The 230,686-nt window shown below is 56.4% G+C and carries 200 protein-coding genes, 5 tRNA genes and 3 pseudogenes; 93 read left to right on the top strand and 115 right to left on the bottom strand.

All coding sequences use genetic code 11. The annotated features are described in order from the left end of the window. The first annotated feature begins 303 nt into the window (after positions 1-303). From ENH71_RS01050 to ENH71_RS01040, 3 genes are all read left to right on the top strand, one after another. Positions 304-1,857, top strand: a complete 1,554-nt coding sequence (locus ENH71_RS01050; protein ID WP_294133619.1) for an acetolactate synthase large subunit — start codon at positions 304-306, stop codon at positions 1,855-1,857. A 247-nt stretch (positions 1,858-2,104) separates the two neighbouring features. Further along, the gene (locus ENH71_RS01045; RefSeq protein WP_317622386.1) at positions 2,105-2,380 is read left to right on the top strand and encodes a PLDc N-terminal domain-containing protein; all 276 of its coding nucleotides are present in this window, start codon (positions 2,105-2,107) and stop codon (positions 2,378-2,380) included. A gap of 35 nt (positions 2,381-2,415) precedes the next feature. Next, entirely contained in the window at positions 2,416-3,438 is a 1,023-nt protein-coding gene (locus ENH71_RS01040) for an amidohydrolase family protein (protein ID WP_294133616.1), read from the top strand. Positions 3,439-3,463: 25 nt separating this feature from the next. On the opposite strand, the gene ENH71_RS01035 is transcribed toward ENH71_RS01040, so the two are convergent. Genes ENH71_RS01035 through ENH71_RS01025 form a run of 3 tightly spaced genes read right to left on the bottom strand, consistent with a single transcriptional unit; the run spans position 3,464 to position 5,196 of the window. Beyond that, complete coding sequence (locus tag ENH71_RS01035; RefSeq protein ID WP_294133614.1) at positions 3,464-3,913, bottom strand: PaaI family thioesterase; 450 nt, start codon at positions 3,911-3,913, stop codon at positions 3,464-3,466. After that, complete coding sequence (locus ENH71_RS01030) at positions 3,903-4,118, bottom strand: hypothetical protein (RefSeq protein WP_294133612.1); 216 nt, start codon at positions 4,116-4,118, stop codon at positions 3,903-3,905. The genes ENH71_RS01035 and ENH71_RS01030 overlap by 11 nt, the downstream gene beginning before the upstream one ends. Continuing rightward, the gene (locus ENH71_RS01025; protein WP_294133609.1) at positions 4,111-5,196 is read right to left on the bottom strand and encodes a patatin-like phospholipase family protein; all 1,086 of its coding nucleotides are present in this window, start codon (positions 5,194-5,196) and stop codon (positions 4,111-4,113) included. Before ENH71_RS01025 ends, ENH71_RS01030 begins: the two co-directional genes overlap by 8 nt. A 368-nt stretch (positions 5,197-5,564) precedes the next feature. On the opposite strand from ENH71_RS01025, the gene ENH71_RS01020 reads away from it, so the two are divergent. Beyond that, positions 5,565-6,305, top strand: coding sequence for a tetratricopeptide repeat protein (locus tag ENH71_RS01020; RefSeq protein WP_294133607.1), 741 nt, complete (start codon positions 5,565-5,567; stop codon positions 6,303-6,305). Between the two features lie 67 nt (positions 6,306-6,372). Here ENH71_RS01020 and ENH71_RS01015 read toward each other — a convergent pair whose 3' ends face one another. Beyond that, positions 6,373-7,467 carry an aminopeptidase gene (locus ENH71_RS01015; protein WP_294133605.1) on the bottom strand — a complete coding sequence of 365 codons (1,095 nt, stop codon included), beginning with the start codon at positions 7,465-7,467 and terminating at the stop codon, positions 6,373-6,375. 8 nt (positions 7,468-7,475) lie between these two features. Continuing rightward, entirely contained in the window at positions 7,476-8,258 is a 783-nt protein-coding gene (locus tag ENH71_RS01010; RefSeq protein WP_294133604.1) for a glutaminyl-peptide cyclotransferase, read from the bottom strand. 73 nt (positions 8,259-8,331) lie between these two features. Between ENH71_RS01010 and ENH71_RS01005 the strand changes: the two genes are divergently transcribed. Beyond that, positions 8,332-8,679, top strand: a complete 348-nt coding sequence (locus ENH71_RS01005) for a histidine triad nucleotide-binding protein (protein ID WP_294133602.1) — start codon at positions 8,332-8,334, stop codon at positions 8,677-8,679. Positions 8,680-8,700: 21 nt separating this feature from the next. Here the strand turns inward: ENH71_RS01005 and mtnA are convergent, their stop codons facing one another. The 11 genes from mtnA to ENH71_RS00950 form a co-directional block, all read right to left on the bottom strand. Continuing rightward, entirely contained in the window at positions 8,701-9,795 is a 1,095-nt protein-coding gene (mtnA, locus tag ENH71_RS01000; protein ID WP_317622385.1) for an S-methyl-5-thioribose-1-phosphate isomerase, read from the bottom strand. A gap of 133 nt (positions 9,796-9,928) precedes the next feature. After that, positions 9,929-10,342, bottom strand: coding sequence for an ExbD/TolR family protein (locus ENH71_RS00995; protein ID WP_294133599.1), 414 nt, complete (start codon positions 10,340-10,342; stop codon positions 9,929-9,931). Between the two features lie 198 nt (positions 10,343-10,540). Next, complete coding sequence (locus tag ENH71_RS00990; RefSeq protein WP_294133597.1) at positions 10,541-11,125, bottom strand: TetR/AcrR family transcriptional regulator; 585 nt, start codon at positions 11,123-11,125, stop codon at positions 10,541-10,543. A gap of 206 nt (positions 11,126-11,331) precedes the next feature. Further along, positions 11,332-12,072, bottom strand: a complete 741-nt coding sequence (locus ENH71_RS00985) for a DUF445 family protein (RefSeq protein ID WP_317622384.1) — start codon at positions 12,070-12,072, stop codon at positions 11,332-11,334. A 34-nt stretch (positions 12,073-12,106) separates the two neighbouring features. Continuing rightward, a complete protein-coding gene (locus ENH71_RS00980; RefSeq protein ID WP_294133595.1) occupies positions 12,107-12,961 on the bottom strand; it encodes a carbon-nitrogen hydrolase family protein in 855 nt (284 codons plus the stop codon). Further along, the gene (locus ENH71_RS00975; protein WP_294133593.1) at positions 12,962-17,023 is read right to left on the bottom strand and encodes a YhdP family protein; all 4,062 of its coding nucleotides are present in this window, start codon (positions 17,021-17,023) and stop codon (positions 12,962-12,964) included. A 9-nt stretch (positions 17,024-17,032) separates the two neighbouring features. Then, positions 17,033-18,511, bottom strand: a complete 1,479-nt coding sequence (gene rng / locus ENH71_RS00970; protein ID WP_294133592.1) for a ribonuclease G — start codon at positions 18,509-18,511, stop codon at positions 17,033-17,035. A gap of 42 nt (positions 18,512-18,553) precedes the next feature. Next, on the bottom strand, positions 18,554-19,177 hold the full coding sequence (locus tag ENH71_RS00965) for a Maf family protein (protein ID WP_294137354.1): 624 nt from the start codon (positions 19,175-19,177) through the stop codon (positions 18,554-18,556). A gap of 1 nt (position 19,178) precedes the next feature. Continuing rightward, complete coding sequence (gene mreD, locus ENH71_RS00960; protein ID WP_294134777.1) at positions 19,179-19,667, bottom strand: rod shape-determining protein MreD; 489 nt, start codon at positions 19,665-19,667, stop codon at positions 19,179-19,181. A 2-nt stretch (positions 19,668-19,669) separates the two neighbouring features. Beyond that, positions 19,670-20,536: a rod shape-determining protein MreC gene (gene mreC, locus ENH71_RS00955; RefSeq protein WP_294134774.1), complete on the bottom strand. Its 867-nt coding sequence runs from the start codon at positions 20,534-20,536 to the stop codon at positions 19,670-19,672. 83 nt (positions 20,537-20,619) lie between these two features. Beyond that, positions 20,620-21,660 (bottom strand): rod shape-determining protein, encoded by a 1,041-nt coding sequence (locus ENH71_RS00950; protein WP_294134771.1) that lies wholly within the window; start codon positions 21,658-21,660, stop codon positions 20,620-20,622. 325 nt (positions 21,661-21,985) lie between these two features. Here ENH71_RS00950 and gatC point away from each other — a divergent pair, with 325 nt between their 5' ends. The 4 genes from gatC (at position 21,986) to ENH71_RS00930 (ending at position 25,612) form a co-directional block, all read left to right on the top strand. After that, entirely contained in the window at positions 21,986-22,273 is a 288-nt protein-coding gene (gene gatC / locus ENH71_RS00945; protein ID WP_294134768.1) for an Asp-tRNA(Asn)/Glu-tRNA(Gln) amidotransferase subunit GatC, read from the top strand. A 96-nt stretch (positions 22,274-22,369) separates the two neighbouring features. Next, a complete protein-coding gene (gatA, locus tag ENH71_RS00940) occupies positions 22,370-23,818 on the top strand; it encodes an Asp-tRNA(Asn)/Glu-tRNA(Gln) amidotransferase subunit GatA (RefSeq protein ID WP_294134761.1) in 1,449 nt (482 codons plus the stop codon). Between the two features lie 3 nt (positions 23,819-23,821). After that, the gene (gene gatB / locus ENH71_RS00935) at positions 23,822-25,255 is read left to right on the top strand and encodes an Asp-tRNA(Asn)/Glu-tRNA(Gln) amidotransferase subunit GatB (RefSeq protein ID WP_294134760.1); all 1,434 of its coding nucleotides are present in this window, start codon (positions 23,822-23,824) and stop codon (positions 25,253-25,255) included. A 27-nt stretch (positions 25,256-25,282) separates the two neighbouring features. Continuing rightward, positions 25,283-25,612 carry a PA4642 family protein gene (locus ENH71_RS00930; RefSeq protein WP_294134757.1) on the top strand — a complete coding sequence of 110 codons (330 nt, stop codon included), beginning with the start codon at positions 25,283-25,285 and terminating at the stop codon, positions 25,610-25,612. A gap of 18 nt (positions 25,613-25,630) precedes the next feature. Here the strand turns inward: ENH71_RS00930 and rhlB are convergent, their stop codons facing one another. Genes rhlB through hemA form a run of 5 tightly spaced genes read right to left on the bottom strand, consistent with a single transcriptional unit; the run spans position 25,631 to position 31,102 of the window. Further along, the gene (gene rhlB, locus ENH71_RS00925; RefSeq protein ID WP_294134755.1) at positions 25,631-27,016 is read right to left on the bottom strand and encodes an ATP-dependent RNA helicase RhlB; all 1,386 of its coding nucleotides are present in this window, start codon (positions 27,014-27,016) and stop codon (positions 25,631-25,633) included. 25 nt (positions 27,017-27,041) lie between these two features. Then, positions 27,042-27,797 carry a HesA/MoeB/ThiF family protein gene (locus ENH71_RS00920; protein WP_294134753.1) on the bottom strand — a complete coding sequence of 252 codons (756 nt, stop codon included), beginning with the start codon at positions 27,795-27,797 and terminating at the stop codon, positions 27,042-27,044. Then, the gene (gene prmC, locus ENH71_RS00915) at positions 27,790-28,719 is read right to left on the bottom strand and encodes a peptide chain release factor N(5)-glutamine methyltransferase (RefSeq protein WP_414704709.1); all 930 of its coding nucleotides are present in this window, start codon (positions 28,717-28,719) and stop codon (positions 27,790-27,792) included. Before prmC ends, ENH71_RS00920 begins: the two co-directional genes overlap by 8 nt. Further along, on the bottom strand, positions 28,679-29,761 hold the full coding sequence (gene prfA, locus ENH71_RS00910; RefSeq protein ID WP_294134750.1) for a peptide chain release factor 1: 1,083 nt from the start codon (positions 29,759-29,761) through the stop codon (positions 28,679-28,681). The genes prmC and prfA overlap by 41 nt, the downstream gene beginning before the upstream one ends. 3 nt (positions 29,762-29,764) lie before the next feature. Continuing rightward, the gene (hemA, locus tag ENH71_RS00905) at positions 29,765-31,102 is read right to left on the bottom strand and encodes a glutamyl-tRNA reductase (protein WP_294134749.1); all 1,338 of its coding nucleotides are present in this window, start codon (positions 31,100-31,102) and stop codon (positions 29,765-29,767) included. Positions 31,103-31,294: 192 nt separating this feature from the next. On the opposite strand from hemA, the gene ENH71_RS00900 reads away from it, so the two are divergent. The 10 genes from ENH71_RS00900 to ENH71_RS00855 all read left to right on the top strand — a co-directional run bounded on the left by ENH71_RS00900 (position 31,295) and on the right by ENH71_RS00855 (position 39,460). Further along, positions 31,295-33,091, top strand: coding sequence for a tetratricopeptide repeat protein (locus ENH71_RS00900; protein ID WP_294134747.1), 1,797 nt, complete (start codon positions 31,295-31,297; stop codon positions 33,089-33,091). After that, positions 33,088-33,738 carry a lipoprotein insertase outer membrane protein LolB gene (gene lolB, locus ENH71_RS00895; RefSeq protein WP_294134745.1) on the top strand — a complete coding sequence of 217 codons (651 nt, stop codon included), beginning with the start codon at positions 33,088-33,090 and terminating at the stop codon, positions 33,736-33,738. The genes ENH71_RS00900 and lolB overlap by 4 nt, the downstream gene beginning before the upstream one ends. Positions 33,739-33,746: 8 nt before the next feature. Beyond that, positions 33,747-34,610 (top strand): 4-(cytidine 5'-diphospho)-2-C-methyl-D-erythritol kinase, encoded by an 864-nt coding sequence (gene ispE / locus ENH71_RS00890; protein ID WP_294134743.1) that lies wholly within the window; start codon positions 33,747-33,749, stop codon positions 34,608-34,610. A 36-nt stretch (positions 34,611-34,646) separates the two neighbouring features. Beyond that, positions 34,647-34,722 (top strand) — tRNA-Gln (locus tag ENH71_RS00885). A gap of 214 nt (positions 34,723-34,936) precedes the next feature. Further along, entirely contained in the window at positions 34,937-35,893 is a 957-nt protein-coding gene (locus ENH71_RS00880; RefSeq protein WP_294134739.1) for a ribose-phosphate pyrophosphokinase, read from the top strand. A gap of 129 nt (positions 35,894-36,022) precedes the next feature. After that, positions 36,023-36,673, top strand: coding sequence for a 50S ribosomal protein L25/general stress protein Ctc (locus ENH71_RS00875; RefSeq protein WP_294134736.1), 651 nt, complete (start codon positions 36,023-36,025; stop codon positions 36,671-36,673). A gap of 12 nt (positions 36,674-36,685) precedes the next feature. Further along, positions 36,686-37,288 carry an aminoacyl-tRNA hydrolase gene (gene pth / locus ENH71_RS00870; RefSeq protein ID WP_294134734.1) on the top strand — a complete coding sequence of 201 codons (603 nt, stop codon included), beginning with the start codon at positions 36,686-36,688 and terminating at the stop codon, positions 37,286-37,288. A gap of 43 nt (positions 37,289-37,331) precedes the next feature. Continuing rightward, positions 37,332-38,423: a redox-regulated ATPase YchF gene (gene ychF / locus ENH71_RS00865; protein WP_294134731.1), complete on the top strand. Its 1,092-nt coding sequence runs from the start codon at positions 37,332-37,334 to the stop codon at positions 38,421-38,423. A gap of 60 nt (positions 38,424-38,483) precedes the next feature. Beyond that, positions 38,484-38,560: transfer RNA gene (locus ENH71_RS00860), tRNA-Met, on the top strand. Between the two features lie 159 nt (positions 38,561-38,719). Beyond that, positions 38,720-39,460: a VC0807 family protein gene (locus ENH71_RS00855; RefSeq protein ID WP_294134728.1), complete on the top strand. Its 741-nt coding sequence runs from the start codon at positions 38,720-38,722 to the stop codon at positions 39,458-39,460. Positions 39,461-39,476: 16 nt separating this feature from the next. Here the strand turns inward: ENH71_RS00855 and ENH71_RS00850 are convergent, their stop codons facing one another. The 4 genes from ENH71_RS00850 to ENH71_RS00835 form a co-directional block, all read right to left on the bottom strand. Continuing rightward, a complete protein-coding gene (locus ENH71_RS00850) occupies positions 39,477-40,544 on the bottom strand; it encodes an ABC transporter ATP-binding protein (protein ID WP_294134725.1) in 1,068 nt (355 codons plus the stop codon). Next, positions 40,528-42,099 carry an ABC transporter permease gene (locus tag ENH71_RS00845; RefSeq protein WP_317622396.1) on the bottom strand — a complete coding sequence of 524 codons (1,572 nt, stop codon included), beginning with the start codon at positions 42,097-42,099 and terminating at the stop codon, positions 40,528-40,530. The genes ENH71_RS00850 and ENH71_RS00845 overlap by 17 nt, the downstream gene beginning before the upstream one ends. Positions 42,100-42,217: 118 nt before the next feature. Continuing rightward, positions 42,218-43,276, bottom strand: a complete 1,059-nt coding sequence (locus tag ENH71_RS00840) for a Fe(3+) ABC transporter substrate-binding protein (RefSeq protein ID WP_294137349.1) — start codon at positions 43,274-43,276, stop codon at positions 42,218-42,220. Positions 43,277-43,386: 110 nt separating this feature from the next. Further along, a complete protein-coding gene (locus tag ENH71_RS00835; protein ID WP_294134718.1) occupies positions 43,387-44,445 on the bottom strand; it encodes a hypothetical protein in 1,059 nt (352 codons plus the stop codon). A 275-nt stretch (positions 44,446-44,720) separates the two neighbouring features. On the opposite strand from ENH71_RS00835, the gene ENH71_RS00830 reads away from it, so the two are divergent. Genes ENH71_RS00830 through ENH71_RS00820 form a run of 3 tightly spaced genes read left to right on the top strand, consistent with a single transcriptional unit; the run spans position 44,721 to position 46,528 of the window. Then, on the top strand, positions 44,721-45,236 hold the full coding sequence (locus tag ENH71_RS00830) for a hypothetical protein (RefSeq protein WP_294134715.1): 516 nt from the start codon (positions 44,721-44,723) through the stop codon (positions 45,234-45,236). Then, positions 45,236-45,940, top strand: a complete 705-nt coding sequence (locus ENH71_RS00825) for a HupE/UreJ family protein (RefSeq protein ID WP_294134712.1) — start codon at positions 45,236-45,238, stop codon at positions 45,938-45,940. Before ENH71_RS00830 ends, ENH71_RS00825 begins: the two co-directional genes overlap by 1 nt. Before the next feature lie 33 nt (positions 45,941-45,973). Continuing rightward, on the top strand, positions 45,974-46,528 hold the full coding sequence (locus ENH71_RS00820; RefSeq protein ID WP_294134709.1) for a hypothetical protein: 555 nt from the start codon (positions 45,974-45,976) through the stop codon (positions 46,526-46,528). 6 nt (positions 46,529-46,534) lie between these two features. Here the strand turns inward: ENH71_RS00820 and ENH71_RS00815 are convergent, their stop codons facing one another. The 6 genes from ENH71_RS00815 to ENH71_RS00790 form a co-directional block, all read right to left on the bottom strand. After that, positions 46,535-46,939, bottom strand: a complete 405-nt coding sequence (locus ENH71_RS00815) for a hypothetical protein (protein ID WP_294134707.1) — start codon at positions 46,937-46,939, stop codon at positions 46,535-46,537. A 135-nt stretch (positions 46,940-47,074) separates the two neighbouring features. Continuing rightward, positions 47,075-47,521, bottom strand: coding sequence for a DUF6152 family protein (locus tag ENH71_RS00810; RefSeq protein WP_294134705.1), 447 nt, complete (start codon positions 47,519-47,521; stop codon positions 47,075-47,077). A 163-nt stretch (positions 47,522-47,684) separates the two neighbouring features. Continuing rightward, complete coding sequence (locus ENH71_RS00805) at positions 47,685-48,479, bottom strand: hypothetical protein (protein ID WP_294137346.1); 795 nt, start codon at positions 48,477-48,479, stop codon at positions 47,685-47,687. Between the two features lie 216 nt (positions 48,480-48,695). Further along, on the bottom strand, positions 48,696-49,382 hold the full coding sequence (locus ENH71_RS00800; protein WP_294136518.1) for a 2OG-Fe(II) oxygenase: 687 nt from the start codon (positions 49,380-49,382) through the stop codon (positions 48,696-48,698). Continuing rightward, the gene (locus ENH71_RS00795) at positions 49,383-50,249 is read right to left on the bottom strand and encodes a hypothetical protein (RefSeq protein WP_294136492.1); all 867 of its coding nucleotides are present in this window, start codon (positions 50,247-50,249) and stop codon (positions 49,383-49,385) included. 48 nt (positions 50,250-50,297) lie between these two features. Then, entirely contained in the window at positions 50,298-51,386 is a 1,089-nt protein-coding gene (locus ENH71_RS00790; RefSeq protein ID WP_294136490.1) for an MJ1255/VC2487 family glycosyltransferase, read from the bottom strand. Between the two features lie 178 nt (positions 51,387-51,564). Here ENH71_RS00790 and ENH71_RS00785 point away from each other — a divergent pair, with 178 nt between their 5' ends. The 5 genes from ENH71_RS00785 (at position 51,565) to ENH71_RS00765 (ending at position 56,419) form a co-directional block, all read left to right on the top strand. Next, positions 51,565-51,843 carry an exodeoxyribonuclease VII small subunit gene (locus ENH71_RS00785; protein ID WP_294136488.1) on the top strand — a complete coding sequence of 93 codons (279 nt, stop codon included), beginning with the start codon at positions 51,565-51,567 and terminating at the stop codon, positions 51,841-51,843. Continuing rightward, the gene (locus tag ENH71_RS00780; RefSeq protein WP_349768638.1) at positions 51,840-52,745 is read left to right on the top strand and encodes a polyprenyl synthetase family protein; all 906 of its coding nucleotides are present in this window, start codon (positions 51,840-51,842) and stop codon (positions 52,743-52,745) included. The genes ENH71_RS00785 and ENH71_RS00780 overlap by 4 nt, the downstream gene beginning before the upstream one ends. Positions 52,746-52,959: 214 nt before the next feature. Next, a complete protein-coding gene (gene dxs, locus ENH71_RS00775; RefSeq protein WP_294136486.1) occupies positions 52,960-54,876 on the top strand; it encodes a 1-deoxy-D-xylulose-5-phosphate synthase in 1,917 nt (638 codons plus the stop codon). Between the two features lie 39 nt (positions 54,877-54,915). Next, a complete protein-coding gene (cobO, locus tag ENH71_RS00770; RefSeq protein WP_294136484.1) occupies positions 54,916-55,524 on the top strand; it encodes a cob(I)yrinic acid a,c-diamide adenosyltransferase in 609 nt (202 codons plus the stop codon). 1 nt (position 55,525) lies between these two features. Next, positions 55,526-56,419 (top strand): cobalamin-binding protein, encoded by an 894-nt coding sequence (locus ENH71_RS00765; RefSeq protein ID WP_294136482.1) that lies wholly within the window; start codon positions 55,526-55,528, stop codon positions 56,417-56,419. A gap of 15 nt (positions 56,420-56,434) precedes the next feature. On the opposite strand, the gene ribA is transcribed toward ENH71_RS00765, so the two are convergent. The 11 genes from ribA to ENH71_RS00710 all read right to left on the bottom strand — a co-directional run bounded on the left by ribA (position 56,435) and on the right by ENH71_RS00710 (position 64,633). Next, the gene (gene ribA / locus ENH71_RS00760) at positions 56,435-57,025 is read right to left on the bottom strand and encodes a GTP cyclohydrolase II (protein ID WP_294136478.1); all 591 of its coding nucleotides are present in this window, start codon (positions 57,023-57,025) and stop codon (positions 56,435-56,437) included. A gap of 32 nt (positions 57,026-57,057) precedes the next feature. After that, complete coding sequence (locus tag ENH71_RS00755) at positions 57,058-57,534, bottom strand: phosphatidylglycerophosphatase A family protein (RefSeq protein ID WP_294136476.1); 477 nt, start codon at positions 57,532-57,534, stop codon at positions 57,058-57,060. Next, entirely contained in the window at positions 57,527-58,540 is a 1,014-nt protein-coding gene (gene thiL, locus ENH71_RS00750) for a thiamine-phosphate kinase (RefSeq protein WP_414704720.1), read from the bottom strand. Before thiL ends, ENH71_RS00755 begins: the two co-directional genes overlap by 8 nt. Next, positions 58,527-59,054 carry a transcription antitermination factor NusB gene (nusB, locus tag ENH71_RS00745; RefSeq protein ID WP_317622430.1) on the bottom strand — a complete coding sequence of 176 codons (528 nt, stop codon included), beginning with the start codon at positions 59,052-59,054 and terminating at the stop codon, positions 58,527-58,529. The genes thiL and nusB overlap by 14 nt, the downstream gene beginning before the upstream one ends. Before the next feature lie 4 nt (positions 59,055-59,058). Then, positions 59,059-59,535, bottom strand: coding sequence for a 6,7-dimethyl-8-ribityllumazine synthase (gene ribH, locus ENH71_RS00740; protein WP_294136472.1), 477 nt, complete (start codon positions 59,533-59,535; stop codon positions 59,059-59,061). Positions 59,536-59,584: 49 nt separating this feature from the next. Then, positions 59,585-60,706 (bottom strand): bifunctional 3,4-dihydroxy-2-butanone-4-phosphate synthase/GTP cyclohydrolase II, encoded by a 1,122-nt coding sequence (gene ribBA / locus ENH71_RS00735; protein ID WP_294136470.1) that lies wholly within the window; start codon positions 60,704-60,706, stop codon positions 59,585-59,587. Between the two features lie 58 nt (positions 60,707-60,764). Beyond that, positions 60,765-61,451, bottom strand: coding sequence for a riboflavin synthase (locus ENH71_RS00730; protein ID WP_294136468.1), 687 nt, complete (start codon positions 61,449-61,451; stop codon positions 60,765-60,767). Positions 61,452-61,496: 45 nt separating this feature from the next. Beyond that, positions 61,497-62,627: a bifunctional diaminohydroxyphosphoribosylaminopyrimidine deaminase/5-amino-6-(5-phosphoribosylamino)uracil reductase RibD gene (gene ribD / locus ENH71_RS00725; RefSeq protein ID WP_294136467.1), complete on the bottom strand. Its 1,131-nt coding sequence runs from the start codon at positions 62,625-62,627 to the stop codon at positions 61,497-61,499. A 79-nt stretch (positions 62,628-62,706) separates the two neighbouring features. Continuing rightward, positions 62,707-63,159 carry a transcriptional regulator NrdR gene (gene nrdR, locus ENH71_RS00720; RefSeq protein WP_294136466.1) on the bottom strand — a complete coding sequence of 151 codons (453 nt, stop codon included), beginning with the start codon at positions 63,157-63,159 and terminating at the stop codon, positions 62,707-62,709. Between the two features lie 25 nt (positions 63,160-63,184). After that, positions 63,185-64,447 (bottom strand): serine hydroxymethyltransferase, encoded by a 1,263-nt coding sequence (gene glyA, locus ENH71_RS00715; protein WP_294136465.1) that lies wholly within the window; start codon positions 64,445-64,447, stop codon positions 63,185-63,187. A 39-nt stretch (positions 64,448-64,486) separates the two neighbouring features. Further along, positions 64,487-64,633 carry a hypothetical protein gene (locus ENH71_RS00710; RefSeq protein WP_294136464.1) on the bottom strand — a complete coding sequence of 49 codons (147 nt, stop codon included), beginning with the start codon at positions 64,631-64,633 and terminating at the stop codon, positions 64,487-64,489. 44 nt (positions 64,634-64,677) lie between these two features. Here ENH71_RS00710 and ENH71_RS00705 point away from each other — a divergent pair, with 44 nt between their 5' ends. From ENH71_RS00705 to ENH71_RS00685, 5 genes are all read left to right on the top strand, one after another. Next, positions 64,678-65,862 (top strand): GGDEF domain-containing protein, encoded by a 1,185-nt coding sequence (locus ENH71_RS00705; RefSeq protein ID WP_294136463.1) that lies wholly within the window; start codon positions 64,678-64,680, stop codon positions 65,860-65,862. A 97-nt stretch (positions 65,863-65,959) separates the two neighbouring features. After that, complete coding sequence (locus tag ENH71_RS00700) at positions 65,960-66,574, top strand: DUF8692 domain-containing protein (protein ID WP_294136462.1); 615 nt, start codon at positions 65,960-65,962, stop codon at positions 66,572-66,574. A 68-nt stretch (positions 66,575-66,642) separates the two neighbouring features. After that, positions 66,643-67,518, top strand: coding sequence for a carbon-nitrogen hydrolase family protein (locus tag ENH71_RS00695; protein WP_294136461.1), 876 nt, complete (start codon positions 66,643-66,645; stop codon positions 67,516-67,518). A 143-nt stretch (positions 67,519-67,661) separates the two neighbouring features. Then, positions 67,662-69,329: an energy-dependent translational throttle protein EttA gene (gene ettA, locus ENH71_RS00690; protein ID WP_294136460.1), complete on the top strand. Its 1,668-nt coding sequence runs from the start codon at positions 67,662-67,664 to the stop codon at positions 69,327-69,329. Between the two features lie 145 nt (positions 69,330-69,474). Beyond that, complete coding sequence (locus ENH71_RS00685; RefSeq protein WP_294136459.1) at positions 69,475-69,855, top strand: PilZ domain-containing protein; 381 nt, start codon at positions 69,475-69,477, stop codon at positions 69,853-69,855. A gap of 7 nt (positions 69,856-69,862) precedes the next feature. Here the strand turns inward: ENH71_RS00685 and ENH71_RS00680 are convergent, their stop codons facing one another. Both ENH71_RS00680 and ENH71_RS00675 read right to left on the bottom strand, forming a co-directional pair. Next, entirely contained in the window at positions 69,863-70,516 is a 654-nt protein-coding gene (locus tag ENH71_RS00680) for a replication protein P (RefSeq protein WP_294136458.1), read from the bottom strand. Next, entirely contained in the window at positions 70,467-71,648 is a 1,182-nt protein-coding gene (locus ENH71_RS00675) for a DnaT-like ssDNA-binding domain-containing protein (RefSeq protein WP_294136457.1), read from the bottom strand. Before ENH71_RS00675 ends, ENH71_RS00680 begins: the two co-directional genes overlap by 50 nt. A gap of 232 nt (positions 71,649-71,880) precedes the next feature. Here ENH71_RS00675 and ENH71_RS00670 point away from each other — a divergent pair, with 232 nt between their 5' ends. From ENH71_RS00670 to ENH71_RS00655, 4 genes are read left to right on the top strand one after another with little or no spacing between them, the layout of a single operon-like run. Then, entirely contained in the window at positions 71,881-72,807 is a 927-nt protein-coding gene (locus ENH71_RS00670) for a phosphoribulokinase (protein ID WP_294136456.1), read from the top strand. An 8-nt stretch (positions 72,808-72,815) separates the two neighbouring features. Continuing rightward, complete coding sequence (locus ENH71_RS00665) at positions 72,816-73,676, top strand: HAD-IIB family hydrolase (protein WP_294136455.1); 861 nt, start codon at positions 72,816-72,818, stop codon at positions 73,674-73,676. Between the two features lie 58 nt (positions 73,677-73,734). Next, on the top strand, positions 73,735-74,967 hold the full coding sequence (locus ENH71_RS00660) for a glycosyltransferase family protein (protein ID WP_294136454.1): 1,233 nt from the start codon (positions 73,735-73,737) through the stop codon (positions 74,965-74,967). Positions 74,968-74,969: 2 nt separating this feature from the next. Continuing rightward, complete coding sequence (locus tag ENH71_RS00655; protein WP_294136453.1) at positions 74,970-76,772, top strand: sugar phosphorylase; 1,803 nt, start codon at positions 74,970-74,972, stop codon at positions 76,770-76,772. On the opposite strand, the gene ENH71_RS00650 is transcribed toward ENH71_RS00655, so the two are convergent. Beyond that, entirely contained in the window at positions 76,688-77,905 is a 1,218-nt protein-coding gene (locus ENH71_RS00650) for a sterol desaturase family protein (protein ID WP_294136452.1), read from the bottom strand. The genes ENH71_RS00655 and ENH71_RS00650 overlap by 85 nt on opposite strands. A gap of 164 nt (positions 77,906-78,069) precedes the next feature. Between ENH71_RS00650 and ENH71_RS00645 the strand changes: the two genes are divergently transcribed. From ENH71_RS00645 to ENH71_RS00600, 10 genes and pseudogenes are all read left to right on the top strand, one after another. Then, positions 78,070-78,738: a hypothetical protein gene (locus tag ENH71_RS00645; protein ID WP_294136451.1), complete on the top strand. Its 669-nt coding sequence runs from the start codon at positions 78,070-78,072 to the stop codon at positions 78,736-78,738. A gap of 4 nt (positions 78,739-78,742) precedes the next feature. Continuing rightward, a complete protein-coding gene (locus ENH71_RS00640) occupies positions 78,743-79,282 on the top strand; it encodes a FlgO family outer membrane protein (protein WP_294136450.1) in 540 nt (179 codons plus the stop codon). Between the two features lie 18 nt (positions 79,283-79,300). Continuing rightward, positions 79,301-81,037 (top strand): hybrid sensor histidine kinase/response regulator, encoded by a 1,737-nt coding sequence (locus tag ENH71_RS00635; RefSeq protein WP_294136449.1) that lies wholly within the window; start codon positions 79,301-79,303, stop codon positions 81,035-81,037. A 43-nt stretch (positions 81,038-81,080) separates the two neighbouring features. Continuing rightward, positions 81,081-81,500: a DoxX family protein gene (locus ENH71_RS00630; protein WP_294136448.1), complete on the top strand. Its 420-nt coding sequence runs from the start codon at positions 81,081-81,083 to the stop codon at positions 81,498-81,500. A 167-nt stretch (positions 81,501-81,667) separates the two neighbouring features. Continuing rightward, a tRNA-Pro gene (locus ENH71_RS00625) sits at positions 81,668-81,744 on the top strand. A gap of 39 nt (positions 81,745-81,783) precedes the next feature. Next, complete coding sequence (locus ENH71_RS00620) at positions 81,784-82,953, top strand: SEL1-like repeat protein (RefSeq protein ID WP_294136447.1); 1,170 nt, start codon at positions 81,784-81,786, stop codon at positions 82,951-82,953. 113 nt (positions 82,954-83,066) lie between these two features. Beyond that, positions 83,067-83,447, top strand: a complete 381-nt coding sequence (gene pyp, locus ENH71_RS00615) for a photoactive yellow protein (protein ID WP_294136446.1) — start codon at positions 83,067-83,069, stop codon at positions 83,445-83,447. Between the two features lie 3 nt (positions 83,448-83,450). Then, a pseudogene (locus ENH71_RS16135) lies at positions 83,451-84,185 on the top strand (AMP-binding protein); the annotation flags it as partial. Between the two features lie 573 nt (positions 84,186-84,758). Next, positions 84,759-84,832: transfer RNA gene (locus ENH71_RS00605), tRNA-Gly, on the top strand. Positions 84,833-84,884: 52 nt separating this feature from the next. Further along, positions 84,885-86,570 carry a CocE/NonD family hydrolase gene (locus tag ENH71_RS00600; protein ID WP_294136443.1) on the top strand — a complete coding sequence of 562 codons (1,686 nt, stop codon included), beginning with the start codon at positions 84,885-84,887 and terminating at the stop codon, positions 86,568-86,570. 89 nt (positions 86,571-86,659) lie between these two features. Here the strand turns inward: ENH71_RS00600 and ENH71_RS00595 are convergent, their stop codons facing one another. After that, positions 86,660-86,863, bottom strand: a complete 204-nt coding sequence (locus tag ENH71_RS00595; RefSeq protein WP_294136442.1) for a hypothetical protein — start codon at positions 86,861-86,863, stop codon at positions 86,660-86,662. On the opposite strand from ENH71_RS00595, the gene ENH71_RS00590 reads away from it, so the two are divergent. The 3 genes from ENH71_RS00590 to ENH71_RS00580 all read left to right on the top strand — a co-directional run bounded on the left by ENH71_RS00590 (position 86,862) and on the right by ENH71_RS00580 (position 91,695). Further along, positions 86,862-88,346: a SulP family inorganic anion transporter gene (locus ENH71_RS00590; protein WP_294136441.1), complete on the top strand. Its 1,485-nt coding sequence runs from the start codon at positions 86,862-86,864 to the stop codon at positions 88,344-88,346. The two genes, ENH71_RS00595 and ENH71_RS00590, sit on opposite strands and share 2 nt — an antisense overlap. 62 nt (positions 88,347-88,408) lie before the next feature. Then, positions 88,409-89,287, top strand: coding sequence for a universal stress protein (locus ENH71_RS00585; RefSeq protein WP_317622429.1), 879 nt, complete (start codon positions 88,409-88,411; stop codon positions 89,285-89,287). Between the two features lie 86 nt (positions 89,288-89,373). Beyond that, entirely contained in the window at positions 89,374-91,695 is a 2,322-nt protein-coding gene (locus tag ENH71_RS00580) for a TonB-dependent receptor (RefSeq protein WP_294136439.1), read from the top strand. A 25-nt stretch (positions 91,696-91,720) separates the two neighbouring features. Here ENH71_RS00580 and aroA read toward each other — a convergent pair whose 3' ends face one another. The 3 genes from aroA to ENH71_RS00565 form a co-directional block, all read right to left on the bottom strand. Then, positions 91,721-93,016, bottom strand: a complete 1,296-nt coding sequence (gene aroA / locus ENH71_RS00575) for a 3-phosphoshikimate 1-carboxyvinyltransferase (RefSeq protein ID WP_294136435.1) — start codon at positions 93,014-93,016, stop codon at positions 91,721-91,723. Positions 93,017-93,114: 98 nt separating this feature from the next. Beyond that, positions 93,115-94,179 carry a CNNM domain-containing protein gene (locus ENH71_RS00570; RefSeq protein ID WP_294137341.1) on the bottom strand — a complete coding sequence of 355 codons (1,065 nt, stop codon included), beginning with the start codon at positions 94,177-94,179 and terminating at the stop codon, positions 93,115-93,117. 93 nt (positions 94,180-94,272) lie between these two features. Continuing rightward, positions 94,273-94,485, bottom strand: a complete 213-nt coding sequence (locus ENH71_RS00565) for a DUF2061 domain-containing protein (protein WP_414704698.1) — start codon at positions 94,483-94,485, stop codon at positions 94,273-94,275. A 314-nt stretch (positions 94,486-94,799) separates the two neighbouring features. Here ENH71_RS00565 and ENH71_RS00560 point away from each other — a divergent pair, with 314 nt between their 5' ends. From ENH71_RS00560 to ENH71_RS00545, 4 genes are all read left to right on the top strand, one after another. Then, the gene (locus ENH71_RS00560) at positions 94,800-95,234 is read left to right on the top strand and encodes a MarR family winged helix-turn-helix transcriptional regulator (RefSeq protein WP_294132903.1); all 435 of its coding nucleotides are present in this window, start codon (positions 94,800-94,802) and stop codon (positions 95,232-95,234) included. 139 nt (positions 95,235-95,373) lie between these two features. Next, a complete protein-coding gene (locus ENH71_RS00555; protein ID WP_294132908.1) occupies positions 95,374-97,713 on the top strand; it encodes an efflux RND transporter permease subunit in 2,340 nt (779 codons plus the stop codon). Next, on the top strand, positions 97,703-98,515 hold the full coding sequence (locus ENH71_RS00550; RefSeq protein ID WP_294132913.1) for an outer membrane lipoprotein-sorting protein: 813 nt from the start codon (positions 97,703-97,705) through the stop codon (positions 98,513-98,515). The genes ENH71_RS00555 and ENH71_RS00550 overlap by 11 nt, the downstream gene beginning before the upstream one ends. Positions 98,516-98,550: 35 nt before the next feature. Further along, positions 98,551-99,828 carry a DUF1302 family protein gene (locus ENH71_RS00545; RefSeq protein ID WP_294132916.1) on the top strand — a complete coding sequence of 426 codons (1,278 nt, stop codon included), beginning with the start codon at positions 98,551-98,553 and terminating at the stop codon, positions 99,826-99,828. A 67-nt stretch (positions 99,829-99,895) separates the two neighbouring features. Here ENH71_RS00545 and ENH71_RS00540 read toward each other — a convergent pair whose 3' ends face one another. Both ENH71_RS00540 and ENH71_RS00535 read right to left on the bottom strand, forming a co-directional pair. Beyond that, a complete protein-coding gene (locus ENH71_RS00540) occupies positions 99,896-101,362 on the bottom strand; it encodes an amidohydrolase family protein (protein WP_294132919.1) in 1,467 nt (488 codons plus the stop codon). A 213-nt stretch (positions 101,363-101,575) separates the two neighbouring features. Next, a complete protein-coding gene (locus ENH71_RS00535; protein ID WP_294132921.1) occupies positions 101,576-103,639 on the bottom strand; it encodes a PQQ-binding-like beta-propeller repeat protein in 2,064 nt (687 codons plus the stop codon). Positions 103,640-103,932: 293 nt separating this feature from the next. On the opposite strand from ENH71_RS00535, the gene ENH71_RS00530 reads away from it, so the two are divergent. Further along, on the top strand, positions 103,933-105,543 hold the full coding sequence (locus ENH71_RS00530) for a carbon-nitrogen hydrolase family protein (RefSeq protein ID WP_294132923.1): 1,611 nt from the start codon (positions 103,933-103,935) through the stop codon (positions 105,541-105,543). A gap of 4 nt (positions 105,544-105,547) precedes the next feature. Here ENH71_RS00530 and ENH71_RS00525 read toward each other — a convergent pair whose 3' ends face one another. From ENH71_RS00525 to ENH71_RS00500, 6 genes are all read right to left on the bottom strand, one after another. After that, complete coding sequence (locus ENH71_RS00525; RefSeq protein WP_294132926.1) at positions 105,548-106,093, bottom strand: hypothetical protein; 546 nt, start codon at positions 106,091-106,093, stop codon at positions 105,548-105,550. Positions 106,094-106,119: 26 nt separating this feature from the next. After that, on the bottom strand, positions 106,120-106,938 hold the full coding sequence (locus ENH71_RS00520; protein WP_294132927.1) for a 23S rRNA (adenine(2030)-N(6))-methyltransferase RlmJ: 819 nt from the start codon (positions 106,936-106,938) through the stop codon (positions 106,120-106,122). Positions 106,939-107,025: 87 nt separating this feature from the next. Further along, positions 107,026-107,862, bottom strand: coding sequence for an ABC transporter permease subunit (locus tag ENH71_RS00515; RefSeq protein ID WP_294132929.1), 837 nt, complete (start codon positions 107,860-107,862; stop codon positions 107,026-107,028). Next, positions 107,859-108,830: an ABC transporter permease subunit gene (locus tag ENH71_RS00510; protein WP_294132931.1), complete on the bottom strand. Its 972-nt coding sequence runs from the start codon at positions 108,828-108,830 to the stop codon at positions 107,859-107,861. The genes ENH71_RS00515 and ENH71_RS00510 overlap by 4 nt, the downstream gene beginning before the upstream one ends. Further along, positions 108,809-109,921 (bottom strand): ABC transporter ATP-binding protein, encoded by a 1,113-nt coding sequence (locus ENH71_RS00505; protein WP_294132933.1) that lies wholly within the window; start codon positions 109,919-109,921, stop codon positions 108,809-108,811. Before ENH71_RS00505 ends, ENH71_RS00510 begins: the two co-directional genes overlap by 22 nt. A gap of 39 nt (positions 109,922-109,960) precedes the next feature. Further along, positions 109,961-111,088 carry an extracellular solute-binding protein gene (locus ENH71_RS00500; RefSeq protein ID WP_294132935.1) on the bottom strand — a complete coding sequence of 376 codons (1,128 nt, stop codon included), beginning with the start codon at positions 111,086-111,088 and terminating at the stop codon, positions 109,961-109,963. A gap of 273 nt (positions 111,089-111,361) precedes the next feature. On the opposite strand from ENH71_RS00500, the gene rlmKL reads away from it, so the two are divergent. Continuing rightward, positions 111,362-113,545, top strand: a complete 2,184-nt coding sequence (rlmKL, locus tag ENH71_RS00495) for a bifunctional 23S rRNA (guanine(2069)-N(7))-methyltransferase RlmK/23S rRNA (guanine(2445)-N(2))-methyltransferase RlmL (protein WP_294132938.1) — start codon at positions 111,362-111,364, stop codon at positions 113,543-113,545. Between the two features lie 6 nt (positions 113,546-113,551). On the opposite strand, the gene ENH71_RS00490 is transcribed toward rlmKL, so the two are convergent. The 6 genes from ENH71_RS00490 to ENH71_RS00465 all read right to left on the bottom strand — a co-directional run bounded on the left by ENH71_RS00490 (position 113,552) and on the right by ENH71_RS00465 (position 120,943). Continuing rightward, the gene (locus ENH71_RS00490; protein ID WP_294132941.1) at positions 113,552-115,162 is read right to left on the bottom strand and encodes a BCCT family transporter; all 1,611 of its coding nucleotides are present in this window, start codon (positions 115,160-115,162) and stop codon (positions 113,552-113,554) included. A 41-nt stretch (positions 115,163-115,203) separates the two neighbouring features. Then, positions 115,204-116,301, bottom strand: a complete 1,098-nt coding sequence (locus tag ENH71_RS00485; protein WP_294132944.1) for an NADH:flavin oxidoreductase — start codon at positions 116,299-116,301, stop codon at positions 115,204-115,206. Between the two features lie 119 nt (positions 116,302-116,420). Next, on the bottom strand, positions 116,421-117,377 hold the full coding sequence (locus tag ENH71_RS00480; protein WP_294132947.1) for a monooxygenase: 957 nt from the start codon (positions 117,375-117,377) through the stop codon (positions 116,421-116,423). Between the two features lie 239 nt (positions 117,378-117,616). After that, positions 117,617-118,573 (bottom strand): monooxygenase, encoded by a 957-nt coding sequence (locus ENH71_RS00475; RefSeq protein WP_294132950.1) that lies wholly within the window; start codon positions 118,571-118,573, stop codon positions 117,617-117,619. A gap of 185 nt (positions 118,574-118,758) precedes the next feature. Then, positions 118,759-119,622, bottom strand: coding sequence for a redoxin domain-containing protein (locus tag ENH71_RS00470; RefSeq protein ID WP_294132952.1), 864 nt, complete (start codon positions 119,620-119,622; stop codon positions 118,759-118,761). Between the two features lie 361 nt (positions 119,623-119,983). Continuing rightward, positions 119,984-120,943: a monooxygenase gene (locus ENH71_RS00465; RefSeq protein ID WP_294132955.1), complete on the bottom strand. Its 960-nt coding sequence runs from the start codon at positions 120,941-120,943 to the stop codon at positions 119,984-119,986. Positions 120,944-121,177: 234 nt separating this feature from the next. Between ENH71_RS00465 and ENH71_RS00460 the strand changes: the two genes are divergently transcribed. From ENH71_RS00460 to ppdK, 4 genes and pseudogenes are all read left to right on the top strand, one after another. Then, positions 121,178-122,548: an NfeD family protein gene (locus ENH71_RS00460; protein ID WP_294132957.1), complete on the top strand. Its 1,371-nt coding sequence runs from the start codon at positions 121,178-121,180 to the stop codon at positions 122,546-122,548. A 33-nt stretch (positions 122,549-122,581) separates the two neighbouring features. Continuing rightward, positions 122,582-123,325 (top strand): annotated as a pseudogene (locus tag ENH71_RS00455) (slipin family protein); the annotation flags it as partial. A 132-nt stretch (positions 123,326-123,457) separates the two neighbouring features. Then, the gene (locus ENH71_RS00450; protein WP_294132960.1) at positions 123,458-124,258 is read left to right on the top strand and encodes an esterase/lipase family protein; all 801 of its coding nucleotides are present in this window, start codon (positions 123,458-123,460) and stop codon (positions 124,256-124,258) included. Positions 124,259-124,457: 199 nt separating this feature from the next. Further along, complete coding sequence (gene ppdK / locus ENH71_RS00445; RefSeq protein WP_294132961.1) at positions 124,458-127,202, top strand: pyruvate, phosphate dikinase; 2,745 nt, start codon at positions 124,458-124,460, stop codon at positions 127,200-127,202. Between the two features lie 194 nt (positions 127,203-127,396). Here the strand turns inward: ppdK and ENH71_RS00440 are convergent, their stop codons facing one another. Next, positions 127,397-129,184 carry an ABC transporter ATP-binding protein gene (locus tag ENH71_RS00440; RefSeq protein ID WP_294132962.1) on the bottom strand — a complete coding sequence of 596 codons (1,788 nt, stop codon included), beginning with the start codon at positions 129,182-129,184 and terminating at the stop codon, positions 127,397-127,399. After that, positions 129,141-130,886, bottom strand: a complete 1,746-nt coding sequence (locus tag ENH71_RS00435) for an ABC transporter transmembrane domain-containing protein (protein WP_294132964.1) — start codon at positions 130,884-130,886, stop codon at positions 129,141-129,143. Before ENH71_RS00435 ends, ENH71_RS00440 begins: the two co-directional genes overlap by 44 nt. A 127-nt stretch (positions 130,887-131,013) precedes the next feature. On the opposite strand from ENH71_RS00435, the gene ENH71_RS00430 reads away from it, so the two are divergent. Then, a complete protein-coding gene (locus tag ENH71_RS00430) occupies positions 131,014-132,186 on the top strand; it encodes a type III PLP-dependent enzyme (protein WP_294132966.1) in 1,173 nt (390 codons plus the stop codon). Here the strand turns inward: ENH71_RS00430 and ENH71_RS00425 are convergent. Together ENH71_RS00425 and ENH71_RS00420 are read right to left on the bottom strand one after the other, a co-directional pair. Further along, positions 132,172-134,727: a bifunctional diguanylate cyclase/phosphodiesterase gene (locus tag ENH71_RS00425; RefSeq protein WP_294132969.1), complete on the bottom strand. Its 2,556-nt coding sequence runs from the start codon at positions 134,725-134,727 to the stop codon at positions 132,172-132,174. The genes ENH71_RS00430 and ENH71_RS00425 overlap by 15 nt on opposite strands. Positions 134,728-134,756: 29 nt before the next feature. Next, positions 134,757-135,476 (bottom strand): DUF599 domain-containing protein, encoded by a 720-nt coding sequence (locus ENH71_RS00420; protein ID WP_294132973.1) that lies wholly within the window; start codon positions 135,474-135,476, stop codon positions 134,757-134,759. Between the two features lie 252 nt (positions 135,477-135,728). On the opposite strand from ENH71_RS00420, the gene ENH71_RS00415 reads away from it, so the two are divergent. Next, a complete protein-coding gene (locus ENH71_RS00415; protein ID WP_294132976.1) occupies positions 135,729-137,171 on the top strand; it encodes a sensor domain-containing diguanylate cyclase in 1,443 nt (480 codons plus the stop codon). A 25-nt stretch (positions 137,172-137,196) separates the two neighbouring features. Here the strand turns inward: ENH71_RS00415 and ENH71_RS00410 are convergent, their stop codons facing one another. From ENH71_RS00410 to rnr, 12 genes are all read right to left on the bottom strand, one after another. Continuing rightward, on the bottom strand, positions 137,197-139,131 hold the full coding sequence (locus ENH71_RS00410; protein WP_294132978.1) for a methyl-accepting chemotaxis protein: 1,935 nt from the start codon (positions 139,129-139,131) through the stop codon (positions 137,197-137,199). Positions 139,132-139,340: 209 nt separating this feature from the next. Continuing rightward, positions 139,341-140,102, bottom strand: a complete 762-nt coding sequence (locus ENH71_RS00405) for an ABC transporter permease (protein ID WP_294132980.1) — start codon at positions 140,100-140,102, stop codon at positions 139,341-139,343. Continuing rightward, positions 140,102-141,052, bottom strand: coding sequence for an ABC transporter ATP-binding protein (locus ENH71_RS00400; RefSeq protein WP_294132983.1), 951 nt, complete (start codon positions 141,050-141,052; stop codon positions 140,102-140,104). The genes ENH71_RS00405 and ENH71_RS00400 overlap by 1 nt, the downstream gene beginning before the upstream one ends. A 19-nt stretch (positions 141,053-141,071) precedes the next feature. After that, positions 141,072-142,469, bottom strand: a complete 1,398-nt coding sequence (gene radA, locus ENH71_RS00395) for a DNA repair protein RadA (protein ID WP_294132986.1) — start codon at positions 142,467-142,469, stop codon at positions 141,072-141,074. A gap of 10 nt (positions 142,470-142,479) precedes the next feature. After that, a complete protein-coding gene (gene alr, locus ENH71_RS00390) occupies positions 142,480-143,631 on the bottom strand; it encodes an alanine racemase (protein WP_294132987.1) in 1,152 nt (383 codons plus the stop codon). Then, entirely contained in the window at positions 143,624-145,102 is a 1,479-nt protein-coding gene (dnaB, locus tag ENH71_RS00385) for a replicative DNA helicase (RefSeq protein WP_294132989.1), read from the bottom strand. The genes alr and dnaB overlap by 8 nt, the downstream gene beginning before the upstream one ends. Before the next feature lie 146 nt (positions 145,103-145,248). Next, the gene (gene rplI / locus ENH71_RS00380) at positions 145,249-145,710 is read right to left on the bottom strand and encodes a 50S ribosomal protein L9 (RefSeq protein ID WP_294132991.1); all 462 of its coding nucleotides are present in this window, start codon (positions 145,708-145,710) and stop codon (positions 145,249-145,251) included. 23 nt (positions 145,711-145,733) lie between these two features. Continuing rightward, positions 145,734-146,567 (bottom strand): YybS family protein, encoded by an 834-nt coding sequence (locus tag ENH71_RS00375; protein ID WP_294132995.1) that lies wholly within the window; start codon positions 146,565-146,567, stop codon positions 145,734-145,736. 39 nt (positions 146,568-146,606) lie between these two features. Beyond that, a complete protein-coding gene (rpsR, locus tag ENH71_RS00370; protein WP_294132998.1) occupies positions 146,607-146,837 on the bottom strand; it encodes a 30S ribosomal protein S18 in 231 nt (76 codons plus the stop codon). 26 nt (positions 146,838-146,863) lie between these two features. Continuing rightward, the gene (gene rpsF, locus ENH71_RS00365) at positions 146,864-147,361 is read right to left on the bottom strand and encodes a 30S ribosomal protein S6 (protein ID WP_294133001.1); all 498 of its coding nucleotides are present in this window, start codon (positions 147,359-147,361) and stop codon (positions 146,864-146,866) included. Between the two features lie 324 nt (positions 147,362-147,685). Further along, entirely contained in the window at positions 147,686-148,489 is an 804-nt protein-coding gene (gene rlmB, locus ENH71_RS00360; protein WP_294133004.1) for a 23S rRNA (guanosine(2251)-2'-O)-methyltransferase RlmB, read from the bottom strand. Beyond that, on the bottom strand, positions 148,489-151,371 hold the full coding sequence (rnr, locus tag ENH71_RS00355; protein ID WP_294133005.1) for a ribonuclease R: 2,883 nt from the start codon (positions 151,369-151,371) through the stop codon (positions 148,489-148,491). The genes rlmB and rnr overlap by 1 nt, the downstream gene beginning before the upstream one ends. 156 nt (positions 151,372-151,527) lie before the next feature. Between rnr and ENH71_RS00350 the strand changes: the two genes are divergently transcribed. Both ENH71_RS00350 and ENH71_RS00345 read left to right on the top strand, forming a co-directional pair. After that, positions 151,528-151,614: transfer RNA gene (locus ENH71_RS00350), tRNA-Leu, on the top strand. A gap of 190 nt (positions 151,615-151,804) precedes the next feature. Then, complete coding sequence (locus tag ENH71_RS00345; protein WP_294133007.1) at positions 151,805-153,049, top strand: integrase domain-containing protein; 1,245 nt, start codon at positions 151,805-151,807, stop codon at positions 153,047-153,049. Between the two features lie 875 nt (positions 153,050-153,924). Here the strand turns inward: ENH71_RS00345 and ENH71_RS00340 are convergent. The 6 genes from ENH71_RS00340 to ENH71_RS00315 all read right to left on the bottom strand — a co-directional run bounded on the left by ENH71_RS00340 (position 153,925) and on the right by ENH71_RS00315 (position 162,202). Next, complete coding sequence (locus tag ENH71_RS00340) at positions 153,925-154,344, bottom strand: hypothetical protein (protein ID WP_294133010.1); 420 nt, start codon at positions 154,342-154,344, stop codon at positions 153,925-153,927. A 223-nt stretch (positions 154,345-154,567) separates the two neighbouring features. Next, positions 154,568-154,783 carry a helix-turn-helix transcriptional regulator gene (locus ENH71_RS00335; RefSeq protein ID WP_294133012.1) on the bottom strand — a complete coding sequence of 72 codons (216 nt, stop codon included), beginning with the start codon at positions 154,781-154,783 and terminating at the stop codon, positions 154,568-154,570. Between the two features lie 123 nt (positions 154,784-154,906). Beyond that, the gene (locus ENH71_RS00330) at positions 154,907-155,821 is read right to left on the bottom strand and encodes a hypothetical protein (protein ID WP_294133015.1); all 915 of its coding nucleotides are present in this window, start codon (positions 155,819-155,821) and stop codon (positions 154,907-154,909) included. Positions 155,822-155,896: 75 nt separating this feature from the next. After that, a complete protein-coding gene (locus ENH71_RS00325) occupies positions 155,897-159,103 on the bottom strand; it encodes a type I restriction endonuclease subunit R (RefSeq protein WP_294133016.1) in 3,207 nt (1,068 codons plus the stop codon). Continuing rightward, a complete protein-coding gene (locus ENH71_RS00320; RefSeq protein ID WP_294133019.1) occupies positions 159,096-160,394 on the bottom strand; it encodes a restriction endonuclease subunit S in 1,299 nt (432 codons plus the stop codon). Before ENH71_RS00320 ends, ENH71_RS00325 begins: the two co-directional genes overlap by 8 nt. Before the next feature lie 53 nt (positions 160,395-160,447). Continuing rightward, positions 160,448-162,202 (bottom strand): type I restriction-modification system subunit M, encoded by a 1,755-nt coding sequence (locus ENH71_RS00315; RefSeq protein ID WP_294133022.1) that lies wholly within the window; start codon positions 162,200-162,202, stop codon positions 160,448-160,450. A 307-nt stretch (positions 162,203-162,509) separates the two neighbouring features. Here ENH71_RS00315 and ENH71_RS00310 point away from each other — a divergent pair, with 307 nt between their 5' ends. From ENH71_RS00310 to ENH71_RS00290, 5 genes are all read left to right on the top strand, one after another. Then, complete coding sequence (locus ENH71_RS00310; protein WP_294133025.1) at positions 162,510-163,280, top strand: abortive infection system antitoxin AbiGi family protein; 771 nt, start codon at positions 162,510-162,512, stop codon at positions 163,278-163,280. A 171-nt stretch (positions 163,281-163,451) separates the two neighbouring features. Further along, positions 163,452-164,372 carry a hypothetical protein gene (locus ENH71_RS00305; RefSeq protein ID WP_294133027.1) on the top strand — a complete coding sequence of 307 codons (921 nt, stop codon included), beginning with the start codon at positions 163,452-163,454 and terminating at the stop codon, positions 164,370-164,372. Positions 164,373-164,516: 144 nt separating this feature from the next. Then, a complete protein-coding gene (locus ENH71_RS00300) occupies positions 164,517-165,143 on the top strand; it encodes a hypothetical protein (RefSeq protein ID WP_294133029.1) in 627 nt (208 codons plus the stop codon). 80 nt (positions 165,144-165,223) lie between these two features. Further along, positions 165,224-165,871 carry a hypothetical protein gene (locus tag ENH71_RS00295; protein ID WP_294133032.1) on the top strand — a complete coding sequence of 216 codons (648 nt, stop codon included), beginning with the start codon at positions 165,224-165,226 and terminating at the stop codon, positions 165,869-165,871. A 163-nt stretch (positions 165,872-166,034) separates the two neighbouring features. Continuing rightward, entirely contained in the window at positions 166,035-172,469 is a 6,435-nt protein-coding gene (locus tag ENH71_RS00290; protein WP_294133034.1) for a hypothetical protein, read from the top strand. Between the two features lie 475 nt (positions 172,470-172,944). Here the strand turns inward: ENH71_RS00290 and ENH71_RS00285 are convergent, their stop codons facing one another. The 4 genes from ENH71_RS00285 to mutT form a co-directional block, all read right to left on the bottom strand. Beyond that, positions 172,945-174,012 (bottom strand): HNH endonuclease, encoded by a 1,068-nt coding sequence (locus ENH71_RS00285; protein ID WP_294133036.1) that lies wholly within the window; start codon positions 174,010-174,012, stop codon positions 172,945-172,947. Next, on the bottom strand, positions 174,009-174,410 hold the full coding sequence (locus ENH71_RS00280; protein ID WP_294133038.1) for an HIT family protein: 402 nt from the start codon (positions 174,408-174,410) through the stop codon (positions 174,009-174,011). Before ENH71_RS00280 ends, ENH71_RS00285 begins: the two co-directional genes overlap by 4 nt. Positions 174,411-174,660: 250 nt before the next feature. Further along, positions 174,661-177,774 (bottom strand): DUF3427 domain-containing protein, encoded by a 3,114-nt coding sequence (locus ENH71_RS00275; protein ID WP_294133040.1) that lies wholly within the window; start codon positions 177,772-177,774, stop codon positions 174,661-174,663. Then, complete coding sequence (gene mutT, locus ENH71_RS16130) at positions 177,771-178,184, bottom strand: 8-oxo-dGTP diphosphatase MutT (protein WP_294133042.1); 414 nt, start codon at positions 178,182-178,184, stop codon at positions 177,771-177,773. Before mutT ends, ENH71_RS00275 begins: the two co-directional genes overlap by 4 nt. Positions 178,185-178,664: 480 nt before the next feature. On the opposite strand from mutT, the pseudogene ENH71_RS00260 reads away from it, so the two are divergent. From ENH71_RS00260 to ENH71_RS16125, 3 genes and pseudogenes are all read left to right on the top strand, one after another. Then, positions 178,665-178,988: pseudogene (locus ENH71_RS00260) on the top strand (nucleotide pyrophosphohydrolase); the annotation flags it as partial. After that, positions 178,985-181,177, top strand: coding sequence for a DNA/RNA helicase domain-containing protein (locus ENH71_RS00255; RefSeq protein ID WP_294133044.1), 2,193 nt, complete (start codon positions 178,985-178,987; stop codon positions 181,175-181,177). The pseudogene ENH71_RS00260 and the gene ENH71_RS00255, both read left to right, overlap by 4 nt. A gap of 61 nt (positions 181,178-181,238) precedes the next feature. Next, complete coding sequence (locus ENH71_RS16125) at positions 181,239-181,397, top strand: YchJ family metal-binding protein (RefSeq protein ID WP_294133130.1); 159 nt, start codon at positions 181,239-181,241, stop codon at positions 181,395-181,397. Here the strand turns inward: ENH71_RS16125 and ENH71_RS00245 are convergent. Then, on the bottom strand, positions 181,394-183,100 hold the full coding sequence (locus tag ENH71_RS00245) for an FG-GAP repeat domain-containing protein (RefSeq protein WP_294133045.1): 1,707 nt from the start codon (positions 183,098-183,100) through the stop codon (positions 181,394-181,396). The two genes, ENH71_RS16125 and ENH71_RS00245, sit on opposite strands and share 4 nt — an antisense overlap. Before the next feature lie 196 nt (positions 183,101-183,296). On the opposite strand from ENH71_RS00245, the gene ENH71_RS16120 reads away from it, so the two are divergent. After that, positions 183,297-183,437 (top strand): YchJ family metal-binding protein, encoded by a 141-nt coding sequence (locus ENH71_RS16120; protein WP_294133048.1) that lies wholly within the window; start codon positions 183,297-183,299, stop codon positions 183,435-183,437. Positions 183,438-183,533: 96 nt separating this feature from the next. On the opposite strand, the gene ENH71_RS00235 is transcribed toward ENH71_RS16120, so the two are convergent. Further along, positions 183,534-185,837: a S9 family peptidase gene (locus ENH71_RS00235; RefSeq protein ID WP_294133051.1), complete on the bottom strand. Its 2,304-nt coding sequence runs from the start codon at positions 185,835-185,837 to the stop codon at positions 183,534-183,536. Between the two features lie 169 nt (positions 185,838-186,006). Between ENH71_RS00235 and ENH71_RS00230 the strand changes: the two genes are divergently transcribed. The 5 genes from ENH71_RS00230 (at position 186,007) to ENH71_RS00210 (ending at position 188,996) form a co-directional block, all read left to right on the top strand. Beyond that, positions 186,007-186,552: a YqiA/YcfP family alpha/beta fold hydrolase gene (locus ENH71_RS00230; protein ID WP_294133053.1), complete on the top strand. Its 546-nt coding sequence runs from the start codon at positions 186,007-186,009 to the stop codon at positions 186,550-186,552. Positions 186,553-186,742: 190 nt separating this feature from the next. Further along, complete coding sequence (locus ENH71_RS00225) at positions 186,743-187,087, top strand: type II toxin-antitoxin system RelE/ParE family toxin (protein WP_294133056.1); 345 nt, start codon at positions 186,743-186,745, stop codon at positions 187,085-187,087. Further along, positions 187,074-187,361 (top strand): type II toxin-antitoxin system RelB family anti-toxin, encoded by a 288-nt coding sequence (gene relB / locus ENH71_RS00220; protein ID WP_294133059.1) that lies wholly within the window; start codon positions 187,074-187,076, stop codon positions 187,359-187,361. The genes ENH71_RS00225 and relB overlap by 14 nt, the downstream gene beginning before the upstream one ends. A 147-nt stretch (positions 187,362-187,508) precedes the next feature. Further along, positions 187,509-187,997, top strand: a complete 489-nt coding sequence (locus ENH71_RS00215; RefSeq protein ID WP_294133061.1) for a fasciclin domain-containing protein — start codon at positions 187,509-187,511, stop codon at positions 187,995-187,997. Positions 187,998-188,123: 126 nt separating this feature from the next. Next, positions 188,124-188,996, top strand: a complete 873-nt coding sequence (locus tag ENH71_RS00210) for a CPBP family intramembrane glutamic endopeptidase (protein ID WP_294133064.1) — start codon at positions 188,124-188,126, stop codon at positions 188,994-188,996. Here the strand turns inward: ENH71_RS00210 and ENH71_RS00205 are convergent. Continuing rightward, positions 188,977-190,227, bottom strand: coding sequence for a saccharopine dehydrogenase family protein (locus ENH71_RS00205; RefSeq protein ID WP_294133067.1), 1,251 nt, complete (start codon positions 190,225-190,227; stop codon positions 188,977-188,979). The two genes, ENH71_RS00210 and ENH71_RS00205, sit on opposite strands and share 20 nt — an antisense overlap. A 76-nt stretch (positions 190,228-190,303) precedes the next feature. Between ENH71_RS00205 and ENH71_RS00200 the strand changes: the two genes are divergently transcribed. Continuing rightward, positions 190,304-190,888 carry a DUF998 domain-containing protein gene (locus ENH71_RS00200; protein ID WP_294133069.1) on the top strand — a complete coding sequence of 195 codons (585 nt, stop codon included), beginning with the start codon at positions 190,304-190,306 and terminating at the stop codon, positions 190,886-190,888. A 9-nt stretch (positions 190,889-190,897) separates the two neighbouring features. On the opposite strand, the gene ENH71_RS00195 is transcribed toward ENH71_RS00200, so the two are convergent. Continuing rightward, entirely contained in the window at positions 190,898-191,095 is a 198-nt protein-coding gene (locus tag ENH71_RS00195) for a DUF2283 domain-containing protein (protein ID WP_294133071.1), read from the bottom strand. 307 nt (positions 191,096-191,402) lie between these two features. Beyond that, positions 191,403-192,788: a M24 family metallopeptidase gene (locus tag ENH71_RS00185; RefSeq protein ID WP_294133075.1), complete on the bottom strand. Its 1,386-nt coding sequence runs from the start codon at positions 192,786-192,788 to the stop codon at positions 191,403-191,405. Between the two features lie 257 nt (positions 192,789-193,045). On the opposite strand from ENH71_RS00185, the gene ENH71_RS00180 reads away from it, so the two are divergent. Further along, complete coding sequence (locus tag ENH71_RS00180) at positions 193,046-193,219, top strand: DUF6435 family protein (protein ID WP_294133077.1); 174 nt, start codon at positions 193,046-193,048, stop codon at positions 193,217-193,219. Between the two features lie 142 nt (positions 193,220-193,361). Beyond that, positions 193,362-195,197: a redoxin domain-containing protein gene (locus ENH71_RS00175; RefSeq protein ID WP_294133079.1), complete on the top strand. Its 1,836-nt coding sequence runs from the start codon at positions 193,362-193,364 to the stop codon at positions 195,195-195,197. A gap of 98 nt (positions 195,198-195,295) precedes the next feature. Here the strand turns inward: ENH71_RS00175 and ENH71_RS00170 are convergent, their stop codons facing one another. The 3 genes from ENH71_RS00170 to ENH71_RS00160 are packed head-to-tail and all read right to left on the bottom strand — an operon-like array spanning position 195,296 to position 197,509. Further along, positions 195,296-195,835, bottom strand: coding sequence for a hypothetical protein (locus ENH71_RS00170; protein ID WP_294133081.1), 540 nt, complete (start codon positions 195,833-195,835; stop codon positions 195,296-195,298). Beyond that, entirely contained in the window at positions 195,832-196,209 is a 378-nt protein-coding gene (locus tag ENH71_RS00165; protein WP_294133083.1) for a DUF4345 family protein, read from the bottom strand. Before ENH71_RS00165 ends, ENH71_RS00170 begins: the two co-directional genes overlap by 4 nt. Before the next feature lie 37 nt (positions 196,210-196,246). Next, positions 196,247-197,509 carry a M20 family metallopeptidase gene (locus tag ENH71_RS00160; protein WP_294133085.1) on the bottom strand — a complete coding sequence of 421 codons (1,263 nt, stop codon included), beginning with the start codon at positions 197,507-197,509 and terminating at the stop codon, positions 196,247-196,249. Between the two features lie 368 nt (positions 197,510-197,877). On the opposite strand from ENH71_RS00160, the gene ENH71_RS00155 reads away from it, so the two are divergent. After that, positions 197,878-198,930 (top strand): hypothetical protein, encoded by a 1,053-nt coding sequence (locus ENH71_RS00155; protein ID WP_294133087.1) that lies wholly within the window; start codon positions 197,878-197,880, stop codon positions 198,928-198,930. A 47-nt stretch (positions 198,931-198,977) separates the two neighbouring features. On the opposite strand, the gene ENH71_RS00150 is transcribed toward ENH71_RS00155, so the two are convergent. The 4 genes from ENH71_RS00150 to ENH71_RS00135 all read right to left on the bottom strand — a co-directional run bounded on the left by ENH71_RS00150 (position 198,978) and on the right by ENH71_RS00135 (position 202,454). Beyond that, positions 198,978-199,610 (bottom strand): SOUL family heme-binding protein, encoded by a 633-nt coding sequence (locus ENH71_RS00150; protein ID WP_294133090.1) that lies wholly within the window; start codon positions 199,608-199,610, stop codon positions 198,978-198,980. Between the two features lie 41 nt (positions 199,611-199,651). Further along, complete coding sequence (locus ENH71_RS00145) at positions 199,652-200,014, bottom strand: hypothetical protein (protein WP_294133092.1); 363 nt, start codon at positions 200,012-200,014, stop codon at positions 199,652-199,654. A gap of 143 nt (positions 200,015-200,157) precedes the next feature. Then, positions 200,158-201,507, bottom strand: coding sequence for a YeeE/YedE family protein (locus tag ENH71_RS00140; RefSeq protein WP_317622377.1), 1,350 nt, complete (start codon positions 201,505-201,507; stop codon positions 200,158-200,160). Then, positions 201,504-202,454, bottom strand: coding sequence for a sulfurtransferase (locus tag ENH71_RS00135; protein ID WP_294133095.1), 951 nt, complete (start codon positions 202,452-202,454; stop codon positions 201,504-201,506). The genes ENH71_RS00140 and ENH71_RS00135 overlap by 4 nt, the downstream gene beginning before the upstream one ends. A 324-nt stretch (positions 202,455-202,778) precedes the next feature. Between ENH71_RS00135 and ENH71_RS00130 the strand changes: the two genes are divergently transcribed. Then, entirely contained in the window at positions 202,779-203,729 is a 951-nt protein-coding gene (locus ENH71_RS00130) for an alpha/beta fold hydrolase (protein WP_294133099.1), read from the top strand. Beyond that, complete coding sequence (locus tag ENH71_RS00125) at positions 203,729-204,814, top strand: strictosidine synthase family protein (RefSeq protein ID WP_294133102.1); 1,086 nt, start codon at positions 203,729-203,731, stop codon at positions 204,812-204,814. The genes ENH71_RS00130 and ENH71_RS00125 overlap by 1 nt, the downstream gene beginning before the upstream one ends. Before the next feature lie 11 nt (positions 204,815-204,825). Here the strand turns inward: ENH71_RS00125 and ENH71_RS00120 are convergent, their stop codons facing one another. The 3 genes from ENH71_RS00120 to ENH71_RS00110 all read right to left on the bottom strand — a co-directional run bounded on the left by ENH71_RS00120 (position 204,826) and on the right by ENH71_RS00110 (position 208,347). After that, positions 204,826-205,620 carry an SDR family NAD(P)-dependent oxidoreductase gene (locus ENH71_RS00120; protein WP_294133105.1) on the bottom strand — a complete coding sequence of 265 codons (795 nt, stop codon included), beginning with the start codon at positions 205,618-205,620 and terminating at the stop codon, positions 204,826-204,828. 103 nt (positions 205,621-205,723) lie between these two features. Then, complete coding sequence (locus ENH71_RS00115; RefSeq protein ID WP_294133109.1) at positions 205,724-206,992, bottom strand: metallopeptidase TldD-related protein; 1,269 nt, start codon at positions 206,990-206,992, stop codon at positions 205,724-205,726. Beyond that, positions 206,989-208,347 (bottom strand): TldD/PmbA family protein, encoded by a 1,359-nt coding sequence (locus ENH71_RS00110; RefSeq protein ID WP_294133111.1) that lies wholly within the window; start codon positions 208,345-208,347, stop codon positions 206,989-206,991. Before ENH71_RS00110 ends, ENH71_RS00115 begins: the two co-directional genes overlap by 4 nt. 157 nt (positions 208,348-208,504) lie before the next feature. Here ENH71_RS00110 and ENH71_RS00105 point away from each other — a divergent pair, with 157 nt between their 5' ends. Next, the gene (locus ENH71_RS00105; protein ID WP_294133113.1) at positions 208,505-208,987 is read left to right on the top strand and encodes a DUF6841 family protein; all 483 of its coding nucleotides are present in this window, start codon (positions 208,505-208,507) and stop codon (positions 208,985-208,987) included. Next, a complete protein-coding gene (locus tag ENH71_RS00100; RefSeq protein ID WP_317622737.1) occupies positions 208,951-209,166 on the top strand; it encodes a DUF2256 domain-containing protein in 216 nt (71 codons plus the stop codon). Before ENH71_RS00105 ends, ENH71_RS00100 begins: the two co-directional genes overlap by 37 nt. On the opposite strand, the gene ENH71_RS00095 is transcribed toward ENH71_RS00100, so the two are convergent. From ENH71_RS00095 to ENH71_RS00085, 3 genes are all read right to left on the bottom strand, one after another. Further along, a complete protein-coding gene (locus tag ENH71_RS00095; protein ID WP_294133118.1) occupies positions 209,132-210,439 on the bottom strand; it encodes an ATP-grasp domain-containing protein in 1,308 nt (435 codons plus the stop codon). The two genes, ENH71_RS00100 and ENH71_RS00095, sit on opposite strands and share 35 nt — an antisense overlap. 341 nt (positions 210,440-210,780) lie before the next feature. Further along, positions 210,781-212,421 (bottom strand): acetolactate synthase large subunit, encoded by a 1,641-nt coding sequence (locus ENH71_RS00090; protein WP_294133121.1) that lies wholly within the window; start codon positions 212,419-212,421, stop codon positions 210,781-210,783. A gap of 142 nt (positions 212,422-212,563) precedes the next feature. Next, positions 212,564-213,241 carry a putative 2OG-Fe(II) oxygenase gene (locus ENH71_RS00085; RefSeq protein WP_294133124.1) on the bottom strand — a complete coding sequence of 226 codons (678 nt, stop codon included), beginning with the start codon at positions 213,239-213,241 and terminating at the stop codon, positions 212,564-212,566. A 183-nt stretch (positions 213,242-213,424) separates the two neighbouring features. On the opposite strand from ENH71_RS00085, the gene ENH71_RS00080 reads away from it, so the two are divergent. After that, entirely contained in the window at positions 213,425-214,138 is a 714-nt protein-coding gene (locus ENH71_RS00080) for a hypothetical protein (RefSeq protein ID WP_294133126.1), read from the top strand. Positions 214,139-214,235: 97 nt separating this feature from the next. Here the strand turns inward: ENH71_RS00080 and ENH71_RS00075 are convergent, their stop codons facing one another. Next, positions 214,236-216,473, bottom strand: coding sequence for an NADP-dependent isocitrate dehydrogenase (locus ENH71_RS00075; protein ID WP_294133128.1), 2,238 nt, complete (start codon positions 216,471-216,473; stop codon positions 214,236-214,238). Positions 216,474-216,648: 175 nt separating this feature from the next. Continuing rightward, positions 216,649-217,110: a methyltransferase family protein gene (locus ENH71_RS00070; protein WP_294137334.1), complete on the bottom strand. Its 462-nt coding sequence runs from the start codon at positions 217,108-217,110 to the stop codon at positions 216,649-216,651. 230 nt (positions 217,111-217,340) lie between these two features. Here ENH71_RS00070 and ENH71_RS00065 point away from each other — a divergent pair, with 230 nt between their 5' ends. Further along, positions 217,341-219,353 (top strand): NosR/NirI family protein, encoded by a 2,013-nt coding sequence (locus ENH71_RS00065; protein ID WP_294134967.1) that lies wholly within the window; start codon positions 217,341-217,343, stop codon positions 219,351-219,353. Here ENH71_RS00065 and ENH71_RS00060 read toward each other — a convergent pair. After that, positions 219,350-219,886, bottom strand: coding sequence for a hypothetical protein (locus tag ENH71_RS00060; RefSeq protein WP_294134969.1), 537 nt, complete (start codon positions 219,884-219,886; stop codon positions 219,350-219,352). The two genes, ENH71_RS00065 and ENH71_RS00060, sit on opposite strands and share 4 nt — an antisense overlap. 111 nt (positions 219,887-219,997) lie before the next feature. On the opposite strand from ENH71_RS00060, the gene ENH71_RS00055 reads away from it, so the two are divergent. Beyond that, a complete protein-coding gene (locus ENH71_RS00055) occupies positions 219,998-220,525 on the top strand; it encodes a MarR family winged helix-turn-helix transcriptional regulator (RefSeq protein WP_294134971.1) in 528 nt (175 codons plus the stop codon). A 146-nt stretch (positions 220,526-220,671) separates the two neighbouring features. Continuing rightward, positions 220,672-221,226, top strand: coding sequence for a hypothetical protein (locus tag ENH71_RS00050; protein ID WP_317622401.1), 555 nt, complete (start codon positions 220,672-220,674; stop codon positions 221,224-221,226). 29 nt (positions 221,227-221,255) lie between these two features. Here the strand turns inward: ENH71_RS00050 and ENH71_RS00045 are convergent, their stop codons facing one another. Continuing rightward, positions 221,256-223,574, bottom strand: a complete 2,319-nt coding sequence (locus ENH71_RS00045; protein ID WP_294134974.1) for a penicillin acylase family protein — start codon at positions 223,572-223,574, stop codon at positions 221,256-221,258. Between the two features lie 170 nt (positions 223,575-223,744). Between ENH71_RS00045 and ENH71_RS00040 the strand changes: the two genes are divergently transcribed. After that, positions 223,745-224,443, top strand: coding sequence for a hypothetical protein (locus ENH71_RS00040; protein WP_294134977.1), 699 nt, complete (start codon positions 223,745-223,747; stop codon positions 224,441-224,443). 7 nt (positions 224,444-224,450) lie between these two features. On the opposite strand, the gene ENH71_RS00035 is transcribed toward ENH71_RS00040, so the two are convergent. Further along, on the bottom strand, positions 224,451-225,614 hold the full coding sequence (locus ENH71_RS00035) for an epoxide hydrolase family protein (RefSeq protein WP_294134979.1): 1,164 nt from the start codon (positions 225,612-225,614) through the stop codon (positions 224,451-224,453). A gap of 277 nt (positions 225,615-225,891) precedes the next feature. Between ENH71_RS00035 and ENH71_RS00030 the strand changes: the two genes are divergently transcribed. After that, entirely contained in the window at positions 225,892-227,907 is a 2,016-nt protein-coding gene (locus tag ENH71_RS00030) for an alkyl/aryl-sulfatase (protein WP_294134981.1), read from the top strand. An 18-nt stretch (positions 227,908-227,925) separates the two neighbouring features. Here the strand turns inward: ENH71_RS00030 and ENH71_RS00025 are convergent, their stop codons facing one another. Continuing rightward, positions 227,926-228,246: a DUF3301 domain-containing protein gene (locus ENH71_RS00025; RefSeq protein WP_294134983.1), complete on the bottom strand. Its 321-nt coding sequence runs from the start codon at positions 228,244-228,246 to the stop codon at positions 227,926-227,928. A 72-nt stretch (positions 228,247-228,318) separates the two neighbouring features. Here ENH71_RS00025 and ENH71_RS00020 point away from each other — a divergent pair, with 72 nt between their 5' ends. Then, the gene (locus ENH71_RS00020) at positions 228,319-229,431 is read left to right on the top strand and encodes an alpha/beta fold hydrolase (RefSeq protein WP_294134985.1); all 1,113 of its coding nucleotides are present in this window, start codon (positions 228,319-228,321) and stop codon (positions 229,429-229,431) included. Between the two features lie 33 nt (positions 229,432-229,464). Here ENH71_RS00020 and bfr read toward each other — a convergent pair whose 3' ends face one another. Together bfr and ENH71_RS00010 are read right to left on the bottom strand one after the other, a co-directional pair. Continuing rightward, positions 229,465-229,929: a bacterioferritin gene (gene bfr / locus ENH71_RS00015; protein WP_294134986.1), complete on the bottom strand. Its 465-nt coding sequence runs from the start codon at positions 229,927-229,929 to the stop codon at positions 229,465-229,467. Between the two features lie 180 nt (positions 229,930-230,109). Next, a complete protein-coding gene (locus ENH71_RS00010) occupies positions 230,110-230,307 on the bottom strand; it encodes a (2Fe-2S)-binding protein (protein ID WP_294134991.1) in 198 nt (65 codons plus the stop codon). Between the two features lie 179 nt (positions 230,308-230,486). On the opposite strand from ENH71_RS00010, the gene ENH71_RS00005 reads away from it, so the two are divergent. After that, positions 230,487-230,686, top strand: a 200-nt coding sequence (locus ENH71_RS00005) for a hypothetical protein (protein WP_294137330.1), incomplete at its 3' end; no start/stop codon positions are given.

Genomic DNA, 230,686 nt, shown 5'->3' with positions numbered 1-230,686 from the left:
GAAGACGATGGTGCAGGCATAATAGATGAATCAATTTGGAGTAAATCAATGATCAGCGATGCTTCTGTTGTAAAATCTGTTGTGGAGTTGAGTCACTGTTTTATCAGCCCGGCATACGGCGACTGAGTTGCAGCGTCATCATATCAAAGAAATCTTCGTGATCAAGCAAACATTGCAGCCATGCCGATACGCATGCATAGCTGCCAACTCCGGCTTGCCGTCCTACCCGTCAGTGCCTATGATAAGCCCCTTGAAAATAACCGGCGTCACAACCCTGCCAACAGAACCACGGAGAATAGTGCCATGAACGGTGCCCGAGCCCTGATCGAAACCCTGGCCAACTGCGGCGTAGAACTCTGCCTCGCCAACCCAGGCACGTCCGAAATGCACCTGGTACAGGCTCTGGACCAGGTGCCGCAGATGCGCAGCGTCCTGGCCCTGTTCGAGGGTGTGTGCACCGGCGCCGCCGACGGTTACGGCCGCATGACCGGTAAACCCGCCGCGACCTTGCTGCACCTGGGGCCCGGCCTGGCCAATGGCATTGCCAACCTGCATAACGCACGCAAAGCCGGTACCCCCATCATCAATCTGGTGGGCAATCATCCGCAGTTCCATATGGGATATGACGCACCACTGACCTCGGACATTGATACGCTGGCGCGCAACTTTTCATGCTGGATCAAGTCCTGCAGTACCGCCGACACTCTGGCGCAGGATGGCGCCGAAGCCTACACCGCAACGTTGCGCGCCACACCCGGCTCACAGGGACAGATCTCCACGCTGATTCTTGGCGCAGATGCCGCCTGGGGCGACGCCCCCGGCCTTGCCAGGGCCAACGGTATCCCGCGTCGCGCACAGGTGGATGACAGCAATGTGGAAAATGTCGCCCGGGTGCTGCAAAGCGGCGAAAAATGTGTGGTTGTGCTGGAGCACGACGGCGCCACCCCGGCCTCGCTGGAAATCGCCGGGCGCATCAGCGCCAAAACCGGCTGCCGCATCATGACCGGTACCTTCCCGGCGCGCATTGATGGGGGCCCCGGTGCGGTAGCTGTTGAACGCATGCCTTATTTCCCCGAACACATTCAGGCCTCGCTGGCAGACGTCAAACACCTGATTCTGGTTGGTGGCCAGGAGCCCGCCAGCTTCTTTGCCTACCAGACCACACCCAGCCGACTGGTGCCGGAAGGCTGCGATGTGCATACTCTGGCCCGCATTGAAGAAGATGCCACCAGTGCCCTGCAGCAGCTATCCGAGCGCGTGGCGGCAGACTCTGCAGCGGCGACCCGCTTTCAGCGAGCCGACATGACGGTGCCCAGCGGCGAGATGAATACCCGCAATATGTTGCAGGCCATCGCTGCGACACTGCCCGAGAATGTCATCGTGGCAACCGACTCCGGTGCCGGCAACGCTGCGCAACCGGCCTGTCAGACTGCCGCAGCCAATAGCTGGCTCAGTCTGACCGGTGGTGCCATTGGCCAGGGCAGCCCGGTAGCAACCGGCGCGGCACTGGCCTGCCCCGACCGTCGGGTGTTGACGTTGCTGGGCGACGGCGGTGCAGCCTACACCATCCAGAGCTTGTGGACGCAGGCCCGCGAACAACTGAATGTGACCACGGTGATCTTTGCCAACCGCAAATACAATATCCTGAATATCGAATACGGCCGCCTGGGCGTGACCGACGTAGGCCCGATAGCCGCCAGCCTGTTTGATATTGGCAACCCTGACATCGACTGGGAAATGCTGTCCAAAAGCATGGGCGTACCCGCGGCCACCGCCCACACCGCAGAGGAGTTTGCCCGCTTGCTGGCCCGCAGTTATCAGGAGCCCGGCCCGTTTTTGATTCAGGCCATGTGCTGACAGGGCGTTACCGGCACTGGTTTAAACCAGCAAACTCTGCGCAAATTCGCCAAGGATTGGCAACCGGCGCCGCTGCCGTGGCCTGCGAGCATCACACAACAGAGCCAGGCAACTGTTTATAAAGGACTTTTTATATTGGCATGGAATTAGCTTCATATTCTGGTAGAACCCGGATCAATCTCAGGTTCGGGCATGACATCTATCGTTTGCGCTGCTCGCCCCGCGCGGTTTTACTGGAGACACAACCATGAACGTCGTTAAAAATATCTGCACCATCCTGGTATTCCTTGTTCTGGCTGCCCTGGCCCTGCCGCTGATTGGCGCCGGCCTGGGCCTGATGTTCGTGCTGGCGGCAGTATTCATCTGGTTGCTGCCCGTTCTGATCATCCTTAACTCGGACAAGACCAGCGGCGGCGAAAAACTGGCCTGGATTCTGGCCATCATTTTCCTGTCCTGGTTTGCCTGGATATTCTATTTCCTGCTGGCCCCGATCAAACCACGGCGCGATTACTGGTATGATTAAGCCTTAAAAGAGCTGGCGATAACAAGCGAGGCGATATGACACAGGTGACACCCGGCAGTGCTGACTGGTTGCAGCAGGTTCAGGAAGACATCATCGACCCGCAACGGCCCATCATTGACCCTCACCATCACCTGTGGCGCAAACGCTTTAATCAGGATTACCTGCTCAACGAGCTATGGGCTGACACCGGCAGCGGCCACAATATCCGGCAGACGGTTTTCATCGAGTGTCGCGCATTCTATGACAAAGAGGCCGCGCCGAATCTGCAGTCCCTGGGCGAAACCCGGGTTATTACTGACATTGCCAGACAGAGCCATCAACAGGCGGACAAAGCGCAACTCAATGGCATCGTCGCCAATGCGGACTTGCGCCTCGGCGCCCAGCCTGATGCTTTGCGCGAAGTGTTATCCGCACACCAGGACATTGCCGGCGACCTGTTCAAAGGTATTCGTCAGGCCGGCGCCCGCGACCCCAGGCCCGAAGATCTGGTGATCCCCGGCCCGGCGCCTGCCTACCTGTATGGACAGGAGAGTTTCCGGCAGGGACTGAAGCTACTCGGCGAGTTGGGACTGACCTACGACACCTGGCACTATCATCATCAGAATGAAGACTTCTGTGAACTCGCTGAAGCGGTGCCGGACACGACCCTGATTCTGGATCACTTCGGCACTCCACTGGGCGTGGGCATTTACCGCGGCTCCCGTGATGCCATTTTCACCCAGTGGAAACAGGACATGCGACGACTGGCGCGCTGCCCCAATGTTTTTGTCAAGCTGGGCGGAATGGCGATGCCGGATAACGGCTTTGACTGGCACACCCGGGAGCGTCCGGCCAGCTCGGACGAACTGGTAAGCGCACAGAAAGCCTATTACATGCACATGATTGAATGTTTTGGCCCGGAGCGCTGCATGTTCGAAAGTAACTTCCCGGTGGACAAACTGTCCATAAGCTACCCCGTGGTTTGGAATGCATTCAAAAAACTGAGTGCCGACTTTTCCGAATCTGAAAAACACGCCATGTTCTATGGCACCGCCGCCAGTGTATACCGGCTGACATAAGCGTCACCATCAGGTCTGTCCGGCGTCAGGCGCTGGCAGGGCGCGGCACACGCTTCAACACTCCACTACTGGTCAGGATGGTCTTGCCATTGGCCTCGATCACCGCACGGGCAAATATCAGCGAACCTCCCTTACGGGTCACCTCGCCGCGACCGGTCACCAGATCTCCGTCAAAGGCGGGTCCGACAAATTCGTTATTGCAGGTCACCGTTACCACGCCTTCATGGGTGCCACCAATGGCTGCCAGGCACAGGGTGTAGTCAGCGAACATCATCAGAATACCGCCGTGCAGGGTATTGTGGGCGTTACAGTTTTCCGGTCGGACGCGGAAGGCGGTGGCGATGTCATCGCCGTCCAGTTTAAAAAAGAACGGCCCGTTGTGATCTTCAGAGCGGTCCCCGTGCCAATGTTTGTACCCTGCAGGCACATCAACCAGAGCCGATGCCTGTTTGTCAGTGTTGTCGTTACTTGTCATCCTTGTCCTCATCATCACCGTTCGCCACATCGATGGCCGCACCCGCCACCTTGAAGGGGACCTTTGCCACTTCCAGGGTGACGTCCACTGCTGTACCCACTACCGTGCCCAGACAGCCCGTCAGCAACACCACCATCGTCGCCGACACCAACAATCTGAGTCCGCGGGCAACAAGCGCAGCGCGGTGTACCAAGAGCTCACACATGCTTTATCCTCTGTGATTGGAAGGCCTGAATGGTCTCCAGTCCGGTGCCGGTTTCAACCAGCGCCTGAAAATCATCAGCCAGGCGCTCACTTTCCTGTAATACGATCTGCCAGTAGCGCAGACGCTCAGCTGTATCCAGCCGTTTGAAGTCGTTGCGGTCGGGGATTTTGCCGTACGGCAATGAGTCGACAAATTCCCGCGATGGCGCCAGCAACACTGCATTATCAAAATAACCTGCGTGAGCCGTGCGCCAGGGTACAAACCTGTCGAACCAGCCCGGCGTGATGCTCGCATAAAAGTGCGGGTACAGTACCAGCCCTTTAGCCTGTTGAAAAGGCAAATCCAGGTGGTAATCGGTAATGCCACCATCACGGAAAACACTGCCCGCTCTGGTGCCCGCGATGTCATGCACCGATTCCATGACAAACGGAATCGAGCCACTTGCCATCAACGCGTCAGGCACATTTTCCGGCGTCAATGTAACGTAGCGACTGGGCAAATCAGTTAATGGCAATGTCTGCGCGGAATCCAGCGCATTATGAAAAACATGGCGCTCGAAAAACCACGACAATCCGCGCCGGCTGATCATATTCCCGGCAGCGCTGGCCGCCAGCCCCAGGCTCAGTGGTAACCGGCGGTCGGAGCGCAACATCCCACGTGCCCGATCAGCAATGACATGCAGGCGCATCATCTGATTACCGGCGATGTCGCCGGCACCGTGTTCACCCATCATGGCGGCCAGCATGGCTCTGGCTTCGCGCGAGATCTCATGCGCATCGGGATTATCCGAGTAAGTCTGCTGCGAATAGAGTTTTGCCAACCGGTCCATCGCGGGCACCGGATCACGCTGGGCGAAGCAGGCAAGGCGCCAGGCACCGGCGGATGACCCAATCATGTGCAGTGGGGCTTGCCTGTCGTGAAAAAACGAGGACGCCAGGTAGCGATCCAGGCCGTGCAGGACAAACCATTTCGGGCCGCCGGAAGCACCGGCCAACCAGGAAAAGTTGTCGGCAGCAAAACCATCAGCGCGCAAGGTTGCCAGCGCGCGCGGGCCGGCAAAAATCCTAAGCGACGACATGAGCGGAGTTGTCCATTGGCAGCAGTCCTGAGACGGTTTTGATAAGCAGTCCTGAAACGGTTTTGATAAGCAGTCCTGAAACGGTTTTGATAAGAAGTCCTGAAACGGTTTTGGTACGCAATCCTGTAATGGGCTCCCGCGAACAGCCCCGAACCCGGCATTGATCGCAAATCCGGATAACCAGAACCACATTGTAAGTCAAACTTATGACAAGATCAGTCCTCAGCGTCACAAATTATCACAGCTTGGTGCCGCGACAACTTGGCCTGCACCCATAGCGCCCGTTACTATTAGCCCTCAGGCTTGCCCGATCACTCCGGCGCAGGCACAATCACGCAGATTCCAATTTCGCAGGTTTGAACAAACGTATGAACAAATCGATGAGCAACCCGACGAACTCACGTTTTGCTGCCATGCTGCTGGTGCTTGGCGTATTACTGCTGGCCGCACCGGCAAGCAACAGCTTTGCCCAGACCGGTGCTACCGTGCAGGAGCGCGCAGTGGCCGCCACCAGCTCGGAGCTGGCGCAGCGACACTATCGCCGTGCCAACACCTACAACAACCTGGAGCGTTACGACGAAGCGATAGAAGAGTATCGCCTGGCCGTCGCAGCCGACCCCAACCTGGCCGACGCCTACCGTAATTTAGCCAATATCTATCTGAGTCAGGATCAACTGCAGGAAGCCATTCCGATGCTCGCGCGCTTCATCAACCTGCAGCAGGAAGCCAGTACCCCCCTGACCGCATCACTGAAAACCATTGGCGAGCTGTTGCGCCGCTCAGAGCGTTTCGATGAAGCCATTGAGTATGATGTACGCGCGATCCGCGCCGATCCGCGGAATGACTCTCAGGTACACTTGATGGGTAACCTGTATGACAACGCCGGCCATGTCGACAAGGCAATCCGGATCTATCAGACAGCGGCAGAGGTAATGCCGGGCAATGCTTTCATGAACCGCACACTGGGCCGGCTATACGAGCGTGAAGGTCGTCTGGAGGACGCACTGGCGCAGTATCGCAAGGCGGCCGAAACTGACCTGGGTTCACAGTTCTACCGCGAACTGGTGCAGAATATGGAAACCCGACTCGACCAACAGGGTCAGGGTTAACAAGGGCGAAGTAGCGTTAAAGAGCCCGAGTACAAAGACCGGGGCTTAGAGGCCCGCAGCGAGACCGTCAGAGACTACCGTGCCCCGGCCTGGCATCCTGATCAGCCTCTGCCGGCATGAGCGCCGACAGCCGCTTCAGCCGCGCTTCCGGCGTCAAAGCTGCCAGGCTGGCAACGACCTCATAGAACGAGTCATAGTCCCCGGCATGTTGCTCAAACAGCGCTGCAAAAGCCGGTACCCAGGTAAAATACGAGCCGACAGTGGCCAGTTGCGCATTATTCAACGGTGCCTGAAACCACCCTTGATAACGATCCCCGGCAGCGCTGTGCTCTTCTGCAAGCTGCTGCCAGGAGCGCCGCATGGCATTCTGCAATTGCTGCTTCTGCATCCGCATGGCGTCCACACTGATGTCACTGGCGTACACCATCGCAAAGCGCTCGCGGTAATCCAACACAAAGTCAATGAAACGCTGTTGTTCGAGCGAATCCTGCATGGACTGCAGGTAAAGCTCAGGCTGGCCCTGTTGGTCGAGCCAGTCCCGCAACCCGGCCTGACTGACAAAACTGGCGAAACTTTCATTAAACGCCGTGTCGCCAGGCAAATAAAGTTTCTGATGTGCCAGCTCATGAAATATCAGCGCCACCAATTGGTGGTCAGGCCGCTGGATAATGGTGCTCGGTACCGGATCATTGAACCATCCCAGCGTTGAATAGGCATCAACACCGCCAACGTAAACATCCAGCCCCTGCGTGCGTAAATCCCCGGCGTAGCGCAGCGCAGCGGTTTCCGAAAAATAACCGCGGTAATCGACGCAACCGGCAATCGGAAAACACCAGGACACCGGTTGTGTAGAGAATTCCGGGGCCGCAAACACATTCCATACCAGATGGCGACGTTGCAGCTCAACATAGCTGTCATAGCTGCCTTCGGCAGACAGACCCAGTTTCTGTTCCGCGTAATCCGTGGCCTGCTGAATGATCTGCAGTTTTTGCCGTAAGGCGGGATCCAGCGCAGGATCCTGTAGCAGGCGCTCTATGGATTGCCTGTGCCAAAGCAGCGAAACCTGACCGCTGACTGCCTGAACATAGAAGGCCACACTGTCACAGCCACTCACAGCACCCAGCAACAGGACAGTCAGCAGAATTCGTAACTTGCCAGCCATGCGTTATCTCAATGCCGCTGGTGCAGTTCAATTTCGAAAATATGTGCCCACAACTTCCCTGTCACCAGCAACCTGTTATTGTCGGCATCCCAGGCAATACCGTTCAACACCGCATCACTGCTGCCCGCCTCGGTCTGCTGCCGCAGGCCACGCAGATCAATGACGGACAGAATCTCGCCGGTCAACGGATCTATGCGCACGATTTCATTACTGGTCCAGACATTGGCCCAGACCTCGCCATTGATATACTCGAGCTCGTTCAGGAAGCGCACAGGGCGCCCTTCGATAGTCACCGCCACTTGCCGCACTTCCTGAAAACCATCGGGATCGTAGAAAAAAAGCCGATCGCTGCCATCACTGATGATCAGATGCTCGCCGTCAAAGGTCACTCCCCAACCTTCCGTCGGCAGGTAGTGCGAATCGACACTGTCGAAGGTCTCCAGGTCGTGCACAAACACCATGTTTTCGCGCCAGGTGAGTTGATAAATACGGTCACCGGCCACTGTAATACCTTCGCCAAAATACCGGTTGCCAAGTGCTTTTCGTTTGATAACCGCACCATCCTGCAATCGCATCTGTAGCAGCGCCGACTCACCGTAACGACCCGTACCCTCGTACAGATGCCCCTCGTGCACCAGCAAACCCTGGGTAAAATAACGTGTATTGTGCGGATAGGTGTTAACCACGGTGTAGTCATAAATGACAACTTCGCCGCGCGCCCCGCAACTGCCAATAAACAACACCAGCAACAACAACCGTCGTACAGTCAGGTGTATTTGTGCATGCATCATGTTATTTTCCGCTTAAGGTTTTCACTTCGGTTGCAGACGCTTTTTCTGCTCCGTTTTTCAAGGATACACTCTCATGACCAACGATTGCCTGTTCTGCCGCATCGCAGCCGGAGACATTCCATCGCAGGAAGTTTACAGCGATGATCATGTTTACGCATTTCATGATATTAACCCGACGGCGCCCACACATATACTGGTTATTCCGCGCAAGCACCTGAGCAGTATCTGTGATGCCAGCCCGGACGACGAAGCACTGATGGGTAAATTGCTGTTGGCTGGTCAACATATAGCGCGCGAACAGGGGCTGGCCGATGACGGCTTCCGCCTGGTGATCAATACCGGCGACCAGGGCGGCCAGACGGTGTACCACATTCACCTGCATATTCTGGGTGGCCGCCAGATGAGCTGGCCTCCGGGCTGATGACCTGCCGCCAGCGGCCGGCTAAAGCCAGGCCTTGATGTCCAGCAATCCCTGCGGCGTGGCCGGAAATATCCCCTTCTCCGTGATCAATCCCGACACCAGCCGCGCTGGCGTCACGTCAAAACCGTAGTTGCTGAATGTGGTATCCGGTGGCGCGATCGCGACACGGCATGCGGTGCCGGAGGCATCAAGCCCCGCCACATGGCTGACTTCGGTGCTGGCCCGCTCCTCGATAGGGATTTCACGAACGCCGTCGCTCAACTCGAAATCAATGGTCGATGTTGGCAGCGCGACATAGAACGGCACCCGATTATCGAACGCTGCCAGTGCCTTCAGGTAGGTACCAATCTTGTTACAGACATCACCACTGGCCGTGGTCCTGTCACTGCCCACCAGACAGATATCCACCATACCATGCTGCATCAGATGGCCGCCGGCATTGTCCACGATCAGCGTGTGAGGCACGCCGCTGCGCGCCAGTTCCCACGCGGTCAGCGATGCCCCCTGATTGCGCGGTCGGGTCTCATCTACCCAGACATGCACGGGCAAACCCGCCTGATGCGCTTTGTAGATAGGCGCCAGGGCGGTGCCCCAGGCGCCGGTGGCGAGCCAGCCTGCGTTGCAATGCGTTAATACATTGAGCACGGCATCATCCGCACGCGCCTGTTTGACAGCCAGCAGTTTTTCCAGCAATGCCAGCCCGGCGTCACCAATGGCACTGCATGCGGCCGCATCTTCTGCTAACAGTGTTTTGGCCATCTCCAGCGCCGCCTCCGCGCGTTGCGCCGGCGGCACAGATACCAGACCTTCTGCCAGGCGGGTCAACGCCCACTGCAGGTTCACGGCCGTGGGCCGGGTTTTTGCCAGCGTATTGCAGGCAGAGGCCAGGGTATCCGGGTCCTTTTTCAGCGCCAGATACACACCAAATGCGGCCGTAATACCTATCAATGGCGCGCCACGGACCCTCATCTGTACGATGGCATCACAGGCCTGCTCCAGCGTATCAATGTCCATGATCAGAAGCTGATGCGGCAATTGTGTCTGATCAATGATCTTCAGCTGCTGCGCGTTATCGTCATACCACAAGGTACGCATATCACCACTGGCATTGCTCACACTTCGACTCCTGTGCATAAGAGGCACCCATATTACCTGCCCCAAAACAAAAAACGCACCTCTCGGGGTGCGTTTTTTGTCATCAACGCTGATCAATCAGGTTGACTGTTACTCGTCTGGCGTGGACTACCCGTTACGGCTCCACGATTGAAATATTGGCGATACCAGCCTGTTTGGCCGCATCCATTACCATGACCAGCGTATTGACATTGGAGGTCTCGGCCGGACGTATGATCACTGTGGCTGACGGGTTTTCAGCTTTCAGACGGTCAATGTTGGCGCGAATCTGGCTTTCCAGTACTGCCCGTGGCTCGCCATTGAAACGAATTTCATTGTTCTGGCTCAGCTCAATCAGGATGTTCTTGTTTTCGTCATCGGTCTCGGGCGGCGTGTCGTTATTCTCGTTGCTGGCGGCATCGATGGCCTGCTCAGACAAAAAAGTCGCGGTGACGACAAAGAAAATCAACAGAATGAACACCACGTCGAGCATGGGCGTCAGGTCAATATTGCTTTCGTCTTTTTTTCTGCTGCCTGCCAGTTTTTTCATTGTAATTACCACAAACTGTTAAATATTTGTTTTTATTGACTTTAAGTCTGCCACCCAGAGGTAACAACTATCAGCCAAACGTCCTTTGCATGCGGGAATCCCGACATCTGATGGCCCAAGTATACCTGATATCGACCCGACCACAACAGGGTAATCAACAGATAGACTCGGGGCCCGCAGTGCCGTAGGGCAAGCTGATTATTTCAGGGTTTTGACCGTAAACGCGACCACTTCCGCCAGTTGCTTGGCGCTCTTGCCTTCACGTGAATGCACGCGCAGTCCACTGAGAGTGTTCATCAATACATCAGCCGCCAGCTCGGGGCTGACGCCTTTGCTCAGGTTGCCGGCCTTTTCTGCTTCCTTCGAACGCTTCAGCAATGCCTTGCGGATATTACCGTAGTAATTCTTGACCAGCTTCTGGATGTCCTTGTCGTAATTGATGCTTTCACAGAAAGAGTTGACCAGCAGGCAGCCCATGGTGCGACGCTTGTTGCTGGCGCTGAGCACAGCCAGGTCAAAATACTTTTCAATAGCATCCCAAGGTGCCAGTTCTTCGTTATTCAGGGAGGCTGACAGCTCCTTATCAACAAGCTTGCTGTAGTGCTCCAGACATGATTTGAAGAAAGTATCCTTGTCGCCGAATGAGTTATACAGCGTCCCACGATTAATGCCGGTTACATCAAGCAACTTTTGCACTGAACTGGCTTCAAATCCTTCACGCCAGAACTGCTCCATTGCATTGGTCAACACGTCTTCGTAAACAAACTCAACTGGTCTTGCCATAATAAATCACACACTCTAGGGTTAAAAAAAAACGGATTATTGGAACGATCCAATACTGCGATTCGAATTTTATTGCGGGGATTCTAGACTATCAGCGGGGGTTTTTACATCTAATGATACAAAATGCCACAATTGCCCAGTTTTACGACAAACGCAGGCAAATCCGGACGACAGCAACGTTTCTGAACACCCGTACTGTTTTACACTCAGGCACCGGTTTGCAGCAGACCAACAACAGCAAACACCAGTCCCAGCAAACCGCCGACAACGCCACCCCAGACCACAAGCCAGCCCAGATGCTGCTTTATCATCTTCTGCACAATTGCTTTCACCTGTTGCGGCGTCAGCTCCTGCAAGCGACGATCCACCAACGTCTCAATCCGCTCCAGCACAGCCTCGCTGTGGCTGGCAGCGCTGACTTTTTCGCTCAGCGCATCGGCAAACACCGGAGATGCCACAAATGACTTCAGGTAGTCCCGCATGCGCTGGGCAAATGGTTGGCGCAGGCCCTCAAGCGCTTTGGGGCCACCGATCATGCCAACCATGCCACCCATGGAAGACTGCATGATGGCTTCGGACAGTGAATCAAAGGCTTTGTCCAGATCCAGCTCATCGATCAGGGATGGCATCAGCTGCTCCATGCCGCTGTTCATGACGGTATCGGCATCAAAGAATCGATCCAGATTGTCGGCACTGAAGAACTGCTGCATGATCAGGTCCTTGATGCCAATCTTGAACTCCTCGAAATGCAGTGCGATTACGCCGGACCCATAAAAACCGGGAACGCGCTCAAACAGCATATGAACGGCCAGCGAGTTGGTCAACGCGCCCGACAATGCAAACAGCCCGGCACTCAACACCACATTGTTATAGGGTGCGGGCAAAAAAAGACTCAGTGCGGTCACTGACAGCGCACATAAATTGGTGATTAACCCTTTATCCAACATGCCACTCCTTCCATAAATACCAAATCTGCGGATACTACAGGCGCCGATGCGAAAACACGGGCATTTTGCGGCGCAGCTCATGCAGCGCAGGTAAATCCAGATCTGCCACAACAACGCCTTCACCACTGTCCAGAACGTCCAGTACGCGCCCCCACGGGTCGATAATCATGCTGTGGCCATAGGTTTCCCGACGTTCATTATGCACCCCGCCCTGACCGGCACCGATCACATAACACTGGTTTTCGATGGCCCGTGCGCGCAACAATACCTCCCAATGTGCCTCGCCGGTGACCCGGGTAAATGCGGCGGGGACCGAAATCAACTCCACGCGCTCATTAAACAGCCGACGGTAAAGTTCAGGAAAACGCATATCGTAGCAAATCGATAGCCCGAGCCGGGCCACGGTAGTATCGACGGCAACCACTTCGTTGCCGGCCTCAAAACTGTCAGATTCAGCATAACGCGCCTGCCGGTCGCTGACCTCGACATCAAACAGATGCATTTTGTCATAACGGGCAATAATGGCGCCGCTGCTGTCAAACACCAGTGAGGCTGGCCGCACACGGCCATCCGTCAACAACTCAGGCGCATGACCCGGGCGCGCAGGGCGTGTCAGCAAGGGTATCGTGCCCGCAACCAGGTCAATGCCATGACGGCGGGCCTGGGCGGACAGAAACCCTTGCAACAGAGCCCCCATATCGCCTTCATGTTCAGCGAACTGCGCCTGCGGCCCGCCGTCCAGCACCGCAAAATTTTCCGGCAGCACCACCAGCGCCGCGCCAGCGGCTGCGGCCTCACCAATCAGCCTGCCGGCTGCCTCGATATTGCCATGGATATCGGCGGTACTGACCATCTGCACGGCTGCCACCCGATTTCTTGTTGCCACCATTCAACTGCCTCCCGTGAATACCTGATTCAGCTTCGGCTCCACGCTCTCCCAGGGACCGTCCAGCGTATAGTGCGCACTGGTCAGGTTATCAACCTGGTCACCAAAAATCTGATCAAACAGAAATACCCCGACCGCAACCTGCCAGTTAATCAGGTTATTGAGTGCAGCCAGTCCGCTTAGCCAGGGTATATTGTCGCTGACCGGTAGCGTGATATAAAGATCGCCGTCGATGGTTTCGGCGGCCAGATCGACCTCGCCTTCTATCTGAAACAGACTCGATGGCCCGATGATCTGCAACCTGTCCTCGATCGACAACAGACCGTCTTCGAGCACCACTTTGCCGCGGATATCATCATAGACCAGTCCGGATCCGGCAATGTCTTCACTGAAACGCAAGCGCCTGAGAACGGCATCGAAATTGATGATGCTGATAAGCCGCAAGGCGCTGTTGGCGACGCCGGCGCGTTGCTGGAAACGTCCGTTATTGACGTCGAGTTCGATCTCGCCGTTCAGGCCCAGTGCAGAAAAATTCGCCGGACTGCCACGCCAGTGCAAACGTGAATCAAATCTGGCTGACTCGCTCTGAATGCTGGGAGCATAACCGTAGGCGCTGAGTACAGAGGCCAGATCAGTGGCACTGAGCATGCCTGTCAACTCGCTATCGTGGCTGTCGCCATCGTAGAGCCAGCGAAAGTTTGCCGGCTCTTCCTCGCTGCCAATACGCAGGCCACGGGCATCAACAATCAGGTCAGTGAATTCGGCACCTTGTGCATCTGATTGCATCAGAAACTGCCATTGCCCGAAAGGCGACCCGGCCATGGTCAACTCGCCAATCGACAGCCGGATATTGGGAAACTCTCTGGGGTCCAGATCGGCCAACGGATCATTGCGCGGCAATAGGTATTCCACCGTAGGCAACTCCTGGAAATCCAGTTCGACCTCCGCCTCTGCCAGCTCAGGTGCAGTCTGTTCCTGCAAAGACGCCTCGTCTTCGGTCCTGCCGTCGACGGAACGACTCAGATGCAGATACTCCAGAGCGACGTCCCAGGGGGCTGCCGATGTGGCCGGAGGGCGCACAGTGCCGGCAACCGCGTCGCTGTTCAGGCCCAGCGACCAGCCATCGTCCTGCTCAGCCAGTTGGGCGCTGACCTGCTCGAACACCTCGTCAAATACTGTCAGACGCCCTATCGTCAGCTCGGCCGACAAGGCCACACCCGGATCGAAATCGGCGACTGGCACCGGGCTGCTGCTGCCCCCCTGTGCCAGGCGACCAATCGCCGCCGACCAGTTCTGGAAATCCAGTTCCGGTATGGTGCCCAGCACCGAGATTCCCGGCGCCGACCCGTTCAGACGCCGCACCCGCAAGCCATCTGCCGTGCCACCGAAATAAAGCAGACCGTTGTAGACGGCGTCATCGCGCAACGTCAGATTCATCTGCACAGCATCACGCAGAGACATACTGATCGCCGGGCCCTGTGGCATAAAATCCAGCGTCATGGCAAACGCCCTGCTGTCGTCAGCGACTTTGCCGAAGGGCGCCGGCAAACCAAATCCGATACCTTGCAGATCGCTGTTGATCTGCAATTGCGGATGCAGCACGCCGCTGCTGGCATCAGCGTCACCGTAGATCGGCAGTTTGACCTCCGCGCGATAAGCGGCGGTGCCTTGCGCCTCTGTCAACAGGGTTGACACCAGCCCAGGCATACCAGACCACTGAGTCAACGCGTCCACACTGACATCACCCGCAACACTGACGCTGGCGCCTTCGGGCTCACCGTCCAGGCCGTCCGCGTGTATCTGCACATCAACCACACTCCCCAGCAGGGTGGCCGTCATGTCCTGACTCGCAAGCCCTTCGCTGGAACTGTAAACCAGTCGCCCGGACAAATCACCGACAGCAAGATTGAACTCCGGCATCAGAATGCTGTTGCCATCAAACGCAAACGCCATGTCGACCTGCGGCCTGGCATTGTCGACATAAAGCGGAATACTCAGTGCCAGACTGAATTCCGTATCCCCTTCGGCCTGCCACGTCGACAAATACTGACCGACGCCCTGCGTAACAGGTGTTGCCTGCAGATAGCGCAACCCCTGTTGCGCGCTGCCGCGACCGGTGCCGCTGACTGTCAGCCAGCTACCTCCCTCCGGAGTGGCGCGCACGGACGCGACACTGGAATTAAAATTTATGCCCAGCGAACTGCCAGCGGACGCAGTGATATCAACGGCACCATCGTCGATAGTCACGACACCATCGAGCGCTTCGATGGCTGGCCATGCCGGATCAAATTTTAGTGTGCCATCTGCCACCTTGTAGAACATCTGCAACGTTCGCTGTTCAGCGACGGCACCTCGCTGGACCTGCCCTCTGAAAATCAGACCACTGCCGCCCGCCTGTCCGGCAACAACAGCCTGATCGACCCAGCGCAGAATGCCTTGCGCCGATTGCGGCGCATTTGGCGCTGTCGGCAGGTACAACGACTTGCGCGATGCATCTGCCGACAGGGCACCAATCATCAGCTCCAGATTGATTGTACGGTCATCGCCATTCCTGATATCGGTAGCAAACTTGGCACGGGCCTGCAAATCGACCGACTCCACGACAATGACACTGCTGGCCAGCCGGATATCGAGATCTGTGCTCCAGTCAGCACGAAACCCCATCCTGCCGTTGAGCCGCTGATACGCCCATTGATCGTTGAACAGATTGGGTAAATGTACCATCACATCGTCACTGTCGACTTCGACAAATCCATCTGCGCGAGACTGCTCTGCAGCGAACTCCAGTTCCGCGTAGCCGTCAATGCCCCAGAACGCGGGTGCACCCCGATGCGCACTGAGCGCCGCCGCATTAAGGTTCGTGCTGACAGATGCAGTCTTCACGGCGTTGCCGTCCAGACCGGCATTGATTTTAAGGTTGCGGGCCAGCCCGCGCGGGTTGAACAATTCAATTTCTTCGCGCAAGGCGCTGTCAGGTGCCAGTGCCACCACGAGGCGTGACGCCAGCCCCATATCCATGGCATCAATATGTGCGGTTGCGCTGCGACCGGGCTGGTAAGTAGCGGTCATGCCGCCGGAGGGCCAGCTGCCATTGGCATAATCGAAGGCAAAATCCTCGACCTCAAGCTGCCAGCGGTTGTCCTCGGTCGAGTGCTGTAGCTGCAACCAGCCAACAGTCAGATTTTCCATGCGGGTGGCGGCTCTGCGCTCGACAGCCAGGTCCGCGCGACCACGCCAGGTCGCTGAAGCCAGGTCACCCGGTTGCAGCGTTAACCACAACTCACCGTCCAGAGCGATGCCATTGATAGCAATACCGGCGGGTTTGATATCGTGCAGGAAGTTACTGTAGTCTGCGCCGGGAAATGCCACATAGAGTTCTCCCTGCATCCGGTCCAGAGAATTTCCGGTGAGTTCTCCCTGAACCCGCAACGGCGCCGTGAGATCATCCTGAAAGGCGATCATAGTCAGGGCATGACGCCCATTCAGGCTCTGGAAGTGAAGTGTCGCATCGCTAAAGCGTGTCACCTGACCAGTACCATGGTGAAATGCCAGCCGGGTTTGCTCCAGCTCCAGCAGCGCCAGACTTTTCAGCCATTCCAGGACCTGTGCCGGTGATACGGGCTCTGATCCGGTTGCTGTCAGACCGGCCAGTGACCAGCCTCCGTTAGCCTGTTCGTACAGGGTCAGGTCAAGCTGTTGTAACGTGGTCCGCCCTAACACGGGGCGCATCTGTCGCACACTGGCGGGCATATCGGGCGCGATACTGACGTGCTCCAGTACCAACGGATCCGAACCGGCATTGCCGCGGGCAGTAATCTGCAGATTGCTGATCAGGAAGCGTGGACCAAACCGTTCCCACTCACCCTCAATGCTGCCAATCTTCACATCGGCGTCCAGCATCTGTGACAGGCGCTGCTCAACCTCTGCGGTGTAGTTGCCCACCATCGGCGCCAGTTGTCTGCCCAGGCTGACATAGAGCGCCAGTGCCACCAGCATGACCAGTAGCACTGCGAACGAGACCTGCAGGATCGCCCGTCCGATGGATTTGCTCAACTGAAGAATCATAGGTGCCTGTCAAAACAGAACAACATCATATTGTTCCTGAGTATACATGGGTTCAACCTGAAACCTGATCGTTTTACCTGTCAGCACTTCCAGGTCCGCGAGTGTCGCAGACTCTTCATCCAACAATCGATCAACTACCAGCTGAGAGGCCATGACCAGCAACTCATCATTCTCATAAGCGCGTGCCACACGCACGATTTCGCGGAAGATCTCGTAGCAAATGGTTTCCGGCGTCTTCAGGCGTCCGCGGCCGGCGCACACCGGGCACGGGCTACACAGAATCTGGCCCAGACTCTCCCGCGTGCGCTTGCGGGTCATTTCCACCAGGCCCAGCTCCGAGATACCCGAAATCATGGTGCGGGCATGATCCTTTTCCAGCGCCCGGGTCAAGGTCCGCAGGACCTGACGCTGATGCTCCGCATCCACCATGTCGATGAAATCCAGAATGATGATGCCGCCCAGATTTCTTATACGCAATTGGCGTGCGATCGCTGTCGCTGCTTCCAGATTGGTTTTCAGCACCGTTTCCGCATGATTCCTGTTGCCCAGGTAGCCGCCGGTATTCACGTCAATGGTGGTCATGGCCTCCGTCTGATCAATGATCAGATCACCGCCGGATTTCAACTTGACCTGACGACCCAGTGCTTTATCCAGCTCATCATCGATGCTGTAAAGATCGAAAATCGGTCGCTCACCGCGGTAGAGTTCGACGCGACCCAGCGAGTCAGGAATGAAGTCGCCGACAAAACCGTTGATTTCGTCAAACGCGTCCGTCGTATCCACCCGGATTTTCTCGACCTGTGGCGTAATCAGATCTCTTACTGCACGCAGATACAAAGGCAAGTCCCGGTACAGGACCCTGATTTCGCGGTTTTTTTCAATGCGGCGCGCGACGGCAGCCCAGAGTTTGCGCAGAAAGCGGATATCCTCACTCAATTCAGCTTCCGTGGCACCTTCTGCTGCCGTTCTGATGATAAAGCCGCCTTTGTCCGGGGCCACTTCCTGCGCCAGACAACGCCCCAGCGTGGCCTGCAGACGCTCACGCTCCTCTTCATTTTCCAGTCGCAGGGAAATACCAATATGGGCGTTTCGCGGCAGATACACCAGATGGCGCGACGGCAGAGTCAGGTGGGTGGTCAGGCGGGCGCCCTTGGAGCCAATCGGGTCCTTGGCGACCTGGACCACAATCATCTGTCCTTCGTGCAGCAGCTTCTGTATATCAGCGGCACCGGCATCGCTGACCTCAAGACCATCGGCACCCACCGGCGCAATGTCGGCGCAATGCAGAAATGCAGCGCGCTCCAGCCCGATATCAACAAACGCCGCCTCCATTCCCGGCATGCCCCGAACCACCTTGCCCAGATAAATATCGCCGACATGACCGCTGCGACTGCGGCGCTCGATGTAGATCTCCTGCAACAGACCATTGTCTATCAACGCCAGACGGGTTTCCCTGGGGGTGACATTTATCAGTATCTCTTCACTCACTCGACTCTCCGGGCGGACAATGTGCTTTCACAACAAAAAGCGTCAGACGCCAAGTGCGCTCCTGATGCCGAAACCGGCCAACAAACGACTGGTTTCAAATACCGGCAACCCTACCACGGCGGAGTAGCTGCCTTCGATTTTCTCGACAAACAACGCCCCCAGCCCTTGCACGGCATAGGCACCGGCTTTTCCCACCGGTTCGCCACTACGCCAGTATGCGGCAATGTGTTCATCACTCAGATCGCAGAACCAGACGCTGGTGCGCACCGTGGCGACCTGCGCCTGTTTGCCCTGCATGATACAGACTGCGGTCATCACTTCATGGCGCCTTCCTGACAGCATCGCCAGCATGCGGGCAGCATCGGCCTCGTTTAATGGCTTGCCCAATACAGTGCTGTCGCAAACAACAATGGTATCTGCGCCCAGTACCGGCCTGCGCCCGAAGATCTCCGGCAAGGCGTTCACTGACGCCGCCTTTTGCCGCGCCAGACGACTAACGTAAGCGTCGGGCGATTCGGCAGGCAGCATGGCCTCATTCGTGTCGTGCACCAGCACACGGTAGGTGACACCGATCTGATCCAGCAACTCACGGCGCCGGGGCGACGCCGATGCCAGCACCAGTGGCGCAGAGTCGTCGGCAGGAGGTGGGGTATGACGTGAAGACATGTCAGCTGACATTAAAACCGCGACGCAACTGACGCAGGACAACAAACAGCCATGGCCAGACAAAGGCACTGGACAAGGCGCCCAGCAGGAACAGCAGACTGCCGGCATCGGTCTGTTCAGTGGCCACTTTTATCCAGTAAGTGATGGTCATATTAAGCCCCACCAGCGCCAGGATCATGCCGCTTTGCTGCAGAAAGGAAAACATACGCAGACGTTGATGCAAACTCAGCGTGATATACGCGATCAGGGCAAACGACAAGGCGTTCAATCCCAGCAGCGAGCCTTCCAGAATATCCATGAATAAACCGGCGAACCATGCCGCGCCAATGCCGACCCGGTATGGCAGGGCCATAATCCAGTAGATCAGCACCATCGCCACCCACTGCGGCCGGTAGTGCATCGCCCAGTCTGGAAAAGGCACAATTGCCAGCAAATAGGCAATCAGCAAGGTCAGAATAATGATCCACACACCGTGTGCTCTGGGTCCCATGATTACTGATTCCCCTGTGTCTCGGCCGGAAAGTCCGGCAGCACCTGCACCCCGCTGCCACCAATTATCTCATCATCCGGCACCACCAGCATGACATGACGGGTGCGGTCGATCTGTGCCAGCGGGCGCGCCCTGATCAGCGCAAAGGGCTGACCGGGATCATGAAACACCCGGGTCACTTCCGCCACCGGATAGTCTTTGGGGTAGCGCTGGCCCAGACCGGAACTGACCAGCAGGTCACCTACCACAATGTCAGCGGTGTCAGGCACATATTCCAGCTCCAAACCGGGCGCATCGCCTCTGCTGCCGCGCGCAATCGCGCGCTCACCGTTGCGATTGACCTGCACCGGCGTGCCGTGGCGCGAGTCGGTTATCAATAACACCCAGCTGGTAAACGGCAGTACTTCCACCACCTGTCCCATCAAACCGTGAGCATCAAGTATGGCCTGACCTTCGAATACTCCGTTGTGGGCACCGCGATTGATCAGCACCCGACGGGAACCGGGATCGTTGGAGACGTTGATGATTTCCGCCGCCATCACACGCCCCTGCACAGCCTTGGACGCTTCCTGCAATTCGCGCAGACGGCTGTTTTCACTGGCCAGGCCGGCCAGCAATTGCAACTCACGCTGAGCAAACAGCAGCTCCTGACGCAGCTGGGCATTTTCTTCGATAAGGTCTCGTTGCGATACAAACACATCATCGATCCATGACGAAGCGCGGGCAGGAATATCTGCCACCCAGTAGACGGGTGTACTTAGATAGGCGACGGTATAACGAACGCGATCCAGATAATCGAAACGCGCATCGGCAAACATGACGCCAAGAGACAGCGCCAGGAATGCCAACAGACGATATTCCAGCGACACGCCTTTGATAAATAAGGTTTTAATAGCAGAACCTCAGCCTGTTCAGCATTAGTACCTGATTGCCGGTAGTCCCCGAATGGGGATTACTCTACCGATAGTGCGTCCATTTCGTTGGAATCCATCAACTCCATTGCCTTGCCACCGCCGCGCGCCACACAGGTCAGCGGGTCGTCAGCGACAATCACCGGCAAACCGGTTTCCTCAGACAACAGCTTGTCCAGATCCTTCAACAGGGCACCACCACCGGTGAGCACCATGCCACTTTCAGCAATATCAGATGCCAGTTCTGGTGGAGACTGTTCCAGCGCGCTCTTCACCGCCTGCACAATGGCTGACAGGGTTTCCTGCAGGGCTTCGAGGATTTCGTCGCTGTTCAGGGTAAAACTGCGCGGCACGCCCTCGGCAAGATTGCGCCCACGCACATCGATTTCGCGCAACACGCCTTCTGACGGGTAGGCACAACCGATTTCCTTTTTTATGCGTTCAGCGGTGGCGTCACCAATCAGGCTGCCGTAATTACGGCGCACATGGGTAATGATGGCTTCGTCGAAGCGATCACCGCCGACACGGACAGACTCCGCATAAACAATACCGTTCAGGGAAATAATGGCGATCTCGGTGGTGCCACCACCGATATCCACCACCATCGAGCCGCTGGGCTTCTCGACTGGCAGGCCGGCACCAATGGCTGCAGCCATGGGCTCTTCGATCAGACGCACCTCGCGGGCACCGGCACTGATGACCGATTCGCGGATGGCCCGGCGTTCAACCTGAGTGGATTTGCACGGCACACACACCAGCACACGGGGGCTGGGCGGGAAAAAGCTGTTTTCGTGCACTTTGCTGATGAAATGCTGCAGCATTTTCTCGGTTACCTGAAAGTCAGCGATAACGCCGTCTTTCATCGGCCGTATGGCCGTGATATTACCCGGTGTACGACCCAGCATACGCTTGGCATCGGCGCCCACGGCAGTGACCGTCTTCTGCCCGTTGTGGTTGCGGATTGCGACCACCGAGGGCTCATTCAGAACAATGCCTTCGCCGCGTACGTAAATCAGTGTGTTCGCCGTGCCCAGATCTATGGCCAGATCGTTGGAGAACATTCCCCTTATTTTTTTGAACATTGAATTCTTGCTTACCTCAACAATAATTAGAACGGTCCGGAAGCCGGACCCGTTAATCTACTCTAATAGCAGACAGACAAAACGAGTGACAGTTCCTGCCCCCAAACTGCCTCCGGGGCAGATCTGTGAAACAACCATGGCAAACCTGGAAGGAAACTGTTGCCTCAGACCGGTTATAATCCCGTATAATCACGGCTTCTCCAGCAAATAGATACGCACTCTAGCAATGCTCATGTATTAGGGCAAGTAGCAAAAACATTCCGGTGTCGGGCATAAGTCAACAACCTGGCAAGGCCGGCATTATCGCACACTCAGGAGCCTTTTGATGGCCTTAAACAACACAGACGTGGAAAAAATTGCGCACCTGGCACGACTGCAGATCAGCGAGTCAGACACGCTGGAAGTGGCCCAGCGAATCAGCAATATCCTCACCATGATTGATCAGATGCAGAACGTCGACACCTCGCAGGTTACGCCGATGGCACATCCCTTTGATGCCAGCCAGCGCCTGCGCCCGGATGTGGTCACCGAAACCGACCAGCGCGACTATTTTCAGAAGCTCGCGCCGGCCACACAGGACGGCCTGTACCTGGTCCCGAAAGTCATCGAATAACATCGCCCGGCGCTACCCGCCCGGACTCGCACGCACATTGTTAACAACATCTCTGACTGCTGAAACCCATCAGATCAGGCAAGGATACAGACGCTTATGTTAAGCAAAACCGTTGCTGAACTGGCCATCGCGCTGGCCAACAAGGACGTGTCAAGTGTAGAACTGACACAGGCCTACCTGGACCGCATCGCTCAACTGAACCCGACGCTGAATGCCTATGTGACCACCACCCCGGATCAGGCGCTGGCCCAGGCGGCGGCGGCCGACGCCTTGCGCGCCGCCGGTAAGGCCGGGCCGCTGACCGGCATTCCCATCGCGCACAAGGACATTTTCTGTACCCGCGATGTGCTGACTGCCTGCGGCTCGCGCATGCTGGCGAATTTTACCGCCCCTTATGATGCCTGTGTTGTGGAGCGTCTGCAGGCGGCCGGTGCCGTCATGCTGGGCAAAACCAATATGGATGAATTTGCCATGGGCTCATCCAACGAAACCAGTCATTTCGGGCCGGTGCAAAATCCCTGGGATCAGACGCGTGTGCCGGGTGGCTCGTCCGGCGGCTCTGCCGCTGCGGTCGCAGCCGATCTGTGCGCCATGGCCACCGGCACCGATACCGGCGGATCGATACGTCAACCTGCGTCGTTCTGCGGCATCACCGGCCTCAAACCAACTTATGGCCGGGTGTCGCGCTGGGGCATGATCGCGTTCGCCTCCAGCCTGGACCAGGCCGGTCCGTTGAGCAAAAGCGCCGAAGATGCCGCCCTGATGATGAATGTCATTGCCGGCGCCGATGCGCGCGACTCAACCTGTCTGGACATCCCTGCGGAAGACTTTACCGCGCAACTGAATCAGCCCCTGACCGGCCTGCGCATTGGCCTGCCACGCGAGCATTTCAGTGACGGACTCAGCACGCAGGTACAGGAAATTCTGCAGCTGGCCATCAGCAAGCTGGAAAGCCTGGGCGCCACTTTCAGGGACATCGACCTGCCCAACAACCATCTGTCAGTGCCGGCATATTATGTGATTGCACCGGCCGAGGCATCGGCCAACCTGTCTCGCTTCGACGGCGCCCGCTTCGGTTACCGCTGCGAGAACCCGGTCAACCTGGAAGACATGTACAAGCGCAGTCGCGGCGAAGGTTTCGGTGATGAAGTGAAACGCCGCATCATGGTGGGCACCTACGCACTGTCTGCCGGCTATTATGACGCCTACTACAAAAAGGCACAGAAGATCCGTCGCCTGATCAAGGAAGACTTCGACACCGCGTTTCATGACGTGGACCTGATCCTGGGGCCAACGTCACCCCATACCGCTTTCAAGCTTGGGGAGAAAAACAGCGATCCGGTGACCATGTACCTGGAAGACATCTACACGATCGCCGTCAACCTGGCCGGCCTGCCCGGCATATCCCTGCCTGCCGGCCTGCTCAATGGCCTGCCCATCGGTATGCAGCTGGTTGGCCCGGCGCTGTCCGAATCGCGCCTGCTTAATGTCGCTCACCAGTTCCAGTTGCACACCGACTGGCACACGCAAAGACCGGAGGTATAACACATGACCTGGGAAACCGTTATCGGTCTGGAAGTACACGTACAACTTGCGACAAACAGCAAACTGTTTTCGGGTAGCAGCACAAATTTTGGCGCTGAACCCAATACCCAGGCCAGTCTTTATGATCTGGCCATGCCGGGCACGTTGCCGGTCATGAATGAAGAAGTTCTGCGCATGGCGGTCAGCTTTGGCCTCGCCGTGGACGCGGAAATTGGCAAACGCTCGGTTTTTGACCGCAAGAACTATTTTTACCCGGACCTACCCAAGGGCTACCAGATCAGTCAGCTCGACTTCCCGACAGTAGGTCGTGGCAGCCTGAAAATACAGCTGGAAGATGGCAGCGAAAAAGTCATTGCCATCACCCGTGCGCACATCGAAGAAGACGCCGGCAAATCCCTGCATGAAGATTTTCAGGGCATGTCCGGTATCGACCTGAACCGCGCCGGCACACCGCTGCTGGAGATTGTGTCGGACCCCGACCTGCGCAATGCCAAAGAAGCGGTGGCGTACCTGAAAAAGCTGCACTCCATTATTCTTTATCTGGGCATTTCCGACGGTAATATGGCGCAGGGCTCCATGCGTTGTGATGCCAATGTGTCGATTCGCAAAAAAGGCGATACCGAGTTCGGCACCCGCACGGAAATCAAGAACGTCAACTCCTTCCGGTTTGTGGAAAAGGCCATCAATTACGAAGTGCAGCGGCAGATCGAGTTACTCGAAGATGGCGGCCGCGTGGTGCAGGAAACCCGTCTGTACGATTCCGACAAGGACGAAACCCGTTCTATGCGCAGCAAGGAGGTGGCCAACGATTACCGCTACTTCCCCGAGCCCGACCTGTTGCCGGTGGTCATTGATGATGCCTTTATCGACGCCGTGCGCGCCACCCTGCCGGAACTGCCGGGTGCCCGCTGCCAGCGCTTTATCAAGCAATACGGCCTGAGCGAGTACGATGCTGATGTATTGGTCAGCAGCCGCGACATGGCCGAATATTTCGAGGCCGTCGTGGAGTTGTGTGGCGATGCCAAGCTTTCCGCGAACTGGGTCAGTGCCGACCTGCTGGGCCTGCTCAACAAACAGGATCTCACCATCAGCGAATCACCGATCAGCCCCCAGGCGTTGGGCATACTGATCAGCCGCATCAAGGACAATACGATTTCCGGCAAAATTGCCAAGACCGTATTTGAAGCATTGAGTGAAGGCGAGGCTGACGTCGATGCCATCATCGAAGCGCGCGGCCTGAAACAGGTCACCGATACCGGCGCCATCGAAAAACTGGTCGAAGACGTGATCGCGGCGAACCCGGACCAGGTGGCACAGTATCGCGGCGGCAAGGAAGCGGTTTTTGGTTTCTTTGTCGGTCAGGCCATGAAACTGTCAAAAGGCAAAGCCAACCCGGCCCAACTTAATGAATTACTGCGCAAGAAACTGAGTGCGTGAACGTACAAATATGATTAAGGTAAAACCATGATTGAAGAAAAAAAGACCGGCAAAGACCGTACCCAGCCGGCAACGCGCAATGAAGAATGGTCAGATGAACGCATCAAAGCCTTTCTCGAACTGGAACCACCTGAAAGCATTCCGGCGGCCTATCACATTCTGACCAAGGCCTATCGTGGCATGCTGCCCGAGCACTTTGTCCGCTTTGTGCCGTTTTTTGTCGCCGCCGGGCATGACATCAATGTGACACTTAAGGACGGTTCCACGTTTCTTGACCATGTGAGTCAGCACCGCGCCGCGACACCCTACATTGAAGTGCTGACGGCAGCCGGCGCCAAACGCGGCAATCCGGCCTGATCTGTCACACCTGCCTGATCAACGGCGAGGGCGGGGTTTGCCGGCACCACCCTTGCTGCCGCCACTTCTGCCACCGCGCGTTGAAGGCTTGGACTCATCCTTGAAATGCGACGGCCGCGTGAATGCGGGCGGCTCCAGCAACATCTCTTCCGCAGGGTACACGCACGGCAGCTTCTGACCCAGCTTGTCTTCAATATTGGGCAACAGGAATGAATCTTCCTCACAGGCAAAACTGATTGATGTGCCGATTGCGCCGGCACGTCCGGTACGGCCAATACGGTGCACGTAATCCTCCGCCTCTTCCGGCAAACTGTAATTGATGACATGACTGACGTCATCAATATGCAGGCCACGACCTGCCACATCGGTTGCCACCAACACCTGAATCTCGCCATCACGGAACGCTTCCAGTGTCTTCACCCGCTTGTTCTGCGCGATCTCGCCAGACAGCAACCCGCAACTGACGCCATTTCGATACAGGCTGTCGGCCAGCTTGCGCACCTGGTCACGGCGATTATTAAAGACAATCACTTTGTCCGCGCCCTCGGCTTTGATCAGGTTATAGAGCAGCTTGTATTTGTCTTCCGTGGTGACCAGATACACGATCTGTTCAATGGTATCGGTGGCCACGCGCTCCGGCGCGATCTCGATCATGACCGGATCCATCGCCCAGCGTGACGTCAGCTCAATGATTTCGGGCGTGAACGTGGCGCTGAACAACAGGGTCTGGCGGCAGTCCTTGTGCGGTGTGCGACTGACGATCGTTCTTACCTGCGGAATAAAACCCATATCCAGCATACGGTCGGCTTCATCGATGACCAGTATTTCCACCAGCCCCAGATACAGCTGATCGTTCTGCAGAAAATCAATTAACCGGCCCGGTGTTGCCACCACGATATCAACCGGTTTTGAGTCAACGGCAGCCAACTGTTTTTTGTAATCCTCCCCGCCCACAAGCGTCACCACATGCAGCCCGCAGCCTTTGCTCAGGTTCTGCGCATCGCTGGCGATCTGCATGACCAGCTCGCGTGTGGGTGCCAGAATCAGGGCACGAGGTTCACCATTAAAGCGCTCTTCCCTGACCGGGTTTTTCAACTGATCATTGATGATGGTAATCAGGAAGGCCGCCGTTTTGCCGGTACCGGTCTGGGCTTTGCCGGTCACGTCGTAACCGCGCAGAGTATAACGCAGACTCTGTGCCTGGATCGGCGTGCAGAATTTGTAACCCAGCTCCTTGATCGCACGCTCAAGCGGTTTTTCCAGCGCAAAGCGACTAAATGGGATATCCGGCACCACAGGCGGCGAATCAGCCGCCGGTTGTTGCGCCACGTCCGGCTCACCCATTGCTTCAGTGGTGACTTCTATTGCCGTAGAAGTAGTGTCTTCGTTTTCAGTGTTCTGCATGTATAACAACCTTTAATAAAACTGTTCAGGAAGCCTCCGCCCCGCATACTGCGCATGCGGGGTCGCGCGGCAATCGCAATTCACGCCACGTTGAGGTCATGGCATCAAACAACAACAAACGTCCGCACAGGCTCCTGCCCATGCCGGATAAAATCTTGATCGCTTCCAGTGCCTGCATGCTGCCAATGACACCGACCACCGGTGCCAGCACACCATTACGGGAGCAGCTCATCTGCTCATCATCACCGCCCTGATACAGACACTGATAACAAGGACTGTCTGGCTGCCGGCTGTCAAACACAGCGACCTGGCCTTCCAGACGGATGGCGGCGCCGGAGACCAATGGCACTTTGTATTTTACGCACACCGCATTGGCCGCAAAACGCGTACTGAAGTTATCACAGGCGTCCACCACCAGGTCGACCTGCTGGCTGATCATCCGTTCCAGTAGCGCCTTGTCAACGCGCTGATTCACGGTGGTGATCTTAACATCCGAATTCAATGCCAGCAGCGTCTGTCGCGCTGACTCGACCTTGCTGTCGCCGACGGTGTGCTCGCGATGTACCAGTTGCCGTTGCAGGTTGCTGATCTCAACGACATCATCATCAACCAGTATCAGATGGCCAACGCCGGCAGCGGCAAGGTACATCGCCACGGGACTGCCCAGGCCACCCATGCCCACCACCAGCACCGTCGACTGCAGCAGCCGGGTCTGGCCTTCGATATCAAAGGCGGGCAACATGATCTGTCGACTATAGCGCAATAACTGTTCATCACGCATATGTGTTTTCTCCCGACGTTGCGCGGCGCCCCAGTGTCACCCGCTCATGACCTGCCAGATCGCGCTCGCTGCGCACATTTTCGAAACCAGCGGACGTCAGTAACGTGCGGACATCAGCCGCCTGTTCATAACCATGTTCCAGTAACAGATAACCGCCGTCACGCAGCCAGAGACCGGATTGCCGGCAGATTGTCGCCAGATCGCGCAGGCCGCGCTCATCGGCAACCAGCGCTGAGCGTGGCTCAAAAACCAGGTCACCCCGGACCAGATGCGGGTCTTCTCCGGCGATATACGGCGGATTGCTGACGATCATGTCAAAGCCAACACCGGCTGGCAACGCGTCACACCAGTCCCCCTGGACAAAGTTGACGCTTTCCAGCCCCAGCCGGCCGGCATTATGCCGGGCAACGTCCAGCGCCTGCTCGCTGCGATCACTGGCGTGAATCTGCCAATGCGGCCGTTCACTGGCCAGTGCCAGCGCAATCGCGCCGCTGCCAGTGCCCAGATCGGCAACCACCAGGGGCGCATCCGGCCGCCCGTCACCGACGCGTTGTGCCAACATCAGTGCCAGTTCAACCAGCAGCTCCGTTTCCGGCCTGGGAATCAGCACCGCTGACGTCACTTTGAGATCCAGCGTCCAGAAACCCCGCATTCCAGTGAGATAGGCCACCGGCTCCCCGGCAGCACGGCGTGTCACCAAGGCGGCAAATGCGGCGCTGTGCTCGTCACTCAATTCGGTTTCCGGTCGGCTGAACAGATAACTTCGCGCCTTGCCCAGCACACATGCCAGTAGCACTTCCGCATCCAGCCTGGCCGTGTCGCTGGCGACCAGCACCCTGGTGGCCTGCGTCAGCGCCTGGTGAATGCTCACCGTCACCGGTTCACGCCGCCAGCTCAGCGAGCAGGTCGGCCTGATATTCATGCACCAACGGCTGAATGACGACATCAAGCTGACCTTCCATGACTTCCGCCAGCTTGTACAGGGTCAGATTGATTCGATGATCTGTTACCCGGCCTTGAGGAAAATTGTAGGTCCGGATGCGTTCGGAGCGGTCGCCCGAGCCTACCAGCAATCGACGCGTATCCGATTGCTGCTTGTCAGCCGCCTGTTGTGCCATGTCATTGATCCGGGCACTGAGCAGGGACATGGCGCGGGCGCGATTCTTGTGCTGGGAACGCTCGTCCTGGCATTCCACCACCATGCCTGTCGGCAGGTGAGTGATGCGGATGGCAGAGTCGGTTTTGTTGATGTGCTGACCGCCGGCGCCGCTGGCGCGGAAGGTATCGACACGCAAATCAGCCTTGTTCAGCTCGATTTCCGCCAGCTCGTCCGAGGCCGGCAGAATCGCGACGGTGCAGGCCGAGGTGTGGATTCGACCCTGGGTCTCGGTTTCGGGCACGCGCTGCACGCGGTGTGCGCCCGACTCGAATTTCAGTTGCCCGTACACCTGACGTCCTTCAATGCGGCTGATGATTTCCTTGTAACCACCATGCTCGCCGGAACGCTCGCTAATGATCTCCAGGCGCCAGCCTTTGAGCTCGGCGTAGCGCGAGTACATGCGATGCAGGTCACCGGCAAACAACGCCGCTTCATCACCGCCGGTGCCAGCGCGGATCTCCAGAAACACATTCATGCTGTCTTTTTCGTCTTTCGGCAACAGCAGCTTCTGCAGGCTCAGCTCCAACGCGGCAATATCCTCGCGCAACTGACGACCCTCGTCTTCTGCCATGTCACGAATATCAGGATCCGCGTCGCGCTGCATTTCCAGCGCCTGTTCCAGACCGGTCTGTGCATCCAGGTAGGCCTCAAACTCACGCACCACCGGTTCAATGTCGGAGAACTCCCGCGACAGCGCGCGAAAACGATCCTGATCGGCAATGGTTTCAGCATCGCTTAACAGCGCCTGCAGTTCCTGACAGCGCTCTGCCAGATTTTCCAGTTTTTGGTAGATTGATGCTTTCATATGTTATTCACCCAACTCGAACAGTTCCTGCGTCAGGCGAACCAGATCTTCGCGGCCCTCGGCACTGGCCTTTTTCATCTGCACGCTGGGGGCGTGAATCAGTTTATTGGTAATACTGCGCGCCAGTGCTTCCAGCACCTGTTCTGCCGGCATGCCTTTTTCCAGCGCCTTGAGGGCTTTTTCCAGTTCCAGCTGTCGCGTCTGGTCAGCTTTCTCGCGAAACGCACGCAGCGTCGCCACGGCGCTCAATGCACGCAATTGCCGCAAATATTCTTCCACACCCCGCTCAATGATGGCGCTGGCCTGTTCGGCGGCCAGGGTGCGGCTTTTGACGTTGTCTTCAATCACGTCACGAATATCATCAACGCTATACAGGTAGGCGTCACTGATCTGACCCACTTCGGGCTCGATATCTCTTGGCACCGCCAGATCTACCAGCAACATGGGCTTGTGACGGCGTTTCTTGATGGCGCGCTCGACAGCACCCTTGCCCAATAATGGCAGCTGACTGTTAGTGGACGACACCACGATATCAGCCCTTTCAAGCTCCTCCGGAATATCCGACAACAACACGCCCCGGGCGCCAAATTTTTCACCCAGAGTGACAGCGTTCTGCAGGGTACGGTTGGCGACCACTATGCTGCGCACGCCCCGGTCGGTGAGATGCCGCGCCACCAGTTCGATGGTGTGCCCGGCGCCTATCAACAGGGCGTGCAGACTGCCCAGATCGGAGAATATCTGCTCGGCCAGCGTGACCGCAGCGTATGCTACCGACACCGGGTTTTCGCCAATGGCGGTATCGGTGCGCACTTCCTTGGCTATGGTAAAGGCTTCCTGAAAGGCTCGCGACAGTTCAGCTTTGGCCACGCCCAGCTCTTTGGCAACGGCGTAAGCGGACTTGATCTGACCCAGAATTTGCGGCTCACCCAACACCATTGAATCCAGACCACAGGCCACACGCATCAGATGGCGAATGACGTCATCGCGCCAGTGAAAGTAGCTACAGGTGCTCAATTCGCCGACATCAACGCCGTGATACTGGCTCAGCCAATTGAGCAGTTTTTGCTGCTCGAACTGCAATCGTGCGGGGTCAACGCCGTTATCAGGGTTCGGCGACACCCCGTCTGCTGACAGCGGACCGATAGCGGCGGGCCCACCCAGATCGACATCAACGTACAACTCGGTGCGATTGCAGGTCGACACAATCACCGCTTCCCTGACATGTTCAAGGGCGGTCACGCGCTGCATTGCATCGGCCATTTTTTCCGGCGGAAATGCGACCTGCTCCCGTAGGGAGACATTGGCAGTATTGTGATTGATACCGAGCAGAACCAGCGCCATAAAGAGCCTTGCTGAAAAAATGCGCTATCTTACTAAAAGTCGGGGTCGTTTTCCTGCTTTTATACGCAAACCGTTATCCGGTTTAATGTTTTCCGGTATGTATTATGCGCCGGGGCCGGTCACAATTGTAGTCTTGCAACAGAACACTTGTTACAATCGACCGGTGCCTCAGGCACCACAAGACCGGGAATTATGACTAAACTTCGACATCGCCTGTTACTCATCAGCTTACCCCTGCTGGCCGCCTGCTCGGCACTGCAACCCGCGTCCGATATGGATGCTCCCGGTTCGCCAGCGCCCGGCACGGGCACACCGGTTAACACCACAGTCACGACGACAGCAGGCGAACAACCCGGCTCAACGCCGGAGCCGGAACCACCTGCCGAGATCGAATACGGCAATTTTACCCGCAACCAGCTGGAAACGGCACTGCTCAGTGAATTTGGTGGCATGCGCGGCTACCTGCCGCAGGCTGCAGAGGATTATTACGAACTGGCACTGGAAACCGGCGACATCGGCATTATCCGCCGTGCCGTCGAATTCGCCTCTGCAACCGGCAACAATGACGCATTGCTGCAACTGGCAGAGCTGTGGTTACAGCTGGAACCCGATGCACTGGACCCACACCTCATCGTCGGCTACGACCTGCTGGATCAGGCCTTATACGTGCGCGCCATGCCGCACCTGGACCAGGTCCTGACACTGGGCGGCAACGTCGATTTTACTGCCATGTCCGCGCGCACGTTTTCGCTTGATAACCGGCAACGCAACATTATCGCCGACGAGCTGGAGAGCATGCTGACACGGCATCCCGACGAAGCCACGCTGTATTACGCCCTGGCCCAGATCTACGATCAGAGCGGCGACCCGACCGGCGCGCGCAATATGCTGGACATCGCTACTGAGCGCTTCGGAGACAATCCGCGAACAGCCCTTATCGAGGCGCAATTGCTGCAGAATGCCGGACAGGCCGACGCTGCCGAGGCCTTGCTGGGTGAAACCGTTGCGCAATACCCCCGGCATCGACTGCTGCGCTACAACTATGCGCAGACACTGGTGCAAAATGAAAACCTGCCCGAGGCGGCGGTACAGTTTACTGAATTGTTGCGCCTGGCACCGGGCGACATGGAGACCCTGTACTCACTGGCGCTGATTAACCTGGAGCTGGAAGACTATGATTCGGCGCTGGAGCAGTTGCGCGCCCTGCTCGATGCCGGACATCGCACCAACGAGGCAAACTTCTACGTCGGGGTCATTCTGGAGTCGCGCGAGCAACTCTCTGAAGCGCTCTACCATTATCAGCAACTGGGGCCGCGCTCAAACGCATTCCTGTCGGCACAACGACAGATCATGCGACTGTTTGTGGCGCTGGAGCAATTTGATGAGGCAACCCGCTGGCGCCGGCAACTGAGCGCCGACACCGCCGACCTGGGCCCCATTTTGCCCGCACTGCAGGCCGAGGCGCTGATCAATGCGGCCTACCAGGATCGCGCCGCAGCCGTGCTGGATGAGGCGCTGACACAATTCCCGGACAACATCGATCTGCTGTTTGCCCGCACGCTACTCAGCGAGCAACAGAACAACATGCAAAAAGCAGAGCGGGATCTGCGTCACATCATCCGTCTGCAGCCCGACAATGCGCGTGCGCTCAACCATCTGGGTTATGCCCTGACAGTGCGCACCGATCGCTACCAGGAAGCGTTGGAGCTGATTCAACGCGCCATCGAGATCTCCCCGGACGATCCGGCCATTATCGACAGTCTGGCGTGGGCGCAGTACAAACTCGGCCGCCTGGATGAAGCCCTCGCCAACCTGAGAGCCGCCTATGCTGCATTCCCCGACGCCGAAGTGGCTGCTCACCTCGGCGAGGTACTCTGGGCCATGGGCGAGCAGGACGAGGCAATGGCCATCTGGCGCGAGGCACTGACCCGGCAACCTGACAGCGAACATATCCGCGACACCATGGACCGGCTGGTGCCTGCTGAATGAGCGCTGCGCTGACATCAATACCCGCTACCGCCCTTGCCTGGTCCCTGCTCGCACTGACACTGGCCGCCTGCAGCAGCGTGCCGCGCATCGATGCGCCGGTCAACGCCCAGTGGGAACAGCGGCGTCAGGTGCTGGAGCAGATCTCACATTGGGAATTCATCGGCAGTCTGAATGTCCGCGATGCCACTGACGCACACAGCTCCCGCATCCGCTGGCAGCAAAATGACGAGACTTATCAGATCAATCTGTGGGGCACCTTCAACGTCGGTGCGACGCAGATCGACGGCCGCCCCGGCGAGGTGCAGATCGCACAGCAGGGCGAAGACCCGGTGATTACCGAATCACCGGAAGAGCTGTTATATCAGGAGCTGGGCTACGAGCTACCGGTTACCGAGCTGAACTACTGGATCAAGGGCATTCCCGCCCCCGGGCCCAGCAGCGATCTGCAATTCGGGGAAACCAGCCAGCTACGCGCTTTTCAGCAGCTTGGCTGGCAGGTCAGCTATATGGCCTACACCAACTTTGGCCTGGAAACGCTGCCGACACGGATCCGGATTGAAAAAGCACCCCTGCGTCTGGACCTGACCCGACTGCGCTGGAGCCTTCCTGACGCCCGGACCGACGCCCAGGTCAACACAGGCGACTGAGATCGACAATGACAAACGCCGACACCACCATCACGCTGCCAGCTCCGGCCAAACTGAACCTGTTCCTGCACATCACAGGCCGCCGCAGCGACGGCTATCATGAGCTGCAGACCCTGTTTCAGCTCCTGGATCACGGCGACAGCCTGCGTTTCAGCTGGCGGGACGACGGACAACTGCGCTTTACCTGCACTGACTCCAGCCTCAACAACGCAGACAATCTGGTGATGCAGGCGGCCACGCAGCTGCAGCAGGCCCTGCAGTGCCCCGCAGGGGCCGACATACACCTGGACAAACGCATCCCGGCCGGCGCCGGCCTGGGCGGCGGCAGCTCTGATGCTGCCACCACGCTGGTGGCACTGAACCGGCTCTGGCAGGGCCGGTTGACGCGAGACCAATTGGCCAGACTGGGCCTGAGCCTGGGCGCCGACGTGCCGGTTTTTGTCATGGGCCAAAGCGCCTGGGCTGAAGGTATTGGCGAAAAACTGGCACCGATGCTGCTGGCAGAGCAGTTTTTTGTGGTGCTGACCCCTGCCTGCCATGTCACCACCGCCACGATTTTTTCACATCAGCAATTGACACGGGACTCAACACCCATCAAAATGTGCGCCTTTCTGGCAGGGCAGTCCCGAAATGACTGTGAAGCACTGGTCAGAAAACTGTATCCGGCGGTGGATGCCGCGCTTACCTGGTTATCAGGCTTTGCGCCAGCCCGCATGACCGGCACAGGGTCCAGTGTATTTGCCGCGTTCTCCGAGGAGGCGCAAGCCAGAGCGGTACTAGCGCAGTTACCGGCTGAGATCAGCGGTCCTCTCGCAGGCATCAAAGGTTTTGTTGCCAGAGGGATCAACCGATCCGCCCTGAGCGAGCTTTGATACCGACTGAAAATAGCTTAGAATAACGATGTTTTTTGGGGTGTCGCCAAGTTGGTAAGGCACAAGGTTTTGATCCTTGCATGCGTTGGTTCGAGTCCAGCCACCCCAGCCATATTCCAGGAGTCGGTTATCGCCGGTGTTGCCAATCAAAACGGCAGCCGGCATAACCCGTCTCCGGTCTTCCGGTTTGATGCAGCATCTAAGCGATCATTCAACGACCACAACGAATGACCTGGGCGGGTAAGACCATCAAACGACCACAGCATAAACCAACCCCGAAAAAACGCTCTAACTGCGCAAACGGCAAGTCAGAAGGTAATCAATCCATGGCTAATAATCTGATGGTCTTCACCGGCAATGCCAATCCCGTGCTGGCGGAAAAAATCGCCCGCTATATTGGCATTCCCCTCGGTGATGCCCAGATCGGCAAATTCAGCGATGGCGAGATTGCGGTTGAAGTCAAAGAGAACGTCCGTGGCAAGGACGTATTTATCATTCAGTCCACCTGTGCACCAACCAACGACAGTCTGATGGAACTGCTGCTCACAGCCGATGCCATGCATCGTGCTTCAGCCAACCGCATCACGGCCGTTATCCCCTATTTTGGTTACGCCCGTCAGGATCGCCGCGTGCGCTCAGCCCGCGTTGCCATCAGCGCCAAAGTGGTTGCCGACATGATCTCTGCGGTTGGCGTTAACCGGGTACTGACCGTTGACCTGCATGCCGAACAGATTCAGGGCTTTTTCAGCATCCCGGTAGACAACGTGTATGGCTCACCGGTGCTGACCGACGATATTGAATTGCAGAAATACGAAAACCTGACCGTCGTTTCACCTGATATTGGCGGCGTGGTACGCGCACGTGCCGTGGCCAAACAACTCAATGTGGATCTGGCCATTATCGACAAGCGTCGCCCGCAGGCCAATGAAGCCCAGGTCATGCATATCATCGGTGAAGTCAAAGGCCGGACCTGTCTGATCGTCGACGACATGGTGGATACGGCCGGCACGCTTTGCAAAGCTGCTGCTGCACTGAAAGAACACGGCGCATTAAAAGTTGTCGCCTATTGCACCCACCCGGTGCTGTCCGGCAACGCCGCGGAAAATATCGCCAACTCCGAACTTGATTCCCTGGTGGTGACTGACACCATCCCGCTCAGCGACAAGATTGCCAGGCTGCCCAATGTGCGTCAGCTCAGCATGGCGCGCCTGCTGGCCGAATCCATTCGCAGGGTCAGCAATGAAGAGTCCATCAGCGCCATGTTCGAAAGCGCTGAGCTGTAAAACGGCCAAAGAATCGAATTTCCATCCGGAAATTCACCCCGGGGTGCTGAATTGACAGTGCCCTTTTTACTGACACGTCTGCGTAGCCGGTCGCAAGCGAAACAGACGTTTTAAAACTGGAGACATAACATGTCTAATGAGTTTGATCTGAATGCAACAGCCAGAGAAGACCTGGGGAAAGGTGCGAGCCGCCGCCTGCGTCGTCTGGCTGACGAAGTCCCGGCCATTATTTATGGTGGCAGCAAGGCAGCACAGAATATTTCGATTCCGCACAAGGATATTCTGAAAGCAACGTCCAATGAAGCCTTCTTCTCGCACATCATCACACTGCATGTGGATGGCAAGAAAGAACAGGTAGTTATCAAGGACCTGCAGCGTCACCCGGCCAAACCGCGCATCATGCACGCTGACTTCCAGCGCGTCAGCGCCAAGCAGACCATCGTCGTCAAAGTACCGGTGCATCTGCTCAACGAAGACAAGTGTAAAGGCGTCAAGCAGGGCGGCGGCAGCATCCTGAAAACGATGTCCGACATCGAAGTTATCTGTCTGCCTAAAGACCTGCCAGAGTATCTGGAAATTGATATGGCGGATATTGATGTCGGCGAAGCCGTTCACATCTCCCAGATCGACTTCCCCAAAGGCGTCACCAGTCTCGAATTGTCACACGGCAATGACTCTGACCACGACCACGCTGTGGTAACAGTTCAGCCTCCACGTGGCGGCCTGCTCGACGAAGACGAAGAAGACGAAGCAGCTGACGAAGAAGCCGGCGACGAGTGACCCCCGCCTGTTATGAGCACTGACACGCTCAAGTTGATTGTGGGCCTGGGTAATCCGGGCCCGCAATATCGCAACAACCGTCACAATGTCGGCGTCTGGTTTTTGCAGGCAATCTGCCAGCAATATCAGGGCGAACTGCGCCCCGAAGCACGCTTTCATGGCGATACAGCTCGCGTCACCATCGACGGGCATGACATCCGCCTGCTTTTCCCCACCACGTTCATGAACCGCAGCGGTCTGTCGGTATCGGCGCTGTGCCATTACTTTGACATCGCGCCGGCGCAGATGCTGGTCGCCTATGACGAAATCGACTTCCCGGTCGGCACCACACGGCTGAAGTCAGGTGGCGGCCATGGTGGCCACAATGGCATGCGAGATATCATCAGCGCTTTGGGTGGCGAGCGGGATTTTTATCGCCTGCGCATCGGCGTCGGGCACCCGGGCGACAAGAACAAAGTCGCCAATTATGTGCTCAGCGATCCGGGCAAGGACGACACCATTTCCATTGAGCACGATATCGACCAGGCCTTGCGCGTGCTGCCGGTAGCAGCCGGTGGCAAGTGGAACCAGGCCATGCTTGAGCTGCACAGCCAGGACAAGCCGTCCGGCGACTAACACTACTTACAACACGCTAACGCAATTTACAGGACATACACACATGGGTTTCAAATGCGGCATTGTTGGCCTGCCTAACGTCGGCAAATCCACGCTGTTCAACGCCTTGACCAAGGCAGGCATCGCGGCAGAGAATTTTCCGTTCTGCACCATTGAACCGAACTCCGGTATCGTGCCCATGCCCGACCCTCGCCTTGATGTGTTGTCTGACATCGTCAATCCGCAGAAGACCATCCCTACCAGCATGGAATTTGTTGATATCGCCGGACTGGTCGCTGGCGCCTCCAAAGGCGAAGGTCTGGGTAACAAGTTCCTGGCCAATATTCGGGAAACCGATGCCATCGCCCATGTCGTGCGCTGTTTTGAAGACAGCAATATCGTGCACGTGGCTGATGCCATCAACCCGGAAGCCGATATCGAAACCATCAACACGGAACTGGCACTGGCAGATCTGGAAAGCGTGGAAAAAGGCATCCAACGCCTGACCCGTATCGCCAAGGGCGGCGACAAGGATGCGGTACGCCAGATTGCCCTGTTTGAACGTGTGCGCGAGCATCTGGACACTGCCAGGCCGGTGCGCACCATGGGCCTGGACAAGGACGAGCTGGCGGATGTTTACGGCCTGCACCTGCTGACCGTGAAACCGACCATGTACATCGCCAATGTCGATGAAAACGGCTTCGAAGATAATCCCCTGCTGGATCGGGTCGCCGCGGTCGCCAAGGCCGAAGGTGCGGTGCTGGTGCCGATCTGCAACAAACTCGAGTCAGAGATTGCAGAACTGGCTGACGACGAAAAACTGGAATTCCTGCAGGATCTGGGCATGGAAGAACCCGGCCTGGACCGCGTCATTCGCGCCGGTTATCAGTTGCTTGGTCTGCAGACTTACTTCACTGCCGGCGTCAAGGAAGTGCGCGCCTGGACCATCAAGGCCGGATCCACAGCGCCGCGCGCCGCGGCTGCCATTCACACCGACTTTGAACGCGGGTTTATCCGCGCAGAAGTGATTGGCTACGATGATTTTGTTGCCGGTAAAGGTGAACAGGGGGCCAAGGATGCGGGTAAATGGCGGCTGGAAGGCAAGGAATACATTGTCCACGATGGTGATATAATTCACTTCCGTTTTAACGTATAAGCGCGCGTTTCAGGTCTTGACAACAAGTCCTGAAATAGACAGAATGCGCATCCTCGCAATGGCTATGTAGCTCAGCTGGTTAGAGCACAGCATTCATAATGCTGGGGTCAGTGGTTCAAGTCCACTCATAGCTACCATATCAGGACACTTGCTCAGCGTTCATGGCTCAGCTTCAATAAGTGTCGCTAAATGCCCCGACGTTCACGCGCCGGGGCATTTTTTTAGAATCGCCGCGCAATTTTCCGTATACTTGCTGTCTTATTCAACGCCCAGACGCCATACAGGTACCCGGATTCATGAGCGACAGCCCTTCTGCCAACACCCCGCCTCCTGCTGACAAACCGGCCAAACCTCGCGGCGGTTTTCTTGGCAACCTAGCCTTTAATATTCTAATCCCGGTCATCATTCTCAGCCGGTTCAGCGGCGACGACAGCCTCGGTCCGACCTGGGGTATTGTGATCGCATTGGTCTTTCCGGTCGGTTATGGTCTGTGGGACTTGCGTGAATCCGGTAAAATAAATCCGTTCTCGGTGCTGGGCGTGGTCAGTGTTTTCCTGACCGGTGGCATCAGTCTGCTGGAGCTGGATCCGCAGTACATTGCCATCAAGGAAGCCGCCATTCCAGCCATAATCGGTCTGGCCGTGCTGATCAGCCAGCGCACGCGATTTCCATTGGTAAAAACGCTGATTCTCAATGCTCAGATGATACGGGTGGAAGCGCTGTACTCGGCGCTGGCGGCCAAAGGCAATACGGCAGTGTTCGAGCGGCGTCTGTCACAGGCTTCACTGATTATCGCGGGTTCATTCGCGCTGTCATCAGCGCTCAACTACATTCTGGCGCGCATCATTCTGGTCAGTCCACCCGGCACCACCGAGTTTAACGCAGAGCTTGGCCGCATGACGGCGCTAAGTTACCCCGTTATCGCCCTGCCAAGTATGGTGGTGCTATTGATTGCAATCTGGTTTGTGTTCTCGCAGATCAAACGCCTGACCGGCGAAAGTCTGGAGCATTTCCTGGTAGATCAAAGCGGGGGTTGAAACGCGAGGCTGTGCTTCAGGGCGCGGCGCTCGCTTCCGTTTCCATGGGAAACACCACCAGGTGGTCCATCTCTACGCGTATACCAATCTGCATACCTTTGGCATGAACATGATGGCTCGGCACCAGGGTCTGGATACGGGCGCCGCTGTCCAGCGCCAGGGTGTACATGAACTCGGCACCACGGAAGGCTTTTTCCAGAACCCTGGCGGTGGCAGGGCTGTCATCATCATGAATGACATCATCGGGCCGGATCAGCACTGATACCAGCGCGCCGATCTCATGACCCAGACTCTGATCCGAATGCAGGACCCCAAGCTCAGTGCTCACCGACACATCGTCGACAACAGTGCCCGGCAGGAAAACGCCTTCCCCGACAAAATCCGCTACGTAAGCTGTCGCCGGCTCATGGTAGAGCGCAAAGGCTGAGCTCCATTGCAACAATTGACCAGCTTTCATCACGCCGATCTCATCGGCCATGGCAAAGGCTTCCAGCTGGTTATGACTGACCAGTATTGTGGTAATGCCATCCTGCTTGAGCACCGCACGAATTTCGCGGGCAATGTCTTCACGCAGCTCCACGTCGAGGCTGGCAAAAGGCTCATCAAGCAGCAGAATGCGCGGCTTGGGCGCCATCGCCCGGGCAATGGCCACCCGTTGTTGCTGGCCACCGGACAAACGATGCGGAAAGGCCTGCAACAGTTCACCGATGCGCAGCATATCCGCCAGCGCATCAATGCGCCGCTCACGTTCGGTGGCACTGACGTGCTTCAAACCAAAGGCAATGTTTTCTTTTACGCTCAGGTGCGGGAACAGGGCATAGTCCTGAAATACCATGCCGACCTGACGTTTTTCCACTGGCACGCGGAAACCGGGTTCACTGACCAGATGACCGGCCACACTGAGACGACCGCTGGTGACTGCCTCGAAGCCGGCAATGGCACGCAGCAAGGTGGTTTTGCCGCAACCACTGGGGCCCAGCAGACAGCCGATGTCACCTTCGTTCAGCTGCAGATCAATGTGTTGTACGATGGGCGTTTTTTCCAGCGCCACCGAAACATTGTTTAATTCAAGTGCGTGCGTCATGACCGGGCCTGGATGCAGAAATCGATAAGCTGATGATGATAACAGGAATAATACCGGCCAGAACAATCATCAGCGCCGAGGCAGCTGCCTCTGTCAACCGCTCCTGATTGGCCAGCTCATAGGTGCGAATGGCCAGCGTATTAAAGTTGAACGGCCTCAGTATCAAGGTGGCAGGTAGCTCTTTTAGTACGTCAACAAAAACCAACAGGCTGGCGGTCAACAGACTGCCGCGCAGCATGGGAATATGGATACGACGCAGGATCTGCCAGGACCCCATGCCCATGGAGCGACCGGCATCGTCCATGCTGGGTCGGATCTTGCCCAGACCGGCATCAACGGTATTCATGGCCACCGGCAGAAAGCGCACGATATAGGCAAATACCACGGCCACCAGCGTACCGCTGAAAATGAGGCCCGTGGACACACCAAACTGCTGTTGCATCCAGGCGTCAATCGAGTTGTCCACCCAGGCGAACGGTATCAGTACCCCAACGGCGATAACGGTGCCCGGTATGGCATAACCCAGGCTGAGCACGCGCACGCTGCTGCGCATCAGCAGATTCGGCTGCAAGCGCTTGGCATAACTGATAAACAGGCCCAATACCAGCGCGATCACAGCCGCCGTCAGGGCCAGGCGAAGACTGTTGAACAGCAACTCACTGAAGGCACTGAAATCGACCAGATGGCGTGTGTCCCAGGCCCAGTAGGCAAGCTGCAGAAACGGAACCAGAAAGCCCAGAACCACCGGTGCCGCGCAAAAAATCAGCGCCAGCCACTTGCGCAAACCCTGCAGTCGGATCTGGGGCAAACGGGAATACTTGGTACTGGTATGGTGATAACGTGCCCTGCTTCGTGACCAGTGCTCGGTCAGCACCAGCGCCAGTATGAACAGCATCAGCACGGCTGAAAGCTGCGCCGCAGCAGTACTGCTGCCCATGCCAAACCAGGTACGGAAAATACCGGTGGTGAACGTTGATATGCCGAAGTACTGGACAGTGCCGTAGTCGGCCAGGGTTTCCATCAGCACCAGGGCCAGTCCGGCGATGATCGCCGGGCGCGCCAGCGGCACGGCCACCCGACTGAAAGCGCGCCAGGGCCCGGCACCGAGCGTGCGCGACACTTCCAGAACACAGACAGACTGTTCCAGAAACGCCATGCGCGACAGCAGGTAGACATAGGGATACAACACCAGCGACAGCATGGTGATGGCGCCACCCAGGGAACGGATCTGGGGAAACCAGTAGTCCCCAAAACGCAGATCAAAGGTGTCGCGGATAAAGCCCTGCACCGGGCCGGTCACATCAAGCATGCCCGTATAGGTATAGGCGATGATGTAGGCCGGCATCGCCAAAGGCAACACCAGGGCCCATTCCAGCAAACGACTGCCCGGAAAACGGTTCATGGTGACCAGCCAGGCAGGTGCCACACCCAAGACCAGCACCAGCAATCCCACACCGGTCATCAGCATCAGGGACTGTGCGATGTAATCCCACAACAGTGTGTCTGCCAGATGAGCCCAGACGCCATCGCTGGCGGAACCAATCGAGGAGAACACCGTTAATACCGGAACGCTCAGCAATAAACAAAGGGCAATAATCGCAATTATTGCCCCGTGTTTTATCATGGCGGTTTTAAGCGTAAACGATCCGGTCAAAGCGTTGCCATACCCTGCATTATCTCCAGCCGGCTCTGTCCATCACACGCACGGCTTCAGTATTATGGATACCGAGTTGATCCAGCGCAACAGGATCTGCCTTGAACTCGCCCCAGGATTCGAGTGTATCGCTGACCGGAATGTCGGGGCGGATAGGATACTCATTATTGGTTTCGGCGTACCAGATCTGCGCTTCATCACTCACCATATACTCCAGCAACTGAATCGCTTCCGCCCGGTTGGGTGCATGTTCGCTGACACCGGCACCGCTGACATTGATGTGAGCGCCACGGCCATCCTGGTTGGGCCAGAATACCGCCACCGCCTGCGCCTGCTCCTGCTGGTCAGCAGAAGTGGCATTGAGCATGCCAGCAAGGTAGTAGGTGTTGACCACGGCAAGCTCGCACTGACCAATGGCAACGGCGGCGATCTGATCCCGGTCGCCACCCTGCGGGTTACGCGCCATGTTGGCGACCAGGCCGCGAGCCCACTCTTCAGTGGCTTCTGCGCCGTGGTGACTGACCAGCGAAGCGGTCAATGACTGGTTGTAGATGTTGGATGATGAACGGATGCAGATTTTGCCAGCCCATTTCGGATCAGCAAGATCTTCGTAGGTCGACAGCTCGGCCGGATCTACGCGCTCCTTGTCATAAACAATAACGCGTGAGCGCAGTGATACGCTGAACCAGTGACCTTCGGCGTCACGATACTGTTCAGGAACCAGGGACGTAAGCACGTCGGACTCGACCGGTTGCAACAGGCCCATTTCCTCAGCCCGGTGCAAACGACCGACATCGACCGTCAGCAGAACGTCAGCAGGCGAATTGGCGCCTTCGAGATCCATACGGGTGATGAGCTCATCGGCGCCACCGGTAATCAGATTGACAGTGATACCGGTCTGTTCCGAGAAACGATCCAGGATAGGCTTGATCAGGTTCTCCTCTCGGGCGGAGTACACATTCACCTCAGCGGCACTGAGTATGCCGGCTGCCAGCAAGCTCAGTGTCGCAACAGAGGACAAGCAAACCTTTTTAAAAGATCGTGTTTCGCTACCACGACGTTGCGAACCAAACAGCATATCAACCTCCCGAAACAGAATTATCTTAAATTCGGGATAATGATAATTGCTCTCATTTCGATTTGCAATTTATATCTTCGTTGACCGACACCGTATTTGCTCTGTGTTGACTATTGCGCAGCAGCGGCGTCGGCCTCTTGCCGCCTTTCACCGGCCAGAATGCCGGGCAGACCATAATTACCTTCGTGACAGGCGTATTCATACATGCGCGAGTCAGTGGTATTGAAGCTCATCTCGCCACGCCAGACCTGGGTATAGTAGACAGGATCGTCGACCTCGAATTCATACAGAATCTGGTCGTCGGAGTAGCGGGTAAAGCGCTCAATGACCCGCCCCTCATCAGACAGATTGACCTGCCCGCTGCCCGCCTGCTGCGGGTGCAGATTTCGCGTTTCCACCACCAGCGTGTCACCCTCCCACCAGCCGATTGCGTCACCCAGCCACTGCTGCAGCTCCGGTGGTCGATGCTCACCATTGATGGGAATGATGCGGGCGTCCTGATTCATTTCCACCAGAATCATCAGGTAGTCGTCAGTCTGCACAAACCGGTAATGATTGTTGTACAGCACATTAAGCATGGGAGGCCCGCCGGTGCCGCCAAAACCGATCAGGCAGCGCTCACCCAGTGAGCGCCCTTCGGGGCCATCATTGCTGCTGAAATGCTCCCGAAACTCACGACGCAACTGCTGCCCTTCTTCGGAGTAGGGAATGCGGCCATTTTCCGGCTCGGTAATCCAGGCGGTACGATGTTCGCCCCGGACCACACCAAAGCTGTTGCCCGGATCAATCCAGAACGCATTGTAACCACGCCCCATGCCAAGGTCAGAGCCATCGAGCAATTCACCGGCCTCCAGATTGTCATCGGTCGCCTGCCTGACATTCTGCGGGTGCGCTGCCGTGACAGCAGCCACTTCATCGGCATCGAGTACCAATTTGTCATAGCGCTCACTGCGCTGCAACGTGGTGATTGAGGCATTGGTCCACAGGCCCTGAAAATCAGGCTTGCCCGAAGGCGTGCGTGGTGGCTCATAGACTGCTTCGGCTGCCATAGCAGGCACTGCCAGCAACATGGCTGCCAGCCCCAGCGCTGAAATCACCAGCCGCGGGCCTGGCGACGTCGGGCGTGCAGAAAAACAGCCGCCGCATGTGGATACGGTAAAAAGACTCATGGTCCCGATTCCCCTTTATGATGTCATTATTGTGCAAGGAACATGCTGCAAACTAAACCACCTGTGAGCAGGAATCAAGAACTGTTAGCGCAATGCGCCATGCCCCCGGCTATCGCCAAAAGGCGCCACAGACGCGGCGAATCGTCGCAGTTCAGCGCCAAAGCGCGTGTTGATATGCGATACTGAACGGGCTTATCATGCAACTCCACATCATTATCGGCCCGCGTCGGACCTGACAACCTCGACTGCTGCTGCGCCGACGCACGGGAATCCGTATGACACTGATTAAACAAATCAAATCCTGCCTGCTGCTGGGCGCAGCGCTACTGACTGCCTGCGGTGAGACCGCGGTTGATGCACCCGTGGCCGAGAGTGCCCCGACGTACAATCTGACGCTGAACATGACCGAATTCATGGCCCATGTACTGGAGCCTACAGCTGATGGCCTGTGGCGTTCGGCGGGCTGGGTACTGGACGAGGTGGATGGTTACTATGAACTCTACCCCACCGATGATGAAGGCTGGCAACGCGTTGAAAATCACGCGGCGATGATCGTTGAAGCCGGCAATGCCCTGATGTTACCCGGACGCGCGATGCCGCAGGCCGAGTGGGCCACCTACTCCCAGGCCATGAGTACTGTCGGACTCACTGCCATGCAGGCCGCACGCGATCAGGATAAAGAAGCGATATTCCAGGCCGGCGCGCAGCTGTACAGTGTCTGCACAGCCTGCCACCAGGCCTTTAATCCGGAAATACTGTCGCGTTTCGCCCCGGGCAGCCTGGCCGACTGATGTACCTGGCAAACCTTATCAAACCCGCCTTGCTGCTGTTGACAGCGTTGCTGACAACAGCCTTTATGGTGAGCGCACAAGCCCACAATATCGCCGACGGTGACGCCGCCTTTGTGGCTGGCAATGCCGGCGCCGCCGTGTTCCCGTTTATCTACCTGGGCGCCAAACACATGGTCACCGGCTACGACCATCTGCTGTTTCTGGCCGGGGTTGTATTCTTTCTGTCACGTCCGGGCCAGATAGTTCAGTACGTCACCCTGTTTGCCGTTGGCCACAGCATTACCCTGATCTTCGGGGTGCTGGCCGACATTCATGCCAATGCTTACCTGATAGATGCCGTCATTGCGCTGTCAGTGGTGTACAAGGCGCTGGAAAACATGGGCGCACTGGACCGGCTGGGCCGCTGGCATCCGGATACGCGCCTGGCCGTCCTGGTGTTCGGTCTGTTCCACGGTTTTGGCCTGGCGACCAGCTTGCAGGAACTTGAACTGCATCCCGATGGCCTTGTTATCAACCTCATCAGTTTTAACGTCGGCGTCGAGATCGGGCAGATAATCGGGTTGTCCCTGATCGTTGCTGTCTTTACCGTCTGGCGCAAGTCCCCCACATTCGACAACACAGCGTTTATCAGCAATGCAGCACTGATGAGTGCAGGCTTCATGCTGTTGATATATCAATTGACCGCCTGGCAACTCGCAGGCTGAACGCTGAAACAACTCTCCGGGAGAAACCTCGTCATGGAACAAAACAAAACCAACCGCAATCTGGCCGTGGCCATCAGCGCCGCCTTTGTTGCCGCCATCGCCCTCTTTGTCGCCGTCATATTGCCCGCCGAGTTTGGCAGAGATCCACTGGGTACCGGTCGTCTGCTCGGCCTCAGCGGCGTGTCTGAAACAACGGCCGACGCTTTGCAAACCCAATTCGAGTTCCACAAGACTGACGAGGTCGAATTTATTCTGGAGCCCTTCCAGTCACTGGAATATAAATACCTGATGGATCAGGGCAACGGCCTTGTCTTCAGCTGGCACGCCGATAGCGAGCTGTATTTTGACCTGCATGCAGAAAATATTACCGTAGAGGACTACGAAGAAAGTTACGCGGAAGGTGATTCCAGCCAGGATATGGGCGTTTACGAGGCTGCATTTAACGGCATGCATGGCTGGTTCTGGGAGAACCGCGGGTTCGACACCGTCACCCTGCGTCTGCAGACCTCAGGCTTCTATGTACATGCCACCGAATATCGGGGCGGCGGCAGCACCGACCGTTCACCGGAACCGGTATTCGCTGACTGAGCCGCCTCAGCGAGTGGCGTTGTGACAGCTTTCACACGACTCGTACAAGGCGCCATTAAGATCCATCAATGCATCCATATCCCTGGCCTTGGCGGCGCCCCACGCCGCCACGGCGGCATTGCGCATGAGCAACGTATCCCGTAACCACTGATCCGAGTCCTGTGCGTAACCCGGCACCAGCAACAGATTGGCTGACTCTGCCAGCATCAGGGTCTTGTTTTCCATCTCAAGCCACGCGGCGTCATCTTCGGGTGGGAAGCGCGACACATAAAACACGGCGTCCGATGTGGGCTGGATGATCCTTGTCATCAGCTCCGACATGCTTGCCGTTGCCTGCAGTGATGATTCGGCCGCCAAAACGCCGACCGACAGTGCCAACAGAATCACACTGGACATCAATTTGACTCTCATAACGCACCTGCCAACTGGAATCGATATGGCAGAAGATAACACAAACAAAAAAGCACCTGTTTGATCAATCTCAAACAGGTGCTTTCTGGTTTGGCATTTCCCGCCGGATTACCGGCCGGGAATCAGCGCAGCTTGTTACTGGCCTGGATCAGCACCATCTTCCGGTGCACCGATGCCTGAAGAGCCCATGAACAGTTTGCGGCCATCCGGGAACGTGATGTCACGTCCGTTGGCACGACATGCTGGTGAGCACAGACGGTCTTTACTCTGGTAACCGGTTACCACGATTTCCGTGCCGATTTCCAGTGAACGACGGTTGATGCCACGACGCAGCAGCGTATTGGGTGTACCACCCTCAGCCATCCAGACCTGCTCGCTACCATCATCGTTAGTGTGGTTCAGGTGGATCCAGGAATGGGGATTAATCCACTCCACTCGTGTAATCGGACCACGCAGCGCTACCGGCAGATTGGCATCGAATTCGGCAGAGAACGCGTGATGCGCGGTTGCCGGCGTTTTAACGCCCATGGCAGCAATACCACCAACCACTGCTACAGCAGCTACAAGCAGTTTCATTTTCATATTAATCACCCCTATTCATTTAGCTAAGCTAGGTAAAATGGTACATCTCCCGGCACTCCAAATCCAGTCCCTGTCGGATCTGCCTGGCGTCTGTCACCGGTCTTTTGTCTCATTATGCGGTGTCAGGCCTTAACGCTGCCTGAACCGTTTGCTTGTGCCGTCCTCAGAACGGCATAACCATATCTTCCAGCGGCTCGCCTTTTCGGAAGCGGCCGAACAGCAACTCTTCCACAAACTCCACACACTTAAACTGGGGGAGCTCGAAGTTCTCTTCAAGTCTGCGGTACAACGGCATACTGATGGTCCACGGCTCGGTGTAAAGCTGCGGATCTTCGATCGTCGCCTCGTACTGCACGGTATTCTCATTCACCATGGTGTAGCGCTCGGTGACAGTGGACTCCCAGGACCGGTAGTTACCCGCCCGGTCATACCAGGTCTGATCGATCAGGCCTGACACTTCCACCACGAATGTGTCTCCTTCCCAATAGCCATACGACTGGCCCATCCAGGAATCAATCGGCGCCTCGCCCGGATCTTCCAGGTAGACATTGCGCACAGCACCGGCAAACGAGTAGGCAATGAAGAATGCACTGTCACTCTGGAATATCTGGAATGGATGCGGCAGATACGTCGCGCGCGGCACACCCGGCATGAAGCACTTGATTTCAGGGTCACGCGCCAGCCAGTTTTCGCGATTCTCATCGCGCTGTGCCAGTGCCTCTGGCTTGTAGGGGATGTAGCCATCATTGGTGGTAATGACGCCCTGACTGGCCGGTACCGCACCAATTGCGCCCATGGCAACCACTTCCGGCGCCGGCACCGGGACAAAGTCACCCGGTACCATGGAGAACGCAGACTTGGGTGCCGCCGGCTCAAGATTGTTGTTGGCGTTGCTCAGAACCTGCCAAATGCCATTAAAATCCGGCTTGCCGTCCGGCATGCGCGGAATAGATGACATGGCCGTGGAGCCCTGAGCTTCAGCGGCAGGTGTCATTTGAGTGGAAGTTTGTGTGTCGCCAGGTGAACAGGCCATAAAGCCCAGAGCGACTGCAGCGGATAATAATTGTAATTTTTTGAACCCGTTTAGCATATTGTTATACACCTCCCCTTGTGATCGATCGATATAACCATTTCGGTTTTTGGCTGTCAAGCGCAAAAAACCAAGCCCCCATCGCTAGCGCGGCGGGTCGGGCCGATCGGCATGATTGCCGTTGACACGAAACCAGCCGGCGATACTGTAGCGATCGCGGGCGGCCGGCAGCACTTCGTGTGGCACCTCGGTACTCAGGAATACCACTACCGTGCCGTAGGCCGGTAAAACCTTGTGCACTATCTGTTTGCCCGCCTCGTCATAGATCGCCAGTTCACCGCCATCGGCAAGCTGCCAGCCCGGATTAAGATAGGTCACCAGCGACAACACCCGGCGCGCACCACGCTCAGTCCCGTCAGGCCGGAATGCGTCGACATGCTTTTTGTAGAAATCGCCGGGCTGGTAGTGAGCAAAATGCGACTCAAAAGAAAACAGCCCCAGAAACAGTTGCCGGTTGAGAAAGGTCTGCAATCGACCGCTCCAGGCTAACCACTGCTGTTCCGCCTCAGCACTGCCGTCGATCCAGCGTATCCGGTCGCGGCGCACGAAGGGGTTGTGCACATGATCATTGCTGCGCCCGACGCCGGCCGGGGCAAACCGGTTACTGTCAGCCTCGCGGACGTGCTCAAACAGTTGTCCCGCCAGGGCCGGCGGCAATGCATCGGGCACCACACACCAGCTCTTTGCCTGCAATCCGTCGGCAATTTGCTGAAAGGCGGAGAGCTCGTGACCGGAGCCGTCGTCGGTTGGCAAGCTGGTGAGCGCGCCCAATCAGAACTCTTCCTGGCTGTTTTTCATGATCTGGTCCAGATAGGTACTGGTACGGGTCAGCTCGTAGCGCCTGAACTTGATACGCGGGTGCAGCTCGCGCATCTTCGAGCTGAGCAGCCCGTGTGCAGAATGCAGTTGCGCGTCGGTGATAATGCCGTTGATGTCACATTCGCGCGCCAGCTTTAACAGCCGGTCGAAGTTGACGATGAAATTTTCAGTATGCGTTGTGCGGATCTGGGTGCCGTAAAACAGGGGCAGCATATTTTCGCTACGCCCCGACAGAATCAGAAAACGGCGTGAAAATATCTCGAAATCGCCGGTGGCAAATTGATGCCACATTTCCATGAACTGGGCGTCCGTAATGCTGGCATCACCTGCCGGTCCCTTGGCGGACTGCAGCAACAGACCACTGATACCGCCAAGCTGACGACGGGTGTTGTCAGCGATCTTGAAAAAGGTTTCCTGCCTGGCATTGCGTTCATTGGCCGCCAGCGCCTCGGCTTGCCGCGCCGACACCACGTTGCTGTGGTACAACTCACGGTTATTCTGCGCCAGCACGGTTTGCTGGATAAACAGGCCGATCACCAACCACAGAAATGCCAACGGAGCGAAGGCTCCTTCCAGAAAATTGCCCATTTCATCAATCGGCAAATCGCCAAAATTGCTCCAGCCAACATTCAACGAAATATACAGCATACCCAACAGCAACCAGACCAACGTAACCGCCAGCCCGAACAGGATACGCCAGTCACTGCCATCGAATCCGGTGCGGTTGGCAGGGCTGTCCGGCAGGTCGGTTGCTCTCTGCGCCGGCACCTCTACGAGGCCGGTGGTTTTTGTTTTGGTTTTTGTTTTGGTATCTGACATGCAAGCACCCCGGTAAGGGCGGCAGAATACTGCGCCCCCGGGCTGCGGTCAATACGCGCGGACACCGCGCACGGCTAGATCCCGGGTCAACAACTCGTCCAGCTTGCGCTTGATGGCAAGATTGGCATCACGTTGCCCCTGCTGACGATGCTGCGCGGCGTAGGCAGCCACGCTGGTCTGCAGAGCGGGCAGCTGGCCAAAGAAACGCGTCAGTGTCGCCCGGTCGGTCTTGTGCGCGTTAATGCCAAACCCCAGCTCTTCCAGACAGATCGCATTAAGTTGCTGTTCAAACTGCCCCGCCATGGGCATCGCAAGATAGGGCTTGCCCAGGTGAATCGCCTCACTGATCAACGTGAAACCTGCTGTCGCCAGCACTGACTGACAACTCTCCAGATCACGCAGGAAACCGTCAGTGCTGAAGGGCCGGAAACGCAGATTGCCATCAACGTCCTCCCGGTTACAGCCGTAAACGACAAACTGCTGATCGGGGAATGATTTCAGGATATCCAGTAAGTGCTCAAAATGACTGGTGACATACACCAGGTGATGGTTACCGCTACGGGGCTTGCAGTCCAGCACCTCACGCCGCAGAATCGGCGGAAACAGGAAGATGCGATCATTCTTGCGCTCTCCGTAGTAGTACGTGGTTGCCAAAGCGGCTGTTGGTGACGGCACCAACAGGCGAATCAGCAGCACCGTTATCCAGCGCGACACCATCAATCGTGCCGGTGAGCGGAATTTCATGTAGCGCATGCGATGCTGATTATCCAGACTGATCAACGGCAACCGGTACCACCACGCCAGCCACGCCGTGGTTGGCTCGAAGTCGGTGATCACGTAATCGGGCTGAAATGCCCGGACCAGCTTTATCAGCGCCTTCAGCCGCCGCAGCGCCCTGTCGCCACGGCGCAGGTTGTGCCACAGCGTTTTCAGCGGCCTGACGCGGTTGTTTTCGCAGACAATATGCAGGCCTTCGATTTCGATGGCATCGAATTCGGTGCTCATATTGCGGTAACCACGATCGTAGCTGACGATCCTGACCTCGTGCCCGCATGACAGCAGATGCCGTGTCATTTCCGTAGCCCGTGAGGAATGGCCGGAACCTTCGCCTGAAACCCCGTACAATATTCGGCTCATCAATCGCCCCTCCGCGTCAGTCAGTCACGTGCACTGGTTACCCGTTTTCGCTGGCGCCAAGTATATGGAAAGATTGTGACAATCCCGTTATGGCACACGTCAGCGTTTCCCCGGGCACATTGATTGCCATCAGCGCACAGACCACGGATAATTCACCTCCCGAATAAAGGATGCAGTCATGGCCACCCGTAAAACCGCAAAAACCGACGCAGAACAGGCAACGCCCGGCTTCGAAGAGTCGCTGGAGCAACTGGAGACGCTGGTCAGCGACATGGAAGATGGCAATCTGAGCCTGGAGGAAGCCCTCTCCGCCTTTGAAACCGGTATCAAACTGACCCGGCAGTGTCAGCAGGCGCTGCAGGCGGCCGAGCTCAAGGTGCAGATACTGAGCAACCCGGACGGTGAGCCCGCACCGATGGCGCTGGATGACAGTGCCCGCGGCGAGGCAGAGCCATGAGTCAGCTTTCGCAAACCGACCTGCCTGGCTTCCTGCAGGACTGTCAGCAACGTTGCGCGGAGCATATGGCGTCATACCTGAACAGGCTACCGGATATGCCGATGCGCCTGACCGAAGCCATGCGCTACAGCACGCTGCTGGGAGGCAAACGCATTCGCCCGGCACTGGTTTATGCCAGTGCCGACGCCCTGAGTGACACCAGAGCCGGCGGCACCGACGTGGCCGCCTGTGCGGTTGAATTCATCCATTGCTACTCACTGGTGCATGACGACCTGCCCGCCATGGACAATGATGATCTGCGCCGGGGTAAACCCACGCTGCACCGCGCGTTTGACGAAGCCACCGCGATCCTCGCTGGCGACGCCCTGCAGGCACTGGCGTTCCAGGTAATCGGCGAGAACGAGCAGATCACCGCGGCCTTGCGCCTGCGTATGCTGACCGTGCTGGCGCAGTCGGCTGGCTGTCAGGGCATGATTGCCGGCCAGGGCATTGATCTGGCGGCCGTGGGCAAATCCCTGAGCGTCAATGAGCTGGAAACCATGCATCGGCTGAAAACCGGCGCTCTGATCAGCGCCAGCGTTGAACTGGGCGCGTTAAGTGCAGGCTGCACCGAACCCCGGACACTGGCGTCATTGCGCCACTATGCCCGCTGTATCGGACTCGCCTTCCAGGTTCAGGACGATATTCTGGACGTGACAAGCGATACCGCCACCCTGGGCAAAACTCAGGGCGCTGACCACGCCCGCAACAAACCCACCTATGTCAGCCTGCTGGGACTTGATGGCGCACGCAGCAAAGCTGACGCGCTGGTGACGGAAGCCATTTCGGCGTTGTCTGCTATGGGCAACCGGGCAGGCACGCTGGAAGCCATTGCCCGGTACATTACGTCGCGGCAACACTGATAAACGGCGCGCCGGTATCACTGAATTTAGGGTTTGACGATGACACTGCTGTGGATTAACGTAACTGACTGCCCGGGACGACTAATGGAACGCATAGGCTATTTATCCGGTTTTGGCTATTTATCCGGTTTCGCCAATTTATCCCGCTCGCCAATTCATCACCGGCACCGCTGCCCTCCCGGGGTACAGACATACAAGTTCAGGCCTAACACCCATGCTTAATGAAATCCCGCTCAGCCGCCCGCAAACACCTTTGCTGGATCAGGTAAACACGCCGGCCGAGTTAAAACAGATGGATCCGGAACAGTTCGTGGATCTGGCGCGCGAGCTACGTCAGTTCCTGCTTTATTCTGTCGGTCAGACCGGAGGCCACTTCGGCGCCGGCCTTGGCGTTGTTGAGTTGACCATCGCGCTGCATTACGTTTTCGACACTCCACAAGACAAACTGGTCTGGGATGTCGGGCACCAGAGTTACCCGCACAAGATCCTGACCGGCCGTCGCGAACAGATGTTAACCATGCGTCAGCCCGGCGGGCTGGCGGCTTTCCCCTGCCGCAGCGAAAGCCAATACGACAGCTTTGGCGTCGGGCATTCCAGCACGTCGATCAGCGCAGCACTGGGCATGATGGTCGCCGCCCGCCAACAGGCACAGGACCGTCATGTCATCGCGGTGATCGGCGACGGCGCCATGACTGCAGGCATGGCCTTTGAAGCACTCAACCATGCCGGTGAACTGGATGACAACGTGCTGGTCATTCTCAACGACAACAATATGTCCATCTCCAAAAACGTAGGTGGGTTGTCGAGCTATTTCGCGCGTATGTGGGCCAGCAGGCCCTACAACTTTATTCGCGCCGGCAGCAAGAAAGTACTGTCTCATATTCCACCGGCGCTGAAAGCGGCCCATCGCGCCGAAGAATACATGAAAGGGATGGTGTCACCTGGCACCCTGTTTGAAGAAATCGGCTTCAATTACATTGGCCTGGTTGATGGCCACGACACCGGGCGCCTGATTGAGGTACTGCAAAATATCAAACAACTGCGTGGGCCCCAGTTACTGCACATCGTCACGCAAAAAGGCAAAGGTTACGAAGCATCAGAGAACGACCCGTTTGGCATGCATGCGCTGACCAAAATCGAAGCCAAACCCAAACGACCGCAGGGCTCGCAGCCTGCCAGCCCGACGTATTCGCGTGTTTTTGGCGACTGGCTGACAGACATGGCGGCGCGCGATGACAAGCTTGTCGCCATCACCCCGGCCATGAGCAGTGGCTCCGGCATGGACGGTTTTGCCGAGCAGTACCCGGACCGTTTTTACGATGTCGCCATCGCTGAGCAGCACGCCGTTACGTTTGCGGCCGGCATGGCCTGCGATGGCATGAAACCGGTGGTCGCCATTTATTCCACCTTCCTGCAACGCGCCTATGATCAGTTCATCCACGATGTCGCCTTGCAGAACCTGAATGTGCTGTTCGCCATCGACCGTGCCGGCCTGGTAGGCGAAGACGGACCCACACACGCGGGCAGTTTTGACTTGAGCTTCATGCGCTGCATTCCCAACCTGGTCATCATGGCCCCCAGTGATGAAAACGAGTGTCGCCAGATGTTGTACACCGGCTACCAGCACACCGGTCCGGTGGCCGTGCGTTATCCGCGCGGCAAAGGGCCGGCGGCACGCATCGAACAGGATATGCAGATGTTGCCCGTAGGCAAGGCACAGCTCAAACGCAAAGGGCACACCATTGCCATTCTGGCGTTTGGCAGCATGGTGCAGCCGGCATTGGCGGCAGGCGAAACACTGGATGCGACTGTTGTTGACATGCGCTTTATCAAACCGCTGGACGAGGCGCTGGTTTGCGAGTTGGCAGACAAGCATGCACTGATCGTTACCGTGGAAGAAAACGCGGTCGCGGGCGGTGCCGGCTCGGCTGTCAATGAGCTGCTGCTGCAACGCGACTTTCAGCTGCCGGTGCTCAACCTGGGGCTGCCGGATACGTTTTTGCAGCACGGCCACGTGCCTGACATGCTCGCTGCCGCGGGCCTGAATCACGAGGGCATTGTCAGCGCCAGCAGCGATAAACTGGCACGCTGCAACATACCCGCCCGGGTCCCTCACGCCAGCGCCGAGTGAACCCATCAAAACACTATAAATACAGCATCGGGACACCTTATGGAAACCAGCAGCGAACGTAATGCACGCCACAAGAAGGCGATGCAACGTAAAAAAGAACATGTCGATCAGCGAATCGCCGCAGCCACTGTCGACAAAGGGCTGCTTGTCGTGCTGACGGGCAACGGCAAGGGCAAAAGCTCATCCGCCTTTGGCATGTTGGCGCGCAGTGTCGGCCACGGTTTGCGCTGCGGTGTGGTGCAGTTCATCAAGGGCCAATGGGAGTGTGGCGAGCATTTGCTGTTCAGTGAACATCCGCTGGTGGAATTCCACGTGATGAATACCGGATTCACCTGGGAAACCCAGGACCGCGAAGCCGATATCAGTGCCGCAGTAGCCACCTGGGCACACGCCGAAACACTGCTGAAAAACCCTGACGTCAAGGTCGTACTGCTCGACGAACTGACATATATGCTGACTTATGGCTATCTGGATGCTGACCGTGTCATCAAGGCTTTGGGCGACCGGCCGGCAGATCAGCATGTGATCATTACCGGTCGTAATGCCAACCAGCGCCTGATTGAGCTGGCAGACACCGTCAGCGACGTCACCGATGTCAAACACGCATTCAATGCCGGCGTGCGTGTACAGAAAGGCATCGATTACTGACATGCTCAGGGGGCATGCACGTTGCGCGTCGGTGATGGCGACCATTCTGCTGGCAGTACTGCCGCTGACCGGCACCTCTGACAGCGATCTCGGTGTGTTTGATGATGACGGCACCCGCATCGTGCTGCCGGCGCCGGCCAAACGCATTATCAGTCTGGCGCCATCGATGACTGAACTGTTGTTCAGTCTGGGTGCCGGTGACCAGCTGGTGGGCGTCATGGATTACAGTGACTATCCTCCCGAAGCACTCAGTCTGCCGGTCGTGGGGCGCTATGATTCCCTCGACATGGAACGCATCGTGGCACTGCAACCGGACCTGATCGTGGCATGGCGTAGCGGCAACCCACGCGGTGCACTGAACCGCCTGGCCACGCTGGGTTTCCCGGTTTATGTGGCAGAGCCTGATTCGCTGGCCAGCATCGGTGACCACCTGCAACGCCTGGGCATCCTCACCGGACACGCCGCTGAGGGTGCACAGCTCAACCGGCAGTTCAGCCGACAGATTGAGCAATTACGCGCGGATTTTGGCGACAAAGAACCCGTACGCGTTTTCTATCAGGTGTGGCACAGTCCGATGATCAGTGTCGGCGGAAACGAATTGATCAACGATATGATCAACCTGTGCGGCGGCGGGAATATTTTTGCGGAACTGCCCGTGGGCCCCAAAGTCAATCTGGAAGATGTATTGGCGCGCAACCCGCAGGTCATTATCGCCAGCGGCTCCTCGGCACAAGCGCCAGCCTGGCTGGACGAATGGTTGCGCTGGCCACAGCTGGCGGCTGTTGGCAATCAACACCTGTATGTGATCCCGCCCGATCAGGTACAACGCCACAGTCTGCGGGCGCTGCAGGGCGCGCGTCAGATGTGTGGCCACATCGATCAGGCGCGCCGCTAAGCAGACCGGCAATCTTCAGCCCTTCAGCAGGTGCCCCATTTTACTGACCTTGACCGCCAGATAACTCTCATTGTGACTGTTCAGACCGATCTCGATCGGCACCCGCTCTGATACTGTGATACCTAGCGACACCAGCGCATCAACCTTGTCCGGATTGTTGGTCAACAGTCGTACATCAGTCACGCCAAAGTGTGCCAGCATGAGTTTGCACACTTCGTATTCACGCCCGTCCGCAGCAAACCCCAGTTGCTCATTGGCTTCGACGGTGTCAGCACCCTGATCCTGCAGCGAATACGCTTTGATCTTGTTCAGCAAACCGATGCCGCGCCCTTCCTGGCGCAGATACAGAATCATACCGCAGCCTGCCTCGGCCACTTTCTGCATCGCGTACTGTAACTGGGGCCCGCAATCACAGCGCAGACTGAACAGCGCGTCCCCGGTCAGACATTCGGAATGCACCCGACACAGCACTGAGTCGACGGCAGCAACATCGCCCATGGCCAGCACGATGTGCTCTTTTCCTGTTACCAGGTCCTCAAAACCATGAATGGTAAAATCTCCCCACTCAGTGGGTAGCGTTGCCTGGGCAACAAATTTGACTCTCACCTGTTATAACCTCTCACAGAATCCATAACCTCTCACAGAATCGATACAGCAATGAGCTGTAGACATGCCAGTGCCATCAGGCCGGCAAGCACATCATCAATCATGATACCCAGACCACCTTCTACGTGTTTATCACACCAGGCAATTGGCCAGGGTTTCAGAATATCAAAGACACGAAACAGCAAAAATCCCAACACCAGCCACAGCAAACCGGGTGGTGCCAGAAACATGGTCAGCCACAGGCCGACAAATTCATCCCAAACGATGCCACCATGGTCGTGCACACCAATATCTTCGGCCGTGCGGCCGCACAGCCAAATGCCGACAGCGAACGTAAGCGCCAGGAATAACAGATAAAAAAGCGGCCCCATTGGCGGCAGCAGCAGCCAGATCAGGGCGCCAGCGAGTGTCCCAAACGTACCGGGCGCTTTTGCCGCCGCACCACTGCCCAGCCCGAATGCCAGGAAATGCACCGGATTACGCCACACAGACGCTGGCGTCTTACTCATTACCATTGTCCCCAAAGTGCCGATAGCCACTGAATGGCAGCGGACGCGGATCCCCGTCGCTGCCCCTGAGCATGATACCGGAACTGGCCACCACCTCACCAATACGGGTGAATTTCAGCCCCAGAGCCTGCAGTGCCGCTTGCGCCTGCGCTTCGTGTTGCGGCGGCACCGTGACACACAACTCATAATCGTCACCCCCCCCCAATGCCATGGGCAGTTGCTCAGCGTCCGGCACCAGACGGGCAAAAACATCGGAGACCGGCACCCGGGCGCTCTCTATGATGGCGCCCGGAGTAACATTGGGGCCCGTGCTTGCCTGCAGAATGTGATTCAGGTCGGAGGCCAGGCCATCGGAAATATCAAGCGCCGCCGACGCCAGCCCGCGCAGCGCAATACCGGCCTCAGTGCGGGGCACAGGTTGATAGAACGCTGCCTGCAGCGAGGCCCGGTCGGCGGCGCTCAGTGCAGTCATGTCAAAGCCGGGCTGTTGTGTCAGGTAAGGCACGGCCAGTGCCGCATCGCCCAGGGTTCCGGTCACATAGATGGCATCGCCCACGCTGGCTCCCGCGCGCCGAAGTGCCTGACCTGCCGGCACCAGGCCATGAACCTGAATGGTGATTGCCAGTGGACCGCGCGTGGTATCGCCTCCCAGCAGACTGCACTGATATTGCGCCGCACACGTTGCCAGACCTTCGCTGAAACCCTGCAACCAATGTTCATCCACTGCAGGTAAACTCAGCGCCAGCGTAAACCCCAGTGGCTCCGCACCCATCGCCGCCAGGTCACTGAGGTTGACACGCAGACAGCGTTGGGCCAGCTCGGCAGCATCGGCGCCGGCAGGAAAATGCACGTCCTGATTCAGCGTGTCCATCGACATCGCCAATTGCGTGCCTGCAGGCAACTCCAGCAGCGCACAATCGTCGCCCGGGCCAAGCACAATGCCCGGGCGGGCAAACGTCAACCCGGCCGTGGTGAAATACTGTCTGATCAGCTCAAACTCGGCCAGTGCCACGCTGCTCCAGTACCCTCAACTGTTTGGCGGCCCGGTCCAGTACGCCATTGATGTATTTGTGACCATCGGTGGCACCAAATACTTTTGCCAGTTCAACAGCCTCGTTGATCACAACTTTATAGGGCACATCAATCCGGTGCGCCAGCTCATAGATCCCCAGCCGGAGCAGAGACAATTCTATAGGATCAAGTGACTTTATCTGGCGATCCAGCCAGGGCTGCATCATTTCATCCAGTTCTGCCACGTGCGCGATAACGTCGGGAAATACCTGTTTAAAGAACTCGCGGTCTATTTTGCCCTGATAATAAACCAGAAACTCGGCCAGAATATCGTGCACCGGTGCACGCGCAATCTCCCACTGGTACAGGGCCTGCAATAACATACGACGGGCTTTCTGACGCTCGTTCAGCTTTTTGCTTTTGGCATCGTCACCGCGTTTACTCTGCGGGTCTGCCTCTGGCACCGCCTGGTCCGGCAATGAGCCGCTGACCCCTGGAATCTCTATCACGCGATCAGGCTCCCAGCTTGTTGATGACGCTGACCATTTCAATCGCACCCATGGCCGCTTCCGCGCCCTTGTTACCGGCTTTGGTGCCGGCGCGCTCAATGGCCTGCTCGATGGTATCAACGGTCAGTACGCCAAATGCTACCGGCACACCGGCGTCCAGTCCGACCTGGCTCAGCCCCTTTACACACTCGCCGGCAACGAAATCGAAATGTGGTGTGCCACCACGGATCACAGCGCCCAGCGCAACCACCGCATCATAGGAACCCTTGGCCAGGACATGCTTGGTCAGCAGCGGCAGCTCATAGGCACCCGGTGCCCACACCAGAGTGATCTGGCTGTCTTTCACACCATGGCGGCGCAGCGTATCCACCGCGCCATCAATCAGTTTTTCGACAATAAAGCTGTTGAAGCGCGAGGCGACGATAGCGTACTTGCCTTTGCCCGGCAGAAAATCACCTTCGATTGTGCGGATATTGCTCATGTTCTGATCCCCTGATTAAAAATTCCTGACTGTGCACAACAGCCGGCCATCATGCCGGCACATCGAATTCAACAAACTCCACCACTTCCAGATCGAACCCGGTCAGTGCGTTGTATTTGGCCGGATAACTCAACAGACGCATTTTACCCACCCCCAGATCACGCAGAATCTGCGACCCGGTGCCGATGGTGACATCACTGCCGGCATGACGATGACGACGCGGAATGATTTTCTTGGCCGTCAGCACGCTGTTGATGCTTTCGTTGATATCTTCTTCGTAGTCGTCGCCCGACAACAGCACAGCGACGCCACAACCTTCCGCGGCGATGCGCTCCAGGGCGCGGCTGAATGACCAACTGGTCTGACCCTGCACCACGACATCACATACATCGCGCAAGGTACTGGCAATGTGCACCCGCACCATGACCGCATCGTCCTGGGTAAACTCTCCCATGGTGAACGCCATGTGGGTACCGCCGGAAATGGTATCTTCAAAGGTATGCAAGGTGAATTCACCGTGCTCGGTTTTGATTTTGTTGCTGTCTTTGCGCACCACGGTATGTTCGTTGGCAATACGGTAGTGAATCAGATCCACAATGGTGCCGATCTTCAGGCCATGCTGCTCGGCAAAGACTTCCAGATCGGGCCGCCGCGCCATGGTGCCGTCTTCGTTCATGATCTCGACAATGGCTGCCGCCGGCTCCATACCCGCCAGCCTTGCCAGATCACAGCCAGCCTCGGTGTGACCTGCGCGGCGCAACACTCCGCCGGGTTGCGCCATGATCGGGAATACATGACCGGGCTGTACAATATCGTATGGGCTGGCGTCACGTGCCACCGCAGCCCGTATCGTCACCGCCCGGTCAGCGGCTGAAATGCCCGTCGTGACGCCGGCAGACGCTTCAATCGACACCGTGAAATTGGTGTTATACGGCGTGTTGTTCTTGCTGACCATCAACCCCAGGTCCAGTTGCTCGCAACGCTGCCGGGTCAATGTCAGACACACCAGTCCGCGCGCATTTTTGGCCATGAAATTGATATCTTCTGCCCGTACTTTTTCAGCAGCAATAACCAGATCACCTTCGTTCTCGCGATCCTCGTCATCCATCAGGATAACCATTTTGCCCTGGCGAATGTCTTCCACCAGCTCTTCAATCGTATTGAGTTTCATAATTCTCGCTACTTTGTTTGCACTTTGTGCGTTCAAGACTGTGTGTATGTAAGACTGATCAATTGCCGAAGCCGTGATCGGCCAGAAAAGCTCTGGTCAGCACGGCGGCGCCACCGGTCGCTGTTTCTGCGCTGCCTGTCGCCTGCGCGGCACTGTCACCCAGCACCAGGCGTTCCAGATAACGCGCAATCAGATCCACTTCGATATTGACATGCTGACCTGCGCGATAGGTGTGAATAACGGTGGCCTGCTGCGTGTGCGGGATTATGTTAACACTGAAGCAGGCACCCTCTACAGTGTTCACGGTCAAACTGGTACCGTCGATACAGACCGACCCTTTTTGGGCAACGTACCGCGCCAGCGCGTCGGGCACTCTGAATGTCAGGCGCCAGCTACCGCCGTCGCTGGTCTGGGACAGCAACTCGCCGATGCCGTCCACATGACCGCTGACCAGATGGCCACCCAGCCGGGTCTGAGGTGTCAGCGCTTTTTCCAGGTTTACCTTGGCACCGCTTTTCAGGTACTGGAATGTCGTCAGGCTGATACTCTCATTGGAGACATCGGCGCAAAAACTGTCGCTGTTGAACGCAGTCACTGTCAGGCAACAACCATTGACGGCAATGCTGTCGCCCAGTTGCACATCGCTCATATCCAGCGCCGGGCAGCGGACTTTCAGTCGCCACTCATTGCCACGCAGTTTAAACTCGTCGACGCTGCCAATCGATTCAATAATTCCGGTAAACATATCAGTTTTTCCTGGCTATCTATCCTGGCTATCTATCCTGGCTATTTATCCCGGCTGCCTGTCTACCCGCTTGAGGCGGGCAGTAATGCAACAATCTTCGGCAATCTGACGCACAGCGGTGATCTCCAGCCCGATGTGATCCTGCATGCGGTTGATGCCGGGCAAATGAAACAACGGCAAGGCATCACTGCCCAGAAAACGCGCACCTATGTAAATCACCACTTCATCGACCAGACCTGCCTGCACCATGGCACCGCTGAGCGTAGGACCGGCTTCCAGCATGACTTCATTGCATTCGTAGTCCAGTGCCAGACTTGCCATGGCAGCGCGCAGATCCAGACGCCCGCCCGGTTGTACCGGGATTTCGCGGATATTGGCTCGTGACCCCTGATACCGCGCGCGCTGTTGCCGGTGTGGTTGCCCGGTCAAAAACAGCACTTCACCCGGCAAACTGATCAAGCGCGAATCGGGTGGCGTGCGCAACGACGAATCCAGCACCACCCGCAGTGGCTGGCGATCGCCGATCAGCGCTGCCTGGCTGTCATCCAGTTGGTCCAGCCGCACATTCAGGCTCGGATTATCACTCAGAATCGTGTTGACGCCGGTCAACACCGCGCAACTGCCGGCCCGCATCAACTGCACATCTGCGCGCGCCGCCGCACCGGTAATCCATTTACTTTCGCCGGATGCCATGGCCGTGCGCCCATCCAGACTCATAGCCATTTTACAACGCACCCAGGGCAGGCCCTGCCGCATGCGTTTCAGAAAGCCGCGATTGAGGGCATCGGCTTCCTGCGCCAGTACCGGCCCGCGGACACGAACACCGGCCTCAAGCAAACGCTGCAGTCCCTGACCGGACACTTGCGGATTCGGGTCGCTGCCCGCGTAAACCACTTCCGCCACGCCGGCCTGGATCAACGCCTCCGAACACGGCGGCGTTTTACCCATGTGCGCGCAGGGTTCCAGCGAGACATAGGCCGTGGCACCCCTGGCCTTGTCGCCGGCCTCACGCAGGGCAATGGCCTCAGCGTGGGCTTCGCCCGGCTTCTCGTGAAAACCCTCGCCGACTATCTGGCCGTCACGCACAACCACGCAGCCAACGCGCGGGTTCGGACCCGCGCTCAGCACAGACTGCGCCAGCTCAATGGCGCGCTGCATATATTGCTCTGTCGTCAAGGGCTTAGGTCTCCGATGGTCGGGCTAACCGGAATTTGATGTTGGGCGGCTCGCGGCCAGCCAGGTGCCAGCCGCATCGCTATTCATTAGAAAGCCGGTCGATTTCTGCGCGAAACTCGTTCAGATCCTTGAAGCTACGGTACACCGACGCGAACCGGACAAACGCCACTTCATCAAGCTGACGCAATTCCCGCATGACCTGCTCACCGAGCACCCGGGACGGTACTTCCCGCTCGCCGGTGCCACGCAGGAAATGTTTGATACGATTCACGGCAGACTCCACATCCTCAATACTGACCGGACGTTTTTCCAGCGCTTTCATCAGACCGGAATACAACTTGCGTTCGTCAAAGGACTCCCGGTTGCCGTTTTGCTTGATGATGCGAGGCATCACCAACTCGGCAGTTTCGTAGGTCGTAAAACGCTCCGCACAGGTTATGCATTCACGGCGACGTCGCACCTGGTCGCCTTCAGCGACCAGCCGCGAATCAATCACCTTGGTATCCAGCGCGCCACAAAAGGGACAATGCATGGTCAGGCGTCTCTGTAGCGCTTAATTACGCGCTCTTGTATACGGGAAAGCGGGCGCACAAAGCTTTCACTTTTTCGCGCACCGCGTCGATAACGGCTTCGTTTTCAATATCGTCCAGAATGTCGCACATCCAACCGGTCAGTTCAGCGACTTCTTTCTCGCCAAAACCGCGACGGGTCACCGCCGGTGAGCCAATGCGCAGACCACTGGTAACAAAGGGCGGACGCGGGTCGTTAGGCACCGCATTCTTGTTGACTGTGATGTAGGCGCGGCCCAGGGCAGCATCAGCGTCTTTGCCCGTGATGTCCTGTTTTACCAGACTGAGCAGGAACAGGTGGTCATCGGTACCGTTGGAAACGACCTCAAAACCACGTTCGATGAAACCGTTGGCCATGGTCTGGGCATTTTTGACCACCTGCTTCTGGTATTCCCTGAACTCCTTGGTCATGGCCTCCTTGAAACACACGGCTTTGGCGGCGATGACATGCATCAGGGGGCCACCCTGGCTTTCCGGGAATACCGCAAAATTGAGCTTCTTTTCCAGTTCCGGGTTGGCTTTGGCCATGATGATGCCACCACGCGGACCGCCCAGCGTTTTGTGGGTCGTTGTGGTGGTGACATCAGCAATCTTCACCGGGCTGGGATACACTCCCGCCGCCACCAGGCCCGCGATATGCGCCATATCCACCAGCAGGTATGCTCCCACCTTGTCGGCGATCTCGCGAAAGCGCATCCAGTCAACGATGCGTGAATAGGCGGAAAAACCCGCCACAATCATTTTCGGCTTGTGTTCCAGCGCCAGCGCCTCGACCTGCTCATAGTCGATTTCACCGGTAGCGTCTTCCTTGATGCCATATTGCACAGCGTTATAGATACGGCCGGAAAAGCTCACGCTGGCACCATGGGTCAGGTGTCCGCCGTGTGCCAGGCTCATGCCCAGCACGGTATCACCCGGCTTCAGCAATGCCATGTAAACCGCAGCGTTGGCCTGGGAGCCGGAGTGCGGCTGCACATTCGCATAATCGGCGCCAAACAGCTGCTTGGCGCGCTCAATGGCCAGCGTTTCCACATCATCAACAAACTCACAACCGCCGTAATAGCGCTTGCCCGGGTAACCTTCAGCATATTTGTTGGTCAGAACACTGCCCTGTGCTTCCATGACGCGCGGGCTGGTGTAGTTTTCCGAAGCAATCAATTCGATATGCTCTTCCTGACGCTGACGTTCGCCTTCAATAGCGGCGTGCAACTCGGGATCAAAGTCTTTGATGGTCATGCTGGTACTAAACATGCAGTTCCCCATGGCTGGAAATTTCAGTGAGGCCGTATTTTACATGATCTGGCGCTGCTCAGCATCCTGAAATTGCTTTACCGCCGTTGCCTGACCCCGGTAAACACCGATATGAGCGACCGTTTTGCCATGCACCACAGCCCCGATCGGGTTGCCGGATACTGAATCTGGACAATCCCTTGTCATACAGCTACCTTTAGTCACCCTTGAATGTACGGAATCACCGCGCAATGGCTTTGCAGCTAGACATCACCACCCTGGTATTGATGTTCATCACCCTGGCGATGACATCGTTTATCGTGATGCTTATGATCTGGCGCATCAACCGGGATATGCCGGGCGTACCCTACTGGATGGTGGGAACACTCCTCAACACCGCCTCCGCGCTAACATCGGTGCTCAGCGCCCAGGCTGGCTGGGCTGACGGATGGGCATCCTTTATGGGCACCAGTATCAGCCTGCTGGCCAGCATGCTGGTGCTGGAAGGGACCCTGCAATTCCGCGGCTATGACTCCAGACGCCGCCAGCAACTGTTTCTGGCGCTGATACCGGTTTTTTTGATCGCCTCCTGGACCTATCGCCTGGACCCGGTCGCCCGCGATATTTTCCAGGACTCTTTTAACATGACATTTCAGTTGCTTGCCGGCGTGGTATTGGTCTGGCGCACCGCCAGCCGCGACGAGCTGCAGGCCAACCTGTTGGCGGCCAGTGCCAGCATATTGATAGGACTGGTTGTCAGTTGGCGATTGGCACTGACGCTTGGCGGCAATGAACTTGCGGGCAGCGGGGCAGACTCGCCTGTCACGCAGTGGTATATTTTTGCCGGTGCCAATTTCCATGTTGCCTGGATCTTTGGCTTGAGTGTGGCCTGTTATTTCCGCTCCCGGCAGCAGGAGATGCTGCTGGCCCGCGAAGACTCATTGACCGCACTGCCCAACCGGCGCTGGATCGACGAAAAATTCGCACAGACCTTGACCGAGGCACGGCGTAGCGGCGAAAAATTCGCGCTGATCATCCTGGACATCAATGATTTCAAACAGGTCAATGACAAATACGGTCATAGCGCGGGCGATGAAGTACTGACCAAACTGGCAACACGGCTGAGAAAGGCCGTGCGCGAGTCCGATTTCGCCGGCCGGCTCGGCGGTGATGAGTTCATCATTCTGGCGCGACAAATGGACTCTGCCGAGCTGTTGATGCAGGTGGTGGAGCGTATACGCCAGCAACTGGATGGGAAAATGACGCTAAGTGGCACTGGCAGTAGCCTGGATACCGGCGTCAGCATCGGCGCCGCGGTCTTTCCCGCAGATGGCGACAGCCTCGATACGCTGCTTGGGGCTGCTGACGCCAGTATGTACCGCGACAAGAAACAACAGAAACAGGCGCATTGTGCGCCCCTGAGCACGGATAGCTGAGCCGGCACCCGATGGCGCCGGACGCCCGGAGGATACCCACATCAAACAAATCCAGTTTAAACTTAACCCGCGCGCGCCCGTATTGCTGCTGAGCCTGGTGGCAGGATTCCTGCTGTTCATCCATGTCTGGCTGAATATTCACCATTATCTCGTCAGCGACATACCCTGGGTCATCCGGCAGCTATTCGACGTCGACGAAGAAAACAATATTCCAACCTGGTTTTCATCGGCAAATCTGATGCTCACGGCAGCGCTGACACTGCTGCTGGCTATCGACAAATGGCGACATCGTGATCGTTGGCGTTACCACTGGATGCTGCTGGGGTGGGGCTTCCTGTTACTGTCACTGGATGAGATGGCCGGACTGCACGAAAGCCTGAATGTGGTCACCGAAACGTCGTGGGCTGTGTACGCGCTGCCGCTGGCCCTGGTGCTGGCCATTGTATTCGTTCGCTTTCTGTATTTTCTGCCCGCACGCACAGCGTCATTGTTCGTCCTGTCAGGTCTGATCTTTCTGGGTGGTGCTGTCGGCGTGGAACTGTACACGGAACCTTTCCTGTATAACGACGAGTTGAATACGCTCGCCTACAATCTGTGGACGCCCGTAGAGGAAGGCATGGAGATGTTCGGTGTCATTCTGTTTCAGTACGCTCTTCTCAACTACATGACCAAAGACACTGGCCTGCTGTGCAAGATCAGTTTCAGTCAATAGCCCCGATCGACAGCGGGCCAAATACTGCCTATAGTTGAGGCCTTAATCGGGATAGACAAGGGTGTTTTATGATCGTTCGTATCGCCGCAGTGCAGTATCTTTTACGCCAGATCAATGATTGGTCCGGATTCGAAAATCAGGTCCGCTTCATCATGAAAGCGGCCGGGGACTACAAACCCCAGTTTGTGCTGCTACCCGAAATTCTGACGACGCAGCTACTCTCCTTCATGGACACCACCGACTTGCGCACCTCCGTGCGCAACATGAACGACTATACCCGTCGCTACAAAGACCTGATGCAGGAACTGGCGGCGCAATGGGACGTGCACCTCATCGGAGGCACGCACCCTTCGTTAAAGGAGGACGGGAGCCTGGTCAATACGGCGTATTATTTCACGCCCGGCGGCGAAATATACGAACAGGACAAGATTCACCGCACCCGTTGGGAGCGCGAAAAGTGGGACACAGCAGCGGGGGAAAAGCTGCATCTTTTCGAGACGCCCTTTGGCAAGATTGCAATCCTGATCTGCTACGACATCGAGTTTCCCGAGCTCTCACGCATGGTCTGTGAAGCCGGTGCGGACATACTGATGGTGCCCTCATGCACCGATGATCGCCAGGGCTTCCTGCGCGTACGATATTGCTGCCACGCCCGCGCGATCGAAAACCAGGTATATGTGGTCATGACCAGCACCGTCGGCAACCTGGCGGTCGAAGGGTTGGGTATGCACTACGGTCAGGCCAGCATCATCACACCGTCGGACTTTTCCTTCGCCCGTGACGGCATTGCGGCCGAAGGCACGCCGAACATTGAGCAGATTGTGGTGGCCGATGTGGACCTGCAGGATCTGGTAACCAACCGCCTGAGCGGCACCACCATCCCCTTGTATGACAAGCGTAAAAACATCTACGAGCGGCCAGTGGAGATCATCAAGGTCAGTTAAGTGGCGCAGCACTCCATGATAGACTGTGCGCAGCAAACGGGGAGGCCGACCAAAGAGACGCCTCTCCAAACGGCGCCCCTGTAAAATCGGCAGCGGCGCCCGATTCAGATCTGCCTATTTAAATCCCGGAGAAAACTCAAGTTATGGCCCAGTTCGTTTACACCATGCACCGCGTGGGCAAAGTTGTGCCCCCGAAAAAAGAAATTCTCAAGGACATCTCCCTGTCCTTCTTCCCGGGCGCAAAAATCGGCGTGCTGGGCCTCAACGGCTCGGGCAAATCCACGCTGCTGCGCATTATGGCGGGTGTCGACACGGAATTTAACGGCGAAGCCCGCGCGCAAACTGGCATCAATGTGGGTTACCTGCCGCAGGAGCCGGCGCTGAATGCGGACAAGGATGTGCGTGGCAATGTTGAAGAAGGCATGGGTGAAATCATCAAATTGCTGGAAGAGTTCAACGCCATCAGCGACCGCTTCGCCGAGCCCATGAGCGATGACGAAATGACCGCGCTACTGGAAAAACAAGGCGACTTGCAAAACGCAATTGACGCCGCCAACGGCTGGGACCTGGAACGCACGCTGGAAATCGCCGCTGACGCCCTGCGCCTGCCACCCTGGGAAGCCGACGTGACCAAACTGTCGGGCGGTGAAAAACGCCGCGTAGCACTGTGCCGCCTGTTGCTGTCCAATCCGGACATGTTGCTGCTCGACGAACCGACCAACCACCTGGACGCGGAGAGTGTGGCCTGGCTGGAACGCTTCCTGAAGGAATTCCCCGGCACCGTGGTCGCGATCACGCACGACCGTTACTTCCTCGACAACGCCGCCAGCTGGATCCTGGAACTGGACCGTGGTTACGGCATTCCGTTTGAGGGCAACTACACCAACTGGCTGGAAAACAAGGAAAAACGCCTTGAAACCGAACAACGCCAGGAAGCTGCCCGCGAGAAAACCATCCGTCACGAGCTGGAGTGGGTGCGCAACAACCCCAAGGGTCGACAGGCCAAGAGCAAGGCGCGTCTGGCCCGCTTCGAGGAGATGAACTCGCAGGAATTCCAGAAGCGCAACGAAACCACCGAACTGTACATCCCACCGGGTCAGCGCCTCGGCGACAAGGTCATTGAGGTCAACAACCTGAGCAAGGCCTTCGAAGACAAGACCCTGATCAGTGATCTGAGCTTCTCGGTACCCAAGGGCGCCATCGTCGGCATCATCGGTGGTAACGGCGCCGGCAAGACCACCTTCCTGCGCATGCTGACCGGTGTTGAAAAACCCGACAGCGGCAGCATCGAACTGGGTGAATCTGTGGACCTGGCGTATGTCGATCAGAGCCGGGACTCACTGGACGGCAGCAAAACCGTGTGGGAAGAGCTGTCCGACGGCCAGGATATCCTGCAGATTGGCCGCTACGAAGTGCCATCACGGGCCTATGTAGGCCGTTTCAATTTCCGCGGCGGCGACCAGCAAAAGTTCATCAAGGATCTGTCCGGTGGTGAGCGCAACCGGGTGCACCTGGCCAAACTGCTCAAGCGCGGCGCGAATGTGCTGCTGCTCGACGAACCGACCAACGATCTGGACGTGGAAACCTTGCGCGCACTGGAAGAAGGCCTGTTGAACTTCCCCGGCTCGGTCATTGTGGTATCACACGATCGCTGGTTCCTGGATCGCATCTGTACCCATATTCTGGCCTTTGAAGGTGACAGCCAGGTGATGTTCCACGAAGGCAACTATTCAGACTACGAAGCCGATCGCAAGAAGCGTCTGGGAGACAATGCGCAACCGACCCGCATCAAGTACCGCAAGCTGGCATGAGCGCGCACAAGAAATTCCGGCAAACGGGTGTCAAGATAATCAGGAAGCGGCCGATGTATGCAGCAGAGGGGGATTGCCGCATTCATTTTCATCCGCTGCCTGAGGTCTGTTTTCAGGAGCCATCAGGAAGCATAGAGCCAACACAATGACTGACGAAAACAGCCACACGATCCCGCAATCAAACCGGCGAACATTTACGCGCATCTTTTTTGATGCAGAAACCGTTGTCACCCAGGGCGATCACATCTGGCCAGTTCAGTTGATTGATATTTCCCTGCGCGGCATCCTGATACAGGTGCTGCCGGATCAGAAAGTCATCGATGACAATCCCGTCGATATCAGTATACATCTGGGTGGCGACATCCAGATCTGTATGACCGCCCGGGTCGCCAACCATAAAGATGACAAGGTGGGCCTGTTGTGTGAACACATTGACGTTGACAGCATGACGCACCTGCGTCGCCTGGTGGAACTCAATATGGGGGATACCAGCCTGCTGGAGCGGGAGCTGTCCGCACTGAACTGACCGGTCGTCAGATATCCAGGCTGGCGCGCAGCTGCGCCAGCTTTTTTTCTCTTTCAGCAAAGGTCAGTGGCCGGGACGGATTCTTTTCCAGTGCCGGTGGCACCGGCTCCTGCAAGTCCTCACCGCGAATAACACGCTGACACAATTGCCGATAGTAATAAGCAAATACCGGGAACACTTTGTCCTCGGCTTCGGTAGCCAGAAAAAACCAGCCGGTGGCTTTGCCTGCCTGATACACGGCCGGATGTGACCAGGCATAGGCCGCTTTTGGCGCCGGCGCACGACAGGCCTCATTGTAGGCATCGCGCTCGGAGGGCAGGCCAAACAACCCGTAGGATTCCTCGCAGGTACGGATCACCGCTGAAATAGTAGGCAGGTAATCCTGACTTTTCACCAGTCGGCGGGCCGCTTTGACCAGTTGTTGCGGGTGAAAATCGGCCAGACATTCCAGCCAGTATTTTTTAGCCAGCACCAGACGGTCCGGGTCACCGTAGGCCTTGTGATACTGATTGTGATAGGCCAGCTCGAACTCGGCAAAAAGCTGATTGATGGCGTCAACCTGGTCAGGACCACCGCTGTTGTCGGCAGAACCGGCAGTCCCGGAGCGGTTCTTACTTTTCTGCCCAGCTTCGGTCTGTGAAGCGCTTGAACGTGGCTTCAAGGCCTTGCCCGCCTCGCTCAGCAGATTGTTTATTTCGTGCATGCGTCAACCCCGTTGTAGCGCCAGCGTCCAGACGCCGCGCCCAGGAATATTTGATAAATTGCAAAAAGCGGGTATTCCAGGATGCCTGCGGCTGCCCGGTATCGCGCCAGTAAAGCACAAATTCCGGCACCTTGCTGCGGGCAAATTCTTCGTCAATTTCGGCCAGCCGCAGCACATCAAACACTTCTGCACTGGGCTGCCAGTTCTCGCTGATCGGGCGCGGTACGCCGTCGTTAACCACCGATGCCTTGTAACGCGCCCACTGCCGTCGAATGTGTTCGATGAAACGGGTATTCCAGGTGCCATTCTGGGCGCCGCGCTCGCGCCAGTATAAAACAAACTCCGGCACAGCGTCCTCGATAAACGCCTCGTTGATGCCGGCGTTGCACAGAATATCAATGGCATCCTGACTGGGTTGCCATTGGGCGGACATGGTGGTTTCCAGCTCGGCTGCACCACGGCGTGTCTGTTCCTGACGCCACTCGCGCAGCACGTGTTTGTAAAACGCATTGCCCCAGGAGAAGCGGGACTGAGCGCGATCGCGCCAGTACATGACAAAACCCGGCACCAGCTCACGGGCAAAGGCATCGGGCACACCATGTTGACGGCACAGACTGAGCCATTCATCACCCGGCTGCCAGTCCGGGGCAATGTAGCCTGCCGAACCTCTGCCTGCCTCGGCGCTCTTGCCGGCAGTGACCAGCGCTACTTTTGCCGATGCCGGTGCCGGGTCAGCCGGCGCGGCGCGCTGAGGGTCACCCGCAGACGCCGCGAGCCCATCTCCCTGGCGTTGATTGATTGCAATATACCAGCCATCTTCATGGTCGGTGTGCGCATCCACCAGAATCAATCCCAGTTCCTGCAAATTCTTCTGCACCCGTCTGATATCAATCCAGGCCCAGAATGGCAGCGCATCCAGCAGCTCCTGCTGTTCCAGCAACAACCAGTTCAGGCCCTTGCGCTCAATACCCTTGCGATGCACCATCAGCTCACTGAGCACATGCAGCAAAACCGCCTCTTCAAGACCAATGGTAGCCGCCAGCGTCGGCGAAATGATTAATGGACGCTCAGGAATCAGGGAAGATTGCATGTCTGGACCAGAGTTTGCATTATGAGTTGACAGATTGAGCTGACGAGTTGAACAGACCAGCAGTTGCGATCGATAAACCCGACTGTGAATCTGCGGAGGAGCTTACCACATCACCGCGCTTTCACACGACACAGACAGCAGGCTTGCGTGATCACCGAGACGTCCGTTATGCACCACATTGGTGCACCAATGCCGGCCTTGTACATCACCGAAGCAAACACAGGACACAGCCATGCCAGTATCACGTGACACGCCGGGCGATCGCGTCCTCAGTCTCTGGCAGGACCTGGCGGACACTGACATGCTGCCACCGCAGTGGCTTGAAGACACCGTGCGCCATGTCACACCATTGGCTATCAACATCGCCGGATTACACGCCCGGCAGCAACGACCACTGGTGGTTGGCATAAACGGTGCACAGGGTACTGGTAAATCAACACTGGCCAAAGCAATTGCCCTGATGCTGGAAAACAAATTCCACCTGAAAACCACCGTTGTGTCGCTGGACGATTTCTACCTCAGCCACGCGAGCCGGCAGCACCTGGGCCAAACCGTGCATCCGCTGCTGGTGACCCGTGGCGTGCCGGGCACTCACGATGTCGCTCTGGCGCTGGATACACTGCAGCGGCTGCGCCAGGGCAACGACGATGTCGTTCTGCCCGGCTTCGACAAGGCCAACGATGACTGTATCGCCGAGGCTGACTGCGGGCGCGTCCGGGCGCCGCGCGACATCATCATCCTGGAAGGCTGGTGCATTGGCGTACAACCACAGCCGGAGGCCGAGCTGACAGCACCCGTTAACCCACTGGAACTGAATGAGGACAGTGACGGTCGCTGGCGCCGATATGTTAATCACTGCCTGGCTGCCGACTACCAGGATTTGTTCGCTGACATTGATTATCTGATCATGCTGAAGGCCCCCTCCTTCGATTGTGTGCTGGCATGGCGCAGCCTGCAGGAAAGCAAACTGGCAGCAAAACTGGCCGATCATCAGCAGCTCGCCGCAAAAATAATGACACCGGACGCCATTCATCGGTTTATCCAGCATTATGAACGCCTGACCCGGCATAGCATTGCGACACTGCCGGCCCAGGCAGATACGGTACTGTATCTGGACACTGACCATCGCATACACCCATGCGAACCGGAGTTACATTGACAACTACCATGACGAATACTGACGACAACAAACCCCGGCCACTCGACACACAGCGCCCTGATGAGCGCAAAGTCATCGTTGTGACTGACCTGGACGGCACCCTGCTGGACCATTTCAGCTATTCCGCCGAGCCGGCCATGGCGACCATACGCAAATTGCAGAAGCAGCGAATCCCCCTGATTTTCAACACCAGTAAAACCCTGGCCGAATGCGAAGCGCTCAGCGAAAAGCTGGGCCTGTCTGACCCCTTCATTGTGGAGAACGGCTCTGCCACCTACTACCCCAAGCGTCGCTTCCGCAGCGCGCCACCGGGCGGCACATCGCATGGCGTGTATTGGCAGGTCGTGGCAGGACTGGGCTACGAGGACATTCGCGAGCGCCTGGCCGATATCAAGCCCGGCTACCGCATGACCGCCCTGAGCGACTCCAGCCTGGGGGACATCTGCGCCGCCACCGGCCTGAACATGACCGCCGCGCGGCGGGCACAGAACCGACAATTCAGCGAACCCCTGATCTGGCAGGACAGTGATGCCGCGCTGGAACGGTTCCGCGAGGCGCTGGCCCAAAAAGGGCTGTCCACCCTGCGCGGCGGACGTTTCCTGCACGTGTTGGGCAACACTGACAAGGGCAAGGCGCTGACGGCTGTTCAGGCCGTGTATGGCCGCGACGGCAATAACGTTGTGTCCATCGCGCTGGGTGATGGTGATAATGACATCGCCATGTTGCAGGCGGCGGACTTCCCGGTCCTGATCCGCTCACCAGCTCACGCGCTACCCGAACTATGCACCACCAAACCCGTAATCATCAGCGATGAGACCGGACCCGCGGGGTGGGCCAACAGCATCAACGGCCTGCTTAAAACGCTTTGAACAACACCCGGTAACATAGATCTCACTTTGAGTGACAATCAGACAAGAGGATACAGGCATGGGAGATTTCCACCAGAACGGCGTTATCACCACACTGCACAACCTGAGTAACCGCCCGCTGGCCGAACTGGAATACGAGCTGGAAGTGTTTTCCAAAATGCGGCCGATGACGCTGATTCTGCCCTCACTGTTTTCGGAGCTGCAAGGTCCGGCGCTGCCCAACATCATCAAAGAGTTAGCACAGGTACCTTATCTGAGCCAGATCGTGATCGGCCTCGACCGCGCTGATGAGACCGAATATCGCCATGCCCGGGAGTTTTTCTCCGCATTACCGCAGCACCACCGTATTCTGTGGAATGACGGGCCCCGCCTGCGCGCCATTGACCAACGCCTGCAGAGCATGGGACTGGCGCCCACGGAGGCTGGCAAAGGCCGCAACGTCTGGTATTGCCTGGGTTATACTCTGGCATCACGCAAAAGCCAGGCCATAGCCCTGCACGACTGCGATATTCTGACCTACAAACGCGAACTGCTGGCACGATTGATCTATCCGGTGGCCAACCCCGGTTTCAATTATCAATTCTGCAAAGGCTACTATGCCCGCGTCGCTGACGGCAAAATCAACGGCCGTGTCTGTCGCCTGATGGTGACGCCATTGTTGCGGGCGCTGAAAAAGGTATTACCGCCCAGCGATTACCTGGATTACCTGGACAGCTTCCGCTACCCGTTAGCCGGTGAGTTCTCCTTCCGCACTGAAGCCGTCAACGACCTGCGTATCCCCAGCGACTGGGGACTGGAGATCGGCATCCTGTCCGAGATGTATCGCAACAATGCCACCAACCGTTTGTGCCAGGTCGACATTGCTGACAATTACGATCACAAACACCAGGATCTGTCGGCCGACAACGCCGAGGCCGGCCTGTCCAAAATGTCCATCGACATCGCCAAGGCGATTTTCCGCAAACTGGCGACCAACGGCGTGGTGTTGTCGAGCGAAACCTTCCGCACCCTCAAAGCCAGCTATTTTCGTATCGCGCTGGATTTTGTTGAGACCTATCGCAACGACGCCCTGATCAACGGCCTGACGCTGGATATTCACAAGGAAGAGCAGGCCGTTGAACTGTTTGCCCGCAACATCAAGGCCGCGGGGGAGTACTTTCTCGACAACCCCATGGAAACGCCTTTCATACCGAGCTGGAATCGGGTGCGCAGTGCGCAGCCGAACATTCTGGAAGAATTGAAAGAAGCGGTCGAGGCCGACACCCGGGAATTCATGAACCAGGCAGGTTGATCATGGCAGATCTGAACACCCGTGTTAGCAATCATTTGCAGCACATCTATCCGGCGCTGAACAGCGACGAATCACAACAGTTGGCCTCAGACCTGATGGCGACCATGGGCCTGGACCCGGGTCAGGTCCACGCTGGCAGGCAACAACAGGCCTGGGACCAGAACGATGTGTATCTGATTACTTACGGCGACAGCATCAAGGCGGACGCCGGTGATAAACCCTTACAGACTCTGCAGACATTCCTGCATCAGCATTTAAAGGGTTCCATTACCGGCGTACATGTATTGCCGTTTTTTCCGTGGAGTTCGGACGATGGTTTTGCCGTCAGTGATTACGACACCGTGCATCCTGCGCTGGGAGACTGGCAGGACATTGAAGCATTGTCGGTCGACTTCAAACTCATGGCGGACCTGGTGATCAATCATTGCTCATCGTCGCATTCCTGGTTCCAGCAGTTCATCGACGACGAAGCGCCGGGCAAAAACTATTTTTACACGGCCGACCCGACGCTGGATCTGAGCGCCGTCACCCGACCGCGGACCAGCGAGCTGCTGCGACCGGTGGTCACCGCCGGTGGCGTCAGGCACGTATGGTGCACTTTCGGCCACGACCAGGTCGATTTTGATTTTCGCAACCCGGATGTCCTGCTGGAGTTTGTTCGTATCATCCGTCTGTATCTGGACCACCGGATCCGGGTGTTCCGCCTGGATGCCGTCGCCTTTATCTGGAAAGAGCCCGGCACCAATTGCCTGAACCTGCTACAGACCCATGAGATCGTTCGCCTGCTGCGCGCACTGATCGAACATGCCGACCCCGAAGCGCTGATCATTACTGAAACCAACATACCAAAACGGGAAAATCTGAGCTACTTTGGCAACGCCAACGAAGCCCACAGTATTTATAATTTCTCCCTGCCGCCGCTGCTGCTGTTCACCCTGCTCAATGGCAACTGCCGGCACCTGAAGAACTGGTTAATGAGCATGCCACCGGCACAGCTGGGCACGTTCTACTTCAATTTTATTGCCTCCCATGACGGTATTGGCTTGCGACCGGCAGAGGGCCTGCTCAGTGACCATGAAATCGAGTCCCTGCTGGCGGGTATGGAGCGTTCCGGCGGCCGTATATCCTGGCGTGCAACGTCGGCGCTGGAGCGACGCCCCTACGAAATCAATATCAGCTTGTGGGATGCGCTGTCGTGCACGCTGGAAGATCAGTCGGGCCAGCCGGACACCTGGCAACTACAGCGGTTTATTTGTGCACATGCGATTTTACTGGCACTGGAAGGTGTACCCGCGTTTTATATCCACAGTTTCCTGGGTACCGGCAACGATGAACAACGCCTGGCGCAGAGCGGGCACAATCGTCATATCAATCGCCATCAGTGGTCGCCGACTGAGCTAAAATCCCTGCTCGGCGATGCCGGCACACACCAGGCTCAGGTCCTGTCTGCCCTGAAATCACTGATTGCCATCCGGCAACGACAACCGGCATTTCACCCCAATGCGACGCAATTTACCCTGCACCTGGGCGATGGTATTTTTGCTTTCTGGCGCCAGAGCATTAATCGCGAGCAAAGCATCTTTGCGCTCAACAATATCTCGTTGCAAACCCATCACATCCCGTTGTCGGACATCAATCTGATCGACACCGAAGACTGGTATGACCTGGTCAGCGGCAAGCACATTGCGCTGGAAACCAGCGAAATTGTACTGGCTCCGTATCAAACTGTCTGGCTGAGCAACCGACGACCAGAGGCCAGCGGTATCAGCACCGCCGGCAGCAACAGCAGGATGGAGGATAGCTGAACCGGCAACAGCCACCCGCTCACCACCCAGGGCAAGACCGCACAGCTGGCCCAGAACAGCATGGCCTGCCAGGCTGCACCGGGCTTTTGCTCCAGCAGACGACTGTTGAGCCAAAGCCCGCCGCCCAGGGGAATGAAGTGCGCCAACGCCAGACCAAAGCCGGGCATGGTGACGTTAAGCAAGAACCAGACGGTGAATCCCATCAGCAGAATGTGCAGCGCCAGCACCGTGAGCGCCAGCGGCAACGGCGGTCGCAAGTCATACTTTTGCTGGTTATCGGGCAGGCAGCGTGCCAGCGGATAACGCGCCTCAACATCGGCCGGCCGCCAGCCTGTGGGCATGAACCACAGGCGCAACTTGTCGCGCCAGCGCTCTGCATGCCAGCAATCCTGTAGCAACTGCCAGTGCACGTGCATATTGGCGTAAAACGGGTTCCAGCTTTGCAGAGGTTTGCGTACGCCATAGACACAAGGCTCCTCGTCCAGCTCTTTCTGGTAGGTGCCAAACAGGCGATCCCAGAGAATAAACACGCCACCAAAATTCCTGTCGATATACGGGTCATTGATGGCATGGTGCACACGATGGTTCATCGGCGTCACCAGCACCTGTTCCACCCAGCCCAGGGTTTTGATGAACCGGGTGTGCACCCAGTACTGATAGATCAGGTTCAGTGACCCAACGGTTACCACCACTGCCGGCGGAAACCCGGCAAACAGCATGGGCAGGTAGAATACCGAACCGATGAAAAAACCATTGAATGGCTGACGCAACGCAGTGGTCAGGTTGTATTCTTCACTTTGATGATGCACCACGTGAATGCCCCACAGCACATTAATTGTATGCTGACAGCGGTGGCTCCAGTAGTAACAAAAATCGTAGAACACGAAAGCCAACAGCCACAACCAGGGGGTCATGGTCAGCTCGCCGTGCGGCAACACCGCCCATAAGGTGGCATAGGCCAGAAACCCCATGAAGCGCGTGGCAAAGCCCATGGTCTGGCTGAGCATGCCGGTACTCAGCGATGCGATAGCATCATTCAGCCGGTAGTAGCCGGTCTTGCGTCGGAAATCCAGCGCCAGCTCCAACAGCAGCAACAGCATGAATGCGGGGATGGCATAAAGGATCAGATTCATCTAACACCCGTTTTTATTATTGACTATATCAGGTCTCACGACTGGCGCCAGTGGCATATTTGATCACGCCAGGACTAAGGTATTATGCCCGGGTGTCGATATGCTATTAAACTGGCGCGTGTAAACAGCCGCGAACCGACAATGATTGCCTATCGGGATCCTTAATGACACGTAACACACAGTTACTCTGCCTGGCCCTGCTGGCGACCTGCGCACTGGGCGCCTGCAACAACCGGTATCAGGCATTCCCGCGCGCGGTCACGTTTGCCGGGGTCGAACAATCCGTGGCGCGCTCGGCGGCACACTGGAATCTGATGGCCGCCAACGAAGCCGCGTTGATCAGCGCGGCATTTGAGTCTCCGCCCATGCTTTACATAGCACAGACGGATACTACCGACAGTCCCTTTGAGCAGGCCTATCATCGACTACTGTCAGCGCAACTGGTGGCCAGCGGCGCCAACGTCATGCTGAATCCGGGCACTGCGGCACTGCAGCTCGATTACGACATTATGGTGGTCAGTCACGATAACGGACGCAGCCTGCGCCCGCGCCCGGGTTTCTTCTCGGCCGCCTTCGCTATCGCCGCCATCGCCGGCAATGTGCCCAACTGGGAGGACAACAGTCTCGCCATCGTACCCCTCGCCCTGGGCCTGGATGTGCTCAATGATCTATGGCGTGATACCCGGGCGACAATGTCGGAGGTGATCGTCACGACCACCTTGCACAACGGTGATCAGTTGCTGAGGTCCGACGCCCGTATTTATTACGTCCGCGATGCCGATCTGGTCAACTATCAGTCCCGGGGCAAAACCTTTACTGTGGTCGGGAGTTGATGCCATGACGCGCCAACATCCCCTGTTTATCCTCGTGTTACTGCTATCCGTCGCCGGCATCAGTGGTTGCAAAACTGTCGCCCGGACCCTGGGCAACCCGGTCATTACCAACAACCACCAGGCAGCTCAGGGCCTTATTGGTATTGCCGGTGACCAGCTTGACCCTTCGTCCAGAATGCTGGCTGCCAGTTTTGCCAACATCGACAACCTGTCGCTGTCATCCTCCTTTGGCCGCATTGCCTCGCAACAGCTGGTGTCGGCATTTGCGGCTGAGGGGTATCAGTTCGTTGAATTACTATTGCGCAATAATGTCTATGTGGATCAGAATCAGGGTGAATTCCTGCTGTCCCGCACCCTGTCGGATATCAGTGCCGAGCACAACGCCGATGTGGTGCTGGTGGGCACCTATGCCATTGCCGAGCGCAATATCTATGTTACTGCCCGCCTGATCCGAACCCGTGATAGCATCATTCTTGCGTCGCATGACTACGCCGTGCCCTATACGCCCGATATGCGTCGCCTGTTACGCCCTGAACGCTGGTAAGCCTTACACCGGAACCCTATGTCCGCCGTCATCAACATCAGCCGCAGCATGCTTGGCATCCGCCAGCGCATCTTGCAGACCACTTTGTGGGCGACCGCTGCACTGGTCAGCATCGCCTATATACCCAGTGTGATACTGGCATATCAGCTTGAAATCTGGAGCCTGCTGATCATCGACAACATCGCCTGGATCGCGGTGATCATGCTGGCCATGGCAAAACGGTTACCCTATCACCTGCGCGCAGGACTGTTCCTCGTCCTGTGGTCTGCGGTGGGTGTATTTTTGCTCTGGATCCTTGGGCCGGTGGGTGCCGGCACCGAATGGCTGCTGACCGTACCAATGCTGTCCGCGCTGTTTTTTGGGTATCGCGGTGCCTTCGTCGGCATCGCGTTTGCGGTACTGATCGTGCTGGTCTATGCCGCGCTGCTGGTGCTGGCACGCTCACCCAACCCGATGTACGGCGACCTGGTTTACACGCTGGAATCCTGGTTTGGCGTCAGTGGCACCATGCTGTTTCTTTGTATTCTGGGCTCGCTGACCACGGCGCGGTTGCTGGGCAGCCTGGAATCCACCATGATCGAACTGGAGTCCTCCCGCCAGCGCATCGCCGAGTCGCTGAAAGAGCGCGAACAGCTGCAGGAGCAATTACTGCACTCACAGAAGCTGAGTGCGCTTGGCACCATGGCCAGTGGCATCGCCCACGACTTCAACAACCTGCTACAGCCCATTCTCATGGCCAGCGAAGAAGCGCGCGAACTGGCGTCTCCCGACAGTACCCAGCGACAACACATCAACAATGCCATCACCTCGGCGGAGCGAGCAGCACAACTGGTCAAACGTATCCTGAGCTTCAGTCAGCAGAATGATGCCAATGCCAGCAGCACCCCGATAACTCCGGTGCTGCACGAAACCGCCGCCCTGCTGCGCAGCAGCATGCCTGCCAATATCAGCATCCGGGAAACCCTCAATGCGCCTGATGTCTGTGTGCTGGCAACACCGGACATGCTCCACCAGATCTTCATGAACCTGGGCACCAATGGTTGTCTGGCCATGAAACCGCAGGGCGGGCTGTTGGAGTTCAGACTGGATCTGCTGGGTTCCGGAGACCAGGTATTGCTGACGGTCAGCGATACCGGCACAGGTATTGACCCTGCCATTCGCCACCGGATTTTCGAACCCTTTTTTACCACCCGGGAAACGGGCGATGGCACCGGTCTGGGACTGGCCATCGTGCATAAACTGGTCACTCAGCTGGGCGGCAGTATTCGAATGAGCTCGACACCGCAGCAAGGTACAGAGTTCTCGCTGAAGTTCAGAACAGTATCGCCACCGACGGACGCAGCGGGCAGCCTGACCGGGATCACGCCATCAGTCTCACCAACCGCTGCCTACCGGGTAATGGTGGTTGATGACGAAGAACTGGTCAGGGCTACCATTCGCATGACCCTGCAACGTGAAGACATACAGGTCATTGAGTTCAATTCACCGGCCGATGCGCTGCAACACTTTGAGACCAACCCTGGCGACCGTATCGACCTGCTGATGACCGATCAGGCCATGCCCGGCATGACCGGCGTAGAGTTGGCTACCCGGGTGCGGGCGACCCGGCCTTCGCTGCCGGTGCTGTTGATATCCGGCAACCTCAATGAGAGCGAACGCAACGCGATCCAGGCACTGAAACCGTCTGTAACACTGGACAAACCCTTCAGCAGAAAGCTACTGTTGGCCGCCGTTGACGCCATCCGCCGTACCTGAGCGTCAATCCGGACTCACAACCAACCAGATAACAGGACCTCCCATGATACCCGAAGCGCTTGCCCGACTGTTTTTGCCCGCCGCCCGCATTATTCTGGCCGTGTATTTTCTGCTGCCCGGCCTGATGAAATTTACCCAGTACGACATGCACGTGGAGTACATGGCCTCGCATGGCGTGTTCCTGATTCCGTTTTTCCTGATCCTCAGCGGCGTCATTCAGGTTGGCGGTGCCGCGGCGCTGTTTACCGGCTATCAGGTCAGACTGGTGGCGTTTGTGCTGGCAGGCCTGACCCTGGTCATCAGCCTGGTCATGCACGACTTCTGGACCATGGCTGAAGGTCTGCAACGCTCGCACGAGACGCAGAACTTTTTCAAGAACATGGGTATCATGGCCGGCCTGCTGGCCCTGAGTGGCGCCGGTGCCGGTGCTTTCAGCCTGGATAACCGCAAACCCGCGGCATAAAGTCAGCGTCGACGAGCCCGGACCCCGGCTTTCCGTACAAGTTTGTACGCCGGGGTCTTGGAAAACGCCTTCGATTCTGACATATTATGCGCCCCGGGCGCTGACGCCGGGACCAGCGCTTGACGCGCGGTCACCGGCCCGACGCTGATACATGTAACAGACCCCTTCGGAGTGTAGCTCAGCCTGGTAGAGCACTGCCTTCGGGAGGCAGGGGTCGGAGGTTCGAATCCTCTCACTCCGACCAACATTGGCTATCGTCAGTGCGCCAAGCTACAATCAGGCCATGATTTCAACTTCTCTCCGACTATCCCGACGATTGACCACACTGATGCTATGCGGTTGCCTGTCACAGGCGGCGCTGGCACAGGCTCAGGATCAACCAGCAGCCGACGTTCCGGCGGCGGATGCGGCCGCCAGCGAGCGCTTCGCAGTGGAAGTGGGGCTCGAAGCGTTTCAAAACGAAGACTACGACACGGCGCTGAGTGTCTTCACCGAAGGCGCGATGATCGGCCACGCCATCGCCCAGTACAATCTGGCGCTGATGTATCATCAGGGCATCGGGACCGAGCAAAATTTCGAACGCGCCATGCAACTCTACGCATTGTCTGCCCAGCAAGGTATCGTCAGCGCGCAGTTCAGTCTGGGCGTCATGTATGATCAGGGCCAGGGCACAGAACAGAATTACCGGGAAGCCTATTACTGGTACGAACAGGCCGCCCAACAGGGCGATGCCAATGCCCAGTATGCCGTTGGCACCATGAACTTTTACGGTCAGGGCCGGGCGGAGAATTTCCCCGAAGCCATGCGCTGGTATCAGGAAGCCGCACGCCAGGGTCACCGCGATTCACAATATAATCTGGGCGTGCTGCTGATCAGTGGTCTGGTGAGTGAACCCAACCCGACCGCAGCGCTGACCTGGTTTACCATGGCCGCCGACAATGGCAGCGCTGACGCGCAGTACAATGCGGCGCTGATGTACGCCACCGGCCAGGGCGTTGAGCGCGATGCCGCGCAGGCGCGGGATTATTTCAGACTGGCGGCCGAGCAGGGACTGCGGGATGCACAAACGCGGCTTGGCATTCTGTATGCGACCGGAGATCAGGCAGGTGTTGCGCGTGATTACGAGCAGGCACGCTACTGGTTCAATCGCTCCGCCCACCGCGGCGACGCCACCGCACAATACTTTCTGGCGCGTATTTTCGCTGACGGTCTGGGTATAGAGCAGAACCTCGCCATTGCCCACATGTGGTACGAACTGGCATACCGTTTTGGTTATGAACATGCGATCAGTTCACTTGAGCGCCTGAGCGCTGAAATGGACGAAGAAACCACCCTGCAGGCCCGTCTGATGGCCGCTCGCTGGATGCGCGCATACGCGGAACAAAATCCGGACACTGTCCGCGTAACCCGGATACCGGATGAAAATACGGACGCCAATAATAACCCGCCGTAATGATCCGATCATTCGAAAGTAACGTAATGGTCGGGCAACAAATTTAAACACAAACCAAGCAACAAACTAAATCAGCACTGCGCGTCACCGCCCAGTTCACCGGAGAAAACTGTATGTCATTGGAAGTTATTGATTTTGGCGCCTCGGATATCGACAACAAACTGGCCAACATGAGCACGTCACAAATCGACGACCTGGCTTTTGGCGCGATTCAACTGGATGCCAATGGCGTTATTCAGCAATACAATGAAGCCGAAGGCGCGATCACCGGTCGCTCACCCGGCCAGGTGATCGGCAAAAACTTCTTCACCGATGTTGCGCCCTGCACCAATACGCCCAAGTTCAAGGGCGCCTTTGACAAGGTCGTCGCCGACCGCGGCAGCGTCATGCTGGAGTACACCTTTGACTACCAGATGACACCAACCAAAGTAAAAGTTCATATGAAACCGGCACTGGTGGGTGGCAGCTTCTGGATCTTTGTTAAAAGACTCTGATCCATGTGGTGGCAACAACCGGGGCTACTGGAAAGTTATCTGGACGACTTTCTCAGCGATGCCCTGCAACGACGCGGCCTGGGTGATCTGCTCCTTGAGGCAGACACCCAGCCAACTGACCTGCTGACGCATCCCCGTCATTTCGGACTCGCCTCGCTCGACATGGTCGAGCTGGCGCGTCGTTTTGCTCACATGCTGGGCCTGGACCGCACCGGTGTATCCGACCTGCTACTGGCCAGACGGTCGGCCGAAGGCTGGACCGGCGTCGCCCGACGCAGCCTGGCCATTGACGACAGCAGCCTGCATTTCTACTCCTCCGGATCTACCGGCGAGCCCACACCTGCCGCTCATGCGCTGAGCAAATTACAGCGCGAAATCGATGCCTTTCGGGCGTTGCTGCCGACAGCCGGACGCGTGGTCAGCACGGTACCGTCGCATCATATTTACGGCTTTATCTGGAGCATACTGCTGCCCTCGGCACTGGGCTGTGAGCGCCTCCGTGTAAAGCCGGCGCGCGAACTGCCGGCCACCTGGACCCGGCAACTGCGCGATGGTGATGTTATCGCGGCAACGCCGGACATCTGGTCCATGTTGCTGACGCATCAGGTGTCGCTTCCTGACACGTTCACCGGCATCAGTTCGACCGCCCCGCTGCCGGCCGACACTGCCGCCGCCATTCGTCGGCAATATGCCAATGCCACACTGATCGAAGTGTATGGCAGCAGCGAAACCGCCGGCCTGGCATGGCGCCAGCAGGACAATACGCCCTTCACCCTGCTATCGTTCTGGACGCTGAGCCAGCAGCAAGAGCACTGGATAGTGCAGGACAGGGACGACGGCCAGCAGCATCAATTGCACGATAAATTACAGCAGCATGACGACAGCCATATCACTCTGCTGGGCAGAACCGACCCGGTGGTGCAGATTCACGGCAACAACGTCAATCTCGCCCAACTGGAAACAGCACTGCAGCAACACACGGATGTCGTCGACGCCCGTGTCCGCAGTGACAGCCACGAGGGTCAGACCGGATTGCATTATTTTGTTGTGCTGGAACACGCACCGGATGACATCAGGCAGTGGTGTCTGAACTACAGTGATTGGCTCGCGGACAATCTGGGCAACACCCCGCCCCCGCGTTCGGTGGTGATCGCCCCCGCGCTTCCGGTGGACACGCTGAACAAGCGCATCGGCTGGACGGTATCACAATACAAAGGCATTACCGGTTGTTTCCGCTCAGGCTTCGATAGCGTCTGACCGACAGCGAACCCGCTCGACAAACCGCCATAATTCGGCTAGCTTGAGCCCTCCGCGGGTGTAGCTCAATGGCAGAGCAGAAGCTTCCCAAGCTTACGACGAGGGTTCGATTCCCTTCACCCGCTCCAACCAACAGGCAGCCGCTGATACTTCAATAAAAACAACACGAGGTAAATCGTTATGCTTTCTTCCGGACACCCCTGTCGCCTCACCCGAAGACTGGCACCGCGCCTGGCCATACAGTGCCTTGTTGCTCTGATGCTGTCCTGCGGGCTGGCCGCCGGGCACGCTCAACCACTGACGCCAGATAACAAGACCATTGTCATGGTGCCCATGCGCGACGGTATACAACTGGCTACCAATGTTTACCTGCCTGACGGCGACGGTCCCTGGCCGGTGATTCTCACCCGCACCCCTTACGATAAAGACGGCATTGATCGCAGCGTCGCCGAATACAACACCCGGGGTTATGCCGTGGTGTCTCAGGATGTGCGCGGTCGTTATGATTCGGAAGGTGAAAACCAGCCTTTCGAAAACGATATCGAAGACGGCTATGACACTGTTGAATGGATCGCGGCACAGAACTTCAGTGATGGCAACGTCGGCATTTTTGGCACCTCGGCCCCGGGCATTACCTCCAACCTGGCCGCCGCCGCAGCGCCGCCACATTTGACCGCCGCTTATGTCACGGTCGCCCCCGACAGCCTGTTCTACCGCTCACGCTTTGTCGGCGGTGTGTTCAAAGAGAGTCACTCCGGCGGCTGGTTGCGCGGCCAGGGCGTCAGCGAAGAAGCCATCAACGCCTACAAAGCACGCGCTGTGCTGGATGATCAGTGGCGGGCAACCGACTTTCTGTTTCATCGCGACAATGTCGAAATCCCGGTCTACAACGTCGGCGGCTGGCATGACATTTACGCCGAAGGCTCATTGCATAACTTTGTCTATCTGCAAAACGATGGCAACCCACAGGCCCGTGGCAAACAGAAACTGTTCATGGGCGCATTCGGCCATGGCGTGCTGCAGGGCGACCTGGAGTATCCGGGTGGCGGCATGATCAACGGCGACCTTGAAGAGCAGTTCCGCTGGTGGGACTACTGGCTGAAGGATATCGACAACGGCATCATGGACGAGCCGCCAGTGAGCATCTACATGATGGCCTCGGCGCGCAAAGGCAATGTCTCCGACAAGAACCGCGTCATTCATATGGACAGCTGGCCGCCGCAGAACAACAAAACCCGCTACTACCTGCAGCCCGATATGGGCCTGTCCGTCGAGCCGCCTGCGGTGACTGATGCCAGCAAAACCTATACCTTTGACCCGACCAATCCGGTGCCCACCATGGGTGGTCAGAACCTGGGCGCGGATGTGGGTCCCCGCGATCAACGCGACATTGGTCAACGCCAGGACTACCTGCGTTTCAGCACCCCGGTGCTGCAAGAGGACGTTGTGGTGGCCGGCCATATCGACATGGAACTGTTTGTTGCCACGGATGCTCTGGATACCGACTTTGTGGTCAAGCTGGTGGACATCTACCCAGACGGTTATGAAGCCCTGATTCTGGATTATCCGATCCGGGCGCGGTTCCGCAACGGGCAAAATCCGGGCGACGTCGAATTGATGACGCCGGGCGCGGTTGAACAACTGATCATCAATATGTGGAGTACGGCGCAGACCTTTGAAGCCGGTCACCGTATCGGTGTGCACGTGACCTCCAGCAACTATCCGCGCTTTGCCGTCAATCCGAATAACGGCGCAGCACTTGATGACAGCAGTACACCAGCGCAGGAAGCGCGCAACACGATTTATTTTGATGCCAACCGGCCATCGTCTATCGTGCTGCCGGTGGTCACCGCACCACTGGACTGACACTGCCCCCCGTTTGCGCCCGGCTCTCCTTAACGCGTCCGGGCACAGGCGGGTGATTTCCTGAGTCAGGCCTGCTAAAATGCGCGCCTTCAAACGCAGTCACTGGATACAGCAGCCATCATGGCATCTTTAATCAGTTCCCAGGCGCCCTGGCCTGCGGCCACGCCACCATAAGTTCCTGCTTGCACAATCCCGTCATTTTTTGATGCCAGACTGCGCGTCCGGACCGCGGGCAACGACCGCTCCGCCATCTGATACGTTATTTTCACCTTTATAACCCAGGCCCAATCCATGTTACACGCCTTGAAACAAAGCTGGTTCTCTAACATCCGTGGCGACGTTCTCGCCGGTATCGTCGTCGCCCTGGCGCTGATTCCCGAGGCTATCGCATTCTCCATTATTGCCGGTGTTGATCCCAAAGTGGGCCTCTACGCGTCCTTCTCCATTGCCGTCATTACTGCCATCGTGGGCGGTCGCCCGGGCATGATCTCGGCCGCGACCGGGGCCATGGCGCTGGTGATGGTCACCCTGGTCCGCGATCACGGTCTGGAATACCTGCTGGCGGCGACGCTGCTGACGGGGGTGCTGCAGATTCTGGCCGGTGCATTCAAACTGGGGCTGTTGATGCGTTTTGTGTCACGCTCGGTTGTGACCGGCTTTGTGAACGCACTGGCGATCCTGATTTTTATGGCGCAATTGCCCGAGATCACCGGTGACAACGCCACATGGCTGGTCTTTGCCATGCTGGCCGGCGGCCTGGTGATCATTTACGGGTTGCCTTACATCACCAAGGCGGTGCCCTCGCCACTGATTTGCATTGTCGTCATGACCGGGCTGGCGATGTATTTCGGTTTTGACATGCGCACGGTCGGCGACATGGGCGAACTGCCAGACAGTCTGCCCATCTTTCTTTGGCCGGATGTGCCACTCAACCTGGAAACCCTGCAGATCATATTTCCGTATGCTGCCACGCTGGCGGTAGTGGGCCTGCTGGAATCAATGATGACCGCCACCATCATTGATGACCTGACCGACACGCCCAGTAACAAAAATCGCGAATGTGTCGGCCAGGGTGTTGCCAATATTGGTACCGGCCTGATCGGTGGCATGGCCGGCTGCGCGATGATTGGTCAATCTGTCATCAACATCAAATCCGGTGGCCGCAAGCGACTGTCGTCATTCACTGCCGGCACCGTACTGCTGTTTATGGTGGTGTTTCTTGACGAATGGGTCGGGCAGATACCCATGGCGGCCCTGGTCGCGGTCATGTTCATGGTCGCGTTCGGCACCTTCAGCTGGTCATCGGTGGCCGACTTGCGCAAGAACCCAAAAAGCTCAAGCATCGTCATGATCGCCACCGTTGTGGTGGTGGTCATCACCCACAACCTGGCGCTGGGTGTGTTGTTGGGCGTCCTGCTCAGCGCCCTGTTCTTCGCGCGCAAGGTTGGCGATATTCTGTATATCGGCTCGACCTTGTCAGATGAGGGGGATCATCGTCAATACCAGGTCGTCGGCCAGGTTTTCTTCACCTCGGCAGATCAGTTTATCGCTGGCTTTGATTTCAAAGAGGCGATAGATAAGGTTACTATCGACCTGACCCGTGCCCACTTCTGGGACATCACCGCGATCAGTTCACTGGACAAGGTCATCATCAAATTCCGCCGCGAAGGCGCCGATGTCAGCATTGTTGGCCTCAATGAGGCCAGCGCGACATTGGTGGACCGGTTTGCGGTACACGACAAACCTGATGCCGTAGAACGGCTGATGGGGCACTAGGTCGGCACTGGCAGTCACACCAAACGCCGCACCACAACCAGCAACAATAGGGGAAAGCCACAATGTCAAACATTCAGATTCCGGAAATGAAGGGCAAGGTCGTGGCCTGCATTGATGATTCGATCTACGCCGAAGCCGTGTGCGACTACGCCGCCTGGACTGCCAGCCGCATGAACACGCAGCTAAGCCTGCTGCACGTGCTGGACAAAACCGAAAGCACTACTGCCAGCAACCTGAGTGGCAGCCTGGGCCTGGGCGCGCAGGAAAACCTGATGCAGGAACTGGCTGAGCTAGACCAGCAACGTGCCAAGCTTGAAATGGAAAAAGGCAAATTGATGTTGCAGGCCGCCATGCAGCGGGCGGAAGCAAAAGGAATTATTGATGCCGAGTCACGGCAGCGCCATGGCGAACTGGTCGATACCCTGATTGAGCTGGAACCCGAAACCCGCATTCTGGTGGTGGGTAAACGTGGCGCCGACACCGAGTCAGCCCACGGCCACATCGGCAGCCATCTGGAAAGCATCATCCGCGCCATGCACAAACCCATTCTCATTGCCCAGCAGTCCTTTGCCCCGCCCAAGCAGATCATGGTTGCCTATGATGGCAGTGCCACCATGCGCAAAGGTATTCAGATTGTTGCTGCCAGCCCGCTGGGACGCGGCATTCCCCATCATGTGGTCATGGTGGGCGCGGATACCGACGTCGCTCGCGAGCAACTGCGCGAAGCCACCGATGCTCTGTCCGCGGCGGGCTTCGAGGTCACCGGCACCATCATTGCCGGCGACGCGGACACCGCGCTGGCCGAGTATCAGGAAAGAGAAAATATCGACCTGCTGGTCATGGGCGCGTACGGGCATTCGCGCATACGCCACCTGATTCTGGGCAGCACCACCACCGCCATGATCAAACGCACCCGGGTATCGCTGCTGGTGCTGCGCTAACGGCGCTGCGACACTATGCCACATTGTGTGAATCACGAGACTGAGTAAACTGCCAGCATCAAGGCAAACTGGCTCAGGAATTTTTCATGTTTTCGATACACGCTCGACCGGTTTTCAACAAACGCCTCCTTGGCTGCGCCATGGCGCTGGTCGCTGCCGCCGGCCATAGCTCCATAGTGCAGGCACAAACCACACAACAAACCAGCAGCAACGCCGCTGCCCCCATCGAAGAGATTCTGATCTGGGGCAGTGAAGCCGGACAGCGCTCCAGCCTGAGCCATCCTGCCAGCGTGCTTACCCAGGCAGATCTGGCCAGCATCAATATCGCCACCACCGAAGATATCGTCAAATTCGAACCCAGCCTGGTCATTCGCCGTCGTTTTATCGGCGACTCCAACGGCACCATGGGTATGCGCGGCGCCAATATGTTCCAGACTTCGCGCTCCATGGTTTTTGCTGATGGCGTGCCCTTGCATTACCTGCTGCAATCGCGCTGGAATGGCTCGCCACGCTGGTCGATGGTGTCAGCCAGTGAAATCGCCCAGGTCGAAGTACTTTACGGACCGTTTTCTGCTGAATACAGCGGCAATGCCATGGGCGGCGTGGTACTGATCGAGTCAGCCATCCCGCAGGAACGTGAATTCCATTTCGACAGTTCCTACTACTCGCAGGAATTCGACGCCTATGGCTTTGATGACCGGGTCAATGGCTACAAAAGCTTCTTCTCGGTAGGCGATAAAATCGGCGATACCAGCCTGTATTTTTCCTACAACCGCCTGGAAAACGACTCACAGCCACAGACCTTCTATTTTGGTGCCAACAACAGCAGTCCCACAGCCGCCAACGTCAGTGGCGGCGTGATTGGCAACGACCAGTTCGGCAACTCTCAACTCTGGTTTGGTGATACCGGCGTAGTCGATACCCAGACCCAGAATTACAAAATCAAGATTGGTCACGACATCGGTGCCTGGTCCGGGCTGGTGAATATCGCTTACGAAGATCGTGCTTCCAGCAATCAGCCCAATGCCTATATGCGCGACAGCAGTGGGGACCTGGTCTGGAGTGGCAATGTGCGTCAGGACGGCAATGGCATCAGCATCCCGGCCGGTCGCCTGGGTGTGGGCGAGCAGGAACGCGACAGCCTGTCACTGGGACTGCGAGTACGTGGCCCATTGACTGACACGATTGATCTGGAAACCAACCTCAACCAGTTTGCCATTGTGCGTGATGAAAGCCGCGACTCGCTGCGCAACCCGGCTGATCCCGGATATACGCCAGCGGGTCAGGTCACTGATTTTGGCGATACCGGTTGGCAGAGTGCCGAGGTAAAACTGACCTTCAATCAGCTCGGTGTCGACAACCTCAGCCTGGTCACGGGCCTGCGCTACGATGCCTATGAATTGAACATTGATGTCTATGATTCCAATGACTACCGGTCAGGCAGCAAGGACCAGCTTAACAGCAGCAGTGGCGGCGAAACCGATGTCAGCGCCGCGTTTGCCGAACTGAGCTGGTTGCCGACACAGCAACTGGCACTGACCCTGGGCGGGCGCTACGAATCATTCAACAGCAACGGTGGCTACTACACCACGCAGGTTGGCGGCAACGTGCAGCCCATCGCTGTGCCCGGGCAATCACGCAGTGCGTTCTCACCCAAGTTTACCGCGGCCTATCAGGCGACCGATAACTTGACCCTGAGCTACGCGGTAGCCGAGGCCTACCGTTTCCCCATCGTTGAGGAGCTGTTCAGCCAGTACCAGGCGTATAACACCATCAATCAGGCCAACCCGACGCTGAAACCGGAAGCCGGATTGCATCACAACCTGGGCGTGGAATACGGCTTTGACGGCGGTTATATCCGCGTCAACGCCTTCCAGGAAAGCATTGACGATGTGATTGAGGCACAGGCCGAAACTCTGGCCGGTGGTATCTCGGTACGCACCTTCATTCCGATTGGCCAGGTGGACACCCTGGGTGGCGAGTTCATTGTCAACGCCAGTGATCTGTGGCTGGACAACCTGGACCTGCGTTTTAATACCACCTACACCGACAATGAAATTGTGCGCAACCGCGTCGATCCCAGCATCGAGGGCAATGTGTATCCGCGTCTGCCAACGTGGCGCGCCAATCTGCTGGCCACCTATCACATCAGTGACGACTGGAACGTGGGCCTGAACTATCAGTACGCCGACACCAGTTTTGGTCGCAACGATAACCGCGACACCGAACAGAATGTTTACGGTGCACAGGATGGCTATTCGCGAGTGGGCATCAAGACTGACTATCGTTTCGGCAATGGTTTCTCGCTGGGTGCAGGCGTCGACAATATCGGCAATGACATCGACTTTGTCGCGCATCCATGGCCAGGTCGCACTGTTTACCTGAACGTCTCCTACGACTGGCAGTAAGCCGGTCGTACCACAGTCTCACGCTTCAGCGCGTGAGACTGTTGAACAGCTGAAAATAACCAGGGAAGGTTTTTGCGGTACAGCCCGGATCATTGATGGTGATCGGGCTGTCACCAAAAGCGGCCAGGGAAAAACACATGGCCATGCGATGGTCATCATAGGTATCAATCACCGCCGGTGAAATGTGCGTCGGCGGCGTAATAACAATATAATCATCCCCCTCTTCTACCGTCGCACCCACCTTGCGCAGTTCCGTGGCCATGGCCGACAATCGATCGGTTTCCTTGACCCGCCAGTTATAAATATTACGAATCGCAGTCGGCCCTTCAGCAAACAGCGCCGTGGTAGCAATGGTCATCGCCGCATCGGGAATATGATTAAGATCCACGTCGACGCCTTTGAGCGGCCCGCCACTGACTTCTATCCAGGTCTCACCCCATTTAACTTTTGCGCCCATCTGTTCCAGAACATCGGCAAAGCGGGCATCTCCCTGCACGCTCGCGGAACCCGTGCCATGTACTCGCACGGTGCCGCCGGCGATGGCTGCTGCGGCCAGAAAATATGAAGCCGACGACGCGTCGCCTTCTACCATGATGTCGCCCGGCGCGCGGTAGTGCTGACCGGCACGAACCACAAAACGTTGATAGTCATGGTTGTCGACGATCACGCCAAAACGCTGCATGACATCCAGCGTGATACGGATATAGGGTTTTGACACCAGCTCGCCATCCACAACTATTTCCAGGTCGCCCTCACACAATGGCGCCGCCATCAGCATGGCCGTCAGAAACTGACTGGAAATATTGCCGCGAATACTGACCTGGCCACCGCGCAGGCGTTTGCCACGAATCAGCAAGGGTGGATACGATTCCTCGCCCAGATAGGTGATATCTGCCCCGGTCGCCCGCAGACAGTCGACCAGGTCGCCGATGGGGCGCTCATACATGCGTGGCTCACCGGTCAGCGTAAACTCTCCGCCACTGGCCGCCAGGGCCGCACACAGCGGACGCATGGCAGTACCGGCATTACCCAGAAACAATGTCAGCGCGCCTTCATAAAACAACTCTCCGCCCCTGCCCTGCACCTGACACTCGGTTTTATCCTCGCTCAGCGACAGCTTGACGCCCAGCGCGGTCAAGGCCTGCAGCATATAACGCACGTCATCGCTGTCCAGCAGATTGCTGATGCGGGTTTCACCCTGCGCCAGAGCAGCCAATAGCAGTATGCGGTTGGACAGGCTTTTTGAGCCCGGCAGGGTAATTTCCCCGCGGGCGGTGCTGACTGGCGCCAGCACCAGCGAATCGTTGTGATGGGAAGACATAATGAGAGCACGCGTTAAAGGACGGGAATGCAGCGAGTATAGCGGATTCCCGCGCTGCGCTCAAAAATGCCCGTACTGACACTACTCCCGGCAGCTAACTACTTCCCGGTAGCGCCGGCATCCGTTGACGCCTGACTCTGGGGTTTGCCGCTTTGATACTTGAGTCGATTTTCCCAGCGCTTGCGGGCGAAACGCCGCATATTGGGAATATCGTCGGTCTCATCCATGATGGCCTGACCCAGGATGGTCTCCAGCACATCTTCCATGGTTACCAGGCCCAGCCAGGTGCCATATTGGTCGTACACCATGGCCATGTGCTGATGTTCCTTCAGGAAGGCCCCCAACAGCGCCTCAGCGCTGATCTCGTCGGTGACGATTTTGACCGGCTTGATCAGGTCGGCCACTTTGGCATTGGGCTCGGCATCCAGCAGCTCTGCGCGAAACACGACGCCGTGCGGATGTTCTTCCTGATCCACCACCGGATAACGCGAAAATGCGGTATCGCGCATGGCATCGAGAATATCTCCGACTGCCGAGTCGGCCAGCAGATACTCACACACGGTCTTGGGCGTCATGATGTCTTTGATCTGCACTTCATGCAGGTCCAGAATATTGGCAATCACTCGCCGCTCGTCTTCGTCCAGCTGGTCGGTGTCCCGGCCCAGATTGGTCAGCGCCTTGATTTCCGAGCGCAGGTCAACGTCCGACGCGCCCACACCCATCCACTCGGTGATCTTGTCCGACATCATAATGAAAGGCTTGAGAATCAGAATCAGGAAATTCAGCGTCGCGGGCAACCACGGCACCAGGTTTTGCCAATAACGCGCGCCCAGCGTTTTGGGAATAATTTCCGACAGAATCAGCACCAGAAAGGTCATCACGGCAGAGGCCACAGCCAGATAACCGTCACCAAACACCACACCCACCTGGGCGCCAACACCGGCCGCTCCAAAGGTATGAGCAACAGTATTGAGCGTCAGAATCGCTGCCAGCGGCTGATCAATACGATCTTTGAGTTTGCGTAGCTTACGGTACAGCTCCGGGTCGGAGTGACGAAAGCGCGTGACATGACTGGGGGTCAGAGACAGAAGCGCCGCTTCCAGCAATGAACAGACAAATGAGACACAGATGGATAAGAGTGCGAATACCAGAAGTAGGCCCATAGAGGGTCTTTGAATCTCCAAACAACAAGGGAATCAAATGCTACTACACTAAACACGGCAGCGACAAACATTTATGAGCATTGACGGTTGCACTCAGGCGTTCAATACCGGCGCAGGCACTGCTGTGCCCCTGCGCTGCCAGAATTTTTCATGCAGGAAGTACACAACCGTATTGATCGCCGGCTCCACCAGCGCCACCGCGCCGCCAATCAACATGCTGCCAGTCATGGCCCAGGCCACGGAGAAAGCCGTCATAAAGTGCAATACAGCAAAACTGGCGGTTTTTTGTACCTGTTTCATGTCCATGTCCTTAATCGCTTGAAGGTTGACCACCGGCGGCGCCGGTGGCTTTTTCGATGACCAAAGCATAGGACAGGGCATTGTGGATAGGAATTTGTTAATTTCTATCTTAATGATAATAATTATCAATACCGACTGGCTTTTTCACCCCCCCCTCGCCGCCTTGACCCGCCCAGCTTGAGGAAATCCAGAAACTCACGCCGGGTTTTCGGGCCCTGGGTCCTGGATCGGCGTTCGCAAAAGACGTCGGTCTACAGAGGCATCATAGTTTCGCCTAAAACCTGTTGCGTAGTGTATATACACATGCTAAGGTTCACTCCATGAATAAAGAAGACTTAACAGACGTATTTGAAAACTGTCCCTGCTTTAGAGCCAGGGCGGCAGCGCGCCGTATCACGCGCGATTACGATGAGGCCTTCAAGAGCATAGGCATCAAGAGCACGCAATTCACACTGCTGGCGATCATAAAGGGCAAGGAGCCATCCTCTATCACAACGATGGCAGACAAGCTTGCGATGGAGCGCACTTCTCTTATCCGCACGCTGGAACTCATGGCCGAGAAAGGACTGATCACACTTGCCGAAGAAGGCTACAGACGCGAAAGAAAGGTGCAGATCACGCCAAAGGGTGACGCCATCCTGGCCAAAGCCTTGCCTCTATGGAAGCAAATGCAGGCAAGCTTCGTAAGCCGCATTGGCCAGGAAAACTGGCAGGCAAACAAGGAGCTATGGCTGGATATCGCCTTCGGCGACTAGCAACATCTTTTTTAAAAACACAAAAGTGTATATACACTACATAGCAATCTTGACCTGCGGATGTGTATATACACTACATGATCAATAACGCATTAGCCACTTAATGAACACGAAAGTATTGCTGTTAAAGGAGCAAAATATGACATCTGCAGGTTTCTTCAATTTTATCGTCCGTTGGCGCTGGCCAGTCATCGCCCTAACCCTGGTGAGTTTCCTGGCGCTGGGGAGTCAAGCGCCCAAGCTGCGCAAAGACACCAGTGCGGATGCGTTCATCAACCCGGAAGACCCCGCATTGATTAACCGCGACGAGGTCGAAGCGCTGTTTAATATCGCGGCCCCGATACTCGTGACCGTGGTCAATCGCAGTGATACGGGCATCTACAATCCGGGCAGTCTGGGGCTGGTGCAGTGGATCAGCAACAACATTCAGACAATGGACAATATAGACCCCGACCAAATTACCTCCTTGGCCACTGAAGCCAATATTGTTGGTACCTTTGATGGCCTGGAAGTGGAAGACTTCTTTGAGGAGTCGCCCGACAGCGCTGAACGTATTCAATGGATCAAGTCTGCCATTGAAGATTTCCCTCTGTACCAGGGAACACTGGTTGCACGAAACGGGCAGGCCACAGTCGTCGTTGCAGAGCTCATAGACGAGAACAAAGCGGCACAAACTTACCAGTCTGTCGTACAGCTATTACAGGACGCGCCCCTTGGAAATGGCGACGTCATTCATGTCTCCGGAGAGGGTGCCGTCGCGGGCTATCTTTCGGCCTATATTGACAACGACGCGAAAAAGCTCAATCCGCTAGCGGCAGTCATCATCACAATAATTCTAATTATCGCGTTCCGAACAGTTCGCGGCGCGCTTATCCCAAACCTCATTGTGATACTAACAGCCGGTGGCACCATAGGGGCAATGGCAGCGGCAGGAGTCGCCTTCTACGCTATTACCAACGGTCTGATTGTCTGCATGATTGGTATTGCAGTTGCCGACTCGGTGCACATTTTCAGTCAATACTACGAAGAAATCGCGCTAGATCCTGATGCCGATGCAATCACTATCACCACTCGCGCCATGGGTAATATGTGGCAGCCGGTTACGCTCACCACATTCACCACAATTGCAGGTTTTATGGCTCTCGCCGCAACGACCACGATGCCACCTATTTACTATTTCGGAGTATTTGGCGCGCTTTCGGTGTTCCTGGCCTGGGCCTATAGCATGACTACTTTACCTGCGCTCCTGTCCTTTCTAAAACCAAAGCCAAGTGGCGCTTTTAAAGCATCTGCGAACAAAGCGGTGAGACCTACTTTAAGCGCCAGGATGCTTCATGCCGTTGGCAAGTCGGTTTTAAGCAATCCAAAATTCACCGTGCTCTTTGGCTTCGCAGTAGCAGTGGCCGCTGTTATCGGGGCTACATTTGTTGAGCCAAATGAAGAACGTATTGCAAACTTCAAGACCACTGAAGCGATCTACATAGCAGACCAGGAGGTCAATCAACTAATGGACGGCACCTACTATCTGGACGTGCTGGTCGAAACCGGAAAAGTTGAAGGAATCTACAATCCCCTGGTACTGCGCAAGATCGAGGAAACCCAGCGCTACCTCGAGAGCATCGATGGGATTAAGGGTAGCACCTCTGTCGTTGATTTCATTAAGCAAATGAACAAAGCGGTAAATGAAAATGACGAACAGACCTATGAGATTCCCGACGACGAACTGCTGATAGCTCAACTGTTTTTCTTGTATACGGCATCGGGTGATCCGACTGCTTTCGAAGACAAGATTGACGGCGAACGTCGCCAGGCGCTGATCCGGGCCACCCTGACGCAAAACAAATATTCCGACAACAAACTGGTAGTAGAAGATATCCAGGGCTGGATCGACGAGAACTTTGCAGGCAGCGGAGCAACTGCAACAGTCACAGGCGATATACCGGTTAGCTATCATTGGATCGCGCCAATCATGCAGAACAACCTAATGAGCGTAATCTTGTGCTCGCTTGCAGTTGTAGTGATGGCGAGCATTCTATTTGGTTCTGTCGCAGCTGGGCTTCTGGTCTTTATCCCAGTGGGTCTATCCATCCTGCTGATCTACGCCGTAATGGGTGTCACAGGAATATGGTTGAGCGTATCGACTTCGATGTTCGCATCTATCGCGATCGGACTCGGTGTGGACTTCGCCGTGCATACAACCCATACCATGAGACATCTGTTAAAAGAAAAACAAGAAACGTGGACCGAGAGCCTAACCCGTTTGTATGCCAAAAGTGGTAGAGCGCAATTCTTTAACTTTGTGGCCATTGCTTTAGGCTTTGGCGCACTAGTCACCTCTGATGTGCCGCCACTGCTCAAGTTTGGCTTTCTCGTTGCAATAGCAGTCAGTGCAGCGTTTATCGCTTCTCTGCTCTTGCTACCACCGCTTGCTCTAGTTCTTAAACCCAAATTTCTAGGAGAACATCGACATGAAGATTAAATATTGGTTGCCATTCCTAACCCTTGCCTTAACGACGAGTACGCCAGGTGTCAGCGCTCAAGAGAGCGAGATGAGCGCGCTGGATATAATTGGTCAAGTCAACGCACGCGAAGATGGTGAGCACGTGACACGCTCGTTGACCATTGAGTTAACTGACCGGCGCGGGATAAAGCGCGTTGAGAAGACCCAAGGATATCGGAAATACTTTGGTGAAGAAAAGCGCACAGTGCTTTTCTATACGGAACCTAGCAATGTGCGAGGAACGGGTTTTCTAACATTCGATTACGCAGATTCTGAACAAGATGATGACCAGTGGCTGTATCTTCCTGCGTTACGAAAAATTAGAAGAATTTCCAGCTCCAACAGAGGTGACTACTTTCTGGGCACAGACCTCACCTATGAGGAGATAAAGAAAGAAAATAAGATAGAGACGGAAGACTATGTATTCCGATTGTTGGGGGAGTCGACCTACGAAGGACACAAAGTCTTCGATGTCGAGGCAACACCAGTCGATGGTGATGTCGCGAAGGAGCTTGGCTATAGTAAAGTCTTGCTTCATGTGGATCCAAGTATATGGATGTCCAGAAAGTCGGAGTTCTGGGACCTGAATGGCAATAGGCTCAAGACGGTCGCCAATAGTTCCATTGTGCAGATCGGCGGAATTTGGACTACCCTGGAAATATCTGTAGAGAATCACAAGACTGAGCACAAGACATTGTTATTGTTCTCCGATGTCGATTACACAACCCCTATCGATGACGCTGTGTTCACTCAGGCTAGACTGCGACGAGGCTTACGATGAGGTATAGTGCCGTCGCATTTCTGCTAGTAGCCAATGTGTCGTTCGCAGAGATAGATATACGTGGCATTTTTGATACGCAAGCGTCCTATGTTGTCGATAATACCGAAAACTACTCTAGTCGTTTGCAGAACTTCGATAACCGGCTGGGGGTAGAGATCGAAAGTAGTTTTGATAATGGCTTTCGATTCTATTCCGAGACTGTGCTTCGATATGAGTCCACGGATAATCTTGAGCCATATCGACCAACGCAAGACTCTAGCGACAAATTAAATAGGCGCTGGCTTATCGACAGCAAAACAGAATTGGAGTTGCGCGAGTTTTATGTCGATGGCTATATAGAAGACGTGTTTATTCGTCTGGGGAAGCAGCAAGTGGTATGGGGTCAGGCCGACGGACTTCAGGTGCTGGATGTTGTCAATCCGCTGCGCTATCGCGAGTTCATCTCTGATGATCTTGAGGACAGACGCATCCCGCTATGGACCGCCAATGTAGAGTTTCCCGTGCGAGACTGGACAATGCAGCTACTGTGGATACCCGATCAAACCTATCATGCGTATCCCGAAGCAGGAGCGTCATATCAGGTTCGCTCGACGAAACTGACGCCACTGCTCACCGGCAATCAACAAGTCTTGTTTGAACGGCAGGAAAAACCTGACCGGTTTTGGCAAGACTCTGACTATGGCATGCGCCTGACAGGTTTCGTAAGTGGCTGGGATGTGGGTCTTGGTTACTTGAATCAAATCAATAACGGCCGCGCGGTTGCACAATTTACCGGGGATGATGTTTTGCATATTCGTACGGGCTACGTTCGTACCCATTTATTGGGCGCGACTGTCGCAAAGGCTTTTGGCAGTGTGACGGTCCGTAGCGAATTGGGATATCTAAGCGATACGGTGCCGTTGGGAGTCCCATCTACGTCACCAGCGACTTTAGAGCAAAGTGCAACGCGAGAATTCAAAGGCGTCATAGGACTGGATTATAACGGCATCTCGGACACCTTACTCAGTGCGCAGTGGTTCTTGAGTCATATCGCGGGTGAGAGCCATGCCTATGTCAGAGACAAGCAAGAGCAACAGGTTTCCTTTTTAGTAAAACGCGATTTTTACAACCAGACATTCTCTCTGGAAGGTTTGTTAGTGCATTCGCTGAACGATGCAGACGGTTACTGGAATATATCTGCAAATTACAGGTATCGTTCAAATATAACGCTGATCTCGCAAATCGACCGCTACTATGGCGCCCGGGAAGGCGTATTTGGACAGTTCAGGGACCAGAGCCGAGTCAGCATTGGTTTGTCCTATGCTTTCCAATAGGGGCTGCGCTCACCCGAAGACACTGCGCACTGGCAAACGCAATGTCTTCGGGTGAGATTTCGTTTCCTCACCCGCCCAGCTTGAGGAAATTCAGGAATTCACGCCGGGTTTTCGGGCCATACGTCTTGAAGTGCGGCTGCGGATTGTTCATATACGCCAGCTTGCGTTGACTGACGCTGTCGCCGGCGAGAAAACCCTGAATTTCTGCCGCGGAGATGTTGTACGGCACTGCCGCATTCAGGCCAAACACCTTGCGGCGCAGCTCGGGTGTGATTTCCGGATAGTCGAAGCGCTCCTGGAATTCCTGCGAAATCTGGAAGGTACGAAAAGCCTGGATCTGGTCCTGCGGCGAGCCATACCAGATCGAATCCGTGCCCCACAGCACATTGTCCTGGCCGACGTATTTGAACAGTTTGCCCAGCGAATGCGCGGCATTGTCCGGATCGCGCATCAACAATCGCCAGGTGCTGCCCAGTTCGGCGTAAACATTACTGTTGGGCGCAACATCATTGTCGATCAGTGACTGAATCAGGGTATCAATACCCATGCGGTTTTCGCCCGGGGCAAATGCCTGTTCGGTAATGGAGTTGTCGTAACCGGAGTGGTAAATCAGGAAGTTCATGTCCGGGTACATCTTTGCCACTACCCCGACATCATCACAGCGGCTGTGCTGCAGCGATACCGGACCAAAGGGCAGGCCTTTGTGGATACAGATATTGCGCACCCCCAGCGAACGGGCACGTTCTATCATGGCCAGGCCGGGATCATCACTTAACCAGTATCCCACGCCACCGGGACCAAACTGGGTATAGGTCTTAAAGGCACAGATGTCCCAGCGCTCCGCCAGCTCATCCATCGCTTCCAGATCGCCGTCCTGATTGGGGTTAACACGACCATGGATCATCAGCCGTTTGCTGCCATCAAGCTGCGCGACAATGTTCCGCGTTTCGTTGGCGTCCTCAATGGTGACCGGCTCGCGTTCCTGCGTCGACGGCACAAAACTGAGCACCATGATGGAGGTATCACTGTCCAGAAACACATCCTTGATAAATTCGTCGGCGCTCAGACAATTGAGATAGGCACGATCGCCCGGCATGTCCGCCAGCTCGCAGCTGGCCTTCTCCATACCGGAATAGGGCCGGGATGATTCCGGCACCAGATTCAGCCACGCGCCATTGGGGTTCACATAGTGCCCCTGCACATCAAAAATGAACTCTTTGCCATCCACCTCGGCCTGCGCCAGCTGCATGTCGACCGCAGCCTCATCATTGATCTGATAAAATCCGCCGCGCTTGCCTACGGCTGCGTTGGCCGCATTAAAGGCCAGCAGTGTGCTGGCGGCGCCACAACTGGACACCAGGAATTTGCGGCGATCCCAGCCCCGTTTTTTGGCGTTAGCGGTGGCGTTGGCATGCGCCAGCGCGTTGGCCTTGATGTTGACCGGTGACAGCGGCATGGGGGCGTATTCGCCGTTGGAAGTGGTGTCGATCTTGATGGGCAGACGGGTTCCGTCTTTATCGATTTCGTGGCTCATGGTGCGGCAACCTCATAAATTTGAATTATTGGAGGGTCGATCGCTGAAAAGTCACCTTCGACTGTAGCAAGAATCCTGATCGCTTAACATCAATACCCGACGCCAGCCGGGATCGCCTGGTCGCATAACCGGGCATAAAAAAACCCGCCGGACCTTGTCGGTGCGACGGGTTTTTCAGATCCCGACCAGGTCAGGATCGCAACGGCATTGCTATCAGTCTGGCAGAGCCAGTGCTGTCAGCGTACCGCCGGTTTGCAGCATCACGTACTGCTTGCCTTCGTGCTGGTAGTTCATCATGCCGTAACGGCTGACTTCCGGCACGGCAACCTTGCCAAGCTGCTCACCAGTGGCCTTGTCTACCGCATACAGCGCGGGCGAGCCGTCGCTGGAAGTGCTGGCGTACATCAGCATGGTGTCAGTCACCGTCATCGGTGCCACAGTGCCACTGCCGGTGTTGCCGACATCAATACCTTCCAGGGCAGGATGGTTCTTGATGCGGTCAGGCGTTTCACCAACAGGAATCCACCACTTGTGATCACCGGTATTCAGGTCGATCGCAGTGATACGGCTGAAGGGCGGCTTGAACAGTGGCAGACCCTGTGGGCCACGAACCAGCGCTGAACGCAGTGGCGCGTAAGCCGTGAAGGTTGTACCTGTAGGCAGCTCGAGCATGGCATCACGCTCTTGCGCCGGTGCCATGATACGGTTGGTGCAGCCCTTGCGTGAGGTCACGAACAGTGTGCCTGTCGTTGGGTCACCGGCGGCAGGACCGTCGATGTTGACACCACCGATGTCACCCGGACACCACAGTGCGGCCTGCTTGCCCATCTCATTGTCGCGATGCAATGGTGGCTGGAACAAAGGACCGGTCTCGAACGAGGAGATCGCATCGATCGCCTGTGCACGCAGTTCCGGTGTGAAGTCGATCAGATCATCTTCAGTCAGACCCTGCATGTCATAGGGCGCCGGTTTGGTCGGGAACGGCTGCGTCGGGGACAGTACTTCGCCCGGGATCAGGCCTGCCGGTACCGCTCGCTCTTCGATCGGCCAGATTGGCTCGCCGGTTTCACGGTTGAATACGTAGGTAAACGCCTGCTTGCTGACCTGAGCAACCACCGGGATAGTCTGACCGTTCTGCTGGATGTCCAGCAGCACCGGTGCCGTCGGAGTATCGTAGTTCCAGATATCCTTGTGGACCAGCTGGAAGTGCCACGCTCGCTCACCCGTGGATGCATTCAGCGCGATCAGGCTGGTGCCGTACAGGTTGTCGCCCTGCAGGTGACCACGATAGAAGTCGATGGAGGCGGCATTGGTCGGAATATAAACCATGTCCAACTCAGGATCGGCTGCTACCGGTGCCCAGGAAGAGATCTCGCCGGTGTAAGCACGTGGATCTTCGATCTGGTTGCCATCGCCGTCCTGCCAGGTATCCCAGCCGAATTCGCCTTTGTCCGGAATGATGTTGAAGGTCCACTTGTGCTCGCCGGTGGCGCTGTCAAAACCAAGGATGTCACCCGGGATGTTCTCAAAACGGGTCTGGTTGTAACCCTGCTCGGCAGAGTTCGGCACAACGACGGTGCCATTGACCACGATGGGCGGTGATGATGCGGTGATGTAACCTTCTTCCAGCGGAATACCGTAGTACGGGTCGAACTCGTAACCATTGGCTTCTGCCAGGATCTTCTGCAGATCCACAACACCGGTTTCCGGGAAACCTTCAACGCCGATCTCGTGACCAAAGCCTTCCAGCGGCGCGCCAGTCTTGGCGTCCAGGGCGGTCAGGAAAAAGCCGGGGCTGATGATGTAAATCACGCCCTTGCCGTCGACTTCACCGTAGCCTACGCCTTTACCGTAGTCTTTACGCATGGAGTATTCGTGACGGAAGGTGTGCGGCTCGCGGTATGACCAGATGGTCTCGCCGGTGACCGGATCCAGGGCGACGACATGGCGTCGGTCGCCGGCAACCGTGTACAGGACACCGTCGATGTAACTCGGCGTTGACCGGCCACTGCTGGCACCGAAGCTGGCGCCGTCCCAGACCCAGGCAGTTTCGAGGGATTCAAAGTTGTCAGCGTTGATCTGTGACGCCGGCAAATAACGGGTATGCGCATAGTCTGAGCCCAGGGTCAGCCACTCGATGGACTCTCCCTGCGCGGAAGGCTCTGCCTGGGCAGAAAGCAGCGCGGGAGCACCCATCGCTACACCAGCCACCAGGGATATCAGGCCGGTCAGCGCGGGCTTTTTGGCAAAGCCGCCTGCCAGTAATTTACTTTTCATATTCACGTGCACTCTCCTCATCAAGCCAAAAACGATATTCGGGCTTTTGTGGTTTTCTTGTTGTCAGCATTCGCCAGGACGTAACCCCACCCACACCGGCTTTGCAGCTCCGCAGCCCCCCTTCTACTGGCATACCGAACCGCTGGTTTACTGAGACTCTCACTCAGAGGGAAGGACTTCCGAGGATACCGCAACACCTGCGCCAAGTCCATATGGGCGCCTGTCATGGATTTAACACGCCCTTTTTGCTATTTTACACACTCGACCTGCCGCTCATTTACCGGATTGACTCTATGACCGCCGATACACCCTCTGATGTTCACCTGAAGCTCCGCAACCTGACCGAAGCTGACTACCCGCAACTGGCCCGGCTAATGGAAGCGGTGTACCCGGATCTGGGCGGTGCCTGGCCGGAAGCGTCCATTCGCCGATTAATCAGGGACTTTCCCGAAGGGCAAATCGCCATTGAAGACTATGGCAACCTGGTAGCGGCAGCGCTGACCATCTGCTGCGATTACGACCGCTTCAGCCGTCAGCACACTTATGAAGACCTGATTGGACGGCGCGAACAGATCAAGCACAACCCCGACGGTGATGCCATGTACGGCATGGACCTGTTCGTTGACCCCGAATACCGCGATCTGCGCCTGGGCCGACGTCTGTACGATGCCCGCAAAGACATGTGCCGCGACCTGAACCTGCGCGCGATTCTGGCCGGCGGTCGTATCACCAGCTATCACAAGTTCGCCGACGAAATGACGCCGATGCAGTACATCGCTGCGGTGGATCGTAAAGACGCCCATGACCCCATTCTCAGCTTCCAGCTCGCCAATGATTTTGAGGTCAAGCGCCTGCTCAAGGACTACAACCCGCAGGACGAAAAATCCCAGGGTTATGCCACCCTGCTGGAATGGAACAACATCCTGTACGAACCGGAAACCAGCGACCTGAGTAAGCGTCGCAAGGCCGTGGTGCGTATCGGTATCCTGCAGTGGCAAATGCGTCTGACCAGCTCCTTTGATGCCTGGCTGTCGCAGGTGGAGTATTTCGTCGACACCATGGCCGACTACCAGGCTGACTTTGTACTATTCCCCGAATTCTTCAATGCCCCGTTGATGGGCCTGGGAGACCAGACCAACCAGTTCGAAGCGATCCGCTTCCTCTCCACTTTTGCCACCCGCTCCATTGAGGCACTGTCGGAGTTTGCGATCACTTACAACATCAATATCATTGCCGGCAGTATTCCGGTGATGGAGGGCGACAAGCTGCTGAACAAAGCCTATCTGTGTCGCCGCGACGGCACTGTCGACTCGCAGGCCAAACTGCATATCACGCCGCACGAGCGTCGCGACTGGGTTATCGATGGCGGCGACAGCCTGCAGGTATTCGACACCGACGCGGGGCGCATCGGCATCCTGATCTGTTACGACGTGGAGTTTCCGGAACTGTCGCGCATGCTTGCCAAGGGCGGCATGGACATTCTGTTTGTGCCGTTCTGGACCGACACCAAAAACGGTTTCCTGCGGGTGCAGCGCTGTGCACAGGCGCGGGCCATCGAAAACGAGTGTTATGTCGCCATCGGTGGCAGCGTCGGCAACCTGCCACAGGTGCACAACGTTGACATACAGTACGCGCAGTCAGCGGTGTATTCGCCGTCAGACTTTGCCTTCCCGCACGATGCCATCATGGCAGAGAGTACGCCCAACACCGAGATGGCCCTGGTGGCCGATCTGGACCTGGACAAACTGGTGCAGGTGCGTCACGAAGGCTCGGTGACCAACGCCAAGGATCAGCGTCACGACCTGTATGAAGTTCGCTGGATCGGTCCGGAAAAAACCGAGGCAGACCCGACCGAACAGGCCCGTCAGATAACAGACGATATCGGTTCCGAGAACCAGGGCTGAGCAATCAGTCTGCAGCGGGCGCCATAGGTAACAGGCGGGCTTCTATCGACAAGGAGTAGTTGCCCGTGGTGCCCGGATCGTAGGTGTTTACATACACCGAATACAGGTCGTATTCCGCCGCGAACACCAGTTGTGAATCCAGCCCTTCGTCTTCAAAGTCGTCATTCTCGAACTGAATCAGCACCTCGTCACAGTTGCCCACGCCGACCAGCAGAAAGCTGTCGAAATCAGCGGAGCGCAAGGTGACGGTGTACTCCATGCCGGGCTGTGGTCGTAACTGAAAGCAATCGGCGTGGGTACCATCGCTCATCTGTGGATGAAAATCTGCCAACTCCCCGGCGTGCTCGGTGCCGGGCGACAGGTCAATGCCGCTGTACCTCAGTGCCGGTGAGGCCTCTTGTGTCGGTGAGGCCTCCTGTCCTGGTGAAGCCTCTTGTGTCGGTGAAGCCTCCTGTCCGGGTGAAGCCTCTTGCGCCAGGGCCGGCATCGCTGCCATGGACAGCGGCAATGCCAATATCAGCGCCAGTCGTCCAGCTTCGAATGTTTTCATGGTTTTCCCCATAACAGCGCTCTGCCTTATACCTGCAACAGCGGTTGAACCTTGCTCAGTGCTGCGTTCACCCGCTCGCTCAGTTGCCAGGGCGGATTAAGAATTATCATGCCGGAGCCGTGCATGCCGAACGCATCCGACTGCGGCGCCACCGTCAACTCAATACTGATGCTGTCAGCCGCATTGCCCAGCTTCTGTTTCACCAGACCACTGAGATCGCGCGACTGCCCCAACATCGGGTACCACAGCGCAATGATACCTGTCGGCCAACGCCGATGCACTGCCTGCACCGTTTTGATCGCCTGCTGATAGTCGGCCTTGTTCTCGTAGGCCGGATCCATCAGCATCAGGCCACGGCGCGGCGTCGGTGGCGTCAGTGCCACGGCCCCCTCAAAACCATCACGGTGATGAATGCTGATACGCGGGTCGCGCCTGAAGTTGTCGCGCAGATGCTCAATTTCAGTACTGTGCAACTCCATCAGTACCAGGTGGTCGTCATCGCGCAGTTGCGACTGCATGATGGCCGGCGATCCGGGATAGTTGCCAATGGTAGCGCCGGTGTCCACCGGATTCACATCAGCCACCAGCGTCAGATAGTCACCCAGCAGATCGGCATCCTGCAAACGGCTGCGTTGCTGCCACAAGCGCATGAATCCCATTGCGGCTTCGCCGGTTTTGCGCGCGGGCTCACTGCCCAGGTTATAGAAACCATTACCACTGTGGCTGTCGATGCCCACAAAGGGTTTGTCCTTGTTGCGTAGCTGCTGCAGTATCGCCAGCAGCGTGAGATGTTTCAGTACGTCAGCATGATTGCCGGCGTGATAGGCGTGGCGATAACTCAGCATGCGATCCGTCCGGTGAATCGCACTGGGTATGTCGGGATTATCATAGTGAACCTTGCGCGCAAAAGCGCTGAAATAGGGAGCAACAGTTTACTGCATATTGGTGCGCTGTTTGTCCTGACGATACATCAGGTAGCCGGCCACCGATACTGCCACCACGACAACGGCTATGATGATGGTTGCCAGCGCGTTAATCTGCGGGCTGACGCCCAGCCTGACACTGGAATAGACCACCATGGGCAAGGTGGTGGCACCGGGCCCGGAGACAAAGCTGGCGACCACCAGATCGTCCATCGACAGCGTAAAGGCGAGCAGCCAGCCCGCCACCAGCGATGGCGCAATGACCGGCAGGGTGATAGTGAAGAACACCTTCAGCGGACGCGCACCCAGATCCATGGCAGCTTCTTCCAGCGACGCATCCATGTATGCCAGCCGGCTTTGCACCACCACGGTGACATACGCCATGCAAAAGGTGACATGCGCCATGATGATGGTGCCCTGTCCCCGGCTCGCAGGCCAGCCAATCAGATCGGCCATCGACATGAATAACAACAATAATGACAGCCCCAGAATGATCTCCGGCATTACCAGCGGCGCGGCCACCATGATGCCCATGGAACGGGCACCCCACTGCCGGCGGAAGCGCACCAGTGTCATCGCCGCCAGCGTCCCCAGCACCACCGCAATTGTCGCTGCCACGGCGGCCACCTTGATACTGAGCCAGGCGGCTGACAACAGCTGCTCATTCTGCATCAGTTCACCGTACCAGCGCGTGCTGAAACCGGCCCACACCGTCACCAGGCGGCTTTCATTAAACGAGTACACAATCAGGCTGAGAATCGGCGCGTACAGGAACACGTAACCAAACGCCAGCGCTGTCCACAGCCAGGGGAAACCGGCGCGCCTGTGTTGTTTGATTGCGCTCATGCGGCCTCCTCCCCGTTCGCTTCCGCGCGCGATTCGTAATGCCGTAGCAGCAGGAACGGAATGATCAGCACCACCAGCAGCACGGCGGCCAGCGCCGAGGCCACCGGCCAGTCCCGGTTATTAAAAAACTCGGTCCACATCAGCTTGCCCAGCATCAGCGAGTCGGGCCCACCCAGCAGATCCGGAATCACAAACTCACCCATGACCGGAATGAATACCAGCATGGCGCCGGCAATGACACCCGGTACTGACTGCGGCCAGGTGATGGTCAGAAACTGTTTGGCCGGGCGCGCTCCCAGATCTGCGGCCGCTTCCAGCAATACCGGATCCAGTCGCGACAAGGTGGCATAAAGCGGCAGAATCATGAATGGCAGGTAGGCGTAAGTGACACCGATATAGACCGCCAGCGATGTATGCATGATTTCCAGCGGTTGCTCAATCACACCCAGCCAGAGCAGAAAATTATTGAGAATGCCGTTGGTGTTAAGGATGCCCATCCAGGCATAGATACGAATCAGAAACGAGGTCCAGAACGGCAGGATCACCAGCATCAACAGCGGCATGCGCAGATGTGTGGGTGCTCGCGCAATGGCATACGCCATCGGGTAACCAATTAGCAGACACAGCAGCGTTGAAATTGCGGCAACCTGGAGCGAGCCAAACAAGGCACTGACATACAGGCTGTCATCCCAGAGCAGGCCATAATTGCCAAAATTGACCACGATGCTGACCAGTCCGTCGGCGGTTTCGCGAATCCAGTTCAGATAAGGCGGCTGCGCCAACGCAGGCTCGGACAGACTGATTTTGAGAATAAACAGAAACGGCAGGCAGAAAAATATCACCAGCCACAGCCAGGGAATCCCGGTCACCAGCCAGCGACCCACGGTCAGCCGGCGCCAGCGCGCGCGCAAGCCTGCCAGGGCACCGGCACCGCCGCCATACCCGGTCACTGCGCGAGTAACCCGCATCGGTCGGCGTGCCAGCCCAGGGCAATGGTTTGGCCCCAGGTCAACGGCAACTCGGCCAACGCCTGCACATTGGGCTGGGTATATTTCACGCGTTTGCCCGAGGCCAGCTCAACATGGTAAATCGACTCGTCACCCAGGTAGGCAATCTCGCGTATCACACCCTGCATCTGATTGGGCAGATCATCGCCGGCCTGTACCATGCGGATTTTTTCCGGGCGCACGGCAACGGTTATCGGCATGCCCACCGTCATCGGCTGACTGTGGCGAACGCACAGTTGACCGCCGGCCTCCTCGCTGTCCACCAGCACCTGGTCACCGCTCTGGCTGGTAACAACACCATCAAACAGGTTCACATTGCCAATGAAGTTAGCCGCGTAGCGGCTCTGCGGAAACTCGTACATGCGTTGCGGAGAGTCCACCTGCTCGATACGCCCTTCACGCATCAGCGCAATTCGCGACGACATGGTCATGGCCTCTTCCTGATCATGCGTCACCACAATAAAGGTGATGCCCAGACGCTCCTGCAAATTGACCAGTTCAAACTGGGTCTGTTCGCGCAACTTGCGGTCCAGTGCACCCAGCGGTTCATCCAGCAACAGGATTTTGGGAAGCTTGGCCAGCGCCCGCGCCAATGCCACACGTTGACGCTGGCCGCCGGACAGCTGATGCGGCTTACGGTGACCCAGTTTTTCAATCTGCACCAGCGACAGCATTTCGCGCACGCGCTCATCGCGCCCGGGCCTGGCCATGCGCTCCTGCTTCAGGCCATAGGCAATGTTGTCTGCCACCGTCATATGCGGAAACAGCGCATAACTCTGGAACATCATATTGACCTGACGTTCGTAGGGCGGCAGATCAGTGACGTCCTTGCCGTCGATAAAAATGCGGCCTTCGGTCGGCGTTTCGAAACCGGCCAGCATTCTGAGCAGCGTGGTCTTGCCGCAGCCGGACGAACCCAGCAGGGAGAAAAACCCTTTCTCCTCAATATCCAGACTGATATTGTCCACGGCATACGTGCTGCCAAAAACCTTGCTCAGGTTCCGGATTCTGACCAGCGGTTCCTGCTCAGCATTGGCAACAACGTTATTCATCCACCCGCCTCCAATCTGGCCTGCAAAGTTGGTCTTACCTCAGCGTCCGGTTTTCACCCGGGTCCACAACCGGTTCATGCTGCGAATCTGTGAATCACTCGGCGTTTGCAGCACGATGAAGCGCTCCTGCGTCGCCGCCGGTGGATAGATGCCCGGGTCGTTGCGCACGACGTCATCCACCAGCGACACCGAGGCACTGTTGGCATTGGCATACGCCACATAGTTGCTCACCCCGGCAATAACCTCGGGTTCCATAATATAGTTCAGGAAGGCGTGGGCGTTGGCAACATTGGGGGCATCAACCGGAATGGCAAACACGTCGGTCCACACCACAGCACCTTCCGCAGGCGCGGCATAAGCGATGTTGACGCCGTTGTCAGCCTCATTGGCGCGGTCGCGCGCCTGCAGCACGTCACCCGAATAACCATGGGCCACACACAGATCGCCATTGGCGAGGTCACTGATATAGGACGAGCTGTGGAAGTAACGAATGTACGGCCGCGCTGCTGCCACCACGTCAGCAGCTTCCTGGGCGGCGGCACTGCTGTAGTCATCGGTGGGCAGGCCACGGTAGGCACGGGCCGCAACAAACACTTCGGTGGCGTCATCCATCAGCGACACGCCGCACGCCGACAGACGCGACACAATTTCCGGATCAAACACCAGGCGCCAGGTATCCAGCGGCATATCATCGCCCAGGATCTCTTTCACTTTGTCGACGTTGTAGCCGATGCCGGTGGTACCCCACATGTAAGGCAGCAGATACTGATTGCCCGGATCGATATCGGCCAGCGACTGCAGAATCACCGGGTCCAGATTACCGTAGTTGTCCAGCAGGCTTTTGTCCAACGGCTGATACAAGCCGGCGCGGACGTGGCGGTCAGCAAACGGACGCGCCGTGGGCACGACCAGATCGTAACCGCTGCGTCCTGCCAGCATACGGGTTTCCAGCACTTCGTTGGAATCGTAGACATCGTAGGAAACGCTGATACCAGTCCGGCTCTGGAAATTGCTGATGGTGTCGTCGGCAATATAGTCCGACCAGTTGTAAACATTGACACTGCCCTGAGCGGCCGCATTAAGGGCGCTGCCGGCGAAAACCAGACCAGTGGCTCGGACAGTGAACCAGGCTATGACACGAGCAAGACCACAAGCAACTTTTTTCATCAGGGAACTCCTCCGCGGAGACTGCGATAAAGAGGGGAAACCAGCCGTTCCGGGGGCCACTATTCGACCTGCAATAGTGCCCGCCATAAAACGCGCATAATAGAGTAATCTGGCAAAAAGAAAAGTATTTTCTACGCTTTTGAAATCACCGGAAAAGCCTTGCACCATAAGGGTTCGCAGGCAGTTTCGACGCATAGTCAGCAGCCCCGGCGGGCATTCCAACGCAATTCGTATTATCATGGCGCCCCAAACTTCCGGACAGACCTTCAGCCCATGTCAGACAGTACGTTTTCTTTCTTCGCCAGCTGCGCCAAAAGCCTCGAACCTCTGTTGGCAGAGGAGCTGCGGCAATGCGGTGCCACTGACATTCGCGAAACCGTTGCCGGCGTCAATTTCAGCGGTTGCCTGCTGGAAGCCTATCGGGCCGTGATGTTTTCCCGGATTGCCAACCGTATCATCCTGATCCTGCACCAACAGGTGGTGCCCGATGCGGATGCGCTGTACGCCGCTGCCGACAGTATCGACTGGACGCAGCACATGAGCAACACCGACAGCTTCGCCATCAGCGCCGCCGGTACCACGCACAACCTGAACCACACCCAGTTCATCGCCCAGCGCATCAAGGATGCCGTTGTTGACCAGTTCCGCAACAGCGGCCAGAACCGGCCTGATGTATCAAAACAGGACCCGGACCTGCGCATCCATGCCGTGATCAAGAAAGGCCGCGTCATCCTCGGCATTGACCTGGTGGACGGCAGTCTGCACCGGCGCGGTTATCGCCAGGAACAGGGCGAAGCGCCAATGAAGGAAACCCTGGCCGCCGCCCTGTTGATGCGCGCCAACTGGCCAACCCTGATGCAACAGGACAATGCCAGCATCTTTGACCCCATGTGTGGCGCCGGCACACTGTTGATTGAAGCGGTGCTGATGGCGCTGGACATCGCCCCCGGACTGTTACGCGAAAGCCAGTTATCCGCCTGGCCGCACCATGACCAGGCCGCAGCCGCAACGGTGCGCGAGGAAGCCGAGCTTCGCAAACAGCGCGCAGCGCACTGGACCGGACAGGCACTGGGCAGCGATCAGGATCTGCGCGCACTGGGCATGGCCCGGCGTAACGCCGAACGCGCCGGAATCTGGGATCATATCGAATTCACCTCGGCATCCTTGCATGAGGTCAAGCTCGGCCAACCGCCGACGCTGCTGATCACCAACCCGCCGTACGCCGAACGCCTGGGAGACGATGCCGAAGTCATGGCCCTGTACCAGGAGCTGGGCGATGTCATTCGCCGCGAGGCCATGGGCGCAGACGTTGCGGTGTTCACCGCACGTCCGGAATGGGGCAAACTGATCGGCATTCACAGCCATAAACAATACGCTCTGTTTAATGGTGCGCTGCCGGCAAAATTATTGCTGTTCCGGGTGGATGACTCATCGGTTTACCAGACCCGCAAAACCGCTGTGGACGATAGCCAGCTGGTCACCGAAGACGCGCTCGACAACGGCGGACAGATGCTCGCCAACCGCCTGCGCAAGAACCTGAAGAATATCGGCCGCTGGGCGCGGCAGCAGGGCCATGATTGCTACCGGCTGTATGATGCCGACATGCCCGAGTACGCCTTTGCCATCGACGTCTATACCGACGTCGATGGCCAGCGTCACATTCACATGCAGGAATATAAAGCCCCCGCATCGGTCACCGAGATTGATGCCGAACAACGACGTCGCCAGAGCGTGCTGGCGGTGCAGGTTGTAATGCAGCTGCCGGCAAAATTCGTCAGCATCAAGGTGCGCGAACGCCAGCGCGGCAAACAGCAATACCAGCCGACTCGCGAACAGGGTCAGGACATTGTGGTGCAGGAAGGCGACGCCAGACTGATCGTCAATCTGGAACGTTACCTGGACACCGGACTATTTCTGGATCATCGCCCGATGCGTCGTTACGTGCATCAACATGCTGAGGGCAAGGATGTATTGAACCTGTTTTGCTACACCGGCTCGGTCAGCGTACAGGCCGCACTGGGCGGCGCCCGCCGCACGGTCAGTGTCGACCTGTCCAACACTTACCTGAGCTGGGCCAGGCGCAATCTGGAACTGAACCAGTTGAACCTGCGCGCCCATGAGCTGGTGGAAATGGATTGCCTGCGCTACCTGCAAAAATGCAAACAGGACTTTGATCTGATCTTCCTGGATCCACCCACGTTCTCCAATTCCAAGAGCACGGACAACGTGCTGGACATTCAGCGCGACCACGGTGAGTTGATTGAGTTGTGCATGCAACGCCTGCGTCCGCAGGGAACGTTGATATTCTCCACCAATATGCGCAAATTCAAACTGGATGAGACGCTGGCGGAGCGATTTACCATCGAAGCTTTTTCTGCCGCCAGCATCGACAGGGATTTCGCACGCAACACCCGCATTCATCAGGTCTGGTTGTTGCGCGCTCTAGCAGGCTATTGATGAAACCTATTCTTTGGGGTGTGAAGCGCCTTTACTGTCTGACGGCCTGGACCCCATCGGATCCATATGCGGCACTTTGCCTGCTGCCGACTCAGCCAGCGTGTAACCCAGGTAATCGGCGTGCAGCGAGCGCAACAACGAATAGGCCATGAACACCAGTAGCACACAGAACGGGAAGCCGAGCGTGGTGATGACGTTCTGCAGCGCCGGCAGGCCCCCACCCAGCAACAGCGTTGCTGCGATCAGGCCCAGCAACAGGGTCCAGAAAATACGCTGCCAGGTCAGACTCGGCTGCTTGTCACTGCGCGACAGCACATCCACCACCAGTGCCGCCGAGTCAGCCGACGTGGTCAGGAACACCACAATAACCACCAGACTCAGTACCGATATCAGCGTCGACGCCGGGAAGTAGCTGAGGAAGTCGAACAATGCCACCGACACATCTGCCTGCACCTGCGTGGTCAGATCCACACCCTGATTCAGCTCCAGATCCATGGCCGCCAACCCGAACACCGAGAACCACACCACGGTGAACAGCAAGGGTGCGCCCAGAGCACCACCGACAAACTGGCGAATGGTACGACCTTTGGAGATGCGTGCTATAAAAATGCCCACATACGGCGCCCAGGAAATCGTCCATGCCCAGTAAAACACCGTCCAGCTCTGCTGCCAGCTGGTACCCTGATAGGCTTCGGTCCAGAATGACATCCACGGCAGGTTCTGCATGTAGTTACCAAAATTCTGCACAATGCCGGAGGTGATAAACAGCGTCGGGCCGGCCAGCCAGACAAACAGCATCACGATCAGTGCCAGCACGATATTGAATTCCGACAGGCGCTTGATGCCGCGGTCCAGCCCCAGCGCCACAGACACAGTGGCCACCGCCGTGATCACCACCACAATGAGCAGCTGTGACAGCTGACTGATGGGCACACCCAGCACGGCATTGAGCCCACTGTTCAATTGCAGTGTCCCCAGCCCGACCGAGACCGCCACACCAAACAGGGTGCCCAGCAAGGCGATCACATCAATAGCCCACCCCAGCGGGCCAAATATTTTGTCGCCCACAACCGGATAAAAGATACTGCTGATTCGCATCGGCAGACCCTGACGATAGGTAAAGTAGGCGATCGCCAACGCCGGCAGGGTGAAGATGGTCCAGGTGTGCAAACCAAAATGATACAGCGCGATATTCATCGCATTTTTTGCCGCATCAACAGTACCGGCCTCTACCCCCTCAATAGGCGGATTGGCAAAATGCGACAGGGGCTCGGCCACGCCCCAGAACATCAGGATGGTACCGATACCCGCTGCAAACAGCATGGCAAACCAGGTGACGGTGGGATACTCCGGCCCCTCATCATCGGGGCCGAGCCTGACATGACCGTAACGACTCAGCGCCAGCCAGACCAGAAAGATAAGCAGACCACTGACGCTGAGCACATAGAACCAGCCAAAGTACTGAAATGTAAATGTGCCCACGGCGCCAAAAAACGCCGCGAACTCACTGTTGAAAGGGATAGCAAGGCAGACAAACAGTATCGCTATGCCTGCTGCACTGAAGAATATCTGGGGAATGGCATTCAGACCCAAAAATCCGGCTAATCGATCAAACATCATCGTTCTCCGTTTTTGTTTTTCTGCTACCAGTTGCGCTCTTAAGCGAGCGCAGCCAACAAGGATTTATCGTAAGTTTTCAGGGACGAAACATCACCCTGTTGCACCTGCTTGAGCCAGTCCGGATTAGCGATCAATGCCCGACCCACAGCAACCAGGTCAAACTCGTCCGCTTCCATGCGTTGCAGCAGCTCACCGATATCGGCGCTACCCGCTTCCCCACCCATAAAGGTAGTAATGAATTCCTCGTTCAAACTGACACTGCCCACAGTAATCGTCGGCTTGTTCAGCAGCTTGCGAGTCCAGCCCGCCAGATTCAGGGTTGAGCCCTCAAACTCCGGCTCCCAGAATCGACGCTGACTGCAATGGAATATATCAACGCCGGCATCAGAAATAGGCGCCAGAACTTCCATCAGCTCCTCAGGCGTGGTCGCCAGGCGTGCATCATAATCCTGCTGTTTCCACTGTGAAAAGCGGAAAATGATGGGGAAGTCCTCACCCACTTCGGCACGAATTGCCTGCACAATTTCTACGGCAAACTGACTACGCTTGGCACGCGAGCCGCCGTATTTGTCATCACGCGTGTTCAGACCTTCCCACAGGAAGTCATCAATCATGTAGCCATGCGCGCCGTGAATCTCCAGCGCATCGAAGCCGAGGGTTTTGGCATTACGACCAGCATCACCAAAGGCTTTCACGATATCGTCGATTTCCGCTGTGCTCAGCGGCTCGCCCACTTTTTTGCCAGGCAGGGCAAAGCCTGATGGCGTGGCACTGGGATAATCCGGGAACGGCCCGGATCCTGGTTTGCGGGCACAACCGACATGCCACAACTGCGGCGCAATCTTGCCACCGGCGGCGTGGACAGCTTTGACCACTTCGGCCCATCCAGCCAGCGCCTCATCGGTATGGAAGTTCGGGATAGAGGCATCGAATGACGCAGCTTTATGGCCCACCGTTGTGCCTTCGGTGATGATCAGGCCAACGTCACCTTCAGCGCGACGGCGGTAGTAATCAACAACATTGGCCCCTGGCACGCCGTTCGGCGAAAACTGGCGCGTCATCGGCGCCATCAGCAGTCGATTCTTCAGGCTCAGTTTTGGTGTTGTAAAAGGTCGCAATAAAGCATCTATCGACATGTCTTGTTACCCGTACTCAGATAGTAAAAATGGAAATTCAGCCATAAAAAAAGGCTGCTCCGCTCAGGAAGCAGCCTTCTTGTTTCGGTCTGCTTATCGAATCAGCTTACTAACTTACCTTATTCCGGCAGGTCTGTGTAAGAAAAATAGCCGATAAACATTTCTTCCCAGCTCTGCGGTCCGCCAATGGCAGGCACGGTCGGGTCCGGATTACCCGGGTTATATTTAGAGTTGTCGAACAAGCCTTCGACCACGACTCTGGAGCCTGCCGGCAACACCATCGGCTCGTCCATACGGTAAGTAGGCTGCCAGGCAAAGTTGTAGTCGGCCACGTTAATGATGTCTTCCACAGTGTTGTCCGGGTAGATCACCCGTGCTGACATCGCCTTGCCCCGGTAATGCATGTGAGCACGGAAACCATGCAGCACGATATCGTCTTCAAAAACATGGCTGGCTGCCATTTCGTGATTCATGGCACCCGGTGGAATCACCAGGCGATCGGCGCCATTGGCGGAGACAGAATGCGTATGGTACTCCAGCTCGGGCGCCTCGTTTTCATCATAGAACCACAAACCAACTTTGGTATTGTCGACGGTTTCCTGGCCGAATGACGTGTAGTGAATGCTCATGCGCAGCGCCGAACCAACCGGCACCTTGATCCCGGTGTTGCCGGGAAACTGGGTGGCATACTCCTTTCCGGGGGCATAACCTTCGAGAAACTCGCGGCGCGGATCATTGTCAGCCTCGTCGATCGTGCCTTCGTTGTTCTGATCATCGGCGACCACATATGACAGCAGATGGTGTAATACACGCTTGTCGCCGGGGATAAACTGAACGGCCTTCACCCACTTCTCCTCACCAAATTCCAGCGGAATCACGGAATTGATGTAGTCGATAACACCCGTTGCAGGTACCGCAAATGGCGGCACTTCAACGATGTGATCGGGCGCGGAACCGTCGTGGGTCCATTCGCTTGCGGGGGGCTGGATCTGGGAAAGCGGGTCGACTCCGGCCTGGGCATGCATGCCCCAGACGGCCGTCAACACAAGTGCTGCGGACAACGTGGTTTTTTTCATTATTACGGCTCCTGTCACAACCTGTGAGGGCGCGGCCGCATGTAGGCCGCGATGCTATTTGTCATTTTTATTATGATCTGCATACAACCGCCTTGCATTAGCTCAGACTCTAAACCAGTCAATCGTGCAAAACAATATAGGCCCGAGGCAAATTGCAATAAAATGTTACAGGTCTATTGACAAAAAAAGGCGGCCCATCTCTGGACCGCCTTTTTGAGTAACTCACCAGACTCCTGATTTTACTCGGGAATGTCTGTGTATGAGAAGTAGCCGATAAACATCTCTTCCCAGCTCTGCAGGCCGCCCAGGGCCGGCACAGTCGGGTCCGGTACACCCAGGTTGTACTGGGAGTTGTCAAACAGACCTTCCACGATGACACGCGAGCCAGCGGGAATCACCATCGGCTCTTCCATCTGGTAAGTTGGCTGCCAGGCGAAGTTATAGTTCGGCACATTGATGATCTCTTCCGAGGTATTGTCGGGATAGATCACGCGTGCTGCCATGGCCTTACCACGGTAGTGCATGTGCGCACGGAAACCGCGCAACAGGATGTCTTCTTCAAACACATGCGTTGCCGCCATTTCGTGGTTCATGGCGCCGGGCGGAATCACAATGTTCTCGGTACGGTTACCCGGTGATACCGAGTGCGTGTGGTATTCCAGTTCCGGCTCGTCATCTTTGTCGGCAAACCACAGGCCCACACGTGTGCTGTCCTCAGTTTCCTGACCAAACGAAGTATAGTGCACGCTCATGCGCAACGCAGAGCCTGTAGGCACCTTGATACCGGTGTTTTCCGGAAACTCGGTGGCATACTCCTTACCAGGCGCATAACCTTCCAGAAACTCGCGACGCGGATCATTCACCGCCTCATCAATCATGCCTTCGTTGTCCTGGTTGTCAGCGACAACGTAAGACAGCAGGTGGTGAAGCACGCGCTTGTCGCCCGGAATGAACTGCACAGCCTTGACCCAGCGTTCGTCTTCAAACTCCAGCGGGATAACGGTGTTGATGTAGTCAATTACACCCGTGGCCGGCACCTGGAAGGCAGGCACATCAACGATGTGGTCAGGCGCGCTGCCGTCATACACCCATTCGCTCTGTGGCGGCTGGATTTGTGTCAGCGGATCAACGCCGGCGTGGGCAAGACTGCCTGCGGCAATGGCCACTGCAGCCGTTAGTGTCGTCTTGATTTTCATAAGCACCTCTCGCAGGTTTCAAGCCTATCGACATGATGGCCTGATTGAACTGACTTTTTTATTTTCTGGTATTTTCAGCGTATACCCTTTGACACTGAGTTACAAGGTGAAGTGTAGTCTGCAGCAACGCAAAAGGGCCGTTCCACTTTCGAAGAACGGCCCTTTTATCAATCACTTACACGCAATCAATCACGCGGCGAACCGGCATTGATCCAATGGATCAGCTTTTGACGCTCTTCAGTCGGGATATTGCCCGAGTTGCTGAAGCTTTTCACCGCAGGGTCAACCTGCATCGGCGGCATACGGTTGGTCATGATCACCTCACGAATCATCGGGCTCCAGCCCTGAATCATCATGTGGCTGTTCATGGCGAACGGCCCGATACCACCTTCGACGTGACAACCGACACAGCGCTCGATCAGGATCGGAGCAATTTCGGTCTCATAATCAGGCGCATCAGCCATGTACTGCTCGGCAACCGGGAAGTCCAGGGCACAGCCCTCGGCTTCCGGCATGTCTACAGTCACAGTATCCATCTGACGTGAGTCAGCACCATCAGCAACAACAGCTTCCAGCACCTGACCCAGTGGTGCGCGTGCCCACTGTGCAGGCATCGGGCCACGGTACAGAACGTTCATGCGTACCGGATCCACAACCACAACCTGACCGGCCTGAGTCACGCCCAGCGCGTTGGCAACCAGCTGTGCGTCGTCATCCATAATCGGGAAGTCATAGTTCCAGACCGCTTCTTCTGCACGAATGTCAGCACGATCGTCATCAACTGAAGAGTTCAGCATCAGGAAGCTGACGCCACGGTGATCCCAGTTTGTGCGCAACTGCTTGTAACGCGCAATGTTTTCCTGGTTCATGGTGCAATTTGACGCCTGCGACACGATAACCACAGCCTTGTTGAACGCATACTTGCTCAACTGATGGGCCTTGCCGGCATCGTCGATCAGGGTAAAGTCGCCTACGCGCTCTGGCGCAGCGTGTGCGTTAATACTGAATGCGGCAGCTGCTACCAGCGCCAACCAGCTAATTTTTTTCATGATGAACAAACCCTCATACTATCTCTGGATAATTCTGCAGAGCGCCACAGCAAAATGGGTGATGGCGCACGACGTTATATTATTTTTCTGACTTATAGATTACAGCAACTAGATTAATACAACCTGAATTAAAATCTGTCCTGCAAAGCTCTTTAATCCAAACTCAGGCACAACAAAAGATCAGGTTGCCAAGTATACGTTATTCACGACGGCATTTCTTAATCTGACGCAAACTTATGGCAGTTTAAAACACGTGCAATCTAAAATACTTTTCGCGCAGAAACAAAAAGGGCTGCTTCTCAGGGAAGCAGCCCTTTTTGATCTTGTGCTGCTCAATCAATTACTTGCAAACAGCTGACAGTTACTCAGGAACGTCAGTGTAAGAGAAGTAACCGATGAACATTTCTTCCCAGCTCTGCAGGCCGCCCATTGCATCCACGGTTGGATCAGGAACGCCCAGGTTGTACTGAGAGTTGTCAAACAGACCTTCCACGACTACGCGTGAACCAGCTGGCAGAACCATCGGCTCATCGAAGCGGTAAGTCGGCTGCCATGCAAAGTTGTAATCAGCTACGTTGATCAGGTCCTCGGACGAGTTGTCCGGGTACACAACACGCGCGCTCATTGCTTTGCCACGGTAGTGCATGTGAGCACGGAAACCGTACAGCATGATGTCGTCATCGAACACATGTGAAGCAGATGCTTCATGGTTTCTGGCACCAGCCGGGATCTGGATCTGGTTCATCGGAGTGGCAACAGAGTACGTGTGGTATTCACGCTCTGGCGTTGCGTTCTCGTCAGCGAACCACAGACCTACACGAGTGCTGTCAGTCGTTTCCTGACCGAAAGAGGTGTAGTGAATGCTCATACGCAGAGCTGAACCCTCAGGTACCTTGATACCTGTGTTTTCGGGGAACTCAGTGGCGTATTCCTTACCAGGTGCATAACCTTCCAGGAATTCACGACGCGGATCGTTAACAGTCTCGTCGAGCATGCCTTCGCCAGCATCGGGCGTATCGGCTACAACGTAGCTCAACAGGTGGTGAAGAACGCGCTTGTCACCTGGAATGAACTGAACCGCTTTCACCCACTTCTCTTCGCCGAATTCCAGAGGAATAACGGAGTCGATGTAGTCGATAACACCGGTTGCAGGAACGTTGAAACTGGGAACTTCAACAATGTGGTCCGGCTCAGAGCCATTATAGAACCACTCGGCATCCACTGGCTGTACTTCAGTCAGTGGGTCAACGCCGGTAGCTGCGTTAGCCTGAAAGCTTACTGCAGCTGCCATAGCGAGCATAGCGATACTGGTTTTCTTCATTATGCAATTCCTCCCGCAGGGTTTAGCGGCTGAACGCTGGCAGAGACTATCCCTGACAACAACTACCACCTTCTGTCTTGTATCTGCATCATTGGTTTTCAGCATTGCGACGGATCGTAAACCAAGTTTTCGAACTAGTACAACGTTTGCCATGCCATTTTTGCAACAAAGTGTGTCGGTTACGGCGCAAACAGCTTATTCGACTTGCCTCAAATACGGGCGTATTATGCGCTTATGCCAAGCATAATGCACCTGTTAAGCAAGTATGCCAGACAACCGCGGCGGGGCTCCCGTGGCTCGCGCCTGATGCCGTTCATTTTACTGGCACTGCTACTGTCATTGAGCGCTGCAACAACGCTGACCGCGCAAACCCAATCGGCACCGCCCCAGGTCTGGCTGACAGATCTGGACGGCCCGGTGGGCCCGGCCACGTCAGACCACATTCAACGTGTGCTGGAGCGGGCCGCAGAAGCTGATGTCGCACTGCTGGTTTTGCGCATGAATACCCCCGGTGGCCTCGACAGCTCCATGCGCGACATTGTCAGCGCAATTCTCGATTCCCCGGTGCCTGTGGCCACCTGGGTCGCGCCAGCGGGCGCCCGGGCCGCCAGCGCCGGCGCCTACATAACGGCCGCGAGCCATATCGCGGCGATGTCACCGGCAACCAATATCGGCTCTTCTACGCCCGTGAGCCTGGCTGACGCCGACACCCAGACATCGGCGACCGGACAAAAAGCCATTAACGACGCCACTGCCTATCTTGAGGGTTTACAGGAGCTGCGCGGACGCAACACCGCCTGGGCCTCGCAGACAGTTGCCGATGCCGCCAACCTGACCGCCCCGGATGCACTGGCACAGGACGTTATTGACCTGATCGCCAACGATCTGGATGAACTGCTGCAGGCCGCCAGCGGTCTGCGCGTGGAGACGACCCGCGGCACACTCAGCGTTAACGTCGACAACGCCGATATCACCCTCATTGAGTCCGACTGGCGACACGACTTCCTCAATGTTATCACCAACCCGAATATTGCCTATATCCTGCTGATGATCGGCGTTTACGGCCTGATTCTCGAGTTCTACAACCCCGGACTGGGGCTGCCCGGCATTACCGGCATCATCTGCCTGCTGGTCGGCGCCTATGCTCTGCAGTTACTACCTATCAGCTACGCCGGCCTGGCCCTGATGGCGGTCGGCATCGGACTGATCGTGTTCGAAGTGATCTCGCCCAGCTTTGGAGTCTTTGGTCTGGGTGGGCTGGCAGCCTTTGTGATAGGCTCGGTGATGCTGATGGACACAGAGTCGGCAGCCTGGCAGATCTCGCTGCCACTGATCGCCGCAGTCACGGTGGCAACCGGCGGCCTGATCATCATGGTGCTGGGTGCGGCACTGAAGGCGTGGCGCCAGCCAACGGTGACCGGCGACCCGGCAATGCTACAGATGACCGCAGTGGCCATGGAAGACTTTGCACATGAAGGCCATGTCCATGTCAGCGGCGAAACCTGGACCGCCCAAACCGGCACACCGGTCCACAAAGGTGACAGATTGCGCATCGATCAGATCAATGGCCTGACCCTGCATGTCAGCAAACAGGACCCGACCTGAGCATTCACCCCCACACGCATTGACGGAGTTGTTATGGAAATTTTCAGCCTGGTACTGGCGGCCATCGTCATCGGCCTGTTGTTCAGCACCTTCAATATCCTCAAGGAATACGAGCGCGGCGTGATTTTCATGCTCGGTCGCTTTCAGACCGTCAAGGGCCCCGGGCTGATCATCGTGATCCCGGTCATCCAGCAGATGGTCAGAATCAGCTTGCGGACAGCGGTCTGGGATATCCCGTCACAGGACCTGATCACCAAGGACAATGTGTCGGTCAAGGTGAATGCGGTGCTGTATTTCCGCGTTGTTGATCCGCAAAAAGCAGTCATCAATGTCGAGGATTTCATGGAAGCCACCAGCCAGCTGGCGCAGACCACCTTGCGATCCGTGCTGGGGCAGCACGAACTGGATGAACTGCTGTCCGAGCGCGAGCGTCTGAACCGCGACGTTCAGGACATTCTGGATGAAATGACCGACAGCTGGGGCATCAAGGTCTCCAATGTTGAAATCAAACATGTCGATATCGATGAAAGCATGATTCGTGCGATTGCACAGCAGGCGGAAGCCGAGCGGTCGCGACGCGCCAAGGTGATTCATGCCCAGGGCGAGTTCGAGGCCTCGCAGAAGCTGGTGGAAGCGGCCAAACAGCTGGCCACGCAGCCGGCATCAATCCAGCTGCGCTACCTGCAGACACTGACCGAAATCGCCGGGGAACAGAATTCGACCATCATTTTCCCGCTGCCCATGAACATCATGGAAGGGCTCGGCCGGCTTGGCGCCACGCTACAGGAAACCGGAGCCGGGCCCGGCGCCTCACCCGCGCCGCAGCAGCAAAAACCGGCCGACAAAGCAGCCGCGCCCGCTGACAGCAGCCCTGACGCGCATGACTGAACTGCGAACAGAGCAACCAGGATGATCAGAACCGCCAGCAATGCCATAAGCAGCCTGGCAAGCGCGCAGCGACTGTTGCTGCTCTGCCTGCTGACCGCCGGCACGGTGCTGCCGACGCTGGCGCGGGCGGATGGCCCCGAATGCGTAGTTTTGTTACACGGCCTCAGCCGCACCGATTTTTCCATGAAACGCCTGCAGCAGGAGCTTCTGGAAAATGGTTATTCGGTTGCCAACACCTACTATGACTCCCGTCACCACAGCATTGAAGAACTCGCCGATGTCGCCGTTGAAGCAGGCATCGCGCAGTGTGAACAGGATCTGGTGCGAAAAATTCATTTCACCACCCACTCGCTGGGCGGCATACTGGTCAGACATTATCTGGCACGGAAATCCATCAACAAGCTCGGCCGCGTTGTCATGTTGGCACCGCCCAACCGGGGCAGCGAGGTGATAGACGTTTTTGGCAGCATGCCCGGGTTTGAGCTGTTCAGTGGCGAACCGGCGCTGCAACTGGGCACCGGCAGCAACAGTGTCCCCCTGCAATTGCCTCCCGCTGATGATTTTGAGCTTGGCGTCATCGCCGGCACGCGCTCGATCAGCCCGCTGTTCTCGCTCGCGCTCCCCGACCGGGACGACGGCAAAGTCAGCGTAGAAAGCACCAAAGTAGAAGGCATGAACGACTTTATCGAAGTCCCTTATACACACACCTTTATTATGCAGCGCATGGAAGTTATCGACCAGACTCTGTACTTCCTGCGCAATGGCCACTTTATCCACCCTGATGGCGACGATGCCAACACTTCCGGCATACCTGCTTTGTAGTATTACTACATTATCGCGTAGTTGCTGCATATTACCGGCCACTTCCCAGCAAATGCAGACATAAAGCCCCGGTCAAAACTTCCCGTAAGCTGGATTTTAACAGACACATGCTTTATCCTTGCGGCCCTCGCCAGACTGCCTCTCAGTTGCCAGGAAGGCGCACATCGACATCTTCTGCTGATTTAAGAACCCGGGAACCATGAAAAATACATCTGATACCAGCAAAACAAAAAGCAGCTCGCAGAAAACGAGATACGTATATAACTTCGGTCAGCAAACCGACGGCAACGCCAGCATGCGCGAACTGCTTGGCGGCAAGGGAGCTAACCTGGCAGAGATGGCGGCCATCGGCCTGCCAGTGCCACCCGGCTTTACCGTCAGCACCGACGTCTGCACCTACTTTTACGCACATGACCGCAGTTACCCCAAAACCCTGGCTAAAGACGTGGAAGCTGCCATCAAGGCCGTTGAGTCTCAGATGAAACGTGACTTCGGTGGCCGCGACAACCCACTGCTGGTCTCGGTTCGCTCCGGCGCCCGTGACTCCATGCCGGGCATGATGGACACCATCCTCAACCTGGGCCTGAACGACGAAACCGTTGAAGGCCTGGCCAACATCTCCGGCAACCCGCGCTTCGCCTGGGACTGCTATCGCCGTTTCATCCAGATGTACGGCGATGTGGTGATGGGCGTGCAGGCACTGAACGACGAGTCCGAGTGCCCTTTCCATGCCCTGCTGGATGACATGAAGAAGTCGCTGGGCAAGGAGCTGGACAATGAACTGACGGCTGAAGAGCTGCAGGAACTGGTCAATCGCTACAAGCTGCTGATTGCCGACAAAACCGGCAACAGCTTCCCGCAGGATGTTTACGAGCAATTGTGGGGTGCCGTTGGTGCCGTGTTCGGCTCCTGGAAAAATGATCGCGCCATCCTCTACCGCTCGCAGTACGGCATCCCGGCTGAGTGGGGCACTGCGGTGAACATTCAGGCCATGGTCTTTGGTAATGCCGGCGACGACAGCGGCACCGGCGTTGCTTTTACCCGCGATCCGGCCACCGGCGAAAAAGTGTTTTATGGCGAATACCTCACCAACGCCCAGGGCGAAGACGTGGTCGCCGGTGTGCGCACACCCAAGCCCATCGCGGCGATGGCAAAGGAGCTGCCAAAGAACTTTACCGACCTGGAAAAAGTCCGCACCCGCCTGGAAAAACACTTCAAGGACATGCAGGACTTCGAGTTCACCATTGAAAATGGTCGCCTGTTCATTCTGCAGACCCGTAACGGCAAACGTACCGGTCTGGCTGCCATCCGTATTGCGGTTGAGCTGAACAAGGAAAAACTGATCGACCAGAAAACAGCGCTGCTGAAAATACCGGCAGAGTCGGTGGACACGCTGCTGGTACCGGTATTTGACGCCAAGGCACAAAAGGACGCGAAGCTGATCTGTAAAGGTCTGCCCGCCGGCCCGGGCGCGGCCACTGGCCGTATCGCCTTTACCGCTGCGCAGGCTGAAATTGAAGCCCGCAAAGGCAACAAGGTTATCCTGTGCCGCTCGGAAACCTCGCCGGATGACCTGAAAGGCATGCTGCATTCACAGGGCATTCTGACCACCCGCGGCGGTGTGTCTTCCCACGCAGCACTGGTGGCACGTCAACTGGGCAAGGTCTGCATTTGCGGCGCCGGTGACATCACCATCAACTACGAAAGAAAAACCCTGACCGCCAACGGCATCACGCTGAAAGAAGGCGATTACATCTCCATCAACGGCACCACCGGCCTGGTTTATCAGGGCCTGATCGAGAGCGCGGACTCTGAAGTCAAGCGCGTGCTCGATGGCTCGATGAAAGCCAAGGACAGCTACACTTATGAGCTGTTCAATACCGTGATGGAATGGTCAGACAAGTATCGCAAGCTGCGCATCCGCACCAACGCCGATACACCGGCGATGGCGCGAACCGCAGTGGCCTACGGCGCCGAAGGCATCGGCCTGTGCCGCACGGAACACATGTTCTTTGAAGGCAGTCGCATTGATGACATGCGTCAGATGATTCTGGCTGTTGATGGTGTACAGCGCCGCGAAGCGTTGAAGAAACTGTTGCCCATGCAGCGCAAGGATTTTGTCGGTCTGTTCAAGGCCATGGCCGGTCGCCCGGTGACCATCCGTTTGCTGGATCCGCCCTTGCACGAATTCCTGCCACAGGATGATGCAGTGCGTCGTCAGCTGGCGGACAAACTGGGCCTGCCGCTTGAGTTCGTCATCGATCGCATCAAGGCATTGCACGAAGAGAACCCGATGCTGGGTTGCCGTGGTTGCCGTCTGGGCATTCTGTACCCGGAAATCACGGAGATGCAGGTGCAGGCAATCTTTGAAGCGGTTGCCGAGCTGATGACGGGCAAAACCCCGGTCACGGTGCATCCGGAGATCATGATTCCGCTGGTGGGATTCAAAGCGGAACTTGGTGACCAGCTGGACATCGTGCATCGCGTAGCTGCCGAGGTCATGAAAAAGAAGAAGGTAGAAATCAAGTACATGGTGGGCACCATGGTTGAAGTGCCACGTGCTGCGATCACAGCTGACGAAATCGCGGAACATGCCGAGTTTTTCAGTTTCGGTACCAACGACCTGACCCAGACTACGCTGGGCCTGAGCCGGGATGATATGGGCATGTTCTATGATGTCTATCAGCAGAAGGAAATCTACAGCAAGAACCCGTTTGCGAGTCTGGACAAGTCGGGCGTTGGCAAACTGATGCAGTTTGCGGTCACCAATGGCCAGAAGACGCGCAAGGATCTGAAGCTGGGCATCTGTGGCGAGCACGCGGGTGATCCGGACTCGATCGATTTCTGTCACAACCTGGGTCTGCATTACGTGAGCTGTTCACCACCCCGTGTGCCGATTGCACGACTTGCGGCGGCGCAGGCTGCGCTGCGCTCAGCGAAGTAACCACTGCCGAGGCTGGTGGCAGGGTGTGTACGTCGAGGAACACAAAATTGCCAGGAGCAATTTTAGGCTCCCGTCAGCGGCGCCCCAAAGGGTGGCGGCCATGGATGGTACGCCACAATCAGGGCGCCGAAGGCGACCGTTCCGAGGCCTATACACCCTGGCGCCAGCCGTCGAACAGAGTGCATCTAGCTCGATTAAACCACCCGTGATTGCTGCAGCAAATACATATTCCTGTATAAACCATCTTCGGAGAGGAGCTGCTGGTGTGTGCCGCGCTGGGTGATCACGCCCTGATGCAATACCAGTATCTGGTCGGCGGCGGTGATGGTGCTCAGGCGGTGGGCAATGGCGATGATGCTGGTGTCGCCGCGCAGCATCATCAACGCGCGCTGAATCACCGCTTCGGTGTGACTGTCGATGTTGGCGGTGGCCTCGTCCAGGATCAGGATGCGCGGCTTGTGGGCCAGTGTCCGGGCCAATGACAGCAATTGGCGCTGACCGGTCGAGAAGTTGCTGCCGCGCTCGTCCATCGGCGTGTTGTAGGCCTCAGGCAGGGTCATGATGTAGTCGTGAATCTGAGCCTGCCCCGCGGCGGCAAGCACGACCTCATCGCTCATATCCTGACCCAGTGTGATGTTCTCGCGCACGCTGCCAGTGGTGATAAACGGGTCCTGCATCACCACCCCGACCGATTCACGCAGGCTGTTCTGGTCTACCTCGTTGATGTGCTTGCCATCGAGCAGAATGTCGCCGGACTGAGGTGCGTAGAAGCGCATCAGCAGGCTCATCAGGGTGCTCTTGCCGCTGCCGGTGTGACCGACAATGGCATAGAACTCACCGGGCCTGACGGTGAAATTGATATCGCTCAGCACCGGGTGTTCGCCATCATAGCTGAACGACACATCGCGGAACGCCACTTCGCCGCTTTCGATCAATTGATTGGCCGCCGTGTGATCTTCGGCGCCATCGTCCAGGATAGTGAATACCCGCTCACCGGCTACCACCGCCTGCTGCAGCATGCTCAGCCGCTGGGTCATTTGCAGCATCGGCTCGGTGATGCGCGACAGGTAGTTGATAAAGGCATAGATGACACCAATCTCGACTGCCGCCCCCATCGACTGCCAGCCAAAGAACAACAACAAACCGGCCAGGGTCAATGTGCGCAACAAATCCGGCATCGGCCGCAGCAACAGCGCATCCAGCTTCAGGTTGCGCATGCGGGCAGTGAAATGGCTCTGACTGGTGTCAGTGAAGCGCTGATCAAAACGGCGCTGCTGGTTCATCAGCTGAATCACTTTCATACCCTGAATCGATTCGCTGAGCGTGCCGTTGATCTGACTCAGAATGCTGCGCGCCTTGTGATAACGCGGCGCACTCAGACGCTGATATCTGAACATGACAAACACCATCAACGGCATCATCAGCAGACACACCAGCATCAGTCGCCAGTCCAGAAACGCCATGGCAATAAACACCGCCACGATCAATACCACGCTCTGCACAAAGGTCGCCATCACCTGCAGAAACAGGTCCTTGATGGCCTCGGTATCATTGGTGATGCGCGAGACCAGTTTGCCGGTGGGCTCGTGGTCAAAAAAACTCAGCGGCTTGCGCATCACAGTGGCAAACACCTGCGAGCGGATTCTGCGCACCACCGAGAACGCCACCTCGTTCAGACGCATGGATTGCAAATACCCGGCCCACGCAGACACCCCATACATGGCAGCATAGGCCAGCGCCAGCAGCGTGATGTCCCGTAGCGGATACACCCCCTCGGTGACGTAGTCGTCCAGGAATATCTTGATCAGCACCGGGCCCAGCACCTGACCCAGTGTGGTGAGCAGCAGAAACACGGCCGCCTGCTTCAACAGCTGCGGATACGCCAGGGCATAACGCAGCAGGCGCTTCAGCGAGCCACGGTTGACGTGTCTGGGTAAATCATCGTCCTGATACAACGGCCCGCTCCAATTGCTGATAATCAAACATGCGGGCGTACCAGCCCTGTCGGGCCAGCAGTTCGCGGTGTGTGCCCAGCTCCGCCAGCTCACCATGGCTGAGCACGGCAATCTGATCTGCATCTTCCACCGCCGACAGGCGATGGCACAGAATCAGCGTCGTGCGCCCCTGGCGGGCTTCGCGCAGATGCGCCAGGATGCTGCGCTCGGTGCCAACATCCACCGCCGACAGCGCGTCATCCAGAATCAGAATCGGCGCATCCAGCAGCAACGCCCGGGCAATGGCGATGCGTTGTTTCTGCCCGCCGGACAGTGTCACCCCGCGCTCGCCAACAAGCGTCTCATAGGCAGCCGGAAAACGCAGAATGTCCTGCTCCACGGCCGCCAGCCGCGCCACCGCGCGAATCTCGTCCAGCGTAGCCCCGGGTTTTCCCAAAGCAATGTTCTCGGCAATGGTTGCGGTAAACAGAAAGGCATCCTGCGGCACCACGGCGACCAGATCGCGCAGCGCATGCAGCTCATAGCCAGACACCGGAATACCCCCGACGCCGACCTCACACGCCGGGTCGTCGTAATACCGCAGCAGCAGGTTGATCAGCGAGGTCTTGCCGGCGCCGGTGGCGCCCACGATACCCAGTGTCTGGCCCTGACGCGCCAGCAGATCGACATTGGCCAGCGCCGCATTGTCGCTGCCCGGGTAGCAGAACCGGCCAATGCGCCAGCTCACATCAAATGACGGTGCCTGTTGTTCGGTACCGCTGTCTTCGACCGGTGAGCGCGCATCCAGCAAGGCACTGATGCGGGTATAGGCAGCATTGCCCCGCTCCACCAGGTTCAGCAGCCAGCCATAGGCAAACATCGGCCAGATCAGAAAACCCAGATACATGGTGAAACTGGTCAGCTCGCCCAGCGTGATCTCACCCCGGGTCACCAGCCAGGCCCCCATGCCGATGGACAGCATGAAGGAGGCACCCACGGTCAGGAAAATGGCCGGATCGTACAGGGAGTCGGTCGTCGCCACCCGCATATTGGCTTCGGCGGCGCGGTCGGCCACTGACAGGAAGACCTCGTCTTCGCGCGCCTCCCGGCCGAAGGCCCGGATCATGCGGATGCCGGAAACACTTTCCTGCACCCGGTCATTGAGATCGGAAAAACGTTCCTGGGCATCACGAAAACCATCGTGCAGACGGTTGCCGATGACATAGAAAAACCAGGCCATAAAGGGAAACGGCAACAGGGCCACCAGCGTCAGTTGCCAGTTGATAAACATCAGCATCACAAACAACACCAGCACGCCGGTCACCAAACCATCCAGCCCCGACAGCACGCCTTCACCGGCGGTCATCTCCACCGCGGTAACATCATTGGTGGCGCGCGCCATCAGGTCACCGGTGCGGTGCCTGTTATAGAATGCCGGCGCCATGGTCGTCAGTTGTTTGAACACGCGCTGACGAAGCAGCTCGGCGAGCTGAAAAGAGGCACTGAACAGGTACATGCGCCAAAAGAAACGCATGACATAAATGACAACAGCCAGGGCGGCGATAATCAGCACATAACGCCACAGGCTCTCGGGTTGCAGCCGCTGCGCCAGTACGTCATCAATCAACTGCCCGACCAGCCAGGGGATCATCAGCTCCATGACATCGACCGCCACCAGCAACAGGCCCGCCACGGCATAGCGTCGCCACTCCGCACGGAAATACCAACCCAGTTTTAAAAATATATTCATTGCGAATGTTCCACGCCGGATGCCTTTGTTACAATGCCTCCGAGCGTTAATGCCCCCGACCGGTCGGGTCAGGGCCCAGTGATTTCCATCCAGTCCCCAGCCGATGCTGAAGGAGCTAAAATCTAGCATGAGCACAGAAGCCATCAGAATCGAAGATTTCTACCCGCTGCCCACCTTTAATCGCATAAAAGCGCTCGCTGACACCAAGGAAACACCCTTTGTGGTCATCGACCTGAATACCATCAGCGAGCACTACGATACGCTGGCCGAGTACTTTCCGTACGCCAACGTGTACTACGCCGTAAAAGCCAATCCGGCACCGGAGGTTCTGACCCTGTTACGTGACAAGGGCTCCAATTTTGACGTGGCGTCGATATACGAGCTGGACAAACTGCTGGGGCTGGACGTCAGTGCCGATCGCTGCAGCTATGGTAACACCATCAAAAAGAGCAAGGACATCCGTTATTTCTTCGACAAGGGTGTGCGCATGTTTGCCACCGACTCGGAGGCCGACCTGCGCAACATCGCCCGCGCCGCCCCCGGCTCGCGCGTGTATGTCCGGATTCTGACCGAAGGCAGCCACACCGCTGACTGGCCATTGTCACGCAAATTTGGCTGTCATACCGACATGGCCATCGACCTGCTGATCCTGGCACGCGAACTGGGCCTGGAACCCTACGGCGTGTCTTTCCATGTGGGCTCGCAGCAGCGCGATATCGGGGTCTGGGATGCGGCCATCGCCAAAGTGAAGGTCATTTTCGAGCGCCTGAAAGAAGAAGACGGCATCGTCCTCAAGATGATCAACCTGGGCGGCGGTTTCCCGGCCAACTACATCACCCGTGCCAATACGCTGCCCACCTACGCCGAAGAAATCACACGTTTTATCAAGGAAGATTTCGGCGACGATTTCCCGCAGATTATTCTGGAGCCGGGTCGCTCGCTGATTTCCAACTCCGGCATCCTGGTGTCCGAAGTGGTGCTGATTTCACGCAAATCACACACCGCACTGCACCGCTGGATATTCACTGACGTGGGTAAATTCTCCGGTCTTATCGAAACTCTGGACGAGGCCATCAAATTCCCCATCCACACCGACAAAACCGGCGAAACCGAGGAAGTGATCCTGGCTGGCCCGACCTGTGACAGCGCCGACATCATGTACGAACAGTACAAATACGAGTTGCCGCTGAACCTGGCCACGGGTGATCGCCTGTACTGGTTCTCTACCGGCGCCTACACCACCAGCTACAGCTCGGTAGAGTTCAATGGCTTCCCGCCCCTGAAATCATACTTTGTCTGACACAAAGTCGCGGAAGTCCTGTCCGGAAAGTGGCCGGCAAATATGGTATCCCTGCAGATAATCACAATGATTATCGCGCAGGAATGCCGCCTGCTTTTCCGTCTCCACACCTTCCGCTACCACCTTGATACCAAGCTTGCTCGCCAGCAGCAGAATGGTTTCTACCAGCGTGGTTTCGGTGGTGCGCAACCCCAGATCCTGCACAAACGAGCGATCAATTTTTACCGACGACACAGGGAAGCGTGAGAAATAACTCAGACCTGAATAACCGGTACCAAAATCATCAATGGCAATCTGTACCCCTGCGCGATGCAGCTGGTCCAGAATCTCATGGGTACTAACACTGTCTTCCACCAGCACGCGCTCGGTAATTTCAATGGTGACCGACACATTCTTCTCTGCCTCCAGCGTCCGCAACCAGTCCTGGGCATCGTCATCACGCAAATGCAACACCCGCGGCGACACGTTCACTGACAGCGAAATCGGGCTTGGCAATGACGCATTCAGCTCATTAAGAAAACGCAGTGCGGACTGCAGCACAAACAGATCGATACGGTTAATCAGGCCGCGCTCTTCGGCAATCGGAATAAAGATATCGGGTCCAATCCAGTCGCCCTCTTCCTGCTGCCAGCGCACCAATGCCTCGCAACCGGTAACCCGCCCGCTGGCGGCATCCACGATCGGTTGATAAAACACGGTCAACAGCTTCTGTTCAATCGCCATCACCAGTTCGTTGAACAAATGGTGTTTCTGTTCCGACTCCAACTGCATCGCCGTGGTGTAAAACTGCCAGGAATTGCGCCCGGATTTCTTGACCTCGTACATGGCCTGGTCGGCCTTGATCACCAGCGTATCCACACTTTCACCATCATCGGGGTAAAACGCCACGCCAATGCTGACACTGCAATACACCTGGCGCCCGCCCAGTACAAACGGTTGTCGCATTGCCAGCACAATGTCATCCGCAATCCGCGACACCACACTGGCGGAAAACACATCCACCAGCAAGGCGACAAATTCATCACCGCTGTAACGCGCCACGGTATCGACGGTGCGAATACTGGCCTGAATGCGCTGCGCCGACTCAACCAGCAGCTCATCGCCGGCATCATGACCCAGGTTGTCGTTCACCGATTTGAAGTTATCCAGATCAACAAACAGCACGGCAATGCGGGTACTTCGACGCCTGGCGTGCAGCAGCGCGGTATGCAGGCGATCCTGGAACAGTCCGCGGTTGGGCAGCCCGGTCAGGCTGTCATAGTTGGCCTGGTACTCGATCAGTTGATCCACTTTTTTCTGCTGCGTGATGTCCTGAATGGCGCCAATGAGTTCAACCCGGTTGTCATCCAGCTCCGCCACTTCAGCCTTCAGGTGCAACCAGATGACACGGCCTTCACGGCGGCGCAGCTCCAGCTCCTGATCAATGCGCTGACGCAAACTGACGGCCTGCGTAATGTAGTGCGTCAGCATCTCGGCACCACGGGTGTCCAGGCTGAAGCAAAAACTGTCCATGTCGACGTTGTCATCATCACGCGGCAACATCATGATGTCCCGCGCCTGAGTCGACAGCTCAGTGAACAGCCCGTCAGACCAGCGCCAGCCGCCGACCTGCGACACTGTTTCAACCGCGCGCAGGAAGCGCTCATTACGGAAGATCAGCCGCCTTAGCGATTGATTGTTTTCGAACTGACGGTAGCGCAGGATCACCAGCACCGCCAGCAACAGGAACACCGCGACACTGCCTGCACGCAGCAGGGTCACTGCGGTGAGCCCCGGCGTCAGGGTCAGTGGCATCACGGCCGCTATTTCCCAGCTAGTACCGCCGGCTGTGACCGGCATGATCACGACAGCAGGGTTGTTGAAGGTAGCGGGTGAGCCTAGAAAAACCGTGTCTTCGCCAGACTGAACTGATCGGCGCATGGCGAATTCAAGATCTGAAGGCAGGTCCGTCAGACCTGCATTTTCATACACGGTGTCCGCCAGAATCGGCGCCGACACAATACCCCATAGGTCGGGGAGACCATCGTCGCCCCGCACATAAACCGGCGCCCTGCCGAGAAACGCCATCCCGCCCTGCACCAGCTCCAGTGGCCCGGCAATTATCATGCTGCCAGACTCGACCACACGCACCACGTCCTCGCGCTGATTAGCCTGTCGCAGATAGTTAAGCCCGATAACGGCTTCGTTGCCGGCATACGGGTAGACGTAGCGAACCACAAGATCGGGCGCTGCCGCCAGATTCACCAATGCCGGCTCACGCGCCAGCACGGTACTGGCATAAAGCTCGTACTGGTCTTCAGTAAAGTCGGGGTAGGAGGCGATGAAGGCAGCCAGGCCGTTGATCAGCGACAGGTTATTGCTCAGCTCACCTTCAAGCTGATAGCGGATGGTGCTCAGACGCTCGCTGATGGTCTCATTTTGCACAAATCGCAATTGATCACGATAGCGGTTTTCAACATAGCGCTGCACTGCAACCACTATCAACGCCAGCGTCAGTAATGACAGTATCAGGGAGCGCTTCTTGACCAGCGATTTCAACATCAGGCGGTGTCCGCTATCAATTATGGGTATCAGGCGTCGGGCAGGTCTTCCATCATGATGCCCAGCGTGTCGGATTTGAACTCCCGGCGGTACAACACAAACACCACGAAGGCGGACAGCGCAATAAAGAACCAGGCATTAACAAACCAGCTCAACGCAGCCATGCTGAAGTAGTAACTGCGCAAACCATTGTTAAAATTGCCCGACGCCTTGGATGACATCTTGGAAATTGAATCGACGTGTCGTGCCATTTCTTCCTCGGTGGGCAGCAGCTTGAGCTCCGGCGCGCCACCGATCATCACCGACACCAGACCGTACTGGCGCAAACTCCAGGTGAACTTGAAAAAGGCATACACAAACAGAAACATCAGCAGCATGACTTTGACTTCCCATTCCCCGCGCGTGCTCTGGTCGGAAAACGGAAAGTCAGCCAGCATGCCCATCACCGCATCCGACGAGTTCAGCAGGGTCACCAGACCAGCCAGTACCAGCAATGAGGCCGACGCAAAAAATGACACATTGCGCTCAAGGTTGGCGACAATATTGGTGTCGGCGATCCGGTTCTCCCGGGTCAGCGCCATGCGTATCCATTGTTTGCGGAACCGGTGCATGGCATAGGCCAGACACGGCGTATCCACCGCGCGCAATGAGGTGTAGTAGAGATAGCCGCGAAAACAGCCCAGAAAGAAGATCAGGGCCAGCACATTAAGCTGGTTTTCCTGCAGGTAGGTCAGTGTTGATGGAATCATGAACCGGTCATCTGATAAACATTTACAGCGTTGACAGTAAACCACGGGCGGCATGCTGACAAGCCTTTCAGCATGAGCATCGATGACTGCCCGTGGTTTTAATTTGATGGTAATATCCGGCCCGGACCCACCGCAGCCCGGCCCCGCGGACAACATTTATTGTTGTATCGGCCCCTGACCCGGCGACCTGACACGCCTGAGTCTTAGTTCAGTACTTGAATCATACGACAAAACAATGCAGACAGGATCACGATGTACAAAAGAAAACTGTTATTTGTCAGCGCGCTGACGGCGCTGATGGTCATCGGCTTCATGGCCACCAGTCTCACCAGTTATTTTGTGGCACAGGACTCACTGTCCCGCAACATCTCCGAGCAAATGCTGCCGTTGACCAGTGACAACATCTATTCCGAGATTCAACGCGACCTGCTGCGCCCCATTCTGATCTCCTCGGTCATGGCGACCGACACCTTTGTGCGCGACTGGGCACTGACCGGCGAAGAAGACCCCAGTCGCATCGTCGCCTACCTGAACGAAATACAGCAGGAATATGACACCATCACCGCCTTTTATGTATCCGAGCAAAGCCGTCAGTATTACCACCCCACCGGCATACTGAAGACAGTGAGCGAACAGGACCCCGACGACGACTGGTATTTCCGTGTACGCAGTATGCGTGATCCCTACGAGGTCAATGTGGATACCGATACCGCCGACCGCAGCCGCGTCAGCATCTTTATCAACTACCGGGTCAGTGATTACAATGGCCAGTACATGGGCGCCACCGGTGTCGGCCTGTCAGTGGCAGCGGTAACCGAGCTGATTGACACCTATCAGCAGCGCTATAACCGCACCATCTATTTTGTCGACCGGCAAGGCAATGTCACGTTAACCGGACGCGGCTATGGTCGCAGCTCACGGCTGCAGGATCGCGCCTCACTGGGCGCCGTTGCCACTCAGGTTCTGAGCACACCCAGTGCATCGCTGGAATATGAAGACAGTCAGGGCCACAAGGTATTTCTCAACAGCCGGCTGGTTCCCGAGTTCGACTGGTACCTGATCGTGGAACAGGATGCCACCGTCTCCGAACAACGCCTGGATAACACCCTGTTGCTGAATATCGGCCTTTCCGCCGCCATCATGGTGCTGGTGCTGATCATCGCGCATTTCACGTTGCGCTCATACCAGCGCCGTCTGGAAGAAATGGCCACCAAAGACCGGTTAACCGGTGTCGCCAACCGCCACCTGTTCGAAATGATTTTCGACCATCTGTCCCGCAACACCCAGCGTTATCCACGCCCTGTGTCACTGATCAGCATCGATATCGACTATTTCAAAAAGATTAACGATATTTATGGCCATCAGGCCGGCGATATCGTGTTGCAGGCAGTCTCCAGGGCCATCCAGCAGCATACCCGCCACAGCGATACGCTGTGCCGTTGGGGTGGCGAAGAATTCATTCTGCTGTTGGACAACTGCGCCTTTGACGAAGCCATCAAGCGCGCCGGGATCATTCGTCAGGCCGTCAAGGAACAATCGGTTGCCTTTGGCCGCAATCAGCTTCGTGTCACCCTGAGTCTGGGCGTCACCGAGTATGTGCCCGGCGAAGCGCTGGATCCGTTCATTGCACGGGCCGATGCCGCCCTGTACCAGGCGAAGGAAAGTGGCAGGGATCAGGTCTCCGCTGCCCGGTAGGCGTGTCTTCCGGGTCTGCTTCTGCTCAGACCCGGAACTGCGTAACCAGCGAGCGCAAACGTTCGGCGAGCCCGGCCAGTGACTCGCTGGCTTCGGTCGACTGCGTCACGCTGCGACCGGTATGTTCGGCCACGTCGCTGATACCGTGAATATTCTTGTTGATCTCGCGCGCAGCCGAGGTCTGCTGTTCGGCGGCACTGGCGATCTGCTGGGTCATTTCCTCGATCAGCAACACGCCCTGGGCAATTCGCTCCAACGCATGATCGGTTTCCTGGATACGATCCACCATGGACGTGGCCCCGGCCCGGCTGTCCTGCATGACTTTTTCCGCCCTTACCGCCCCGCCCTGCAATTTTTCGATGGTCGACTGAATCTCGGTAGTCGAATCCTTGGTGCGGCTGGCCAGTGAACGCACCTCATCGGCCACCACGGCAAAACCACGACCGCTTTCGCCGGCGCGTGCAGATTCGATGGCGGCGTTCAGCGCCAGCAGATTGGTCTGCTCGGCAATATTTTCAATGACCTGCAGGACGCTGCCAATCCGGTCGCTGTCGCTGCGCAATTCCGTGACTACGTTTACCGCGTTTTCAATCTCTTTGGACAAAGCGCTGATGGCGGCCACGGTCGCCACCACCACATCACGCCCGGTGGATGCGTCCACGCTGACCTGACGGGCACTGTCGGCCGCCCGGTGCGTATTGGAGGCCACTTCCTCCACCGTGGTTGTCATCTCGTTCATTGCCGCCGCCGTGCTGTCGATGCGATTGTTCTGATCGATGATACCGCCGCTGGTTATTTCGTTGACCTGGGTCAGCTCGGTGGCGGCTGACGCCACCTGCTCGGCGTACTGCATGACCTCATTCAGCATGGTGCGCAAACTGCTCTGCATGGTATTGATCGATGCCAGCAGGCTGTGCGTGTCGTTCGGCTTCAGGGTGATGGCTTCGGTCAGGTCGCCCTGCGCTACCCGGTGCACCACCTGCGCGGCATATTCGGGATCGCCGCCCAGCGTTTTTACCACACTGCGAACCAGTGTAATGCTGGCGGCGATGGCAACCAACAGCACCACCAGGGTCACCGCGACAATGGTCCAGAACATGGTATTGAGTTCAGCAAAGGCTACGTCCTGGCGGGTTTCCTGCACCAGGCCCCAGCCTAACAGAGGCATGAAGGTATAACTGCCCACGACCGGCGTGCCGGCAGCATTGGTATACTGGCCGGTGCCACTGCGACCAGCGGCGATGGCGTCACCCGCAACGGTATCCACGGGCTGGTCCATCTGGCGGATGGATTGTGTCGGCGTCACGGGCATGGCATCGGACCCCAGCAGATACACTTCCTGGCCCTCTGCACCACCAAGCTCGCTGACACGACCAAGAATGGTATCCACACGCACGGCGCCACGCATGACGCCAACCACCTGGCCGGCGACACGCACCGGAATGGCAACGGTGCTGACCTGGTTGCCGGTGGCACGGGAAATCACCGGCTGCGAAAATGCGTCCTCACCACCGATGGCCTGCCGGAACCAGGCGCGATCTGCCACCGCAAAGGCCTGCGCTTCTTCCGGCGACAGAATACGTCCGCTACTGCCATCGTACTCAACGCCCACCACACCAGAACCGGCGGGGTCGACAAAAAAGATGGTGTCATAAAAGCCCTGTGCGTTGGCAATCTGCAGCATTAGATGTTCGATTTGCGCCAGTTCCTGAAAGCGCACCGAATCCAGACTGGCAAGGAAACGCATTTCGTCCTGTCGCGCCAGCGCCCAATCCAGGAACGAGCGCACATTCAGGGAGCCCGATACCTCCAGCTCGCTCATGGTGACATCGGTAAACGAATCCCGGTACGAGGCGTACACCAGGCTGGACACCAGCACCACAGATACCAGCACCACGCCGGTCATCCAGATTGTCAGGCGAGCCCCAAAGCTCAATGAAGGTGATGGTTTGGCGGACATGGTTAGCCTTACGCAGCGTGGCTGCAGTGAAAACAGGAAAGTGGGAAAAATACTCTTACCTGACTATCGACCAGACCGGGTATGACTTGAATAAACAGTTTATTGTATAAACGACAGACAGTGCCGTTTGCCAGGAGGGATGCAGACTTTATCGGGGCTAAAGGACCCTGCCCCGCCGATGCGTGACGCCCGGCAGGGCAGGCCAATGGTCAGTTGCGCAAGTGGTAACCGGTCTTGAAGATCCAGCCCACCACCGCCATGCACGCGGCCAGAAAGCCAAAAATTATACACACGCTGATCCAGACATTGACGTCGGACTGGCCATAAAAACTCCAGCGCAGCCCGCTCACCAGATACAGCACCGGATTAAACAGGGTCACCATCTGCCAGGTCGGTGACAGCATGCTGATGGAATAAAAACTGCCGCCCAGGAACACCAGTGGTGTCACCACCAGCAACGGGATCATCTGCAATTTCTCAAAATTATCCGCCCAGATACCAATGATGAAACCAAACAGGCTGAAACTGACGGCGGTCAGCACCAGGAACATCAGCATCACCAGGGGATGCTGAATGTGCAGATCAACAAAAAATGTCGCCGTCCCCAATATGATCAGCCCCAGCGCCAGCGCCTTGCTGGCCGCGGCCCCGACATAACCCAGCACCACTTCCAGCATGGACACAGGCGCCGACAGCAATTCATAAATGGTGCCGGTAAACTTGGGAAAATAAATCCCGAATGCCGCGTTGGAAATACTCTGCGTCAGCAGTGACAGCATGATCAGGCCGGGCACAATAAACGCGCCGTAGCTGACGCCATCAATCTGGTCGATGCGCGAACCGATGGCAGCGCCAAACACCACAAAATACAGCGAGGTCGAAATCACCGGCGCCACCACACTCTGCAGCAGGGTACGACGCGTGCGCGCCATTTCAAAACGATAGATTGCGTTAACAGCATGCAGATTCATCAGGCTTCCTCCACCAGGCGAACAAAAATATCTTCCAGCGAGCTTTGTGTGGTGCTCAGGTCGCGGAAACTGATATGCGCTTCGCGCAATGCGTCCAGCACCGTGGTAATACCGGTGCGTTCTGCCTGGGTATCAAAGGTGTAAACCAGGGTGTAACCGTCGTCTTTCAGTTCAATCTCGAATGCTTTCAGCGCATCCGGCAATGCCGCCAGCGGCTGCTTGAGTTCCAGCAGCAACTGCTTTTTGCCCAGCTTCTGCATCAGGCTCTTTTTGTCTTCCACCAGGATCAGCTCGCCATTGGCAATCACACCAATGCGATCGGCCATCTCTTCAGCTTCCTCGATGTAGTGCGTAGTCAGGATAATGGTGACGCCGCTTTCACGCAGCCTGTGCACCAGTTGCCACATTTCCCGACGCAGCTCGACATCCACACCCGCCGACGGCTCATCCAGAAACAGAATACGCGGCTCGTGCGACAACGCCTTGGCGATCAGCAGCCGGCGCTTCATGCCACCGGAGAGCGTGCGGATCATGTTGTCGCGCTTTTCCCACAGCGACACATCCTTCAACACCTTCTCAATGTAGGCCGGATCCTTGGCTTTGCCAAACAGACCCCGGCTGAAGCTCACCGTTACCCACGGTGTTTCAAAGGAGTCGGTGGTCAGCTCCTGCGGCACCAGGCCAATCAGGGACCGCGTGGTGCGAAAATCCTTGTAGATATCCTTACCACCCACCGTGATCGTGCCGCTGGTGGCCTGGGCAATACCACAGATGGTAGAGATCAGCGTGGTTTTACCGGCGCCGTTGGGACCCAACAGGGCAATAATCTCGCCCGGGTAAATATCCAGGTTAATGTTCTTCAGCGCCTGAAAACCACCCTTGTAGGTTTTGTTCAGGTTCTTGATGGAGACAATAGGCTCCTGCTTTTGTTCAAATTGTTGCTTTTCCATTGCGGTTTCCAATGTCAGCTTACAGCGCTGCCAACGCTTCGGAGAGTTTACTCACGCCGATGATTTCCATCCCGGCGATCGGCGATTTCGGACAATTGGCCTTGGGCACAATCGCTTTGCGGAAGCCATGTTTGGCCGCTTCCTGCAGTCTTTCCTGGCCGCTGGGTACCGGGCGGATCTCACCGGCCAGCCCCACCTCACCAAACACCACCAGCTCGTGTGGCAGGGCGCGGTCGCGGAAGCTGGAGACAATAGCCAGCAGCAGTGCCAGGTCAGCGCTGGTTTCGGTGACCTTGACGCCACCAACCACGTTAACAAACACATCCTGGTCGGCCATATACAGACCACCATGACGGTGCAACACCGCCAACAACATGCCCAGCCGGTTCTGATCCAGCCCCACCGCCAGCCGGCGCGGATTGCCGCCCTGGCCGCCGTCGACCAGGGCCTGAATTTCCACCAACAGGGGGCGGGTGCCTTCCCATAACACCATCACCAGCGAGCCGGGGCTTTCCTCTTCGGTGCGCGCCAGGAAAATGGCCGACGGATTTTTTACTTCCTTCAGGCCCTTTTCGGTCATGGCAAACACGCCCAGCTCATTGACGGCGCCAAAGCGGTTCTTCTGCCCGCGCAGGATGCGGAAACGGGTATCACTGCCGCCTTCGAGCATGATGAAACAGTCGATCATGTGTTCCAGCACCTTGGGACCGGCCAGCGTGCCGTCCTTGGTGACGTGGCCAACCAGAAACAGCACGGTGCCGGTCTGCTTGGCGTAACGGATCAGATAGGCGGCGCACTCACGCACCTGCGACACACTGCCCGGCGCTGACGCGACATCACCGCTGTGCATGACCTGAATGGAGTCTACCACCAATAGCCGGGGCTGGATTTCCGAGGCCAGTTCACAGATGGTTTCGACCTGGGTTTCAGCCAGCATTTTCAGATTCTTTTCCGGCAACCCCAAACGTTTGGCGCGCATGCCCACCTGCTGCAATGATTCCTCACCGGTGACATACATGGCCGGCATCTGCTGCGCCAGCATACACATGATCTGCAGCAGCAGCGTGCTTTTGCCGGCGCCGGGGTTACCCCCGATCAGAATGACTGACCCTGGCACCAGACCACCACCCAGCACGCGGTCCAGCTCACCCATGGTGGAGGAAAATCGTGGTACTGCCGCCACATCAATCTCAGACAGATCCTGCACCGCAGCGGAGCGCTCACCGGCATAACCCTGGCGGCGGAAATCCGCCTGCACCGAGGGCGACTGATTGGTGGTCCTATTGCTACCACCCAGACTGATGCGCGTCAGCGTGTTCCACTCTTTGCAGGCCACACACTGGCCCTGCCATTTGCCGTGCTCGGTGCCGCAGTCGCTGCAGACATAGGCGGTTTTGGTTTTCGCGGTTTTGGCCATAGGGACACAACTACTGATAAATAAATTTAACGCGCGCGGTAATCTGACAGAACAATTCGTAGGCTATGGTCTGGCACAGATCGGCAATACGCTCGGCGGGCAGTTGCTGGCCCCAGCCCTGCCCCCATAACAACACTTCATCGCCCGGTACCGCAGGGACATTGGTCAGGTCCACGGTCAACATGTCCATGGACACACGGCCAGCCAGCGGCGCTTCATACACCTTGCCAGCGGCATGTATCAATACCGGCGTGCCTGACGGCGCATGACGTGGATAACCATCGCCATAACCAATGCCAATGATACCCACACGCATATCCTGCTGGCAGTGATACGTGGCGCCATACCCGACAGTGTCGCCAGCCTTGACCTCATTGGTGGTCACCAGGCGCGACTTCAGGTTCATCACCGGCTGCAGACCAAAAGCGGGCCCATGCTCACCCACCATCGGGGATGCACCGTACAGCATGATGCCCGGCCGGCACATGCTGAACTGCGCCGACGGCCAGGCCAGGATGCCCGCTGATGCCGACAGGCTCATACCCTCGCTGTCCGGATCCAGCGCCACGCTGTCTGCCAGCGCCTGAAAATTCTTTAACTGTTCCGCCGCCAGCGGTTTGTCCGGTTCATCGGCGGTCGCAAAATGCGACATCAGCATCAGTGATTTTTTTTGCGGCAGATTTTTCAGCCACGGCCAGATGTCGGCGAAGGCCTGGGGGGACATGCCCAGCCGGTTCATGCCGGTATTGGTTTTCACCCAGATGCGCAGCGGCTGGAACATCATGCCCTGCGTCAGCGACGCCTTGAGCAGGTCAGCCTGCCACGGCGAGTGCAACACCCACATGAAGCCGGTGGCCAGGATCTCGGTCAGTTCTGCCGCATCAAGCGGGCCGCGCAGAATCAGAATATCGCGCAGGCCCAGCGCCTGATACACGCGCCGCGCTTCGGCCAGGGTAGCAACCGCAAAACAGTCACCGCCCTGCAGCTCATTGCTCAATGCGCGGGCAATCGGCTCCACGCCATGACCGTAGGCATTGGCCTTGATCACCGCACACAAACGGCTTGCCGGGGCATAGTGCCGGGCGCGCCGGAAGTTGTGCTGGACAGCGGCCAGATCGATCTCGGCCCAGCTATGTGCATCGACCCGGGGCATATCAACCATAATTGTCGTCGTAGTCCGGCAGCGCCAGGTTTTCGAAACGCAGCAAATGTCCGATAAAGCCCAGTTTCACCGTGCCGATGGGGCCGTTACGCTGCTTGCCAATGATGATTTCCGCGATACCTTTGTCCTGGGTGTCTTCGTTATACACTTCGTCCCGATAAACAAAGGCAATGATATCCGCGTCCTGCTCGATAGCGCCCGATTCACGCAGATCCGACATTACCGGACGCTTGTTGGGGCGCTGCTCCAGACTCCGGTTCAACTGCGACAGGGCAATGACCGGGCATTCAAATTCACGCGCCATGGTTTTCAGCGAGCGTGAGATTTCGGAAATTTCACCGACCCGGTTATCGCCAAAACCCTTGATCTGCATCAGCTGCAAATAGTCGACCACCACCAGACCGATACCACCGTATTCACGCGCGATACGCCGGGCACGGGCGCGCATTTCCGTGGGGCTCAGGCCCACCGCATCATCAATCAGGATGGGGCGGTCTTTTAATTTGGCAATGGCCGAGGTCAGCTTGGGCCAGTCCTCGTCTTCCAACTGCCCGCTGCGCAAACGGGTCTGGTCAATACGGCCGATGGAGCTGAGCATACGGAAGATCAGGCTCTCTGCCGGCATCTCCAGACTGAAAATCAGTACCGGTTTGTCCTGGCTTAAACCGACATGCTCGGCCAGGTTCATGGCAAAGGTGGTTTTACCCATGGACGGACGACCGGCGACAATAATGAGATCGGATTTCTGCAGACCGGAGGTTTTCTTGTCCAGGTCTTTGTAGCCCGTGGACAGCCCGGTGATGCCCCCCTTGGACTTGATCAGTTCATCGATCTTTTCCACGGCCTTGGTCAGCAGCGGATTGACCTGCTGCGGACCACCATCCTGGGCGCGGTTGTCAGCGATCTGGAATACTTTCTGCTCTGCCAGATCCAGCACCTCAGCCGCCGGACGACCGGCCGGGTTGAAGGCATTGTCGGAAATCTCGTTGGACACCCGAATCAGCGTACGCAGCGTGGCGCGCTCGCGAATGATCTGGGAATACGCGGTGATGTTGGCGGTGCCGCGGGCATGACTGACCAGGTCGGTCAGGTATTCGAGGCCGCCGGCGGTTTCCAGCTCGTTCAAACTGTCCAGCGCTTCCACCAGGGTCACCACGTCAATGGGTTTACTGGTTTCCACCTGTTTGAGCATGACGTTGAAGATCAGCTGATGTTCGTGGCGGTAGAAGTCCTCCGCCTGCAGCACCTCGGCGACATCGTCCCAGGCGCTGTTGTCCTGCATCAGCCCGCCCAGCACAGCCTGCTCGGCTTCCACCGAATTGGGCGGTACCTTTAAAGACAGGACACTCTGTCCGCCGCCGGCACTTTGTCCGCCGCCGGCGCTTTGCCCGCTACCGGCACTTTGCCCGCTACCGGCACTTTGCGAACCCCCGGCGGTGCGGGGCGATGAAGATTCCTTGGATTCCGACATAGTTCCTTTGGCGTGGGTATCAGGCTGACAGTCAGGCAAAAAAAAAGCACCACAACCCGAAGGCGGTGGTGCTCTATTCTCCCACTACACGGTTGTCTTCACAACCAGCAGATGGGGCCCGTCAGGGCATCCGTTACCGGCGTCAGTTACGCCTGTACCTTCGCAGGTACAACTGCCACGGTAATCATTTCTTCGACGTCAAAACCCAGATCGATGCTGATCTCGTAGTCGCCGATTTCGCGGATCGCGCCGATCGGCAGACGCACTTCAGATTTCACCAGGTCACTGCCAGCAGCAGCGTTGGCGGCATCAGCGATGTCCTTGGTGCCAACAGAACCGAACAGCTTGCCTTCGTCGCCAGCGTTAACTTCGATCTCGACGCGCAGCGCCTTGATCTTGGCAGCACGAGCCTGGGCCGCAGCCACTTTCTCGTTGTGCGCAGCCATCAGCTCAGCACGACGGGCTTCAAAATCAGTCAGGTTGGTTTTGGTGGCCGGGATTGCCTTGCCTGTCGGGAACAGGAAGTTACGTGCGTAGCCCGCTTTCACAGCTGCGGTGTCACCAACGCCGCCGAGACGACCTACTTTTTCCAGTAATATTACGTTCATGATGTTTTCCTCAATTAAGCTCTTTAGCTCTGTTTCTGAATCCGGCCCCGGAAGTCATACCAGCTATCCGCAAGTGCGAACACGGCCAACAACTGAGCCAGCGGCGGATTCAGCATGAGCATGTAGAATGCGATCAGCCAAAGCCGCGACAATTTCTTGATACCAATCAGCCCGTGCACCAGCGCGACACCGGCAAAAAACAGGGGCAATACAAAATACATGGTCCAACCGGACAGTGCCGTGATGCCGAAACTTGCCAGCACAAACAGTACCATCAACGCCACGGCAACCGACGGCTGCAGACGAAACTGGTGAAACTCCTGCTGAAAACCACCCGGGTTAAACAGCAAGGCCTGCCACCAGCGCGCCAGCATCAGCAGGCATATGGCCAGGAACATGTGCATGACACCAAACAGATTGATCAGGACACCCTGCATCATATCTGGCGGTACCGCCGGCATCTCTGTATTGCCGCTGGCCATGAACATTTCAACCTGTTCAGTCAGCAACACCAGAAACTCCGGCCGCAGCCGCAGTGCCAGTTCTGCACCCACTCCGACCAGAATGGCCACCAGCATGGTGGGCTGCCAGGAGGAAGATTGTCGCAGCACTGTTGCCAGCACAAACACACCTACCAGCAGGATCAGCGGGGTAATATCCCCCGCCATCGCCCAGCCGAACAGCGGAAGTGCTGCCCAGGCTGCCACCATCAAGGCCTCTCGTGGCCCGTGTCGCAAACCGACCAACCCCACAATCGCCGGGGTCAGCATGTTGGCCAGCGGGATCAAACCGCACAATAGCGCTGCCGTGATCGCCTGACGGCGGCCGTTCATTGCGTATTGTGCTAAACCCCGCATATTACTCTCGTTTCAGCAAGAGCCCGCGTAAACGCAGGATCAAACGTTGTGGCTGTCCGTGTACGGAATCAAAGCCAGGTGACGCGCGCGCTTGACGGCAGTCGCCAGCTGACGCTGATAACGCGCCTTGGTACCGGTAATACGGCTGGGAACAATCTTGCCTGTCTCAGAGATATAGGCCTTCAGTGTTTCCAGGTCTTTGTAATCGATCTGCTTGGTGCCTTCAGCCGTAAATTTGCAGAACTTACGGCGACGGAAAAAACGTGACATATTAAATATCCTTTAAAAATCTGTGATTATTTGTCGTCTTCGTCGCTGTCGTCGTCGGAGTCAGCGTCGTCGCCATCGTAGTCTTCGTCGTCGCTGTCATCGTCCTTGTCGCTCTCGGCTTCTTCACGGGCAGCCTGACGCTCAGCGGCTTCATCTTCCAGACGACGCTTCTGCTCGGCACGGGCACGACGCTCACGGCTTTCGCGCTCACCTTTCAGAATCAGCGACTCTTCAGTCACCGCTTCGTCAGTCTTGATCACAAGGTTACGCAGGATAGCGTCGTTGTAACGGAACAGAGTCACGATTTCGTCCAGGACTTCCTGGTTGCACTCAACGTTCATCAGAACGTAATGCGCTTTGTGAATCTTGTTGATCGGGTAAGCGAGCTGACGACGGCCCCAGTCTTCTTCACGGTGGATCTTGCCGCCGCTCTCGGTAACCATCTGCTTGTAACGCTCAACCATCGCAGGGACCTGATCGCTTTGATCAGGGTGTACTACAAATACAATCTCGTAATGTCTCATAGAGACTCCTTCTGGCAATAAGTCTTCCGTAAACCCGGCCATCTTGGCCAAAGTCGGTAAGACAAGGAGTGAACTGTTAACCCTTATTCAATCTGCTGTTCAGCCTTCACGTGGCTGCAGACGTGCCTTCCGGCAGGAATTCAGGGACCGCGAAGTTTAATGAAAGTTACTGACAGATGCAATCTAATTTGCCCTCAGGCGACTGAAAAACGTATTCGAGGCAGTCAGTGCGAGGCAAAAACAGGCGAAAGAGCGGAGCTTACAAGGAGTAAGTGAGCATCTTGAGCCTGTTTTTAACGAAGCAATGGCAACGCAGATAGTTTTTCAGTTGCCTGAGCGCTGCCTTACGGCTTCAAACAGGCAGACGCCCGTTGCTACGGAGACATTCAGGCTACTGACCGCGCCGGCCATCGGTATGGAGAGCAGAAAGTCGCAATGTTCACGGGTCAACCGACGCAGGCCCTTGCCTTCGGAGCCCATGGCCAGCGCCCGCGGGCCGGTCAGGTCGGCTTCATACAGGCTTTGGGTGGCCTCGCCGGCCGCGCCGCTGATCCAGATGCCGCGCTGCTGCAGGGCGGCCATGGTGCGACTGAGATTGGTGACTGCCACCAGATTGACCTTTTCCGCCGCGCCGCTGGCCACCTTGCGCACGGTCAGGTTCATGGTCGCCGAGTTGTCCTTGGGCACAATCACCGCGTCCACGCCCGCCGCATCGGCGGTGCGCAAACACGCGCCCAGGTTATGCGGATCGGTAACCTCATCCAGAATCAGTAATAAAGGTGGGTGTGGCAGCTTGTCGAGCAAGGCATTGAGAAACGCCTCATCCTTGACGGTGTCGCGCCACTGACACAGGGCGGCAACGCCCTGATGCACCGGCGCACTCTTGCCCGCTCTTTTACCGGCCCCGCCTTTGCCAGATGCACCGCTGTCGCCAGCAATGCGCTTTTCCAGCTCGGCGCGTGGCACCACTTTAAACAGTAGCCCCAGCTCCTGCGCCAGCGCCCGGACTTCATCAATGCGCTGATCGCTGCGCTCCTGCTGCAGCAACAACTCGTGCACATCTTCCGGATGCCGCTTCAGCAGCTCGCTGACCGCATGAATACCAACAATCCACTCGCGGGCGGACATTAATCAGACACCCCAAGCTTTTTCATAAAGCGCTTGAACATGCCCGGCTTCTTGCCAGACGATTCATTCTGCGACGGCTGCTGAGCGGGTTTTTGCGCCAGCTTCTTGGCGGCCTTTTTATTGGCCTGACGAGAAGGTTTGGCCGAGGACGTGTCACCCGCAGTCTGCGAATACTCTTTCGCCGGCTGGCGAGCGCGGCGCTGAGCGGCCGTCTGCGCCGGCTTGTGCCTGCGCTTCTGGGCGGGTTTTTGCTCAGATGTTGCGCCAGCTTTTGCTCCGGTTTTGGGTGCAGCCTTTTTAGCGGTGCCTGCCTTGGTGCCTGCCTTGGTGCCGGTTCGGGCGGCCGGTTTGGCGCCTGATTTGGCAGCAGCTGCACCACGACCCTTGGCCTTGGGCGCAGCATCATCCAGCTTGTCTTTGGCCTTGGCGTTAGGTTTGCCGGCGCGAGTGCTCTTGGTTTTGGGCTCGCCCTTGGCCTTGGCCCTTAATTCGCTCTTGGCAGCGCCCTTGCCCGCTCCTTTGCCTTTGCCACCGTCTTTGCCACGACCCTTGCGCGCCTTGTCAGCCGCGACGTTGCCGCTGGAATCCAGCAGCTGCAGATCAATCTTGCGATCGTCCAGATCTACGCGTGCGACCCGCACCCGCACCGAGTCACCCAGATGGAAGGTGGTGCCACTGTGCTCACCAACCAGCATCTGGTGCACCGGATCAAACTTGTAATAGTCGTTAGCCAGCGCGGTGATATGCACCAGGCCTTCGACATAAATATCGTTGAGCATGACAAACAGACCAAACCCGGTGACCGAGGCCACGGTGCCCTCAAAGTCATCACCGACGCGATCCTGCACATACTCACACTTCAGCCAGTCCTGCACGTCATAACTGGCGGCATCAGCGCGGCGCTCATAGGTCGAGCAGATCTCGCCAAAATGCTGCATGTCCTTTAACTGATACGGATAGATTTCCTTGCGCGTCAGCGTGGGCGCACCGTCGACCTGACGGATCTGCTGCTTTTTCTTGCCTTCACGGATCAGGAACCGCAGCGCGCGGTGCACTAACAAGTCCGGATAACGTCGAATCGGCGAGGTAAAGTGGGTATAGGCATCAAAGCCCAGACCAAAGTGGCCGATGTTCTCCGGCGAATACACCGCCTGCAGCATCGAACGCACCAGCATGGTCTGAATCAGGCGCGCATCCGGGCGATCGCCCACGCTTTCCAGAATACGCTGGTAGTCTTTCGGCTCCGGCTTGTCCTTGCGCGTCAGCACCAGGCCCAGCTCACGCAGGAAGGCGCTGAGGTTGTCCAGCTTTTCCGGGTTCGGGCCTTCATGGATGCGGTACAGCACCGGCAGATCGGAGTCTTCCAGGAAGCGCGCCGTGCACACGTTGGCTGCCAGCATGCACTCCTCGACCAGACGGTGCGCATTGTTGCGCTCCACCGGCACGATCTCGGCGATCTTGCGCGTTTCGCCAAACACGATACGGGTTTCGTTGCTGGAGAAATCCAGCGCCCCGGCCTGGCGGCGTGCTTCGGCCAGCTTAAGATAGGTGGCGTAGAGGGCTTCCAGATGCGGCAGTACATCGGCGTACCGCTCACGCAGGCGCTCGCCGGACCGGGCACGGATATCGCTTTCCGGCTCCTCCAGCATGTCCGCCACTTCGGTGTAGGTCAGGCGGGCGTGAGAAAAAATCACACCTTCATAAAAACGGTAATGTTCAACCTTGCCTTCGGGGTTGAGCTCCATCTCGCACACCATGGTCAGGCGATTGACCTTGGGCTTGAGTGAGCACAGACCATTGGACAGCACTTCTGGCAACATTGGCACCACGTGACCCGGGAAGTACACCGAGTTACCACGCTTTTGCGCCTCATCGTCCAGCGGCGAATTGGGCTTCACATAATGCGACACATCGGCAATCGCCACGTACAGACGCGAGCCGCCATTGTCCATGGGTTCACAGAACACCGCGTCATCAAAGTCCTTGGCGTCTTCACCATCAATGGTGACAAACGGCAGCTTGCGCAAATCAATACGGTTGGCCAGATCGGCTTCGGCCACCTCTTCGGTCAGGCCCTGAACCGCACGGTCAACATCGGTCGGCCATTCAAAGGGGATGCCGTGGCCTCTCAAGGCCACATCAATCTCCATGCCCGGCGCCATGTGATCGCCCAGAATCTCGGTGATCGCGCCTACTGCTTTGCGGCGGTTATCGGCGTAGCTGCGGATTTCCGCCACCACGAACTGGCCGTCCTGCGCCTTGCCAATGTCTTTTTCCGGAATCAGGATTTCCTGGCTGATGCGCCGGTTATCCGGGACCACCAGACCAAAACCACTCTCATGGTAGAAACGCCCGACCACCTGCGTGGTGCGGCGCTCCAGCACCTCAACAATCATGCCCTCACGGCGGCCACGGCGATCCACGCCCGACACCCGCGCCAGCACGATATCACCGTCAAATACCTTGACCATCTCGCCCGGACTCAGGAACAGGTCGCCGGAACCATCCTGCGGAATAAAAAAGCCCATGCCTTCCTTGTTACCCTGGATGCGGCCCTTGATCAGCTCCATCTTGTCCGCCAGGCCATACACACCACGGCGGTTGCTGATCAGCTGGCCATCACGGGCCATGGCGATCAGGCGGCGGCGCAAGGCCTCCAGCTGATCCTCATCATCGGTTAGCTCCAGATGCTCACACAGGTGCGCGTAACTCACCGGCTCGCCGACTTTCTCCATGTATTCCATGATGAATTCGCGGCTGGGGATGGGTTTTTCGTAGTTTTCCGCTTCGCGGTTGGCGAAGGGGTCTTTGATGGGGGCACTGCCTGTGGAGGTCTGTTGGGCCGCCCCGGTGGGCTTCCCGTCCTGCTTCTGTCTTGACATATTTCTCTGATTTCTCTCTATTCGTCTGTTTCGTCGCTATTTTGCGGCCAGTATACACGCTGCGACACCTTATTTCTTGAAGATTTTGTGTACACCCATTGACAGCTCAGAAACAGATGGGCAAAATGCGCGCTCTGAAATGCTTCACCCCGCAATGCCCAGGTGGTGGAATTGGTAGACACGCTAGCTTCAGGTGCTAGTGATCGAAAGGTCGTGGAGGTTCAAGTCCTCTCCTGGGCACCATTAGATAGTCCGACACAGTCCAATAAAGTATATTTTCCCCTTAAAAAACAGTAACTTTAGACGAAAATGCGTCCTAGAGCGTCCACTGCCGTTTGGCTACATCCAGAATTTTTAGTAACATAAGAAGCAACAAAAGCACGCTCAGGCAAATTCCTTTGTTGCTACAACCTCCTTCGGGTAGGGGTTTCTTATGGCCCGCGTCACCAGACCGCTCACCGATACCGAAATCCGGCAGGCCAAACCACGCGAGAAGGAATACAACCTTGCGGACGGCAAAAACCTGTACCTGCGAGTCCACCCCAAGAACGGGAAATACTGGATTCTGAATTACTACCGCCCTGGCACTAAAAAACGCGCCAACATCAGCTTGGGCACTTATCCCGATGTTTCGCTGGCTGCGGCACGTAAAAAGGCCGATGAGCTCCGGGCCGTCCTGGCTGAGGGCATTGATCCCAAAGAACACCGCGAAGATCAGCAGCGCGCGCAGAACGAGCAATATGCCAACACCTTTGAACACATTGCCCGCAAGTGGCTTACACTGAAAGAAGCCAAAGTATCACCCGCCTATTACGACAAGATCACGGGCCGCCTGGAAAAGTATATTTTCCCCAAGATGGGTCGGACGCCGATCCACAAGGTCACGGCCGTTGCCACCATCGAGATCATCCAGCCTCTGGCGAATGACGAGAAGCTGGAAACCGTCAAGAAGATCTGCCGCTGGGTCAATGAGATCATGGTGTATGCAGTCAATACGGGCGTTGCACACGCTAACCCTCTGGCGGGCATCGGCAAGGCCTTTAGCGCACCCAAAGTCACCAACCTGCCAACCCTGCGCCCAGATGAACTGCCAAGCCTGATGTATGCCATACAGCACTCCAATACCAAGTTGGTCACTCGCTGCCTGATTGAGTGGCAATTGCATACCATGGTGCGCCCAGGCGAAGCTGCCGGCGCACGGTGGGATGAGATCGATATTGATAAAAAGGAATGGACCATCCCGGCCGAACGGATGAAGAAGAACAAACCGCATATCGTGCCGCTCAGCCCCCAGTTGCTTAGGCTGCTGGAGGTACTTAGACCAGTCAGCGGGCACCGAGAGTACGTTTTCCCCTCAGATCACAATCCTAGAGCGTCTGCCAATTCGCAATCAGCCAACCGTGCGCTGGCCCGCATGGGTTTCCACGGACGCTTGGTCTCTCACGGGCTTCGGGCTCTGGCCAGCACCACCTTGAATGAACAGGGCTTCGACGCTGATGCGATTGAGGCCGCGCTTGCTCATGTCGACAAGAACTCAATCAGGGCCGCTTACAACCGGGCTCAGTACCTCGAGCGCAGGAGAACAATGATGGATTGGTGGTCTAAGCATATTGAGCAGTGTGCGACCGGGAAAATGCCCACATACACTTCTCGTGGACACTTATCTGTCGTGAGTTAGTGACGTTGCCTTACCTCCGATCGGCAATTGGTACTGAGAAGTCGACGTCACCCATTCTTTTTAACATGCCTCGGAAAGAGGCTTGCTCAAATCGATTATATTCAGCAAGCAGCGCATCGAGCGTTTTCCAATGCATTCGCGGAGGTTTGCTCCACTCTCTTCCATTTAGTATTCCAGGCGTCCACCCGAGCTTGGCACGGATCTTCCCCGCGCGCCGGGCCAATCGATCGCATTCTTGCTCTCGCTGGCTTTCATATGCCAGATTGAGACAGTTACGGCATGCTAGTATGCTTCCTACATAGAGAATCGCTACACGTCGCCCGCAGCGCGGCTGGGGACATCGAAACCACGATCGCATACCACCCAAATGACATTTTGTACTATCAAGTAGAACCGAGTAATTGTGATCACGCCACTCGTCGGCGCTAGAATTTTTAGACTTGTAACTTAACATTAGATGATCATTCTGTACTGAAATCCAGATACGTGCCTCATTGCTAGTGTTTCTGTCCCATACCCAACCAAAACCCTTACCAGCAGCAAGCAAGCCTTCGCGTTTAATTCGCCTAACGTCGAGTTGACGATGATCTGATGTTGTGTCTTTTGCACTAAGGTGCCAACGCCGTCCACTTCCGTATCCGCCCATATTTCCTCCAATATTTTTACCGAAATCATCTGGCAAATGTCAGTAGTTGCTGCCCATTACTCATGTCCCACTGAATGAGAGTTTGGTCGTATTACTGGCCTCACATTAGGGATGTAAGAACTCGGTATGTATGGCAAGGTAGGTGTGGGTACTAATTTGACCCTGCAAACCGTTACCCTAGTGTGGGTACTCATTTGCCCCTCTAGAACCATTGCTGTTTTTCACAGGGTCAAATTTTGACCCTGTAGCCGCCTTTCAAGGTACATTTTTGACCCGGTAGACTTAATTTCTCCCACTCGTTTGTCGGCAGCCCATCCTTGAATGGCAGCCATGTTAGTCTCCATGTTCTCGCCTTGCTCTGTGAGCGACTACTGAACAGGGACTCATCGACCATTTCAATGAATCCAGAACGCTGTAGTTCCTCAAATGCACGCCTTGCCGTTCCCTTTGCGCAACCAATTTTCTCCATTGCCTCCCTCACCCCATAGTCAACCGGCTTATCGTTCTTCCAGTGAATATGAAGCAAGGACATTAACTTTGTAGCTGCAGGTGAAAGGGCAAGCCAAGCAGGGGAAGTGTAGATATCTCTTCGACAAACGACTACTCCACCCCTTTGATCGAAAGGCAGCCGGCGCTTTTTTACAGCCATGAAGCCTCCTACTGTAAACCTTCGTCTGCAAACTGACATGCGCCCTTCTCTGCCCCATGCCAATGCGAAACGGGCTTCCTGATGTCAGAGTCGATCAGAGGCCCAGGGCGACACTGAGGGTAGCTCCGGACACTGTAAAGCGGTACTTGTTGCTTGGAAGGTCCGGGGGGACTGTGGTCGATAAGATATCGTTTACAATGCCCACTTATTGCACATAGAAAGCTCACAATTTGCCTCGGTTAGACAGCTCCTCAATAAAGGCACTTATCTCTTCAGCTTTCCAGGCAGTTGTTTTTGGGCCAAGCTTAATAGGCGCAGGAGCTTTGCCATTTGCAACCCAAAGCCACCATGTTGAGCGACTAATGGGGATAAACTGAAGGACGTCGGTTAATCTTAAAAAGCCTGTTTCCGGTATTGCTCTTTTTGCTGTATCGGACATGATTTAACTTCCTCAATTGGTATCGGACGACAGTGAGAATGTTAAATAACGCCTAGCAAGCGAATGAATGGCAGAAATTATAAAAAATTTACCTAAATGTGCCGGTGCGCGGAGACTATCCAGCTATTTCAAGTCTCTTTCCCAGGATGCCTTAGCTATTTCGCTGTCTTTGCAAAGATCCGCAATAAAATCGTCAGAGATCATCGATAACAAGTAGCCTTTTGCGTTGCTAATCGTATCGTCGTCTAAGGTTTTCGTAAGCCTGATTATTTCTCGCTCAGTGATGTTGCAATCAAACGCGGCCGCGGTCGTTTCGGCAACAATCTTTCTGTACTTCTTTCCGGTTTTTTCTATCATGGCGGCTGTTAAAGATCTAACAAAGAATTGCCTTTCTGCAGACTCTCCAATAGTGTGTGTACCGGAGAAACTTGGGGTAAATTGGGTTTCTCTAAGCGCCTTTAGCGCATCCTCCAAAACAGGAATTGGGTGATCGACTCCCGTACCAAGGCACCAACTCATAGCCGAAAATGATACATCGTTGTCGTGCATTTGCGAGGGTTGCAAGCAGCTTAGTCGAACGGCGCGATAGTTATTAAAAAAATCAAGATAGTTATCTGGCATAGAATTAAGTGCATCCTTGGCTTTGGCGAGTTTAGAGATCGCATCTTTCTTCCACTTAGCGGCGTCTCCTTTAGTCATTAGCTCTGATTTTGGGTGCACACCAGAGCTAATAATTGCCTTGGCAAACCAAGCCTGAGATTTATCAGCTTCACCCGGATAAATTAGGTCACTAATTTTCAGCCAAGTATCTTTCATGGCAAGCGAGACTAGACACCTTATAGGTCGCCTCAACGTATTAATCGCCTTCCGGCGTTGTTCAGGGTCCTTGGGCTTAGAATCTGGATCATAAGACTGCGTTCTTGAATCATAAAACCATAACCTTGAGTGATACTCACAGGCCCAGATTGCAGAGTATTCAATCCATTTAGGAAAATCGTCGGGCGTGTACAACTCAAACTTAATTGGGCCGATAATCAAGTCCAGCACTCCTTTCGATGTGTACTTTTACTGAGTGGGTCTACCAGCCTTTTGGGAGCGGTCGCCAGAAATGGGCTATAACCCTCCAAACCCTGAGCTTTGCAGAGGCCCTGCCTCAGCTGCAAGTATTTTCAATATTAACACCGCAAACGCCTTGCTCTTAATCTCATTATCCAGCACCTCCAACGACAGCTTCTCGTGATCCGTCATCGCATCCAGTACAGCATCCACAACACGCTTCGGAAACACCCCGTGCATCACCTGATCAGGGCTATGGCTATTTACTTGCGCCATCACTTCTTCGTCTTGCCTTAGCCGGGTGACAATTCCATTGGCAAAGTGAAGTTGATTCTCGTCTGTCACCTCCGCTCCAAACAAATCATTCAATGCTTGGATTATCTCGGATAGACGTTTCTTTTCCGGATCATGCGGCTTGCCGGAACCCACATCCGTCGCGGGCTCCAGACCATACTCTCCTTCCGTGTCTGCCAGTTTCAACTGCTGTTCCTGGCGCTTGGTAAGCCTGTAGTGTGTTAGCTGCAACTCCCCCACATCAACGTCATCCTCGCCCAGACGGTCCACCCGCAATAGTGGATAGAGATGCTTGGCGAAGACACACAGTTGCTCCAGCTCACGGTCTTCATAGGGGACAATCTGCGACAGAAACTCATACAAACGCACGAAGCTCTGCAGGTTCTTGCGGAACAGATCGAGCTGATCAACCTGCTCCCCGGCCTCCTTGAGTGCATGCTCTGCGCGCTTCAGCCCGGCGCTGTCACCGTTGGCTTCGGCGGTGCGGTAGAAATTCTGCGCGTCCTTGCGCGCTTCCACTGAGAATTTGTAGCGCTTGGCAAATCTCTCCTTGGCGGGCTGGCAGTAATAACTCAGCTTGCTGGCGGCCGCTTTGGGGTCGAAGAATGCGAGAGCGAATGACTCGACCTCATCCCACTGATAAATGCTCTCTGCATCCAGTTTTTTCTGAACGTCATAGATGATTTGGGGATCAGTGACGTCATTGAGCTCCGCCTTGTTGTAGTAAGGCAAGAAGGCTTCGAGAATGTCCTTTGGATCGTTGAAGAAATCGAGGATAAAAGTCTCTTTGCCGGGGAATGTGCGATTCAGGCGAGAGAGCGTTTGCACACAATCAACGCCCTGAAGCTTCTTGTCCACGTACATGGCACACAGCTTGGGCTGATCAAAGCCGGTTTGATACTTGTTGGCAGCAATCATGACGTTGTAATCCTGCGTGTCGAACGCTTTGGCCAGATCGCGACCCTGTAAGCCCGGATTAAGTCGAGTGCTGTTCTCTGTCACCTCTTCCGGAATAACATCATCGTGCAACACACTGCCAGAGAAAGCCACCAAGGGATGCACATCGTCTATGCGATTTTCTTTCACGTACTGCTGCACGGCAAGCTGATAACGCACCGCTTCCTGGCGGCTATTAGTGACTATCATGGCTTTGGCTTGGCCGTTGAGCAAATGCCGGATATTGGCGCGGAAGTGCTCGACAATCACTTCCACTTTTTGATTGATGTTGTAGGGATGTAAACGCACCCAGCGAGCCAACTTGATGCGTGCTTTTTTGCTATCCACTTCATCATCTGAGCCATCAGGATGCGCAATTTTCCAGGCGGTGCTGTAGGTGGTGTATTGCCGCAGCACATCCAGAATAAAGCCTTCCTCAATCGCCTGGCGCATCGAGTACAAATGAAACGCCTCCGGTTTGTTGTCTGCACTTGGAGGCATGTCCGGGTTCGGTGTACGGCCAAACAGCTCCAGGGTCTTCGCCTTGGGTGTTGCGGTAAAGGCGTAGTAGCTGATGCGCTCGTTGGGCGCGCGAGCAGTCACGGCAGCATCCAGCAACTCCTCGGCGCTGATCTCCTCGCCATGTTCACTACCATTCCCGCCACCAGGGGCATCGCTACCCAGAATGGCTTTGAGTTTGCTGGCTGAAGAGCCGGTTTGTGATGAGTGCGCCTCATCGGCGATAACAGCGTAACGGCCTGACGCCAGCTTGGGGTATTTATCCAGTGCTTCGAACAACGCCGGGAAGGTCTGGATGGTAACGATGATGATCCGCGTTTGATTGGCCAAGGCTTCGGCCAGTTGTTCTGACTTGCTTAGATTGCCGATGTCCCGGGTGATCGGCACCACGACACCACCCGCATGCTCGAACTGGCCAATCGTATTCTGTAACTGGCTATCGAGCACCGTGCGATCTGTAACCACGATAACGGAGTTAAATAACTTCTCACCGCTTGCGTCATACAACGCAGCCAACTGGTGCGCACCCCAGGCAATTGAATTCGACTTGCCAGACCCTGCACTGTGTTGAATCAGGTAACGCTTGCCCGGCCCCTCTACCTGAGTGGTGTCGATCAGCTTGTTAACCACTTCCCACTGATGGAAGCGCGGAAAGATCATGGTTTCTTTGACTGTGATCTTGCCATCAAAACCTTCGGACTTCTCTTGCTGCAGGTGCATAAAGCGGCCCAAAACCTTCAACCAGGCGTCGCGCTGAAACAGACGATTCCACAAGTAGGTCGTGGCATACTCATTCTCATCTTTTGAGGGCGGATTGCCAGCGCCCCCCTCCTCCGTGCCCATGTTAAACGGCAGAAAGCAAGTGTCTTTGCCAGTGAGCCGCGTGGTCATGGCCACTTCACTCTGCCCCACGGCAAAATGCACCAATGCGCCCCGCTTGAAAGTCAGCAAGGGTTCCGGTTTGCGGGTAAGAGGATCAGCCGGGGGACGGTCATAGCGGTATTGACGCTTGGCGTTCTCCACTGATTGTTTGAACTCGCTCTTCAGCTCCAGTGTGGCTGTGGGGATGCCATTAACAAAAAGTACTAAATCAAGCCGGGGATTGTAGTTACCCTCACGAAAATGTGGTGAGTAGGACACTTCAGGCACCACACGCAGACGGTTGGCCTGATAACGACGATGTGTGTCCGGGTTCATGTCATGGTCTGGCCTGAAGCTGCACAGATCGATCTTGACGCCCGGTACTTTGAAGCCATTGCGCAACAAATCCAGCGTACCGTGCTTCTCCAGCTCACGCACGAGTTTTTGCACGAGAACGCTTTCCGGGTCTTTGGGGTTGCTCTTGCTGAACTTCTCCCAACGCGCGGGCCAAGCATCCTTGATGTAAGCCAACAGATCTTCGGTATACAGCGCAGCACGACGATCATAACCACTGGCAGGACCGGTGAGCCAGCCTTCAGCGGTCATGGCATCGATGATGTCTTGCTGGAATATCGTTTCCTTGCTGTCAGCCATGCGCAAGCTCCTGCTGTGCTTCTTGTTCTGATTCAGGCGCTGGTGGTTGCCAGTTGCGGACGTCAATTTTTCCGGTGACGGCGGCGGAGATTAAGGCGGAGCGGCGCTCGGCTAATAAGCTAACGCCTCGGGTAGCTTCATAGATTAACGAGTCAAACTTCTCAATCTCGGCGTCCAAGAATCGAACAATTTTCTTTTGTTCATCCAGCGAAGGAACAGCTAGAAAAAAAGTCTTAATATCATCCAAGTTTAATTGGACCTTGGTGCCGCCATAACCAGCGCCGACAAGCTGTTCTTTTGTTGGCGTGCTAAGGACCAGATATCCAATCCAACGACTAGCACATAGATTAAAATTCGGTCTTGCAAGGGCGATGTGCTGGCTGACATAGCCTGACTCAATTGATTGGTCAGCAACACATACGGAACCTAGATCCGCAGTGATCGATATAAGAATGTCACCAAGTCTGATTCTGGAGCGCTCCCCCTCAGAATTACTAGGTGGCATCACGTACTGAATAGACTCCAATTTCGGCTCAATTGAGTCTCTAGTTAAGTTTGTAATTCTGAAGAACAAGTCACCCTCATCTGAATAGAACTCAGCCCAGCCTCTCGAGCCACTTGTCACAAAATCAAAGATATATTTGCTAGGCATAACGTCCCAAAGCACCGGCACTTCCCCAAGCCACTCCACCCCGGAATCCCTCATCGGTACGGTTGGGTCGAGGCCTTTCGTGACGGCATGAGAGATCACGGCCTGGCGCTTTTCCTTGAGCAGTTCCATCAGGCGCTGCTGCTGTTCGATCAGGGCGTCGATGCGGGCGGTTTCGAGGTCTAAGAAGCGGGTGATTTGGGTTTGCTCCTGTTCAGTAGGCGGCAGAGCTAAAACCATATTCTCAATTTGCTCTGCAGACACAGCTTCAAAAGTGCTACCAGTTGAGACAGAATCAAGGAATGATTGGGAGGAAGATAGAAACCACCGTAAAAAACCTTTAGATATACCTTCCAATGATTTGATTGCACACAGGCCACGTCCGATACCATAGACACGGTCTGCTAGATTTAAAGCTCCCACAGGCGCACGCACTGAAAACAAGATATCTCCCCTGTCCGCTAGTTTCCTGGCCACAGGACAATATTGCTTTGCTGATGGGTATGTTGTATCAAACTCCCCATTGCCTTGGAGGAAGGGCGTCCCTATGCCATCTGCATTGCAATCTTTCGAAGCAGGTGACTGCCCCATGTTAATATGAGCAACATGCTTTAAATACGTTCTAGTCCATTCGTGCGGCATATCGCTAATCCATGGAACCCCAGAATTCTTGTATTGGGGGTATCTCGGAAAACTCACGCTGACAACTCCTCAATCATCTGCTTGATTCGGTCGGTACATAGCTTCAAGTCAGCATCGATTTCTTCCAACGGGCGTGGCGGTTTGAACACATAGAAGTACCGATTGAATGGAATCTCGAAACCTACAATGCCTACCTCCCCATCCAACGAATCGGTTTTTGTCTCATCAATCCAGGCATCAGGCACATGGGGTTTCACTTCGCGCTCGAAATATTCGTAGATGGACTGCCCCAGTGGCACATTCTCGTTATCGCGAAGACTGCTGTCTGCTTCAGGCTTGCCTTTGTTCTTGCCTTTCTGAGCCACCACGACATTGCCCTGCTCGTCGCGCAAGGGGCGCTCCACGGTGATGCGGCGATAACCAAACGCTTCCAGAGGGAAGATCTTGCTCTCTGGTGTTTCTTCATAGCGGCCATACAGGCGCACCAGGTCATCGATCTGATCGTCATTGATGTACTGGCGTTTGCTGCCCAGCGACTTGCGCATCTTGCTGAAGTGCTGAGTGCCATCGATTAACTGCACCTTGCGCTTGCGTTCTTTCGACTTGTTGTTGGAGAGCAGCCATATATAGGTCGCGATGCCGGTGTTGTAGAACATATCGCTGGGCAGCGACACGATGGCTTCCACGTAGTCGTGCTGCAGCAGGTAGCGGCGGATCTCAGATTCACCACTACCCGCCCCGCCGGTAAACAAGGGCGAGCCGTTAAGGATAATGCCAATACGTGATCCGCCATCGTGCGGATCGCGCATCTTGCTGACCAGATGCAATAGGAACAGCAGCGAGCCATCGGATACACGCGGCAAGCCTGGTCCGAACCGGCCATCGTGACCCATGCGCTTGTGCTCATCGATGATCTGCTTCTGTACCTTTTTCCACTCAACACCGAAGGGAGGGTTACTCAGCATAAAATCAAAACGCTCACCGGCAAGCTGATCGTCGGAGAGGGTATTGCCCAGCCTGATCTTGCTGATGTCCTGCCCTTTGATCAGCATGTCTGCCTTACAGATGGCGTAGGATTCCGGATTAAGCTCCTGGCCAGATAAGGACACCGTCACCTTTTCACTGATCGTCTGTATGTACTCATCGCCTTCTGACAGGAAGCCGCCAGTCCCGGCCGTTGGATCGTAGATGGTGACGATTTTGTTGGGCTTGAGCTTCTCATCCTGGCCGGTAATCACCAGCGAGGTTGCCAAATGCACGATGTCGCGAGGCGTGAAATGCTCACCTGCTGTCTCATTCGAGCTCTCCGCAAACTTGCGGATTAGCTCCTCAAAGATAATGCCCATGCCGAAGTAGCTGATATGCGCCGGGCTCAAGTCAAAGGCGGCAAAGCGCTGTACGACCTGATACAGCAGATCAGCGGCGGAAAGCTGCTGGACAAAGTCTTCAAAGTGGAAGTGATCAAAGATCTCCCGAGCATCCTTGCTGAAGGCCTGCGTATAGGCCAGCAGGTCATCACTGGTCTGTGTGTCCGACAAGGTACCAAGGCTTAATGGCGAGGTGTTGAAAAACTGGTTTCCAGAGGCTCTTAACAGCAGCTGCTCGCGAACGGAGTCTGACTTGTTTCGATGCTCCTTGGCGGTATCCAGAACCTTGCCCTTGGTGCCCTGCAGCACGCACTCCATGCGCCGCAGCACGGTAAAGGGCAGAATAATGCGGCCGTACTGGGATTGTCTAAAGTCTCCGCGCAAGAGGTCGGCAACTGACCAGAGGAAGGTGGCTGTCTGGGAATGGCTCTCGGTATTCATCAATGTACCTGGTTGATATGTCCTTGTTATAGTGACGGATAGTACAGGATATGGTCGAATTGGCACAGTGTTGGACGTAAGCGGATGAATCAGGTAATAATCTGTGGCCTCCAAGGATAAATCCTAGCCAGGGGCGACTATGGCGAATGGATGCATGATACGGGCTGGGCGTGGTAGTAGGCTGATCGAAGGCTTTGGGGTTGATATATCTAGCGCAAGAAAATTACGAGGCCGCCTTGTAAGAACTATTCTGAGGCCCAAGGCCTTAAAAACAGGCTGTTATGTGAAAGGATGCTGCGAATAAGCTATGAGTAAGCAATCAAGCCTGTACCCAGAGATACTATTTCACTTCACTAGTAAGAATGGCTTGTTTGGATTGCTAGACGATACTTTTAGAGTTTCTTATGGAAGGGAGAAAATTGTTGGCAAAACGAGCACTCGGGAATTTGGCGTACCAATGATTTCTTTTTGTGATCTTCGATTGTCGGAATTGAAGAACCACATGAATAATTATGGAAAGTACGGCATTGGCCTCAATAAAAAATGGGCCAATGAAAAAGGGCTCAACCCTGTTTGGTATGTGAGCAACAATTGTGACTTTGCAGACAATTTCAATGACGCGCTAAATGGAATATACAGACACATGAATACTGTAAGTGATGGCGATATTTTTCAAATGCTATCAAACGACTATATGAAGATAATCGACACATACAGGTATATAAAGAACTACCAAGGAAATCTTACAAGGGATGGAAAAACGACTAAAAACTTTAGATTTGCTGATGAGCGAGAGTGGCGCTATGTTCCGCCACTAGCAACGCCAGACGTCCTTCCATTTATTCCTATAACAAGGATAAAAACAAAAAAACAGAAAGAAGAACACAATCACCGAATCTCACACTTGAAGCTTAACTTTCAACCAGAAGACATCAAGTACTTAGTTGTCGAAAGTGAGAATGACATTGTTGAGTTAGTCAACCATCTTCGGGTAGTGAAAAACAGATTTTCCAAACATGATATAGACAGACTTTCTAGCAGAATATTAACAGCTGAACAAATACACAATGATGTATAGATCACATAACAATCACATCAAGTCGCACTTCGTGCTGGGACTTGAAACTTCACCCCATAAAGTAGACGCCTACCTCCTCGGTGAGATAGGCGTCTACTTTTAGGGGTGAAGTTTCCTTTCCACGTCGCTGCGCGCACCTTATGTGTCGCGTTAGACACTAGGAGTAGAATTTTGTCGCAAAACACAGAAAAGGACAGGTGTGAAGCCTGCGCAGATCAAATGGCCGAAACTGTATCTTCGGGTGGATTTGACGGCGTGCATCAAATATGTCCGAGATGCGGTGAATTCAAGATCTCCGGTACCGCTTTAACCGTGATGGCAGGTGGAGTCGGAAAGGAGAAGCGAGCGAAGATTTCGGGATGGATTAGGAACCAGAATCACTTCGGTTCAATTCCTTTGATCACTACAGATAATCTAAGAAATATTCTCGATTCGCCCATGCCCAACGTTGCTGAGCGAGCTCTTGCTTTGCTGCAAGAAGGGCAAATCGGGTTAAAAACGCTCAGCGATCATTTCGATGTTACAGAGCCACGATTCCTGGCAGCCACCTACTCTACTAACAAACAAGACGTAAATTACCTACTGGGGGTCCTGAGGGAACAAGGCTTCGCTGAGGCGAAGTCGCTGGCTGGTGGATGTGAGATTCTGCCGAGGGGTTATATAAAACTTGATGAAATGCAACGACCCTCGCCACTGTCTCTAAATGGGTTCGTGGCTATGTCATTTCATCCAGAGCTAAACGAAATTTATTCAAACGGATTTCAAGTCGCAGTTATGGGTGCCGGATACGCGCCGGTTAGGATGGATCGGCTTGAACACATTAACCGAATTGACGACGAAATCATTAAGCAGATTAACGCATCCAAGTTTATCGTTGCGGACTTCACTGGACACAAAGGAGGTGTCTATTTCGAGGCGGGTTACGCAATGGGAATTGGCTTGCCCATCTTTTGGACGTGTAAGAATTCCGATATGCCGGAACTACACTTTGATATAAGACAGTTCAACTGTATCGCGTGGGAAACGCCGGAAGATTTAGCAAGACGACTAGGTGCAAGAATTGAGGCGGTACTGGGACGAGGCCCTAAATAGTACACCCCCAAACAAACAGTTCTTGAGCGGCCAAAGTAAACTGTCACAGCGTTAGCATGCGCAATCGCCGCGCCAATTCACCTTGGCGCCACAACATGGGCGCTAGGTACTCACGGGCCGAACTGAGACGGAGAAAGTAGTAGTATGGGCGGACCACATATAGAGGCGTTGCAGATCTCTCCAGCGTTTACGTCTGGAGATTGGTTTGCACTTGATCGAAATAGACCAATTGATTGGGCTCAAGCTGCAAAAATAGTTAAGGACCGCTTAGAAGGTCGCTTTCTCAGATACGCTGGCAACTGCCTCCGCTCACCTTATTCGGGTTTTGTTGTACTTTCGATCGACAGCCTGATGCTAGAAACTCTGCAACAATTTCGAGAGGGCATTATTAATGGGCATAGACAATCTAGGCGGCTGGTCACTACCTTCTTGCAGGGGCGCCGATTTCAACCTGATTTTGATGCAGAGGCTAGGAGCTCTTATTACAAGGATATTCGATGCGGCCTATTGCATCAAGCTGAAGCAAGACGCATGTGGCTTATACGTCGTGGGGAGTCCAGGATGCTTGCGCGTTCGCCTACCGGTGAGGGGTATGTTATCGACGTTCGGCGGTTTCACAAAGCTGTGAGGCAAAGCTTGCTCGACTATATGCAGGAATTGGTCAACCCAGAACACGATAATCTTAGAACTCATTTGTGGACAAAGATGAATTACATTAGCGACGTCCGTGTTCAGCGGGGCGCGGAATACGCAGTAGAAAACGATGAATAGTGAACGCGCGCTCTTTAAATCGAGCAAAGTCATGCCTTGGTCGCTAAAGAAAGGCGTTAGACAATGAAGGTCGGTGCCTTATGATCGATAGTATGGGCCGACTGGCGGTGCCTCTTTACCACGGTACTTCTAGCTACTTTCTAGCCCAAATCAGAGAGCATGGCCTTGGCGGATTCCGAGACTCGAAGCTCTTTGACGCAGAAATCTTGGCCAACTTGGCCCACGCTCTGGATAATACTCGGAACTCCACAGAGTGGTGGGAGTTTAACGATTTCATTGTAAGGGCAATGTTGGAGCAAAGAGTCTCCGACGGGGGATTTAATTTTAGGTACGGATATACCTATCTTACCCCAAGCAAATCGACAGCTCACCGGTATGCAACAAGTAATCGATTAGGATCTGAGTTTTTGACTACTATCTACCAAGCATACATGGCACTGGCCTCCATTAATCCCGTTGAAGCCGAAAATATAGTACCGAATAGTCACTGTTTGAGAACGATTTTCCAAGAGACTCATCGCCCTGTGATTCTAACCTTGAAAAATGTTGCTGCAGGGAGGTTGCGAACTGAACAGGGGAATCCTATTTATGAGCAATTAAACCAGATGATTTCGATGCGCGATTCTGTATCTAACATAGAACCTCAGGTGTTATGGCAACAGTTCAACTTCGAATTGGAAGGCTCCATTGATTGGTCCCATCTAGATTTTTCTCTTTTGGATGACTAGCTAGATGACTATGCTCAAGGTTAATAAATTGCCCAACAAGGCTAGGCACTGCGATGTAAGTCGGGCTTTCACAGCACTCAATTTCCTACAATATTATGTTCTGGCTTCGGGCTCTATGCCTGGATATTGTGACGCCAACTAATTTCTAAGAGTCAAGACCTCTATGAGCAAAGCTGTAAGGAGCATAGACAAAGTCAGAGTATCACGCGCCGGGCACACGTTTCACGAACGGTGGGCAGCAAGGCGCGCGCTCCAGCTTGTGTTCCCTAAAGACAGTCTTTTCGCGATTGTTGTCGAGGGCCTCTCTCCAAACGAGCGCCTAAATTTGGGACAAGAGGCCGAGGATATTGCCGACCTCACCCTCTTCTATGGGAATGGAGATACTTTCGAGACCTGTACCGCTCAGCAAATACTGCAGTTTAAATACAAGGAGGCGGTAAATCCCGTCACCTCATCCTATCTTAAAAAAACGATCAAGAAGTTTTCCGCGACACTACGAAACTTCAGGGAAAATGTTTCGGAAAAGGAAATCGCAAAGAAGCTGTTATTCGCGTTCGTGACGAATGCGAAATTCTCAGACGATCTCTGGGATGCTATCGCGTGTTTGAAGCAGGATAGCAAACCAAAGACAGTTAGCGCCAAGACGCAACTTAATTACCTCAAGACCTGGTGCAAGGAAGAGGAGATCGAAGCGCGGGACATTTTCCCGCTCATCGAGTTTCGCGCTGCGACAAACGATTTGCCGGCACAGAACCGATCCTTGCGAAGAACAGTCAGTGATTGGTCTGCTGACTCAACCGGACAGGCGGCAAAAAGACTATACGCGTTGGTGGAGCTTGTCCGCGAGAAGGCGCAAATTGAGGGTCAGAGCAATAATTCTATCAGGCGTGAAGATGTTCTGGATGCACTAGAGTGTGATGAGGATCAGTTATTTCCAGCGGATACGCGTTTCGTAGATGTTGGTGAAGTCGTTGAGCGTTCGGCCCTGCACGAAGTCCGAAACGAAATCGAAGCGAGCAATCTACCTGTTTTTCTTTATGCCGACGGCGGCGTCGGGAAGACCGTGTTCATCCAAAGCCTAGCCAAACATCTGACCGATTCATTCGAGGTCGTCGTCTTCGATTGCTTCGGTGGCGGTGCATATCGCTCCGAGGCCCAGGCACGTCACATGCCGAAAATTGGGCTACTGCAGATCATCAATGAACTGGCGACACGCGGACTCTGCGACCCACTTCTTCCGACTGACAGCGATCAATATGGCTTGATCAGCGTTGCCCGCAAGCGTCTCAAGCAGGCTAGCGGGACCGTCCAAAATCAGTCCGTCATGCAAGGCATACTGATTGTTTTGGACGCGGCAGACAATGCGCAATTGGAAGCCGATGCGCGCAATGAAGATGCCTTTCCAAGGCTCTTGCTTGCATCGCTCAGTGCGGAGCCTATCGACGGTGTAAGGCTCTTGCTCACTGCGCGCCCCCATAGGATCGATAGCGTAATAGGAAACAGCTATACAAAGCGCATTAAGCTTGAACCGTTCACTGAGGAAGAAACGCGGAAGTTTCTTGAGACACGGCGCAATGATATCACGGATGTCGAATTCTCAACGGCACTTGCTCGTTCGCAGGGCAATGCCCGTGTCCTCGAGTACCTCGTGGAAAGCTGGGACACGAATGTGTCCGGGAATGCGCCGCAGACCGAAATTTCTGTTGAAGACCTGATCGCTGGAAAATGCGAAAGAATATTCCGGTACCTACATACGGTCGGTTGGAGTGAGACTGAAATTCTTGAATTTTTTGCCGCTCTATCTCTTCTTCCGCCGCCCATTCCGTTGCCCGAACTAGCCAAGACGTTAGGCTGGTCAGACTCGCAGGTCAATAGTGCCGCATCCGATCTTGCGCCAATGCTTGAACTGGTCAAGCATGGTGCGATTTTTCGCGACGAACCCACCGAGACCTACATCAAGGATCGCTACGCAAGCGAGGTTTCTTCGCAGCAATCCATTGCGCAGAGGCTCCAAGCGCATCAGAAAGACTCTATCTACGCCGCCGAAGCATTGCCCCATTTACTTGTAGTCACCGGAGACAGCAACAGGGCTTATCAGCTTGCTGGTTCAGATGATTTTCCAACTGAAATCGAATCCGACTATGAACGTCGCAAGCTGAAGCTCGCACGGCTCTATGCAGCATTCTCTCTTGCAACACGCGAACAAGATCTAAACCGGACTCTAAGTCTGTCGATGAAACTCTCGCAGGTGGCGTCGGCTAATGCGAGGGGCGACCAGTTCATTCGTCGATCTCCGGCGCTGGCGACGATCCTTGGAGGCACGGATGCTTCCCGCCGCTTATTCAATGATCGATCCGGTTGGCGTGGGGCACGTGATGCGCGGCTCACCGTCGCCTATTGTTTTTCTGATGAACTGGACGAAGCGCGCATTCATCAAAACAGGGCGATTGGCTGGATCAATTGGTATCTCCACACGGATGACAAGTCCAAACGGATCGAGCGCTCCGGGCCAGAGGCAGCCGATATCGCTGCCGTAATGTTCTTGGGCGTTTTGAAGAATACGTTTTCGTCATTTAATCGCAATATCCAGCTGTGGCGTTTCAAGTTTGCGCTCTCAGTCGTGGAAGAGCTGATTACTCTTTGCGCACATCACGAAGCCGCGAACGGAAGTGAAGCTCTGCAGACCTTAACCAAGTTCGCAGCGTCGAAAAGGTGCCTGTCTCTTACCCTGCAAATTGGCCTGCTGTCCAAGGGGTATGGCCTCTCAAGAAACCAACTCAGGACTGTTTCGCGAGCAACAAGCTCGCTCTCGCAGCGATATAAAAAGAGGATGCCGGAAAAAAACTCCCCCGACTACGAGATGGAACTGCAGAGTACTATCGCAGAGGCCGCGATGGGCTCTCTCCTCGTGAATTCAAGGCAGTCAGCGAAGAGACTACTCGGATTATATCGCCATCGCAGGCCATCGAGCTACGGCTATGGCGAGCGTCATGGCATGGACAGGGTGTGGATACCTGTTCTATCGGCTTGCATCACGGCCTGGTCATCCGGCGAAAATTTGTCTTTCCAACATCTTATGCCGGAGAACGTGAAGACAGGGCGAAAGACGAAATCAATAGCCTCCGAAGCTGACCTCGGCGCATTCCTTGATAGCCTCATCGTGACGAGAAACCTGAACACGGTGCCAAAGGGGCAGAAGCCCAAGAAACACAAGCAGTTTTCCAGGCATGAGCAGGAAGACATTGTGAAGGGCGCATCCTGCGTCCTTCAGTTGGTCAAACCTCTTGAGACTCCCCTTCTGTCCACAGCTGCACTTTCAAGTGATGTTCTGGCCGCCTTTTTAGATGTCTGGAAATCAGCATTGAGGCTCAATGTCCATTGGAGGGCCGAAACCGGAATAGGCAATGTTGCGCGACATGTTGGCATTGGGCTTGCCAAAATCTTGCTCCGCCACTGTGAATCCGTCGAAACAAATCAAGCGGAAGAGCTTATAGAAATCATAGAAGCTAACCGGTTTTCGCTGGGTGACAAGCTAAGTGTCTTTGATCTTATCGCAAGGCGTCCCAAACTGGCCGGTGTCGCAGGGATGTACGCATCCAAGATTTCCGACGACATACTCAAGGATGACTACATCGAACAACGCGGCGAAGCCTACCGGGATTTGTCTGAATCGCTGATCACGATGAGTATTGGTGAGGCGCAAGCGTACTATGCCCGAGGTTTGGCTCAACTTGATAAGATGGGTGGAAATGACCCGGACCTGATTTACTCGGTGTTGCACTATGCCGCAGAGCAGCCAGGAGGGTTTGTGAAGCCGGAGCTCTCGCACCGGCTTATGAACCTGTGTGAGACAATCTTCAAGCATGAGCCATCAAAATTCGGATGGACACTATTCGGGCGTGCCGCTGCTGCCTCCGTTGGCTTTCCGGCAATATACAAGCTGATACGATGGGACGATCAGGATGTTGTGGATTATTCCTACGGCCTTCCGCAGCTTGCCTGTTACCTCGCAAAAGCAGGTCATCTTGATGTGCGCCGCGCGGCGGTGCTTCTCACAATCTGCGAAGATCATGGCTGGCATGAATGGCAGGTTGGCAAGGGTTTGCACGATCTGCTTTCGACTGCCGATTCCAAAGATAGGGCAGCAATCTTCTCTCTTGTGACAGGGAAGCTGGATCAAGAACATAGTTTTGGCGGATGGGAAGGACTATGGGAGAGCCTAATGGGCTGTGTGGTTGAATTTGAAGAGGTCAACGAAGCGGGGTTGCTCGGTCATCTCCAAACGCAGCACGAAGCAGCGCGACTTCGGCGCGAAATCGAAAACGCTAAAAACAATTATAATGTGTCTAGTGCTGTATACAGCATCCAGGCAAATAGCAACAAGCAAGATGAACAGGCTCGCTACGAAGCCCTCGCGGCTATTGTAGCCAAATGCGTTCCCATATCTGCATCCTCGCTGGATGAGGCAATTCAAGAAATTCAGGCCAGCGCCGGGCTGCCGTTCGACAACACGGGTCGTCTGTTAGAGGAGCTACGGAAAGCTTGCCGGTATAACGAGCGAGTCAACTTCCTTGAGGCACTTTGTGAGTCTACCGAGCTCGAGTTTGATCGCGCACTCGACCTGATCATCGAATGCGTAAAAGCTTGGCGCAATAGTTCGGCGCATATAGCGAACAGCGTAGCTAACCTGATTAAGAGGTTTTTTGCGCTCAGGGGCTCCGAGCTGTTCGAACAGCGCTATTCGGGCATCTCCAGGCAAATCCATCGTTTATCCGAGCTATGCGGTGATCCAAAATTTGTGTTGCAAACTGTTTTGGAAACAGTAGCGAAGGAGCGCCTTGAACTTGGGGGTGACGAGTGGCTCCAATTAGCGACGAGCCTGTCGTGTCAAACTGATCCTTCGAATGCGTTGAAGGCATTTGAGGACTTGCTATCCAGTTCCGCTGCAAAGCTTGGTGATGAGATCGGTGAAGGCGTGTATTGCGCCGCCTTCGATGGCAAGAGCGACGAGGGCTGTGTTATCGCCGATATCATCTGGCATTTGCTCGGTGATAGTGATGCCTTTGTCAGATGGAGTGCCGCAAGAAGTCTGAAGGGAATGCTTGATGTAGGATTGACCGAAGACGTCGGGCACCTGCTTGATCGGTTTGATACAGATGAGAACCAATCACTCGCTTCCGACGAGCATCGTTTTTCCTTTTTAAATGCGCAGCAATGGCTGTTGATGGGATTGGCACGCGCTGCCCTGCATCATGGCGAGAAGCTCAAGTGCCTGAAGGCACGAATTGAAGCGCTAGCAAATCGACCCGATTTGCATGTGCTCAACAAACTTCACCTTGCCCGATGTCTAAAGTATATCGAGGGCGGTAAATCCATGAGCGCTGGACTTGCGAAATTGTGGGCGGAGGTTCAAACGCCCCCGCATGGCATCGTTAAACGTGATGGCAGGCCAAATAACAAGGATCGCCAGTTGGAATTCGGTTTCGACCACGATTTCGACAACCACAAGGTTTCGAACCTCGCACAGCTTTTCTGGATATCGAATAATGAAGCCTGGGACCTCATTGCCGGTGAAGTAATAAAACGTTGGCCAGGTGCTAGTGGCATTTCCGACTTTCCTGGTGGTGTCCGTTACCGAGGCGATAAACGATTCGAAACCTATGCCGAGCACATACTACGGCATGCTCGCCTTTTCGCGGCAACCACGCTCCTGAAGACTTTGCCTGTGGCACGGCACAGCTATGATTCGACGGGCCTAAATCCATGGCAAGAATTCTTAGAAGGCGAGGATGTTTCATTCGAGGATGGCTCATGGTTATCAGATCACAAAGATCGGGTTCCCGCAGTGGCTCACGAGTACCTACTCGGTGAGCGCAAAGGAAACCAGGAGACGCTTCTAGACAAGGAGGCACTGTTTGCGAAGGTCGGATTCCCCGAGGGTCCGGAAGATCATTACCTGCCGCTTCACGGATACTGGACATCGCCAGACGGCGTACACGTTAGCCTAGACTCCGCACTCATCATGGAGCGCGGCGCGGTTGGGCAATGTGGGAACTTCGCGAAAGCACCCGATCAAGATCTTTGGCTACCTAGATTTGAGTCCGACGGGCGCGTTGATCGCTACGCCGATAAAAGGCCGTTTAATCCTTTGATATGGGTGCCGGAGAAGTATCCCATTGGCATTGATGAACATGACGAGTGGGCCACACGGGGTGCGATAGCTCGTCCAAAGCTAGGGCGTGGGCTCAACAAGCTGCTTGGGCTGACACCAGACTGGGATGAGCGGCATTGGCGCGATAACAACGGGAAGCTGGTATTGAAGAGCGACGTCTGGGGCGAGTGGCGACCCGACGCCGATGCACGCGGCAGCAGGTATCAGGATGAGGGCGCTATCCTTTGGGTAGAGATTGGATGGCTCGGCGAGGTTCTAAAGTCCTGCAAAAGAAGCGTGATATTCAAGCTCGGTCTTTCAAAGTACAAATCCAGCAGAAGTTACGATGAATCTTCAGGGGTGAGGGAACTGTATGTGGGCCTGAAGCGGAATAATGAGAGCGCGCGTTTCTGGTTTGCAAAAAAGGCATCTGAAACAACGTACTAGGCGAGAAGTATGTTCTTCATCTGATGACCTTACCCCCGCTATCAGAAAACGCAGAGGGATGAGAGTTTTCGTCTTCCTTGCGCTCCTTGTCTAACGGCTACAGTTTGAATCTGGCGAGGTACCGTGTAACAGAGCGCTTTTGTCGGACATATTTCCCGCAGCGCTTCGAATTTGCGGCAAAGCGGGTCTCTAGCTGCAGCCAAGTATAAGATTAATGATTGGCGATTGGCGATGAGGAATTGGAGGGATAATTCAACATCGAAGAGAATATGAGCGTCATACATCTTTTGTCAGCCGGGTTTTATAGCAACAACAGAAGCAACAACAATTATATTTTAATCAGAAATTATATTTATATTTCATATTATTATAAATATATACCAAGTCCTCTCCTGGCACCATTTGATAGTCCTCTCCTGCCCCAAAAGATAAGACAGCGCACAGCTGGGCGCTCCGTTGCAAATAAGTTAGTCAGCTAAATTCTATCCGTCCCAAACAACTCAACGTACTCTCGATCCACCATCTCAGTTTGCCGACGCGTTTCAATCCAAGCAAATCCCTGCATTCTGTATGCCTCTCCGTAAGCCCATTTTGCCACTTCAGTTGTGCTGCCAATATTAGAGACAAAGCCCTGCTCCTGCATCTGCCCACCCAGCTCCTGCCCTAATTGGTCATTGCGCGCCAGCCACCGCTCAAGATGCGTCTTAGCAGCCAGCATATCCCGCTTGTCATTGTTGCAGCCACGGTGCGCCACCACAAAATTGTGCGCCGTATCTCGTGGGTAGCGCGACCACGGTATGAAATGGTCAACCTCGGTCTGGCTGTGCAGTTTCCCCTGGCAGTAGAAGCAGCGCCTGTCCTGCATCTGGGACAGAATGGGTGAAATACGGGCCAGAAGCGCCCGTGGCGTGCCGAACATGAATGACTCCAGATCGTCTTTTTTGCCCAGCAGTGGCGCATTTCGGCGATTGCTGCGAATGTGCTGAACCCAGCCTGCCTTGGCCAACTGCTGAATCAATGGACTAAAGCGGCGCAGATTGCGGCTGACGCCCTGCTTCAAGATCAGCATTTTGTTGGTACAAGGATAGTCATACATGAATCGGTCGGTTTGCCCGCCTATGACCTGCAGATGGCGAAGCGGCATATTGTGAACAACAGCCCGGATATCGGAAATCGTGCGTTTCCACTGAGGGTGCCCAGGCGCCCTAGCCGGGTTGCCCTCTACTTCATTGTAAATGTTGCGAATCCGATTGATCACAGCGGCCTGTTTACCCAGGTTCTGCAGTAGAACCCCGTTTTCCGAATTCTCAGATGCCGGACCGAAGCTGCTCGCCTGTCGCCAGTACAACAACGCAAAACGCTCGGCCACTGCATCGAGCGGCAATACCAGCTCTGCGTCATCATCCGTGCCACGCTCAATCGCTAGCTCGGTCAATGTCAGCATCAGGGCAAACTTGTAAGTGGCAGAAAATTCGCCTTCATCAAACAAGCGTTGAATTTTCTCCAGAAACGCAAGCTGTGCCCTAGCGGAAGGCTCACTCATCGATCGGACCAATAGTCAGCCTTGTCTGGCATAATCCAGCGTAAGCCACCTCGAGGGTCAGACACGTCCCCGACATAACGTGGAATCAGGTGGATGTGGCAGTGTCCAATAGTCTGACCTGCCGCCGGTCCGTCATTCATACCGATATTGTAGCTATCGGGTGAAAATTGGCTGTCCAGTTTTGTTTTGGCCTGCTCGACCAGGTCCCAGAGATCATCACGCTCGATGCGAGAAAGATCGAAGTAGGAACCGACATGACGGAGGGGAATAATCAGCGTGTGGCCTGGGGAGATAGGATAGTTGTCGAGGGTTGCGAAACAGCTGGCATTGTTGGCAAGTGATTCTCGAAATGTCGAATCGCAAAAGGGGCAGGGCTTATGGTAGCTATTTGTTGTCATGGGTGGATATTGGTTAGTATCTGGCATGGCGTCAAGTTGAGACGACGACAATACAGATACAATTTAACTACCTTTACCGTTCTGATATCCAGCTCTTCATGAACTTGACGATTCCACTGCTTAAGCCGAACGTTTCAAGAACTGCGATACGGGAAGCGCCAAAACCATTGTTGTGCTCGTCAATGCGTCGGTTTAATGCTGCACAACAATCGGAGACATTCCAATCGTGAGCGATGAGAGTGATGCGGACTCAAGCCACTGCAGCTACAAACGCCCCATATAAATCGCCGGGCAGACTCTTCGCCAAACGCCACTTGATCGCCATGGGTCTTTCTCCCTCGTGCTCAACATATTGAGCCTTACCCAAACACCAGAACGCTCTATCATCTGAGGTTTCCCGTGCAAATAGGGCAATATCGCTGCCCTGTTCTTGGTGGTGAATGTAGCGCTGACCAGTGGCGCTTGCCTCGCTGGTTTGGGATTGGCTTTCCCAATGAATGAGGTTTTGGTTTATGGCGTAATCGCGGTACATGGTGGTGGGGCTAAAACGCCCAGGAGTTTTACTTAAGGTAAAAGCCATTACATCGGTCTTGTTTTGCTGCGACCACTTCACCCCCTCGCGCCAGGTTGGGGTTAGCGCATTATCACCTTCTCCATAGGCAGCCAATATCTCGATGCGCGTGTAGCGTGCGTGAATTTGCAATGGGTTGTCGCCAACAGGCTCGTAAGAGCTATGCTTGTGGCTGACTCGGGTTTGCAAAGCGACCACGAGCCCTTGCAGCTCGTCGAGCACCTGCGGGTGTTTCCATACTAAATCTACCGCATGCTCTAAAGATACATGTTGATCACTGAGCTGATTACATAAAGAAGCTACCAACATGCGCAACAATCGCGTTTTTCGGGCAGCCAAATCGCGAAGTTTTGGCGCATCGGCTTGCGCGGCCCACTGCGCGTATTGGCTTAAACGTTCACTGTCGTCTATGTGTAGCAGGCGGCCTAACGCCTTGCGCAACATTGTTTCATTCGGGCCTTGGGGTTGTACTTCAATGCCCGCCGATTCACACAGGGCGCTCCACGAATTATCGCCACCGCCTTTATAGATATCCTCTAACGCCAAGCCGGTATGTTCCAAAAAGGCATTTAACGAGGTATTGGCACCTCGCTCTTTTAATGTGCGAAGCTCAGCAGCTAGAGCATTGCGCGATGAGGGTATGGCGTTCTTTAGGCTAGTGAGTATGGTTAGCTGCGCTATGGGGTCGAGCTCCATATAGCATCCGGCTGGTAAATAGGGAAAGCCCTGCTGTACCTGTCGCTCTAGATCTTTGCGTGTGCCGCCTAAAAGCGCGCCTAAACGCTTATCGAACCGGAACTCTTTATTGTGCTGGCCTACAAAATCCAAGATCGTGCAAACCTCTTTGTGCGGCGCTCGACGTAAACCTCGCCCCAACTGCTGAATGAAGATGGTGGCACTTTCTGTGGGGCGCAACAGCAATAAGGTGTTTACCTTTGGGATGTCGACCCCTTCGTTAAATACGTCTACCGAGAACACAAACTTTAAGCTGCCGTCGTTCAATTTACGCAGCGTGCTTTCACGCTCATTCGAACCCGTTTTACCCGACACACTCGCCGCCGCAATGCCCGCTTGATTAAACTTCAGCGCCATAAAATCGGCATGTGCGATGCTCACACAAAAGCCGAGCCCAACTACCGTATCGATGCATTCAACTCTATTGGCCAGCTCTCCGATCACCCGCTTAACCCACAAGTCATCGGCAGTGTAGACGTTGAAAAGCGCCTCAGTGTCGTAGCCTCGCCCGCGCGTCCACGGGATATCGCTAAGGTGTGTGCCATCGTGCACACCGTAATATTCAAAAGGCACTAGGCTGTGTTGGTCTATTGCATCCCACAAGCGCAGCTCGGCGGTAATTTCGTCATTAAACAAATGTAACAGTGATTCGCCATCGGCCCGTTCCGGCGTTGCGGTAAGTGCCAGCAGTTGCTTTGGCTGCAAATGGGCAAGTAGATGCCGGTAGGTGGGTGCCGCCGCATGGTGAAACTCATCAATAATCACCACATCGTAGTGATCGGTAGGAATACGGCTAAGATCTGCATTCGAAAGCGTTTGAATAGAGGCAAACACGTGTTCAAAGTGGGTGGGGCGTTCGCCATCTACCCAGAGCTCCCCAAACTGCCAATCCTGCAGAATTTGCCGAAAGGTGTCGCGGCTTTGCTCTAGGATCTCTTTGCGGTGAGCCACAAAGAGAAGCCGGGCGCGGGACATACGCGTTTTCAGCCTGCTGTAATCCACCCCCGCCATCACGGTTTTGCCTGTGCCGGTGGCTGAAACAAGCAGGTTCCAATGCCGGTCATTGCCGCGCGAGACCTCAATTTCTTCGAGCAGGCGCTCTTGAAAAGGTTTGAGTGTCACCTCTAAGAAAACGCGCATTTTGTGGCTTTGTTCTTGCTCCTCTATGGCGGTATTTCGTTGAAAGGTTTGGGCATCAAAGGGTTCAAAATCGCCACTTTCCCAGTAGGCCTCAAACATAGAAGCCACTTTGCGCGTGACATCAGCGTTGCGCAGCGCACTGGCGCGCACGTTCCATTCCTTGCCCGTGTCTTGCGCCGAGTGCGTTAGGTTAGAAGATCCGATGTAGGCGGTAGAAGCCCCCGATCGTCGGTAAAAGTACCAAGCTTTGGCGTGCAGGCGGGTCATGCCCACATCGTAAGAGACCCGAATTTCAGCGCCCAGATCGGCAAGCGCCTGCAAGGCTTTTAGCTCTGTGCTATTGGTGTAGGTGGTAGTCAACACCCTCAAGCGCGGTTGCTCGGGCTTGGCTAAAAAGCGCTTGAATTCCTCTATAAACTTTCTGATCCCGCTGTAACGCACGAAGGCCATCACGACATCGATACGATCGGCCGAGTGAATTTCGCCTTTAATCTGTGCGGCAATTTTGGGTTCGTTACGATCATTGGTAATCAGTGTTGTATCGAGCAATGGCGTAAGGGGCCTCGCTAACTTCGTTGCACGACCATCTTGACCGATGCCAAAGATACCCCTTAGGACAGCGAGATCTTCAGGCAGTTTATCGATCTCAAGGTCCGCCCTGGGCGCATATTCTTGCGCGACTTCAATCAAGCTGTTAACTAGTTTACGACTGACATTGAGTCGGTCTTTCTCGTTCAGGCCTGCCACCACCCGTTCAACCAATTTGCCCACGTACATGGCGAGCCGGTCGGGCGCCTCTGCCGTATTCAGCTTTTCTTGATCGGTGATGGCCTCGTTTGAAAGCGCCTCCAACTCGGCTTGGAGTGCCACGCTTATCACCTGTTCGTAAAGGCCGATTGGCTGTTTAGGCGTGCTCACGGTGTTTGGGGGCTCGTGTCAATGTTAGCCATGGCGTTTTGCAGGGCATGTACTATCGGGATATCTGCGGGGGCCCACCTCAGGCTAGCGAGCTCTTGGGCAGAGCACCACTGAATGGCGTCGTGGTCGTTTAAGATCAACTCGCCTGTGCCCCAAGTACAAAGGTACGACATCAACATGATTTGCTTATCGCCATAGTTGTGTTTGTTTGAGAAAAAGTGCTCGCCTACCCGAACTGTTATGCCGAGTTCCTCTTGGAGCTCGCGAGCAAGTGATTGCTCAGGTGTCTCGCCGAGTTCTATTTTGCCGCCAGGGAACTCCCAATAGCCACCCATGTGTTTTTGGGGTGCACGCCGAGTGGCGAGTACGCGGTTATTGTGGAGGATGATGGCGGCGGTGACATTTATCATCTGTAAGCCTAATAACAATTCAGCAAAGCCGAGCTGATTTTGAGTGACTGTTCTGGACTAATGTTACTCATCTATTCTCAAAACCTCGACCCGAATCTCTTTATGGTTCAACAGGAATGTAACGATGCCACTTATCGAGGCATTGTGATTGTCCCCGCACCCCCTCCAACCCCCTTCAACCATCGATCCAGCACTCCACTAACCACCACAGTCGCCGAAATCCGATAGTGATCTGAATCGCCCCGGGTATTCCGGAGACTCGTTAGTTTGGGTCAGGCTACCATAACCGACTCTTCCCGCTGGCGACAGCATATTGCCTCCATCTCCGCCAAGGGGATATTGCCAATAGGCTCTAGAAGCGGACAATTGTTAAACCTGTCGACCCACTCCAGAGTCGCGTAATCTACGACATGTATAGTTGTCACGGTTTTTTATACGTGAAATCATACCGACCACCCATCCGTTCATCAAAAATCCAAAAATATGAATGAAATCATAGACGCCCTGAAGAAGTTCCGCGACGAACGTGACTGGCAGCAGTTCCACAATCCCAAGGATCTGTCGTTGGCGCTGAGCATCGAAGCCGGTGAACTGCTTGAAGCCTTCCTGTGGAAGCAACCTGAAGACGCCGATAAGCAGAAGATCAAGGAAGAGCTGGCTGACGTTTTTGCATTCGCCTTTCTGCTGGCCGATGCCTGTGATCTGGATGTCAAAGACATCGTGCTGGCCAAAATCAGGCAGAACGAGGAAAAGTACCCGGTCAGCAAGGCCAAGGGGACTGCCAGGAAATACAATGAGTTATGAGCAGGCCTCCCGTCATTGAAGTCAGCCGCTATGCCTTCAGCGACAAGCAGCTGAGCGATATTCGCGCCAACTCATTTGCACAGAACTACTGGCCGCTGGTCTATGTGCTGAGCGATGACAACAAGCGCTTGGCTTACGTTGGTGAAACCGCTGATGCGGTCGCCCGCATGACAACCCATCTGAAACATGACGCCAAACGCCACCTGTCAGTGGTTCACCTGATCACCAGCCTGAAGTTCAACAAATCCGCCACGCTGGACATTGAGTCCAATCTGATCAAATACATGTCCGCCGATGGCCGGTTCAAACTGCTGAACGGCAACCTGGGACTGGCGGATCACAACTACTACCAGAAGGACATCCTCTACGCCGACATCTTCCAGCAGCTCTGGGATCAGCTTCGGGCAAAGGGCGTGACCCAGCACTCACTGGATCATCTGGACAACTCTGACCTGTTTAAATACTCACCCTACAAGGCGCTGTCGGCCGACCAGCGCCAGGGGCTGCTGGGCATCATGCACTCATTGGTGAGCGACACCACACGCACGCTGGTAGTTCAGGGTGGTGCGGGGACGGGTAAATCCGTGCTGGCGATATTCCTGTTCAAACTTTTGCAGTCAGACAACGATGACTTCAACTTTCAGGAATTCTCCAGCGAAGAGGCCGAAATCAAGGAACTGCTGTTTCGGTTGCGCGAAAAGTACGGCCGAAAGCCTCGCATGGCGCTGGTTGTGCCCATGTCGTCTTTCCGGAAAACCTTACAAAAGGCTTTCTCGAACATTGCGGGCCTGAAATCCAACATGGTTATTGGCCCGGCAGAACTCGCTAAGCAAGACTACGACATCGTGCTGGTGGATGAAGCCCATCGCTTACGCCAACGGATAAACCTCGGTGCCTATTACGGTGCGTTCGACAAGACATCCATCGCTCTGGGCTTCGATCCAAAGCGGTGCAGCGAAGTTGACTGGGTCCGCAAACAATCCAGCCGGGCCGTATTCTTTTACGACACCGATCAGACCATAAAACCATCGGATGCCGCCGCAGACGTTTTCACGGCCCTGAAAGCATCACCAGACACCGAAGTACAGGAACTGGTTTCCCAGTTCCGAGTGCTGGGCGGCAACCCCTATGTGAAGTTTGTGGATGAGCTGCTCAATGCCCGCCTGGCTGAGTCGGCAAAACATACGTCCAGGTCCTACGAGTTCAAACTGTTTGACAGTTTCCGGGAGTTCCAGAAAAAGATTCAGGAAAAGGAGAGTGATGTTGGTTTATCCCGAATGATTGCCGGTTACTCGTGGCCCTGGGTCTCCAACAAAGAGCGCGACAAATTCGACATTGAAATCGAGAACATAAAGCTGCGATGGAACAGCACCAGCTCGGACTGGATCAACGCGGAAGGATCGGCAACTGAGGTGGGCTGTATCCACACCACACAGGGATATGACCTGAACTATGCCGGCATCATATTCGGCCGCGAGATCGGCTACGACAAGACCAAGGGCGAAATCATCATCCGACCTGAGTTGTATTTCGACCGCAACGGTAAACAGTCAATAACAGATCCGGAGCAACTGAAGCGTTATATTCTCAACATCTACAAAACCATCATGCTGCGCGGTATCAGAGGTACCTTTGTTTACGCCTGCGATCCCGATTTCCGCGAGTACCTGGCCAAGCACATACCGCGCGACATCGCGCCGCCAGACAATGTTGTCGAATTGCCGCCAGTTAAAGTCCAGCCTTACGTCAATGCCGTGCCACTGTATTGCCTGCTCCCGGCTGCTGGCAGCTTCAGCGAACAGCAACAGGCCGAAATAGACGACTGGATTGTTCTTCCTGACGGCGAGCGCGCTGACAAAAGCCTGTTCGCGTGCAAAGTCCAGGGCGAGTCCATGAACCGGATAATCCCGAATGGCGCTGTGTGTCTGTTCCGGACCGATCAGGGCGGCAGCCGAAACGGAAAGATCGTCCTGGTTGAGCATTCAGACATCATTGATGACGACAGTGGTTCGCACTACACCGTCAAGGAATACGAGAGCATCAAATCGGAAGATGGCGATGGCTGGGCACATCAGAGAATCCTGCTGAAACCACGCACTTCCGATCCAGCATTTGAGACGCTTGTGCTGACTGAAGACGATACCAGCCGATACCGGGTGGTGGGTGAGTTTCTGAGAGTGCTGGACTAGAGACGCCTCAAAATGAGCTACTACTCAGAACACGCCAGCGAGCTTTTCCGCTTCTACCAGGCTGGAAGTCATACACAGCCAACAGCAGGGCAATATCGCCACGGCCGAGTCCAAAGCATTCTGGCGCGATGCCGACGGACAACTTCAGTTGCACCATGAAACATCGCGGTTTATTCGGCAGGCCGGGCGCTGGCTGTACGTGGACGCGCTACCGACCTAGTCCAGCGCCACCAGTTCAAAAATCAGCAGGTCGCCATCTATCAGTCTGAACTGCAGATTGCGGTAGGCGACTGCGTCGTCCACATGCAACTCAGGCATCGTCAATATGCCAGTGGCACTGTTGAATGAGGCCGATTTGGCGGGCAGTTGCGTCACATCGCTCAGGGTTTCGGGTATTATCTGAATGCGAATCGTGGGCTCGGATTGAATCAGCTTGAACCTTACATCCAGATCACCGAACTCATTGGCTGCCACCAGTGAGCGCACTTGATTGCTGCATTCATCAAAGCGATTGGCCACAGTCACTTGCGGCTGGTGGGTGATGGGCAGGTAATTCATACCTAGTGTTTTGGTGCCATTGTTGTCAAAGACAAAAACGTCGGCATAGCCGGTTTGATTGAGTCCTTTAATCGCATGCGAGCCTTGAATCAGCTTCAACGCTTCACTGTCGGCGCTGAGCGCGCCACGCGTTATAGCACGCCATTTGCCTCCGGCCGAGTTTTCCAGAAACACCGTGCTTTGGGTCAAGCTGTCGCGGCTATTGTCGAATGACAGTTCGGGGAAACCATCGCCATTGATGTCGTGCAGCCGCAGAAAATAAGGGGTTTCCCGTTCCGGCGATGGGTCCTGGGTATCACCGCCAATACAGACGCTGGTGCGATCAACAAACTGTCGGTTGCCCATATTGTAGAGAAACTGAGTACCCAGGCCCTTGTAGCTGCTGTTGTAGGCACTGAGCTGAATGTCCCGCACGCCATCTGCATTGAGATCAAACGCCATGGCTTCAATTACGGCGTACAGACCGCTGGGCACGAAACGGCTCATGGCAGGCAGCAGAGTCTCCTGCGCGCTGGCAAAATTACCATCACCCGCGTTCCAGTAGACCCGGCTGGGAGCGCTGCCCTCGTTTTCGACGCGCCCGACGATCAGGTCGACATGGCCATCCATGTCCAGATCAGCCAGCTCCACCGCCCAGGTGCCCGGCACGTTACTTGCCAACAAGGACGCCGGCATACGAGTCCGGTCAAGCACAAAGGTGGCATCGCCCTGGTTCATTAAAAAATAATTGCGCTCGCTGGCACTACCAAGTGGATTGTTGGTAACCAGGATATCAATATGACCATCGCCATTGATGTCGCCGGCAGCGGCGTTGTGAGTGAAGTCCTCAAGCACCGGCAGGCGTGAACTGGCATCCACAAATCCGGTGCCTGTGCCCAGCATGAGCTGGTTCTGGAAGCCAGGAAATGGATGCGTGTCCCAGCCGTGATCGGCCAGAAACAGATCGTCAATGCCATCACTGTCGAAGTCCTCAACCAGCACTTCTCGGACCCATTCTGATTGCGGCCGGTCGCCGGTAGCAGAACGGAAGGTATTGTCGCCATTGTTCAACATAATGCTGCCCGGACGGGCGCCTTGCCGCGGCTGATCGACCGGTGTGAAGCCGGTGATGACTAGGTCGGTATGACCATCGCGGTTGACGTCTTCAAAATAAGTGAAAATTGTACTGGGCAAATCAGTGGGCAAGAGGATGCGTCCATATTCAATCGAGCCGGCCTGGTAAATGGATCGTGTTGCCGGTTGCGCCATAACATCGGAGGCAACTCCGGAAACAGCGATGCCAACCAGCAGTGGCAACAATTTCTGGTGAGCATTTGACAGGCAGGTTATCTGGCAGAGAGACGGGCGCGTGAACATCAGAAGCATGAATAAACCACCGGATATGAATAAAAGATTGCCTTTGTTACACCAGTCTTACGGAATTGTCCATCAAAATAAATATGCGCTTGGCGGCGGCTTTTTTCACTAGCCGCCGTTCGCCTGTTCACTGCCCCCTATAGCAGAGGTCTGGAATTGCACATCCGGCTTCATTTCAAAATAGATATCAATTTACCCGTCACCGTTGGCATCCCTGATTAAGTTCAAGGCATACTGGCGCGAACCCGATGGGCGGATTCAACTACATCATGAGGAATCGCGGTTCGTGCGAAAGAACGGACGCTGGTTGTATGTGAATGAAAGCACGAGCACTGGACAGCGCTGAGAGAGTGTAAAAATAACTGTGTAAGTGGCTGGTTCATGTTAGCCGTCAGAGCAGTGCGAGCAGCCTCCTCGGTTGAGCCCTTCGGTTACCCTCCTCTTAGATTGACTTGCCTTCGTTGTTTTCGCCCCTCAAGTACCGGTTGAAAAACGCCATTTGCGTTCTGAGCAAGTGAGTCTGCAGAGCGGGCGGGCGGATGCCGTGGCGTTGGCCTGGGTAGGTCATTATCTCGAACACCTGGCCGCGCTCTTGCAGCTCTGCGAACAATCGGGTGGAGTGATCAAACGTCACGTTGTCATCCGCCATGCCGTGAATAATCAGCAGAGGGGTCTGGTAACCATCAAGGTGGGCAAAGACCGAGCCGGCGTCATACCCGTCGGCATTGTCCTGCGGGGTCGACATGAAGCGTTCGGTGTAGTGTGTGTCGTATAGCGCCCAGTCCGTAACCGGCGCCCCGGCAATGCCTGCGGCAAACCTGCCCGGCGCCTGCAGCGTGGTCATCAATGTCATGTAGCCGCCATAGGACCAGCCCCACAGACCCACTCTGTTGGCGTCCACAAAATCACGCGCCTGCAGCCAGTCCAGCCCGGCCAGTTGGTCCTCAACTTCAAGAATACCCATGCGCAGATGCAGCGGCGCTTCAAAGGCATGGCCCCGGTTTGAACTGCCTCGGTTATCGACCTTAAAAAGCACGTAGCCGGACTGGGCAAGAATCTGATCGCGCAGTGACTGCCATCCCCTGGTGACAGTCTGTACGCCGGGCCCGCCATACACCTGAACGATGGCTGGGCAGGGCGTCGCTGCCGTGCAGTGGTCCGACCGATACATCTGCCAGTGCAGTTCGGTCTGCCCGTCTGCGGCCGTCAGTGTGCCATACTCGGGCCGGACATGACGCGCCAGATAAGGCGCGTAAGGATGAGCCTGGTCCAGCGGGTTTTCCTCCACCCAGGCAATGCGTTCACCTGCAATGGAATACAGCCCGGTGTTGGGCGGGGTGTCGATGTCGGAGTAAGTGCCGATAAAGCCTGATCCGCCAGAACCGACCGATACGTTCCAGCGTCCTTCGCCAGACGTAATACGCTGCGGTTCGCCGCCATCAAGGCTCACTGAGTACAGGTGGCGTTCCAGTGGTGTATCCCTCCAGCCAGAGAACCAGACAATACCCGCGTCCTCGTCGACGGCTTCCAGGCTATCGACCACCCAATCTCCCGATGTGATATCGCGGGCTACGCCATCTGCGCCGACATGACGAATATGGCGAAAGCCGGATTGTTCGCTGAGATAGAGCAGACCGCCACCGGCAAGTGTTTGCAGATCGTGCGCCAGATTGATCCAGGTATCTGCCTGCTCTGTGATACGTCGTGTTGTGTCTTCAGCACCCGTGCGCGGATCAAGTGCAAGCAGGTCCCACTGCGTCTGCGCCCGATTCTGTCGCTGCACCCATAAGGTCTCGCCAGACTCGCTCCAGTTGACGCGGCTGAGGTAGATGTCGGTATCGCTGCCCAGATCCATCTCGGCTATCTCGGCTATCTCGGCTTTCTCGCCCATGTCGCCAGAGGCCTCAACCATGTCGCCAGAGCCAAGGTCGATGACGTGCAGTGTCACCAGGGCATTTGGCGTGCCGGCCCGCGGATACCGCTGTTCTGACACCGAAACGGCGTCGGCAGAAATGCCGAAGCGCTCCACCACCATTACCGGGCTTTCATCAACGCGTGCAACCGCGATGCGGCTGTCATCGGGCGACCACCAGTAACCGGTATAGCGGCTCATCTCTTCCTGGGCAACAAACTCGGCCATGCCCCAGCTGATGTCACCGCCGCCTTCGGTCGTCAGGGCACGCTCTTCCCCGGTAGAAAGATCATGTATCCATAGATTCTGGTCGCGGATAAAGGAGACGAAGCCGCCGTTCGGACTGACCTTGGCGTCGGTCTCAAACGCCTCTGTTTCGGTCAGGCGGCGGGTTTGTGTGCTTTCCACATCGACGTAGAACACATCGCCGTCCAGAGGCACCAGAACCGCAGCGCCTGTTTCGTCCCATTGATAGGTCACCACCCCGGAAGAGGTGATGCGCGATCGCTCGCGGAACTGGATTTCAGCCTCCGTCAGCTCGCGCTCTTCTGGTACCAGCTGGCGCGCATCGACCAACAAATAGGCCTCACCGGTGGCAACATCCATTGCCCACAAATCCTGCACGGTGCGGTCATCGTCTTTTGCGCGCAGGAAGCTGATGCGACTGCCATCGGGTGAGAACTGCACATTGCGGGCCGTTGGGCCGGTCAGATCCGGCGAGCCGTAGAGGCGCTCGATGGTCAGTTGTTCACCGGACCCGTCCGTCATCTGTGTTGCTGCCCGCTCGCAGGCGACAAGAATGAAGGGCAAGACAACAATCAACGCGCCACGCATGAAAACCCCTGTGTATCAGTGTGTTAGAGAAGGGCAACAGTAGCCTTGAAATTGTCACTCTGGCCCATGTTACGGATCACTCATTTTACCAATCGACGGTTTCGATATAGGATTCGATATTGGCAAATTTAGACTTAAAGCGCCAGCTCCCCCAATAGACGGAAAAATCATGTCCAAGTTAAACATCCTCTACATCCACGGCTTCGGCGCCAAGGTCGACCCCAATGGCGACAAGCAGGTCACACTCAGAAAAATCGCCAATGTCGTCGCCTTCGCGCCCGACTATTCGCAGGGCTATGACAAAGTTCTGGCCGACGTGGAACACTTACTGCAGCAAGCGGACCTACTGATCGGCACCTCCATGGGCGGCTTTCTGGTCTCCAAACTATCCGAAGCCACCGGCAAATCCTTCGTGGCGATCAATCCGGTCATGGCGCCTTCGGCCATACTGGGCAAATACATCGGCTCGCATCTCGACCACTATGGCCGGCCGTTTACCCTGACCGCCGACACGGCCAGGGGTTATCCGGACTTCCTGCCCTCAGCGCGCGGCATCGTGCTGCTGGACATGGCTGACGAGCTGCTTGACTCCCAGGCGACCCTTGATGCGCTGGGACCGCAAATGACGGTGCATACCTTTGCTGGTGGCTCGCATCGCTTTTCGCATATGGAGGAGGCGCTGCCGCTGATTGAGGCTCACGCGAAGCTGCGATGAGGCGCTGAAGCGATCCCCCAGTGTTACTATCAATTGAACGCCGCTTTCCCTTGTCCCATCTGATTTAGTTGTTTTCCTACCGAACACCCTCTGCATTGGCAATTCGGGCAGTTGCCGCCTATAACCTTATATGAAGTAGCGACTGGCCCGATTAACGATTCAGCCAAGCCTCTTGCGCAACATAACAAATATGTTACTATTCATGTCATGGACGATTGAATATAAATACAAGGATGTGGAGCAGTTTGTGTTGAAACTGCCTGCTGGCATGTCGGCAAAGTATTTCCGCCTGACAGATTTGATGCTCGAGTTTGGAGCAGATCTGGGGATGCCCCATACAAAGGTCATGTCCGATGGTCTGTGTGAGCTGAGGGTGAAAAGCAAGGAAGGTATTGCCAGAGTCTTTTTCTGCACCAGGGTGGGCAAGCGCGTCATTATGCTTCACGGGTTTGTAAAGAAAACACCAAAGACACCAGCCAAAGAATTGCGCAAAGCTCAACAACGCTTGAGTGAGGTAAAAAATGAACCATGGTGAATTAAAAGCAAAAGCACTTTCCAATCCGAAGGTGAAAGCTGCTTACGATGACATGGCGCCAGAATTTGCGCTTCTGCGCCAGATGCTCAAGGCAAGGCAAACGGCAGGGCTTAGCCAGGCCGACGTTGCGGCACTGATGGGCACAAAACCGCCGGCAGTAACACGGTTGGAGTCTTCCCTGGGCAATGGCAAACACTCCCCTTCGCTGGCTACGCTGCAAAAATATGCGCATGCGGTTGGGTATGAGCTGCAGATCAAGTTAGTTCGCACATGAATATACCTTATAAGAAATCAACACCGTGAGGCGCTCGATCGTGGCACCGCTGCACATCTGCAGTGTCTGAACCAGGCTCTCCGTGATCCGTCATCGTCACCTGACTCGTATCCTCGGAGTATTCAATTTTAACCGAGGTGTACTGTCGTGTTTACATCAAGTCGAAAAGTCGTTTCCAGCCTGTTGCTTGTCAGCGCTTTGAGTATCACCGCGATGACGGCTAATGCCGCTGATATCGTTGATACAGCCGCTGAGGCCGGTGAATTCAATACCCTGATCGCGGCGATACAGGCTGCCGGTCTGGAGGACACGCTTCGAGGCGAGGGCCCATTCACGGTGTTTGCCCCCAATGATGCGGCCTTTGCCAAACTGCCAGATGGCACCCTGGAGAACCTGCTGTTGCCGGAGAACCGCGAGCAGCTTACTGACTTGCTGACCTATCATGTGGCATCAGGCAGGATAAGTACGACGAATATCTCCGGGGCCATCATGAGTGTTGTGACACTTCAGGGCGGCTTGTTGCTGGTGCGATCAACAGATGGGTTTATCATCAACGAATCGGGCATCGTCGCGGCTGATATCGCAGCCGATAATGGTGTCATTCACGTGATTGACACCGTACTGCTGCCGCAGTAACAGCTTGCGCCAGGCTGCAGAACCATTCCCCAAGGCATTACAAAAAGATAGCCATGCTCTGCACTTTGGGTTACTAATAACTCAAACAAGAACAGGGCCTGACCCAATTGCCATGACCAAGCAGCCATGACCAAACCCATCCTGATTTTCTTTGCACTCGCCTATGCCCTGGGCTGGCTGCCGATACTGCTGCTGTCCTGGCTGGCCCAGCGCGCCGGCCTGGACAGCTGGCTGGTGCTGGCCACCATGGCGGAGACCTGGACCTGGGATGGGCGTGACGTCGGGGTGCCTTACGGCCTGCTGTACTTCATCACCCGCGTGCAGGATTTTGCTTTTTCGATCAGCGGGGTGATTGTGGTGGCCTGGCTGTATGGCGGCGCTGGGGTTCGCAACCTGTTTGCCGGTTTAATCAAAATTCGCCTGGGCGCAGCGGGCAAGCGCATCTGGCTGCTGGCCTGCCTGCCGTTTGTTTTCTATTTTCTGGCGACAGTTGCGGTCGGTGCGGTCGGCTCATTCACCTTCAGCATCAACGACCTGTTCCCGCTGCTGTTCAGCCTGGAAACCGGCTTGCTGGTGACCTTCTTGCTCCGCGGCCCCATGGGCGAGGAGCTGGGTTTGCGCGGTTTTGCACTCGTGCACCTGCAAAAGTCCATGACCGCCATTCGCGCCAGCACCATCATTGGCCTGTTCTGGGCGCTGTGGCATCTGCCCGTGCTGATTGACCGTGACCTGCTATCGATCATCGCCTTTCTGCTGTTGGCCTTTGGCCTGAGTTTTGTATTCACCTGGTTGTTCAATAACAGCGCCGGCTCACTGCTGCCGGTGATGATTTTTCACACCTTGCAGAACAATGAGGAAACCTTTGAAATTCTGTTCCCGGCCCTGCAAGGTGGTAATTACGAACTTATCTCTTTGCTGTGCCTGATAGCCCTCAGTGTATTCGCGTTTATTCGCCTGCGCCGGTCAGACCAACAACGCACTACGCCGACTTCACCTTAAACGACAAGCCAGCATTGGCTTCCAACCGCGCAATCAGTGGCTCCGCCAGCGCCGAGGCCGGCGTCCAGAACCCGCCCGGTTTGTCTTCCCGGCTGACATCATCGCGCAGACACAGTGCCGCCTGTCCCAGCATACGTCCGGTCGCCCCGTAACCCGGATCGCGCTCGCCGTACAGCGTGGTTCGGATCGTGCGCTTGTCATGGGTGTGGCCGACAAACACCAGGTCAAAGAACCCTTTTTGTTGCATCTCCGGACTCGGGCCTTCGCCGGGCTTGGGCAGAAAGCGACTCATCAACCAACGTGTGGGTGGCACCGCCATCCCCAGCATCATCAGTGGTTGGCCCAGCGCGGTGAGCTTGGCGCGGCTTCGGCCTTTGTTTTCGCCAGAGCCTTTAGCGCCGGAAGAACGCGTCATCACGGCCTCGTCGTACTGAAAGTCCGCACCCCAGGGCTGGCCCAACAAGGCATTGGAGCGGTGCACCACGCGAGTGTTGATCGCTTCCATGACAAACGGCGCAATCCAGCTGTCGACATCTTCATCCAGCGTGGCGGTAATCTTGTGCTGTTTGATCTGCGGTTTGCTGTCCGGCGGACACAGCGAATAGGGATCGGCCATTTCGCGGCGCAGGGCCGGATCGCTGGCCGCTTCTTTGGCGACATTCATCATGCTGGCCACGGTGCCGCCGGAGAAACCACCCTTGAATTTGCGTACGCGCATTTTCACATGCTGGCAGTGCGTGCCCAGCTGCTGCTGCGCCTGCTGCTGCAGGAACCATACGCCCAGGTCTGAGGGGATGGAGTCAAAACCGCAGCAATGCACGATACGGGCGCCGCTGACACGCGCCTGCGCCTCGTAGCGTTCGATCATGCGCCGGATCCACTGGGTCTCCCCGGTCAGGTCACAATAATCGGTGCCGGTTTCCACACAGACTTTGATCAGTGGTTCGCCATACAGTGCGTAAGGGCCGACGGTGGAGATGATGACACCGGCCTCATCACACAAGGCACGCAGCTGCGTCTCGTTGCCGGCATCGGCCAATCGATATTCGGGGACATGGGGGCCGCCCAGCTCCTGCTGCAGACGCTTGAGTTTTTCCTCAGAGCGCGCGGCCATCAGCCAGTTGACGGAACCGCCCTCAGCCTGTGCCTCCAGGTTTAATTCATGCAGATAACGGCACAGGATCTGCCCGACAAAACTGGTGGCGCCAAACACAATCAGCGGTTTATTCATATGGTACTCCGTGCGAAGATAAGCGAATGGACTCGACGTTCCTTTATCCAGATCTGATGCCAGTATGACATCATCCATGCCAACACTAAACGCGATTTCCGACCGCCGTTACCGCAACCTGGCGTTTGCCTGCGCGTTGTGGTTCTGCGTATCTGTCATTGTCGTGCATATCGTGCGCGATGATTTATCGCTGTGGCACCGGACGCTGAGCATTTATGCCGTGGGCCCGGCCGGCTGGGTGCTGACGCTGGGTTTCTTCGCCATTGCCATCACGCAGTTTATGATTGCCTTTCGCCTTTACCAATTGCGGCGCTCCGCTGGCGATCAGCTGGCTGTTGCAGTGCTGGTATTGGCGGCGATTGGCATCCTGCTGGTGGCGATATTCCCCTACCCGATCCGGCTGCCGCACAACACGGGCGCGGCGCTGCAGCTGGGGCTATTCCCGGTATTTCTGCTGCTGCATTGGGCATGGCGCCGCGATGATCCGCTGCGCCGGTTTACGCTGGTGTGTGGACTATTGAGCGTGGCCTTTTTTCTGTTGCTGGCATGGAACGGCGAGACCGACTACAACCTGGGCACCACGGCCATGGCGCAGAAAAGCCAGATACTTGTGAACACCCTGTGGTTGCTGGTGTATTCCTGGCGCATGCCTGCCAGATGAAGTCTGCCGTTAGGCTGCGATCCCGGATAGCGTCACGTTTTGCAAATCCGTTCTGGCACTGGCATGCTCCAACGTGATCGCAACGATGTTGCCCTCCCCGTCGTAATCAACGACAGTGTTTTCATCCAGATCTTTTGTATCCGCGGCGCCCATCGACCTGAACTCAATGTAAAGGGTATCCGTATCCGCAAAGTAACTCATTTTCATGGTCGAAATCTCCGGTCGAAAAAAGCGTTATGCACCGTCTCTCTATCTGACAGCAGAACAACACGCAGAAACCTGTTCTCCATCTCTGGCACGCTACCCCAAAGTCTAATTCTTCCATCGTTCTGAGTCACCTCCCGTATTGGTGACTCGATAACTGCCTGAATCCATTGTAGCCGTATATAAGATCTGTCTTCACTGGCATGCAACCTATCAAAGTATGCGGTCGTTTTCATATCAGCACCGTTCCTTGTTGCTGAATCGCTTTATTACCGTTCTCTCCTAGGGTGTATAGCAGAAACAGCGCATGTCACCGCACTAAATGAAACGCCTCCTGCCGACGGAACACCCAGTGGCGCTGGCCGTCAGCGTCAAGATAGGCCTCTTCTTCCTGCCGGCAGTTTGCCAGCTCACCGCCCCACTCGGGAATCGCCCGCGTAGCCTGCAGCTCAATGGAGTGCCAGGTTGATGGCAGCAGCACGGCATCGCCCCTGACGGGCACCCCTTCCTGCCCGTCCCAGCGGCCAATCAACGGCCCGGCGCCATGGCCGTGGTCACCGATGGGATGCGTATAGACGGTGCCCGTGATGCCTTCAGCGCTGATGCGCGCCAGTGTTGAGGCAAGAATCTCGTTACCCGTGCGGCCAGGTTCCATCTCTTCCAGCAGCAGCTCCTGCATGCGGTTGGAGTCAGCCAGACACGCCTGTAGACCCGCTGGTGCTTCGGTTTCACCGGGTTTAAGTACATAACCCAGGTGCTGGGTGTCGGTGTGCAGGTTCATCGCCACCACGCCGAAGTCTGTCCACAGCAGGTCTCCGGGCTGGATGACGGTTGCACCACTGATGCGGCCGCCGCCCTGACGAGTAACATCCACCGAGGGCTGGAACCACACCTGGTAACCCAGGCCCTGCACGCGTTGGCGCAGCCACCAGATCACATCTTCGGTGGTGGTTTCGCCGGGTGTGATCACCGCGCTGGAGAACGCTTCGGAGATCACCGCATGCACCGTCTCCATGATCTGGCGGTAGCGCGGCATCATCTCGGGAAGGCGCAGTGCGATGTAGTTCAGCGCCAGGCGCGGTTCGCGTACCACGCGATCGAGATAGGGGCCCAGCGCCTCCTCCAGCACGTCGCGCTCACCGGCGTGCAGCCCGTCGGAAAACGCCCAGTCGGGATCAATATTGAGTGCGATATTGGCCGGGTCGCGGTCCTCAATCAGTTCGCGTAACAGCTGCCACTGCTCATCCCCCACCAGCTCGCCGGTGTCCTGGGTCGGCGCCGGCCGGGTTGAGCGGTAGGCCTCAAACACATCACCCTGACTGCCACCACCCAGCGCCAGCCGCTCGACGCTGCCATCCGGCTGCCGTGTGAAAACATAGATCGAGCGCCGCCGGGCCGCAAAGCTGGTGGGCGAGGTGATCGACCAGAACACTGGGTCTTCGGCGTACTCGCGCATGGAGAGGATCCACATGTCGACGCCATACTCGCTCATCAGCGCCGGCAGCACGCGATCCAGACGCGCCTCCAGCCAGGCCTGCTGCTCGACGGCCTGGTCCCGCAGGCTTGGCAGCGGGTGTACGTGGGCCGGGATGGACGCCGGCACTGATATTGGCGGCTGGGCCTGTGCCGGCCCATGAGGCAGGGCAAAGAATGCGAGGGTGAACAGGAACGCTGATAACGGGGAAACTGACTTCATCTGAGGGTCCGGTGTACGTATGTAGTTGAATAACGGGTGACTTGATGGCATTGGCATTAGACTTGATAGCATTGGCACCAAAAGGTATCGCCACAACAGGGACTTGTCCAGTGCGAATGCCCTGGCTGCCGATGTCACCGGACAGAGAAAACCAACCGCAATGCACAGATGTCATCTGTCCTGGCCTTTCTCCCGTAATCTATCAGTGATAACACACTCGCAACCCCACCCTGACCTGCCTTTGCCAAGGACCTGCCATGTTTAATCTGTTTAAAGCCGACCCCCGGAAAAAACTGCAAAAAGACTATGAAGACAAACTTGCCCAGGCCATGCAGGCACAGCGCAACGGCGATATCCGCGGCTACTCCGCCTTGCAGGAGGAGGCCGAGACTCTCTATGCCAGACTGGAGGCACTGAACGAGTCGCCCTGATGCCCTGATCCCTCGTCCAGCCAGACATGACCTGCCCGGTGAACGACAGCAGCCCTTGTTTGTGTAAACAATGCCTTGAACTCGCTCGCTTTTGGGTCTAGCCTGTGTACTTCTGTAACAGATAGTTGAAAAGGACGATGTTATGAGAACTGTTGTTCGGCTCGTGTTATTGACCCTGACGGCGGCTGCGTCGTCTGCCCTCCATGCCGGAGAGCGCGTGGGCGATTTCGCCCTGATCGACCACACCGGCTACCAGCACCACATGTCCTGGTACGATGATCACGATGCCGTGGTGATTCTGCCGCAGGCCGTCGGTGGCACCGACCAGGCGTCGCTGAGCGCGCTGCAGGCGCTTTACAACCAGTATGCGGATCAGGATGTCGCTTTTTTCCTGATCAATCCCGGCCAACAAACCGACCGTCAGGCGGTGGCGCAGGCCATCCCCAATGTGCCAATACCCGTATTGATGGATGATGCCCAGCTGGTGTCCGAAGCACTCGGGCTGACGCATATGGACCAGGCGGTTGTTTATGACCCGGCCACCTTTGAGGTGGTGTATCGCGGCCCGGTGCAGGCACAACTGGAACAGGCGGTTCGCAGCCTGAAAGCAGGTGAGTCGCCTGAGCTGATGCAGGTTGCCAGCCAGGGCCAGATGATTCAGTACGGCGGCGTCGATGGCGCGGCAGTTTCTTACCAGGATGAGATTGCGCCGATCATTGCCGAAAACTGCGCCGAGTGTCACCGCGCCGGCGGCATTGCCCCCTTTGCCATGGACAGCAATCTTGCCGTGCAGGGTTGGTCGCCAATGATTCGTGAAGTGGTGATGACCAAACGTATGCCGCCAGGGCAAATCGACAACAAGGTCGGCCACCAGATCAAAAATGAAATGAACCTCAGCGATGAGGAAATGCAGACGCTGGTGCGCTGGATTGACGCCGGTGCATCTGTTGAGGGCTCGGACCAGGATCCGCTGACCGAACTGGTGTGGTCGGACACCAAGTGGACAATGGGTACGCCGGACCTGATTATCAAAGTGCCGCCACAAACCATTCCGGCAACGGGTGTGGTGGACTACATGGACATTCCCATTGACCTGGGCCTGACCCAGGATCGCTGGGTGAAGGGCAGTGAAGTGGCGCCGGGCAGCCCGGAAGTGCTGCACCACATCATCACCACCGTGGTGCCACCTGAGGGCCGCGCAGATCCGCAGACGGCCTTCATACAGGCCATCAACAGCCTGCCCGAAGAGCGTGCCGCGGCCATTCGTGCACAGATGTTTGCTGCCATGGCAGCAGGCGAGCAACCTGACATTGACCGCATCTTCCGCGAAAACCCTGACATTGATGTAGGCGTGCTGCTGGGCGGCGGTGATGCCGACCAGGCCTCAGTCGCCGGTTATGCGCCGGGTAACGCGGTGTCATGGAATCCGGACGGGGTGGGTGGACTGCTGCGCGCCGGTTCAGGTCTAAGTCTGCAGATGCACTACACCACCACCGGCAAAGAGATGACCGATGCCACCGAAATCGGCATCTACTTCTACCCGGAGGGCGAAGTGCCTGCCGAGCGTATGTCGGGCGGCGTGGGCAATGCCTTTACCATTTCTATCCCGCCGCAGGCCAAGGATCATGAAATGCAGCTGGTCACCTTTGTGCCGGAAGAAGCGGAAATTCGCAGCCTGATGCCGCATATGCATTTCCGGGGCAAGCGAATGAAGTTCATTGCCCAGTATCCCGATGGTTCAGAAGAGCTGCTGCTGTCGGTGCCGGCGTATTCGTTCAACTGGCAGCTGTCGCATGAACTGGCCGAGCCCTTGCGCGTGCCGGCTGGCACCAAGATACTGGCCGTTGGCGCCTTTGATAATTCAGCCCAGAATCGGTTCAATCCCGACCCCGCTACCGAAGTGAACTGGGGTGAGCAAAGCTGGGAAGAAATGTTTATGGGTTTCTATGAGTGGAAACTGGTCAGTCAGACCGACTGATCGCCAGGCCTATCACTGCTGACGGCGCATGTTTGGCGCCGTCAGCAGCCCCGCCACCCCAAGGCTCAGGTTCAGGCTCCGCCTCGATCATCGGGCTTTTATACCGTCAGCACTATCACCATCAGGGAATAGAGAGCGAATAATACCGACCACAGGCTGAAGCGCTGCGGCAGGGTGATCACCAACACCATCAGCAAAATGCCCACTGACGGTACGGCGATAGACGGCATAATGGCATTGTCATACATGAATACATTGACGTATGGCCCCACCAGGAAATACAGCAACATTGACAGCGCAGACAGGCGGCCAATGTGTTGATTCTCGTGAAGCATATCAAGGTCGCCGGTGTCAGGGGCCGATAGCGCCATTTCGGCTGCGCCGTAAATGCACGATGAGCCAAACACCAGCACCATAAAGTCGAAGAAGGTCCATGCCTCAATTTCACGCAGCTCCCATCCCACCCACCACAGGTGCAGAATATAGAGCATGATGCTGAACGCCCACAGCGCCGAGGACCAGTGGAACAGCACCCGGGTATGGGCGCGTGTCAGCATCGCCATGGTATGCAACAGCCGCGTTATGGCCAGACCCAGGATTATTGACACGGCAATGAAGATATATTCGTGCTGGGTCATTTCTTCGCCCAGGCTACGGCTGCCAGTACCGCCGTCGCACACTCATAACCCAGGGCACCATAAGAATAGGCGCTGACCGCGTCCGTGGCCATCAATAGAGAGACCAGTCGAGCCATTGTCATCGCACCGATGCCAATTGTAAGCAGCGCAAGACCGCCGCGATAGAAGTCAGGTTTTATCAAAGCCAGCAGGCAGAATCCGCCAATCCCGGTTTGCAGCCCACCATACATGGCGCCCACTTCGGCAAACGCATCACCGTTGCCCATCTCCAGCCCGGCGAATCCGGCAGGAATGGCCGGAGAGACCAGACTGACCAACCCGTAAGCAATGAACACCAGGGCGGAAACACCCAAAACCGTTTTGCCAAGCATCATGACCTGCCTCCTTGTTCATTGGGTTTATTGGGACTGCTCAACGTGCACCTCCTATCGTCACCGCGGTCAGAAACACATTTTTCGCGGTGCGCTGCATGACCTCGATACTCGCCCACTCATCGGCAAAACCGCGTTGCCCGCCACGCTCACTGGAGATACCGATGGCCAGCGTGCCACCGGCAATGGCGACGTTGAGGTTGGCAGAGCCGGCATCAGACAACGACGGGCTGCTGCCCAGGTAGTCGGAAATTGCCAGTGAGGTTTGTACCAGCGCACTCTCCCGTGCGCCCTCAATCTGTCCGGGCGGCATCATGGAAAAGGGCTCCATGCGAAAGGTGATGCCCAGCTCGTCGGTGACCTCAGCCAGAATCTGCCGCACCTGCTGCTCCATCGACTCAATGTGCTCAGGGTCCAGTGAGCGCACGTCCAGTGAGAACCAGCCCGTCTCCGGTTTATGATTGAACACGGCGCCGCTGTTGAGCATGGCCACGTTGAGGCGGGTGCGGCGATCACTGTAGACCTGCGGGTCAGTGATCTGCAGGATGCGATCGACGGCGCGGCCAATGCCCTGATTGACGTTCGGCAGGCCGCCATTAAGCGTGTGGCCGGCAGGACCCTCAGCATGTACACGCCACCAGTGGATGCCCAACGCACCGTAGCTGATACCGCTGCCCTCGCCCAGAATGTCGACAAACGCCACGGCGCGGTCGCGATAGTCGGCATAGAGCTCCTGCATACCACGCAGCCCGGTCTCCTCCTGGGCGACAGCGGCAAACACCAGGTCATGCTCCGGCATCACGCCCGTTGCTATCAGGGCGCGCGCCGCCGATAACATGGCCACGGTGGTGAGCGAGGTATTGGTGCCCGGTCCCACCACGCGATCGCCCTCGATGACAGGCGGGCTGTCAGCGGCACGTTGGTGCTCGGCCACGGTAGCCAGGTCGTCCAGCGTCGAAACAAACACCAGCGCCCTGCCCGAGCGCCCCGGAATGCGGCCGACCACATTCGGTGCGCCTGACACCGTCACAGCAGTGAGCCCGATTTCCCGCATCAGTTCAGCCACCGCCGCGGCGCGCTCATGCTCTTGGCCAGAAGGAGAAATGATGCCGCCAATATTCACCAGGTTGTTAGCCGACAGCGCGGCCGACTCCTCGATAAGCGTCAGGCCCTGCTGAACTGTGTCATCGCTCAGGGCGTCGTCCAGCAGCGAGCCTTGCTGGGCATGCAGTGGCAAGGCCAGGGACAGGGGCAGGGGCAGGAAAATGGCAGATAACAGACAGGCAAGGGTAAATCGGGGCATGAGGGGACTCCGCTAAGCGTGATCGACACGCGGTATGGTGATAGATCATCACAAAGCGCAGAGGTAGGGTCAAGCGAGCCGGCACTTGAACGCGCCGGAAACCGACTCCCAGCCGTGTGAGGCTATCTTCCAGATTATCATCGGGGTAAATGTCATTGCTGGAGATGTTTGAGTGATCCGTGATTTAGCGATATGTGGCCCGCTTAGGGTGAGCGCGGGGCGCCACAAAACCTCACCGTGCGCGGCGTAATTTTGGCAAGGAAAGGTACCCGACCATTCCCACTTTACATTCCCCCTTGGCAGGACTACATTTTGTACTGCCCGTATCGAAAAGCCTCAGGCTCATAATAAAAACTGGGAGATTCGCCATGCTTAACACCAGACATTCTGTCGCCATCTGCAAGCTCGTTGGGGCAACCTTAACCATCGGCAGCACGATGGGTTGGGCGCAGGAGGATGCGCGCCCCGAGCTGGGCGGCATCTGGACCAATGCCGCGCTGACCCGACTGACACGACCGGAGAACGTTGAACCTCTGGTCGTCACTGCAGCCCAGGCCTACCAGATCGCCACCAATACCAGCGTGGCGGGCTTGCCGGCGGGGGAGTTTGAGGCGACTGACAGTGACCCGGCTGGCAGTGCCGATACCCCGGCGGCGCCGGCTGCCGGCGGCGATGACTTTGGGCTGCGCGCCTACAACGACTTCTGGATTGACCCGGGCTCGTCACTGGCGCGGGTCAAGGGCGAATTCCGCAGCTCCTACATCATTGATCCCGAGAATGGCCAGATTCCGCGGCTGGAGACACCCGCTGCCCAGTTGCAGCGACGCAATTTCGGCGTGCGTTATGCCACCGGCGTGGGCGACATGTCCGGCCCGGAAGCCCTGCCTCTGTCCGAGCGCTGCCTGATCGGTTTCGGCAACACGGCCGGTCCCGGCATGATGGGCACGCTGTACAACAGCACCTACCGGTTTGTGCAGACCGATGAATATGTGGTGATTGAGGTCGAGATGGTGCATGACGCGCGCATCATTCCGCTGTACCCGGATGCTGCCACCGCCCGCTTAAATCAGCGGCCGGTGGCCTGGCAACAATGGTTCGGCGATTCGCGCGGCTGGTATGAGAACGGCGAGTTGATCGTGGAAACCGTCAACATCAATCCACAACAGATGGAACAGAGCGCGGTGCCGATCACAGCTGACGGTAAAATCACCGAACGCTTCAGTCGCTATTCGGATACCGAAATCGTTTATCAGTTTACCGTCGAGGATGACAATCTTTACGCCCAACCATGGACCGCGGAGCTGAGTTTCCACGCATCAGAGGGGCCGATGTACGAATACGCCTGCCATGAGGGCAACTACGCGATGCCGGGCATACTGGCCGGTGCGCGACGTCAGGAGGCCGAAGCAGCAGCTCAGTAGAGGCGATCAGAGGGGTGCACAGCAGGCCCAGAAGAGCGGATGCCCGCTCAGGGCGCCGCGGCCACCGCCACCATCACCTCATTGCGCCGCATAAACGGCAGCGAGAACGGTGAATTGTAGGCCGCTGTTACCGGTTGCCCCAGCACCTCAACATCAGCGGCTGACAGCGCAGCCAGCAACGCCTGCCGATGCCGCTGGTGATTTTCCTCGGTCCAGCGCCCGGTGTAGCTCAGCACGGCCATCACCTGTTCCGGCACGGCACGGATGCTGACGTCAGGGTTATCGGGTTGCGGCACGCTCTCCTCAGTGAACTTGCCCGGTACCACAAAGGCTATCAGCCAACCTTCCCCGGCCGGTGTCTGCTGCACCGGCGCCGTCATAGCGATCTTCTGTGAGGCCGGTTGCTGCTGCACAGGCGCGGTCATTGCCATCTTGCTCTGCACCGAATTGGCGCCAGAGATGTAATCAAACAGCCGCCTGAAACCCATATTGGCGGCACGTTTCTGACTGCGCTCACCGGCCACCAGCGTCTCCGCCAGCAGATACGGTTTGTACAGGCGGAATTCAACCTCATCCAGATGAGTTATCACCGAGTATTCCGGCTCTTCAATAGCCATGACACTTGTCCAGTTAACGATCAGTAACAGAGCCAGCAGGCCACGCCAGGTTATTGTCTGCATCAGGAATCGCCAACCTGTGGGTGGACTGCGTTAAACACACGCTACTCCTGAATCCGTGTCATCGTCCAGTCCGACGTGCTACCCATGGCACTGGCGGAACCGATAGCGTTGTCGCCATTGATGTCTGCGCTCATCAGGTAGGTCATATTGGCGCCGTCGCGGGTCACCGAGAAACTGATGCTGGTGCCGACAACAGCGCCGTTCTCTATCGGCCAGATGCGGCCGTTGCCAAGGTCGAACTGGCCGCTGAGCTTGTCACCGTCAGTGATCAGCATAACATCGGCGTTAACAACACCAAACGGGCTGGTCATGGCAAACAGCCAGTTTCCGGCGACAGCGGATTGCGCCTGCAATGAACCCGAACAGACCACCAGGGCCATGGCCAACAATATTTTTCTTATCATGATCGTGTTCTCCGCCCGTTATTGTGCCCGATTGAATGCCAGTAACTGCTAATCAGCACTGGCTGTTGTCAATACGTCGACGGAAGACCAACGGTTCAATAACGGGAACGGGACGACGCCGTTGGCTGCACGCACAGCTCTTATCACAGCTGTGTGCAGTGGCCCCCTGTCGGCGCCAGACCCGACCCATAGGCGGTCGGGGGTGGCGCTGCAAACGGGTTGATTGCGACGGACACGCGGTAGTCTATTAGCAGTAATGCCAGCACCAATGCGATGGCCGCCATCGCAGCAGCAGGTCTTCCGGGCGCCAGCACGGATGCAGGGGTGTTGTGTGCTCCCGGCTCAGCACCGACCGAGAACAGACGGTTTCGCAGCCGGATGCCGAGCGCAGCGCCAACAAATGCTGCCAGGAACCAGACCCAGCCATGCACACTGCCGGTGGCGATACCGCTAAAATAAGCGCCGACATTGCAGCCGAAAGCGATGCGGGCGCTGTAACCGAGCACCAGGCCCGCCACCAGCATCACCAGCCACAGAAAATGCCTGGGTAACCGTACCTGCGCATTCGCCTGACCGGTGCCGGCAGCCCGGCGCCACTGCATGACGATAAACGCCCCAGCAAGGATGCCGATGTTGGTCAGCGAGGTGACATCGGTCAGCAGACTTTGTTCAAGACGCTGGGCATTGCCTGCAGCGGCCCAGAAGCCCGTGGCGGCGACCTCCATACCGGCAGCCTGCGCGGTTTTGGCGCCCCACAGACCCAGCCCGTAAACCACGCCCCAGGATTGTCCGGCAATGACCAGGTTGAGCACCGCCAGCGCAGCAACCAATACCGCGGCCCACCGCAGTCTGGCGCCGGGCAGGCGTTTGCCCGGCACAGCGCGGGCTATGGCAACACTGGCCAGTAACAGCAGACCAAACAGGGTCAACCATAAACCCGGACCGGCGCCAAACAGCCCCTGCAGTGACAGCACCGGCAGGCTGCCCAGGGCTGTCCACCACTCCAGATGCAGTGAACCCACAAAGCTGCCCGCGATGAACCCTGGCAAAGCCAGCACGGCTACCAGGTTGCCGCTGCCGGCGTTCACCAGTACGCCCGAACCGCAGCCGAGCACCACCTGCATGGCGGCGCCAAACACAAAAGCCCCGGCAATCATGGCAAGCCCGACCGGTGCATGCGCGCCGGCGAGCTCCTCCGGTGCGTTCGCCAGCAGCGGGAATGCCACCAGTGCGAACAGACCAATGGCCATAAACTGTGTCACCAGACCCCTGCAATCACGTTCGGTCAGCATCTGGCGCCAGGGACCGGCGAAACCAAAGCGCAGGCCTTCCAGCACCAGCCCGAAGCCAAGCCCGGTCAGCATCAGCAAGGCAGAACGCGGCCCGGCAATGGCAAAGGTGATAAACACAATGGCGAGCATGAGCAGTGCGAGTCCGGCACGCACAATCAGCGGTTCGGTCAGCGTTCCGGTCCGGGCGTTCGCAAGCATCATGGCTGGTTGTCCGTTATTTGCCGCCACCAGTCGCGCGTCATGTCCCAGTACCAGGCCAGACGCCCGGGCTGATTGTCCATGGGTCGGGCCTGTTGCGCCCACTCGACAACGCTTTCGGCATACAGGCGGGTATCGGACACCCCCAGCAACTCGCTGAGTACAAACCAGTTAATCGAAGCCCAGTGCCCGGTGTTGCAAAAGGCGACTGTTGTCGGCGTCTGGACAGGCCGGTTCGTGCTCAGCAGTTGTTGCAGTTCACTCAGGGGCTTGAGCTGGTTGCCATCAAACCAGGTGGCGAAGCTCAGATTTTCAGCACCGCGAATGGTGCCCGGTTGCGCGGCAATGCTCTGTTGCCCCAGATAGAACGCAGCTGGTCTTGAGTCAAGCAGGGTGATGCGGTCATCGGCCAGGGCGTCGGCAACCTGTTCGCTGGTCAGACGCCAGGTGTCTTGCCAGAGCGGCTGATAGCGGGAGACAGGGACAACTGCAGGCTCCATGCTCACCGGCAAGCCGGCCGCCTGCCACTGTTGAAAGCCGCCATTGAGCACCGCCAGGTGCTGCACGCCCAGTGACTTCAGCGTCCAGTACACGCGGGTGGCGGCGCCAAAATCGGAGGCACTGCTGCCCTGATGTACCACAACAACGGGTGTCTCTGCGTCTATGCCCAGCTGTTGCAGCAATGCTTGCAGTGCCTGCATAGGCGGCAACTGACCGGCATTGCTGCCGGGGCCACGAAAGTCTGAATATGGCGCACGCACCGCTCCGGGAATCACCCCGGCGCCGGCATCACCCGTGACATGGATCACACGCACCGGTACCGGTCCGTCCAGAATGCCGGCCAGCGTATTCACCTGCAGCAGTGGCGACCACTGGGCAGGTTGTGCCAACGCGGCACTGGCGGCCAGCCATATCCACAGGCCTAGCAGGTAACAGGCGGGTCTGGGCATTAGTGGCTCCCGGAAACGCAAGGCCCCAACGACAACAATGGTCGACGAGATTCATAGCAGGGTTTGGTATTCATCACAGACGCACTTCCTCGGGGACGGTGCTTGCTGAGCAAGCAGCGAATTGTGGTGCGGTAGTTTATAAACATTCCGGTCAAAGTACCATCGTGCAGGCCAACCCTGCGCAGCCCTTCTGACGGCGCCCGGGGTTGCTTAGCGCTTGCCAAACCGCACAGACCCGGACCAATGGCACTTTACTCCGGCGCCATAATCGGCTTCACTGACCCATAATGATCGTGTTTTGGCCAGCTTAATGGAGGTGCGCACATGAATACAGTCAAACGCATGGCTATGCAGGTCGGCCTGGCAGGATGCCTGCTGGTCGCAGCATCGACGCTGCAGGCCGATGTCTGGGACAGCGCAAGGCACGGCTACGTCGACAATGACGGGGTGCGCATTCATTACGCTACAGTGGGTGAAGGCCCGCTGATGGTGATGATCCATGGCTTTCCGGATTTCTGGTACAGCTGGCGGCATCAGATGGAAGGGCTGCAGGATCAATACCAGGTGGTGGCGATTGATCAGCGTGGTTACAACCTGAGCGGCCAGCCGGAAGGTGATGAGAACTACGACATGCGCCTGTTAACGGCAGATGTCGCTGCAGTCATCCGCGCCTTTGGTCAGGACAGTGCAATCGTGGTCGGGCATGACTGGGGCGGTATGGTGGCGTGGAACTTTGCGTTTGCTTACCCGCAGATGGTCGACCGGTTGGTGGTGATGAACCTGCCCCACCCCAATGGCATGATTCGGGAACTGACCATCAATGAGGAGCAGCGCGCCAACAGTGCTTACGCACGACGCTTTCAGCAAGGCTCACCGTCTGATTCGGACATCTTTTTTGGCGGGCCGATGATGCCACAAACCATGGCCGGCTGGGTACAGGATCCGGTGGCACGGCAGCGCTATGTCGAGGCTTTCAGCCAATCGGATTTTGATGCAATGCTTGCCTATTACAAGCGTAACTTCCCGCGTTTGCCGGCGCTGTCAGACACACCACCACCGCTCTCGCCCGAGGTACCACAGCTGGACGTGCCGCTGTTGGTGATTCACGGCCTGGATGATACCGCGCTGCATTCGGATGGGCTGAATAACACCTGGGACTGGAACGACGCCGGCACCACGATTGTTGCGGTGCCGGACGCAGGGCATTTTGTGCAGCAGGATGCCGCGGATAAAGTGACCGACACGCTGCGCTGGTGGCTGGGTGCGCAGCGCTGATGCGCAAGCTCCTGCTGGTGTTCGGCGCCGTTTGTGCTGTGGCTGGTGTCTACGTGTTGTATCTGGTCAACGACGCCGGTGAATTCCGCACGCTCGTCGACCAGCAATACGGGCAATGCCGTCAGGTCCCGGGCATGCCCGGCAGCGAAGATATCACCATTCATCCTGATGGGCGCTTCGCCTATATTTCCAGTGATGACCGACGCGCGATGATCAGCGGCAACCCCGCGCCCGGTGCCATCTTTCGCTACGACCTGGAGGCAGCGTCAGCCGTGCCAGTCAATTTGACACCGGATGCAGATCTGAACTTTCGACCGCACGGAATCTCGCTGTACGTCGGCGCCGATGGGCGTGAAACACTGTTCGTGGTCAACCACCCCGGTGAGTCGCTGTTTGGCGCACCCGAAGGCGAAGAGTCTGGTCCGCTGCATACCATCGAGGTGTTTGATGTGGTGGGGAGTTCGTTGATTCACCGGCAAACCCATGCTGATGAACGGATGATCAGCCCCAATGATGTGGTGGGTGTGGACCATGAGCGGTTCTACTTTACCAACGACCATGGTTCCGGTCCGGGCGCGATGCGCCAACTGGAGGACTATCTGCGCCTGCCCCTGGCAAATGTTGTTTATTACGATGGCGACTCATTTCAGGAAGCGCTCGACGGCCTCAGTTTTGCAAATGGCATCAACGTCTCCACTGACGGAGCGCAACTGTACGTTGCTGAAGTCAGTCGCAATCGCATCCGGGTGTACCAGCGTGATCCGGCCAGCGGTACACTGACACACCAGCAAGGTATAGACGTGGGTTTTGGCGCTGACAATATCGAGGTTGACCCGGCCACAGGGGATCTTTGGCTTGGCGGGCACCCTCGTCTGCTCACCTTTGTGCGCCACTCGACGGATGCAAACGTCAATTCACCCTCACAGGTGGTACGTGTGCGACCAGGTACTTCAGGCTACACGGTCAGCACCGTGTTCATGGATACCGGGGAGCTGATCTCGGGATCCAGCGTCGGTGCCTGGCACAGCGACCGACTACTTATCGGGTCAGTGTTTGAAGACCACATTGTGGATTGTTCACGCTGAGCGGAAATAGGCTACTTGCTAAATCGTGCCGAGCCCGAGCGCCCCAGCGCGGCGGCCATCCAGGTCATGGGCAAATGCCGCATGAAGAACACCAGCAATTTGTAGTTCCAGCCCTGCACGGACACCAGGCGACCCTTCTCAAGGTCTTTGAAGGACTGGCTGACCACCTGCCCGGCGGTCCACGCTCTGGTAAAACCTTTGTCCTTGTAGAACGTGTCCGGGTCGATGCCCATGCGGGAATGAAAATCAGTGATGGTGAAGCCCGGACACAGCGCCAGCGCTTTCAGGCCATCCTTCCGGTAACCCAGCCCGACGCTTTCGGTAAAGCTGCGCACATAGGCTTTGGTCGGCCCGTACAGTACACTTTGCGCGGTGGGTATCCAACTGGCGACGGAGGCGACATTGATCAGAATACCTTTGGCGCTGAGCAGGTTTGGCAGTGCTGCATGCGTCAGTTGCGTGGTGGCAGTGACATGTACGTCCAGCAGCGCTTTCTGTTTTGACCATTCAACCTCAGCAAGCCGACCATCAACAGCATAACCGGCGTTATTGACCAGGGCATCCAATGCCGGCAACTGCGTAACGGTATCGACCAGGGCTTGCAAATCCTTCGGATCGGACAAGTCGCCGAGTTGCAGTTCGGCTGCTACCGAATACTGCGCTGCCAAGCGCTGAGCCAGTTCGCTCAACTCTTTTTCCCGCCGCCCGGTCAGCAGTAAATCGTAACCACGCTGCGCAAACGCTTCAGCGTAGGCGGCGCCAATGCCGCTGGTGGCGCCGGTGATGACAGCAAGACGATTTGGCATGATTAGCTCCCGACATTAGATCTTTAAAGTATATACCAATGCCTGCGACAAGCCACACCGGGCTGTCAACCTCCGGGAAACGTCTGAGCACTGCCAAACACAATCAACTGAAACGCAGCCCGCTGACTTGCAGCCATGGCAGCTGATAGCCGCCAAAGTCGGAAACCTCCTGGCTGATAGCCAGAATATCCTTCAGCATCTGCGCAACATTGCCGGTAATCATGGTTTCCGTCAACGCCTTGGTGCGTTGACCGTTCTCCAGTAAAAAGCTGTTTTTAATCACGCCGGAAAAATCACCATTGGGCGCCGGGCTCCCCATCGACAGCCGGCCCACCAGGGCTCCGTGTTTAACGCTGGCCTGCATGTCTGCCCGACTGACGTCCCCGGCCGCAATGCGCCAGGCATCGCCGGCAGGCACGTGAGGTATCTGCAGTTTGCGACTGCCATAATAACTGGGCAGCTGACAGCTCAGCCGACCGGCATCAATCAGAGTCACCGGCCGGACCAAAAAGCCTTCGCCATCGAACGGTGCCTGTCCGGCGCCCTGCGGATTGTTGCTCAGGGTCAGCGCCGGCGCAGCAATCATATCGCCCACTGCGTTCTGATAGACAGACGCCTGACTCAGCAATGCCAGATCACTAACCTGACCGGTCAGCCAGCCAATCAGATCCATCACCGCCATGGGGGTCAGAATCACATCTCCGGTGAATTTACTGGCTATCATTTCCGTGTGCGTCTCCTGCACACTGTTGGCCATCATGGCGTCGATATCCAGCACATCAGCCAGCTGTGCCGGCAGCGCTTCCAGCTCGCCGCCGGTGTAGGTAAACGAGCTGCTGCCATGATGATCTTTGCTCGACCCCATGATCATGACGCCATAGCTGCCAAGTGATGATGTCAGGCCGGTATCGCGGCTGGTGACCAGCGTGGTTGTTTCCAGCGTGTGTTTAACCGCACATTCTTCAATGCCAAACGTGGGATACTTTTTACTGCGGGCGTCCAGCAGCCCCTTGGCACTGGCGGCAATAGTCTCACGGTCAACTGACTGCGGCCCACGTACAAACTCACCCTGCTGGTCCGGCGCCACGGCGTAAGCTTCATCCTGCGGCGACGCCGTGACATCTCGCTGCAGATCGGTTATCACCTGTTGTACGGTGGCCTCATCCAGACTGGACACGGATGCGGTCACCCGTCGTCCCTGCTGAATTGCCATCAGCGACAGCGACTGACTTTGGGTGGTGCGCATCAGACTGACATGATTGTGGGCGATGTTCAGCTCATTGACATCGGTCTCCTTGATGGTGACACGTCCTTCGTCAAAGCCGGCTGCAAGCAGCGCATCGAGAATTTTGTTGGCCTGTGCCTGCATCATTCACCTCCCAGTTGTGCTTTGGCCCGCAGCGCCGGTCCACCCATGGATACCACCATCGGCTGCTTTTTGCCGCAATAACCCGCACTTTCCCAGCACATGTCGGAGGAGACAGCATCAACAGATTGCAGCATCTTGATGGCGGACCCGGACAATGTGGTGTCTTTGATAGCACGTCCCAGTTTGCCGTTTTTGATCTCGTAGCCCAGATTTACCCCAAACATGAACTCGGTAGTGGTATCCGCCTGTCCGTTGCCGGTTTTCATCAGGTAGTAGCCATCCTCAACCCCGGCGATCATCTCTTCGAGTTTGCTGGTGCCGGGCAGAATGGCCGTGTTGCGCATGCGGATCAGGGGCTCATCGTCCGGCGCATAGGCGCGGGCATTGCCGGTAACCTGATCACCGAAGCGGGACGAGGTTTCCCGGTTGTGCATGAAGTCGGTCAGAATGCCGTCTTTTATCAGCGTGACGTCGCGGGCCGGGGTACCTTCGTCGTCGGCATAGACCGGCATCAGTAATTCTTCGCCGTTGTAGCTATGGGCGAAGTCAACCATGGTGACCAGGTCACTGGCGATGCGTTGGCCACGCATGTCTCCGGTGACGGCGCCGCCCAGCACCAGATCCGCCTCACAGGGGTGACCCATTGCCTCGTGCGCCAGAATGCCGGCCAGATCCGGGGCCAGCACAACGGTCTGCAGACCACCCTGCGCATGCACGGCCTCGCGCTTGTCCATTAAGTGCCGGTGCAATTCGTCGAGCTGCTTTTCCACCGCGCTCAGTGACAGATCCAGATCCCCGAAGCTGCCTTTGCCACTGATGATCTGCATCAGCTCAACCGGTTTATCGTCCCTGTCTTTGACGGTGAGCATCATATAGGTCAGGGCGCGGGAAATATTGTTGTACACCCGGGCCCCGGCGCTGTTCTGAATATGCTTGTCGTGGTACTCATCCATGGCCACAAGCTTGACCGAGGCCAGTTTGTCATAGCGCGAGCGCGCCAGCTCATTCACGGTTTTCAACCAGTCAATCAACTCTTTGGAGGACCAGTTCGGCTGGCAGGCAGTGCCGTGTTCGCCCTGATGACCAACAGTGGGCAGTGACAGGCTGGACCCGCCAAACAGCTGCATGGCTCTGGCATTGGCGAGCGCGGTGTTTCCCAGTTTGTCGGCGCCGGCTGGTTCACTGGCTGATGCAAAGCCCCAGTACCCCTTTTGATAAACCCGGGCTGACTGTCCGACGAGGTGGGTACTGTCGTTGGCCATCAGGTTGCCATCAATCATCACCAGCCGTCGTTTGCGCAGTTCGTGCTGACGGAACTCATTGTACTCACCCGCGCGAGTGAAATTTTCGAATGACATGGTTTGCTCCTCGCAAGGTGTCTGGCGGATGATTCTATCAACCCTGCGCCTGATTTGGTATTTACGTGGCGGCAATGGCATGCAGCAATCCCCGCCCTGTTAATGTTCTGCTAGGATAGACGGGAATACCACAGGGAACACCGGAGTACATCACACAATGCACACACTGAAACTGCACACGCTCACCCTGCTCTGCTGCCTTTTGTTCTTGCCGGCCACTGTGCTGGCCCAGCCCGGCAATGCCAATGCCGATAACAATGCCCGTGCGGTGGCCGGTGCCATGGCGGCACTGGATGACTTCATGCGCACCTTCAACAGCAAAGACATGCCAGCCTGGGCGGCGACGCTGAACTACCCGCATGTGCGTTTTGCCAGTGGTACGGTGACTGTGTGGCAGAGCGCGGAAGAGTTTGCCCTGCAGCCCAGCTTTGCCAATCTGGCCGCCATCGGATGGGACCATTCACACTGGCTGAGTCGTGAGGCGGTGCTGGTGTCGGCGGGCAAAGTGCATATCAACACGGTGTTTCAGCGCTTCAACAGCCGCAATGAGCCGATCGGCACTTACGAATCGCTGTATATCGTGACGCGTGATGATCAGGGCAAGTGGGGTACGCAGGCACGGTCCAGTCTGGCGCCGTGACAGGTTTCAAGGGCAACAAACAAAACCTGCCCAGCAAGCCGTGTAAGGCTTGTGGGCGGGAAATGACCTGGCGTAAAGCCTGGGCCAGGAGCTGGGATCAGGTTTTGTATTGCTCTGACAAGTGCAGAGGCTCTGACAAGAGCGCTAGACGTAAAAGTCCAGCTCCTCCTGCGACTTGAGCAGATCCCGCATGGTGATAGGGTCTTCACCAAAGAAGAACACCAGTCCCCAGTGCGTGCCGAACGCGTCGCGCTCGGGCACCATCTCTTCGGTCGGTTCCAGCAATTCATGAGACTCGAAGTACGGGTGCCCGGTGGTTTCTTTGGGCATCTCCAGCTTGCTGACCACACGTCGGCGGGGATACACACCAAAGCAACCGGCATAACCTTTGGCATCTTCCACCTCGCGTGGAAAGAATGCCTCGACCTCTTCTTTGGTGCTCTTGGGGTCAAACACCAGCATTGAGGCCTGATAGGCACTGAAGCCGTAAGCGCGCTCAATCAGCTCAAAAGCCTTGAAACCCGGCGGGCGATAGGCGATCTCGCCAAAGTACATCTCGCCATCAGCCGCCACAAAATACTCGGGATGGATCAGGCCGAACTGAATGTCGAAGGTCTTGATCAGTTTCTTGATCTGCTGGGTGATGGCATTGCGCCAGCTTTCGAGCTCCTTGGTCGCGGGCACGAACACCGAATAACCCAGTGTGACGTACTCGGATATGTTGAGGAACTTGATCTCACCGTCATGAATCCAGGCCTCAACAGCAAACTCCCAGCCATCCAGATGACTTTCCATCAGCAGCGGATACTCTTCGTCCGGGATACTGTCGATTTCTTCGATCTTGCGGATCATCCGGTGGCCCAGACAACCGGCCTTGTCGAATGCTTTGACATGAATCGGGTCATCCGGGTCACCGTCGAGCTTGAGCAGCGTCTGGTTAACACGCTTCATAAAACGGATGACGTCATCCTTCTCATGCGCTTCCTCGAAGATGCCCACGCGAATACCGCCGAGCTGAGCGCGACGTTTCATCAACGCTTTGTCGCGGAACAGAATGGACTGACCGTACATCCGCGGATTGTCCATAAGCACGGAGTTGATCGCGCCGGACCATTCCACGGTTTCCTCGAACAGCGGAACTGCGACATCAACGCCTTCCGCTTTCAGCGTTTCGGCAATCTCCATGGAACGGTCGTTCAGGCGTAAAAAATTCCAGGCGATGTAGGGAATCTTGTTGGCCTTGCAGAAGTCTTCAGCCCAATCGGGCGCCACCACCACATAACGACGGTCAAACTTTTGCGCGGCCTTGATGGCGTTGACGCTCCACCCCAGCAACGCAATATAGCCCTTGTTCGGATCTTTGGGCGTTTCAGTACCTTTGACCGAGTCCATGGTCGGATCCAGCCAACCTGAGACATCGTCCGCGGTGGGAATTTCTGCTGTTTTCGACATATAGTTTTCTCCTTTGCATATGTGAAGGAGGCAAGTCATTTGATAGCGGTATAGAGCTGCATCAACGGATTGCCTTAGGTGCCGCTGATGCCTGAGAAGGACTCATTGCCATCTGGATTACTGGTACTACGGTGGCCGATACGTCGCCGGATGTCAAATGAGCCAATGGCGGCGAAATGCATTAAAAGACAGCAAAAATAGCACCTAAATTCACGAAATGCCGCCAAAAGCCTCATCCTACTACCTAAAACATCGCACGTGTCAAGCCTCACTGCCCCGGACTTTACCGGCACAATTCAACTCCGGACCGCGATACTGCGCACATCAGGCCTACCGACACCTCATAACGCACATGCCTTGTTTTTCAACTGCACATTCAGAATGTCGTGGTTCAGTGAATAGTCCACGGGCAGCTCGATCAGGTGTACCCCGGGGCTGCCAAGACAATGATCCAGCGTCTCCTGCAGATGCTGGTCGCTGTTGACGAGATAACCATTGGCACCATAACTGCGGGCGTACGTTACAAAATCAGGGTTGCCAAAGTCCAGACTAAAATCGTCAAAGCCCATGCCTTGCTGCTTCCATTTGATCATGCCATAGGCGTGATCGTTCAGCACAATGACCAGCAGGTCCAGGTTCAGCCTGACCGCTGTTTCCAGCTCCTGTGAATTCATCATGAAGCCACCATCACCACACACCGCGACCACCTGTGCATCGGGGTAGAGCATCTTTGCCATCATGGCGCCAGGCAGTCCGGCGCCCATGCTCGCCAGCGCATTGTCCAGCAGCAGGGTATTGGAGCCGTAACACTTGTAATTGCGGGCAAACCAGATTTTGTACATGCCGTTATCCAGGCTGACAATGGCATCGTCCGCCAGGGTGTCTCGCAGTATCTGCACCAGCCGCTGCGGCAATGTCGGGAAACCGGTATCCATAAAGTACCTGGACAGTTGCGTCTCTATCTCTGTTTTCACAGTCATGAAGTACTGCAGATCCCAGTGCGACTTTTCGCTTATTTTCTGTGCCAGTTGCCGGACTGAGTGGGCAATGTCGCCGACCACATTCAACTGCGGGAAATACACGGCATCCACTTCGGCTGGAGAAAAGTTGACATGGATGACCGTCTTGTCGCCGTCATGCATAAAGAACGGTGGCTTTTCCACCACATCATGGCCAACGTTGATAATCAGATCAGCGCGCTCAATCGCACAGTGCAGAAAATCATTTTCCGACAGTGCCGCGGTGCCCAGATACAGCGGGTGGCGCTCATCCACCACGCCCTTTCCCATCTGCGTGGTGAAAAAAGGGATACCTGTCTCTTCCACAAACTCCGTCAGCGCGGCGCAGATGCGCTTGCGGTTGGCGCCGGCACCGATTAACAGCAAGGGCCGCTGTGCCGACTCGATCATCGCGGCAGCTTCATCAAGAACCACCTGCGTCGCGTGGGGCCGACGATGGCCCACCACCGGAAAAATCCTGTGCTCGCAGTCCTCTCTGGCAATATCCTCCGGCAGCTCCAGGTGTACGGCCCCCGGTCGCTCTTCAATGGCCAGACGAAACGCTTCACGCACCAGCGGCGCAATGGTGTTGCCGTTGACTATCTGTCGGGTAAATTTGGTGACCGGCCGCATCAGCTCCACCACATCAAGTATCTGGAAGCGTGCCTGCTTGCTGGTCTTGATGGGCTTCTGGCCTGTGATCATCACCAATGGCATGGCCCCCAGCTGGGCATAAGCTGCTGGCGTAATGAGGTTGGTGGCGCCCGGCCCGAGGGTGGCCATGCACACACCCGGCTGCCCGGTCAGACGGCCGTAGGTGGCGGCCATGAACCCGGCGCCCTGTTCGTGACGCGTCACTATCACGCGGATATCTGAATCCTTCAGCGAATTCAACAGATCAACGTTTTCCTCACCCGGCACGGCAAAGATTGTTTTGACGCCTTCATTTTCCAGCGCCCTGACAAACAGGTCGGATGCTTTCATTGGATTACGTTGCCTCGCTTGTTTGATGGGCTTTTAAACCACGCTCAGGGCTGTTTCGTTCGCGCAGGGCTGTTTCGTTCGCTCAGGGCTGTTTCGTTCGCTCAGGGCTGTTCGGTCGCGCTCAGGGCTGTCTCACCCACGCTCAGGGCTGTCCCAACCGCGCCTTGTCGTCATCCGTGAGCTTATTGAACTGAAGCTGCACATTGGCGGAATAAATCACCCTGAGATCATCACTGTCATGCGGTTCGGTGTTGTGCACCAGGTAACTGGGGAAAACCACAAACAGACCTTTTTTGGGTTGCACGGAATAGCGGTACGGCATCCAGCTTATTTCCGGCGGGTAAAAGTGCTGAAAGTGGGCACGGGCCGGGTTCTCAAACACCAGTTGACCGGTACCTTCGGTGGCGGCCGCGTAGTAGACCATGCTCAGGTGGGACATGGGATGGGTATGCTGTGGCACATAGTGGCCCCGACCGTAGACCGATGACCAGGCACTGTCCAGCCGCATGCCGAGACCGGTTTTGCCAACCACTCGCAGGTACTGATCAAACACTTCCATAGCGGCTTTGTTGATGAACGCAAAATCATCACGCTTGGCCAGGTTCACATTGTAGAACGAGGTAAAGCCATGCTGCTTGATGTCGTCCGGGCTTTGCGCGCGACGGCCACTGTGCCAGGCGTCACTGATCAAACCCGCGTCCGGGTATTCCTGCACCAGGGCCATGGCCTGGTCATAAAACCTGTCAGCAATCGCCTCGCTGTCGGGATAGTCATCCAGCGTAATGACCGGATGACTGAACATTTGGATGATCTGGCCCATAGTTTTTCCTCTGGCAACGTTTTCGATTCTAGAGCCTTCGCGCACAGGCGTCACCCCATTTACCGAATAATGACAAATCCATGGGAATAAACCCGACTATCAACCGTTAACCTAGTGCTGGGGAACCTATAAGCAGGTCTGAGGTGACTCTGGCATTCATTTTCAATCCAGAGGAATAGCATTATGAGAACCTTTTTTCAGAAAACCCGTTTGGCAGTTGTGCTGTGCGCGCTGGCTGTGGGCGGCATGCAGACGGCTTTCGCGCAGGGCAACTCTGCCAACGCACCGGGCAAGTCAGGACAGGCGCCGGGTCAGAACAAGAATCTGGGCCACCGCAATGCTTCTGATGGCGTCAAAGCCCTGATCCAGGCCAACCGGCACATTTTTTATACGGGTGACTTGCTGGATATCGGCGTCAAGTTCCCGCGCGGAGCAGAATTGATCCAGAATGGCGAGGCCGATGCCTACCTGATGATTTTCTACCCGGACACCACTCTGCAGGCGGTGCCCATCAGTCAGAATGCCAGCGAAGATACTACCAAACTGTTCCGAATCGAGGAAGTGGACGTGGCTTTCCTGCCCGAAGGTGTCTACCAGATGGCCGTTGTGCTGACAGTGCCCGATGGCGACCCGTTGAACCTGTCTGACTGGTACAACGGCATGCTGGGCATGCTGACTGTCCGTGGCCTGACCGTCAGTGAAGATGCCTTGGATATCGACGACGACGGCGACGGGTTTGTCGATGGCGATGATTCCGGCGATGGCTTTGTTGACGATGACGAAGCCGAAGACGATACCGGTGATGACACTGACGATGACACAGATGATGATGCTACCGATGATGACACGACCGGTGACGGTTCGACCGATGGCGAGACAACCGGCGGCACCGTTTAACAGCGATTCCTGATCGGCGTTAAGCAAAAAAAACCGGAGCTCATGGCTCCGGTTTTTTTTGCTGACATAAGTCAGGCAAGTTGCTAAAGACTCGCCATTACAAGGCGGCCAGCGCCTTATCCAACGTTGCAGAGGGTCGCATCGCCGAGGACACCAGCTCAGCATTGGGCTGGTAGTAGCCGCCGATTTCGACCGGCGAACCCTGCACGCCATTCAGCTCGCCCACGATGGTGCTTTCGTTTTCGTTCAGGAAGCTGGCGAGCTTACCGAAGCGCGCTGCCAGGTCCGTATCCTTGCTCTGCGCGGCCAGGGCTTCGGCCCAGTACATGCCCAGATAAAAATGGCTACCGCGATTGTCGATCTCGCCGATCTTGCGTGCCGGTGACTTGTCGTTGTCCAGGAACTTGGCGGTGGCCTGATCCAGGGCATCGGCCAGAATCTGAGCGCGCTCGTTGTTGTTGCGCTGTGCCAGGTGCTCCAGTGACGCTGCCAGGGCCAGGAACTCACCCAGTGAATCCCAGCGCAGGTAGTTTTCTTTCACGAACTGCTGTACATGCTTGGGCGCAGAACCGCCAGCACCGGTCTCAAACAACCCGCCACCGTTCATCAAAGGCACGATGGACAGCATCTTGGCAGAGGTGCCCAGCTCCAGAATCGGGAACAGGTCGGTGAGGTAGTCACGCAGCACGTTGCCGGTAACGGAGATGGTGTCTTCGCCGTTTCTGATGCGTTTGAGCGTGTGACGCGTCGCTGCATCCGGTGACATGATCTGGATGTCCAGGCCATCGGTGTCGAGTTCTTTCAGGTAGGCATTGACCTTTTTGATCAACTCGCTGTCGTGGGCGCGTTTGTCGTCCAGCCAGAACACTGCAGGCATGCCACTGAGACGTGAACGCGACACGGCCAGCTTGACCCAGTCACGGATCGGCGCGTCTTTCACCTGACACATGCGCCAGATATCACCCTTTTCCACATCGTGCGAGAACACAGTGTCGCCGGCTTTGTTCAGGACCGCAACGGTGCCGGCTTCGGGAATTTCAAAGGTCTTGTCGTGGGAACCGTACTCTTCCGCTTTCTGCGCCATCAGGCCGACGTTGGGGCAGGTGCCCATAGTCGCCGGATCAAACGCGCCATTGTCACGGCAGAAGCTGATAGTTTCCTGATACACACCGGCATAGCAACGATCAGGGATCATCGCCAGGGTGTCCTGACGCTCGCCCAGTCGGTCCCACATCTTGCCCGAATCACGAATCATGGCGGGCATGGAGGCGTCGATGATGACATCGCTGGGCACATGCAGGTTAGTGATGCCTTTGTCGGAATCAACCATGGCCAGCTCCGGCTGGCTGTTGTATACCGCCTGGATGTCGGCTTCGATAGCCGCGCGCTGGTCGGCTGGCAAGGTAGCAACCTTGGCCACCACATCACCAAAACCGTTGGTGGCATCAACACCCAGCTGTTTGAAGGTGTCAGCATGCTTGTCGAACACTGACTTGAAGAAAACCCGTACCGCAATGCCGAACATGATGGGATCAGACACTTTCATCATGGTGGCTTTCAGGTGCAGCGACAGCAACACGCCCTGCTCTTTGGCAGCAGCGGTTTCTTTGGCAAAAAATGCCTGCAGACCAGCGGCGCTCATGCTGGCGGCGTCAATGACTTCGCCTGCCAGCACCTTCACAGACTCGCGCAGCACCTGCTCGCCGGCGGCAGTCTTTAACACAATCTTCAGATCGTCGGCCTGGGCGAATGTAGTGGATTGCTCGCTTCCGTAAAAATCGCCGTCACTCATGTGGGCAATACGGGTTTTGGAATCAGACGACCACTTGCCCATGCGGTGCGGGTGCTTTTTCGCGTAGTTCTTGACCGACGCGGGTGCGCGGCGGTCAGAGTTGCCTTCACGCAGCACCGGGTTAACGGCTGAACCTTTAACCTTGCCGTACCGTGTCTGAATCTCGCGCTCTTCGTCAGTCTTGGGCTCGAAGGGGTAATCCGGCAGCTTGTAGCCCTGAGCCTGCAACTCTTTGATGGCAGCAACCAGCTGCGGAATCGAGGCACTGATATTGGGCAGCTTGATGATATTGGCTTCCGGCGTCTTGGCCAGTTCGCCCAGCTCGGCCAGGGCATCACCAATGCGCTGGTCCTCGCTCAGGTATTCCGGGAAGGTGGCAATAATACGACCCGCCAGGGAGATATCGCGGGTTTCCACGGCAACACCGGCGGCTTTGGTAAAGGAGCGAATGATGGGCAGCAGCGAATAGGTTGCCAGACGCGGCGCTTCATCCGTTTCAGTGTAGATAATCTTTGCAGTATCAGTAGCGCTATCAATCGACATGGTGCTTCCTGTTTTGTAGTTCTTGGCGGGAATCTCTGAAAACCACGGATTATATCACTTTTGCACGCCTAAAGTGTGGCAGACTTTTACCATACGCTTGAATATCAGCACCTTGGGGTCTCGCAAGCGCCCGCACGGCGGTCAGTTTCGCGGCCTTCGCACCCACCGGATGCGCCTACAGCCAGCGCCGCACATGCGCTTGATATGCCGCAAACTCATCACCGAATTTTTCCAGTAGCATGCTTTCTTCCGGCTCGATCTGATAACGGCCGATAAAGCGCACAAACAGCGCCACGCCCAGAAAGGCACTGACATCAGCCATGTAGAGTGCTATGGCCAGCAGCACCAGGGCCATGCCCAGATACATGGGGTTGCGGGTATATTGATAGATACCGCCGGTGACCAGCTGCGAGGTCTGCTCGGGATGTAAGGGATTGACCGTGGTATGCGCGCGACGGAACGCAGCGGCGCCAATGGTCGCAATGGCAATACCGGCCAGTGCCAGCGCAATGGCCAGTGGCAGCACCCAGACCGATGTCAGCCAGCTCAGAGGATAAAACCCCTGTACGTACCACATCAGCAAAATGCACAGCAGTGCCACCAGGGGCGGCGGTATTTTAAGTTCCAGCGATTTCATGGCTGTCCTTGAGTGTTTGGTGATTGTGGGCCCGCAGACGGTCCTGCCGGACGGCTCCGCCGACTTTGATGGCACCGGCAATGTGACATTTTGTCGCACAACGCAGCTGACCGCTACCCCTGACGGAGGGCGACGGTTATAGTATGCGCGGTCATTGTATGTGGCCCGTTGAGCGAAAGATAAAAAATTGAGCGAAAGATAAAAAGTTGACCAAAGGATAAACAAATCACATGTTTGCGAACCGATTGAGCGCTTTTGTCATGGCACTGGCCATGATGTTGACCTGCACGGTTGTGCAGGCGCAACCGCCACGCCAGCCTGTTGAAGGCAATCCGGTGCGCACGCCTTTTTCCACCAATGTGCAGCCGGAATGGTTGCAACAGGTGATGCCGGCGGCAGATTCGTTCTCCGACAAACAGGGTGAACCACCGGTCTATGAGGCTTTTCGCGATACCAACAACGGCGGCCGGGAACTGATCGGTTACGTCTTTCTGACCGCGGATGTGCCGCCCCAGGAACGCGGATTCAGCGCGCCCATTCCGATGCTGGTGGGTGTCGATCTGAACAACCAGCTCACCGGCATGAAGATTCTGGATTATGTCGAGTCGTACTCAAGCACACTGGGTGATTTCCTGGCCGACCCGGTGTTCCAGGGACAATTTGTTGGCAAACCCATCGCTGACGATTTCCGCATCAACAGTGACATCGACGGCATCACCGGCGCCACGGTCAGCAGTTTTGCCATTACCCGCGGCATTCGCGAGGCCGCCCGGCGCGTCGCCGGCGCCTACAATGGGTTCACTCCGGGCAGCGCGCTAGAGCGCGCACGCTCGGAGCGCATTCTGCAGGAAATGCAGCAGTCCGGCTGGGATGAACTGGTCGAGCAGGGCATCATCAAACAGATCAGCATGAACCTGCCCGCGGGCGAAACCCTGACCCTGACCTTCACCTATATGGGGCATCCGGCACTGGGCGAGTATTTCATCGGCCGGACTGCTTACGCCCGCGCTGAGCGCGACGCCAGCGCCAGGCTTGGTGGCGACCAGATGATCCTGATGAGCGTGGGGGGTGATGGTTACCAGCAGTTTCGTCAGGACCGTTTGCAGTTGCAGCAGGGCGACCTGCCCATGCGGCGGCTGACCGCCAATCTGCTGGTCACCGCCGGCAATGCCGATGAGGGCCTGATCGCCGGTCGAGCCGAGTTTGCCGGCGCCATCGTTCTGGATGACAGGTACGATCTGTCGCAGCCGATCAATATTTATTACCAGCCGCTGGGCAGCCTTGATCCTTACGAGCTGCAGTACGAGATTCTGGGACTGGGGCAGCGCCTGGCAAGTGGCGATCCCATTCTCAGCGAGGCGGAAATTGAACGCATTATCCGGGCCGAGAACAGTGTCATCCGCCAGTTCCTTAATGATCCGCCCTGGGGTGTCACGCCCTGGGGCGAAGTGGCCATGCTGCTGCTGATTTTCACGCTGGTGCTGACCGCTTTTTTCCGCAAGAGCACTCGCTGGCGCTGGGCGGCGCTGACACTGGTGATGGTCTATCTGGGCTTCATGAAGGCTGGTTTTCTGTCAGTGGCGCATATTACCGGCGCGCTGGTGCAGGGGCCCGGATTCCTGCTCAACAACCTGCCACTGCTGATGATCGTGGTGTTCACGGTGGTGACAACGCTGATCTGGGGCCGCCTGTTCTGCTCATCGCTGTGCCCGTTTGGTGCGGTGCAGGATATTATCAGTCGTTTCACGCCCAAACGCTGGTTACTGAAAGTGCCGCAAAAATGGCATGATCTCGGCATCTATACCAAATACGCCTTTCTTGCTTTTATCATTGGCGCGGCGCTGATCGCCAACAACGTAGCGGTATTCCAGTATTTTGAGCCCTTCGGTACGCTGTTTTTCCTCAGTGGTTCAGCGGTATTGTTCGCCATTCTGGGCGCGATTCTGCTGGCGTGTGTGGTGGTGCCACGGTTTTACTGCCGGTACCTGTGCCCGCTGGGCGCAGCCCTGGGCGTCGTGTCATTTATCAGTCCGCGGCGCATCAAGCGCGTGCCGCAGTGCCAGGTGTGCACGGTGTGTGAACACGCCTGCCCCACCGGCGCTATCCGCCGCGAGAGTATCGATTTCAAGGAATGTGTACGCTGTGACATTTGCGAGCGCAAGCTGATCAACAAGGCCGGCTCCTGCCGTCACGACATGTCCAAGATCATTGTGCGCCACAAGGAATTGGCACCGGGGCGTTAATCGAGGTCGATGGGCAGTCGCGACGCATATCGGTCATCATTGATGCGCGCGGGTGCCAGCTCCCCGGCCAGCAGCCGCTCGACATCATCAGTGATCAGTTCGATGGCGTCGATGCGCACCTGCGGCTCCAGCGCCGCCACCATGACGCCGCCCCACAGGCTGAGCATGGCGGTGTCAATGATACGCACCTCATTGTCCTTGGCCCATTCGGCGGCGATCAGCACACCCAGATTGTCCCGCATGCTGGCTACCTGCTCACTCTGTCGCGCATTCAGGTCACTGAGCACCACCGGCGTCATGTCATTCCAGCCGGTGGCCATCATTTCCCAGCCTTCGTAGAAGCGCACAATCCACGTCAGGTACTCGACGTCAGTCTGACGGGCCTGGTTCTCCAGATCCTGTTGATAGGCCTGCAGGAACAGATCCTGCTCGGGGACGGTATCCGGCCATTCGGTCAGTACCCGTGAACTGGCGCAGGCGGCCAGCGTCAGTAAACAGATGAGGACCAGCGGCAAACGGTAAAGCGGGGACACAAATACTCTCCAGTAGACTGTTGATTCGATGGACAACAATGGCCATTATAAGCAAATCGGGCGCGCTTGCGAGTTGCCGCGCTCAAACCCTGACAGGATGTGCGTGCCGCCATGCCCAGAACCACCGCCAAAACCCCGGCTGCCAAAGCCACTGAGCAGCGCGCGGGCACCTATAACGCTGAGGCGCAACACGGCAGTCTGCCCGATCAGGATCCGGATCGCTACCTGCGCCTGGACAATCAGCTGTGCTTCCCGCTGTACGCCGCCTCACGCCTGGTCACGCGACTGTATCAGCCGCTGCTTGAACCGCTGGGCCTGACCTACCCCCAGTACATCGTGCTGCTGATCCTGTGGGAGGACTCTCCCTGCACGGTGTCGCACATCGGCGAGCGCGCGCAACTGGCGACCAATACCGTGACGCCATTGCTGAAGCGGCTGGAACTGATGGACATCATTGAACGCACACGCAGCGCTGACGATGAGCGCGTGGTCACCATCACCCTGACCCGCAAGGGCAAACGCCTGAAACAGAAATGTGCCTGCATTCCGGAGCAGATGTTCGCGAGTGCCGGTTATCCGCTGGAAGAAGGCATCAAGCTGAAACAGCAACTGGACGCTCTGATCCGGCATTTGCAGTAATACCGCCCTCGCCGGCGAACTCCGACGACCGCGCTGGAGCCACGCCTGGTCGCAAGTCGTTGCGATATTATATCGCGCGCGATATTATCGCCTGCAATATAACCGGTTAATTCTATTGACCTGACATTCTGATGAGGAAAACCAGCATGAAACGTTCATTCACCAAGCGCACACGAATCGTTCTCGGACTGACAGCAGTGGCTTTGTCTGCCGGCCTGGGTATCAATCAACTGATGGCGCAATCGAGCCAGCCCATTGCCATTGAGGCCAGCACCTTTGACTGCCTGACCGACATGACCCCGGTACGCGGCTTTTTTGTCGACAACCTGCTGGGGGATCTGGACGCGACTCTCGCGGCGGCCAATGCACCTGAAGGTGCACCCTATCCGACCGGTTCGGTGGTGCAGCTGGTGCCTACCGAAGTCATGGTCAAACAACCCGAAGGTACCAGCCCGGCAACCAATGACTGGGAGTTCTTTGAACTCAACGTCAGCCCGCAAGGCTCGGAAATCGCTGTGCGTGGATTTACCGACGTGGTGAACCGCTTTGGCGGCAATTGCCTTGGCTGCCACATCAAGGCCGAGCCGCAGTGGGACATGATCTGCGAAACCGGTCATGGCTGTGATCCGCTGCCGCTGAGCCGCGAGATGATCACCGGCATTCAGCAGGCCGACCCGCGCTGCAGCGCACCCGAGGCCTGAGGCCTCAGGACGCAGCAACGGCGCGCTGGTTACTCTCTCAGCGACAGGGTCTGCAGAGCCGGATCTGCCAGGATATCTTCCTCATGGAAGGGCAGGTCCAGCCACAGGCTTTGTGAATACAGCCGGGTCTGATCAGCAAAATGCGGCGAGCGCGGATCCTCGGATTGCGAGTAGCTGAGAATGGCGCGCGGATCCACCCGGCCGTCCTCATCCCAACTGATGACCTGCATGTAGCTGTTGCCATGCAGAATCGGCGTGTAGGCGCCAGCCTCGGCATTGAACTGCGAGGTGATCACACTCCACATACCGGCGCCGCCATCACCGCCGGGTATCGGAATCTGCTCGTCATTACGCGGCTCGTATTGCAGTGATCCCCAGGTGGCATCCAGCGCAATACCGTTATCCTGGAAAAACGCTTGTGCGTATGCCAGGGCCTGCAGCAAGCCCTGTCTTACCGCAGGCACGTCAGTGGCCAGATCTCTGGGCGTGTTGACCGGGTCATTGACATCGAAAGGCACCGCGTAGCGATCATCAATGGCAGCGGCCTGTCGCCAGAACTCGCGCCAGACATGGGCGCCACGGCTATCAATATCGCTGCGTCGATCCCACCCGGCGAGCACGCCGCATGCGGCCGTGATATCTACCGCGTTTCCGTCCAGCATCACCGGCTCGCTGACATCCGCGCACAGTGCCAATACATCATCGAGAAACAGTTCGGCACCGAAGTGGCGGTGACTGAACAGCATGTCCTGCAGATCCTGCGGCCCCATTTTGTCGCCGCTTGCCAACGCCTCCTCAATAAAACTCAGCCCGGCGCGAGTGCGCAGGCTGACCTGTGTGCGTTCGGAACCGATAATGGGCGAATAACCTTCCAGCGGCTCGCGCGGCGTGGACAGCCAGTAACTGTCATTGGCGTTGTGTACATAGTCATCGCGGCGAATGCGCGGCATGTTGTCCGCCGGCATAGCGCCAGGTATCTCTGATTCAGGAGATTCGTACCACTCACACCCGGGATTACTGCCATTGAGCAATACTATCCGCGACGGTATGTTGTCGGCGTCAATCCGGCAGGTCTCAAACAGCTCACTGTCGACATTGGGCACCACGCTGATATCGGCGTAAAATGCCGTGCCGTCGCTATCGGCCGCAATGGTATTGACCCATGACACCCCTTGCAGGCTCAGCGCGGCTTCCACTTGATCGATATTACGCGCAGTATGCAGCGCATCATAGGTGGCGGCGGACTTGTCGTTGTAGAGATTGACGTCACGAATGGCGAACGCGGTGGTGTCGGTCCATGGTAACTGGTCAGAAACCACCAGGGGTCCGTAGTGACTCATGTACACCTCACGCGCGACGGTATCGACACCCCCCTCCTGATTGGTCACCGGTACCTCGATGCTGACCCGTTCCATGTCACGGTAAGCGTCGCCATAGCGGTACCGCGTCGGATCCTCCGGATCCAGCTCCAGCGCATAGACGGTGGAACGCATGCCGGTCGATACCGTATGCGTCCACGCCACGTCATGGTTGAAACCGATGGCAATACGGTTGGTGGTGTACAGACTGACGCCCATGACATCGACTTCACCGGGAATGGTGGTATGGATCATGTGAAAGCGTGACGAACCCTGCCACGGATAGTGAGGATTGCCCAGTAACAGGCCCCGGCCGGATTCGGTCACTGCGCGGCCCATGGCCACCGCATTGCTGCCGATGCCAGCCTCAATGTCAAAGTTGGTGTCGAAACTGGCCACCGGTGTGCCCGGCGGCGCCGCGTTGGCCATCTCACGCTGGAACAGGCCCAGACCGTAACGAATGCCAACCCCAATGGTCAGCTTGTCGACGTCCAGCCCGGTGATGCTGCGCACCCAGTCGGCGCCGGCACAGGCCGGTGGCAGATCGTCACCATGATCGGACAGATAACGGTTGTAACCGGCCACATAGCCGGCAGAAAAGTCATCGGTTTTGTCGCTCTGGCCGCCGCGAAAGGACTCGATCATGGCCTCGTCGAGCACGGCGCGATGGAAGATATCACTTTCCATGTTGCCGCCACCCTCACCAAAGTTGAGTGACAGATCGCCATTGACCATCAACACATCGCGGGCGATGGTACAGATCGCATCGCGCGCGGTAGCGTAGGCAAATCCGTAACCCAGGCTGCCCCAATCCTCTGCTTTGACGTGAGGGATGCCGTAGCTGGTCCAGCGGATATCGGTTTCGTACTGATAGTCGGCCAGCGCGCCAGTTGTTGTCGCCGGCGGCGTTTCCGCTGTCTCGGAACAGGCGCTGACAACCAGCAGGGATGACACAAACACTGACGTGACGGGGAGCATGGGCTTACGCATTATTATTCTCCGATTAAGGTGTCCGGATGTCAGCATAGAAGCCGTGCTCATGCATGTCAAAAAAACGCGGCACACCCACTGTCACTGCCCGGTGCCTGCCCGGCGCCTGGTCGTTGCCTGCGACACTGAAACAGGCTAGTCTCGAACCTGAATCAGTCAGGGACAGGGACATGAATAGTCATGCCGCAAGTAACAGAGCAAGTACCAACCGGCCGGTAGTAGCCCGGGTTTTGTCAGCAGCAGTCCAGATTTGCCTGCTGCTGACACTGGCCGCCTGCAGTGACCCGGCAGACACCCCCACCGAAACAGAGGCCCTGACCGGTCGTTTCGCCGGCAGCCAGCCTGCCGACCAGTTCATCGCCAATATCGCACAATACTGCGGCCAGTCCTTCGCCGGACGGGTTGTCGCCAATACCCCGCCGCCGGAAGATGATGCGTTTGCCAACCAAACCCTGGTAATGCATGTACGCGAATGCAGTAACAATGAAATCCGCATACCGTTTCATGTCGGCGATGATCACAGCCGTACCTGGATTGTGACCCGCACCGATGACGGCTTACGCCTGAAACATGACCATCGACATGAAGACGGCAGCGACGATGCGGTGACCATGTACGGCGGTGATACCGACGATGACGGCACCGCCAGGCGCCAGGAATTTCCCGTTGATCAGTTCTCCATCGACATGTTCACCCGCGGCGACATGCTGGTGTCACTGACCAACGTCTGGGCCATGGAGATTGTGCCGGGCGAGGTGTTTGTGTACGAACTGGGGCGCCGCGACTCCAACCGCCTGTTCCGGGTGGAGTTTGACTTGTCTGCAGCCGTGCCGACACCCCCGGATCCCTGGGGTCATCCGCCGCTGTAGACCCGTGTTATTCCAATCCGGCAAAGAAGGCGCGGATATCGTCGATCAGGAGTTGCGGCTCCTCCATTGCAGCGAAGTGGCCACCGCGAGGCATCTCCGTCCAGCGGACAATATTGTAGGATTGCTCCGCCCACAGACGAGGCGTCAGGTAGATTTCTTTCGGGAAGATGGCGCCGGCGGTGGGCACACTGACATAACCCAGCGGCTCAGTCAGCGGCACCGCACGATTTTCGTAATAGATACGCGCCGACGATGTGATGCTCTGAGTGAACCAGTACACGCTGATGTTGGTGAGCAGGTCATCACGATTGAATTTGCTGTCCGGCGCCCTGCCGTCCAGATCGCTCCAACCGTGAAATTTCTCACCGATCCAGGCCGCCAGACCTGCGGGCGAATCATTCAGTCCCACGCCCAGCGTCTGCGGTTTGGTACCCTGAATCTGCTGATAACCCACTTCATTGGCCATGTAGGCCTGACGCGCCTCACGACGCTGTATGTCGGCGGCCGGCGTTGCCGCCAGAATATCCGGATCGCGCGGCGCACCGGCCAGTACAAAATTGGAATGCAGCCCCAGCAGGCGGTCGGGGTAACGCGCCGCCAGAATACGGTTGATGATGCCGCCCCAGTCACCGCCCTGGGCACCGTAACGCTGATAACCCAGGCGCTGCATCAGCGCGGCCAGCATGTGCGCCATGCGTTCAGGGTTGTACCCGGGCTGATCGGGTTTACCGGAAAAAGCGAATCCCGGCAGCGATGGCGCAATGACATGAAAGGCGTCATCAGCACTGCCGCCATGCTGTTCCGGGTGGGTCAGCGCGTCGATGATGTGCCGGAACTCGACGACAGACCCGGGCCAGCCGTGCGTCAGCAGCAACGGCCGGGCCTGCTCGTGCGGTGAGCGCTGATGGATAAAATGCAGATCGACACCATCAATGTGGGTAACAAACTGATCAAAACGGTTCAGCTGCGCTTCCTGGGCGCGCCAGTCAAACTCATCACGCCAGTATTCGAGCAGCGTTTTTAACCAGGCAGTATCGGTGCCGTAATTCCAGCCGGTGCCGGGCATCTGGTCTGGCAGCCGGGTGCGATGCAGGCGCTGCTGCAGATCAGTCAGCGCGGCATCGGAAACCGAGATCTGAAAAGCTTGTATCGATTCGTTTGACTCTGACATGTCGGTATCGTCTTGGGCTTGGGTAACTTGGGCTTGGGCTTGGGCTTGGGCTTGGATAGAAAAGAAAAACAACATCAGGGCAAGGCTGCAGTGCATCACCCGTAACAGGCAGCAGCGCCAGCGAAGCATCAGTTGTGGGTGATTACGCCCCATGGGCCAGACCTCTGTGGTTTTGATTTTAATCGATAGTAGCTGCCCTGATTGTGCGATTCAAGCCGCTTGAACTACCTGTAAAATTCGGCTTTACTGCCAATACAAAAAAAATGAGGCCATTGTTATGCGAACCATCGGTAATTGTCATCTCACCGCCCTTGCCCTGCTCCTTGCCATCAGCACGGCCAGCCATGCGCAGCCTCAATCTCAGGCCCAGGCCCAGGCCCAGGCCCAGTCTTCCAGCCAGCCCGCCAGCGCCGTCACAGCAGAACGGCAGGCCATACTGAGGGCATCATTACCCTTTGCCGACCAGCGCGATTTCGATGAGTCACAACGCGGTTTTGTCGCCGCACCTGACTACCGACAGATTCTGGGCGCAGCCGGCAACGTGGTCTGGGATATAGGTCGATACGACTTTTTACTGGACGGTCAGGATTACGACAGTATCCATCCGTCGCTGCAACGCCAGGCCACGCTGAACATGAACTATGGCCTGTACGAGGTGGTACCGGATTTCGCCTATCAGATACGCGGCTACGATCTGGCCAATATGACACTGATCAAAGGTGAACAGGGCTGGATTCTGTTCGACGTGCTGCTGACCCGGGAAACGGCGGCTGCCGCGCTGGCCTTTGCCAACGAACAATTGGGTGAGCGGCCGGTGTCGGCCGTGGTGTATTCGCATTCGCATATAGACCACTTTGGCGGCGTGCGCGGCGTCATCAGCGATGACGATGTGCAAACCAGAGGGGTCGATATTTATGCGCCCGCCGGTTTTATGGAAGAGGCGATTTCGGAAAATGTCTACGCGGGTAACGCCATGACCCGCAGGGCATCGTATCAGTACGGCAACCCGCTTGCGGCCGGACCGTTCGGCCAGGTGGACTCGGCCATTGGCAAGGCGCTGGCACGCGGCAGCAGTGGTCTCATCGCGCCGACTGTGGTCATCCGCAGGGACTTCGAGGAACACACCATCGACGGCGTACGGGTGGTATTCCAGAATACACCGGGCACCGAGGCACCGGCAGAAATGAATGCCTGGTTTCCGGATCACAACGTGTTCTGGGCGGCGGAAAATATCACGGCCACCATCCATAATATCTACACCCTGCGCGGAGCTCTGGTGCGCGATGCCCTGTCCTGGTCACGGCAGATCAATGAGGCCCTGTATCGCTTCGGCCAGGACGCCGAGGTGATGATCTCCTCGCACAACTGGCCGCGCTGGGGTAACGACCGCATTCAGGAAGTCATGCGTGATCAGCGTGATGCCTACGCCAACCTGAACAACCAGGTGCTGAACCTGGCCAACCGCGGCGTCACCATCAGCCAGATGCACAACGAGTACCAGGTGCCACAATCACTGCAGCAAAGCTGGAGTGTGCGCCAGTATCACGGCTCCGAATTCCACAACTCGCGCGCCGTCATCAATCGTTACCTGGGCTACTGGGATGGCAACCCGGCTACGCTGGCACCGTTGTCACCGGAAGATGCCGCGCCGCTGTATGTCGAGATGATGGGCGGCGCCAATGCGATTTTGCCGCGTGCGCAGACACTGTTTGACCAGGGCCAGTACCGCCATGCCATGGAGATTCTCAACAAACTGGTCTACGCCGAACCTGACAACCGGGCCGGCAAGGACCTGTTGGCAGCTACCTTTGAGCAGCTGGGTTATCAGTACGAAAGCGCCAGCATGCGTAATGCCTTTCTGACCGCGGCACAGGAACTGCGCAACGGTGTGGCGCCGGCCGGCCCGGCGCGCGGCACCAGCCCGGATCTGGCGCGCGCCATGACCACAACGCAGTGGTGGGACGCGATCGCGACCCGGGTGGACAGTCAGCTCGCCGACGGCATGGCATTCAAGATCAATTTCAGCACACCTGACAACGGTGAGCAGTTTGTCATTGAAATGCGTGGCGGCACGCTAACCAATATCGCCGGCTACCGCGCCAGTGATGCCGATGCCAGTATCACCATGAACCGCAGTGATCTGGATCAGGTCATCATGGGACAGGCGACACTGGCCAGCCAGCTTACCAGTGGTCGCGGGCAGGTCACCGGCAATGCGGCGGTGCTGCAGCAACTGGCATCGGTGCTGATGGAGTTCGATCCGGTGTTCGAGATTATGCCGGGCACGCGCTGACTGGCGTCGGCGTGCGGGTCAATCCTGAGTCACGTACGCCGACATTTCGATCCCCAGCAGGCGATTGCCGGCCAGCTCCACCGAGCCCGGGTAACGTTCATGGCCAGTGGAGGAAAATTCAAAGTCGTAGCGCCGGTACCACTGCAGCACACTGGTATCGCCGCGGCGCAGCCGGCTCTGTTTCAGCACCATGCTTTGATCCAGCAGCTGCAGATCCAGCTCCTTGCAGCGGCGCGCGGCATACTGCAGGGCAAACGCCTTGGCATCGCGCGATCGCCACCAATGATTGACCAGCACTACCAATAACGCCAACCAGACCAGGTCCATCAAACTCAGCATAAGGCGGTTCTTCTATCCGGGTAAATGTTGTAAGCTCGGCTGCATCATAGCAAAGCCAGGGAGTGCCCGAGCATGAAATTGTCACCATCACATTTTAAATTCTTCACTGCCGCCGCCGTGCTGTGTCTGGCAGCCCTGTCCGGTCCCACTCAACTGTTCGCACAAACCGACGCCCAGACCGAGAACGCACTTATGAATGAAGAGTCTCCTATCCCCGGCATCAGCTTCCGTTTTATTGAAACCAATGGCATCCGAATGCGCCTGGCAACCATGGGCGACACAGGCCCGCTGGTCATCATGGCGCATGGCTGGCCGGAATCCTGGTATTCCTGGCGCCACCAGATCCAGGCAGTGGCCAATGCCGGTTACCGCGTGGTGGCACCCGACATGCGGGGCTACGGCGCCACCGAGGCACCGCCCAATGTGGAAGACTACGACATTGTCACGCTGGCCGCCGATATCGTCGGCATTATTGACGCCTACGGCGAAGACAAAGCCATTCTCATGGGCCACGACTGGGGCTCCATCGTGGCATGGAATACCGTGTTGCTGCACCCGGAACGCTTCTCCGCGCTGGTCGCCATGAGCGTACCCTACAGCGGCCGGCCGGCAGAGTCACCACTGGTAGGATGGCGCAACGCCTTTGGCGATAATTTCTACTACATCCTGTACCACCAGGAGCCGGGGGTGGCAGAAGCCGAGTACGACGCCGATCCGCAGGCACTGCTCAGTCGTTTGTACCTGTCACCGGATTCACCCCGCGAAGCCCCTGAAGTGACCGATCGCCATCGCTCTGCCGGTGGCTGGATCCCACGGCTGGGCGCCGCCAAGGGCCTGCCGGACTGGCTCAATCAGGAAGACCTGGACTATTTTGTCAGCCAATTTGAAGAGGCCGGCTTTCGCGGTGGCGTAAATTACTACCGCAACTTCCACCGCAACTGGGAAATTACCCCGCATTTGACCGGCGAAAAGATCACCGTACCGACGCTTTTTATCGCGGGAGAGAACGACGTGGTGATTGGTGGCGCATCACAGGGACGCCTGCAAGGGGCCATGAACCGGGTGGTGGAAGATCTGCGTGGCGTGGTGGTATTGCCGGAGGCCGGACACTGGATCCAGCAGGAGTTGCCTGCAGCGACCAATACCGCTGTGCTTGAATTTCTGGAAGGCCTGGAGGGGCAATAAGCCGCTCCAGGTAGTTTCGTCGATACCAGATCGTTACATCATTGATTGCTGGTAATTTTCCAGACCAACCGACTCGATCAGGCTGAGCTGGGTTTCCAGCCAGTCGACGTGCTCTTCTTCGCTTTCCAGAATCGAAGACAACAGGTCGCGACTGACGTAATCACGGATGGACTCGGCATATTCGATACCGTCACGCAGGTCAGGAATAGCCTGGTGCTCCAGTTTCAGGTCACACTCCAGCATCTCTTTGGTGTGCTCACCGATCAGCAATTTGCCCAGACTTTGCAGGTTGGGCAGACCGTCAAGAAACAGAATGCGGTCGATCAGCTGGTCCGCATGTTTCATCTCGTCGATGGATTCTTCATATTCCTTGTCTGCCAGCTTGATCAGACCACGGTCCTTGTACATACGCGAATGCAGGAAATACTGATTGATCGCCACCAGCTCATTGCCAAGCGCTTTGTTCAGGTGTTTGATCATGGTTTTATCGGCTTTCATGAATGACTCCTTATCATGTTTGGCGTTTCTGGCGAACGACGCCGGAAAACAGCTGACAAGGGTGCGCTGTAACGCCGCACAAGTCAAGCCAAAACAGCGCTAAGCCATTGAGACTAAAAAGAAAAAGAGAGTGTAAACGAGAATGATTCGGGTTCTGCGAAGCTGGTCAGGCGGGCGTGGCTACGCCGCGTAAGCAATATTCTTGAGGTTGGCGGCAGAAACAGTTTCAGCAACGATCTGACGGGCATACTTGCCACATCGACCGCAATCACTGGCCAGGCCCAGGTCAGCACGTACATCCGCCATGGATACATCACCGCCCGCGCAATACTCGCGGATCTGCTTATCGGTAATCTGACGGCATATGCAAACGTACATTCGGGCAGCCTCACTGTGGAAAAATGATCAGGACAGGCTGCAGAATAAACGCGAATAGGAATGATTGTCAATACGATATGCAAAAAATTATTATGCCGATTGGCTTTGCCTGCAGGCAAAGCCCCTGTCGCCAATTTCGGTTATAGTAGTCACGCCGCTCATCAACACCCGCAGGTATCATGATGCTGACCAACAACAAGAAACCCGGCATGTTCAAAGCCCGCATTGTTTGTGCCGCCCTGATCGCCGCTGGCGCCAGTCTCGCTGCCCAGGCGCAAGAGACGTCGCAACTGTCGCAATCGCCCCAACTACCCCGCACCACTGATGGCAGACCCGATTTGCAGGGTATCTGGACCAATGGTACACAAACACCACTGCA

Source organism: Pseudohongiella sp., assembly GCF_011050365.1.
Taxonomy (GTDB): Bacteria; Pseudomonadota; Gammaproteobacteria; order Pseudomonadales; family Pseudohongiellaceae; genus Pseudohongiella.
Note: the sequence above shows the minus strand (reverse complement) of the source record. Positions and strands in the feature narration are given on the sequence as shown.

Excerpts from the sequence above, each read along its gene's own strand:
- ENH71_RS01050 (WP_294133619.1), top strand. The coding sequence starts at position 304 with ATGAACGGTGCCCGAGCCCTGATCGAAACCCTGGCCAACTGCGGCGTA.
- ENH71_RS01045 (WP_317622386.1), top strand. The coding sequence starts at position 2,105 with ATGAACGTCGTTAAAAATATCTGCACCATCCTGGTATTCCTTGTTCTG.
- ENH71_RS01040 (WP_294133616.1), top strand. The coding sequence starts at position 2,416 with ATGACACAGGTGACACCCGGCAGTGCTGACTGGTTGCAGCAGGTTCAG.
- ENH71_RS01035 (WP_294133614.1), bottom strand. The coding sequence starts at position 3,913 with ATGACAAGTAACGACAACACTGACAAACAGGCATCGGCTCTGGTTGAT.
- ENH71_RS01030 (WP_294133612.1), bottom strand. The coding sequence starts at position 4,118 with ATGTGTGAGCTCTTGGTACACCGCGCTGCGCTTGTTGCCCGCGGACTC.
- ENH71_RS01025 (WP_294133609.1), bottom strand. The coding sequence starts at position 5,196 with ATGTCGTCGCTTAGGATTTTTGCCGGCCCGCGCGCGCTGGCAACCTTG.
- ENH71_RS01020 (WP_294133607.1), top strand. The coding sequence starts at position 5,565 with ATGAACAAATCGATGAGCAACCCGACGAACTCACGTTTTGCTGCCATG.
- ENH71_RS01015 (WP_294133605.1), bottom strand. The coding sequence starts at position 7,467 with ATGGCTGGCAAGTTACGAATTCTGCTGACTGTCCTGTTGCTGGGTGCT.
- ENH71_RS01010 (WP_294133604.1), bottom strand. The coding sequence starts at position 8,258 with ATGATGCATGCACAAATACACCTGACTGTACGACGGTTGTTGTTGCTG.
- ENH71_RS01005 (WP_294133602.1), top strand. The coding sequence starts at position 8,332 with ATGACCAACGATTGCCTGTTCTGCCGCATCGCAGCCGGAGACATTCCA.
- ENH71_RS00995 (WP_294133599.1), bottom strand. The coding sequence starts at position 10,342 with ATGAAAAAACTGGCAGGCAGCAGAAAAAAAGACGAAAGCAATATTGAC.
- ENH71_RS00990 (WP_294133597.1), bottom strand. The coding sequence starts at position 11,125 with ATGGCAAGACCAGTTGAGTTTGTTTACGAAGACGTGTTGACCAATGCA.
- ENH71_RS00985 (WP_317622384.1), bottom strand. The coding sequence starts at position 12,072 with ATGTTGGATAAAGGGTTAATCACCAATTTATGTGCGCTGTCAGTGACC.
- ENH71_RS00980 (WP_294133595.1), bottom strand. The coding sequence starts at position 12,961 with ATGGTGGCAACAAGAAATCGGGTGGCAGCCGTGCAGATGGTCAGTACC.
- ENH71_RS00975 (WP_294133593.1), bottom strand. The coding sequence starts at position 17,023 with ATGATTCTTCAGTTGAGCAAATCCATCGGACGGGCGATCCTGCAGGTC.
- ENH71_RS00965 (WP_294137354.1), bottom strand. The coding sequence starts at position 19,177 with ATGTCTTCACGTCATACCCCACCTCCTGCCGACGACTCTGCGCCACTG.
- mreD (WP_294134777.1), bottom strand. The coding sequence starts at position 19,667 with ATGGGACCCAGAGCACACGGTGTGTGGATCATTATTCTGACCTTGCTG.
- ENH71_RS00950 (WP_294134771.1), bottom strand. The coding sequence starts at position 21,660 with ATGTTCAAAAAAATAAGGGGAATGTTCTCCAACGATCTGGCCATAGAT.
- gatC (WP_294134768.1), top strand. The coding sequence starts at position 21,986 with ATGGCCTTAAACAACACAGACGTGGAAAAAATTGCGCACCTGGCACGA.
- gatA (WP_294134761.1), top strand. The coding sequence starts at position 22,370 with ATGTTAAGCAAAACCGTTGCTGAACTGGCCATCGCGCTGGCCAACAAG.
- gatB (WP_294134760.1), top strand. The coding sequence starts at position 23,822 with ATGACCTGGGAAACCGTTATCGGTCTGGAAGTACACGTACAACTTGCG.
- ENH71_RS00930 (WP_294134757.1), top strand. The coding sequence starts at position 25,283 with ATGATTGAAGAAAAAAAGACCGGCAAAGACCGTACCCAGCCGGCAACG.
- rhlB (WP_294134755.1), bottom strand. The coding sequence starts at position 27,016 with ATGCAGAACACTGAAAACGAAGACACTACTTCTACGGCAATAGAAGTC.
- ENH71_RS00920 (WP_294134753.1), bottom strand. The coding sequence starts at position 27,797 with ATGCGTGATGAACAGTTATTGCGCTATAGTCGACAGATCATGTTGCCC.
- prmC (WP_414704709.1), bottom strand. The coding sequence starts at position 28,719 with ATGAATATCAGGCCGACCTGCTCGCTGAGCTGGCGGCGTGAACCGGTG.
- prfA (WP_294134750.1), bottom strand. The coding sequence starts at position 29,761 with ATGAAAGCATCAATCTACCAAAAACTGGAAAATCTGGCAGAGCGCTGT.
- hemA (WP_294134749.1), bottom strand. The coding sequence starts at position 31,102 with ATGGCGCTGGTTCTGCTCGGTATCAATCACAATACTGCCAATGTCTCC.
- ENH71_RS00900 (WP_294134747.1), top strand. The coding sequence starts at position 31,295 with ATGACTAAACTTCGACATCGCCTGTTACTCATCAGCTTACCCCTGCTG.
- lolB (WP_294134745.1), top strand. The coding sequence starts at position 33,088 with ATGAGCGCTGCGCTGACATCAATACCCGCTACCGCCCTTGCCTGGTCC.
- ispE (WP_294134743.1), top strand. The coding sequence starts at position 33,747 with ATGACAAACGCCGACACCACCATCACGCTGCCAGCTCCGGCCAAACTG.
- ENH71_RS00880 (WP_294134739.1), top strand. The coding sequence starts at position 34,937 with ATGGCTAATAATCTGATGGTCTTCACCGGCAATGCCAATCCCGTGCTG.
- ENH71_RS00875 (WP_294134736.1), top strand. The coding sequence starts at position 36,023 with ATGTCTAATGAGTTTGATCTGAATGCAACAGCCAGAGAAGACCTGGGG.
- pth (WP_294134734.1), top strand. The coding sequence starts at position 36,686 with ATGAGCACTGACACGCTCAAGTTGATTGTGGGCCTGGGTAATCCGGGC.
- ychF (WP_294134731.1), top strand. The coding sequence starts at position 37,332 with ATGGGTTTCAAATGCGGCATTGTTGGCCTGCCTAACGTCGGCAAATCC.
- ENH71_RS00855 (WP_294134728.1), top strand. The coding sequence starts at position 38,720 with ATGAGCGACAGCCCTTCTGCCAACACCCCGCCTCCTGCTGACAAACCG.
- ENH71_RS00850 (WP_294134725.1), bottom strand. The coding sequence starts at position 40,544 with ATGACGCACGCACTTGAATTAAACAATGTTTCGGTGGCGCTGGAAAAA.
- ENH71_RS00840 (WP_294137349.1), bottom strand. The coding sequence starts at position 43,276 with ATGCTGTTTGGTTCGCAACGTCGTGGTAGCGAAACACGATCTTTTAAA.
- ENH71_RS00835 (WP_294134718.1), bottom strand. The coding sequence starts at position 44,445 with ATGAGTCTTTTTACCGTATCCACATGCGGCGGCTGTTTTTCTGCACGC.
- ENH71_RS00830 (WP_294134715.1), top strand. The coding sequence starts at position 44,721 with ATGACACTGATTAAACAAATCAAATCCTGCCTGCTGCTGGGCGCAGCG.
- ENH71_RS00825 (WP_294134712.1), top strand. The coding sequence starts at position 45,236 with ATGTACCTGGCAAACCTTATCAAACCCGCCTTGCTGCTGTTGACAGCG.
- ENH71_RS00820 (WP_294134709.1), top strand. The coding sequence starts at position 45,974 with ATGGAACAAAACAAAACCAACCGCAATCTGGCCGTGGCCATCAGCGCC.
- ENH71_RS00815 (WP_294134707.1), bottom strand. The coding sequence starts at position 46,939 with ATGAGAGTCAAATTGATGTCCAGTGTGATTCTGTTGGCACTGTCGGTC.
- ENH71_RS00810 (WP_294134705.1), bottom strand. The coding sequence starts at position 47,521 with ATGAAAATGAAACTGCTTGTAGCTGCTGTAGCAGTGGTTGGTGGTATT.
- ENH71_RS00805 (WP_294137346.1), bottom strand. The coding sequence starts at position 48,479 with ATGTCATCTATTCCGCGCATGCCGGACGGCAAGCCGGATTTTAATGGC.
- ENH71_RS00795 (WP_294136492.1), bottom strand. The coding sequence starts at position 50,249 with ATGTCAGATACCAAAACAAAAACCAAAACAAAAACCACCGGCCTCGTA.
- ENH71_RS00790 (WP_294136490.1), bottom strand. The coding sequence starts at position 51,386 with ATGAGCCGAATATTGTACGGGGTTTCAGGCGAAGGTTCCGGCCATTCC.
- ENH71_RS00785 (WP_294136488.1), top strand. The coding sequence starts at position 51,565 with ATGGCCACCCGTAAAACCGCAAAAACCGACGCAGAACAGGCAACGCCC.
- ENH71_RS00780 (WP_349768638.1), top strand. The coding sequence starts at position 51,840 with ATGAGTCAGCTTTCGCAAACCGACCTGCCTGGCTTCCTGCAGGACTGT.
- dxs (WP_294136486.1), top strand. The coding sequence starts at position 52,960 with ATGCTTAATGAAATCCCGCTCAGCCGCCCGCAAACACCTTTGCTGGAT.
- cobO (WP_294136484.1), top strand. The coding sequence starts at position 54,916 with ATGGAAACCAGCAGCGAACGTAATGCACGCCACAAGAAGGCGATGCAA.
- ENH71_RS00765 (WP_294136482.1), top strand. The coding sequence starts at position 55,526 with ATGCTCAGGGGGCATGCACGTTGCGCGTCGGTGATGGCGACCATTCTG.
- ENH71_RS00755 (WP_294136476.1), bottom strand. The coding sequence starts at position 57,534 with ATGAGTAAGACGCCAGCGTCTGTGTGGCGTAATCCGGTGCATTTCCTG.
- ribH (WP_294136472.1), bottom strand. The coding sequence starts at position 59,535 with ATGAGCAATATCCGCACAATCGAAGGTGATTTTCTGCCGGGCAAAGGC.
- ribBA (WP_294136470.1), bottom strand. The coding sequence starts at position 60,706 with ATGAAACTCAATACGATTGAAGAGCTGGTGGAAGACATTCGCCAGGGC.
- ENH71_RS00730 (WP_294136468.1), bottom strand. The coding sequence starts at position 61,451 with ATGTTTACCGGAATTATTGAATCGATTGGCAGCGTCGACGAGTTTAAA.
- nrdR (WP_294136466.1), bottom strand. The coding sequence starts at position 63,159 with ATGCATTGTCCCTTTTGTGGCGCGCTGGATACCAAGGTGATTGATTCG.
- glyA (WP_294136465.1), bottom strand. The coding sequence starts at position 64,447 with ATGTTTAGTACCAGCATGACCATCAAAGACTTTGATCCCGAGTTGCAC.
- ENH71_RS00710 (WP_294136464.1), bottom strand. The coding sequence starts at position 64,633 with ATGACAAGGGATTGTCCAGATTCAGTATCCGGCAACCCGATCGGGGCT.
- ENH71_RS00705 (WP_294136463.1), top strand. The coding sequence starts at position 64,678 with ATGGCTTTGCAGCTAGACATCACCACCCTGGTATTGATGTTCATCACC.
- ENH71_RS00695 (WP_294136461.1), top strand. The coding sequence starts at position 66,643 with ATGATCGTTCGTATCGCCGCAGTGCAGTATCTTTTACGCCAGATCAAT.
- ettA (WP_294136460.1), top strand. The coding sequence starts at position 67,662 with ATGGCCCAGTTCGTTTACACCATGCACCGCGTGGGCAAAGTTGTGCCC.
- ENH71_RS00685 (WP_294136459.1), top strand. The coding sequence starts at position 69,475 with ATGACTGACGAAAACAGCCACACGATCCCGCAATCAAACCGGCGAACA.
- ENH71_RS00675 (WP_294136457.1), bottom strand. The coding sequence starts at position 71,648 with ATGCAATCTTCCCTGATTCCTGAGCGTCCATTAATCATTTCGCCGACG.
- ENH71_RS00670 (WP_294136456.1), top strand. The coding sequence starts at position 71,881 with ATGCCAGTATCACGTGACACGCCGGGCGATCGCGTCCTCAGTCTCTGG.
- ENH71_RS00665 (WP_294136455.1), top strand. The coding sequence starts at position 72,816 with ATGACGAATACTGACGACAACAAACCCCGGCCACTCGACACACAGCGC.
- ENH71_RS00660 (WP_294136454.1), top strand. The coding sequence starts at position 73,735 with ATGGGAGATTTCCACCAGAACGGCGTTATCACCACACTGCACAACCTG.
- ENH71_RS00655 (WP_294136453.1), top strand. The coding sequence starts at position 74,970 with ATGGCAGATCTGAACACCCGTGTTAGCAATCATTTGCAGCACATCTAT.
- ENH71_RS00650 (WP_294136452.1), bottom strand. The coding sequence starts at position 77,905 with ATGAATCTGATCCTTTATGCCATCCCCGCATTCATGCTGTTGCTGCTG.
- ENH71_RS00645 (WP_294136451.1), top strand. The coding sequence starts at position 78,070 with ATGACACGTAACACACAGTTACTCTGCCTGGCCCTGCTGGCGACCTGC.
- ENH71_RS00640 (WP_294136450.1), top strand. The coding sequence starts at position 78,743 with ATGACGCGCCAACATCCCCTGTTTATCCTCGTGTTACTGCTATCCGTC.
- ENH71_RS00635 (WP_294136449.1), top strand. The coding sequence starts at position 79,301 with ATGTCCGCCGTCATCAACATCAGCCGCAGCATGCTTGGCATCCGCCAG.
- ENH71_RS00630 (WP_294136448.1), top strand. The coding sequence starts at position 81,081 with ATGATACCCGAAGCGCTTGCCCGACTGTTTTTGCCCGCCGCCCGCATT.
- ENH71_RS00620 (WP_294136447.1), top strand. The coding sequence starts at position 81,784 with ATGATTTCAACTTCTCTCCGACTATCCCGACGATTGACCACACTGATG.
- pyp (WP_294136446.1), top strand. The coding sequence starts at position 83,067 with ATGTCATTGGAAGTTATTGATTTTGGCGCCTCGGATATCGACAACAAA.
- ENH71_RS00600 (WP_294136443.1), top strand. The coding sequence starts at position 84,885 with ATGCTTTCTTCCGGACACCCCTGTCGCCTCACCCGAAGACTGGCACCG.
- ENH71_RS00590 (WP_294136441.1), top strand. The coding sequence starts at position 86,862 with ATGTTACACGCCTTGAAACAAAGCTGGTTCTCTAACATCCGTGGCGAC.
- ENH71_RS00595 (WP_294136442.1), bottom strand. The coding sequence starts at position 86,863 with ATGGATTGGGCCTGGGTTATAAAGGTGAAAATAACGTATCAGATGGCG.
- ENH71_RS00585 (WP_317622429.1), top strand. The coding sequence starts at position 88,409 with ATGTCAAACATTCAGATTCCGGAAATGAAGGGCAAGGTCGTGGCCTGC.
- ENH71_RS00580 (WP_294136439.1), top strand. The coding sequence starts at position 89,374 with ATGTTTTCGATACACGCTCGACCGGTTTTCAACAAACGCCTCCTTGGC.
- aroA (WP_294136435.1), bottom strand. The coding sequence starts at position 93,016 with ATGTCTTCCCATCACAACGATTCGCTGGTGCTGGCGCCAGTCAGCACC.
- ENH71_RS00570 (WP_294137341.1), bottom strand. The coding sequence starts at position 94,179 with ATGGGCCTACTTCTGGTATTCGCACTCTTATCCATCTGTGTCTCATTT.
- ENH71_RS00565 (WP_414704698.1), bottom strand. The coding sequence starts at position 94,485 with ATGGACATGAAACAGGTACAAAAAACCGCCAGTTTTGCTGTATTGCAC.
- ENH71_RS00560 (WP_294132903.1), top strand. The coding sequence starts at position 94,800 with ATGAATAAAGAAGACTTAACAGACGTATTTGAAAACTGTCCCTGCTTT.
- ENH71_RS00555 (WP_294132908.1), top strand. The coding sequence starts at position 95,374 with ATGACATCTGCAGGTTTCTTCAATTTTATCGTCCGTTGGCGCTGGCCA.
- ENH71_RS00550 (WP_294132913.1), top strand. The coding sequence starts at position 97,703 with ATGAAGATTAAATATTGGTTGCCATTCCTAACCCTTGCCTTAACGACG.
- ENH71_RS00540 (WP_294132919.1), bottom strand. The coding sequence starts at position 101,362 with ATGAGCCACGAAATCGATAAAGACGGAACCCGTCTGCCCATCAAGATC.
- ENH71_RS00535 (WP_294132921.1), bottom strand. The coding sequence starts at position 103,639 with ATGAAAAGTAAATTACTGGCAGGCGGCTTTGCCAAAAAGCCCGCGCTG.
- ENH71_RS00530 (WP_294132923.1), top strand. The coding sequence starts at position 103,933 with ATGACCGCCGATACACCCTCTGATGTTCACCTGAAGCTCCGCAACCTG.
- ENH71_RS00525 (WP_294132926.1), bottom strand. The coding sequence starts at position 106,093 with ATGAAAACATTCGAAGCTGGACGACTGGCGCTGATATTGGCATTGCCG.
- ENH71_RS00520 (WP_294132927.1), bottom strand. The coding sequence starts at position 106,938 with ATGCTGAGTTATCGCCACGCCTATCACGCCGGCAATCATGCTGACGTA.
- ENH71_RS00515 (WP_294132929.1), bottom strand. The coding sequence starts at position 107,862 with ATGAGCGCAATCAAACAACACAGGCGCGCCGGTTTCCCCTGGCTGTGG.
- ENH71_RS00510 (WP_294132931.1), bottom strand. The coding sequence starts at position 108,830 with ATGCGGGTTACTCGCGCAGTGACCGGGTATGGCGGCGGTGCCGGTGCC.
- ENH71_RS00505 (WP_294132933.1), bottom strand. The coding sequence starts at position 109,921 with ATGAATAACGTTGTTGCCAATGCTGAGCAGGAACCGCTGGTCAGAATC.
- ENH71_RS00500 (WP_294132935.1), bottom strand. The coding sequence starts at position 111,088 with ATGAAAAAAGTTGCTTGTGGTCTTGCTCGTGTCATAGCCTGGTTCACT.
- rlmKL (WP_294132938.1), top strand. The coding sequence starts at position 111,362 with ATGTCAGACAGTACGTTTTCTTTCTTCGCCAGCTGCGCCAAAAGCCTC.
- ENH71_RS00490 (WP_294132941.1), bottom strand. The coding sequence starts at position 115,162 with ATGTTTGATCGATTAGCCGGATTTTTGGGTCTGAATGCCATTCCCCAG.
- ENH71_RS00485 (WP_294132944.1), bottom strand. The coding sequence starts at position 116,301 with ATGTCGATAGATGCTTTATTGCGACCTTTTACAACACCAAAACTGAGC.
- ENH71_RS00480 (WP_294132947.1), bottom strand. The coding sequence starts at position 117,377 with ATGAAAAAAACCACGTTGTCCGCAGCACTTGTGTTGACGGCCGTCTGG.
- ENH71_RS00475 (WP_294132950.1), bottom strand. The coding sequence starts at position 118,573 with ATGAAAATCAAGACGACACTAACGGCTGCAGTGGCCATTGCCGCAGGC.
- ENH71_RS00470 (WP_294132952.1), bottom strand. The coding sequence starts at position 119,622 with ATGAAAAAAATTAGCTGGTTGGCGCTGGTAGCAGCTGCCGCATTCAGT.
- ENH71_RS00465 (WP_294132955.1), bottom strand. The coding sequence starts at position 120,943 with ATGAAGAAAACCAGTATCGCTATGCTCGCTATGGCAGCTGCAGTAAGC.
- ENH71_RS00460 (WP_294132957.1), top strand. The coding sequence starts at position 121,178 with ATGCCAAGCATAATGCACCTGTTAAGCAAGTATGCCAGACAACCGCGG.
- ENH71_RS00450 (WP_294132960.1), top strand. The coding sequence starts at position 123,458 with ATGATCAGAACCGCCAGCAATGCCATAAGCAGCCTGGCAAGCGCGCAG.
- ppdK (WP_294132961.1), top strand. The coding sequence starts at position 124,458 with ATGAAAAATACATCTGATACCAGCAAAACAAAAAGCAGCTCGCAGAAA.
- ENH71_RS00435 (WP_294132964.1), bottom strand. The coding sequence starts at position 130,886 with ATGAATATATTTTTAAAACTGGGTTGGTATTTCCGTGCGGAGTGGCGA.
- ENH71_RS00430 (WP_294132966.1), top strand. The coding sequence starts at position 131,014 with ATGAGCACAGAAGCCATCAGAATCGAAGATTTCTACCCGCTGCCCACC.
- ENH71_RS00425 (WP_294132969.1), bottom strand. The coding sequence starts at position 134,727 with ATGTTGAAATCGCTGGTCAAGAAGCGCTCCCTGATACTGTCATTACTG.
- ENH71_RS00420 (WP_294132973.1), bottom strand. The coding sequence starts at position 135,476 with ATGATTCCATCAACACTGACCTACCTGCAGGAAAACCAGCTTAATGTG.
- ENH71_RS00415 (WP_294132976.1), top strand. The coding sequence starts at position 135,729 with ATGTACAAAAGAAAACTGTTATTTGTCAGCGCGCTGACGGCGCTGATG.
- ENH71_RS00410 (WP_294132978.1), bottom strand. The coding sequence starts at position 139,131 with ATGTCCGCCAAACCATCACCTTCATTGAGCTTTGGGGCTCGCCTGACA.
- ENH71_RS00405 (WP_294132980.1), bottom strand. The coding sequence starts at position 140,102 with ATGAATCTGCATGCTGTTAACGCAATCTATCGTTTTGAAATGGCGCGC.
- ENH71_RS00400 (WP_294132983.1), bottom strand. The coding sequence starts at position 141,052 with ATGGAAAAGCAACAATTTGAACAAAAGCAGGAGCCTATTGTCTCCATC.
- radA (WP_294132986.1), bottom strand. The coding sequence starts at position 142,469 with ATGGCCAAAACCGCGAAAACCAAAACCGCCTATGTCTGCAGCGACTGC.
- alr (WP_294132987.1), bottom strand. The coding sequence starts at position 143,631 with ATGGTTGATATGCCCCGGGTCGATGCACATAGCTGGGCCGAGATCGAT.
- dnaB (WP_294132989.1), bottom strand. The coding sequence starts at position 145,102 with ATGTCGGAATCCAAGGAATCTTCATCGCCCCGCACCGCCGGGGGTTCG.
- rplI (WP_294132991.1), bottom strand. The coding sequence starts at position 145,710 with ATGAACGTAATATTACTGGAAAAAGTAGGTCGTCTCGGCGGCGTTGGT.
- ENH71_RS00375 (WP_294132995.1), bottom strand. The coding sequence starts at position 146,567 with ATGCGGGGTTTAGCACAATACGCAATGAACGGCCGCCGTCAGGCGATC.
- rpsR (WP_294132998.1), bottom strand. The coding sequence starts at position 146,837 with ATGTCACGTTTTTTCCGTCGCCGTAAGTTCTGCAAATTTACGGCTGAA.
- rpsF (WP_294133001.1), bottom strand. The coding sequence starts at position 147,361 with ATGAGACATTACGAGATTGTATTTGTAGTACACCCTGATCAAAGCGAT.
- rlmB (WP_294133004.1), bottom strand. The coding sequence starts at position 148,489 with ATGTCCGCCCGCGAGTGGATTGTTGGTATTCATGCGGTCAGCGAGCTG.
- rnr (WP_294133005.1), bottom strand. The coding sequence starts at position 151,371 with ATGTCAAGACAGAAGCAGGACGGGAAGCCCACCGGGGCGGCCCAACAG.
- ENH71_RS00345 (WP_294133007.1), top strand. The coding sequence starts at position 151,805 with ATGGCCCGCGTCACCAGACCGCTCACCGATACCGAAATCCGGCAGGCC.
- ENH71_RS00340 (WP_294133010.1), bottom strand. The coding sequence starts at position 154,344 with ATGGCTGTAAAAAAGCGCCGGCTGCCTTTCGATCAAAGGGGTGGAGTA.
- ENH71_RS00335 (WP_294133012.1), bottom strand. The coding sequence starts at position 154,783 with ATGTCCGATACAGCAAAAAGAGCAATACCGGAAACAGGCTTTTTAAGA.
- ENH71_RS00325 (WP_294133016.1), bottom strand. The coding sequence starts at position 159,103 with ATGGCTGACAGCAAGGAAACGATATTCCAGCAAGACATCATCGATGCC.
- ENH71_RS00320 (WP_294133019.1), bottom strand. The coding sequence starts at position 160,394 with ATGCCGCACGAATGGACTAGAACGTATTTAAAGCATGTTGCTCATATT.
- ENH71_RS00315 (WP_294133022.1), bottom strand. The coding sequence starts at position 162,202 with ATGAATACCGAGAGCCATTCCCAGACAGCCACCTTCCTCTGGTCAGTT.
- ENH71_RS00310 (WP_294133025.1), top strand. The coding sequence starts at position 162,510 with ATGAGTAAGCAATCAAGCCTGTACCCAGAGATACTATTTCACTTCACT.
- ENH71_RS00300 (WP_294133029.1), top strand. The coding sequence starts at position 164,517 with ATGGGCGGACCACATATAGAGGCGTTGCAGATCTCTCCAGCGTTTACG.
- ENH71_RS00295 (WP_294133032.1), top strand. The coding sequence starts at position 165,224 with ATGATCGATAGTATGGGCCGACTGGCGGTGCCTCTTTACCACGGTACT.
- ENH71_RS00290 (WP_294133034.1), top strand. The coding sequence starts at position 166,035 with ATGAGCAAAGCTGTAAGGAGCATAGACAAAGTCAGAGTATCACGCGCC.
- ENH71_RS00285 (WP_294133036.1), bottom strand. The coding sequence starts at position 174,012 with ATGAGTGAGCCTTCCGCTAGGGCACAGCTTGCGTTTCTGGAGAAAATT.
- ENH71_RS00280 (WP_294133038.1), bottom strand. The coding sequence starts at position 174,410 with ATGACAACAAATAGCTACCATAAGCCCTGCCCCTTTTGCGATTCGACA.
- mutT (WP_294133042.1), bottom strand. The coding sequence starts at position 178,184 with ATGATAAATGTCACCGCCGCCATCATCCTCCACAATAACCGCGTACTC.
- ENH71_RS00255 (WP_294133044.1), top strand. The coding sequence starts at position 178,985 with ATGAGCAGGCCTCCCGTCATTGAAGTCAGCCGCTATGCCTTCAGCGAC.
- ENH71_RS00245 (WP_294133045.1), bottom strand. The coding sequence starts at position 183,100 with ATGCTTCTGATGTTCACGCGCCCGTCTCTCTGCCAGATAACCTGCCTG.
- ENH71_RS00235 (WP_294133051.1), bottom strand. The coding sequence starts at position 185,837 with ATGCGTGGCGCGTTGATTGTTGTCTTGCCCTTCATTCTTGTCGCCTGC.
- ENH71_RS00230 (WP_294133053.1), top strand. The coding sequence starts at position 186,007 with ATGTCCAAGTTAAACATCCTCTACATCCACGGCTTCGGCGCCAAGGTC.
- ENH71_RS00225 (WP_294133056.1), top strand. The coding sequence starts at position 186,743 with ATGTTACTATTCATGTCATGGACGATTGAATATAAATACAAGGATGTG.
- relB (WP_294133059.1), top strand. The coding sequence starts at position 187,074 with ATGAACCATGGTGAATTAAAAGCAAAAGCACTTTCCAATCCGAAGGTG.
- ENH71_RS00210 (WP_294133064.1), top strand. The coding sequence starts at position 188,124 with ATGACCAAACCCATCCTGATTTTCTTTGCACTCGCCTATGCCCTGGGC.
- ENH71_RS00205 (WP_294133067.1), bottom strand. The coding sequence starts at position 190,227 with ATGAATAAACCGCTGATTGTGTTTGGCGCCACCAGTTTTGTCGGGCAG.
- ENH71_RS00200 (WP_294133069.1), top strand. The coding sequence starts at position 190,304 with ATGCCAACACTAAACGCGATTTCCGACCGCCGTTACCGCAACCTGGCG.
- ENH71_RS00195 (WP_294133071.1), bottom strand. The coding sequence starts at position 191,095 with ATGAAAATGAGTTACTTTGCGGATACGGATACCCTTTACATTGAGTTC.
- ENH71_RS00185 (WP_294133075.1), bottom strand. The coding sequence starts at position 192,788 with ATGAAGTCAGTTTCCCCGTTATCAGCGTTCCTGTTCACCCTCGCATTC.
- ENH71_RS00180 (WP_294133077.1), top strand. The coding sequence starts at position 193,046 with ATGTTTAATCTGTTTAAAGCCGACCCCCGGAAAAAACTGCAAAAAGAC.
- ENH71_RS00175 (WP_294133079.1), top strand. The coding sequence starts at position 193,362 with ATGAGAACTGTTGTTCGGCTCGTGTTATTGACCCTGACGGCGGCTGCG.
- ENH71_RS00170 (WP_294133081.1), bottom strand. The coding sequence starts at position 195,835 with ATGACCCAGCACGAATATATCTTCATTGCCGTGTCAATAATCCTGGGT.
- ENH71_RS00165 (WP_294133083.1), bottom strand. The coding sequence starts at position 196,209 with ATGATGCTTGGCAAAACGGTTTTGGGTGTTTCCGCCCTGGTGTTCATT.
- ENH71_RS00160 (WP_294133085.1), bottom strand. The coding sequence starts at position 197,509 with ATGCCCCGATTTACCCTTGCCTGTCTGTTATCTGCCATTTTCCTGCCC.
- ENH71_RS00155 (WP_294133087.1), top strand. The coding sequence starts at position 197,878 with ATGCTTAACACCAGACATTCTGTCGCCATCTGCAAGCTCGTTGGGGCA.
- ENH71_RS00150 (WP_294133090.1), bottom strand. The coding sequence starts at position 199,610 with ATGCAGACAATAACCTGGCGTGGCCTGCTGGCTCTGTTACTGATCGTT.
- ENH71_RS00145 (WP_294133092.1), bottom strand. The coding sequence starts at position 200,014 with ATGATAAGAAAAATATTGTTGGCCATGGCCCTGGTGGTCTGTTCGGGT.
- ENH71_RS00140 (WP_317622377.1), bottom strand. The coding sequence starts at position 201,507 with ATGATGCTTGCGAACGCCCGGACCGGAACGCTGACCGAACCGCTGATT.
- ENH71_RS00135 (WP_294133095.1), bottom strand. The coding sequence starts at position 202,454 with ATGCCCAGACCCGCCTGTTACCTGCTAGGCCTGTGGATATGGCTGGCC.
- ENH71_RS00130 (WP_294133099.1), top strand. The coding sequence starts at position 202,779 with ATGAATACAGTCAAACGCATGGCTATGCAGGTCGGCCTGGCAGGATGC.
- ENH71_RS00125 (WP_294133102.1), top strand. The coding sequence starts at position 203,729 with ATGCGCAAGCTCCTGCTGGTGTTCGGCGCCGTTTGTGCTGTGGCTGGT.
- ENH71_RS00120 (WP_294133105.1), bottom strand. The coding sequence starts at position 205,620 with ATGCCAAATCGTCTTGCTGTCATCACCGGCGCCACCAGCGGCATTGGC.
- ENH71_RS00115 (WP_294133109.1), bottom strand. The coding sequence starts at position 206,992 with ATGATGCAGGCACAGGCCAACAAAATTCTCGATGCGCTGCTTGCAGCC.
- ENH71_RS00110 (WP_294133111.1), bottom strand. The coding sequence starts at position 208,347 with ATGTCATTCGAAAATTTCACTCGCGCGGGTGAGTACAATGAGTTCCGT.
- ENH71_RS00105 (WP_294133113.1), top strand. The coding sequence starts at position 208,505 with ATGCACACACTGAAACTGCACACGCTCACCCTGCTCTGCTGCCTTTTG.
- ENH71_RS00095 (WP_294133118.1), bottom strand. The coding sequence starts at position 210,439 with ATGTCGAAAACAGCAGAAATTCCCACCGCGGACGATGTCTCAGGTTGG.
- ENH71_RS00090 (WP_294133121.1), bottom strand. The coding sequence starts at position 212,421 with ATGAAAGCATCCGACCTGTTTGTCAGGGCGCTGGAAAATGAAGGCGTC.
- ENH71_RS00085 (WP_294133124.1), bottom strand. The coding sequence starts at position 213,241 with ATGGGCCAGATCATCCAAATGTTCAGTCATCCGGTCATTACGCTGGAT.
- ENH71_RS00080 (WP_294133126.1), top strand. The coding sequence starts at position 213,425 with ATGAGAACCTTTTTTCAGAAAACCCGTTTGGCAGTTGTGCTGTGCGCG.
- ENH71_RS00075 (WP_294133128.1), bottom strand. The coding sequence starts at position 216,473 with ATGTCGATTGATAGCGCTACTGATACTGCAAAGATTATCTACACTGAA.
- ENH71_RS00070 (WP_294137334.1), bottom strand. The coding sequence starts at position 217,110 with ATGAAATCGCTGGAACTTAAAATACCGCCGCCCCTGGTGGCACTGCTG.
- ENH71_RS00065 (WP_294134967.1), top strand. The coding sequence starts at position 217,341 with ATGTTTGCGAACCGATTGAGCGCTTTTGTCATGGCACTGGCCATGATG.
- ENH71_RS00055 (WP_294134971.1), top strand. The coding sequence starts at position 219,998 with ATGCCCAGAACCACCGCCAAAACCCCGGCTGCCAAAGCCACTGAGCAG.
- ENH71_RS00050 (WP_317622401.1), top strand. The coding sequence starts at position 220,672 with ATGAAACGTTCATTCACCAAGCGCACACGAATCGTTCTCGGACTGACA.
- ENH71_RS00045 (WP_294134974.1), bottom strand. The coding sequence starts at position 223,574 with ATGCGTAAGCCCATGCTCCCCGTCACGTCAGTGTTTGTGTCATCCCTG.
- ENH71_RS00040 (WP_294134977.1), top strand. The coding sequence starts at position 223,745 with ATGAATAGTCATGCCGCAAGTAACAGAGCAAGTACCAACCGGCCGGTA.
- ENH71_RS00035 (WP_294134979.1), bottom strand. The coding sequence starts at position 225,614 with ATGTCAGAGTCAAACGAATCGATACAAGCTTTTCAGATCTCGGTTTCC.
- ENH71_RS00030 (WP_294134981.1), top strand. The coding sequence starts at position 225,892 with ATGCGAACCATCGGTAATTGTCATCTCACCGCCCTTGCCCTGCTCCTT.
- ENH71_RS00025 (WP_294134983.1), bottom strand. The coding sequence starts at position 228,246 with ATGCTGAGTTTGATGGACCTGGTCTGGTTGGCGTTATTGGTAGTGCTG.
- ENH71_RS00020 (WP_294134985.1), top strand. The coding sequence starts at position 228,319 with ATGAAATTGTCACCATCACATTTTAAATTCTTCACTGCCGCCGCCGTG.
- bfr (WP_294134986.1), bottom strand. The coding sequence starts at position 229,929 with ATGAAAGCCGATAAAACCATGATCAAACACCTGAACAAAGCGCTTGGC.
- ENH71_RS00010 (WP_294134991.1), bottom strand. The coding sequence starts at position 230,307 with ATGTACGTTTGCATATGCCGTCAGATTACCGATAAGCAGATCCGCGAG.